192 protein-coding genes, 3 pseudogenes and 1 other annotated feature (1 of these 196 running past the window's edge) are annotated in these 230,686 nt (G+C 42.6%); of the genes and pseudogenes, 38 read left to right on the top strand and 157 right to left on the bottom strand.

Annotated elements, in window-relative coordinates:
- Both NSQ50_RS15365 and NSQ50_RS15360 read right to left on the bottom strand, forming a co-directional pair.
- Positions 1-1,444, bottom strand: the 5' portion of a protein-coding gene (locus tag NSQ50_RS15365; protein ID WP_076222447.1) for a GH92 family glycosyl hydrolase. It extends 722 nt beyond the left edge of the window; only the first 1,444 of its 2,166 coding nucleotides appear in the window; it begins with the start codon at positions 1,442-1,444; the stop codon falls past the left edge of the window.
- Between the two features lie 63 nt (positions 1,445-1,507).
- Complete coding sequence (locus NSQ50_RS15360; protein ID WP_076141235.1) at positions 1,508-3,682, bottom strand: beta-galactosidase; 2,175 nt, start codon at positions 3,680-3,682, stop codon at positions 1,508-1,510.
- A gap of 88 nt (positions 3,683-3,770) precedes the next feature.
- Here NSQ50_RS15360 and NSQ50_RS15355 point away from each other — a divergent pair, with 88 nt between their 5' ends.
- From NSQ50_RS15355 to NSQ50_RS15345, 3 genes are read left to right on the top strand one after another with little or no spacing between them, the layout of a single operon-like run.
- Positions 3,771-3,935 (top strand): hypothetical protein, encoded by a 165-nt coding sequence (locus tag NSQ50_RS15355; RefSeq protein ID WP_179089032.1) that lies wholly within the window; start codon positions 3,771-3,773, stop codon positions 3,933-3,935.
- Positions 3,936-3,952: 17 nt separating this feature from the next.
- Positions 3,953-5,236, top strand: a complete 1,284-nt coding sequence (locus NSQ50_RS15350; protein WP_036677246.1) for a response regulator — start codon at positions 3,953-3,955, stop codon at positions 5,234-5,236.
- A complete protein-coding gene (locus tag NSQ50_RS15345; RefSeq protein WP_081393989.1) occupies positions 5,217-6,995 on the top strand; it encodes a cache domain-containing sensor histidine kinase in 1,779 nt (592 codons plus the stop codon). Before NSQ50_RS15350 ends, NSQ50_RS15345 begins: the two co-directional genes overlap by 20 nt.
- A gap of 355 nt (positions 6,996-7,350) precedes the next feature.
- Here NSQ50_RS15345 and NSQ50_RS15340 read toward each other — a convergent pair whose 3' ends face one another.
- The 25 genes from NSQ50_RS15340 to NSQ50_RS15220 all read right to left on the bottom strand — a co-directional run bounded on the left by NSQ50_RS15340 (position 7,351) and on the right by NSQ50_RS15220 (position 40,249).
- Positions 7,351-8,391 carry a hypothetical protein gene (locus NSQ50_RS15340; RefSeq protein WP_036677251.1) on the bottom strand — a complete coding sequence of 347 codons (1,041 nt, stop codon included), beginning with the start codon at positions 8,389-8,391 and terminating at the stop codon, positions 7,351-7,353.
- 60 nt (positions 8,392-8,451) lie between these two features.
- Positions 8,452-9,849 (bottom strand): alpha-L-rhamnosidase-related protein, encoded by a 1,398-nt coding sequence (locus NSQ50_RS15335; protein WP_051490962.1) that lies wholly within the window; start codon positions 9,847-9,849, stop codon positions 8,452-8,454.
- Between the two features lie 96 nt (positions 9,850-9,945).
- A complete protein-coding gene (locus NSQ50_RS15330) occupies positions 9,946-10,914 on the bottom strand; it encodes an alpha-L-rhamnosidase N-terminal domain-containing protein (protein WP_076144077.1) in 969 nt (322 codons plus the stop codon).
- A gap of 101 nt (positions 10,915-11,015) precedes the next feature.
- A complete protein-coding gene (locus NSQ50_RS15325) occupies positions 11,016-12,446 on the bottom strand; it encodes an ABC transporter substrate-binding protein (protein WP_081383668.1) in 1,431 nt (476 codons plus the stop codon).
- A gap of 142 nt (positions 12,447-12,588) precedes the next feature.
- Complete coding sequence (locus tag NSQ50_RS15320) at positions 12,589-13,473, bottom strand: carbohydrate ABC transporter permease (RefSeq protein ID WP_051490964.1); 885 nt, start codon at positions 13,471-13,473, stop codon at positions 12,589-12,591.
- A 5-nt stretch (positions 13,474-13,478) separates the two neighbouring features.
- Positions 13,479-14,411: a carbohydrate ABC transporter permease gene (locus NSQ50_RS15315; RefSeq protein ID WP_197740348.1), complete on the bottom strand. Its 933-nt coding sequence runs from the start codon at positions 14,409-14,411 to the stop codon at positions 13,479-13,481.
- Positions 14,412-14,621: 210 nt separating this feature from the next.
- Positions 14,622-16,727: a hypothetical protein gene (locus tag NSQ50_RS15310; RefSeq protein ID WP_076222449.1), complete on the bottom strand. Its 2,106-nt coding sequence runs from the start codon at positions 16,725-16,727 to the stop codon at positions 14,622-14,624.
- Positions 16,720-19,368: a glycoside hydrolase family 2 protein gene (locus NSQ50_RS15305; protein ID WP_036677255.1), complete on the bottom strand. Its 2,649-nt coding sequence runs from the start codon at positions 19,366-19,368 to the stop codon at positions 16,720-16,722. Before NSQ50_RS15305 ends, NSQ50_RS15310 begins: the two co-directional genes overlap by 8 nt.
- An 843-nt stretch (positions 19,369-20,211) precedes the next feature.
- Positions 20,212-23,016 carry a glycoside hydrolase family 2 TIM barrel-domain containing protein gene (locus NSQ50_RS15300; protein ID WP_076144079.1) on the bottom strand — a complete coding sequence of 935 codons (2,805 nt, stop codon included), beginning with the start codon at positions 23,014-23,016 and terminating at the stop codon, positions 20,212-20,214.
- A 10-nt stretch (positions 23,017-23,026) separates the two neighbouring features.
- A complete protein-coding gene (locus NSQ50_RS15295; RefSeq protein ID WP_076222451.1) occupies positions 23,027-24,631 on the bottom strand; it encodes a response regulator in 1,605 nt (534 codons plus the stop codon).
- Positions 24,631-26,421: a cache domain-containing sensor histidine kinase gene (locus NSQ50_RS15290; protein WP_076222453.1), complete on the bottom strand. Its 1,791-nt coding sequence runs from the start codon at positions 26,419-26,421 to the stop codon at positions 24,631-24,633. The genes NSQ50_RS15295 and NSQ50_RS15290 overlap by 1 nt, the downstream gene beginning before the upstream one ends.
- 104 nt (positions 26,422-26,525) lie before the next feature.
- Positions 26,526-28,211, bottom strand: a complete 1,686-nt coding sequence (locus NSQ50_RS15285; protein WP_076222455.1) for a hypothetical protein — start codon at positions 28,209-28,211, stop codon at positions 26,526-26,528.
- 31 nt (positions 28,212-28,242) lie between these two features.
- The gene (locus NSQ50_RS15280) at positions 28,243-29,139 is read right to left on the bottom strand and encodes a carbohydrate ABC transporter permease (protein WP_036677267.1); all 897 of its coding nucleotides are present in this window, start codon (positions 29,137-29,139) and stop codon (positions 28,243-28,245) included.
- A gap of 6 nt (positions 29,140-29,145) precedes the next feature.
- Complete coding sequence (locus tag NSQ50_RS15275; protein ID WP_081386828.1) at positions 29,146-30,039, bottom strand: ABC transporter permease; 894 nt, start codon at positions 30,037-30,039, stop codon at positions 29,146-29,148.
- 211 nt (positions 30,040-30,250) lie between these two features.
- Complete coding sequence (locus NSQ50_RS15270) at positions 30,251-31,597, bottom strand: LLM class flavin-dependent oxidoreductase (RefSeq protein ID WP_036677270.1); 1,347 nt, start codon at positions 31,595-31,597, stop codon at positions 30,251-30,253.
- 75 nt (positions 31,598-31,672) lie between these two features.
- Positions 31,673-32,152, bottom strand: a complete 480-nt coding sequence (locus NSQ50_RS15265) for a DinB family protein (RefSeq protein WP_036677271.1) — start codon at positions 32,150-32,152, stop codon at positions 31,673-31,675.
- Entirely contained in the window at positions 32,152-33,324 is a 1,173-nt protein-coding gene (gene solA / locus NSQ50_RS15260) for an N-methyl-L-tryptophan oxidase (RefSeq protein ID WP_036677273.1), read from the bottom strand. Before solA ends, NSQ50_RS15265 begins: the two co-directional genes overlap by 1 nt.
- The gene (locus tag NSQ50_RS15255; RefSeq protein WP_036677275.1) at positions 33,321-34,502 is read right to left on the bottom strand and encodes an amidohydrolase; all 1,182 of its coding nucleotides are present in this window, start codon (positions 34,500-34,502) and stop codon (positions 33,321-33,323) included. The genes solA and NSQ50_RS15255 overlap by 4 nt, the downstream gene beginning before the upstream one ends.
- A gap of 53 nt (positions 34,503-34,555) precedes the next feature.
- Positions 34,556-35,572, bottom strand: coding sequence for an LLM class flavin-dependent oxidoreductase (locus tag NSQ50_RS15250; RefSeq protein WP_036677277.1), 1,017 nt, complete (start codon positions 35,570-35,572; stop codon positions 34,556-34,558).
- Between the two features lie 11 nt (positions 35,573-35,583).
- Positions 35,584-36,336 carry an amino acid ABC transporter ATP-binding protein gene (locus NSQ50_RS15245; protein WP_036677280.1) on the bottom strand — a complete coding sequence of 251 codons (753 nt, stop codon included), beginning with the start codon at positions 36,334-36,336 and terminating at the stop codon, positions 35,584-35,586.
- Entirely contained in the window at positions 36,333-37,043 is a 711-nt protein-coding gene (locus NSQ50_RS15240; RefSeq protein ID WP_036677282.1) for an amino acid ABC transporter permease, read from the bottom strand. Before NSQ50_RS15240 ends, NSQ50_RS15245 begins: the two co-directional genes overlap by 4 nt.
- A complete protein-coding gene (locus tag NSQ50_RS15235) occupies positions 37,040-37,825 on the bottom strand; it encodes an amino acid ABC transporter permease (protein WP_038571132.1) in 786 nt (261 codons plus the stop codon). The genes NSQ50_RS15240 and NSQ50_RS15235 overlap by 4 nt, the downstream gene beginning before the upstream one ends.
- Before the next feature lie 33 nt (positions 37,826-37,858).
- Complete coding sequence (locus NSQ50_RS15230; RefSeq protein ID WP_038571128.1) at positions 37,859-38,716, bottom strand: transporter substrate-binding domain-containing protein; 858 nt, start codon at positions 38,714-38,716, stop codon at positions 37,859-37,861.
- Positions 38,717-38,720: 4 nt separating this feature from the next.
- Positions 38,721-39,236, bottom strand: coding sequence for a GNAT family N-acetyltransferase (locus tag NSQ50_RS15225; RefSeq protein WP_036677287.1), 516 nt, complete (start codon positions 39,234-39,236; stop codon positions 38,721-38,723).
- 119 nt (positions 39,237-39,355) lie between these two features.
- Complete coding sequence (locus NSQ50_RS15220) at positions 39,356-40,249, bottom strand: LysR family transcriptional regulator (protein ID WP_076222459.1); 894 nt, start codon at positions 40,247-40,249, stop codon at positions 39,356-39,358.
- Positions 40,250-40,543: 294 nt separating this feature from the next.
- Between NSQ50_RS15220 and NSQ50_RS15215 the strand changes: the two genes are divergently transcribed.
- Positions 40,544-41,083, top strand: a complete 540-nt coding sequence (locus NSQ50_RS15215) for a GNAT family N-acetyltransferase (RefSeq protein ID WP_076222461.1) — start codon at positions 40,544-40,546, stop codon at positions 41,081-41,083.
- A 104-nt stretch (positions 41,084-41,187) separates the two neighbouring features.
- Here the strand turns inward: NSQ50_RS15215 and NSQ50_RS15210 are convergent, their stop codons facing one another.
- The 8 genes from NSQ50_RS15210 to NSQ50_RS15175 form a co-directional block, all read right to left on the bottom strand.
- Positions 41,188-43,125, bottom strand: coding sequence for a hypothetical protein (locus NSQ50_RS15210; RefSeq protein ID WP_076222463.1), 1,938 nt, complete (start codon positions 43,123-43,125; stop codon positions 41,188-41,190).
- A 213-nt stretch (positions 43,126-43,338) separates the two neighbouring features.
- A complete protein-coding gene (locus tag NSQ50_RS15205; protein ID WP_076222465.1) occupies positions 43,339-44,355 on the bottom strand; it encodes a sugar kinase in 1,017 nt (338 codons plus the stop codon).
- A complete protein-coding gene (dagF, locus tag NSQ50_RS15200) occupies positions 44,348-45,103 on the bottom strand; it encodes a 2-dehydro-3-deoxy-phosphogluconate aldolase (protein WP_036677295.1) in 756 nt (251 codons plus the stop codon). The genes NSQ50_RS15205 and dagF overlap by 8 nt, the downstream gene beginning before the upstream one ends.
- The gene (locus tag NSQ50_RS15195) at positions 45,096-46,148 is read right to left on the bottom strand and encodes a DgaE family pyridoxal phosphate-dependent ammonia lyase (protein WP_370511377.1); all 1,053 of its coding nucleotides are present in this window, start codon (positions 46,146-46,148) and stop codon (positions 45,096-45,098) included. Before NSQ50_RS15195 ends, dagF begins: the two co-directional genes overlap by 8 nt.
- A 25-nt stretch (positions 46,149-46,173) precedes the next feature.
- Positions 46,174-47,295 carry an amidohydrolase/deacetylase family metallohydrolase gene (locus tag NSQ50_RS15190; protein ID WP_076222467.1) on the bottom strand — a complete coding sequence of 374 codons (1,122 nt, stop codon included), beginning with the start codon at positions 47,293-47,295 and terminating at the stop codon, positions 46,174-46,176.
- Positions 47,296-47,439: 144 nt separating this feature from the next.
- Complete coding sequence (locus NSQ50_RS15185) at positions 47,440-48,333, bottom strand: sugar phosphate isomerase/epimerase family protein (protein ID WP_036677301.1); 894 nt, start codon at positions 48,331-48,333, stop codon at positions 47,440-47,442.
- Between the two features lie 25 nt (positions 48,334-48,358).
- A complete protein-coding gene (locus NSQ50_RS15180) occupies positions 48,359-49,216 on the bottom strand; it encodes a sugar phosphate isomerase/epimerase family protein (RefSeq protein WP_076144102.1) in 858 nt (285 codons plus the stop codon).
- Entirely contained in the window at positions 49,213-50,271 is a 1,059-nt protein-coding gene (locus NSQ50_RS15175; protein WP_038571112.1) for a Gfo/Idh/MocA family protein, read from the bottom strand. Before NSQ50_RS15175 ends, NSQ50_RS15180 begins: the two co-directional genes overlap by 4 nt.
- Positions 50,272-50,394: 123 nt before the next feature.
- On the opposite strand from NSQ50_RS15175, the gene NSQ50_RS15170 reads away from it, so the two are divergent.
- Complete coding sequence (locus NSQ50_RS15170; protein WP_036677307.1) at positions 50,395-51,264, top strand: helix-turn-helix domain-containing protein; 870 nt, start codon at positions 50,395-50,397, stop codon at positions 51,262-51,264.
- Positions 51,265-51,334: 70 nt separating this feature from the next.
- Here NSQ50_RS15170 and NSQ50_RS15165 read toward each other — a convergent pair whose 3' ends face one another.
- Positions 51,335-51,838, bottom strand: coding sequence for a DUF1572 family protein (locus NSQ50_RS15165; protein ID WP_036677310.1), 504 nt, complete (start codon positions 51,836-51,838; stop codon positions 51,335-51,337).
- Between the two features lie 276 nt (positions 51,839-52,114).
- Between NSQ50_RS15165 and NSQ50_RS15160 the strand changes: the two genes are divergently transcribed.
- Positions 52,115-52,684: a hypothetical protein gene (locus NSQ50_RS15160; RefSeq protein WP_076222470.1), complete on the top strand. Its 570-nt coding sequence runs from the start codon at positions 52,115-52,117 to the stop codon at positions 52,682-52,684.
- Positions 52,685-52,707: 23 nt separating this feature from the next.
- On the opposite strand, the gene NSQ50_RS15155 is transcribed toward NSQ50_RS15160, so the two are convergent.
- Complete coding sequence (locus NSQ50_RS15155) at positions 52,708-53,697, bottom strand: zinc-binding dehydrogenase (protein ID WP_076222666.1); 990 nt, start codon at positions 53,695-53,697, stop codon at positions 52,708-52,710.
- Between the two features lie 131 nt (positions 53,698-53,828).
- Between NSQ50_RS15155 and NSQ50_RS15150 the strand changes: the two genes are divergently transcribed.
- Positions 53,829-54,683, top strand: coding sequence for a LysR family transcriptional regulator (locus NSQ50_RS15150; protein WP_076222668.1), 855 nt, complete (start codon positions 53,829-53,831; stop codon positions 54,681-54,683).
- 103 nt (positions 54,684-54,786) lie between these two features.
- On the opposite strand, the gene NSQ50_RS15145 is transcribed toward NSQ50_RS15150, so the two are convergent.
- The 3 genes from NSQ50_RS15145 to NSQ50_RS15135 all read right to left on the bottom strand — a co-directional run bounded on the left by NSQ50_RS15145 (position 54,787) and on the right by NSQ50_RS15135 (position 57,548).
- Positions 54,787-55,614, bottom strand: coding sequence for a formylglycine-generating enzyme family protein (locus NSQ50_RS15145; RefSeq protein ID WP_076222472.1), 828 nt, complete (start codon positions 55,612-55,614; stop codon positions 54,787-54,789).
- A gap of 122 nt (positions 55,615-55,736) precedes the next feature.
- Positions 55,737-56,372: a glycoside hydrolase family 11 protein gene (locus NSQ50_RS15140; protein ID WP_036677315.1), complete on the bottom strand. Its 636-nt coding sequence runs from the start codon at positions 56,370-56,372 to the stop codon at positions 55,737-55,739.
- A gap of 252 nt (positions 56,373-56,624) precedes the next feature.
- Entirely contained in the window at positions 56,625-57,548 is a 924-nt protein-coding gene (locus NSQ50_RS15135) for an alpha/beta fold hydrolase (RefSeq protein WP_340949602.1), read from the bottom strand.
- A gap of 115 nt (positions 57,549-57,663) precedes the next feature.
- Here NSQ50_RS15135 and NSQ50_RS15130 point away from each other — a divergent pair, with 115 nt between their 5' ends.
- Complete coding sequence (locus NSQ50_RS15130; RefSeq protein ID WP_038571099.1) at positions 57,664-58,377, top strand: MerR family DNA-binding transcriptional regulator; 714 nt, start codon at positions 57,664-57,666, stop codon at positions 58,375-58,377.
- A 47-nt stretch (positions 58,378-58,424) separates the two neighbouring features.
- On the opposite strand, the gene NSQ50_RS15125 is transcribed toward NSQ50_RS15130, so the two are convergent.
- The 5 genes and pseudogenes from NSQ50_RS15125 to NSQ50_RS15105 all read right to left on the bottom strand — a co-directional run bounded on the left by NSQ50_RS15125 (position 58,425) and on the right by NSQ50_RS15105 (position 62,576).
- The gene (locus NSQ50_RS15125; RefSeq protein ID WP_076222478.1) at positions 58,425-59,234 is read right to left on the bottom strand and encodes a GNAT family N-acetyltransferase; all 810 of its coding nucleotides are present in this window, start codon (positions 59,232-59,234) and stop codon (positions 58,425-58,427) included.
- A 47-nt stretch (positions 59,235-59,281) separates the two neighbouring features.
- Positions 59,282-59,522 (bottom strand) — a binding site (T-box leader).
- Positions 59,523-59,625: 103 nt separating this feature from the next.
- Positions 59,626-60,075 (bottom strand): DUF1569 domain-containing protein, encoded by a 450-nt coding sequence (locus NSQ50_RS15120; RefSeq protein ID WP_076125859.1) that lies wholly within the window; start codon positions 60,073-60,075, stop codon positions 59,626-59,628.
- 251 nt (positions 60,076-60,326) lie between these two features.
- Positions 60,327-61,208, bottom strand: coding sequence for an aminoglycoside phosphotransferase family protein (locus NSQ50_RS15115; RefSeq protein WP_076222480.1), 882 nt, complete (start codon positions 61,206-61,208; stop codon positions 60,327-60,329).
- A gap of 106 nt (positions 61,209-61,314) precedes the next feature.
- Positions 61,315-61,878: a hypothetical protein gene (locus NSQ50_RS15110; RefSeq protein ID WP_076222482.1), complete on the bottom strand. Its 564-nt coding sequence runs from the start codon at positions 61,876-61,878 to the stop codon at positions 61,315-61,317.
- Positions 61,879-62,227: 349 nt separating this feature from the next.
- Positions 62,228-62,576, bottom strand: a pseudogene (locus tag NSQ50_RS15105) (VOC family protein).
- 782 nt (positions 62,577-63,358) lie between these two features.
- On the opposite strand from NSQ50_RS15105, the gene NSQ50_RS15100 reads away from it, so the two are divergent.
- The gene (locus tag NSQ50_RS15100; protein ID WP_306068372.1) at positions 63,359-66,421 is read left to right on the top strand and encodes an ATP-binding response regulator; all 3,063 of its coding nucleotides are present in this window, start codon (positions 63,359-63,361) and stop codon (positions 66,419-66,421) included.
- A 45-nt stretch (positions 66,422-66,466) separates the two neighbouring features.
- Here NSQ50_RS15100 and NSQ50_RS15095 read toward each other — a convergent pair whose 3' ends face one another.
- The 5 genes from NSQ50_RS15095 to NSQ50_RS15075 all read right to left on the bottom strand — a co-directional run bounded on the left by NSQ50_RS15095 (position 66,467) and on the right by NSQ50_RS15075 (position 70,249).
- On the bottom strand, positions 66,467-67,261 hold the full coding sequence (locus NSQ50_RS15095; protein WP_076222484.1) for an SDR family NAD(P)-dependent oxidoreductase: 795 nt from the start codon (positions 67,259-67,261) through the stop codon (positions 66,467-66,469).
- 166 nt (positions 67,262-67,427) lie between these two features.
- Positions 67,428-68,453 (bottom strand): AraC family transcriptional regulator, encoded by a 1,026-nt coding sequence (locus NSQ50_RS15090; protein WP_038571075.1) that lies wholly within the window; start codon positions 68,451-68,453, stop codon positions 67,428-67,430.
- 18 nt (positions 68,454-68,471) lie between these two features.
- Positions 68,472-69,419 carry an LLM class flavin-dependent oxidoreductase gene (locus NSQ50_RS15085; RefSeq protein WP_076099231.1) on the bottom strand — a complete coding sequence of 316 codons (948 nt, stop codon included), beginning with the start codon at positions 69,417-69,419 and terminating at the stop codon, positions 68,472-68,474.
- Complete coding sequence (locus NSQ50_RS15080; RefSeq protein WP_076141221.1) at positions 69,400-69,762, bottom strand: hypothetical protein; 363 nt, start codon at positions 69,760-69,762, stop codon at positions 69,400-69,402. The genes NSQ50_RS15085 and NSQ50_RS15080 overlap by 20 nt, the downstream gene beginning before the upstream one ends.
- Positions 69,763-69,799: 37 nt before the next feature.
- Positions 69,800-70,249: an OsmC family protein gene (locus NSQ50_RS15075; protein WP_076105707.1), complete on the bottom strand. Its 450-nt coding sequence runs from the start codon at positions 70,247-70,249 to the stop codon at positions 69,800-69,802.
- A gap of 151 nt (positions 70,250-70,400) precedes the next feature.
- Between NSQ50_RS15075 and NSQ50_RS15070 the strand changes: the two genes are divergently transcribed.
- Positions 70,401-70,889, top strand: a complete 489-nt coding sequence (locus tag NSQ50_RS15070) for a nucleoside deaminase (RefSeq protein ID WP_076105706.1) — start codon at positions 70,401-70,403, stop codon at positions 70,887-70,889.
- Between the two features lie 123 nt (positions 70,890-71,012).
- Here NSQ50_RS15070 and NSQ50_RS15065 read toward each other — a convergent pair whose 3' ends face one another.
- Positions 71,013-71,978, bottom strand: a complete 966-nt coding sequence (locus NSQ50_RS15065; protein WP_080742497.1) for a glycerophosphodiester phosphodiesterase — start codon at positions 71,976-71,978, stop codon at positions 71,013-71,015.
- A 260-nt stretch (positions 71,979-72,238) separates the two neighbouring features.
- Here NSQ50_RS15065 and NSQ50_RS15060 point away from each other — a divergent pair, with 260 nt between their 5' ends.
- On the top strand, positions 72,239-73,213 hold the full coding sequence (locus NSQ50_RS15060; protein ID WP_076141220.1) for a glycoside hydrolase family 43 protein: 975 nt from the start codon (positions 72,239-72,241) through the stop codon (positions 73,211-73,213).
- A 49-nt stretch (positions 73,214-73,262) separates the two neighbouring features.
- A complete protein-coding gene (locus NSQ50_RS15055; protein WP_076141219.1) occupies positions 73,263-74,405 on the top strand; it encodes a glycosyl hydrolase family 8 in 1,143 nt (380 codons plus the stop codon).
- A gap of 83 nt (positions 74,406-74,488) precedes the next feature.
- On the opposite strand, the gene araA is transcribed toward NSQ50_RS15055, so the two are convergent.
- Genes araA through NSQ50_RS15040 form a run of 3 tightly spaced genes read right to left on the bottom strand, consistent with a single transcriptional unit; the run spans position 74,489 to position 78,265 of the window.
- Positions 74,489-75,913 (bottom strand): L-arabinose isomerase, encoded by a 1,425-nt coding sequence (gene araA, locus NSQ50_RS15050; RefSeq protein WP_038571054.1) that lies wholly within the window; start codon positions 75,911-75,913, stop codon positions 74,489-74,491.
- A gap of 32 nt (positions 75,914-75,945) precedes the next feature.
- Positions 75,946-76,641, bottom strand: a complete 696-nt coding sequence (locus NSQ50_RS15045) for an L-ribulose-5-phosphate 4-epimerase (protein ID WP_036677359.1) — start codon at positions 76,639-76,641, stop codon at positions 75,946-75,948.
- A gap of 16 nt (positions 76,642-76,657) precedes the next feature.
- A complete protein-coding gene (locus NSQ50_RS15040) occupies positions 76,658-78,265 on the bottom strand; it encodes a xylulokinase (protein WP_076222486.1) in 1,608 nt (535 codons plus the stop codon).
- A gap of 308 nt (positions 78,266-78,573) precedes the next feature.
- Here NSQ50_RS15040 and NSQ50_RS15035 point away from each other — a divergent pair, with 308 nt between their 5' ends.
- A complete protein-coding gene (locus NSQ50_RS15035) occupies positions 78,574-79,656 on the top strand; it encodes a GntR family transcriptional regulator (protein ID WP_036677364.1) in 1,083 nt (360 codons plus the stop codon).
- 255 nt (positions 79,657-79,911) lie between these two features.
- Here NSQ50_RS15035 and NSQ50_RS15030 read toward each other — a convergent pair whose 3' ends face one another.
- The 6 genes from NSQ50_RS15030 to NSQ50_RS15005 form a co-directional block, all read right to left on the bottom strand.
- Positions 79,912-80,505, bottom strand: coding sequence for a chloramphenicol phosphotransferase CPT family protein (locus NSQ50_RS15030; protein ID WP_038571047.1), 594 nt, complete (start codon positions 80,503-80,505; stop codon positions 79,912-79,914).
- A gap of 68 nt (positions 80,506-80,573) precedes the next feature.
- Positions 80,574-81,482, bottom strand: coding sequence for an ABC transporter substrate-binding protein (locus NSQ50_RS15025; RefSeq protein ID WP_076222488.1), 909 nt, complete (start codon positions 81,480-81,482; stop codon positions 80,574-80,576).
- Positions 81,483-81,612: 130 nt separating this feature from the next.
- On the bottom strand, positions 81,613-82,587 hold the full coding sequence (locus tag NSQ50_RS15020; RefSeq protein WP_076222490.1) for a helix-turn-helix transcriptional regulator: 975 nt from the start codon (positions 82,585-82,587) through the stop codon (positions 81,613-81,615).
- Positions 82,588-82,763: 176 nt separating this feature from the next.
- The gene (locus NSQ50_RS15015; RefSeq protein WP_256716970.1) at positions 82,764-83,669 is read right to left on the bottom strand and encodes a hypothetical protein; all 906 of its coding nucleotides are present in this window, start codon (positions 83,667-83,669) and stop codon (positions 82,764-82,766) included.
- Complete coding sequence (locus NSQ50_RS15010; RefSeq protein ID WP_249267686.1) at positions 83,666-84,322, bottom strand: RNA polymerase sigma factor; 657 nt, start codon at positions 84,320-84,322, stop codon at positions 83,666-83,668. Before NSQ50_RS15010 ends, NSQ50_RS15015 begins: the two co-directional genes overlap by 4 nt.
- A 74-nt stretch (positions 84,323-84,396) precedes the next feature.
- Positions 84,397-85,071, bottom strand: a complete 675-nt coding sequence (locus NSQ50_RS15005; protein WP_254857049.1) for a hypothetical protein — start codon at positions 85,069-85,071, stop codon at positions 84,397-84,399.
- A 176-nt stretch (positions 85,072-85,247) separates the two neighbouring features.
- On the opposite strand from NSQ50_RS15005, the gene NSQ50_RS15000 reads away from it, so the two are divergent.
- Positions 85,248-86,027, top strand: a complete 780-nt coding sequence (locus NSQ50_RS15000; RefSeq protein WP_076222673.1) for a GNAT family N-acetyltransferase — start codon at positions 85,248-85,250, stop codon at positions 86,025-86,027.
- A 70-nt stretch (positions 86,028-86,097) separates the two neighbouring features.
- On the opposite strand, the gene dhaK is transcribed toward NSQ50_RS15000, so the two are convergent.
- Both dhaK and NSQ50_RS14990 read right to left on the bottom strand, forming a co-directional pair.
- On the bottom strand, positions 86,098-87,858 hold the full coding sequence (gene dhaK, locus NSQ50_RS14995) for a dihydroxyacetone kinase subunit DhaK (RefSeq protein ID WP_076222492.1): 1,761 nt from the start codon (positions 87,856-87,858) through the stop codon (positions 86,098-86,100).
- A 1-nt stretch (position 87,859) separates the two neighbouring features.
- Entirely contained in the window at positions 87,860-88,996 is a 1,137-nt protein-coding gene (locus NSQ50_RS14990) for a glycerol dehydrogenase (protein ID WP_076125622.1), read from the bottom strand.
- Positions 88,997-89,199: 203 nt separating this feature from the next.
- Here NSQ50_RS14990 and NSQ50_RS14985 point away from each other — a divergent pair, with 203 nt between their 5' ends.
- Positions 89,200-90,258, top strand: coding sequence for a PocR ligand-binding domain-containing protein (locus NSQ50_RS14985; RefSeq protein ID WP_076217596.1), 1,059 nt, complete (start codon positions 89,200-89,202; stop codon positions 90,256-90,258).
- A 24-nt stretch (positions 90,259-90,282) separates the two neighbouring features.
- Here NSQ50_RS14985 and NSQ50_RS14980 read toward each other — a convergent pair whose 3' ends face one another.
- From NSQ50_RS14980 to NSQ50_RS14965, 4 genes are all read right to left on the bottom strand, one after another.
- Entirely contained in the window at positions 90,283-91,209 is a 927-nt protein-coding gene (locus NSQ50_RS14980; RefSeq protein ID WP_076222494.1) for a VanZ family protein, read from the bottom strand.
- A gap of 158 nt (positions 91,210-91,367) precedes the next feature.
- Positions 91,368-92,672, bottom strand: coding sequence for an RICIN domain-containing protein (locus NSQ50_RS14975; protein WP_076222496.1), 1,305 nt, complete (start codon positions 92,670-92,672; stop codon positions 91,368-91,370).
- Positions 92,662-93,327 (bottom strand): hypothetical protein, encoded by a 666-nt coding sequence (locus NSQ50_RS14970; RefSeq protein ID WP_076222498.1) that lies wholly within the window; start codon positions 93,325-93,327, stop codon positions 92,662-92,664. The genes NSQ50_RS14975 and NSQ50_RS14970 overlap by 11 nt, the downstream gene beginning before the upstream one ends.
- 208 nt (positions 93,328-93,535) lie before the next feature.
- A complete protein-coding gene (locus tag NSQ50_RS14965; RefSeq protein WP_076190371.1) occupies positions 93,536-93,961 on the bottom strand; it encodes a MerR family transcriptional regulator in 426 nt (141 codons plus the stop codon).
- A 169-nt stretch (positions 93,962-94,130) separates the two neighbouring features.
- Between NSQ50_RS14965 and NSQ50_RS14960 the strand changes: the two genes are divergently transcribed.
- On the top strand, positions 94,131-94,451 hold the full coding sequence (locus NSQ50_RS14960) for a carboxymuconolactone decarboxylase family protein (protein ID WP_076125630.1): 321 nt from the start codon (positions 94,131-94,133) through the stop codon (positions 94,449-94,451).
- 20 nt (positions 94,452-94,471) lie between these two features.
- The gene (locus NSQ50_RS14955) at positions 94,472-94,867 is read left to right on the top strand and encodes a cupin domain-containing protein (protein ID WP_076217591.1); all 396 of its coding nucleotides are present in this window, start codon (positions 94,472-94,474) and stop codon (positions 94,865-94,867) included.
- 68 nt (positions 94,868-94,935) lie between these two features.
- On the opposite strand, the gene NSQ50_RS14950 is transcribed toward NSQ50_RS14955, so the two are convergent.
- The 25 genes from NSQ50_RS14950 to NSQ50_RS14830 form a co-directional block, all read right to left on the bottom strand.
- On the bottom strand, positions 94,936-98,100 hold the full coding sequence (locus NSQ50_RS14950; RefSeq protein ID WP_076222500.1) for an ATP-binding cassette domain-containing protein: 3,165 nt from the start codon (positions 98,098-98,100) through the stop codon (positions 94,936-94,938).
- Between the two features lie 103 nt (positions 98,101-98,203).
- On the bottom strand, positions 98,204-98,620 hold the full coding sequence (locus NSQ50_RS14945) for an SRPBCC family protein (RefSeq protein WP_076184590.1): 417 nt from the start codon (positions 98,618-98,620) through the stop codon (positions 98,204-98,206).
- Positions 98,621-98,622: 2 nt separating this feature from the next.
- Positions 98,623-98,943 carry an ArsR/SmtB family transcription factor gene (locus NSQ50_RS14940; RefSeq protein WP_038571021.1) on the bottom strand — a complete coding sequence of 107 codons (321 nt, stop codon included), beginning with the start codon at positions 98,941-98,943 and terminating at the stop codon, positions 98,623-98,625.
- A 216-nt stretch (positions 98,944-99,159) separates the two neighbouring features.
- Positions 99,160-100,632: a glycoside hydrolase family 1 protein gene (locus NSQ50_RS14935; protein WP_036677855.1), complete on the bottom strand. Its 1,473-nt coding sequence runs from the start codon at positions 100,630-100,632 to the stop codon at positions 99,160-99,162.
- 42 nt (positions 100,633-100,674) lie between these two features.
- Positions 100,675-101,973, bottom strand: coding sequence for a PTS cellobiose transporter subunit IIC (gene celB / locus NSQ50_RS14930; RefSeq protein WP_036677857.1), 1,299 nt, complete (start codon positions 101,971-101,973; stop codon positions 100,675-100,677).
- A gap of 59 nt (positions 101,974-102,032) precedes the next feature.
- Positions 102,033-102,356, bottom strand: coding sequence for a PTS lactose/cellobiose transporter subunit IIA (locus NSQ50_RS14925; protein ID WP_051490993.1), 324 nt, complete (start codon positions 102,354-102,356; stop codon positions 102,033-102,035).
- Between the two features lie 23 nt (positions 102,357-102,379).
- Positions 102,380-102,697 carry a PTS sugar transporter subunit IIB gene (locus tag NSQ50_RS14920; protein ID WP_036677859.1) on the bottom strand — a complete coding sequence of 106 codons (318 nt, stop codon included), beginning with the start codon at positions 102,695-102,697 and terminating at the stop codon, positions 102,380-102,382.
- Between the two features lie 143 nt (positions 102,698-102,840).
- Complete coding sequence (locus NSQ50_RS14915; RefSeq protein ID WP_036677860.1) at positions 102,841-104,763, bottom strand: BglG family transcription antiterminator; 1,923 nt, start codon at positions 104,761-104,763, stop codon at positions 102,841-102,843.
- A 221-nt stretch (positions 104,764-104,984) separates the two neighbouring features.
- Positions 104,985-105,875 (bottom strand): hypothetical protein, encoded by an 891-nt coding sequence (locus NSQ50_RS14910; RefSeq protein WP_036677862.1) that lies wholly within the window; start codon positions 105,873-105,875, stop codon positions 104,985-104,987.
- Positions 105,876-106,087: 212 nt separating this feature from the next.
- On the bottom strand, positions 106,088-107,008 hold the full coding sequence (locus NSQ50_RS14905) for a metal ABC transporter substrate-binding protein (protein WP_036677864.1): 921 nt from the start codon (positions 107,006-107,008) through the stop codon (positions 106,088-106,090).
- Positions 107,005-107,847, bottom strand: a complete 843-nt coding sequence (locus NSQ50_RS14900; protein ID WP_076099248.1) for a metal ABC transporter permease — start codon at positions 107,845-107,847, stop codon at positions 107,005-107,007. Before NSQ50_RS14900 ends, NSQ50_RS14905 begins: the two co-directional genes overlap by 4 nt.
- Complete coding sequence (locus NSQ50_RS14895; RefSeq protein WP_283160366.1) at positions 107,840-108,583, bottom strand: metal ABC transporter ATP-binding protein; 744 nt, start codon at positions 108,581-108,583, stop codon at positions 107,840-107,842. Before NSQ50_RS14895 ends, NSQ50_RS14900 begins: the two co-directional genes overlap by 8 nt.
- A 239-nt stretch (positions 108,584-108,822) precedes the next feature.
- Complete coding sequence (locus NSQ50_RS14890; protein WP_076222502.1) at positions 108,823-110,625, bottom strand: alpha-L-fucosidase; 1,803 nt, start codon at positions 110,623-110,625, stop codon at positions 108,823-108,825.
- Complete coding sequence (locus tag NSQ50_RS14885; RefSeq protein ID WP_076222504.1) at positions 110,619-111,785, bottom strand: glycoside hydrolase family 88 protein; 1,167 nt, start codon at positions 111,783-111,785, stop codon at positions 110,619-110,621. The genes NSQ50_RS14890 and NSQ50_RS14885 overlap by 7 nt, the downstream gene beginning before the upstream one ends.
- A 47-nt stretch (positions 111,786-111,832) precedes the next feature.
- Entirely contained in the window at positions 111,833-112,864 is a 1,032-nt protein-coding gene (locus tag NSQ50_RS14880) for a glycoside hydrolase family protein (protein ID WP_178420256.1), read from the bottom strand.
- 16 nt (positions 112,865-112,880) lie between these two features.
- Positions 112,881-114,080, bottom strand: a complete 1,200-nt coding sequence (locus tag NSQ50_RS14875; protein ID WP_076222507.1) for a hypothetical protein — start codon at positions 114,078-114,080, stop codon at positions 112,881-112,883.
- Positions 114,081-114,139: 59 nt separating this feature from the next.
- Entirely contained in the window at positions 114,140-115,702 is a 1,563-nt protein-coding gene (locus tag NSQ50_RS14870) for an extracellular solute-binding protein (protein WP_076099252.1), read from the bottom strand.
- A gap of 209 nt (positions 115,703-115,911) precedes the next feature.
- Positions 115,912-117,738 carry a cache domain-containing sensor histidine kinase gene (locus NSQ50_RS14865; protein ID WP_076222509.1) on the bottom strand — a complete coding sequence of 609 codons (1,827 nt, stop codon included), beginning with the start codon at positions 117,736-117,738 and terminating at the stop codon, positions 115,912-115,914.
- Entirely contained in the window at positions 117,738-118,763 is a 1,026-nt protein-coding gene (locus NSQ50_RS14860) for a response regulator transcription factor (RefSeq protein WP_076099254.1), read from the bottom strand. Before NSQ50_RS14860 ends, NSQ50_RS14865 begins: the two co-directional genes overlap by 1 nt.
- 171 nt (positions 118,764-118,934) lie before the next feature.
- On the bottom strand, positions 118,935-119,798 hold the full coding sequence (locus NSQ50_RS14855; protein WP_038570993.1) for a carbohydrate ABC transporter permease: 864 nt from the start codon (positions 119,796-119,798) through the stop codon (positions 118,935-118,937).
- Between the two features lie 18 nt (positions 119,799-119,816).
- A complete protein-coding gene (locus tag NSQ50_RS14850) occupies positions 119,817-120,710 on the bottom strand; it encodes an ABC transporter permease (protein ID WP_051491014.1) in 894 nt (297 codons plus the stop codon).
- A gap of 179 nt (positions 120,711-120,889) precedes the next feature.
- A complete protein-coding gene (locus tag NSQ50_RS14845; RefSeq protein ID WP_256716971.1) occupies positions 120,890-123,250 on the bottom strand; it encodes a glycoside hydrolase family 95 protein in 2,361 nt (786 codons plus the stop codon).
- Between the two features lie 170 nt (positions 123,251-123,420).
- Complete coding sequence (locus tag NSQ50_RS14840) at positions 123,421-125,235, bottom strand: hypothetical protein (protein WP_076222514.1); 1,815 nt, start codon at positions 125,233-125,235, stop codon at positions 123,421-123,423.
- 288 nt (positions 125,236-125,523) lie between these two features.
- Positions 125,524-126,507, bottom strand: a complete 984-nt coding sequence (locus tag NSQ50_RS14835) for an aldo/keto reductase (protein WP_038570987.1) — start codon at positions 126,505-126,507, stop codon at positions 125,524-125,526.
- 157 nt (positions 126,508-126,664) lie between these two features.
- Entirely contained in the window at positions 126,665-127,051 is a 387-nt protein-coding gene (locus NSQ50_RS14830) for an NAD(P)H-binding protein (protein WP_244886485.1), read from the bottom strand.
- Positions 127,052-127,207: 156 nt separating this feature from the next.
- On the opposite strand from NSQ50_RS14830, the gene NSQ50_RS14825 reads away from it, so the two are divergent.
- Positions 127,208-128,116 (top strand): AraC family transcriptional regulator, encoded by a 909-nt coding sequence (locus NSQ50_RS14825; RefSeq protein WP_076222517.1) that lies wholly within the window; start codon positions 127,208-127,210, stop codon positions 128,114-128,116.
- Positions 128,117-128,582: 466 nt separating this feature from the next.
- Here NSQ50_RS14825 and NSQ50_RS14820 read toward each other — a convergent pair whose 3' ends face one another.
- Positions 128,583-130,079, bottom strand: a complete 1,497-nt coding sequence (locus tag NSQ50_RS14820; RefSeq protein WP_076222519.1) for a glycoside hydrolase family 43 protein — start codon at positions 130,077-130,079, stop codon at positions 128,583-128,585.
- A gap of 143 nt (positions 130,080-130,222) precedes the next feature.
- Here NSQ50_RS14820 and NSQ50_RS14815 point away from each other — a divergent pair, with 143 nt between their 5' ends.
- Positions 130,223-131,086, top strand: coding sequence for a helix-turn-helix domain-containing protein (locus tag NSQ50_RS14815; RefSeq protein WP_076222522.1), 864 nt, complete (start codon positions 130,223-130,225; stop codon positions 131,084-131,086).
- 714 nt (positions 131,087-131,800) lie between these two features.
- On the top strand, positions 131,801-132,931 hold the full coding sequence (locus tag NSQ50_RS14810) for a glycosyltransferase family 61 protein (RefSeq protein ID WP_081386830.1): 1,131 nt from the start codon (positions 131,801-131,803) through the stop codon (positions 132,929-132,931).
- A gap of 76 nt (positions 132,932-133,007) precedes the next feature.
- Here the strand turns inward: NSQ50_RS14810 and NSQ50_RS14805 are convergent, their stop codons facing one another.
- A complete protein-coding gene (locus tag NSQ50_RS14805) occupies positions 133,008-133,574 on the bottom strand; it encodes a dihydrofolate reductase family protein (RefSeq protein WP_076222526.1) in 567 nt (188 codons plus the stop codon).
- Between the two features lie 47 nt (positions 133,575-133,621).
- Positions 133,622-134,368 (bottom strand): SDR family oxidoreductase, encoded by a 747-nt coding sequence (locus NSQ50_RS14800; RefSeq protein ID WP_076144157.1) that lies wholly within the window; start codon positions 134,366-134,368, stop codon positions 133,622-133,624.
- Between the two features lie 168 nt (positions 134,369-134,536).
- Here NSQ50_RS14800 and NSQ50_RS14795 point away from each other — a divergent pair, with 168 nt between their 5' ends.
- Positions 134,537-135,082, top strand: coding sequence for a TetR/AcrR family transcriptional regulator (locus NSQ50_RS14795; protein ID WP_076144159.1), 546 nt, complete (start codon positions 134,537-134,539; stop codon positions 135,080-135,082).
- 238 nt (positions 135,083-135,320) lie between these two features.
- On the opposite strand, the gene NSQ50_RS14790 is transcribed toward NSQ50_RS14795, so the two are convergent.
- The 11 genes from NSQ50_RS14790 to NSQ50_RS14740 form a co-directional block, all read right to left on the bottom strand.
- Complete coding sequence (locus NSQ50_RS14790; RefSeq protein ID WP_081386831.1) at positions 135,321-137,174, bottom strand: ABC transporter ATP-binding protein; 1,854 nt, start codon at positions 137,172-137,174, stop codon at positions 135,321-135,323.
- On the bottom strand, positions 137,161-138,900 hold the full coding sequence (locus NSQ50_RS14785) for an ABC transporter ATP-binding protein (protein WP_076222528.1): 1,740 nt from the start codon (positions 138,898-138,900) through the stop codon (positions 137,161-137,163). The genes NSQ50_RS14790 and NSQ50_RS14785 overlap by 14 nt, the downstream gene beginning before the upstream one ends.
- An 18-nt stretch (positions 138,901-138,918) precedes the next feature.
- Positions 138,919-139,404 (bottom strand): nitroreductase family protein, encoded by a 486-nt coding sequence (locus NSQ50_RS14780; protein WP_036677894.1) that lies wholly within the window; start codon positions 139,402-139,404, stop codon positions 138,919-138,921.
- Positions 139,391-139,756, bottom strand: a complete 366-nt coding sequence (locus tag NSQ50_RS14775) for a hypothetical protein (protein ID WP_051490998.1) — start codon at positions 139,754-139,756, stop codon at positions 139,391-139,393. Before NSQ50_RS14775 ends, NSQ50_RS14780 begins: the two co-directional genes overlap by 14 nt.
- 203 nt (positions 139,757-139,959) lie before the next feature.
- On the bottom strand, positions 139,960-141,564 hold the full coding sequence (locus tag NSQ50_RS14770; RefSeq protein ID WP_076222530.1) for a response regulator: 1,605 nt from the start codon (positions 141,562-141,564) through the stop codon (positions 139,960-139,962).
- On the bottom strand, positions 141,554-143,320 hold the full coding sequence (locus tag NSQ50_RS14765; RefSeq protein WP_076222532.1) for a cache domain-containing sensor histidine kinase: 1,767 nt from the start codon (positions 143,318-143,320) through the stop codon (positions 141,554-141,556). The genes NSQ50_RS14770 and NSQ50_RS14765 overlap by 11 nt, the downstream gene beginning before the upstream one ends.
- A 104-nt stretch (positions 143,321-143,424) precedes the next feature.
- Positions 143,425-144,264 (bottom strand): carbohydrate ABC transporter permease, encoded by an 840-nt coding sequence (locus tag NSQ50_RS14760; RefSeq protein WP_076222535.1) that lies wholly within the window; start codon positions 144,262-144,264, stop codon positions 143,425-143,427.
- Positions 144,264-145,163, bottom strand: a complete 900-nt coding sequence (locus tag NSQ50_RS14755) for a carbohydrate ABC transporter permease (protein WP_076099267.1) — start codon at positions 145,161-145,163, stop codon at positions 144,264-144,266. The genes NSQ50_RS14760 and NSQ50_RS14755 overlap by 1 nt, the downstream gene beginning before the upstream one ends.
- A 58-nt stretch (positions 145,164-145,221) precedes the next feature.
- Positions 145,222-146,577: an ABC transporter substrate-binding protein gene (locus NSQ50_RS14750; RefSeq protein WP_038570948.1), complete on the bottom strand. Its 1,356-nt coding sequence runs from the start codon at positions 146,575-146,577 to the stop codon at positions 145,222-145,224.
- A gap of 220 nt (positions 146,578-146,797) precedes the next feature.
- Positions 146,798-147,127, bottom strand: a complete 330-nt coding sequence (locus NSQ50_RS14745) for a hypothetical protein (RefSeq protein WP_256715514.1) — start codon at positions 147,125-147,127, stop codon at positions 146,798-146,800.
- Between the two features lie 41 nt (positions 147,128-147,168).
- Positions 147,169-147,804 (bottom strand): formylglycine-generating enzyme family protein, encoded by a 636-nt coding sequence (locus NSQ50_RS14740; RefSeq protein WP_176462527.1) that lies wholly within the window; start codon positions 147,802-147,804, stop codon positions 147,169-147,171.
- Positions 147,805-147,994: 190 nt separating this feature from the next.
- Between NSQ50_RS14740 and NSQ50_RS14735 the strand changes: the two genes are divergently transcribed.
- Together NSQ50_RS14735 and shc are read left to right on the top strand one after the other, a co-directional pair.
- Positions 147,995-148,441 carry an OsmC family protein gene (locus NSQ50_RS14735; RefSeq protein ID WP_036677906.1) on the top strand — a complete coding sequence of 149 codons (447 nt, stop codon included), beginning with the start codon at positions 147,995-147,997 and terminating at the stop codon, positions 148,439-148,441.
- 121 nt (positions 148,442-148,562) lie between these two features.
- Positions 148,563-150,455, top strand: coding sequence for a squalene--hopene cyclase (gene shc / locus NSQ50_RS14730; protein ID WP_076099269.1), 1,893 nt, complete (start codon positions 148,563-148,565; stop codon positions 150,453-150,455).
- 953 nt (positions 150,456-151,408) lie between these two features.
- Here shc and spoVB read toward each other — a convergent pair.
- A complete protein-coding gene (gene spoVB / locus NSQ50_RS14725) occupies positions 151,409-152,965 on the bottom strand; it encodes a stage V sporulation protein B (RefSeq protein WP_076099270.1) in 1,557 nt (518 codons plus the stop codon).
- 470 nt (positions 152,966-153,435) lie between these two features.
- Here spoVB and NSQ50_RS14720 point away from each other — a divergent pair, with 470 nt between their 5' ends.
- Positions 153,436-156,915 (top strand): glycoside hydrolase family 2, encoded by a 3,480-nt coding sequence (locus tag NSQ50_RS14720; RefSeq protein WP_076222538.1) that lies wholly within the window; start codon positions 153,436-153,438, stop codon positions 156,913-156,915.
- An 89-nt stretch (positions 156,916-157,004) separates the two neighbouring features.
- On the opposite strand, the gene NSQ50_RS14715 is transcribed toward NSQ50_RS14720, so the two are convergent.
- The 8 genes from NSQ50_RS14715 to NSQ50_RS14680 form a co-directional block, all read right to left on the bottom strand.
- Positions 157,005-159,794, bottom strand: coding sequence for a glycoside hydrolase family 3 C-terminal domain-containing protein (locus NSQ50_RS14715; RefSeq protein WP_326047100.1), 2,790 nt, complete (start codon positions 159,792-159,794; stop codon positions 157,005-157,007).
- Between the two features lie 180 nt (positions 159,795-159,974).
- A complete protein-coding gene (locus NSQ50_RS14710; RefSeq protein WP_076222543.1) occupies positions 159,975-161,456 on the bottom strand; it encodes an Lsa family ABC-F type ribosomal protection protein in 1,482 nt (493 codons plus the stop codon).
- 300 nt (positions 161,457-161,756) lie between these two features.
- On the bottom strand, positions 161,757-162,665 hold the full coding sequence (locus NSQ50_RS14705) for an NAD(P)/FAD-dependent oxidoreductase (RefSeq protein WP_036677918.1): 909 nt from the start codon (positions 162,663-162,665) through the stop codon (positions 161,757-161,759).
- Between the two features lie 279 nt (positions 162,666-162,944).
- Complete coding sequence (locus tag NSQ50_RS14700) at positions 162,945-163,457, bottom strand: DinB family protein (protein ID WP_076222545.1); 513 nt, start codon at positions 163,455-163,457, stop codon at positions 162,945-162,947.
- A 412-nt stretch (positions 163,458-163,869) separates the two neighbouring features.
- On the bottom strand, positions 163,870-164,415 hold the full coding sequence (locus NSQ50_RS14695) for a CueP family metal-binding protein (RefSeq protein ID WP_036677924.1): 546 nt from the start codon (positions 164,413-164,415) through the stop codon (positions 163,870-163,872).
- Between the two features lie 211 nt (positions 164,416-164,626).
- The gene (locus tag NSQ50_RS14690; protein ID WP_076099274.1) at positions 164,627-165,493 is read right to left on the bottom strand and encodes an SDR family oxidoreductase; all 867 of its coding nucleotides are present in this window, start codon (positions 165,491-165,493) and stop codon (positions 164,627-164,629) included.
- Between the two features lie 196 nt (positions 165,494-165,689).
- Positions 165,690-167,441 (bottom strand): sensor histidine kinase, encoded by a 1,752-nt coding sequence (locus NSQ50_RS14685; RefSeq protein ID WP_076222547.1) that lies wholly within the window; start codon positions 167,439-167,441, stop codon positions 165,690-165,692.
- Complete coding sequence (locus NSQ50_RS14680; RefSeq protein WP_076222549.1) at positions 167,438-168,193, bottom strand: response regulator transcription factor; 756 nt, start codon at positions 168,191-168,193, stop codon at positions 167,438-167,440. Before NSQ50_RS14680 ends, NSQ50_RS14685 begins: the two co-directional genes overlap by 4 nt.
- A gap of 191 nt (positions 168,194-168,384) precedes the next feature.
- Between NSQ50_RS14680 and NSQ50_RS14675 the strand changes: the two genes are divergently transcribed.
- A complete protein-coding gene (locus NSQ50_RS14675; RefSeq protein WP_076222551.1) occupies positions 168,385-169,416 on the top strand; it encodes a M23 family metallopeptidase in 1,032 nt (343 codons plus the stop codon).
- A 113-nt stretch (positions 169,417-169,529) separates the two neighbouring features.
- Complete coding sequence (locus NSQ50_RS14670; RefSeq protein ID WP_076222554.1) at positions 169,530-170,387, top strand: deoxyribonuclease IV; 858 nt, start codon at positions 169,530-169,532, stop codon at positions 170,385-170,387.
- A 642-nt stretch (positions 170,388-171,029) separates the two neighbouring features.
- Here the strand turns inward: NSQ50_RS14670 and NSQ50_RS14665 are convergent.
- From NSQ50_RS14665 to NSQ50_RS14595, 15 genes are all read right to left on the bottom strand, one after another.
- The gene (locus tag NSQ50_RS14665) at positions 171,030-171,185 is read right to left on the bottom strand and encodes a hypothetical protein (protein ID WP_340949593.1); all 156 of its coding nucleotides are present in this window, start codon (positions 171,183-171,185) and stop codon (positions 171,030-171,032) included.
- Between the two features lie 74 nt (positions 171,186-171,259).
- Positions 171,260-171,904 carry a pentapeptide repeat-containing protein gene (locus NSQ50_RS14660; protein WP_076222556.1) on the bottom strand — a complete coding sequence of 215 codons (645 nt, stop codon included), beginning with the start codon at positions 171,902-171,904 and terminating at the stop codon, positions 171,260-171,262.
- Between the two features lie 13 nt (positions 171,905-171,917).
- Positions 171,918-172,481: a hypothetical protein gene (locus tag NSQ50_RS14655; protein ID WP_076222558.1), complete on the bottom strand. Its 564-nt coding sequence runs from the start codon at positions 172,479-172,481 to the stop codon at positions 171,918-171,920.
- Positions 172,482-172,968: 487 nt separating this feature from the next.
- Positions 172,969-173,598, bottom strand: coding sequence for a hypothetical protein (locus NSQ50_RS14650; RefSeq protein WP_076222560.1), 630 nt, complete (start codon positions 173,596-173,598; stop codon positions 172,969-172,971).
- The gene (locus NSQ50_RS14645) at positions 173,599-175,563 is read right to left on the bottom strand and encodes a hypothetical protein (protein WP_179087723.1); all 1,965 of its coding nucleotides are present in this window, start codon (positions 175,561-175,563) and stop codon (positions 173,599-173,601) included.
- A gap of 310 nt (positions 175,564-175,873) precedes the next feature.
- On the bottom strand, positions 175,874-176,194 hold the full coding sequence (locus NSQ50_RS14640; protein WP_076134909.1) for a hypothetical protein: 321 nt from the start codon (positions 176,192-176,194) through the stop codon (positions 175,874-175,876).
- 84 nt (positions 176,195-176,278) lie between these two features.
- Positions 176,279-177,499, bottom strand: coding sequence for a GNAT family N-acetyltransferase (locus tag NSQ50_RS14635; protein WP_036677937.1), 1,221 nt, complete (start codon positions 177,497-177,499; stop codon positions 176,279-176,281).
- A 94-nt stretch (positions 177,500-177,593) separates the two neighbouring features.
- Positions 177,594-178,961, bottom strand: a complete 1,368-nt coding sequence (gene nhaC / locus NSQ50_RS14630; protein ID WP_076222563.1) for a Na+/H+ antiporter NhaC — start codon at positions 178,959-178,961, stop codon at positions 177,594-177,596.
- A gap of 214 nt (positions 178,962-179,175) precedes the next feature.
- The gene (locus NSQ50_RS14625) at positions 179,176-179,802 is read right to left on the bottom strand and encodes an HAD family hydrolase (protein ID WP_036677941.1); all 627 of its coding nucleotides are present in this window, start codon (positions 179,800-179,802) and stop codon (positions 179,176-179,178) included.
- 58 nt (positions 179,803-179,860) lie between these two features.
- Positions 179,861-181,342, bottom strand: coding sequence for a DUF4179 domain-containing protein (locus NSQ50_RS14620; RefSeq protein ID WP_036677943.1), 1,482 nt, complete (start codon positions 181,340-181,342; stop codon positions 179,861-179,863).
- A 17-nt stretch (positions 181,343-181,359) separates the two neighbouring features.
- A complete protein-coding gene (locus tag NSQ50_RS14615) occupies positions 181,360-181,857 on the bottom strand; it encodes an RNA polymerase sigma factor (RefSeq protein ID WP_036678355.1) in 498 nt (165 codons plus the stop codon).
- 166 nt (positions 181,858-182,023) lie between these two features.
- Entirely contained in the window at positions 182,024-184,408 is a 2,385-nt protein-coding gene (locus tag NSQ50_RS14610) for a polyprenyl synthetase family protein (protein WP_076222565.1), read from the bottom strand.
- 76 nt (positions 184,409-184,484) lie between these two features.
- Positions 184,485-185,324 carry a flavodoxin family protein gene (locus NSQ50_RS14605; RefSeq protein WP_340949588.1) on the bottom strand — a complete coding sequence of 280 codons (840 nt, stop codon included), beginning with the start codon at positions 185,322-185,324 and terminating at the stop codon, positions 184,485-184,487.
- Between the two features lie 97 nt (positions 185,325-185,421).
- Positions 185,422-185,988 (bottom strand): adenylyl-sulfate kinase, encoded by a 567-nt coding sequence (gene cysC, locus NSQ50_RS14600; protein WP_036677951.1) that lies wholly within the window; start codon positions 185,986-185,988, stop codon positions 185,422-185,424.
- 35 nt (positions 185,989-186,023) lie between these two features.
- Entirely contained in the window at positions 186,024-187,103 is a 1,080-nt protein-coding gene (locus NSQ50_RS14595) for a saccharopine dehydrogenase family protein (protein ID WP_076222567.1), read from the bottom strand.
- A gap of 128 nt (positions 187,104-187,231) precedes the next feature.
- On the opposite strand from NSQ50_RS14595, the gene NSQ50_RS14590 reads away from it, so the two are divergent.
- The gene (locus tag NSQ50_RS14590) at positions 187,232-188,317 is read left to right on the top strand and encodes a helix-turn-helix transcriptional regulator (protein ID WP_076222570.1); all 1,086 of its coding nucleotides are present in this window, start codon (positions 187,232-187,234) and stop codon (positions 188,315-188,317) included.
- 78 nt (positions 188,318-188,395) lie between these two features.
- Here NSQ50_RS14590 and NSQ50_RS14585 read toward each other — a convergent pair whose 3' ends face one another.
- Positions 188,396-189,919 carry an MDR family MFS transporter gene (locus tag NSQ50_RS14585; protein ID WP_076222572.1) on the bottom strand — a complete coding sequence of 508 codons (1,524 nt, stop codon included), beginning with the start codon at positions 189,917-189,919 and terminating at the stop codon, positions 188,396-188,398.
- A 276-nt stretch (positions 189,920-190,195) separates the two neighbouring features.
- Between NSQ50_RS14585 and NSQ50_RS14580 the strand changes: the two are divergent.
- Positions 190,196-190,618, top strand: a pseudogene (locus NSQ50_RS14580) (MarR family winged helix-turn-helix transcriptional regulator).
- A gap of 81 nt (positions 190,619-190,699) precedes the next feature.
- Here NSQ50_RS14580 and NSQ50_RS14575 read toward each other — a convergent pair.
- The 6 genes from NSQ50_RS14575 to NSQ50_RS14550 all read right to left on the bottom strand — a co-directional run bounded on the left by NSQ50_RS14575 (position 190,700) and on the right by NSQ50_RS14550 (position 197,023).
- On the bottom strand, positions 190,700-191,041 hold the full coding sequence (locus tag NSQ50_RS14575) for a DUF1801 domain-containing protein (protein ID WP_076144192.1): 342 nt from the start codon (positions 191,039-191,041) through the stop codon (positions 190,700-190,702).
- A gap of 287 nt (positions 191,042-191,328) precedes the next feature.
- Positions 191,329-194,889, bottom strand: a complete 3,561-nt coding sequence (locus tag NSQ50_RS14570; RefSeq protein ID WP_076222575.1) for a discoidin domain-containing protein — start codon at positions 194,887-194,889, stop codon at positions 191,329-191,331.
- A 290-nt stretch (positions 194,890-195,179) separates the two neighbouring features.
- A complete protein-coding gene (locus NSQ50_RS14565) occupies positions 195,180-195,539 on the bottom strand; it encodes a DMT family transporter (protein WP_076144195.1) in 360 nt (119 codons plus the stop codon).
- A gap of 17 nt (positions 195,540-195,556) precedes the next feature.
- Positions 195,557-195,883 carry a DMT family transporter gene (locus NSQ50_RS14560; RefSeq protein ID WP_036677974.1) on the bottom strand — a complete coding sequence of 109 codons (327 nt, stop codon included), beginning with the start codon at positions 195,881-195,883 and terminating at the stop codon, positions 195,557-195,559.
- Positions 195,884-195,896: 13 nt separating this feature from the next.
- Entirely contained in the window at positions 195,897-196,430 is a 534-nt protein-coding gene (locus NSQ50_RS14555) for a TetR/AcrR family transcriptional regulator (RefSeq protein WP_111504005.1), read from the bottom strand.
- Between the two features lie 116 nt (positions 196,431-196,546).
- Positions 196,547-197,023 carry a GNAT family N-acetyltransferase gene (locus NSQ50_RS14550; RefSeq protein ID WP_076144197.1) on the bottom strand — a complete coding sequence of 159 codons (477 nt, stop codon included), beginning with the start codon at positions 197,021-197,023 and terminating at the stop codon, positions 196,547-196,549.
- Between the two features lie 123 nt (positions 197,024-197,146).
- On the opposite strand from NSQ50_RS14550, the gene NSQ50_RS14545 reads away from it, so the two are divergent.
- From NSQ50_RS14545 to NSQ50_RS14535, 3 genes are all read left to right on the top strand, one after another.
- Positions 197,147-198,814 (top strand): ribonuclease J, encoded by a 1,668-nt coding sequence (locus NSQ50_RS14545; RefSeq protein ID WP_244886483.1) that lies wholly within the window; start codon positions 197,147-197,149, stop codon positions 198,812-198,814.
- A gap of 235 nt (positions 198,815-199,049) precedes the next feature.
- Positions 199,050-199,919 (top strand): helix-turn-helix transcriptional regulator, encoded by an 870-nt coding sequence (locus tag NSQ50_RS14540; protein WP_076099285.1) that lies wholly within the window; start codon positions 199,050-199,052, stop codon positions 199,917-199,919.
- Between the two features lie 44 nt (positions 199,920-199,963).
- Positions 199,964-200,287: a DUF5823 family protein gene (locus NSQ50_RS14535; protein ID WP_235219403.1), complete on the top strand. Its 324-nt coding sequence runs from the start codon at positions 199,964-199,966 to the stop codon at positions 200,285-200,287.
- 106 nt (positions 200,288-200,393) lie between these two features.
- On the opposite strand, the gene NSQ50_RS14530 is transcribed toward NSQ50_RS14535, so the two are convergent.
- Entirely contained in the window at positions 200,394-201,950 is a 1,557-nt protein-coding gene (locus NSQ50_RS14530) for an ABC-F family ATP-binding cassette domain-containing protein (protein WP_036677991.1), read from the bottom strand.
- Between the two features lie 232 nt (positions 201,951-202,182).
- Between NSQ50_RS14530 and NSQ50_RS14525 the strand changes: the two genes are divergently transcribed.
- Positions 202,183-202,767, top strand: coding sequence for an AAA family ATPase (locus NSQ50_RS14525; protein WP_076105648.1), 585 nt, complete (start codon positions 202,183-202,185; stop codon positions 202,765-202,767).
- A 342-nt stretch (positions 202,768-203,109) separates the two neighbouring features.
- On the opposite strand, the gene NSQ50_RS14520 is transcribed toward NSQ50_RS14525, so the two are convergent.
- The 7 genes from NSQ50_RS14520 to NSQ50_RS14490 form a co-directional block, all read right to left on the bottom strand.
- Positions 203,110-203,997, bottom strand: coding sequence for an RsiV family protein (locus NSQ50_RS14520; RefSeq protein WP_036677997.1), 888 nt, complete (start codon positions 203,995-203,997; stop codon positions 203,110-203,112).
- Between the two features lies 1 nt (position 203,998).
- Entirely contained in the window at positions 203,999-204,505 is a 507-nt protein-coding gene (locus NSQ50_RS14515) for an RNA polymerase sigma factor (protein WP_038570883.1), read from the bottom strand.
- Positions 204,506-204,595: 90 nt separating this feature from the next.
- A complete protein-coding gene (locus NSQ50_RS14510; protein WP_076222577.1) occupies positions 204,596-206,461 on the bottom strand; it encodes an acyltransferase family protein in 1,866 nt (621 codons plus the stop codon).
- Between the two features lie 171 nt (positions 206,462-206,632).
- Positions 206,633-207,703: a stalk domain-containing protein gene (locus NSQ50_RS14505; protein ID WP_076141655.1), complete on the bottom strand. Its 1,071-nt coding sequence runs from the start codon at positions 207,701-207,703 to the stop codon at positions 206,633-206,635.
- Between the two features lie 72 nt (positions 207,704-207,775).
- Complete coding sequence (locus NSQ50_RS14500) at positions 207,776-208,237, bottom strand: NUDIX hydrolase (protein WP_076099361.1); 462 nt, start codon at positions 208,235-208,237, stop codon at positions 207,776-207,778.
- A 36-nt stretch (positions 208,238-208,273) separates the two neighbouring features.
- Positions 208,274-210,073, bottom strand: coding sequence for a vWA domain-containing protein (locus tag NSQ50_RS14495; protein ID WP_076141656.1), 1,800 nt, complete (start codon positions 210,071-210,073; stop codon positions 208,274-208,276).
- A gap of 2 nt (positions 210,074-210,075) precedes the next feature.
- Entirely contained in the window at positions 210,076-211,137 is a 1,062-nt protein-coding gene (locus NSQ50_RS14490; RefSeq protein WP_076141657.1) for an AAA family ATPase, read from the bottom strand.
- A gap of 257 nt (positions 211,138-211,394) precedes the next feature.
- Here NSQ50_RS14490 and NSQ50_RS14485 point away from each other — a divergent pair, with 257 nt between their 5' ends.
- Both NSQ50_RS14485 and NSQ50_RS14480 read left to right on the top strand, forming a co-directional pair.
- Positions 211,395-211,823 (top strand): MarR family winged helix-turn-helix transcriptional regulator, encoded by a 429-nt coding sequence (locus tag NSQ50_RS14485; RefSeq protein ID WP_036678010.1) that lies wholly within the window; start codon positions 211,395-211,397, stop codon positions 211,821-211,823.
- A 29-nt stretch (positions 211,824-211,852) separates the two neighbouring features.
- The gene (locus tag NSQ50_RS14480) at positions 211,853-213,487 is read left to right on the top strand and encodes an MDR family MFS transporter (protein ID WP_076099291.1); all 1,635 of its coding nucleotides are present in this window, start codon (positions 211,853-211,855) and stop codon (positions 213,485-213,487) included.
- Positions 213,488-213,578: 91 nt separating this feature from the next.
- Here NSQ50_RS14480 and NSQ50_RS14475 read toward each other — a convergent pair whose 3' ends face one another.
- On the bottom strand, positions 213,579-214,130 hold the full coding sequence (locus NSQ50_RS14475) for a YdhK family protein (protein ID WP_076099292.1): 552 nt from the start codon (positions 214,128-214,130) through the stop codon (positions 213,579-213,581).
- A 175-nt stretch (positions 214,131-214,305) separates the two neighbouring features.
- On the opposite strand from NSQ50_RS14475, the pseudogene NSQ50_RS14470 reads away from it, so the two are divergent.
- Positions 214,306-214,945, top strand: a pseudogene (locus NSQ50_RS14470) (cell wall hydrolase).
- A gap of 47 nt (positions 214,946-214,992) precedes the next feature.
- Here NSQ50_RS14470 and NSQ50_RS14465 read toward each other — a convergent pair.
- Both NSQ50_RS14465 and NSQ50_RS14460 read right to left on the bottom strand, forming a co-directional pair.
- Positions 214,993-215,832, bottom strand: coding sequence for a GNAT family N-acetyltransferase (locus tag NSQ50_RS14465; protein ID WP_076215416.1), 840 nt, complete (start codon positions 215,830-215,832; stop codon positions 214,993-214,995).
- Positions 215,833-215,852: 20 nt separating this feature from the next.
- Positions 215,853-216,404, bottom strand: a complete 552-nt coding sequence (locus NSQ50_RS14460) for a GNAT family N-acetyltransferase (protein WP_076215421.1) — start codon at positions 216,402-216,404, stop codon at positions 215,853-215,855.
- A 404-nt stretch (positions 216,405-216,808) separates the two neighbouring features.
- Between NSQ50_RS14460 and NSQ50_RS14455 the strand changes: the two genes are divergently transcribed.
- The gene (locus tag NSQ50_RS14455; RefSeq protein ID WP_036678028.1) at positions 216,809-217,612 is read left to right on the top strand and encodes a DUF2935 domain-containing protein; all 804 of its coding nucleotides are present in this window, start codon (positions 216,809-216,811) and stop codon (positions 217,610-217,612) included.
- Between the two features lie 250 nt (positions 217,613-217,862).
- A complete protein-coding gene (locus NSQ50_RS14450) occupies positions 217,863-218,654 on the top strand; it encodes a hypothetical protein (protein WP_076215425.1) in 792 nt (263 codons plus the stop codon).
- Positions 218,655-218,724: 70 nt separating this feature from the next.
- Here the strand turns inward: NSQ50_RS14450 and NSQ50_RS14445 are convergent, their stop codons facing one another.
- From NSQ50_RS14445 to NSQ50_RS14410, 8 genes are all read right to left on the bottom strand, one after another.
- Positions 218,725-218,991, bottom strand: a complete 267-nt coding sequence (locus tag NSQ50_RS14445) for a CD3324 family protein (protein WP_038570858.1) — start codon at positions 218,989-218,991, stop codon at positions 218,725-218,727.
- 188 nt (positions 218,992-219,179) lie between these two features.
- Complete coding sequence (locus NSQ50_RS14440) at positions 219,180-220,574, bottom strand: protoporphyrinogen oxidase (protein WP_076215429.1); 1,395 nt, start codon at positions 220,572-220,574, stop codon at positions 219,180-219,182.
- Between the two features lie 144 nt (positions 220,575-220,718).
- Positions 220,719-223,322, bottom strand: a complete 2,604-nt coding sequence (locus NSQ50_RS14435; RefSeq protein WP_076222579.1) for an ABC transporter permease — start codon at positions 223,320-223,322, stop codon at positions 220,719-220,721.
- Positions 223,319-224,002, bottom strand: coding sequence for an ABC transporter ATP-binding protein (locus NSQ50_RS14430; protein ID WP_036678042.1), 684 nt, complete (start codon positions 224,000-224,002; stop codon positions 223,319-223,321). The genes NSQ50_RS14435 and NSQ50_RS14430 overlap by 4 nt, the downstream gene beginning before the upstream one ends.
- Positions 224,003-224,097: 95 nt before the next feature.
- Positions 224,098-225,099: a sensor histidine kinase gene (locus NSQ50_RS14425; protein WP_076222581.1), complete on the bottom strand. Its 1,002-nt coding sequence runs from the start codon at positions 225,097-225,099 to the stop codon at positions 224,098-224,100.
- 1 nt (position 225,100) lies between these two features.
- Positions 225,101-225,784, bottom strand: a complete 684-nt coding sequence (locus tag NSQ50_RS14420) for a response regulator transcription factor (RefSeq protein ID WP_076144212.1) — start codon at positions 225,782-225,784, stop codon at positions 225,101-225,103.
- A gap of 35 nt (positions 225,785-225,819) precedes the next feature.
- Complete coding sequence (locus NSQ50_RS14415; RefSeq protein ID WP_076144214.1) at positions 225,820-226,620, bottom strand: GNAT family N-acetyltransferase; 801 nt, start codon at positions 226,618-226,620, stop codon at positions 225,820-225,822.
- Between the two features lie 210 nt (positions 226,621-226,830).
- Entirely contained in the window at positions 226,831-227,598 is a 768-nt protein-coding gene (locus tag NSQ50_RS14410; RefSeq protein ID WP_076222583.1) for an SDR family NAD(P)-dependent oxidoreductase, read from the bottom strand.
- 257 nt (positions 227,599-227,855) lie between these two features.
- On the opposite strand from NSQ50_RS14410, the gene NSQ50_RS14405 reads away from it, so the two are divergent.
- Entirely contained in the window at positions 227,856-228,464 is a 609-nt protein-coding gene (locus NSQ50_RS14405) for a TetR/AcrR family transcriptional regulator (RefSeq protein ID WP_076222585.1), read from the top strand.
- 103 nt (positions 228,465-228,567) lie between these two features.
- Here NSQ50_RS14405 and NSQ50_RS14400 read toward each other — a convergent pair whose 3' ends face one another.
- Both NSQ50_RS14400 and ilvB read right to left on the bottom strand, forming a co-directional pair.
- Positions 228,568-228,885, bottom strand: coding sequence for an iron-sulfur cluster biosynthesis family protein (locus NSQ50_RS14400; RefSeq protein WP_076146069.1), 318 nt, complete (start codon positions 228,883-228,885; stop codon positions 228,568-228,570).
- A 32-nt stretch (positions 228,886-228,917) separates the two neighbouring features.
- The gene (gene ilvB, locus NSQ50_RS14395; RefSeq protein ID WP_036678058.1) at positions 228,918-230,597 is read right to left on the bottom strand and encodes a biosynthetic-type acetolactate synthase large subunit; all 1,680 of its coding nucleotides are present in this window, start codon (positions 230,595-230,597) and stop codon (positions 228,918-228,920) included.
- Positions 230,598-230,686 lie beyond the last annotated feature (89 nt).

The following is a 230,686-nucleotide window of genomic DNA, read 5'->3' as shown; positions in this document are numbered from 1 at the left end:
GCAGCTTATAATTCTGTGCCCGAGCCATAAAACGCTCATAATCATCCATTTTGCCAAGTGTTTTGGCCATCTGCGCAATACAGAAATCTCCGTATACATAATCCAACGTGTTGCTTACACTTTCATGGAAACGGTCATGCGGCAGATAACCATGCTGCAAGTACAATTCAAGGCCCCTTCTGCCCAGCTTCTCGTCCACTGATGGACGATCTGCATGCTTCAGAAGACCTTCATACAGTACCTCTGTATCAAATCCGCCGATGCCTTTAACCACGGCATCCACAGCTGCGGCATCAATCAGTGTGCCGGGCATGGCACTGCGCTCCCCTGGTGACAGCCACTTTGGCAGCCAGCCGCTCTCCTTGTATGCCAATGTCCACGCCTGCATTATCTCACCCAATAAAGATGGGAATAAGATACTGTATAAAGGAAAGCTGGTTCGGTATACATCCCACAGCCCGATATCCGAATACATTGGACCCTGGCAGATGCTGCCATTAAAAGGGCTGTAATGGATTTTCTCGTTCTGCTCGTTATATTCATGCCACGTTCTCGGGAACAGGCAGATTCGGTACATGCAGCTGTAAAAGGTGCGGAGGTTCTCTTCATCTGCGCTTTCAGCAACAATGCGCCCCAACCGTTCTTCCCAGCTTGCCTCTGCTCTATTCAAGATCTCTCCGAAGCTGTCTTCCCCAATCTCTCGGTTCAGATTAAGCAGCGCCTGCTCTCCGTTAATAAAGGAAGTCCCGCACTTCACTCCCACTATGCCAGATTCCGGTGCAGCTATTCCTACGTAAGCGCCCAGTCGTTCGCCAGTCCCTTCATGGGTCTCCAGTGGCTGATAATCTCCGTTAAAGATTCCCGACTCCTCCATGTGAAAATCCCTGTCGAACTGGAACACGAAATACATCGCGAAATTATCGGGAACCCCGGCGGTATGGCCTCTTGTGTAGCCGGTAATTCTACGTTTATCCGGCTGGAAGGTGATATGTGACTCACCTTTCAGGGGTGCTATAATAAGCCTGTTCTGCTGCCTCTCAGCGAAAGTTATTCTTATCGCTGCACAACGTTCGGTTGGAGTCAGCTCCAGCCGGGTGCGGTAACGTTGAAGAAACACATCGAAATAGTGAGGGGACACTTGCATCTCTTCCGTTTTGAAGGAAGAAGAACGTGAACCGGGACTGAGGAGCAGTGGACCTGTCTGCGGCAACAGGGTCAGATGCCCATAATCTCCGATCCACGGGCTGGGCTGATGGGTCAGCCGGATGCCCTCTAGGTGGCGATGGCGCGGGTGGAAGAACCAGGTTCCACCTGCTTCATAGGTTTGCGGGCACCAAGCCGCCATACCAAATGGCATCGCTGTAAGTGGCAGTGTATTGCCATGTGAATACCGGAAATCTGACTCCGTCCCCTGTAATGGATTTACATAATCTAACCAACCCAAATAGATACACTCCTTTGGCCAGTTTTCACCGACTCTATATTCTCCGTTCTTTATTGACACCGGTTAAGATAATCGGAATACTTGAACATCTCCAGCTTCCACAAGCACAGTCAGTTTTGTAGTTGTGGGTTTCAATAGATTCATTGGTTGAATTTCAGCGCTGCCGTCATCAAACCACGGTTCAACTGAAGTATAAATGATACCCAGCGTAACGTCAGCCTTAACCGCCATATCCCCTTCATTATGAACATAAAGAAATGCCCCTCGGTCCTGCTCACCTTCCCACTCGGAGAGATCCGCGCGGACACCGCCGCTTGCTTGTACATACGGCTGCAGCTTTAGTTCCTTCTGTAATAGATCCCGCACCAGCTGAAGCGTTCCGGGATGTCCATCCTGCCAGTAGGCAGCCGCAAGCAAGGTACCGAACCATACGGCACGCCCGTTGCCATAAGCGGCGGTAGTCAACACAGGCATGCGGTCCTCGGCAAATTCAGCCAGTACCTTCACATGGCTTTCCAGCTCGATATCCGATTTGTAATAGGATCCGTGCGCCGTATCGTCTGCTGCCGATTCCTCCGCCTTGCTGTGCTCCATAACATTCCGCAACGGAATCGCTGTCCGTGATTCGAACGCAACCTGATGATAGCTGTGATCCAGGTTCTCAGCGGAATGAATCCAAGTCTCACGGACCCCGAACACCTGGTCAAATCCATAACCGGGCACCGTATAGCTGTGGCAGCCATTCTCTGCCTGAAGTGCACCGAACGAGCATTCCGAAATCAAGATCCCGCCCTTTTCCACCCACTGGCGTAGGATGTCACACAGTTTGCGGTTCAAATATAGAGGATAAGGCATCCACAAGCAGTGGTATTGCTCCAGTGTCTTCTCGTTAACATCCGTCTCATGCAGAAATTCAACTTTATAATTGAGCTCATGCAGTAGTTTATGGGCGCCTTGTAAGGAATCGTTGTAGGTGTCCAGATGATCATGTGCCGCAAAGTTAGCAACCTGGTTCTGCGGACTGAACAGAATGGCAATCCCGTCTCCGCGCCGTTTTGCATGCATCAGCTCTTGCTTATTGTTTTGCACCAGCTTATTTAGATGAGCCATATCCTTGTACCATGGGGTTGGACTTCCGTCCAAATATACACTGCCCCATGCAGGGGCCTCCTGTCCCAATATCTCTGGTCTGTACTGCCAGAACAAATATCCCGTGATGCCACGAGCGAGCGGGGTCAGAATATGCCGTTTCATTTCCCGCAGGTCCGGCTGACGCGGCTTCATTGCAGTATTGCCTGGCAAAGCATGAATCTCCGAATTGATAATGGGTTTACCTTTGGCGGCAGAGATCAGTAGATCAGCAGACCAGGCCGAGGACCCAAGGCTATTGCCTGTCAAGTCACAGGGCTCAGCCAGCTTGAAGTCGTCCGAACCCGCTGTAATCATATTAAAGATAGGGGCGGGCACAGTGTGGGCCATAACAGGATGCAAAAGATCCAGTGACTTCACTATATCTACCCGGCTCCGCAGCTCATCCGTTAAAGTACCGGACATGAACAGGCGCCAGTCCACCAGATCATTAAATACGCCTTGTCCACGCGGTGCCTCTACTTCCTCCCAGCTCCCGTAAGTCCGCTGCCATGATTCATTGAGAGCTTCCAAAGTAACATATTTATTTTTCAGCCATTCTTGGAACACCCACAGCGATTGCTCGCAATAACACACCTGGTTGTCAAAAGACAACTTGCGCTTGATTCCTGTGGTTAGTTCAGGCTCATTCCATAAATCCCAGACCCAGAGCGCCGGATGATCCTTAAAAGTCTTCACCGTCTCCGCCAGAAACTTTGCCTTTTCTTCGGCGGCAGCTGGATGATGATAACAGGGCCCCGGCGCTCCGCCGATCTGGCGGCAGTTAATCGCCCTTGGTTCCAGAATGGAACCGTCCGCTGTAACCATTTTGGAATCAGGATATTTTTTATAGAACCAGGCCGGCGCCACGTCGAAAATTACATTCAAAATGACCTTCAAACCATTCCTCTGCGCAATATCCATTAGCTCCTGAATATCATCGAAATGATAGGTCCCTTCTTTGGACACACTCGCGCGCCATTGTACCCAATATTTCACACAATTGAAGCCCTGTCCGGCAATATTGCTTAGGTCTTGTTCCCATTGATCACGGAAGGGGGTCGGGGAACGGTAATATTGAAACCCAAATGGAATAAATGAATCTTGCATCTAGTGTACTCCTCCTACAACGTTCAATTTCGATCTCTCTATGTTTATAAAAGCGCTTACTGCTCTTTTACGCTTAAAGTCTATCACAGTGGATTTTGCAAAAGTTAGGATGGAATCCTATGAAACGGTTTGCGAAGCTGTTGAAATGTTTGATCCTTACGCTACGTGGCAGTCACTGCGCAGAGTCACCGGGGAATATACTGCGAAATCGTTTGCGATCCTGACAACCTCAGAAATTATACCTCCTCTTTAAGAGGTTTCATGTTTATAATGGCTGTAAGACATATTAGAAACTACTTCGAGGTGAAGCCAATGTTGAAAGCGCTTGTAGTGGATGACGAATATCTGGTCCGCATGGGCATCACCCAGACCATAGACTGGGCAGAATACAACGTCGAGATCATAGGAGAAGCCAGCAATGGCGAGGAAGGATTGGAGCTTGCCCTAGTGCACCGTCCAGATGTGATCATTACCGATATTCGTATGCCGTATATGAACGGTCTTGAGCTCATCGAAAAAATACGGGAACAGGACATGCTCGTAGGGATTGTCGTGCTCAGCGGTTATGACGAATTTCAATATGCGCAGGCTGCTTTGCGTTATGGCGCCTCCACCTATTTGCTAAAGCCCATTAATATAGAAGAACTTGCAAATACAGTTCGAAGCGTCGGGGATGAAATCCTTGGCAAAAAGCAACTCTCCAAGCGGTATTCACAGCTTAATGAGGAATTGGCCTCGATCTCCAAGCAGTTCTGGCAGGATTTGCTGCATGACCAACTGCATAACGAAGAGTTTATTTCAAATAAGATAAAATTACTGGAACTGCAATTGGAACCTGGAAAAGCTATCCTACCGCTGTCCATTACCTTTCCTCCTGATAACGGCCTTCAAGGAAATACTGTAGGCAAAGCGCTGGAGGATGCAGCGGCGACTATTCTGGAAGCGCATTCTTTTGAGCAACTGTGTCTATTCCGGGACAGCCATCTGGAGTGGGTTATGATCCTTCGGACCGGGGAACCAGAGCTGGCCGGAGATTCTGCACGAAAATTGGGCAAACAACTATCTGAATGGAGCCAACAGCACTTCGGCCAGGCCTTAAGCGTCGGCATAGGTAAACCTGCGGGAGAATGGAACGGGATCGTAGATTCATACCGGCAGGCTGTACTTGCTGCGCAGCGTGCCCTTTCTGGCATTGAACGTGTGCTGTATGCTGAAGAAGAGGCTGGGGCTCGGTGCCGGCGTGAAATCAGGGACGCACTCGCTTTTATCCGGGAGCACTATGCCGGAAACATTACCGTTGAGATGGTTGCTGCGGCGGTCTTCGTCAGTCCAACCCATTTGATGCATCTATTCCGTAAAGATCTGAACAAAACCTTTTACGAATGTCTGACGGAATACCGTATCGAGGAAGCCAAACGTATGCTGCGCAATCCGAAGTATCGGGTGTACGAGGTTGGCAATCAGGTCGGCTTCACCGACTCCAAATACTTTAGCCAGATCTTCAAAAAAATGACGGGCATCCCGCCGAGTGAATATGCAAAAACCTATGGGTAAGCGGAGACTAGCCAACCGGATGGATTCCTGGATGAGGCGGTTCAAGATCAAAAGCCGGATTGTTGTTGTTCTGTTAGCAGGACTGTCTCTGCATCTGGTGCTGATGCTCGTTATTTTCAATTTTTATTCCTATACCTACCTGCAAAAGGATCTGTACCGCCATGTCGTTCAGACTCAGCGCCAAATTGGGCTTAGCGTGGAGCTCATGGTCGATGACATTCAAATGTTGTTTCTGCGGTTTCTGGTGAACAGTGATATCTACCAAATCATCAATAATGATTCCCTGCCGTCAGCTGATAAGGAATCGCGAATCGGAGCTATCATCGACGGTATGCTGGCCCAGAACGACCTGGTGGGTAACGTGATTATCAGCACCAACGATAATATGCTTTATTCTTACCAGTCTAAGGAGCAGATGCTGGAGGTGCCTGAAGCCCTGTTCATCAAACGCATTCAGGAGAGCAGCATGCCTGTTGTCGGTGAGATCAAACGGGATGGAGAAGGCAATGCGTATATTCCATTCGGCCAGCAGTTCCGCAATTTCAATACAGGGCAAAATATCGGGGTCGTGATCATTTATGTCAGGGAGGCTGCTTTGGCGGACCTGTATTCCTCCAGCTTCACTGGCATCGGCTACTCCTTCCTGACTTCCGACAATCGGATTATTTCTCACCCCGACAAACGGCTCTTGGGCAATTTTTTGGAGGAAAACGCCCCTCTTCGCCCAGGTAAAAAAGAAGGCTATCGTACCTGGTCAGATAACGGAAATTCCTACATCATTGCTACTTATCCTTTGAATCCCCGGTTGGAGACACTTGGGGTCAGCTGGGAATTCACCAGCGTGATTTCCAATCACAAACTGCTCTCGGGAATCGCCAAAGGCAATCAAAATGCGCTTCTGTTCGCCAGCGTTACCTTTATTGTGCTGCTGATTTTTTCCTTCTATCTGGCAGCCAAAATCACCCGTCCACTGCTGAACTTGAAGAAGAAGCTGAGCCTGTTTGGCAAAAAAGATCTGGCCGCTGTTTATGAACAGCGCGGTCAGGTTGATGAGATTTTTCAGCTTGAGAACAGCTACTATCAGATGGTGGAGCGGATCAGCCAATTAATGCTGGAGAAAGATGAGGAGAAAGAAAAGCAACGGAAAGCTGAGCTGACCGCACTTCAATCACAGATCAATCCCCATTTTCTCTACAACACACTGGATGCAATTGCCTGGATTGCCCGACTGAAGAAGCAGCCCGATATAGAACGACTGATTTCTTCATTAGCTACCTTTTTTCGAATCAGCCTGCATAAAGGCGACAAGTTCGTGACCGTGGACGAAGAAATCCGCTTGGTGCAGAGTTTTGTGACAGTTGAGCAAATGAGGTTTCCGGATAAGTTCGAGATTGAATACGAGATTGAGGAATCGCTGCGCAAGGTTCGCATTCTGAAGCTGATTCTTCAGCCTATTGCAGAGAATGCGATCAAACACGGCATCAGCGAGAAACGCGGGATGGGCCGAATCTGGATTAAAGGCGAATTAGTGGCAGATGAGATTCGCTTCACAGTGACTGATGACGGGGTGGGATTTTCCAACGGTGCGACGCTTAGCCAAGCCAAGGAAGATGTGTTGTTTCAGAGCGGGTATGGACTAAGAAATGTGGACGAACGAATTAAACTGGAATATGGTCCTCAATATGGTTTAAGTATCTCCAGCACACCGGGGCAAGGCACCACAGTTACGATCAACTTGAAGAAGGAACTGCCCAATTAGCGAATTTAGTTTATAAATGCGGACACAACAAAGAAATCGATCCTTTTTGAGTGGGTAGGCGGGACTTCTACTTTGCTTAAAAAGACGATTGAGTAGTGGAAAATTAAAGATACTTTCGAGAATTATAGGTGCTTTAGTTGTATTTAATACAGCTAAAGCACCCTTTTTTGCAGCGAGCAGAAGTTTAAGTGTATTTGGTACATCTATACGTTCCAATTCTGTTGGCAGCAACTAACTTTCCGAATAATAAGTGTACTGAATACAACTATATCTTACTTCATCCGTTTATTGCCCACGCTAGATGTATGAAATACACTTCGGTTAGCGATTTTCATGATTCAGACTCCATCTTATCTTAGTCTTTCATTGTTGAATTAATCTTCAGGTACAACTGCTTCAGTGGATTAACTATACTGCCGCTAAGCACTGAGATCAGCAGCCAGAACACTATGAACACTACGATGTTCAGGGCGAGCATTAAATACTTAAACGTTCGCAGCTCTGCATTCATGCCATCTGCTGAGATATAGGTGACAATCCGCTCTGCCGATTCCGGTAGTGGATAGAGCAAAATCAGGCCGTCAGCCGTTTCCCGCTCCAGCAGATCTGCATCACCTCTGCCTGTACTATTTTGATCGATACCCTGTGTCACTGGCTCAGCCAAGGTAGCTTTTTCCGAAGTAACTAGTGCTGCTTTGATCTCCTGCAGTCGCTCCTTCGGGACATCGGCAGCACTCAATAGCTTCCCGTTTCCGGTCAGTAGGTAAACTTCATTTTCCCCGTAGATTGTATTCTCGCCAGATAGGTAGAAGCTGTAAAGCTTGTCAATCTCCACTTCGAGCGAGAGCAGACCGAGGACGTCTCCCATCGAACCCTTAATTTTTACTTCAAGCAACAGACGGTCGCGCAGATCCGAAGGTGCATTCATTAGATGCTCCCGGTTCAGCACCGTCCAGCGCAAAGCCTGCTCTCGGTTATTTAGAAATTGTTCCATCCCTGGTTTTTTTTTGATCTCTGCAAAGGGCAGCAACCCGGAAACATTGCTCGAGGAGTAAGTTCCCCCTGCTTCTCCCCAAATGTAAATGCCGAGAATGTCACTACTGGAAGAACGTATGCCCTCAAGTATCGGAGAGATTGCCCCGTCATATGTTGGTTTTTTCAGCGCATTCTGCACCACCTGGTTGTTGGATATAAGCTTCGAGGTCTCCTCCAGCCAGTTCATGAACAGAAGTGTGTTCTTATGCTGCTGGCCAGTGTACTGAACGGATAGCTGCCGCAGCATGTCAAGGCTTCTATGCTCCATAGTACGGTACAGAATGAAGCTCGAAGCGACAATATAGACAGTAATGAACAACACCAGGACTAGGCGGATATTGCGGCCGAACGATCTGAACATATGACTTCCCCATCCCCCTCCGGTGTATGAATCATGAAAACAAAATCAACTGAAATCAGACTAACAGCTAAGGTGACTAATGTCGATCTCCTTGTAAAAGGAACCCTCATCTGTCTCATGCACTTCATGATTAGGCAGAATTATTGTAATTGCCGATCCGGTTTGCCAGGAAGCTTTCATGTGGAAGATCTCCTGTCCTGTTACTGAACGGATCTCCCATTTGATGTTTATTGGGCCGATACTTGTATTTACGGTTCCGCTGGCCTGCCGCAGTTCTCCATAGTGGGGCTTTATAGTTATTCCCTCTATTCCTTGTTGGACACCCAATATCCCTCTGGTGAACTCAGTGATCGGCAGTGCGCTCCATGCGTGGCAGTCACTTCTGGTGCCGGTTGAATCTATTTCTGGAAGTGTAGTGAGATTAAGCTCCAACTGCTTCAACCACCGTGTCCATAGTCCGAACGAGCGGTCATACATTCCGCATTTCTCTAGCGCGCGGAATAGATAGTAGCTCATCGGCAACGAAAGCTTAGCCAGTGATGTGTCTGTTAACGTTGACTCCAGCAGTGCCGCCCCTTCTACAACATCCACTGTGCCCGCCAAAACCGCCCAGACCTGCGTGTGCTGGCTATGCTGCGTTCCCGCAGTTGCCTCCGGACTGTCGCGGAACAGCAGACTGTTCGTTAGCCGGCAGCAATCCATTACCGCAGCGTTGACCGCCGCTTTGCGTTGACGCAGTTCACCAGCAATCTGTGTCCAACCGCTGGCTGCAAGCAATTCAGCCGCTTGCTCCAGCGCGGCCGCATACATCAGGCTCAGTACGGTTGCGGGTGCATCATCCGTACAATCCGGTGCGCCGAGCGGCCATTCCTCCACCCAATCGAAGTAATTCCAATATTGGCGGGGCGTTCTGTCCACCAGACCCTCCGGAGTCAGATGTTGATCGAACCAGTCCAGCACAGATAACAGCGCTAACCGGTACTGATTCACCAAGGCCATATCCCCGAAGGATCTGTAGTGGTCATGAATCATTCCGATCCAATATAGGGAGAAGGAAGGAATGACCTGCGGCAGCACAGAGGGATAGCGACTTTGCAGCATCCCGTTTGGTAGCTGAGAGGCCTTATAATCTTCCATAGCTCTCCGCGCTAACCGGTCGTCCCCTGATAATAGGTACGTAAACTCCATCATCAGTTTGGTATCCATGGTATACTGCAGCTGTTCATAATACGGAGTATCCTCGTAGGTCTCATGCATGCAGCGCTGAAGTGTTCGTACACTGAGCTCCCATAGTTGGTTATATTGTTCATCGGAGCAGTGAAAGTTTCCTTCCGGCTGCAGTGGATATCCGGTCTCCCTATAGCTAAAGCTGGAAATCGTTAGAGGCTCGACACCAGCCTGCACTTCCAGCCGTACATAGCGGAAAGTACGGAACCAGAACGGTTCGTAGATTTCCATCCCCGCAGAGATGCCGTAACCTGCCGGGTGATAGCTATCGTAGCCCCCTCTTAATACATGTTCCTTCGTATTATCGCGGACAGCTTTGCGGCGAATCTAATCATCCCCCGTTTCTTCTTCATAACACTCAGCGCATAGTAGGGTAATCCGGCTACCTTTGCCTCCAAGAAGTCTAAGCTGCAAATACCCTGTGGTTAGCTCGCCAGCATCCAACTCCAACCAAAAATGTTGCCCTGCTTCTATTGTTATTCCAGCGGAAGGCAGTACTGCGTTGGGTGAAGCGCCGCCATCTCCATTTCGCAGCTCCAGACTATGCCCTTCCTCAAAAAAGGCTTGCCCTACCCCGCTACTGCTGCGCATTAGCTTCAGAAAAAATTGCTCCCGCTCATACAACAGCGGAATCGGACGCCGGGCCAGCTGCCAAGGGGTTAATTGGCCATATTCATCCCGCACCGGTTGCACAATTCCGGTAGCAAGCCAGGCACTGTCATCATATTCGGGCAGTGTCCAATCCAGCAGCGCTGCGTCACCCTCCACTTCTTCCAGTCCACCCATCCAGCGTATGATCGGAAACTGCTGGAGCTTATAGCTGCGATCCTTAATACTTTTCCATGAGCTATCCGTATTTAGCTCCTGTACTAGCTGCCCGCCTTGTGTAACTGCCGCTTCCACAAGCAGACCGCCCTTTTGCGAGCGCCAGACGGACAAAGGTCCGTCTTCACCCAGTTCAAAGGGCGTAGTCCCTGCATAATGAACGACCATAACAGCAAGCACATTTAAACCTGGTTGTAGAACATTGTCCAGACTGAATTCTTCATAATACTGTATATGACCATGTCCTTTACAAGGACCGGCCCATAAACGCTGCCCATTGACGAACAGCCTGTAGCGGCTGTCTGCGGTAATGGCCAAATCCAGGGTGCAGGTCTTTCCGATACCAGCTGGCAGTTCGAACACTCTGCGAAAGTACGCACGCTCGTGCTGCTGTTCCCTATCCGCTGATCCTTGCTCCTCCTGCGGCCAGATCCAGCGTGCTCCCCAGTCTCCCCATTCTTTTGCTGCCATGTTATGCATATCTCCTTTATCTCATTTAAGTAGTTAAGGCAATCTACGCAGAAACGGCATCGCCGCCCTTCAGAAGGACGACGTCGCCGTTGGTCTGCGTTTTATTTAACCTTATCGAGATAATCACGTTGGAATTCTTCGGCAGCCCTATCCAAGATCTGTTGCGGATCTGCGTTCTTGTCCGTCAGTACGGTTTGCAGTACGATATCCAGCTTTTGGTACAATTCCTGTGCGTTGACTGGTTCTTCCGCCCGCATGCCTTTGCTGCCATTGTCCATATAATCACGGAACAAATCCAGATTGACGTTGTTGTATTTGTCGAGAATCTTTTGTTCTTCTCCAATCCGTTTCTCATCAGTCCAAATCCGCAACCCGTAAGGCCCTACGATCAGCCCTTGATCGCTCAGTGTCTTCTTCTCAATATCCCAACCGGTCAGTGCCTCTTCAGAGGACTCTGGTGTAAATCCGTAGGTTTTTAGCCATTTGAATCCGGCATCAATCTGCTCAGGTGTTACATTAGGCGAGAACATATATAGGCCGCCACCGAGCAGGGTTACAGGTTTCCCGATCGGTCCTACTGGAAGCGCGGACATTGCCACATTGTCCTTGGACATCTTAGTCTGTTGCTGGATGACCGGTGACCAGTCATTCGTGCCGAAGCTCATAGCGACCTGATCGGTTCCGAACAAGCGGAACATATCGTTCGTAACATCGACCAGATTGTTGTCGGGCAGTACATCATATTTCCATTTTAAGTCCTTCACATATTGCAGGGCCGCTGCTGCTTCCGGCGAATTGAACACCGCCTGCCATTTCCCGTCCACTTGTTTTTCAAATTCTGCTCCGTATGCCCAGGCAATGTTCATGAACATCCAACCGCCTTGACCACTTTTTGTAGGCAAGAACATTCCGGCTTTACCGGTCTTTTGTTTAATAATCTGCGCAGTTTCTGCTAGCTCTTCATATGTTTTAGGAAATTTAGGAATCCCCTTGTCGTCCAGCAGTCCAGCCTCCTTGAAAAGATTCATATTGTAGAGCATACCGATGACGTATCCGTCCTTCGGAATCCCATAATACTTGTCGTCCTTGGTAACCATTTTCAGCAGATCTGGATTGATCGCCTTGTCGTAGCCATATTTTTTCATCGTATCCGTTATGTCAGCCGCGTAATTTGCCTTGATGATTTTGCTTGTTTCTGTAAAAAAGGTTTCGTATACCGTCGGAAGCTGGCCGCTGGCCGCTTTTGGCAGGAATGAGCTGACATCATAACCCCATTCATCTTTGTCCACAATAATTTCCGGATAATTGGCTTTCATCTTCGCCATGACCTGCTCATACTGGGCGATTTTGGCTTCCTCATTCGGCTTTGGCCAGTTACTGACCTTGATCGTCACCTGTTGATTGCCCGCTGTCTCCGTCTTTCCTCCGGCATTCTTCTCATTGGAGCCGCCTCCACAGCCAGCCAGTCCGGCAGAAAAAAGCAGCGTAAGTGCCAGTGTAGCTGTCAGGTTCTTGGTGTGTCCTTTTTTCAATGTAATTCCCCCTAGTCTTATTGTTAAAGCATTCTTCGCAACATGTAAAGCGCTTTCTTTTTGAATCTGAAATCATCTTAACATGCACCTTCTGCAGCACCCTACGGGGCAAAACTGTGAAATGGTTTGTGATCGGGTGATGTTACCCTTTAATACTGCCGCCGAAGGATTGCCCGTTCATAATGTACTTTTGGAAAAAAATAAACAGGATAATCGGCGGCAGAATCGCAAAAGTCAACGCAATAAACTGTATGTCCTGCGGCAATGTCGCCTTCAGATTGTAAATAGCCACAATGACCGACCAGGTCGATTTATCCTTCAGCACCATAAAGGGCCAGAAGAAGTCCTGCCAGACACTGTTCATCGTAAGGATTGTAATTGTAGCCATAACTGGTCCGCTGAGCGGGAGAATGACTCGAATAAAAATACCGATTGTGCTCGCTCCGTCAATTTTGGCGGCTTCCAGCAGCGCTTGTGGGATGGTATCGAAAAAGTTTTTGAAGATCAGAATTACCACCGGATTCACAGCAGCCATAAACCACATCGGCCAGTAAGTATTGGTCAGGTTCAAGTGCAACAGCGGAAAATCAATCAGATTCTTAAACAGCGGCACCATGCCCACTGTATTCGGCACCATCATGGTCCACACGATCAGTGCAAACAGCAGGGCACTGCCCCGCGGCTTTAGCTTGGAGAAGAAATATCCGGCCAGTCCGTTAAAAGTAAGGCAGAACAGTACAGAACCTGCGGCCAGATAAGCCGTATTCAGATAATAACTGAGGAAGTTAAACTCCTGCCAGGTCTCCCATAGCTTGCCAACATTGAACGAGCGGGGGATCAGGGTGGGCGGGATTGCATAAAACTCTTTGATGTCCTTCAGACTTGAGACCATAATCCAGACCGGAGGCAAAATACAGACAGCGGCCAGCACAATCATCAGAATGAACATGCACCAATACAGCAGGCGCACCCAAGGTGATCTGTATTCTATATTGCCGATAATGCCATATGCTTCTTTAGTTTTCATAGCTTCTACTCCCTGTTCAATTTCTTATCCAGCCGGAAATAAATAATGGTAAGCACCATCAGGACTAGAAAAGTAATAACCCCGAGCGCCATTGAATGGCCTGCTTCAAAACTCCGGAACGCATAATAATAGCTTTGCAGCATCAAGGTCATTGAGGCATTGTTCGGTCCACCCTCAGTCATTACTAGGGGTTCATTGAAGATCTGGAATACACCGCTGATCTGCAAAATCATCATCAGTCCGATCATGCTAGAGATTTGCGGAATGGTGATACTTTTGAATCTCCGCCATACATTCGCACCGTCAATCGAGGCTGCTTCGTACAGATCATGATTAATACTCTGTAGACTTGCCAGATAAAGCAGCACTGTTCCCCCGAAATTTCGCCAGGTAATCGTGAAGATAATCAGCATTATCGTCATTTGCGGATCCTGAAGCCATTGCTGCACCGGAAATCCCATGGCACTCAGCATAATATTCAGCACGCCACCCTTTCCGGGCTCAAACAAAAACATCCATAACATCGAAGCGGCAATGCCGGGAACCATACTCGGAAAAAAGACCGAAAAGCGAAAAAATGACTTCCCATGTCTCAATTCATTAATCACGACAGCGACAATAATGGGTACGGCAAAACCGATCAGTAGTGACCAGAACACATACACAAAAGAGTTGGTCAATGTCTGTTGAAACGCCGAGTTCTGTATAACATCCTTGTAATTCTGCAGTCCGGCGAAGCTTACGGCATTATAACCCTCAGTATTGAAAAAAGAGAGCACAATGCCCTTCACGAGCGGCTGCCAGGAAAAAAAGAAAAAGGCAAACAGTGTGGGTACAATTAATATCCAGGATGACCAATCTTTGAATAAACGCCGTACAGGATAACCTTTCTTTTTCTCTGTCATTAAAGGATTTAGTTCACTGGTTTTTCCAATCATGCTCCTGTCCTTCCTTCCTCCCGGAATCAAGCTTTAATCCGGTCAGGCGTTGTATAGTTGTTATACCTAAATGATAGCGCTTCCTACTGAGCGCCGAAATCCGGTAACCCTGCGAAAGCGTTTGTAAAGCTACTTATTTGTTGGCAAAAAAAAGCAGTGCACGCACCGGAATGGCCGCACACCGCTTATGTTCATGTTATGGTGAATCGTTTAGGCCTCACTTAACCCTGCGCTGATGCAGAGGACGGCCGCTTCCGCCCGAAACGCTTCGCTCGCCGGATTGGGCTGCTCCTCCAAAATACGAAGCACCGACTGAGGCTCTACGCCGGGCTGTGGCACACGGGAGGGAGAAACTACGCTCCACTTCTGCTCACCCTTGAGCCTGTATGACAGCTCATAAAGATAAAAGCCCGCATGTTGTCCGTCAGTGAGCTGGCTTACGCCATCCTGCCACGAGCAGAGTTCAAGCGGATGTTGTTTGTCCGGCAATACACCGGACGCCAGTGTGATGCGCTCATTTCGAACTACCTGCTGCTTCTGTTCCCAAGCCTGCTGATCTAGGATTCCCAGATCCAGGCGGTATTCCATTCCCGGCTCTCCATAAAGAGTCCAAGCCACAGGGCTACCCACCGCTACGAACTTAGGTGCTTCCAGAAAAACGGGTTGATGAGTTGGGACAAAACGTTCGGTCTGCTCCCACTCTCCCGCAGCCGGACTGCGTCTGCGATAATGCACCGTGCCCGTGAATTCGAGCTCCTGTTCCTGTAGCAGAGCTATTAGACATAGAGTAGCTTGCTCGTAAAGATCCGTGCAGTTGTTATGGCCGAAGCGGTATCCGATCTCATGGCGAAGCGGTATCCCGCGACTCCGAACCAAAGCCGCGAAGGAAAAGCTGAAGCGGCTAAGGGTAAAGGCATCATGCGTGCCATGGTTAATCAGCAGCTTTGTGCCACTCGCTTTAAGACCCTCCAGAAAAAATTCGGATTCCAGTCCGGTCGTTTCCTTTAGACTTGCAGAGTCAATAGTTCCCGTCAGAGTCTGTAGCAGAGTCTCGATTCCCGTGCTGCCGTTCTGTGGATGCTGCCAATCTTTCTTCCAGATTTCCCGGTAACCGGTGTCTACTTCCGCCACATGCCAGATCAGTGGGCAAGCTCCTTCGGCAAACTCACGGGTGAGCCCGTTCAGAATCAACGGCGGTGCATAACACAGTGTGTAGCGCACCCGATAGGGTAAGCAAAGCGGATTGCCTCCAGCCAGCAGCGCAGTTAAGCCGCCGCGCGAACCACCTACAGCCACTACCTGCTCTGCATCACCGCCATAACTTTCTTGACCTCTGGTAATTGCCGCCCCAATGCCAGCATAGATGGAGCCTTGCAAGGAACGGCTGCCGATATATCCTCCTCCGTTCCACAGAATGCCGACAACGCCTTTGCCGGTGCTGGCCAGAGTCTTGCCGATGATTTCCAGAAATGAGGGACCTACCGTGCTGAAGGTATTCTCATTGGCATCATAATAACCATTGAACAACAGTGGATATCCCTTAACATTTGCCGCACTCCAGAAGGGCGGCAGAATATAGGAAGCAAGGCTATGCTGGTCATTCTCTATAACTAGCAGACTGCCGCTGATGAGCTGAAATACAGGCGCATTGCTTAAAAGTGCAGCATTGTCTATGGATGCATTGCGGAAAACCACCGGAAATCCGAAGGTCTTAAGGATGCGGTCGCTCAGGGAAACTGCAACTAGATCATCTACAGCATAGAGACTGTAGCGGTCACCGATATAATGCTCGAATTGCGGAGTTTTAAGATTCTTATTCCCCTCGTTGCCTCCGAACAGCTGATGATCTTCCGTATTGTATACATAAGGGCTATCTGGGTCGCTATTGTAGAGCCGCGCATGCTCGGAAACAACCTTTTCCCCGGCTTCGTCCATCCGCAATGTCCCTATGCCATCTGTTCCGCCATAACGGAAGCCTCCTTTTCCCTCAGCAACGCTATTATCCCAGTGAGACACTACAGGAAGCATATTGGTCAGCAAAGGACTGACTAATACAAATACCCCCTCCTCTTTCTCGGAGATCTCTTCTGCTGCTTCAGCTTCAACAATGTCTTCATGGAGGGTTGACCAATTCGCTTTCTGATAAGCTACTTCGCCGCCTCGCAAGCAAGCAAGCAGCAGTGGAGCGTTGTGCAGCCTTAAGTAATCAGCCACTGCTCTGCTAACAGGTATAGCGACAGGTGTAGATCCCTCGGCTTGAATAAACCGACTTAGCGGAACATATGCCTCCGGTACAAAACACAATGTTTTACTCACGATTTTTTTCTCCTCCAACCTGTATCATTCTGCTCTGTGCTGTTAGGAACGACATGAATCTAATTTCTGGCAAGCCATCTGTGATCCTATAATTTTCCCCAGACAGGAATCCTCCTGAGAGTTTAGGAGTGCAAGTAACCGTTACTGTTTTGGTCTCACCCGGAAAGAGGGTATGGAACTGCTCATCCGCTTCCATCCAGTAGCGGTCTCCCCTTTCCTCTGCATGTACATGCAGCAAAACTTCACTACCGGTATTTCGGACTGTAAAACGGGCCTGCTGGCTCTTCTCCTGAGCACCCGTCGGCTGCCATAAACTCTCCTGACGCACCTCAAGATTGCCTCCTATAAGTGCAAGCGCGGGAGCATATGGATGCTTTTTATTGGTAGAGAATACATATAAATTCTGCTGTGGTGCTTCATCGCCGTCCTGGTAGGACAATCTGACGAAATATAAAGCATCGTCATGCTCTGGCACGTTGAAATTCAGCACCCCAGCGCCGACAGCCTGATCTTTGTTTCCCTCTGCCTCAAATGATTGCTGATAGATGCACCGTCCGACTGCATCGAAGACTTCCGCGTCGACTTCTACCCTGTGTCCATTTCCTCCATGCACGTATACATCTCCCTGAAATCCGGTGCTTGGTGTAAGCAGTAGACTGCGGTAGTCCAGCGAAACATGTAGCGGACGGAAGGCAGATTTCACCCAATGGTAGGCCATCTTCGTTTCACCGTAATAATCGACAAGGTTAGTGCAGGACACATTCGGCCACGGCTCGTTGAATTGCCAGACAATGCTGCCGCTGTTTCGGAACTTACGGCGGCGGTTAGCCTCCAGCACGAACCGGATTCCTTCCGCCTGTATCCACTGGCTGCAGGCAGAGAACTGCTCCAAATCTGTCATGCTGCCGAACATTTCTTCTTCACGGCTCAGCGTATCCCACCACTCCCCGTGATGTCTCCATATCGCGTTGTTCTCCATAGAAACCGGTCGCCGGTTGGTCTCACTCAGAAATTTCTCCAGACTTTTGAGAGAACTCAGACCGTCCACCCCAAATTCGCTGTGCAGCAGATTATCGTTGCTGCCATATAACTCGTAGTGATAAGGGTTTCCCATATACTTCCAGTAACCGTGCACATCATGCCCCTGACCTTTTGCATCCGTAATATATTCTACCGGGCCGGAAGCTGAGGTCGGTAGGAAGAGTCGCTGCGGATCATACTGTTCTACCAGTTCTTTCAACATCGCCAGATTGGAATCGCTGCTGTCGGAAGGCTTATTTGGCTCACTCATTAATTCATTGCCGCCGCTCCATACCGTTAGCGATACATGATTGCGTTTGTCACAGAGCGCTGTGCAGGCAGTCTTGTGAAGCAGCTCCAAAAACTCCGGCTGCTTCGAAGGGATATTGTCAATACCTGAACTGGACTGAATGAACTCCTGCCAGACCATAATGCCGTTTACATCACATAAGTCGTAAAAAGCCTTTTTCTCAATGATTCCACCGCCCCATACCCGAACGAGATTAATATGAGCTGCTTTCATCAGACGAATCATCAGTTGATATTGTTCAACCGTTACATTCCCGTAGAGATGGTCCAGAGGGGTCATATTTACCCCTTTCATATAGATCTTGCTTCCGTTAATCACCACTGTATATGGTAGGGCGTTGTCTGGACTGTCTACATTGTGGATATAATCGAGCTTGCGAATGCCCGTTTGAAAGCTCTGGGTATCCAATTCCGTTCCAGCTTCATCCAGTAGCTTTAGTTCAAGATTGTACAGTGGCTGCTTTCCATAACCGTTTGGGTACCATAGCTCAGGTTCGGGTATTTCCAGCTCCGCGTTCAGAAGCTCTCCAGCTCGAACTGGTCGCGATTGAACCAGCAGCAGATTCCCCTCCGGATCAGTACAGGTGATGCTCGCTGTCAGTGTCCCATCATCTTCAGAGCCAGCCATTCGCTTGATTCCTGCTTGAATGGTGATTCGACCAGACGAGATCTGATTTCTATCGTTCTCGCCAAACTCCGCATCTGTAGTGATCGACACATCATCCCAAGAGCACTGTTGATGTACCCTCAATACCACATCATCCCAGATTCCGACATTGACCAACCGGGTAGAGAAATCCCATTTATAATTAAAACGGCTCTTCTGCGTGAAGGTAGCCGAGGTTTTGCCGATTTGCCCCATTTCATCTGGCGCCTGCTTCAACAGCACTGAAATTTCAAGGCTTTCCCGCCCGGAGAGCAGGTCTGTAACATCAAATACAGCCGGCTCGAACATACCTTTATGTTCACCCAGCAGTAAATGATCAGCGTATACCGAGGCTTCATAGTCCAGTCCCTGAAAGACCAGTTCAACTCTGGCTGCTCTCAGCTCAGGCTGCTTCAAGGTCGTACGGTAAACCCACCAGCGGTTCTCCACCCATTCACAACTCAGGCTATTTAACTCTTGATAAGGGTTGGTAATCCAGCCCTGTCTGAAGAGATCATAGTGAACTCCACCCGGCACAGTGGCAGGCATCCAGTCCGTAACCCCCATCAATTCCTGTCCCAGCTCCATACTGGTGCCCTTTAGCGGAACCCAGGGCCAATACCCTTTGACTTCCCACTTCAAATCGTTCAATAGAATTTCATTCATGTCTTCTCCCGTTCCCCCAAACCCTGCTAAATTTGGCGCTGTTCCTGACGATGAGCGGCTCTGGCGCCATTCGTTAATGCGCTTACAACTTTAGGTGTGCAGCTTCATTACCAATGATAGCACCGGGTTAATGTTTTCAAAGGTCTCCAACCCTGTGAAATCGTTTGTAAAACTGCTCAGTTGCTGATAAACACAAACAACCCCTCTAGGCTGGAGTGAGGGTTATCAGCAATCATCTATAGAGGTGACTTTTTAAGGCTTGTTTTGTTTCGGAGCCTCTGACTCCCGTGCTTTACCAATACGTGTAATACGTCGAACGCGAAAAAAGGAGTTCCCTTCAGCCGCGAAAGGCTGCTTGGTGAACTCCTTTACTTTTTGTTCGATAGAAGTTTTAAGAACTATTGCAACAATGTAGCACCATCTATCGGACATAGATGACGCTAAAAGCAGTATTATTGTACTTTTGGTGGGCTAACGGTCCCCATAGTCACTATTTGCATAAAATACACCACATATGAACCTCTTTATAAGCAATAGCGTCACTGGAGTCCGAAATGTTGTTCAAAAGGCTGGAAATTAGCAAATAGTGTCATCTGAGTCCGAAACCCTCAGAGGCTCAGATAACGATGACACTGTTGAAGCTGGCGGCTACCAATAAACTAAAAGCAGCAAAAAACTAAGAGCAGCGAATCTCTCTTCATTAAGAGAATCGCTGCTCTTCAGTTTTTTACGATGCGACAGTCTGTTTTACTCAAGTGGAGAACGTAGTTTTCACTGTAGCCCCATTGGACTATTCATCCATATGAAATTTGACAGGTAACCTTAGCAATCGCCTGCCTCTGCCTATTGGATCAGCTCAAGAAGTTCTGCAACATTCGCCTTGTACTGTGGCTTGAAATCATCTGATTTCATATAACCCGCAAGACTGAATAAGAACTGTCTGCCTTCCGGCGTATCGCTAACCTTATCAGCATCCAATGCGCATATCAGCAGGTTGCCTGCTCCTACACTGCATTCCACTAGGAAACTCAGCTTATGATTGCGTTCAAAATTATCGATAGTCTGCACAACGGGATTCCAATCGCGGTCAGCTGCATCCATGATGAGCGATTTCGAATTCTCAACAATACTCCACCAGGGATAGGTAGAATATTCCTCGCTCGGGAACTCACGAAGCACCGGGTGCTTGTTATCAATCAACAGCCCCATAGTACCAATGGGTACTGGCCGGTTCATGCTCTCTGAGATCGAGCGGAACATTGGATAACACCAGAAATCTGTGCAGTAATAACCTTCAACAGCATTTTGGAGAGATTCCGGTTTCGGCATAAGCAGTACATTCTCACCTTGCTCCAGCAATGCAAGCGCATCATCAGACAGCTTGTCGAAGACATGGACACCTTCCAGCATGTTGCCACTCTTCACTGGATAAATCCACAGGTCGTAACTATTACGGATATCTGTTCCCTGTATGGAGAGGGACAATACGATAGTACTCATACGGTCAACTTCAGGTAGTTTTATTGCCAGATCGCAGATATCGATATAATTCGTTCCTGCAGGTACGTCCACCTCGGTTGAACCTGCGGCGAGTATACCATTATCCGCGGTAAGCTCCCAATGCAGTTCAAATGCACTCGGCATACCACTGCGGAAACAGCTCAGTTCAACATGGGCATCGAACGATTCACCAGAGACATAGTTATACTTAGGGAATCTTGCCAACAGAACGGCATCATTACAAAAAGTTCGCCAGTCCTCCGGACTTATCATTCCTTTGGAATCCATAAAGGCGTCGAGGACACCCACCAGCGCCGTTCCCTGGCCACTGAAATCCTGCAAATCAAGCAGTTGGAAGCCCGCAAGCCGCCGGGAGCGGAATGCCGCCTCAAGTTCCTCTTTGTAGCAAGCTACTGCCAGTTGCCCCGAGGATTCAAAATATTTGGCGGCCAAATGACCCAACCCTTTACTTTCCAGTCGTTCACGGAAAATTTTGAAATTCTCAGCTTTGAGCGGACCGTTGTATTTATCGATTTCCTCATAATTAGGATAGGTAGCATACTGTCCGATCTCATGCGAGATTACCGGAATGTGCGGTATCCATTCTGCGGAAGCGTCTCCAGCCTTCACCGTCTTGGCTTCCGTACCATACTGGATCTGGATCTCGCCGCCAGCGGCAGCTTCCATCCCCTCTCCGTTGAAGAAATCCTGAGGGACGATCTGATCGTCATAGTCTTTCATCGTGCCTGGCAGATCGATCTGGACATGACCTAATGGAGCATCACACATCGCATAGGAGCCTCTGAACAGCCGATCTCTGGAGAAGCGCACGCCGCTGAAGAAATCGTCATGTTCCAGAATTTCTGGCACCCATTGGTGGTTATTGGACCCCTGTGTATAGAGAATCCGGTTATCAAATGCTTTATAGTCCTTTAGGAAGGAATCAATCTTGGCTTTGCTGCCCCATAGCTCGTTGCCAAGCGACATCATCACGAAGGAGGGGTGATTGCCAAAAGCCTGAAGAATGGCATAGCCTTCGCTGATCAGATAGTCCTGCTCCGCCTGATTATGGCCCTCGTCGGTTTCTTCTGTGATTGTTCCCCAGAATGGAAGCTCTGGTTGCATGTAGATACCTAGCATATCCGCTGCGGTGAAAGCAGCTTCCGGCGGACAGCAGGTATGAAAGCGATAATGATTGATGCCATAAGACTTGGAGATGCCCAGGATTCTTACCCATTCCTCGACGTCAGTCGGGGCATAACCGGTAAGCGGGAAGATCAGGCCGTCATGTTTGCCGCGGAGGAAGGTTTTTTCTCCGTTGATTGTAAACTTATCGCCCTCTGCCCGGAATTCCTTCAATCCAAAAACGAGCTCCTGTCGGTCCATTATATATCCATCGCTGTCTTTCAAAACAAGGTTTATGTTATAAAGATTGGGAGCGCCTTCACTCCAGATCAGCGCGTCTTGACCAAGCTCATAGTTGACGGAAAAACGACCCGGTGAGACTGGGTACTCCCGCTGGTCCACAGCATGTGCATTGTCGCTGTTGAAGCTCTGCGCAGACACTGTAAGTATAGATTCGTTCCTGCTGTCCAAGGTTGCCGTGATTCGGACTGAGCGTGCTGAGAGATCCGGATCGAGCCGGATGCCGCTGAGCCGTGACTCACCATAGAACTGAAGCTCCATACGTCCGGTAATCCCATTCCAGTTGGTCTGGGTATCCTGCGACGTTAAATGTCCACCTTTGGTTGGGTAACCCGTATTGTCCACACGGATGGTGAGCGTATGATTTCCAGGTTGAAGCTGCGGCAACTCGTATATATGTGGGGTGTTCAGACTGTTACGGCTGCCTATTTCCTGATTGTCCAGCCATAGAGTCGTCAGCCTCGTGCGTTCCAAATATAGGAAGCAGACTTTGCCGGCTAGTTCTTCCGGAATGACGACCTCTTTTGAATACCAGACTTGCCCTTCAAACAAATACTCATCCGTTAATGCGCTTACTAAAACATCCTCGTTCTTCGAACCTTTGCGTGCGTAGGACGTTGTTCCCGGCAGTGTGATAACATCTGTAAAAGGCAATGCCAGTCCTTGATTTCCCTCATCCAATTGCAACTTCCATTCGCCTTCCAGGCTGATCTTTGTCTGCAAAATATCACTCCTAATAATGATAATCTCTGAACTCCTGAGGTGTAGTGCCGGTTGTTTTCTTAAAAAGGAAGGCAAAATAAGCCGCGGTTTGAAAGCCCACCTGCTCGGCAACCTCGTAAACCTTAATATTGGGGTCACGAAGTAGTTCCTTGGCTTTGTTCATACGCGCTTCCTGCACGAAATCGGAAATCGTCCGGCCCATTTCTTTCTTGAAGAGAACACTTAAATAGCTGTGATTCAAGTGAAACTGCTCAGCAAGCTGCTTTACAGTCATGTTCTCATGCAGATGCTCCTCCAATTGGCGGGCGACCCGCTGGATAAGGTTATGCTGCTGAGCGACCTGCTCTCTTTGATTAAGCTTAGCATATTGCGCCAAATATTCCAGTACGACCTTCCTGACTTCATCTACGCCTGTATAGTCGATCAACCGCTGCCACATGAGGATGTTCAACTCTGTATCCTTCTCATGTATACGCTTCAGTTTTCTGGCTAGTTCGCTAAGCAAACCCATTCCGAAAGCCTGCACATAGGAAAAGGATACAGGCTCTCGCGCAAGTAACACTTCGAAAGCATGATTGAAATAAGCGGAAGCTTTATCGCTCTCTCCTCTGTCCAGTAGCTTAACGATTTCCGGAATGTATTCTTCACGCAACCGGAAATCATGATATTCATTCATCAAGTTCCGGTCGAAATAGAGGATTTGTCCGTAGCCGGCCAGCCTGGCACCGGTCATCATATGCCTTACTTCCTTATACAGCAACGGTATTTCCGTCCAGAACAAGCACTCTCTGCTAATTCCGACCGAGACGGAGGCTTTATACTGCTCTCTTAGGATATCTTGGATAAACGCAAGCTGCTTCTCAAGTCTTGCCCGCACCAATGGCGTTGCGTTCAGCACAATGACGGCCAGTTCATCCGCTCCTGTCTTCCCTATATAGGTACCGGTGAAGCCAGATAGACCAGTCTTAACGCAGTTCAATAACCCTTCGCTAAGCAGGATCCGATCCTTGGCATCATGCGGATTATCTAGAAACCTGCGGTCATATCCGAACAGGAATAATGTTGCCTGCCATTCCCCATTAGGCAGATCTAGCAGACGCCGCCAGGATTCGAGCAGCTCATCACTGTGGATCCAGCCTTCGACCATATCTTTGACGAAACGTTCCTGCAGCACCTCATAGCTCTCTGTTACTTTCTCCCTAAGTACAGTGGTTTCCTGTTCAATCTGTTTTTTCTTCTCAACTACTTCTCTGAACGCAGCCAGTTTCATTTCGAGTTCTTCCGTCTTGATGGGCTTCAGAACGTAAGCTTTAGCTCCCAGATGTATAGCCTCCTGCACAAATTCAAACTCGTCATATCCACTGATCATCACAGTCTGTAAAGACTGGAGTAACGGATAATCCGCTCTGCATCTTGCGAGCAGTTCGATCCCTGTCATACCGGGCATCGAGACGTCAGCGATCAGCACATCCACAGGAGTTTCTCCTAGGATTGTTAGTGCTTCTTCACCAGATAATGCAGTTAACGGTTCCTCATACCCCAGAGCTTTCCAGCCAATATGACGAAGAAGCCCTTGAATCTGCATAGGCTCGTCGTCGACAATTAATGCCCGCATTAAGCTCCATCCCCCTTTTTTATCTCAGGACTTTCCTTGCAAACAGGGATATCAATGGTTACACAAGTCCATTCGTCTTCTACACTGTCAATCTCAAAGCCGCCCTCTGTGCCAAAATACAATGCAAGACGTTCACGGATATTGTTCATCCCGAATCCGTTTTGCGTCCCCGTGTAGCTGCCGGTACGGATCTGTTCCAGCTTCTCACTGCCAATCCCTTTTCCATTATCAAAAATCTGAAACTGCACCGTATTCTCCACTCGTTTGATCGTAATTTGTATAAAAGCATGAGTTCTAGTTGTGATGCCCCCGTGCAGATAACAGTTCTCGACCGTTGGCTGTAGAATCAGCTTAATGCTGTACAGGTCAAGAACGTCAGGCTCTACCAGCCACTCTACGGATACCTGACCGGGATAACGCAGCTGCTGAATTTCGATATACGCCTTAAGATGCTCAATTTCGTCACGGATCAGCGTCACATTAACCCGGTTATTGAGTGCCAGCCGATAGAATGTCGTCAGCGCATCTATGGTTCGGATTTGCAATTCGTCCTGCTGATCTAATGCCCGCCAACGGATCAGACTTAGCGAATTATAGATGAAATGAGGGTTAATCTGTGCCTGCAACGCCCTGAATGATTGCTCCCGCTCTTTGAGCATGGCCTCTGTATGTTCTTCGACCAGTTTTCTCAAACGGCCAGACATGGAATTGAACAATATCTCAAGTTCACCCAGCTCATCGTTGTCACGGTTTCTCACTGTAACTTCGAAATAGCCCTGTGAGATATCTGTCATTCGGATGCCCAGCTTGCGGATCCGCCAAATCACATTTTTAAGTACAATCATGATTAGAAAGATGGACAACAGCAGGAAAAATGCAATACCTGCTCCGATATAGTACATAATCCGCGTAGACTGCTCCTCCAGTCGGTCAAGATGCACAAGCGCGGCAACCGTCCAGCCAGACTTAATCTCCTGAGTGATCAGCATCATCCCGCTTTTTGTCGCCGATGTTTCCAACGAGTTATTCCAGTACTGACCTAAGGAGGATGAGGATAACCGGCTGCCAATTTCAGAGGGCTCCGAGGATGCAATAATTCGTTCGTTGTCGTCAACAATATACAATTCTCCGGCCCCTTCAAAAGGATGCTCGAACGATTCCATGAAGACACCGTTATAGTTCAGTAACAGGTACACAATCCCGTAAACATCTCCATATGCGTTCAGAATTTTATGGGATACCACTAGCTTAGTCCTGTCGTCAGCTGCATTAGTCCATACCATATTGTCTGTTGTGCGAAGCATTTTCGTATACCATTCCCGCTCTCGAATTCCCGAAAGGCTCCGTTCTTCCGGCTTCCACAGAAGCCCTCCATCTTGCACTAGTGTATCGTTGGTATGATAGATCCGGAAATTCTCAATACCTGGCAAGTATTTACTGGTGAGCAGGAAGGAACGGTCCACATAATTGACCGTACCCAATTGTTCATCGATATCCGCATAGTCCCTGGCTAATCTAGAGATCAGCTCACCATCCGTAGCCGTCCGGGTAGCCAGCAGATCATAGCTTTGCTTCCTGAATTCAATACTCTGCGCACTTTGCCGAACGGCTTCCCTGATCGTAAGCATATAATTGGCCCGCACTGTATGAAGCATCATGTACCCTGCACCTGCAGCCAGCAGTACGGTGGGGAGAAATACAATTAGTCCGTAGAATAATACAATCTTACTCCTCAGGTTCATAGAATGGGTCATACGGATGATCCATTTCTCTATTTGTTGTTTAATCATAGATTCCCCCCCATGAAGTGCAAAGGGAGCCCCCTCCAAGTGAGAGGTGCTCCATTAATTTTTTTATCGTTTAAGATCCGCGACTGAATGAGCATCACGGTTGTCTATTGCAAGGCTGTTACTTCCTCCTTGTACGTATCCAGCCACTCCTGCTTGACTTCACTCCAGTGCCCACGCTTCTCTAGTGCTGCTTGGAAATCGCTCCAATTCTTCTCGAATTGCCCCTCGTCTTTGGCCATTAAAAGCTTGGCTCGATATTCCTTGCGGATATTTTCGATCTCCGGTGAATATTTCTCCCATGCGCCGCCCTGTTTCATCTGGAACAGATCATAAGGCTCTGCCACGCGGATCGTTCCCATTTTGCCGATAGCTTCTGTGAACTTAATTGTCTTAGCAGCTCCGGCTTTTCCTGCATCCTCTGTGTTCCACCATGGGTACCATTCATTGCTGTAAGAGGCAGTCATGTAAAGCTCCGGGGTGACTTTAGCTTTTTGTGCGGTGTCTCCGGAATTGCGGCTCGTCTTGTAGGTTTCGTCTGTAAATTTCCATTTACCCAACGGTTGATCAATCCAATCCCAGTATAATCCCGCCGGTCCTTCATTAATGACCTGCTGCTGCTCGGGTTTCGGCTGCAAGGTATAATCGAAGAATTTCAGAATAGCTTCCAGATTTTTAGTTTTTTCACTAACATAGACATCATAGCCTGGATTCGGATTGGTAACCTGATTAATTCCGACTTTCTCTACACCATCCACTTTAGGAAAAGGGATCGCTTCGTAAAACCACCCTGGCTCTGTTGGGCCGTCCAATGTCTCCCAGGCTGAGGCAGGAATGTTCCAGAAGCTGCCGACATTGAAGGCAATACGACCTGATTTGTTCTTTTCTGTATACTGTTCTTTTTTGCTGGTGACGACCTCTGGATCGATCAACTTCTCCTGGTACATCTTGTTCATCCATTGATAAGCTGCTTTATAATTGGGATCGTCGTAAGCGAATACAAAATCATCGCCGCGTTTGTCAACGCCATTACCCGCTGTAGTCACCCCGAATGCTGTCAAAATCGCGTTTTCATCGCTCCAGCCCAGATTATCACTAGTATCCATCAGGAATGATAGAGGAATCAGCGATTTGCCGGAAGCGTCCTTCTCTTCTGCAGCTTTCCGAAGGAAGGTCTCAACTCCTTCTAACGTTGCTAAGTCCTCTTTGGTCATACCTGTTTTCTCCAGCACATCACTTCTGACAATCCAGGCTTGAGATGCCCAACCTGGCCACGGATCTTCCGGGTTTTGGTCAAACCAGGTAGGGATGGACCAGATATGGCCCTCATTATCCTTCATAAGTTCCAAATACTGCTTTGGAATAGACGCAAGTCCTGGATATTTGTCAGGCATGTCGAAATACTGCTCTAGCGGCATAAGCTGTTTCGACCGGTTCATCGCGCTTTTGACCGTTTCGTTTCGGCTGAAGATAGCTGCATCCTCAAAGCCGCCAGTGTTTATCTTCAAATTAAGTGCAGTCATCGCGTCGCCTTGAGTTGTTTCCAGCTTCACATTTACTCCAGGCTCCTGTTCACGCCAATATTTCTGGACCAAACTATCATTATTGATGGTTGCCGTCCATCCGAGCCAGAGATTAAAGGAAGTCGAGCCACGGGCGGGCTGGTTATTTGACGTTTCATTGTCACTTCCAGGCTTGTTCGCAGTATTCCCACCTGATCCGGAGCATCCGGCAATAGACATCAGTAAGGTTGCTGCAGCCAAGGCGACTAGACCCGTTTTTTTGATCATCATTGTTTAATTCCCCCTGTTCTATTATTGTAGATCAACCTTTTACTGACCCTACAAGAACTCCTTTTACAAAATATTTCTGCAGGAACGGATACACGCACAGGATGGGGATTGCACTCACCATAACGACTGCCATCTTAATCGACATCAGCGTAATATTCTGCATTTGTGAGCTTCTCGCCAAAGCTTCCTGGTTGGTATTCGAGCCAAGGACAGCGGATAAATCCTGAGCAGCGAGCAATTGCTGCAGGAAGGTCTGCACTGGAATCAGATTCTGCTTCGTGACGAAGAAAGCACCGGCGAACCAATCATTCCAGTGTCCCACTGCGGTAAACAGTCCCAGTGCTGCAAGCATAGGTTGAGAGAGTGGAATAATAATCTGAATCAGAGTACGAACAGGACCGGCTCCATCTAGTTCAGCGGATTCTACCAGCGCTTCAGGGATTCCCTGTATAAACTTCAGCATGACAAACATGTTCCAGACCGAGAACAGCCCGGGGAAAATATAAACCCAGAACGTGTTGATAAGCCCGAGATTATTAAGCTGAATATAGAAAGGAACCAGTCCTCCACTGAATAACATGGTTAAAAGAATATAGCCTAGTATCGTGCTTCTTAAGGGAAGACCGCGGTAGGACAAGCCAAAGGCCACCAGAAGTGTGACGATAAGTCCTGCGAATGTGCCAATGACTGTCCTAGCGATTGTAATTAGATAAGACTGCCGGATAATTTCATTTCCTAATACGATCTCATAATTTATTAATGTGAAATTCTTGGGCCATAGATACACGCCACCTTTGGCTGCACTTGCACCGTCATTCAGTGAGATTGCCAGCATGTACAGGAATGGATATAGTACAGACAAGCACAGACCGGCCAGTACTATGACGATGACGTATTGAGCTATTTTTTCACCTCTGCTGAGCTTCATATGCCATCACCATAATCCTTCACCATTTATTTTTCTGGATAACTGATTAGTCGAAACAACCAATATCAAGCTGATCACTGAGGATAACAGTCCTACTGCGGTCGCCATCCCAAAATATCCCTGCTGCAATCCGTTGCGGATGATATACGTATCCAGTACATCCGCTACCCCTTGATTAGCAGAATTCATCAGCGGATAAATCTGATCCATCCCTACAGTAATCAGGCTTGGGATACTTAGAATTAGCACAATCGATATCGTCGGTAGAATACCCGGGAAGGTGATATGCCGAATCTGGGCTAGCTTTCCTGCCCCCTCTACCTTGGCGGACTCATACAATTGCGGATCAATCGTTGTGATCGCAGCCAAATAGAGAATCGTGTTCCAGCCGGTCTCTTTCCACAAGCCGCTTAATATAACCATGGGCCGGAACCACTCCGTGGAACCTAGAAAAAATACGGGATCACCACCTGCTTTCTCGATGAACTGATTGACCAGCCCACCATCCAAAGTCAGAAAAGACTGCAGGATGTAAGCGACTACAATCCATGAGAAAAAATGTGGCAAATAGCTGACCGATTGCACGAATCGTTTAAATACAGGCCGGGTTACCTCGTTAATCACCAGCGCCAGCAGAATCGGTGCCGGGAATCCGAAGATGAACTTAAGCACGGATATATATAACGTGTTTTTGACAACAGTTAAAAACTGGGGATCTTGCAGGAAAGAAAAGTTGTCTAATCCCACCCATACGCTATTCCAGATCGAGGTGCCAATCTGAAAGTCGCGGAAGGCGACCTGAATCCCTGCCATCGGAATATAGCTGAACAGAAATAGCAACAGAGCTCCCGGAAGAATCATTAAATATTGCCATCGGTACTTGTAGAACTTAGCGTACAATTTACATCCCTCCTTGATATTTCTATCATAAGCTGCAGCGGGAACCCTGCCTATATAACAGTGATTGGTTATCTATTGCTCTGATTGGATATTTAAAGCGCTTACGTTGATAGACAAGCTCCGCGCGCACGCAAATAAACGCAGCCTTAAACGGCTGCGTTACATTTTTTATGACGAAAGCTAAATATTGAAATTCAAATTAATATTATTGTTAATGTATGGCTTTATGCCCTGCCGGTTGAGATGCCTTGGAATAGCGGTTCTCAGGCAATGGAATACCGAGATTTCCACGCAGGGTGCTACTTTCGTATTCAGTGCGGAACAGACCCCGCTCTTGCAGAATCGGCACTACCCGATCGACGAATTCCTCCAGTCCGTTAGGAACAGCAGCTGCGATCATAAATCCGTCTGCTCCTCCACCCTCAAACCAGGTTTGAATCTGATCCGCCACTTGCTCAGGTGTGCCAATAAAGCTGCTGCGCGGGGTAGCGGATTGTAAGGCGACCTGTCTTAGTGTTAAGCCTCTCTCCTTCGCGTCCTTTTTGATTTTATCCGTGCCGCTCTGAAAACTATTGCGCCCCAACTCGCCAAGCTCAGGGAACGGCGCATCCAGCGGATATTGCGAGAAATCATGATGCTCGAAGAATCTGCCCAAATAGTTCAGTGCATTCTCAATCGTCACGAGACCAGCAACTTCCTGATATTTGCGCTCTGCTTCCTCTGGTGTGTCGCCAATGATTGGAGCAATGCCAGGAAAGATCAGCACCTCATTCGGATCCCGGTCAAATGAAGCTACCCGTGTCTTAACATCGCTATAGAATGCCTGGGCATCTTCTAGCGTTTCGTGGCCAGTGAAGATAGCATCCGCTTCCTTTGAGGCGTAATTTTTACCAACTTCTGAGGAACCTGCCTGAAACACGACAGGCTGCCCCTGCTTCGAACGAGCAATATTGAGCGGTCCCTTCACGGAGAAGAACTCACCTTGATGGTCCAGGGTATGCATTTTTTGCGGATCAAAGAATACACCTGATTCCTTGTCTCGGACAAACGCATCATCTTCCCAGGAATCCCATAATCCGCGCGTCACCTGCAAATATTCGGTAGCAATGCGGTAGCGCTTGCCATGGTCAGGATGCTCTTTTTTGCTGTAATTAGAGGCAGAGCCTTCCAGCGGTGAAGTCACCACATTCCAGCCGGCCCGGCCTCCGCTGATTACATCCAGTGAGCCGAATTGACGCGCGACAGTAAACGGTTCACTGTAGGAGGTGGACAGGGTACCAACCAGACCGATGTTGGTGCTGACGGCGGCGAGTGCGCTAAGGATGGTCAGCGGCTCAAACCGGTTAAGGAAATGCGGAATGGACTTTTCATTAATGTACAAACCGTCTGCGATGAAGATCAGATCCAGCTTGCCTTCTTCTGCCTTCTGTACCCACGCTTTGTATAATTCAAAGTTTACACTTGCATCCGGCTTAGCATCAGAATGGCGCCACATCGACGTGCTGCCTCCTACTCCATGCAGCAGTGCGCCTAGCTTCAGTTGTTTTGGTTTGGTCATGTTCATTCCTCCTAAAAGTTTTGTGAGCATACGATTCCCAGGTTTTACTTTGTGCAAAACTCACTTTATAAGCATTTATTGCACGAACGATGCATTGGCAGCGCCCTGCTTGATTCGCTCGATCTGGCCAAGATGCCTTTCCACATGTGCGGTGAAGCTATGGACGATATCGGAAATTTTCACGATCTCCCCCTTGAAGTTAATCCCGCTTTTCTCCCAATCCTCTGCGCTGAGCCGTTCAAACAATAGACTGTTATAATAAAGCAGGCTGCGGAACAACTCCAGGCTATCGGAAGCATAACCACTGTTGGCGTACTGGCCGCTGACCCAAGCGTCCTGATTGAAGACTGGCAGCTGCGCAGTTGTAGCAGCGAGAATATCACGGATGCGGAACGAAACCACAATGCTGTGATCAGCTAGATGAGCCAGCACCTCAGTGACACTCCAACTTGTTGGTTCCGCCTTCCATTTCAGCTGTTCCTCTGTTAACCCTGCAGTTGCATGCACCAGCTGGTTGTAAGTACTTAAAAAATTACTGATTTGAACTTTGCTCATTAAATCCCCTCCAATATAAAGCCTGCTTGCGAATGATCAGGTGCAAAACGTGATAACGAAAAAGGTTGGATGTTGTGGTTGGTAGCTCCACTTGTCGCCATATCAGCAAGTATTTCACCTACAACACTAGAAAATTTAAAACCATGCCCTGAGAACCCTCCGGCTACCAGCACATTGGAGTGGAGCGGATGGCGGTCAATAATGAAATCTTCATCAGGCGTATGCTCATATTTGCATACAGAACCTTTAAGTAATCGGCCAGCTGCACCCGGCATATAAGACTCCAGTACTCTACGAAGGTCTTGCTCATCGCTGGCTTCACTGCCAAAGGGAGCAAGTAGTGTGCCTGGTTTCCATTCCAGCCCCGTATCGTGCCGGCCGATCTTCAGACCGGTTCCATCAATGCTGGGAAAGCCATAATAGCCACCTTCCTCAGCCCCTAGCGTGAAGCCAGGGAAGTTACCGGCTGCAAAAGCAGGTGAGCTCTCAAACCAGCCCACAACTTTGCGGATCGCCTTGATTGGCAAATGCACAAAAGGCGCCAACGCACCAAACCAGGCTCCGGCACTAAGGATAGCTGACGCTCCGTGATAATCGCCGTTTGTTGTATGAACTGTCACACTGCCTTCGCGGGCGGTGATGTTTACTACCGAAGTGTTCGTCAACAGCTCCGCACCCTGTCCAAGGGCAAGCTGGCGGTAGGCGGAGATACAGCGCTCGCTGTACAAATACCCGGCATCTGGTTCATACATTGCTGCGAATGTTTCTGGAATGTTCAATCCCGGCCAGCGCCGCCGGACCTCTCCGGCATCCAGATGCTGAACCTGCACCTTCCGTTTCTTCGCTTCCGCGAGACGACCGCTGAAGGAATACACTGCACTATCTGCTAGATTCAATACGCCCGAGCGGACAAGCAGTTCTATTCCGCTCAACTGCTCGGCTTCTTTCCATAAACGATCTGCCCGCAGAGCCAAATCAATGTAAGCGGGATCACCACTGTAAGCGTGCCGGATCAGCCGGGTTTCCCCGTGATGGCTTCCCTGTGTATGTGGAGGATCAAAGGCATCAATTAGCAGCGTCTTCACTCCGCGCCTCGCAAGATAGTAACCGGCGCTCATGCCCATCGAGCCTGCGCCGACGATAATTACATCGTAACTGTTATATTCAGCTATAATTCTGCACCTCCATCGGGACTGTACTGCACTAGGGAACGAACAGCTACATCCGCAAGGAAACGTGCTGCCACAGGGAGTGCACGTTCATCCAGATTGAAGGCCGGATGATGCCATTCCTGGCTTCCTTCAGTACCAACAAAAACGAACAGTCCGGGTACCACGCGCTGATAGAAGGCGAAATCCTCTCCAGCCAGAGAAAGCTCTGGCTGAATCTCTCGGTAACCAAGAGCTTCGACCGATTCAACTCCAAGCGCTGCTAGGGAGGGGTCGTTGATAACCGGAGGTGGCCCTTCTATCCAGCGAACGGTAGCTTCTGCTCCAAGAGCCGCTGCTACACCGACCGCCACTTCCTGAAACCGGTTCAGCACTTTGCTGCGCACCGTTTCATCAAAGGTGCGGATCGTCCCTTCAAGCACGGCTTTTTCGGGGATAATGTTCCATGAATTGCCGCTGTGAATCTGCGTCACACTGACCACCGCACTCTGCAGTGGACTGACATTGCGACTTACAATGGACTGGAATGCCGTCACAATATGCGAAGCCGCTACAATCGGGTCTATGCCAGCTTCCGGAACGGCAGCATGAGAACTGCCACCCTGCACTTCAATCACAAACCCGTCAGCTGCTGCCATTAAAGGACCACCCTTAATACCGATGGTTCCGACTGGCAGGTCTGGCTTGTTATGCAGCCCGATCACTGCCCGGACGTCTTCTAGTGCCCCGCTAGCAATGATTCGCTGTGCACCCTGCGCCTTCTCCTCCGCTGGTTGGAATAACAGGCGCACCGTTCCCTGTAATTGCTGCTCTCGCTGTTTCAATTGAAAGGCGGCACCAATCAAGGCAGCCGTATGGAAATCATGCCCGCAGGCATGCATTTTGCCGGGATATAATGAAGCAAAGGATACTCCGCTTTCCTCCTGGATTGGCAAGGCATCAATATCTGCGCGCAGTGCGATGACCAAACCAGGCTTTTTGCCGCCAATCTCTGCGATCACGCCGGTAGACAGACCGTATTCTACGATCCTGACTCCTGCCCGCTCCAGCAGGGAAATGATATATTCTGTTGTGCCATATTCTTCATTGGACAGTTCCGGGTGCCGGTGCAGATGACGGCGTATCCCGATTAATTCTTCTTCAAGCGCTTCCGCACTTAACTCTTTAGCTTTACTTGTCATATACAGTCACCCTCCTTTACACGATTTCCTGTGTGATACCGAGCCCGCCCGCTTTATGCCTCTGCCGCCACTTCAGCGATTGCTTCGCTCAATAGCTCAAAGGATCGGAGCCGTTTGTCAAAGGGCTGTACATTCGTCGTTATGATGAACTCCTCGACACCGGATGCCTCTGAAAGTTCCAACAACTGTTCACGGACAGATGATTTAGTTCCTTTGGTAATCTCCGGTTCCAGCTCTTCAATCGTGTAGGCTTCATTGCTCTGGCGGGCAAATTCTCCCGCCTGTTCCAAGGTCCCTACTGTCAGCTTCTTCCCGCTCGCCAGTTGAATCCGGATCAGCTTATGCGCACCTGCCAGTTCTTTCGCTCCCTCCTCAGTCTCAGCCACCACTAACGATAAAGCGATAATCGCTTGCGGTTGTCTGCCCTGTGAAGAAGCAAAACCGCTGCGGTAAGCACGAATGGCATCCAGCGCTACCGCCTTATCGCTGTTAATAAACAGGGAGAATACGTACGGTAACCCCAGTTCAGCGGCAATTTCCGCGCTGCTTACACTCGCACCAAGGACATACAACTCGGGAGGAATACCAGGAAGGGGACCTGCCTTCAACCCTGCCAGCGGATGGTTTTCTTCGAGGCGGTTATGTACATACTTTTCCAGCTCGATGATTTTGCCCGTCAGGTCTGGGGTTTCAGCTTTTCCCTGCTGCAGTGCCTGTGTGCTGCGCGGGAGTCCACCGGGAGCACGTCCCACACCGAGATCCACTCGTCCAGGAGCCAGTGTAGACAGCACATTGAAGTTCTCCGCTACCTTATACGGGCTGTAATGCTGGAGCATGATGCCACCGGAGCCAATGCGGATTCGCTCTGTTTTAGCCAGAAGATGTGAGATAAGTACTTCCGGGGAAGAGCCGGCTACCTGCTCGGAGTCATGATGCTCTGAAACCCAGAACCGGTGGAATCCAAGCTCTTCGGACAGTTGTGCCAGCTTGACTGTATGCTGGAATGCTTCCTCCGGCGTTTCTCCCGGATAGATCGGACTTTGATCAAGTACGCTGATTGTAATAGCCATTGTTTTTCCTCCTATATGGAATAGTTAAATTCAGGTGTGATCCGCTTCAGGAACTGCCTCGTTCTTTCTTCGCGCGGATGGTTAAACAGCTCTGCCGGAGTCCCTTCTTCAACAATGACGCCTCCGTCCATAAAAACCACATGATTCGCCACATCACGAGCAAAGCCCATTTCATGAGTCACCACAATCATTGTGATGCCTTCCTTGGCAATTTTACGGATGACGGCCAGCACCTCACCCACTAACTCTGGGTCCAACGCCGATGTGGGTTCGTCGAACAATATAACCTCCGGCTCGAGTGCCAAGGCACGGGCAATGCCAACCCGCTGCTGCTGGCCTCCGGACAGCTGACTTGGATAGGCGTCCAGCTTGCTGCCAAGACCAACCTTTTCAAGTAGAGCAATACTCCGCTTTTTCGCTTCTTCCTTCGGAAGCTTTTTGACAATCAACAGTCCCTCCATCACGTTCTCCAGCGCGGTTTTATGGCGGAATAAATTGTACTGCTGGAACACCATTGCCGTTTTTTGCCGGAGCAGATGAATCTCCTTTTTACGGGCGTGCTTGCAGTTCACTTTGAAATCGCCGATGGCGATCTCTCCGCTGCTTGGCTTCTCCAGATAATTCACACAGCGTAAAAGTGTCGTTTTGCCTGAGCCGCTGGGACCGAGAATGACGACAACCTCGCCCTTCGTCACCGTTAAATCTATATTGTTGAGCACCTGATTCCGACCGAATGACTTCGAAATTTGCGCAAGCTTGATCATGCTACTCCACCTCGATTGTACAGATTAATTCTTTTTTCAATCAGCGACGTCACGCGTTCGATCAGGAACGTAAGTCCCCAGAAAATCAGTGCTGCCGCCAGATAAGCCTCAAAAAACTTCCAGTTCGTTGAAGCAACAATTTGCGCCTTAGCATTGATATCCACCACCGAAACGGTAAAAGCAAGGGTAGATCCATGCAGCATACCAATTACCGAATTTGACAGATTGGGCAGACTCGCCGCCAGCGCCTGAGGAAAAACAATCCGCCGCAGTGCCTGGGGCGTGGTCATGCCGATAGAATGGGCCGCTTCCAGCTGACCGCGATCCACCGCAAGCAGACCTGAACGGACGACTTCGGACATATAGGCTCCCGCTGTAATCGAGAACGAAATATAGGCAAAACCGATCATGGGAATCGATACCGACCTGAAGCTCCAGCCGAACTGTACCGCCAGACCATCGATTAATACGGGAAGCCCAAAATAGATGAGCAAAAGATGTGTCAGCATCGGTGTCCCGCGGATGAACGTAACATAACCGACAGCCAGCGGATACAGCAGCGGAATTCTGTATATCCGGATCAACGCTACAGCCACACCAATCACAAATCCAATGAGTACTGAGACAACAGTAATAGATAAGGTCACAGGAATTGCACTTAAAATTTGCACCAGAGCAGTCCAGATAAAAGATGGGTCCAGCTTCATAATCCGCTACCTCCTTTACCCGGTCCAAGTTCAGCAATGATGCGGCGGTAGGACCAGCTTTTGTTGATTTTGAACGATTTTTTCTCCGGTGTATTCCGTTTCTCATGCCGCAGCAGCCGGCGTTCTGCTATAAGCAGCAGTTTCTCGATTGTAAAGCTGATGACCAGATAGATTAGCGCAAGCGCGATATACGTTTCAATAAAATGCTGAGTTAAGCTGCCTAGCGTCTGTGCTTTACCTGACATTTCCATCACCCCAAGAGTAAAGGCCAATGACGTATCTTTCAGTAGAGCAATCACCAGATTGGAGAATACCGGAACTGCGATTCCGAGCGCCTGCGGCAGCACGATTCGCGTAAAGGCTTGAACCCCCGTCATTCCTGTAGCATAAGCAGCCTCTACCTGCCCCTTATCCACCGCCATTACAGAAGCCCGGATCATTTCGGACATGTATGCCCCCGTATGCAGCCCGTAAGTAAGTATCACAAAAACAAGCACGGGAGTCCGGGTCATATCGACATGAACCAGCTTCATAATTTCGGGCAGACCATAATAAAACAAGAAGAGCTGGATAAGAATCGGAGTTCCCCGAAAAAAAGAAATATAGATTTCGGAGATGGTTTTTAACACAGGCACTTTATAAAGTCTTGGCAGAGCTACGAGAAAGCCGACAAGAATTCCTGTCAGTAGAGAACAGGCGACAATCAGAAGCGTGGTGCTTAAAGTCTCTAGTAACTTAGGCAAAAACGAAAATACAAAGCTGATATCAAACTGTGCGCCCATATATTCCCTCCCTTCCCGTGCTCACCGGCTCAATCATTTAACCGAATCCGCTGTAACATCCGCACCCAACCATTCCGTACTAAGCTTGCCTAGTGTGCCGTCTGTCTTCAGCTCTTTAATCGCACTGTCAATCGCATCTGACAGCTTTTGTGAATCGGCATCATCCTTACGGAAAACATAGAGAATGTCCGCGGAGGACAGCTCGTCGCCCGTTGCTTTTAGCTGATTCTGCGGATCAATGATCGGCAGGACAAAATCTGCAGCCAGCGTTGCGTCCACACGACCAGTACTAATCTGTGCGACGGTATCATTCGCTGCACCATTCTGATACACGATATCAATCGCATTGTCATTCTCTTTATTGTAGTTCTCGAGTATTTGTGCTTGTGCACTCGTTGCACCTACAAGCACCTTTTTCCCTTTGAGATCATCAAGCGATTGGATTGAATTATTATCCTTTGCCACTACAATGCGGTTTCTCCAGTGGGCATAGGCTTCTTTGTTAAAAGAGTATTTCAGCTCCCGTTCCGGATTTTTCTCCATGACATGGGCGACCAAATCGATTTTTTTGGTTTCCAGGCTCAGCAGCAGATTGCTGAAATCCATGGTTTGAAATTCGAATTCATATTCTGGAAGCTGCTTATCGATTTCTTTGAGCAGTTCCACATCAAATCCGGTGAGTTTGCCGTTCTCATCTATGAAGCAGACTTTCGGAAAAGCAGTACCCGTGCCCACAATGATCTTAGTTACCTTAGCCGAATCCTTTGCCGGTGCCGCAGCTTCTGCTGTATTTCCATTCTGATTGCTGCTAGCACTGTTACTGTTGTTTCCGCAGCCGGCAATCGCCAGTGTCAATATCGATGCAAATACTAGTGAAATGGACTTTTTCATTGTTTTATCCCCTTTGAATGAACTGTGGTTTGTCTGTAAGTGTTTTTTTCAGCAGATACATAATGCCGTCACCGTTCTGCTGATCCAGTTCTAAAAACCGTTCGTACCCCCGGCGTTCATACATTTGAACCAACCACGGATGTTTCTTCGCCGTTGCCAGCGTGACTGCAGCCGAACCTAACTGTCCAGCAATAATGTTCTCTTCCACCCAATCCAAAAGTTTTCCACCATAACCTCTGTTACTGTAATCTGGATGAGCAGCAAACCATTTAATAAAAGGCAGTGGGCTAATCTTCTTAATCTCTTCTTCCTTTGAAAGGGTTATGGTCGCAACTATCGTTCCGTCAACTTCAAGCACATAACACTCATTCGTAGCTATATTGTCTTCAATAAGCGCCAAGTCGGCTGTGGCCGCCGGCCAATGCAGCCCAAGTTCACGAATCAGCTGATAAGCACGATATGTAACATCCAGCAATTGCTCCGCATCCTTCAGTTCTGCCAGCCTGTATACCTCACTCATCACATGCCCTCCAGCCTTTCGAAAATTAATTTTATAATCCCTATCGAATTAGTCGTGATTATATGCAATTAACTTTATCACTGCATGTGTCCATGCGCTAATAGAGTTTTTTAATACATCTATACAATTAGTCGATCTCCGACTTTACCAATCCCCAGTTCAAGCAAGGTTTCGATGAATTCTGCGTTCTCTCCATTTAGCGAAATCAAGCTGGTTCGTAAGGAGATGCCTTCCGTCTCCGCAATATCCACCCGGATCAGCGACCCCGTCGCCACTTCCTCTTGCACACTGAGGGCGGGAAGGAAACAGATGCCTGCTTTTTTCAATACCAGCTTTTTGGCTGTCTCCAGGTTATCTACCTGATATTCAATCTTCGGTGGCTGTTCCATGCTCTCAAATACACGATGCAGCCGCATCCAATCTAAAGAGCCACATTCAAAAAAAACCAACGTCTCCTGGCGGATATCCTCCAGTGAAGCCCGCTGTGCTTTAGCAAAGCGGTGTCCCTCATGTACATACAGTGAGATGGGGTCCTCACAGAAAGGAAAGGTTTGAATTGCCGGATTTACGACCTTACGTATAAAAGCCAAATCAAGCTCTTTCGATTTCAACTTTTCAGTCAATACTTCCGTAGAAGCTGTTATCAGCTTGATCGTGATATGAGGATACCTGCGCTTTAAATGAAGCATCAGATGGGGCATTAAATAATTGGAAACCGAGACCGTACTGCCGATTCTCAGTTCATTTGGAATGTGTCCCTTAGCCTGAACCTGATATTTACCGTTCTGATAGATCTGGAGAATCTGCTGGGCATAGGGAAGAAACTGTTTACCTTTATCCGTAAGGTTAATCTGCTTGCCCAACCGATCAAACACTTTGCAATCCAGTTCCCTTTCTAGCGATTGAATCCGGGCCGTTACTGTCGGCTGTGAGATATATAGAACTTCGGCCGCTTTATTGAAGCTTCCATAATGGTTGATGTAGACAAAAGCCTCAATATTTTCAATGTTCATCCCTAATCCCCCTATGCTTTTATTAATTTTACTATTCCGATGTAAAAACAATGAATTAAAGCGATGCTACCCTATAGATTTTGTTTATATCTTAGTCATCACCCTATTTTTTGTCAACAATTAATTCCGTGTAAATCAATCGGATTTTGAACTGAAAGTCATGTTTATTTCATATAGAACTTTTCTATTCCTAAATCAGAATTATGAAACCCCTCTTATTCCACTAGGATTTATCATGTATAATAATTTCATTCGAATGAACACTACATTTGTCTGAAAGGGGATAGCGAAAACATGTCACAAAAGATCATTATCCGTGAAGCTGAGAATAAAGATCGAAATGCTATCGCCGATGTGCTGTTAGATGCATACCACAAATATTCGGAGATCATGCCTGAGCCGTTGTGGCTGGAGTATCGGAAATCGCTTCTTGATTCCGTTCATGGTGATGCCCCGCTCGTTCGGATCATCGCTGAAATCGACAGGAAAATCGTTGGTAGCGCACTCTTGTTCAGTTCCTCGGAAACGGCATACGGGAAACCGGAGCTCGGGATTCACTCCCCTATCCTACGTCTGCTAGCCGTATCTCCATCCGCTCGTGGTCTTGGCGTTGCAACTCTTTTGATTCACGAAGCTGCACAGAGATCACTACAGTTGGGTGCCACCACCTTGAACCTGCACACCTCGGAAATGATGTCTTCAGCCATCAAACTGTACCAGCGCTTAGGCTTTAATCGTGCGTATGAGACCGATCTTATGAACGGTGACACCTTGGTACAAAGCTTCCGACTAGACCTGCTGTCCTCCGTGCGTTCTACAGCGGGACAATTATAGAATTCGAGAATTCTTTAGTATTTGTCTTTTAAATATAAAAAGAAGCCTCGGAAAGCTTCCCCAATGATCTTGTGTGATCGTTACGGCGAACTCCCGAGGCTTATTTATTTTTCTTTTTTATAAGTAATTTCTTTAAAACTCACAGTGATTTCGCCCGTATTATCGGCATCGCCCATTCGAAGATCTGTAGTAACGGTAGCACTGGGAGGGATGGACGAAAAGCTTGCCCCCTTCTGCTTCTTTTTTACATCATAGAGATAATAAGAAACATCCTTAACATTAAGCCCTATATTATCCTTGTGCATAAGTTCTACAGTATATGATTTTATCACGGCTACATTAGCGTCCATCCACTCCACAACTTCAATAGCCGTATCTTCATGATTGCCTTCAGTCTTAATGGATCCGATGGAAAGACCATCCTGATTATAAAAATTAATTTTTTGTGCAGCTATTTTCAGATAATCGATATCGATGTCAAGAATTCGGTTTTCGTTGATTTCTGCTGTATCCATCCAGGCAATCGTGCCCGCCGGGTTCCACTTTATTTTCTCAGAAGGTACATATTGCTCTTGTGGTAACGGTACAGTACGTAGCGAAACTCCTTTATTATCGTAAAAAGTTAATTCGCCGCTCTCATCATCATGTACAAATCTCTTAAAAGTTGGTGAGAGGAACAGGGATGGCGCCCCGGTCGTCGAATGTGGGATTACGCGATATTTCAGAAGATGGACATCGTCCTTTCCTGTTTTCAGATCAAAGATCCATACATTGCCGAGATAACTCTGCATAAACAATTTTTGCTCATCAGCTTTCCATTGAAATTTATAAATGTAATCATAATCATCAGAAAGCGGCCAGAAGTTTTCCCGAAGTCGTTCAATCTTTCCTGTAACAACATTATATGAGGACAAATGATATTGCCCGGCTTTTTTCGTCACATCCGATTCCAGAAATAATAGATGATCCTCATCCAGCGGGATTAGCATATTATAGTTGCTCATAAAAGCGTTATTCCATCGATTATTGGAATCGTTGAGTTCGTCGCTCCATTTCACCTTCACCTCATCCGTAGCAGGATCATGGGCTAACAAAGCGTTGACAGCATTGTGGTCGCCATAGAAAAGATGAATGGTATGATAAGAGATCCCTTGCAGTTCAACTACTGCTCCACCATTTAATAGATAGTTATTTTCGGATAGGTCCATCGGTTTGGCCAACAGATCTCCAATAGAGTTCCGTTCTGTATTAAACTCCAAACCATTAAATTTTGCTTCCGAGAACAGAATTTTTTTTAACTCAGCAGTTGATTCCTTAGTAATTGTGTAGCCTGTATCCGTTTCGTTCACATTCATTAACATGCCTTGCTCGCTTGTCTCGTTAATCCATAAATGAAAGGCATATTTATTATTATCTGAAATTAGAACGATATCGTAGTTAGGCGTTGCGGTATTTAAATTCCCTGGTATTTGTTCAGCGGTACGGATGGCTCGGACGAAAGTATCTATGGTTTCATGATCTGTGTATTCATCCTTTATGTTAGCATTCACTGAACCATGTGCTAGAGAGTTTGCTAATGTGATTCGCTTGATGGTCTCATCGATCTTTAGATTATCGGATTCTACATGCTGATCATTTGATTCAAATAAGTTAAGCAAAGCAGCCTTATCCGTTTCGGATAACTTGTAATGCCCATTTTGTCCTGATTTGGTGAAAAGACCATTATTCTTGCCCATAATCCAGAATGAGAACTTTTCGTTTTCTTTATTCTTCAATTCAACAGTAGCCTCATATTCAGGTGCTGCAATATCAAGCTTCGCGTTGTCATACTCAGCAGTATGTATAGCTTTATTGAAACGTTCTATTAGCTTTTGGTCCTTTATGGTTATTAATCCGCCGATATCATCATGGATTGTAATGGAGTCCACAGAACTCAGATCGATTAGCGTTTGATTCGCTTTATCTTTATCCCCTGTATTGACACATCCAACAAAGATTATTGAAATAACTGCTAAAAGGGCTAGTAGATTTAACTTTTTCATATAGGCTCCCCCTTCTTATTCTCTCTTCTTTGACGCCGGTTAGAGGATAAAGTTGCAAAAAATGAGATTTTACACCTATTTAAAAAGACCTAAATAAGCCAAATCTAGCCTGTAGCCATTGGATCAGATTCTTGATCTGAGCAAAGTTACAGTGTCTGTAGCGATAAAAAAAGCCACCGCACAGGCATGTTCTCCTGTAAGGCAGCTTCTTCTTTATCTCAATATATCTCTTACAGCACCTGTCAGCACACCAATAACTTCTTGCTCGGTGGCCAGCGGAGAATCTCCTTCTACTGTGTGGGCTAGCATACCGGCCATGGCCGCAAAGGCTACAGTATGCTGAGGATCAAAACCTTCCAGCTCTCCGTGAATTATACCACTGGCATATGCATCTCCAGCCCCGACTCTATCAAGCACCGGAAAGCTTAAGGTCTCGGAATATGCGAAGCGACCGGATTTGAAGATATAACCGCGCAACGAATGGCGGTTATCTTCATGGATGGACCGATGCGTTCCTGCTATCGTACATAGACTGTAACGTGAAGCTACTGCGGGAATTAGCTCCTGGAGTTGTTCTTCCCTTGAAGTTCCCTCGGGCTTCATACCAAGGATAAGCATTGCGTCTTTTTCATTCATCAGCACGATGTCGGCCAAATGCAGCATGTCTTCGTAATGGAAACGCGCCAGCTCATAGCCTCTCTCTCCCCAAAGCGATGGGCGGTAATTGCAGTCAAAAACGACAAGGCCACCGTGTTGCTTAACCGTTTTCGCATAAGTTTTCATCGCTTTTCGCACATCATCGTTCATTGCCAGTGTTATCCCGCAGAAATGAACAGCATCCGCGAGGTCTGCCAGCTCTGCGAATGGATAAGTACCCGGAGGAGCAGTATTGAAGCTGCTCTCCGGGCGACCGGAATAAGTCACTCGGGAGGGGCGAGCCCCGAATCCGTTTTCAAGAAAGTACATCCCTATACTTGAGCCCCCGCGCTGGATATGCTCCGGCTGGATACCCAGTCGCCGAAGATAGGCTGTTGCTGCGTCACCAATAGGATTCGCAGGCAGCCTCGACACCAAGCTTCCTTGATGTCCGTATCGGGACAATGCAGACAGTACATTGACGCCGGTGCCGGAAAAGGAATACTTCAGCAGGTTACCCTGAGATAAAAGTTCAAAGCCTGGGACCTGTAGCCGCATCATTATTTCACCAAAAGCGGCGATATGTTTAGGCATATTGATCCGCCAGCTTTTTCATCGTCCGATAGAGCTGTTGTATATCCGCCACTCTCGTTGCTCCGCTCTGCGGATCGATAATCGATGTATAGACATGGGGAATCACCTGCGGCACTCCTGCTTCCAATATAATGGACAAGATCTCTTCAAAGTTGTCCAGATCGATACCGCCGGTCGGCTCCAGCGCAAAACCCTCTTCCGCACAGGCTTTGGCCACAGCGATTAGCTCCGCTTTACGGCTCAGCCCCTGCATCGGAAAATACTTTAAAGCATTTCCGCCCATATCCCGAACCAATGCAATCGCCGCATTTACGGGAATTACAGCTGGTACAGATTGTGCCGCACTGGCCGGGCCGGTGGAGATATTCACAAAACCAGGTTGTCCCGTTGGTGCGATCATGCTGTTAATCCAACTATCTTTCGCTCCAAGGTTGGCACGGGTCGCACCAACTGCCGGGAACACCTGATTAATATGGCTGCCAGCATAGGATTTGACAATCTCTGCAACAACAGCAGCTTGCCGATTATCACCCGCGCCTAGTCCTATCGATACCGCACCGTCAATTTCCCGCCCATATGCCTCCATCGCCTGCACGGCTTCCTCTACCGTTGCATAGTCTTTGGACAATACACCGACCAGTACATAACCTTCGGCGGCAGTAAACACTTCTTTGGCATTTTCTATATCCTTAGCCAATACGTTTAAGGCCACCCGACCTTTATAGAACCGCTTGTTAATTTCAGACATTGCTTGCCCCTCCTGTCAATTCCCTTATCCTCGCAGTAATCATTTCTATGTCATCACCCATTAGCGGACGCGGATCAATATCAAAATAACCTTGCCTTACCCCATAGTCTCTAGTGTAAATAGCCACTTCACCTTGTTGAAGCTGCTGGGACAACTCAAGTGCTGTTATTGCACACTGATTCGGGTCCACATGGATGCGTCCACGGTAAATTGCCCGGCCTGCTTCATCCTGCACGATAGTTACCCGAATTCCGGGAAGCCCGTCGAGCGGCATCAGCAATTGGAGCGTAGCTTTTTCCTTTTCGCTTGTATCCTGCTTGTGAGCATATTCATCCAACGCCTGCATCAGGCCGAAGGATGTTTCCTTACCAACCTTCATGCTGCGTCCAATGCCGTGAAGCTGCACTTTCAGCCATTCAATATAAAGACGTTTTCCCGCCACAAGTCCGGATGTTGGTCCTTCTATGGCTTTGGAGCCACTGTAAATGACCAGATCGGATATTTGCACATATTTCTGCAGATCCTCTTCCGCTGCAGCATCTACTATAAGCGGTACGTTATGAGTTTGGGCCACAGCCCAAGCTTCCTCTACAGAGATCATATTCTTCTGAACGGCATGATGAGATTTGACGTACAAGATAGCCGCAGTCTGATCCGAGATCGCAGCGGCCAAATGCTCCGCCCGTCCTTCATTGGCATAACCTGCTTCCACCACCTTACCGCCACCGAGATAAACCATGGTTTCCACTGGTGCACCGTATTGTACGTTATGACCTTTTAGCATTACAATTTCATTTCTAGAAATGCTATCCTGATGGAGCCGCAGACTTGTACGAATATTACCGCGGGTTACCAGCGCCGCCACGGATAAAGCAATTCCACTGGAAGCCGAGTTCACGATCACCGCTGCTTCAGAACCTGTATGACGTGCAACATAATCTCCCGCTTTATCCACCAAATCGGCGATTTCCACATAACTCTGTCCGCCTTGACGCATAGCTTCCATCACCGTATCGGTCGGTGCCGATACCCCGAGGATGCTCATCCGGCCGCTTGCATTAATAACTCTTTTAAGGCCGTATTTCGCATTCCATGTATTTGTCACCTATGATCACCCCTATTGCTTGAATGGTTTGCTGCGCTACCCGGCGTTCCCCCTCAGAATCTACCAGCTCAATCTTCTCATCCGTCACACGAAAAAGGGTCAGATTCGCCTTGTTATTGATCCGAATCTCCCCAAGTTCCGGGCGTCCCAGCCACTGGGCTGCTCTGCTCGTCACTCGTGCAATTGTTTCTTCAAGGGAATATCCCAGTGCGAGAAACTTGTTCAACAGATTCGCCATGGAGTAGACGGGACCATTCATACGGTTGCCTCTGTATATGTCCGTGCTGATCGTATCCGGATCAATACCGTTTTGTTTGGCCGCCTCGGCCACAGCGAACGAGAAGCTAGCTGTACCGTGTCCCACATCCAAGTGAACTCCTCGCTCAATAGCATCTCTCAATACCTGGAGCGGACGATTCTCCTTATCGAATAAATTGTTGCTTTTACCATTTAGATAATGGGTTATCACGTCGTTGCGTTGAAGTAGCGGTAGAACCTCACGGATATCCGGCGGAGCGGAGCCAATATGTACCATCAGCGGCAGCCCGGTCTTCTCCGAGAGCTCCAGCGCATGATGAAGCGGTTGAATGCCATTGTCACCCACTACGCTTTTGCTGATTCTGGCCTTCAAGCCTACGATAAATTCTGGATAAGCAACTACCGCCTGAAGCACCTTTTCATGATCAATCCACTCTAGTTGGGACAACTCGTCAATTCGCATTAGGCCAATCTTTGAAATGTTAAGAAAAGCTAGCAGTTGCGTTGCTGACTTTTTCCCCGCCTCCGCCAGCTCACCCATTCGCTCCGCTCCGCAGCTACCTGCGTCCACGAGCGTAGTCACGCCGCATCTGATTCCAATCTCATCAATCTCGTCTCCATACGGATTCATTTCTGCAAACGCATGTACATGCAAGTCGATCCAGCCGCTAGAGACATATGCCCCATTGGCTTCCACGACCTTGAAACCATGGTCTTCGGCGGTGCCACCGGGAACTATCTGGACTATGTTGCCATCAGCTATGACAATGTCCATTTCCGTTCCATTCAGGACTTTCGCCCGGCGGAGGAGCAAACGTTCTGCTGTCATCGTCACACCTTCTTTCCAAATTCAGAACATTACCGTCCTAGGTCTTTCCCGCACACTCTATAACACAAACAGTCCCAATGGATGTAAGATCTTTTTTCACAGGGACTGTTTGGATGAACTATTTAATCTTTATTACTACCGTGTTCAGACCCGAAAACCCTTCAAAAAATTCACAGCCTGGCGGATATCTTCCTCCGGATTAGTGCCAACCTCCCGTTCTATGGTCAGGAATCCTGTATAACCGATGTCGTTCAGCGCTTGCAGATAGTTGTTCCAATCAACAGAACCCGCTCCGAGCGGAACTTCACGGAATGCCGAGCCGGTCTCGGCCATTTCAGCGATCTTCTCATGGTCTAATGCTGGTGCTTCATAACCATATTGACCGTAAACATCGCGCGGATCGATATCGGCAAGCTTGAGACCATCTTTAGCATGGGTGTGTACAATGTAATCTTTTAGAGTATGAACACCTTGCACCGGATCATCACCAGTCACCATGACCATATTGGCCGGATCAAAATTAACGGAAACCCCTCTGGAACCCAGACCGTCGAGGAAAGTCTTCAGACGTGCAGCGGGTTCTGGCCCAGTCTCAATCGCAAAATAAGAATTCATCTCATGTGCATATCTGCTAAGTTCCTCACAGGCAATGTGCATGGTTTCATAAATTTTACTGGCTGGGTTAGAGGGAACAATACCGATATGTGTAGTTACGATATCTGTACCTAGCTCCTTAGCCAGTTCCATAATGCGCTTGGACTTTTCAATTTTGGCACGGTTCTGGGCAGGATCCTGAAAGCCATGTCCGCCTAAATCTCCAACGAGGGCAGAGATTTCTAAACCCAGCGAAGCAATGTAATCCTTCCATTCACGGCGTGCTGACTGAGAGAGAGTAGCGGGATCAAATTCGCCTTGCACCGCATAAATCTGAACTCCATCTGCCCCAGCTTCTTTTGCCTTACGCAATCCCTCTTTCACTCCAACCTGAAAGCTGTCTACGATAACACCGATTTTATTAGTGATAATTGGTTTAACCATGGCAATAATCCTCCAGTATAATGAATTAGATTTGGTTCCAAACCCGCTTGATGTATTCCAGCCCCAGTCTTGTTCCCTTACGGCACTCTTCCATTCCCTCAAATTCTACAGAGATATATCCGTCGTAACCGCTTTCTTTAACGATTCGAATTACACTCGGCATGTCGATGTCTCCTTGACCAACGATGGCACCTCTCAACCAGTTCCCACCGGAGGATTGGAACCAACCTTCGCCAGGCTGGCGGTCTTGCGGACGAATATAGAAATCTTTGAAATGCACCATCGAAGCAAGCTTGATGTTGTTAGGTACAGCTATTAGCGGGTTCTCATCTGCGCACAGGAAATTCCCAATGTCGAGTGTTGTACGGAAGTTGTCTCTTCCTACGGCATGAACCAGCGCCTGTACACGATCGCTGTGCTGAATAAAGTATCCATGATTCTCCACACTGGTCGTAATGCCCAAACCTGAAGCATAATTCGCAATTTCTCGGCAGGCTTCAGCCAAACGTGGAAGCTCTTCCAAAAAATGCGTGATGGATAGATCGTTTGAGGAGGCTACATCATGCCGCATCCGCTGGATGCCTAATGCCGCGCACACGTCTACTTCCCGCTTTACCCGCTCGACTTCCCGCTGCATTTCCGCTGTCTCCAGCCCGGCAAAGTTCGCCCCGATAGCATAATTGGATAACTCTAGTCCACGACCCGCTGCTGTTCGTACAATCTGATCAATTAGCTCAGGATTTTCAACCAAATTGATACCCAAGGGTACAATCTCCGCATGTTCTGCGCCCAGATCGGCGATCGTCTCAATGACTCCTTCAAGCGTGAGCTCACCCGTCGAAAAAGCTGAATGCAGACTGTAAGTGCTGATTCCTAACTTCATAGTTTCACCTCTTCACCTTTGGCTGCGGATTCATAGATCGCGCCGAGTACCTTCATGATTGTAACGCCGTCTTGCACAGGACTAATCGGTGTAGAGCCGGTACTGATGTTGCTCGCAAAATGATTAATTTCATTCTGGAATGCACTGTTGAACTCAAACCCCTTATTATCGGTCTGCGGATAGGTATTGACGATCGTATCCGCCTGTTCTTTAACAATGACTATCTCAGGATCAATTTCAAAACCACCCTTGTCACCGTACAGGCGTACCGAACGCTCGTCTTCTTTGGCATGCAGTGTAAAGCTGACATCGACCATCAGTGAAGCTCCATTCTCAAAGCGTATCAGTGCATTCGCTAAATCTTCCACCGTATTGTTCGCTGCGTCGTAATCCGCGGCTTTATAGAAAGAGAGATTCTTGATATTAGAACGATTGCCGAGCTTCCGGTAGGTATTGGCACTTACCGATACTGGATTCGGACGGCCCATCAAATACCAGCAAAGATCGATCACATGGACGCCAATATCGATCAGCGGTCCGCCGCCGGAGCGTTCAATATCACTGAACCAGCCGCCGGGATTGCCTAGTCTACGGAACGTCGTTGCCTTTGCATAGTAGATTTCGCCGAATTCTCCTTGTTCCACCAATGTCTGAAGGAGCTGGGCATTGGAGTCATAACGTCGTACAAAGCCTACTTGCAAAATCTTGCCGCTCTTTTCCACTGCTTGCTGTACCTGAAGCGCTTCTTCAACCGTACGGCAAAGCGGCTTTTCCACAAGCACATGCTTGCCTTCCTCAAGCGCCGCGATGCTGATCTCGGCATGGGAGTTGTTCCATGTGCAGATGCTGACTGCATCTATTTCGGAATTGGCCAGTAATTCACGGTAATCCGTATATACCTTCTCGACGTTATATTCTGTAGCTACTTCGCGTGCACGTTCTTCATTCAGATCACATACCGCATATATGGTTGTCTGCGGATTATTCCGATAAGCACTTAAGTGCATGCCGGAGATAGAGCCCGTACCTATTACGCCAATTTTGATCTTATCCATTAACACTCGCTCCTTTATTTTGCATAGGTTATGATTCGTATTATAATGATTTCAACCCTAAATACCATGCAGAGCCTTGCGGTTTCATTTGTACAATTGTGCTATAGGAGGTGCAGTCTATAAATGTTGGACTATGATAAACATCTACAGGAACCCATGGACATGCCGGATCCCGAGTTCCCGATTAAAGTACATACCCAGCGCTTCAACCAAGAAGGAGTTATGTTGTTCCCACATCATTGGCATGAGCATCTTGAGTTTATATTTATTGAAAGTGGTGAGGCTGTTTTTGAGTGCGGACGAACACCAATTAACGTCCGGGCTGGCGATTTAGTTGCTGTGAACAGCAACGAGCTGCATTATGGGGTAAGCGCTTCTTCTGATTTATTGTATTATGCGATTATTGCAGATACTTCCTTGCTGCATAGTGCGGTAAGCGACGCTGCTGAAACCAAGTTCATCGCCCCGATTCAGCGGAACCAGCTGCTGTTACGTAACCATATCCGGGGGGATCAGCACATTACAGACTGTGCGTTGGCGATTATCCGGGAACTGGAACGTCGCGAATTTGGTTACGAGCTGGCTGTCAAATCCGAGCTGTACCGCCTGCTAACACTGTTGTTGCGCAGACATATCGTCACCGTACTCTCACAAGCGGAGCAAGAAAGACGTATTCAGACCGTTGAACGCTTCGCACCTGTTTTGCGTTATATCGATACCCATTACCAGGAGCCGATTCAAGTTGACGAACTTGCGGCGCTAACGGGGCTAAGCCGCTTCCATTTCAGTCGTCTCTTTAAGGAACTCACTGGGCATACGATATCGGAATATGTAAATGCTGTCCGTTTAGACCGTGCAGATTATTTGCTCCGCCATACCCAGCTAACGATTTCTGAAATCGCTACCACTACTGGCTTCAGCGATATCTACTATTTCAGCCGAACCTTCAAAAAGCATAAAAAAGTAACACCTAGCAGTGTAAGGGGATTCTAGTTAGAGTGAACAAAGGACTGCCTCTCGGCAGTCCTTTGTTATTGTATGTATCGTTCCTCTAGTTAAACTATCATTGCCATACAAGCTGTCCCTTTCTTATTTTTGCTGCATAAATGATTTGGCCTGTATGATAATGGACTTCTCTCACCATCGCTATCATGAGATTAAGAGCAGTAGTCTCGTTATTTACTTGGCTATATGTAAGTGGTGGTAAATTAAGAAAGGGTTGTGACATCAATAACTCCGGGTTAGATTGGAGCCGTTCAAGATATTGGATAATAATATCAAAAGCATCCCTGGTCATAGTTATGGCTTGTTCTTTTGTCATTTCTAGACCTCTTTCAAACTCCCTCTCTCTATCTCTTGTATCAGGAATATCTAAAAGGATGGTTTCAATTCGTGAGTGTACTGCCCCGCTAATATGAGCAACCAAATTTGCAATACTGTTACTTTCCACGGTTGGGGACCAGGTAATATCCTCTTGGGTGCATTGCTCGATTGCTTGGAGCGTCCATTTCTTTTCCGATCTAAATTTGACTAACATACTTTCAATTAACTCAATGGCGATATCCATTGCTAACCTCCTATTAATAAAACCTATGTATAATTTTACCAAAAACATCTCCTCTGTCAAATGAAATCTAGTCCCAATGCTATTTTTATGCCACAATGTTTTGTTACATTCTTATCCTGGCTCCTGAGAAAAAATAACTCTTTCATTTAACACCAAGAAGATCAGGTTAGGGTATTTCCCTCTACTGACCTTCTTATATTTTATTAATGGTGTAAAAGAAACTATCTTCCATCTTATGGGTATAATTAACATAAAGCTCTATAGGAGGGAAAATCATTGAGAAAAATAAGGAAGCTGATTCTTTTAGGATTTTGCATCATGATTTTACCGGGAACCGTGATTTATGCTGCAGTTGGCTCATCTGAAGTATCATTATATTTGAATAATGTGCTTCAAAAACAGCCCGCAATATTGTCCGAAGGTTCGATTTCCTTGACGACTGAACAGTTGTCTAAAGATTTATTTGCACTATTCGCCTTGGATGAATCAGGTAAAACGGTTCGAATCTACAAGCCTAATATAAACATGGTTATGCTCGATAATAATGGAGAGATTTTTGGTAAAGTAAAAAGCCCGTCACGTTTTGCATTTTCTACTCTATTACAGGTGGATCATTTAAAAGCAGAAATTTCAGATATTAAGGTTGTGATCACCGATCCTGCGGACAAAACAGAAACCATTGATGCTCAACAAATTAAGAACAGCGAAGAAAACTTTTGGTTCAAAACCAACGAGTATACATATTCCTTTAATACAAAGGGCACCTACACTATTCAAGTGTTTTTTAAAGATGTGGCTTCGAAGAAGTGGTTTCCTGTCTCCGAAATCGATATTTTTGGCATTTGAATTCCAGTTATAAGGGACTCAGCTCATTCTATTCTTATCGCAATATTACCAAATTGTTCTCCCTGCTGCATTCGGTGAAATGCCTGAACTGTGTCTTGTAAAGGATACACTCGATCAATGATAGGTCGAATCGAATGATGTTCCATAAACTGAAGCATATCCGTAAACTCTTCACTACTTCCCATTGAGGTACCTATGATACTAATTTGCGGGAAAAATATGGCTCGCGTCGGGATTTCCATTCGGTCTCCTGAGCTTGCACCAAATGTGACAATACGTCCATTGGGTTTAATAATATCAAAGTAATGCGGGAACGTCGCAGGCCCAATGCTGTCGAGGATGAGATGAACGGTGTCTCCATTCATGCTTTCCTTCCAATTGCTATGACTGTCAAAAGCATGGTCAGCTCCATGAGCGAGTGCAGCTAGTCTTTTCGATTCACTGCGTGAAGTGACACTGATACGTGCACCCACCGCTGAAGCCATCATCATGGCATATGTCGCAACCCCACCACCAATGCCAGGTATAAGAACGTGTTCACCTTTCTTTAAGCGGCCTCTAGTAAACAGCGCCCGATAGGCTGTTAAGGCTGATAAGGGCAGCACGCCGGCTTCTTCCCATGACAGGTAAGCTGGCTTGCTGACGGCATTTTGCGCTGGAATGATGATTGACTCAGCGAATGTACCCTCTGAAGGTCCCCCTACAATGGCTGGAACGTTAGGAACATTGTCGGCATATTCCCATCCGATGCACGGATTAATGATGACATCTTCACCAACATTATGATCAAGTACACCTTCACCTATTGCTTCAATTCTCCCCGCGCCATCAGAGCCGATAATCAAAGGAGTATCCTGTTTTGTTCTGTCATCCATGATAAACAAGTCCCTGTGGTTCAGCCCTGCAGCCTTTAACCTAACCTTCACTTCTCCAATCCCCGGTCTTTTATCCATAATCTCTTTATAGTTCAAGCCCTTCAGGCCACCTTCTCCAGCATGTACAATGGCTTTCATCATCCAAGCCCCTTCCTCAAGTTGTTATTAATGAATCTATAATAAATTTTACATAGTGGGTGTAATCCAGTAAAATGATCAAAACTGAAGGTGACTATCATAAATCATCATACCAAGAAGGTGCAAAGGAAATGGAAAGTGGAGATTTGAGAATATTTCAAGCGGTTGCTCGCGAGGGTAGTATAACGAAGGCTGCTCAAGTCTTAAATTATGTCCAGTCAAATGTGACAAACCGGATTCAGTATCTAGAAGCTCAGCTGAAAATCCCCCTATTTCGCCGATCCAATCGAGGGATGACGTTAACGCCGGCAGGTGAGAACTTACTGGCATATACAGACAAAATATTATTACTAATGGACGAGGCTGTAATAACCACACAGTACTCTGAGCACCCTACTGGTCCGCTCCGTTTAGGTTCCATCGAAACAACAGCGGCTACTCATCTAACGCCTCTGCTAACCGAATATCACTTACGATATCCCGATGTTAATCTATCGCTTATAACGGGAGAAACGCATAAACTCTTACAAAAAGTGCTTGATTACCAACTAGATGGAGCCTTTGTTTATGGACCCATTGACCAGCCTGATATAGAACATGTAGTTGCTTTCGAAGAGGAGCTGGTGCTTATCTCACAACCAGGTAAGAGCGATATGCGCGAATTGCTTACAAAGCCAATGTTGTTTTTCGACGTCGGATGTACACATCGTGCCAAAGCTGAGAGTTTCCTAAATGAAAGCGGAATGAGCTCTTATAAGATTATGGAATACGGAACGTTAGATGTAATTCTAAGTGGGGTTTCCGCTGGACTCGGCGTGTCTATGCTACCCCAATCTTCGATCTCTAAGGCCGAAGAGGCGGGAGTAATTACTTCCCACCGTCTGCCTGAAGGATATCGAGATTTGCAGGTATGGTTTGTGTATCGCCGGAACGCGGTTTTTTCTAGTGCGTTGTCAAAATTAATCCAAATGATCGAAGAAATGTAGCAACATACATATTGGGGTTTGATTATATTCGAGCGCAAAGCTTGTTTATTAATCAACCCCTTTTCAGCTTTTTTCGATTAGACTTGGTATGTCTTGTTCCCATCTACTTACCACGAATCACTCGAAAACCTTGATCAGGACCCATACAATTCGCTTCGAACTTTCCCCGAAATGAAATCTCGTTGTTGTTAATGCCGCCGATCCACCCGCCACCCTTTACAACCCGGAAAGAACCGCTCTTACTATCTATATCTCCGTACCAGTTCCAACACCATTCCCTAACATTCCCTGACATATCGTAAAGACCTAGCTCATTAGGTTTTTTGCCACCAATAGATTTTGTTTTGTTGTGGTTGTTATCTATGATCGGCCAGTTCCAATCTCCTGATAAGTATTTGTCTCCAGCGTTTTGCCAATACCATGCTACTTCATCTGCTTTATTGCTTCCACTGTAGGTGTAACTTTTGCTAAACTGTCCTCCACTTGCAGCATATTCCCACTCTGCTTCAGTAGGCAATCGGTAACCATTAGCTCCAACATTGAGCGTTACTGTCCATTTTAAAGTATCGTTATCACTCTTATTATTCGGATCTTTTTTATTTTTATCTATATTGTAATAGGGTTTGAACCCCTCTTTTATACTTCTTTTATTACAGTAATCTATTACGTCATACCAGTTAACCATTTCTACTGGCAAGTTGTCGCCTTTGAATGCTGAAGGGTTACTTCCCATTATTTCAACCCACTCTTTTTGAGTAACTTCATATTGGCCGATATAGAAATTTGATATAGTTGTACTTTTGTAGTTGGAATTTGTGTTAATAAAATTTCCACCTTTAACCAATACATAAGTATCCTTCTGTTCAGGCTTTTCTTGCGAACAAGCGCTGATAGCAACTACTATTAAAAGAGAGATTAATAGTTTTCTCATGGATATATCTCCTTTCCAACCACTGGTATGTAGTTAAGTATCATTTGCTGAATGATCTAAGGCTGCCGGCTGTGGACCGACAACCTTAGCAATGATAGTGATTACTTATAGAAAACCTGTTATTACCAGACTGTTACGTTTGAGCTACCGCTACTTTGATATCCTTCTGTCGCTAATACCTGGTAAGACCAACTGCTGCCCAGATTCATTCCGTAACTTTTCCAAGCATTAACGTGGTTGGCAAAAGTGATCGCGACATTGCTTCCCGTTGCTCGCTTGGATTGTCTTACACTCCAAAACTGTGTGAAGGTTGCCGTACCATCAATAGAAGGGGCGTTCGTTCTCGTAGTCGTATATATATCATATGTGCCTCCATCACTAGTCACGGTACCTTTATAGGTTCCAGTAGGTCTATAAGTGCCCCAACTATCAACGACGTAATATTCTATGAGGGAGTTTCTCGTCCACCCATAAAGAGTTAAATACCCATTGCCGGATGGTGCCCAGACGCCTGCATTGTAGTTTATTGTTCTAGATGGGGATCCAGTATTCCAACCTTTACCAACAACAAAGTTACCAGTATTTGACCATGTAACACTGTAATTCCCACCAGATCCATTAGTAGCATTTACTGTCCCGCCACCATCGGTCCAATTTTGCCAATAGTCTGTCGCTGCACTTGAGGTTGCTGCAAACAAGCTGAAACTCATTGAAGCGGCCATAATTACAGTCACGATTTTCTTGTTAAATTTAAACATAATCTACCTCCTGAAATTTTTTTGTCACTACATACCTACATACTGCTTGTCTGTATTTCTAGTAGTCGAGCAATTTCTTGTTGGGGCAGATTCGCAACACCACTTCCTTCCATATATATTAATGTAAGCGATTACATATGGAATCTTATCATAGATCGTTTACTATTTAATCTCTTCAAATTAAAGATTTTACCCTAAAAAGTATTGTTCTTTTGGGATACCTAATTCACTGGATTTTTGTATCTGCCACAATTACAATCCAGTATTTTTTAGTAACACGTTCATATACCATGGCTTAATCAGTGGTACAACTACTGCTGGCTGCATAGCTTTTGTATGGTCCATCTGGGCTCCCGAAAGGATTTCAACATCCCAGCCTAAATCCGCCAACTGCTCCTTATTCTTTTTTAACAACCCGACGATGTCAACGGTAACGCTCCCGAAATTTTCACCGTATACGATCGTATCATTTCCACCTGCAAAAGCTAGTTTAGGGAGACTAGGCAAATGTTGAATTCTGCGATCATCAAAGGCTGTGAGGCTCTGGTATAGGGAGACAAATTGTGCTGTAACACGGGTATCTATGGTAACCTTTATATTGTCCCAATCCATTTCGTTTGGATTATCCGGTCCAGCAGGACTTTCCACAGATTCATTTTGGTTACTCAAAGCTTGTGTATGTGTTTTATGGGTCACAACCCTCATTTCTTGATAGGGGCCATTATAGGGTGGAAAACCTCCCATTACCAAACTCTCCAAGCGATCTGTTCTTATAGCCATTTGCAATCCAATCAACGCAAGCCAGGAATAACCGTAGTAACTAAAGCTTGTAACATTCATTTCATCCGCAATGTGGAGAAGATCCTTCACAATATGATCTGCTGTTAGATTTTCCACTGGATGTTGAAATAGATGACCTTCATAATCGAAATAAAGCACTTGAAAAGTGTCCGCTAATCCTTCAACAAAATGTTTACCTAATTCGGGATCTACTCCCCATAGCTTTAAGTTTTCTGCTTCTTGATTGTACACAGATTTTTTAGCGATGGGTAACAGGATGGTTGGACGATCTGGAAGCCCTGCCATACCTACTTCTATTTCTGATTGGTTTGCTAATTGTATTATCTTTTTCAATGAACTCACTCCTTTGTGTTCTATAAAAGTATCATATAACATTCATGCAATCTTTCGGTTTATCCCTTTACCTCCCTTGATATATCTGCCTAAATTCGATTTAATATTGTTGTAGCACTTGAAGGTTCAACTTTAATGTTTCGGGGCGATGATGATTATGGAAGAGATATATACACCTACACTGATAGCTAAGCAATTAAATGTGAGTACCACTACTTTAAGGAGATACGAAGATCAAGACTTAATTCCAGATGTATCAAGGACCGCCAGCAACCGCAGATGTTACACTTCCATCCATGTACAAGCTTTTATTACCATTCGCGCATTATTGCAGGGATATGAAATTCCGGTTGTGTACGATGTGATGAGGAAGATTAAAGGCCAGCAGATGGAGTCTGCTCTTTGGGCAATCAATCAAGAGCAACATAAGACCCAAGTGGAAAAAGAAAGGTTAGAGGAAGTTTTACGCATGTTTCGGGATGTTGATTTATCAAAATACAAAGATTTAACTGTAACAGATTCAATGACGATTGGTGAAGTTGCACAAATGGCAGGAGTTAATCCATCAGCTATTCGGCATTGGGAACAAGAAGGGCTAATCTCTTCGAATAGGAACAAAGATAATGGCTACAGAGTCTTCACTTTAACGGAATTAAGAAAAATTATTCTTATCAGCAGTTTAAGGAAAACTGTTTATTATATCGAGAATATGAAACAGCTTTTGAATGAAATAGAAACACATAACTACAAAAAAGTGGAGGTATCCTTTCAGCTTGCCTTACAAAAATTGAATTCTCAATTAACGAAGCAATTTTTCGCGATAGCTGAACTTACAAACTATGTTAAATTGTATAAAAGTAATGCCAAGTAACATATTGATCATAGAAAAAGGACTACCTTGCGGTAGCCCTTTCGTGCCTATTTGAACTTGATGTCAACAATCTTTCCGCTTTCCACAAAACCAATATTTCGATAAACCTTATTGGAGTCAGGATTCTTTAAATCAGCATAAAGCATGGGCACTAAATCCTCCGATAAAAGAACAGAACATAACTCTGCTACTAGTGCACTTGCATAACCTTTTTTCCGGCAAGACGGAGGTGTGTATACCGCATTTAATCTGGAATATCTTGCCGACCTATGTGCAATGTACGCCATCGATACAGGTTTATCGTCTACAAACCATAAATACAAGTTCCCTGTCTCAATCATCCTCTTGGCATCTAGAATTTTAGCTTCTGGGTTCACCCAAACCCCATAAGCCCCCTCTGAGAAACCCGCCAAAAATTCTGCTACAATGGCCACGTTTTTTCTCGTTGCTTGCTGCATTGTACCTTTTACGTTCAAAGGTTTCTTTGGATCTGTACAGAAATAAGATTCTATAGTCATCGTGGACTCATATTGAAGATGATTTGCCTGAGAATACAGCTGTGCAAAACGTTCTGTTGTTTTTGGTTCTCCAGATACTCCCGGTAATGTAGTCTCTTTAAGAAATTCTATAAGTTCTTCGTAGAGAACGGCCTTCTTATCCTCGACAATATCCTTAGAACTCCAAAGCCATGCGTTATGTCCCGTTGACTGGGCATAAATCATTGTTTCATCAGAATCTTTTAAGCAAGTAGAACTCTTCGACTCGCAAATAAGGTGAATCAGGTTGTATTGAACCTCATCAGCAATAAACATATCCTGGCTAAGTATTCGATCGGAGACATTGATTTTTTGAAACATTGTTACTCCTCCTTATTTATTTATAAGAACGCAAAAAACTCCGTCCCATTAGGGACGGAGTAGATTCCGCGTTACCACCCTGATTGGTGTATTTATGAATACACCCTCTCTGCTGCCATCGTCCAACAACGATGCTTCTTTGTAACGGCAGAATCCCGGGCCCGCCTACTATGATTTCGGGAGCCAGCTCTGAGGCGATTGTTCGATTCGGGTGTCCTCTGCCTCGCACCAACCGGCAGTTCTCTGATCGACATATCCGGATTTACTTGTCCTCTTCGTCGCATTTGATTGCAATGTAATTAGATACAATATAAAGTAATAGGGATTTTATGTCAATAAAAAATATGTAAGTTGGCGACGTTAAACAATTATTATTCACTGCGAAAAAATACTAAACACCAAATTGTCTTAAATGATGGTCTAGATGTTTATAAATCCCTTTACCCCATTGCTCCGGAGTGAATTTTCCGAAAAAAGGATGTGGATGGGATGAACAATTCTCCGGACCGTTACTTTGAAAAGTTATAATTTTTTGTTTCAGTATTTCTTTTTCTTTTCCAAAATCTCTATCATCTAAAATAAGTATGGTCGGAATTGTTGACATATTATGTGGTACTGGCTTGTCATTGTAAAAAATAGATTTCACAAACCCTCCTATTAATATTCCTAGCCAACTTCTAGGAGGAAAGGAGTTTCCATTTGCGATGTCTTGAAATGCTGAACAGTGAGCCAACATTTGAGAAACATTCATTTTTCCCCACTGTGGGTTTGAATTAGGACTTAAATTCTCGATACGGCTCAGTATTTCCGCTGTATGTAATTTGTTATATATATTTTCCATAAACACACTTCCATTACGTTTTTTGGGTTTTCGATTTTTTCATTATTAGTTCTGGTGATCCATATATCACGATAAGCTATTGTATTCATGATTGCATCATAATAATTTTACAGTATACTGCCGATCTAATATTCGCCATTTTATATCATTATATCCTTTATTTACCGTAATGTCCGTTAACGTAATAAAGCTATCCATCATGCAGGTAGCTCCTCGTCTTAAAATGTCTTTAAATATCGTGTCCCGTAATTTCAGCAACCTACGGATTTCTGCAATACAGAAATACTTTCCTTTAGGAACGCCCTGTTCTTTTCAATCCCTCTATTTTTACACCAGACAACAGCACTAAAAGCATCGTAAAAATTATAAAAGGGTAGTATTCTTTCCAAATCCATTAGAGGACGAATTGTTGAATATCCCTCTTTATACGAAATTCTACTTTGAGGATTCACTTCCCAAACATATCGGTTAATTTTTGTGAAATCAATTTCCGAGGATCCACCCCGTGCACTCTCAAAATCAATAATTCCAGCAACCACATTATTATTTGTTAGTATATTACCTTGTCGAAAGTCCATATGAACAACACAGGGGTCATCAGGAGGAGGCAAAACTGAAAAAGCACTCTCAAAGTGATTAATACATTTTTCGAAAAGTCCTCTCTCAAGGACTTCTTTGCAAGGTTCTATAAATTTTTCAAAGCTATTTCTTATATAAAGTCTCCAATTGTTCTGATTAAAAAATTGAAAACCGTCTAATCCTTCCACACCATATCCCGGCATTTTAACTTCATGCAGCCTTGCGTGAAGTACCCCGATTTGAAATGCTAATTCATCGTCAATAGCACCTGTACATGGTATACCTTTAATCTCCGATAAAAGTAATGCACCAGAAATTAAGTCATCCCCACTCCAGAAATCTAACACCTTTGGAACCGGTAATACCTCCCTCAACAGTTCAAGCATACGATATTCGCGATATAGCTTATCCCTGTTATAAGGGATCTTCGCATACACCGTTTCTCCATTAGTAAGATTCAGCTTGTATACTTGTGAACTAAAGGACTCAGGAACATTATCTATACTTAATACATTAAGGTTAAATCTTTTTATGATCGTATCTACTAAGTTCAACTCGCACCTCACATGTTATATGTTATGAATGAAATAGTAATTAGTTCAGCTATCTTTTTCTTAATTTTATTGAACTATCCTAACCGTTAGTGCAATAAGATTACACTTAGCTCTTTTTCTTTCTTGCTCTCAGGTAAATGACTGAAATCACTACTAGTACTATTGCAACTACGATATACAAATCAGTATCCTGCTCAAACATTAACCACATCTTGTATTCTATGTGTACTTGCTGTTTGGGTCGAAGTCCTTCACCGAATAGTTCTGTTGCTTGGTTAAGGTTATTCATTTCAATGGTTGAACTGCATGGACTACTGCTTGTTACGCCATCCACTTCGCTAATGTAGATTAAGTATTTATTACCTTCCTTAAAATCAAAACCCCAAGTGTAGTCTGTTCCCACAATAATTTGAGATTCAACTTCAGTATTCCAACTTCGTTCAACATCCACTAATATATATCTGATTTTCTCTTTTGGCCCCGCAAATCCTTCTTGTTTCAAATCAACCTTTATTTGTTTTACTTCACCATAAATAGCTCCACCGTAGACCTCTAGGGCTTCTTGGGGACTTCCTATCTCGACACAGGATAAAGCTTTAGCATCTTGTCCATTTGCAATAAAGAACGCGAATGTGAATAAACATATTAACGTGATTAAACGAAGATTCAATTTACCACCTGCTCTTATGATTTTATTTCATAACATCTTTATTGACTTTATTAATAGGTGAAATGTTGCACTAATTTTCCAGTTCCTTCAATGCAATAGGGAGTACACCTAGATGGTATGCTCCCTATTTGGGTGAGAATAGTATTCTGTTAGCCATGCATGCAACGCAAGCGCCGCACCTAAGATGATAGAAGCTAATGAATTCTTCCAAGGAGCTGAAAGCTTTGAAGAAGTATTACCCAAGGAGTTAATTCAACTTTAATCCCTAATTCATTTACAGTTAGATGTTGAACTGAGTTTTTATTAAATTAACGCACCTGTTAGCTCAATAGCAATGATGTGCAACTCCTTACTTCTCCCAAAGCTCGATCAGTCGACCTTCTGGGTCTTCAATCCAAATAAACTTTCCAAATTCACTAATCTCTATTTTCTTTGCAAGAGGTACACCAATCTGTTCAAAATGCTTAATCGTCTCGTTTAGATCATGCACTTGGAAATTTAACATCACTTGTTGTTCTGTTGGAAAATAACTATCATCCTCGGTAAAGAAAGAAAAGATAGTCTTATTTCCCACTTGAGGTTTTATCACAGTCCCATTCCAATTCTCTATGTCAAGCTTCAACACCTCACTGTACCACTTTTTTTGTAGCCTCAAGATTCTTAGTTCTCCAGAATATTCCTCCGAAACCTTTAATCATCGTATCTACACTCCTGTCTGCATTAAATTATCTAATAATATACCCTTTAGGATTAAGGAGAATCCACCGTTAACCTCCAGTCATTACATCGAATGGTAGTGCCAACGGGGTATTCAACATCATATTCACCAATAAACGAGAAGCCAAGCTTAAGACAAATGACAATAGAAGCATGAGTGAAGTCTATCGGACTCCAGAGTCGCTATTAGCCATAATTCGGCTCATTTGAGAACCTATCGGACTCTATAGTCGCTATTGGCTCGAAAATCCCTCATATCGCGCATATTTGGAACGAATAACGCCTCTGGGGTCCGAAACACTTCTTAAAAGACAAAATTCAGCCAAATAGCTGCAACTGAGTCCGATCGCTCATCGTGAAGAGAGAGTGTGGGAATGCAAAACTTACAACAAGCAGCAAGCAACAAAGTCGCACATCCGGTATCACAGACGCCAAACAAACAGCAAAATAGCACATTCGGTATCACAGACGCCAAACAAGCAGCATAGTCGCACATCAAGTAATACAAACGCCCTACAGCAAATTCGAGTACTCAAGTGTTCAAGGAGTTACATCATGCTTCTTCCATGTGGGGATCTTTCCTCCTAGCCCCACGCAGTGTCCATTGCTCATTACTTCTCCTTCTTATGTAAATAATCTTCATTTTAGATTCTACATTAGAATTATTTGCTATAATGTTCTCATGAAAAATAAAACTATTCTAAACAAATTAGCTATCATTCTACTTTTTATAAGCATTCTCTTTGGCCTACGCTGCATTTGGTTGAGTATATTTAAGGTTTCCAACACTGTACCTGTGATTAACAATGGTGTACTGGATTTACGCGGCCAGGATCTGGAGCAGTCTAACTTATTCAGGCTGGATGGTGAATGGAGCTTCTATCCTTCGCAATTCGTAACGTCCAAGGATATTTCAACTTTACCAGAACCTTCCCTCCCGCTTCAAGTTCCCGGAGACTGGAGCCGCGCGATAGGAACGGATGACCCTTCTTCGTACGGTTTTGGTACTTACCGTCTGCGAATTTTGGTAGAACCCCTTCAGCAGCCTGTAGCATTGTGGATCAAACAAATCTATACTGCATCCAGCGTAGAAATTAACGGTAGCCTATTGCTCAATAATGGGACAATATCTCTTGATGCCGATACTTATGTGCCCAAAACCACCTCATATAAAGTATCCTATTTCACAAAAAACACAACAGTAATTGATGTGCTTATTCGTGTAGCAAACTTTGATCTACCTTATAAGGGGGGGATTGCAGGGCCTGTTTATTTTGGTTCTCAGGAAAAAGTTGACCGTACATACTTTTATACCGTAGGTTTTCAATTGTTAACAGCAATTATCCTGTTATTGCATGGGCTCTATGCCTGCATTCTTTATTTATTTAATCCTAAAGAACGTGCTTTGTTTCTTGTAGGGTTAATGACATTATCCGTAGCTGTTATCATTTTAGCCCGTAATGACAACTTACTTCTTGCAATAGTGCCGATTAATTATACCTGGTCATTAAAGATCCGATTGCTTGCTTTTTTGTGGCAAAATCTTTTTATTCTGCTTGTTTTTAGAAAATTCACCTCAGTTGCCAAAATCAATAAGGGGTTACGTGCATATGTAGTGAGTCTTGGTCTTTATTCTGTTTTTATACTTACCGTCCCAGCTTATTGGGTCAGCACATCCATTCATTTGGGAATCATTCAAGTGTTCCAGTATATTCCCTTCATTTGGTTGCTCTATAGCTTAGGGCGCTTATTGTTCAAAAAGCAAGATGATAAAGATGTTGTTTTTCTGCTGTTATCAGGTGCGGCGATCGTTTCTAATTTGTTATGGAATTTGTGGGATAGTAACGGACACTATTCAATTGTCTATTATCCTTTGGATATTATCGCAGCCATCGTGGGCTTCTCAGCTTATTGGTTTAAAAAGTATTTTCAAAATGCTAAAGAGAACATGGAACTAAATGAGCAGCTGAAAAAAGCAGACAAACTTAAGGACCAGTTTCTCGCTAATACCTCACATGAGCTGCGTACACCGCTTCACGGAATCATGAATATCGCGCAAAATATTGTCACAAAAGAAAAGGACAGACTTTACGAAAGTAGCCGTCAAGATATGGAACTGCTGATTACAATCAGCCGCCGTATGTCTCATATGCTTGGTGATCTACTGGATGTGGTCCGTCTTCAGGAGCATCGTGTTATTTTACAACAGGAACCTATTTCGGTTCAATCGGTAGTTCCCGGTGTGATTAGTATGCTTCAATATATGATTGAAGGTAAGCCAGTACAGCTATCTATGGATATCCCGGAAGCTATGCCGCCAGTTCGTGCGGACGAGAAAAGACTGGTGCAGGTTTTATTAAATCTGGTGCACAACGCGCTCAAATACACCGAAGCAGGACTTGTAACTGTTAAGGCTGAGGAACAGGACGGACAGGTTCTTATCTATGTGACAGATACCGGAGTAGGCATGACTGAAGAGACTATGGCACGGATATTTCTACCCTATGAGCAAGGCCCTCACGGAATAAATGACGGGCGTGGAATTGGGCTGGGATTAAGCATATGCCGGCAGCTGGTAGAACTGCATGGAAGCAGCCTAAGCATTCAATCAGAGCTTGGTAAAGGTTCAACTTTTAGTTTCACACTCTCTCTTGCCGATTCTTACAGCGAACAGATAATAAAACAGACGGAACCTACAGTTTCGTATATGGCAGATGAGATTCATAGACAGATGGCTGAGTGGGGAATTTCCGAACATCAGCCAAGTAATCACTCTGAAAAAATTCCGCCGCTTTTTACAGAGATTAAGGTAAATATTCTGGTGGTAGATGATGATCCTGTCAATCTGAATGTACTAAAGGGTATTCTTGAAACCGAACCTTATATCATAACTACCGTGAACTCAGCCCATGAAGCATTGGAATTGTTGGATAAAAGGAACTGGGACTTACTTATTGGCGATGTTATGATGCCACAGATGTCGGGATACGAATTAACACAGAAGGTTCGTACTCGTTACTCCTTATATGAGCTTCCGATTCTACTGCTTACTGCCCGTAGTCAGCCTGAGGATATTTATACTGGATTTTTGTCCGGTGCCAATGATTATGTCACAAAACCTGTGGACGCAGTGGAGCTTAAATATCGTATTCGGGCTTTAACTGCAATGAAGCTATCCTTCAATGAACGGGTGCGGATAGAAGCAGCCTATCTACAAGCACAGATACAACCGCATTTTTTATTCAATACGTTGAACTCTATTGCCGCACTCAGTGATTTGGATACTAAAAAAATGCAGGAGCTCATTGGTGCGTTTACTTCTTTCTTAAGAATCAGTTTTGACTTTTTAAATATCGGAGAGCTCGTGAACCTCTCCCATGAACTGGAATTGGTAGAATCTTATCTTTATATTGAACAGACTCGATTTGCAGAAAGGATATCTGTTATCTGGAAGGTAGATCCGAATATTGACATCTTAATTCCTCCTCTATCCATCCAACCGTTGGTAGAAAATGCTGTTAAGCACGGTATACTTAAGCGCCAACAGGGTGGGACTGTTGAAATACGTATTATCCGTCTGCACAACGCTGTAAAGATTGAGGTGGAGGATAATGGGCAAGGTATGGATTCCGGGACCCTCTCTTTACTGCTGAAGCCAATGATGGAAGGCAAAGGTGGCATCGGGCTGGCCAACACCCATCGGAGGTTAAGTCAATTATATGGTCAAGGTCTCTCGATCCAGAGTAAGCCTGGAGAAGGCACCTTGGTATCCTTTGTTGTACCAGAGGACAGTGATAACTTTTCAAGCAAAAAAGCCGCTCCATAAGGAGTGGCTTTTTTGTATCGTTATCTATATCCTTTTAGAGTAAGCTTAAAAAATAGTCGGCACCATTCCCCCATCCATGCGAATTGGAGAACCTTTAAATGCAGAGGCATAAGGACTGCATACAAATGCTGCTAGTCTGCCTATTTCAAAAGGTTTAGTAAATCGTTGTATTTCAGATTGAGGAAGATTTGTAGTCATGAATTTTCTTTCTTTTTCTGAAAAAGTCATATCTTCATTGGAGTATATCCCATCAATAATTTGATGCACATTTTCAGAAAGTGTTGGTCCTGGCATGATTGTATTGACTGTAACTTCAGTTCCTATCGTTAACTTAGATAAGCTTTTTGACAATGATAATAACATTGATTTGGTCATTGCATATTGAGGCATTTGGCCTGAAGGCATAATGGCTTCTTCACTAGCAATAAAGAGAATTCGGCCATAATCTTTTTGTAACATTTTAGGTAAATAGAATTTTGTTAATCCATTCGCAGCAAGGACATTAGTACGGATGTATTTTTCAAATATTTCGTCGTCAACGTCCTCATATTTCATAATTTCATAGATACCCATATTATTAACTAAAACATCTATATTAGGGTATTTTTCGAATAAGGCTTCTCTTTGCGCAATATCCACAATATCCGCTGTAGCATTTTGTGGAGAGGTAGCCGGGAAATTCGACTTTATTTCATTTACAGTCTGTTCTACCTGATCATAATTCCGTCCATTAATTAGTACATTAACTCCTTCTTTAGCGAGTTCAATGGCGATTGCTTTACCAATACCTTTTGTTGATCCTGTAATTAAAGCTGTTTTATTATTTAATCCCATATCCATATTACATTTCTCCTTTTATCCCGGCGTGCTGAGTAGTTGTCATTTTAAGAACAGTCCTGTGTGCCGGCTAGGATTATATTATCGTACCGGGGTTGTTCAGTAACTAGCGGATTGCGCCAAAGTTCTTGTTTAACACGCCAATGATAAAACTCTGAAAATACTGTCTTTATGAAGAGGGTATCGTGTTTAAACCTAAATGTTCATTACGCCAATTTGAAGGAGTATCACCTTCCCAAAGACGAAAGGCACGGTAGAACGAGTTCTGGTCTTCATATCCAATCAAGAAAGCCACTTCTTTAATATCAAGCGAAGGATCTGCCAGATACTCTCGTGCTTGCTCATGTCTAGCTTGTGTCAGCAATTGCTTGAAGCTTGTGTTTTCTTCAGTAAGCCTGCGTTGCAAGGTACGGTCACTCATACTTAATACCTTCGCAACAGCTTGAATGTCAGGGCGTCCTCCGCTGAAGCTGCGTTTCATGATCCATTTGACCCTCTCGGTTATAGAGCGTGTGCCCTTCTGTTCAGCAAGCGTCCGGTCCAAAACGGGAGTCAGAATCTCCAGCAGCTCTTCGTTGTACGAGATAAAAGGATGATTCAAATCATTTCGACGCAACGTCAAACGATTATATTGAGCATCTATCTGAATTCGGCAGCCGAAATAAGCTTCAAGAATCTTTACATTTCCTATAGGCTGTGAAAACTCGACAAGCTGTGCTGTCAAAGGTAGACCTGTGCCTCGCCGTCCGAGTTCTAGAAGAAATGCCAAAGTGAGGCCGAGCAGCAGCGGTGGACCAGAATGCCCGGGATGCTGCCATTCCAATTCGATTGTACATAGCTCGCCTTCCTCGGTAATACGCAAGCTTTCAGGAGGGCACATTTGTTTGTATCGTACCATTCGGTTAAGAGCATCGCGATAGTCCTTAGCATGGTATGTTGCTAAAACCGTCGGCGGATATTGTGTGGTTTCAAAGACGGTTGCAAGCTTAATGATTCCTTCGGCAGTATCCCCAATGAGATCGTTATATGCCTGCCAGACTGCGAAATATTGAGCAGTGGTGACTTCTGACTCTCTGAGATGGCTAAGTGGAAGATTTGCTTTGCTGGCTACATCTTGTGCAGTTATCCCTAATTGACTTAATCCAGCCCAAAATCCTGGTGGGATTTTAATTTGATCAGAGGTATGAGACTTCATACATATGGACCTCCTTTATTAAGAACTCCAGCACGCTTGGGCAAGCAGTTCGAACGAATGCAATCGTTTCTCATAATCTGGAATCATGGTAACGATAATGAATTCATTAACTCCATACAAAAGAGATAACCGTTCCAACTTACCTTTAACACTTTCCGGAGTACCTACCAGCAGCTTGCGTTCCAAGGGCTCAGACTTCGCTTCGGCAGAACCTTCTTGTTGGAATAATGCCGTACCAGATGAGGCCAATCGCTCTGCCTCTTCCTCAGTCTCGGCGCAAATGACGCCAACAGCAACCATGGCCCGCGGTTCAGGAGAAAGTGAAGAAGGAGTAAATGTTTCACGGTAAGCTTGCAAAACCTCCTCCCCTGCTACATCGCTCATGAACTGGCCGAACACATAACCTGCTCCAAACTCGGCAGCATATGCCGCGCTTTTCTTGTTTGTACCCAGCAGCCATAGCTCTGGAGATACGGGTGGGACCGGCCGGGCGGTTATTGAACGTCCTTCATAGGAATAGTTGCCCTGTAATAATTCAGTGACGCCTTTAAGCAGTTCTGGCATTTTCCAAACATTTTCGAGAAAATTTCCACTCAGTGCTAAACTTACTTCAGCAGTACCGCCGGGAGCTCTGCCTAATCCAAGGTCGATGCGTCCCGGGTACAAACTGGCCAGCAAATGAAATGCTTCCACCACCTTTAGCGGCTTATAATGTGGCAGCAATAAAGCCCCTGAGCCAAGGCGAATGTGTGCTGTTTTCGCTCCAATATGCGATAAAAGCACCTCCGTAGAGGTACATGCTAATCCCGGCATATCATGATGTTCAGCAACCCAATAACGAGAATATCCCAGTCTTTCTGCTGTCTGAGCCAGCTTCACTGCTTGTCCCAATGCGGTAATAGCATCCACCGTATTAAAAACAGGTACGAGATCTAATACACTAAGCTTAATGGATGTTCTTGTCATGATTAAGTCCTACTCGAGGGTTTCGGTAAAATTCGATCATATCGATAAAAATAAGCTTGTAATCAACTGCAACCGCGGCCAGATCATACATTCGGCCATGGCCGTCTTCTTTGGAGGCAAAAACAACATCGTGCCGCAGCTTATCCATAATCATTTTGCCGATGAACTGATGCTCGTATTCCGCGTACTTCTTTTTGAAAGCTTCATTAAACTCCCACAGCTCTTGGTAAGACCGCTCTAGCATTGCGTTTACCAAAGTCAGCTCATTGCCCTCTTTTTGTACAGCTACGTAATAATTTCCGCGATCATCCTTGATCAAATCCTTATATAACTCAACATTCAAAGTTAACGTCTCCTCTCTGATTACCTAGGACTCAATTTTATAGGCTTGCAGTCAGCACCGTTGGCTCTGTCGTGATTTCTACATTTCCTGCAACGGCTCTGGAGATCATGCAGGAGCCTTCTGCTTTATGGGCAATACGGATGGTTTTATCGATATCGTCCTGTGACGCATCTTTGGTAAGGGTGATTAGGGGTGAATGTTTGATGGCTTCATATGTAAAAATGTTATTCGTTACATCGACCGTCGCCTCTGAGGTTAACGTCAGCTCTGAAGTCGTAAGCCCTGCCCGCTCCAGCATTGCTGCAAGTGTAATGAGATAACAGGTTGCTGCTGCTCCCAAAAGCATCTCATCCGGATTCGTTCCTACACCGGGTCCTCCCATTTCCTTCGGAATGGAGATTTGAGTCTTAAGCTGTCCAGCTTCAATAGTTCCGTCACTGTTACGGCCACCGTTCCATACGGCGTTCAATACAAATGGGTGCTTCATTTTTATATATCCTCCCTAGCTTGATATTGCATGATATATTTTTCATCGAATACTTTACATGCTAACATAGAAGAATGTGGTGAACAAACAGGCTCAGGCCTACTATTCATGAAACTTATCTATAAATTAAAATCCAGGAGGTTCTACTATCATGATAAACGACACGGATATCAAACATCTCAAGCGTTGTATTGAACTTGCCCGAATTGCACTAGAAGCTGGGGACGAACCCTTTGGTTCAGTCCTTGTATCAGCAAGTGGAGAAGTGCTGGCGGAAGACCGCAACCATGTAGGTAGCGGTGACCATACTCAGCATCCCGAATTCGCTTTAGCCCGCTGGGCAGCTCAGAATATGACACTGGAAGAACGTAAGCAGGCAACAGTGTATACCTCCGGAGAACATTGCCCTATGTGTGCAGCGGCACACGGTTGGGTTCGTTTAGGACGAATTGTATATGCCAGTTCCTCGAAGCAATTATCGGCGTGGTTAAATGATATGGGAATTGCAGCATCACCCGTCCGTAATTTAAGGATTCAAGAGGTTATTCACGATGCGTTCGTAGATGGCCCTGTACCGGATCTTGCAGAACAAGTACGGGAGCTTCATCTACAATTTCACGAGAAAAGACTTCTTCAGTAATACGAAGAATCAAAAATATTTTATTTTTCCGTAAAAAAAGAACCTTCGGATAAAGGTTCTTCGGCTGTCGAGAAAGTCTCGGCAGCTTTATTTATGTCCAGAAAAGGGTGATTTCACATCCCTTTACCTTTTATTATTCTTAATTACTTCGCTAAAGCGGTCAGGGAAATTTGTATGTACACCATCTACACCCCAAATTACGGCTTTATCCATATTCACTTGATAATTCACAGTATATGGAAACACCTTTAGCCCTGAATTTTTTGCCTGCGCGACATATGCCGCATTTATTTTTTGAAAGTTAGGACTTATGCCTACCGCATAAGTTTTTAATCTATTCACATAGGATTCTGATATTTTATAAACAGGAAAATCATACCATACAATTTGATAAAGAGGGACTGCTGGATTTATGGAATGGAATCTACGTAAACTCGCTTCACTAAATGAATGTATAGCAACATGAGCCGACAGATCATAATTTAAGATTTCTTCATTTAACAATGCCTCGATGTTCGAATTCGACGTGGGATCTTTAATCTCAATCATATAGTCCACTTCTTTTCCGAACCTTTCAAATACCTCTTTTAGTGTCGGAATACGTAAATCTACATATTTATCTCTAGCGAACATGGGATATTGTTCATTAAACCATGATCCCGCGTCTAATTTTGAGATCTGCTCTAAAGTAAAATCCTTTACATACCCTTTAGCATTCGTGGTGCGATTTACGGTCCCATCATGAATAACAACAGGAACATGATCTTTTGTTAACTGAATGTCTAACTCGATATAATCGGTCTTCATATCAATAGCTAGTTCGAATGCAGGTATTGTATTCTCAGGAGCATATCCTGAAGCACCACGGTGAGCGATTGTATATACTTTATCCGCAGGCATGATAATTTCCTTTACTTTAATGCGAATCCAGGGGGAATAAGCATACAAAGAGGTGAACAATAAGATTAACAAAAGCACATGTATACCTATAAAGTAGATTCTAGAATTTTGAATTTTTTGCATTAAGCTGACCTCATCTTTTAATAAATATAATGTAGAATACTTGGTGACTTTCGCTCTAACATTCATTCTTGTGTAAAATTATGATTTATATTCCCTTATGTTAATCCCACCTCAATGTATTTGTAAGGTCAAAGCTTGGAGATTTCTATTGTACCAGATTATCTAGAGAAAATATTGCGAGGCAGCATAAATGGGAAAGGGTCTGCAAGGTCAAGAAGCAACATCTAAACTTTGTGGGGTATAAACTATAGTTGCTATATATACAGAGTCCTAAAGTTCTTATACCATTAACTTTGTAAGCGATTAACTTTATAGGAGGAAATGACTTGACAAAGCCAGTGCAACCCAATGAACCTCTCGTAACTCATATTTATACTGCGGATCCTTCTGCTCATGTATTTGAAGGCAAGATTTATATTTATCCCTCTCATGACCTGGATCACGATATGATCTCTAATGACAACGGTGATCAATATAATATGGAGGATTACCATGTTCTGTCTATTGATGGAGATGGCTCCCCTTGTATCGACCACGGTGAAGTACTTCATGTGAAGGATGTTTCATGGGCTAAACAGCAAATGTGGGCTCCGGATGCAGCATACAAAAACAATACCTACTATTTGTTTTTCCCAGCCCGAGACCATGATGATATTTTCCGAATCGGGGTTGCCACCTCAACTTCACCTTCCGGACCCTTTACACCTGAACCGAACTACATTCCCGGCAGTTATAGCATTGATCCCGCTGTTTTCGTTGATGATAATGGCAAATCATATATATACTTTGGGGGTCTTTGGGGCGGTCAACTTGAAAAATGGCAAACCGGCTCATTTGTTGCGAATGCCGAGGGACCGGCTGAAACGGCACCAGCTCTTGGACCTATCGTAGCGGAGCTGAGCGAGGACATGCTGAGCTTTGAAGGTGCGCCTAGAGAAATATCCATCATCGATACGAACGGAAATGCGATTCTTGCTGGAGATGAAGAGAGAAGATATTTTGAAGGTCCATGGGTTCATAAATATAACGGTTATTATTATCTTTCTTATTCCACGGGAACTACCCATAATATTGTATACGCTATCAGTAAAGATCCGCTTGGGCCTTTTGTATATCAAGGAAAAATACTTACACCCGTCCTGGGCTGGACAACACACCATTCTATTGTTCAGTTTAAAGAGAAGTGGTATTTATTTTATCATGATAGTTCTTTATCTGGTGGTGCTGACAACAAGCGATCTGTAAAATATACGGAGCTGAAATACAACGATGATGGCACCATTCAAACCATCCATCCTTAGTTTTTATTGAAATGGAGTGCATGCTGGAGTGCACAGGAGGGGAAATATCATGCCAATGACACAACAAGGTGCTTTTTATACGGGGAAATATCGCAATTTATTTAAGGAGTTTGGCTTTTCTGAAGATGAAATCAACGCTAAACTCGAAGAAACTTGGAGTGATTTGTTTTACGGAGATCCGAACGTACGAATCTACTATCCGCTGGACGAGGATAAAAGCTATATTCTGGATACAGGTAATCTGGATGTTAGGTCTGAAGGAATGTCCTACGGGATGATGATGGCTGTTCAAATGAATAAAAAAGATGAGTTTGATCGTTTATGGAACTTCTCTAAGACGTTTATGCAGCACAAAGAAGGCCGTTATGCCGATTACTTTGCTTGGCACTGCAAGCCTGACGGTACAAGAATTTCACAAGGACCCGCACCGGACGGGGAAGAGTTTTTCGCCATGGCTTTGTTTTTTGCCTCAAAACGTTGGGGGAACGGTCCGGCACCTTATAATTATTCCGAGCAGGCTCGAATAATATTGCGTGCTTGTGTACATAAAACTGAAACAGGCGCTGGTGACTCAATGTGGGACGCGGAAACGAAACTGATTAAATTCGTACCGGAATCCACCTTCAGTGATCCATCTTACCATCTCCCCCATTTCTATGATTTGTTCGCTTTGTGGGCTGATGAAGGTGACCATATATTTTGGCGAGAAGCGGCGGAAGCCAGCCGCACATATCTACACACTACATGCCATCCTATAACTGGTCTCGCTCCCGAATATGCCAATTTTAACGGCACCCCGGCAGAACCCCAGCCTCATGGTGATTTCAGCCATTTTTTCAGTGATGCTTACCGGGTTGCGGCTAATATCGGTCTGGACTGGGTATGGTTCCAAAAGGACAGCTGGCAGGTCAATCAATGTAACCGAATTCAAGCTTTTTTTAGGAATATCGAAGTTTCCAATTACCGGCGGTACACCATTGAGGGACAGGCATTCGACGAACCGGCGCTGCATCCAGTAGGCCTTTTGGCGACCAATGCCATGGCTTCGCTTGCTTCGGATGGCCCGGAGGCAGAGCATTTTGTCCGTTTGTTTTGGGATACACCTTTGCGAACTGGACAACGTCGTTATTATGATAACTGTCTGTACTTCTTTAGTTTACTAGCCCTAAGTGGAAACTATCGCATTTATTGAAGTATATCGAACAAAACAATAGGACTCCATTCCTCGAAAAGGTCGAGGAATGGAGTCCTATTAATCGTAATAAAGCTTTGCTATTATTTAATTACTACATATTCCAAGTTAACAAGTTTTGCGTAAGCAATAATTTGGTCTGTTGTAAGAGTTAAAGAAACAACGGTGTGGTGACCGCCACCATTTTCGATCCAAGCTTTTACCCCGTCTTGGAAGTTTGGTTTAACATTCCAAAGCACACGAGCTACTGGAAGGTTTGGAGCTGGAACAGTTGGTTCAAAAGCAGTCACTTCGTTGATCAAAAGTTTGTAATGCGTACCGAAGTCAGCCATGGAAACCACTACACCGTCTCCTGCTTTACCGTCAAATACTAAACGGGCTGGATCGTCTTTGCCACCAATACCTAGTGGAGACACGATGATTTTTGGTTTGTTGCTTGCCAAAGTTGGATCTACTTCAAGCATATGGGATTGAAGAATAGATTCTTGTCCAACCGTCAATTCATAGGTGTAATCTTCCATAAAGCCAGTGGATTGGTTATGGCTCATCACTTTAAGTAAGCGGTCGAGAGCTGCAGTCTTCCAGTCTCCTTCTCCAGCAAAACCATATCCTTGTGCCATCAAACGTTGAACAGCAAGTCCTGGAAGTTGTTTCATTCCATGTAAATCTTCGAAGTTTGAGGTGAAGGCATTGTAGCCACCTTGATCAAGGAAACGTTTGATAGCAATTTCATAGCTTGCTTGAACTCTTACGCTAGCTTCCCATGCTTCTTTGCTGTTAGTGCCATAGTCGAATTCATACAGCTCTGCATATTCAGCAAACAAACCATCGATTTCTTCTTCTTTAACTTCATTAATGACTTGAACCAGGTCACCAATACCAAAGTAGTCAACCGTCCAGCCAAATTGAATTTGGGCTTCAACTTTATCTCCTTCAGTTACACCAACGTTACGCATGTTGTCACCAAAACGAGCAACTTTGATATTGAAGCTTTCGTTATAAGCAACGGCTACGTCCATCCATTCTGCAATTTGCTTTTGAACTTCAGGGCGTTCCCAATAGCCTACAACCACTTTGTTTTGTTTGTTCAAACGGGCGTTAATAAAACCATATTCACGGTCACCATGAGCTGCTTGGTTTAGATTCATGAAGTCCATATCTATTGTTGCCCATGGAATACTTTCATTATATTGCGTAGCTAGATGAAGCAAAGGTTTTTGCAGCATTTTTGTTCCGCGGATCCACATTTTTGCAGGTGAGAAAGTATGCATCCAAGTGATGACACCGGCAACTTCGTCACGGTAGTTAACTTCTTTCATAATGTTGGTGATTTTATCTGCGCTGACAGCCAAATCCTGCAATACTAGTGGGTAAGGCAAAACTCCGCTTTTATTCAAAGCATCTGTCATCGTCTGTGCGTGCGCTTTAACTTCAGCCAATGCTTCTTCCCCATAAAGATGTTGCGAACCTACGACAAACCAAAATTCTTTTGCTACTGCTGTTGACATATTCATCCTCTTTTCATCATTTTGTAGTTTGATTATTTTTGACCGTAATAAGCGTCTTTCCCATGTTTGCGCAAGTAATGTTTATCTAGAATACGTTGTGGCAATTCTTCCGCAAAATGGTTCAACTCTCTAGCAAATAAATTCATTTTTGATACTTCATCCAACACTACGCTGTTCATTACAGCGGATTTTGCATTTTTCCCCCAAGTAAAGGGTCCGTGGCCTTTAAGCAAAACACCGGGAACCGCCATAATATCTATCCCGCGTTGTTCAAAGGTTTCGATGATTACATTACCTGTTTCCGCTTCGTAACCCCGATCGATTTCCTCTTGCGTCAAGAAACGCGCACAAGGAATGGAGCCATAGAATGTATCAGCGTGCGTAGTTCCCATTACAGGAACGTCAAGTCCTGCTTGTGCCCAAATAGTTGCCCAAGTGGAATGTGTATGCACGATTCCGCCAATTTCGGAGTAATGTTTATAAAGTACTGCGTGAGTAGGTGTATCGGAGGAAGGTCTCATCTCCCCTTCAACCACATTGCCATCCAGATCAACAACTACCATATCGCTGGCTTTCATTGTTTCATAATCTACACCACTAGGTTTGATTACGAATAATCCACTTTCGCGATCAATTGCACTCACATTTCCCCATGTATACTTGATAAGTCCATGTTTCGGCAATTCCAGATTGGCTTGAAAAACCTCTTCTTTAAGTTGTTCTAACATCTTGGTCCCTCCATTTTCAGACTAAATTATCAACAGCGGATTGCTCAATCGCCAAACCTTTTTTATAACGTTCGATAAAGGTTTCAAAGCCTTTAATGTCGGTTGCATCGGGATGAATTTCTTCTCCCTTTACATCTTTGAACACTTTTTGATCGAGGAAGTCTTCCAAGCTTTTTTCCTGATTTTTGTTCATCATGTAGGAGGCAAGAATAGCCATTCCCCATGCGCCGCCTTCTCCAGCAGTTGACATTACGGAAACAGGAACATTCAGTGAAGCTGCCATCATTTTTTGGCCAACAACCGGAGTCTTAAATATACCGCCGTGTCCTAAAATACTATCTATGGCTACATTCTCTTCTTTCGTCAAAATGTCCATTCCAATTTTCAAAGCACCAAAGGCGCTGAACAAATGTGCACGCATAAAGTTAGCCAGATTAAATTTGCTCTCAGGCGAACGTACAAATAGCGGACGGCCTTCTTCTAACCCCGTAATGTTCTCACCCGAGAAATAACCGTAACTGAGCAATCCACCCGCATCTGCGTCTGCTTCCAAAGCCTTATTCAGCAATACGCTGTACAATTTATCAGCTTCTACGTTTTGCCCCATTGCTTCATAGAACTCACGGAATAATCCGAGCCAGGCGTTAAGGTCACTTGAACAGTTATTAGCATGAACCATACCTACCGGACTTCCGTCTGGTGTAGTCACCATATCAATTTCCGGATAAACCTTAGAAAGTTCTTGTTCCAATACGATCATGGCAAAAACAGAGGTTCCTACGGAGACATTCCCGGTACGTTTTCTTACACTATTGGTAGCAACCATACCGGTTCCCGCATCCCCTTCTGGAGGGCTAAGCGGAATCCCAGCTTGTAATTGCAATGATGGATCCAGAATTTCGGCTCCTGCTTCGGTTAATAGACCCGCTTGCTCACCGGCAACATACACCTTAGGAAGAAGATCGCTGGTCTTCAGCGAATAACCTTTGCCAGCAATAAGCTCATCAAACTGTTGTATCATGGATTCATTATAATTCCCTATGGATTCATCAATCGGGAACATACCTGAAGCATCCCCAACACCAAGTGCTTTGTTGCCGGTCAATAACCAATGAATGTATCCTGCCAACGTCGTAACAAACCGAATCTCCGGCACATGTTCTTCTTTGTTTAAGATCGCCTGATAAAGATGAGCAATACTCCAACGTTCCGGGATATTGAATTTAAATACATCCGTCAATTCTTTGGCTGCCTTACCAGTTGTTGCATTACGCCAAGTCCGGAACGGAACGAGCAATTGATCCTGTTCGTCAAAAGCCATATATCCATGCATCATTGCAGAAAACCCGATTGAACCAACGGTTTGGAGGGTGATTCCGTAATTTTGTTGAACTTCTTGCTTCATCTCACGATAAGCATCTTGTAGACCTTTGATAATATCTTCTAGGCTGTACGTCCAAAAGCCGTCTTTCAATTGATTTTCCCATTCATAACTTCCAGAAGCGATCGTTTGAAAACTATGATCAATAAGTACTGCTTTAATACGCGTGGATCCAAATTCAATCCCTAGCGAAGTTTCTCCCTTATTGATTGCTTCTTCGATGCTTAATCGATTCGATATCACGTTAGTCACCTCTCTGACAGCGCTTTTTTAATATAAAAGAATTCGCTTTCTTAATTAACAGCTTTAGTATAAATTTTTGTACGTACATTTGTCAATAAAATAGTTATATATACATACAAATATGGAGATGATAATAATTTAACTCCGTACTTAGTTTGTTTATGATGATCTAAAGGTACGAAATATTTACATTTTTTCATAAAAAAAGAGCCCCTTTATATTTAATTCGTAGTCATGCTATAATTTGTACATACAACTTAACGAAATGAACGAATCAAAAAGCGAACAAGTATGGAAAGAGGAATTACATGAAACCAAAGTATCAAGTGATTATAGAGGATATAAAAAGCAAGATCCTTTCAGGAGATTACAATGTAGGCGAACAAATTCCTACGGAGTCTGCCTTGCAGTCCTTGTACGAGGTTAGCAGACAGACTGTTAGAAAAGCCATTTTAGAGCTATCCAACGAAGGATTCCTCCGCAGCGAAAAAGGTTCTGGCACGTATGTCAGCAACCAATATCGCACAAAGACCGGCGGGAGTTCACATAAGAAGACGATCGGTGTAATTACGACGTATATCTCTGACTACATCTTCCCTTCTATTATCCGGGGGATTGAAAGCCGAATGAATGAGGATAACTATTCTCTATTATTGGCTAGTACCAATAACGATGTTGCGCAAGAAAAAAAAGCTCTCGAAATGATGTTGTCCTACGGTGTAGATGGTTTAATTATTGAACCTACGAAAAGTAATCTGTATAATCCCAATATTGCGTATTATCTGTCGTTTAAGGAGCAAGATATTCCACTCATTATGATTAATGCTTTTTATGAGGAAATAGAGCTCCCCTTCCTTTGTCTTGACGATGTGCAGTCCAGTTATCTGGCAACAAAAGAATTGATTTCCAAAGGCCACTCTCAAATTGGACTTATCGCAAAAATGGATGATTTACAAGGCAAATATCGAATGAAGGGTTATATCAAAGCCCTCGAAGAAGCTAAATTGCGGTTCTATCCAGAGCAAATATTTTCGTTCAACACCGAGACCAAACAAACCTTAGCTACGAACTTGAAGGATTTCCTAAATAAAAATAGAGATACCCTCTCTGCGATTGTCTGCTACAACGACGAGGTTGGTTTGGAAGTGGTCAATGCTTGCAGACAGCTGAACATTTCTATACCAGAGGAATTATCAATTATTGGCCAGGACAACTCCTATATTGCCCAAAATGCGAACATCAAACTGACCACTTTGACGCATCCCCAAGAAACTATGGGCCGTGATGCAGCGGATTGGGTCATTAAAAAATTACAAGGAAAAAAGGATCTTCCCAACAACACTTATTATCAACCTGTGTTGATTGAAGGAGAAACAGTAGTCGAGAGATAGAATAAATTCTGAGGGATTTGCGTTTATCTTCATATGTAAATGTAATAACCCACCAGTCGTGACTGGTGGGTTATTTGCAACTGTTATCTCCGTATTCTTTAAAGGTTCGATTCTTGGTTTGAAGTCAACAGTACAGTAGAAGCAAACTGTTTCACAAGCTTGCCGGGATTTATCCCGTATTTATCCCGAAATCCCTCGGCAGCCCGAGGGGTGATAGCCCCAAGGCTTGAATATGGTGTTATCTGGATACACCATCTAGGAAACACTAACATTTCTTTTACTTAATTTCTTAAATACCGAGTATTCCTTATTGGACTTAATAAAACTTAATATCTTTTCAGCACATTCTAATGAATTCATCTCTTCCGTATTTACTTCGAGGTCATATTCTTCAAAGCAATATACTTTGCTAAACTGTGAAGCTGCTAGTCCAATCATTCTATCTCCTCTTGTTTGCTCTCTTCTTATGAGTTCTTCTTTCGAGCATATTACACCTATAAATAACGTAGGGTGATCGAAAAATTGATCAAGAAACACATTAAACCTCTTATCGTTGTCGATTACGGTATCTACTATTACATTAAAACCAAATTCTGATAACAATTTAATTGTCGAATGGTACACTGAGAATATGGAATCATCCAATATTTGGGAAACGACTTGATGATCTATTTCTCTTGTAGGTTCATCTGGAAATTTATTATTAATAAAATCATTGTAATTATTAAAAAAATCATCAATTGATAAATGATAAAAAGGAATCTCTTTCTGTTTTATCAGTTCAGTCGATATGGAGGTCTTTCCGGAACTTGAAGTTCCATTTAGAAAAACTAATATCCCTTGCTTCAATTTAATCATCCCTTCAAATAATAATCATTGCAACTCAGAGATTATTCGAGAAAAGATTAAATTATCCTTTACTGTTTGATATGTTCCTTGATTTGTTCGGCTATTTGCTCCAACAATGCTTCTTTTCCTAAAGCAAAGAAAGCCTCATTATAATTTTGTCTGCTTGTCATACGATATATATTATTCGATTTTACAGCTTTCAGATTGCTCCAGACCTTGCTTTGGTCAAGAACATTCTGGTCATTATCGGATAATAAAATGATATGGTCTGGATTAAAGGTGGACAGTGCTTCTAGACTTGTCACTTTCCCTCCCCATGGATCTGGCTTCGGTGTACCTGGCGCGATGGGTAATCCTAGATCATTAAAAATCATATCCGCAATACCTGTGCGGGAATAGATGCGTATTTCTTTCTCTGTAGCTTCGATTACCGCAAACGTCTCTTCCTTGGTTATCTCAGTGATTTGATCATGTAGTAGTAGAGCACGTTGATCATAGACCTTCAACCACGCTTCCATTTCCGCTTTCTTATCAAGCACCTCCGCAACAAATGCAAATCGCTCTCTAAAAGCGTTAAAGCCATAAGGCACCCTCACTGTTGGAGCAATCATATTTAGTTGATCATAGATTTTTTCTTGGGTAGGTCCTGCCAGTATCAAATCAGGGCTTGCTGCAATGATCGCTTCTAAGTTGACTTCCGTCTGAAACCATCCAGCGGGAGTTACATCAGGCAGTTCTTTTTTGAGAATAGGAGTGATTTCTAATGAATTAGCCATATCTGTATTCCCAGTAATAACAGGTTTATATCCAAGCACCAGAAGTTCTTCCGTTGAGCCGGATACATCGGCAATTCTAACCGGATTCACCGGTAATTCAACATCTCCTTTAGCCTCCTGACCTGAATTCCCACACCCGTACAGCATCACCATCATGATTAAGGCGATTCCGACAAAAGAGATCCGTTTTAAACTGAACATTTTTTCCAACCCTCTCCAATCTATTGATAATCATTCTCACTTCTAGCAAGTCCGATCATACACTCTGCTGATAGGACAGAACTACCGGCAGAGGGATTGAATAACGGTTTGGCGGATATTTATTTAATTTTTATCGTTTTTTAATTACTTCTGAAGGATTAATTCCATATTGCTTCCGAAAAGCTTCGGCAAAATGACTAAAGTTGTTGTAACCTACCATCGTCGCTGTTTGGCTGACACTAATATCCCCGGTACTTATGATTTCCCATGCTTTTTCTAAACGTTTGTTCCGTAAATATGCAAATACAGTTGTTCCGTACTCTTCCTTAAATCCAACTTTTAATTTGTATTCGTTAATGCCTGCCAGCTTGGACAATTCGATTAGCGAAGGTGGGTTTGCCATGTGGTCAAGGATGATATCCCTGGCTTTCCGAATGTTTTCTCGGTCACTACGTGATAAATGCAAACTGCGTTTAGTAAGTTTCTGCTCAAAAAGAAATGCGTCAAAATATACAGATAGGAGTTCTAATGCCTTCCCCTCTACGTACAACCGGCGCATGGAGGTATGATATGGACAGTCTCTCAATTGCACCAATAATCGGGTGGTTTCTGGAAGAATAGGCATACGGAACATTCGAAAAGCACGTGAATCTAACAGCCCGGATAAGCTGCGAGCATGTGAAGAGCCTTGATCCTCCATCCATGAATCGAATAGTGTAACAGGTACACCTATGGACAATAAACGGATAGGTTCAGCACTGCGATAGTGAAATTCCGCTTGGAAATCCTGCATGAACTGCAATGAACAACTGTCGGGCATTAACTCATGGCTGGTATCTGTTACATGAACTTCCCCGCTTCCCTGCAGACAAAAGCTTAACTCAATCATCGCCGCTTCGGATTGAACCTGAACTAGGCGATCATCAGCAAAACGGTAATCACTATCAACAATTTCGATCCCGGAGGGTGTGATCACTCTATCGACGTATCCTTGGGTACTGGATTGTGCAAAATGTTTCCTCTCTGTAGTGCCCCTCATAGACGGAGCCTCAAACAAAGCATCGAAATACCCGTTATAGATGTTATGAATAGATGAACTTGTCATTCTGTTATACACTCAGCAGGTAAGCTGCACTCCGTAATCCCAATATTATGTTTTATCATGAGCAGATCACCTTTTCTCTTCTATTAAATGATAACGATTATCATTTAGATCATTATATGCGAGATATTGGATAACCTGCAATGTACAGTTTTTAAGGATCTCTTATCTCCGCCTCCTCAGTAAAGCGGTAGCACTTCTTGTGTCAGCCCTGAAAAGAGGTCGCTGGTTTGATCAAAAAAGGCATCAGGCAAATAATAATAAGCATCACCCATAGACACCACCTTTAATTCGGGAATGATATACATGGCGATATAAGTCCCGTCTTTGAGGTTGAACTGTAATTGATATGATTTTCCTTGGGATTGCGCCGCTGCAAGAGCTTCATATTCCTTAATGCTTAGCTCTGTTTTTTTTGCGCTGTACAAACCTTCGATAATGGACTCAACAATAGGATGATCAGTGATAGTCTTTTGCACGTCATTCCCCACATGATTCAGAATATAGATATCTTTTGCATGCTCCTTCAGATTAGCCAGATCTAGATACTCCTTCGCGCTCATTGCAGAATCGTCTACCTTCGCCACAATTTCAGCTAGATAATAATATTGCTCATCCTTAACTGCAATACGAAAATGGGATGGGTATGTTGGGATTTCATACAGCTTTCCACCCATAGCGAACGTAGCGGCATAATCTTTTTCCGCATTCTTATCCCCGTCATTCTTTCCGGGCTCTTGGTTGAGATCAAACTCTAATGCACCAAGCGATTTGTCAGGCTCCATACCTGTGAACTTAAACTGAGCGCCATCTGCTACGAATGCATAACGGTATCCATTGTAATTCAGAATTTTGCGAACCCCTGTGGGAGACGAGACTGGTGTCTGCTGTGATATTTGTGGTGAATTAGGCAACGGAGTCTGCGGAAATTTATAAACGGCCACACCTAACACCAATGCAGCACAAGCTGCGAGTGAGCCCCACTTTACATAAGCTTTTTTATTAGTGCCTCTCGCGGAGTTGGCTTTTTCTATCAGATTTTCGTCTATGTAACCGATTGTTTTGAAGAGTTCTTTATTATTCAAAGGAAATAACCCTCTTTCTGAAGATATATTTGGAGTTTTTTGCGTGTTCTGAAAAGAATTGATTTGGTTTTACTTTCACTGATTGAGAAGCGTGCGGCAATATCGGCCAAAGAATCAGAATACCAGTAACGCCTCAAAAAAACATTCCGCTGATCTTCCTTAATGTTGTGTAGAAATTTGCTTATAGATTCGGCTATTTGTGCTTCCTCGTATTGGGTTTCAACGTTGTCTGAAGAGGATAAACAATCGTTTAATTCATTAAGAATCGTATCGAATTTTTTATTCCGTTTTTTAGCCATGTAATAATCGTATTTGTTCAAAGCAATATTTCGTGTGATTCTCCCCAGAAAAGAGGACAGCTTTGCAGGAGACTTCGGCGGTATTGCTTCCCATGCACCAAGAAAGGTATCGTTAACACATTCTTCCGAATCTTCAGCATTAGACAAAATGTTATGAGCGATCCGAGTACAATAATTTCTATATTTTTTCGATGTTTCTTCTACTGCCCTTTCATTACGTGCAAAATACAATTGTATGATTTCACTATCTTCCACTCCATCACTTCCGTTCGATTTGATTAAGCATTCACTTATAAAGTAGGAAAAGAAGTGTTTAGGTTGCATAAAAATATAATTTTCTATAAGCTTCGGCATTCAACGCTGATAATATGACATAAAAATACAAATAACCCCTCATCCTAAGGGATAAGGGGAAGTTATGATATCATCTAATTTTTAATTAATTCTACTTCCTTCATTGGAACCTTTGTCTTACGGAGCATCATCCAGATCCCCCCCAGACAAAATAAAACACTACATCCCATGCCAAACAACGCGCTGGCGTTTAATGCCTGAGGTGAGCCTTTCATTGTAAGCACAGCCATTTGAGTGACAACAATGGAGACTAAGGCATCAGTAAAGCTAATCATTTTTAATGTTGATATAATGGGATTTTTGAGATGACGGTTAACAATATTTCCATGAATGGCAAAACCAAGTTTTGTAAAAGCGATCAGTGCTACCAGATATACAATGTAACCTTCATAAACCAAAGCATCTCCGACTAGATAAATCCGCAGGCAGACCAACAGATAAGAAACCCCTAGAAGACAAAGAAAAACACCGCCACGCTTATAAACGTAAAGCTCCAGTGAATACCTTTGCTGTGCTGAACTGACTTTTTTAGCTAATGTATATTTATGAAGCACCTGTCCTTTGGCTATACAAAGGATCAGATAATAAAGTGCATTTGTGATGAACCATCCGGACAATAGATATAACCCAAGAATTAACTTGCCTATACCAATAAAAGCATCGATGACTAAGGAAGCAGCGTTGAACATGGCGGTTCGATCTTGCGGATTTCCGAAGTACCGAACTAAGATTGCCTTAATATATATCATCCTTTCAAGAAAACCTTCATATCTCATTTTATGTTTCTAAGGGGACAATAGTATCATACTTGGCTCAACCCAGCAATAAAGCAAACAAAGTTCTGATTTATGATATATTAGAAAAGGTTGTGCAAATTCGGCAAGAGGAAATAGCAACAGCAATTGTTAATGGAGGCAGGTCGTATATGTATAGAAAATTAACAGCAGCAGAGTTAGATGTTATATTAAGCTCGATTAATAAGGAACAGCATTTTTTATATTATTCATACCTTACTTTTCGCAGACAAAACACAGTGCATTACGGTCAGTATTCTGACCAGGGCGAGTTGCTTGGAGTATTAGCCTTTTTAAGTGGCCTTCCGTTTAATGCTTTTTCTGTATATCCAGTTCAGCAATCCTTTTGTCTCAGCTCAATGTTGGCGTTCATGAAAGATGAATTACATCTACATAACCATGCGGTGGGTAGCTTTATTATTAACGAACAAGAGCTGCAGGTCTTTGCTTCTCAGCTTGAGTTCTACAACCCTCCCCAAAAATTGCTTCTTATGAAACATATTCATGAAGATGTTCTACCAACAGCGGACAAGCATGTTATGCACTTAGGACCTGCTCATTTCCAGCGAATTGAAGCAAAGATGAACGAGCTGCAAACCATGGCTTTTTCAAAAGAAGAATTACAGAATCCGTTCTATGGTGTGATGGCACAAGACGAGCTGATTGCTGTAGGAGGATACCATATATATAGTGAGGATTACGTTGAACTAGGAAATATCGGAACAGATGTGGCCTGGAGAAGAAATGGTTATGGTAAAAAAGTCTGTGCAGAGCTAACACGCCAAGGACATGCCATTTCAGCTAACGTATATTTGAATGTTTTTGAGGAGAATGTAGGAGCCATTTCTCTATATCAATCGCTGGGATATGAACTCATTTGCCAACAATACATCGTTGAATTTATGATTTAAATTAAAAACGTACTGCAGCTAATGCAGTACGTTTTTTCTAAATTTTAGGTGATACGCCAGTTAATCTTGTTTATTTCATTGCTTTTGCCAGCTCTGTGAAAATAACCCCCAGCGCATGAGCACCCGCATCTGGATAACCGATGCTGCGTTCCCCCACTGTGCCGGCTCTTCCCATACGGGCAACGATTTCTATAGTATTTTTAGAACCTTGGACAGCTGCTTCCGCTGCTTTATTTGCCGCCACTTTGATATCGTCGCCTTGTTCTGCACTTTGGGTCCAGGCATCTGCGAACGGTACAAGCGCATCAATCAATGTCTTGTCTCCGACGACAGCCCCTCTGCCAAAAGATCTTTCACCCGTATCTTGAATCCCTTTGACAACAGCCTGCATCATATCAGCAAACTCCTGAATGGTCAGCTCTTCCTTCTGCTGAACATTTTTGCTCGCTGCGCGGAAGCCTGATCCCCAGATCGGTCCGGATGCTCCGCCGCAATATTCCATAATGACCATGGAGCAGGCGTCAAGGAACTCACCGATATTAGTGAGATGATGAGCTAAAATATCCTCCCACTCGACTTTCAGCTGTTTAAAGCCCTTAGCTACACTCATCCCGAAATCGCCGTCTCCAGCGTGGGAGTCAAGCTCACAGAACGGAACTTCATTCTCAATAATAACCTGGCTCATTTGATCGAGCAGATAGACGATATTTTGCAAAGTAAACCGATTGTTCTTAATCACCGCTGCAGCAGCATCCGTATTATTCTTAAAGGATACATTGCTGTCTGCTTTCTCTTCTTGGATTACTTCAGTATATTTCACAGGCTCAAAAGGGCCTTTAATCAACAAGGCTGGTGTATCACAAGGCGCAGATAACCATTTCTTCAGTGTCTCATCCAGCTTCATTATCGTCACCGATGCACCTGCCATGTCAATGCTGGTCATGTAGTTACCAACAAACACTTTAAACACTTGCTTATTCTTAGCGGTTAATTCGCGGATGACAGAATTGTTCAGCAAATATAACTCTTGCAGCGGGGTGCCTCCAAAACCATTAATTAATACGGCTACTTCCTCCTGCTTCTGATCATTCATTTGGAAGTTGTCTAGCAAAGAGGTAACCATTCGCTGTGCTAATTCATCTGCGGGTACAATTTTCTCCCTGCGTATTCCAGGTTCTCCATGGATGCCAACCCCGTATTCCATCTCGTTCTCTTCAATATGAAATGTCGGAGTACCTTTGGCAGGCACGGTACAAGAGGTATAGGCGAAGCCTATGCTGCGCACATGATCAATTGCATGTTGCGCCGCTTCTTTCACTTCCGCTAAGGACAATCCAGCTTCTGCTGCTGCTCCGGCTACCTTATGAACAAGCACTGTTCCGGCTACGCCTCTTCTGCCTACTGTATAAAGGCTGTCTTCAACGGCAATATCGTCGTCTACTTTGACATAATCCACTTCGATACCGTCTTCAGTTGCTAGATGGGCCGCATTTTTAAAGTTCATGATGTCACCGCTATAATTCTTGATAATAAGCAGCGAACCTTTGGTGCTGGCTGTGCGGCGAATCGCTTGATAAACCTGAATTTGGGATGGAGAAGCAAACACATCACCGCATACAGCTGCATCCAGCATCCCGGTTCCTACAAACCCGGCATGAGCCGGCTCATGCCCGCTTCCGCCACCACTGATCAGGGTAACTTTATCTTGATTGATCTCTTTCTTAGAAATCACTTTGAATTTAGGATCGAAATCCAGCTCGGGATGCGCCAAGACAAGCCCGTTACACATTTCCCTAACCAGAGTCTCCGGCTTGTTTATGATTTTTTTCATCTTAAAGCTCCTTACTTGATTTATATTGACGGCCTAATTGATCGGCTGCCATAATTGCTGATGCAACCGCATCCTCCGTAATTGGGAACGGCATCGAATGGATAGATTCCTCAGCAATGCAAGCTTTTTTAGCAACCTCAAGCAGTTCCTCATAGGTTACATGCTCAACACCAATATCCGCTAAGCATACTGGGAGGCCAATCGAAAGACAGAAGTCCAACACTTCTTTTAATTCAGTCCGGTCTGCATTTTCAAGAACCAATTGAGCAATCGTGCTGAAGGCAACCTTTTCACCATGATAATAATGATGAGTTCCTTCCAAAGCAGTTAACCCATTATGAATCGCATGAATCGCTGCCAAACCACCACTTTCAAACCCAAGACCCGATAAAAGAATATTCGTCTCAATTATATTCTCCAAAGCTGGGGTTACGATATTCATGTCGCAAGCTTGCTTCGCCTTGAATCCATTCTCAAGCAATGTCTCATAGCAGAGCTTCGCAAGTCCCAACGCTGTTACTGTTCCTTTAGCTTCACCGCAAACCCCTTCACGAACTCCGCAAGGTAAACCTGCATTCACATTGGAGTAAGAATTTGCAGTAGCTCTTGCTTCAAAATAGGTTGAAAGTGCATCTCCCATACCTGCCACAAGAAATCTTGTAGGTGCATTGGCAATAACTGTTGTATCAATCATGACTACACTCGGGCTTTGCTTGAAATAAGCATAATCATCGAATTCACCTTCCGGTGTATAGAGCACCGCTGAGTGGCTTGTCGGAGCATCAGTTGCTGCTATCGTTGGAACGATAATCAGCGCTTCTCCTTCAGCTACACATTTTGCCGTATCAATCGCCTTACCTCCACCCAAGCCAATCGTACATGCACATTGATGTTCTTTGGCTAGCGCTTGTAATCTGGCGACTTCTTGTCTTGAGCATTCCCCGTGGAAGCCGCTTTCAACAAGAGTTATATTAAATTTCTGTTTAGTTGACTCCAGTTTGTCTTTCACACGTGTTACATCATCTGGATGGGCAATTAACAAAGCAGAATCACCAAAGGTTTTTACGAAGTAACCTAAGTTCAATAATTCATTCTCACCTTGTACATATTTCGTCGGACTGATAAATGCTCTTCTCATTTTTCGTTCCTCCTCAGTTGTTTATAGTTATCATTATAGATTGCTCTAATTTAAGAAACATGAAACAATAAAAGCTTATTAAAGCGTTTTCTTATCGTATTTTTTTGTCATAATCGTGAAAAATCGAACTTTCATGTCATTGTGTTGAATTATTCTGTATAATGTTCATTAAGATTCTATAACTTACATAGGAGAATTTTGTGATGTCAAAATCCCGGTTCAATCTAGAAGAAATTATTGATTTGAAGAAATGGGAAAAGCTCCAGGATTCCTTATCTCTTGTAACCAAAATGGCTATTCTTACTGTTGATTACAAGGGTGTTCCCGTGACCAAGCACAGCTATTGCCAGCCATTCTGTCAAGGTGTGCGCCAGGACTCCCATCTCTCTCAATATTGTCAAAAATGTGATGCCCGCGCTGGGATTGAAGCGGTTCGCCAGAACAAACCGTTTATTTATTTATGTCATTTCAATATTATAGATATCGCGATTCCGATCATTATAGATAATCAATATCTAGGTGCAATTATGGCCGGACAGCTCAAGCTTCGTGAACCTGACGTGCCACAACTGGAGCAAATTGTCTCTCGCCCGCCGAATGTGGAGACGAACATGAAATTTAAAGCACTCAAAGAGGATTACCAGGCACTGCCTGTTTTATCCTACGATGAAGTAACAAAGTGTGTTGAGCTGCTGCTGCAGTTAAGTACCTATATCGTGGAGGAAGCCATTCAAAAGCATACTACTGTGGATTTGTACAAAAAGGTTCTGACCACCAATATAGAAGAACCCGCTTCTGCTGAAGCAATGGACGAGTCAGACCGTACGTATCGAAAAATCCAATCCATACAGCAGGAGTTATCCGGGGCCTTGATCGAGACCAAATTAAAGAATGGTGTACAAAAGTTCGTCTCAGTAAATTCTGTGCTTCAGCCTGCTTTTAATTACATTTATGCACACAAAAATGAGAATTTCAGCCTCAAAGAGATGGCTAAGCTTTGTCATATCAGCCCCAGTTATTTCAGCCGTATTTTCACTAAAGAAACTGGAGAGAATTTCTCCATCTTCATTGCCAGACTCAAGATTGAATGGGCTAAGCAACTGCTGGAATCCACGGATTCCCCGATCAATCAAGTCAGTGATGATTTGGGCTTTTGCGACACGGGCTATTTCATTAAAACCTTCAAAAAATACGAGAACCTCACCCCGGCTGTATATCGGAATATGTATATGAGGCGATCAGCAAAAGAAACCCTCCGTTAATAAAATTAACGAAGGGTTAGTTCCTCATTCCCACCAATGCTTCATTTCACTGAATCCTACATCCCATAACTTCACATTCCCTTTAAGGATAAAGGTTATTTCTTTTACGGTAACTAATGCCGTATTGTTGAGTTCAGCTTGGGAACTATATTGTTCACTGGATTGAAGGATCATGTTACCATCAGCTATAATCATTAGTTCACTGCTAGAATTTTCATTTTGCGGGAATCCAAAGCTGAAATATAACCATACCTCTTTTTTATCACCCAAAGTATAGGTGTATTTTTTAATATCTTCACCTTCACTGCTGTACAAATTCATTTTTGGTATTATATTTTTACCTGCGATAGTGAAACTGGGAAGATTATGCGTGGTAGGCATGCTTCCCGTAAGCTTTTCCAACGTTTGTAATCCCTGCACGGGTCTTTCACTTTTCTTCAGAGTTAAATCAATGATCTCAGAGATTCCCATGATTCCAACCAATAGCACAACAACAGATAATGCCGAAGTAAAAAGTGATCTCCTGGTGATTTCCGGGGAAAATCCAATCTTATATGCACAAAATCCGATCATTGCCCCTAACGTATTGGAGATGACATCGGCTACATCAAAGGAACCCAAAAAAGTTAAAGCTTGAAGACTTTCCAGCACAAAAATTGTTAAGATAAACAAACAAATAAACTTCTTAAAATGTGTACGATACAGCAAAGGAAATAATACGCCAAAAGGAATAAAAGCAGCGATGTTCCCAAAGTCATAAAACCAAGAAAAGGATAGGTCAAAGAGATCAGGAAAAAGAAGCGGAACACTTTCTGGAATCAACATAAACGTATATTCATACTGGCTTGTTGCATGCTCTACTCTATTGAAAGCAAAAAACAAAAAATATAAGATCAACAGTGTATACAAAATAGTTCCTATAATAAGAATCTTTCGTAATTTCACTCCCATAATAACTTCACAATTCCCTCCATATGTCGATGGAAATAGTATATCTCTCCAAAGTGACATTCCCGTGACACTGAAGGTGACGATTTAGTCATTCAAAGCTTATATCGACAAAAAGTCATCACCCTTAATTTAAGGTCGATGACTTTTGGTTACATAAATTATCTATTCGAGACTAGTTTCCAGTGCTGGCCAGCAGAACCTGTATTATTTGTTTGAATAATATTTGCCCCCTCTGTCGTCGAACCCTGATCTACTGCCAGAGCTTTTCCACTATTACGATTAATAATATTGTAAAATTCACCTGAGGACTCCAAAGTCCACTGCTGGTCATTCGATCCGTTATCATTCCATTGTACACTTTGAGCACCGTTAGCTAATGAACCTCCTAAAATGCCCAGGTTTTTACGACTATTAGTATTGACCAGCTTCGTATAGCCATCAGCTGTGCTGACTACAAACCAATTTTGGTCATGGGATGAAATTCCGCTGCTCCACTGAACCGCCTTCCCTCCATCCGCCATCGAACCTTGATAGATACCCAACACTTTACCACTGTTCTCATTAACTAATCGATAACTGTCCACCATAATATGTCCTTCATCTGGAACCAACTCCCACAGCTGATCAGTGCTGCCTGCATCAGTCTGCTGTATAACTTGGGTACCCTCTTCAGTAGAACCCTGCGCTATACCTAACGTCTGACCACTGTTACGGTTAACAATCTTGTAGTAGTTACCAGAGGCTTGTAAAGTCCACTGCTGGTCATCGGAATGGTTTTCAGTCCATAAAACGGCTTTAGCTCCTTCTGTTGTTGATCCTTCTAATATTCCGGCGACCTTTCCACTCTTTGCATTCACAATGGATTTGTAACCGTTAGGAGCATAACCACTTTCCGCTGTGGAAATGAGCCAATATTGATCCAAAGAATTAGTCCCGCTGCTCCATTGGACGAGCGGATTGCCATTCGCAGTTCCACCTTCCAATACACCTAAAGCCTTCCCACTCTTCACATTAATTAATTTGTAGTAACCTACGGACATATCACCATATTTCACCGTGTTTTTCCCACTAAAAAATCCGGCTTGAGGGATAAATAAGCGGCCATTGCTAAGCGGCAGTAGTTGGCGGTTATACCCTGCATCTACGGGCGGATTATATGGAACCCAGCTTCCGGATGCATCCACTCTAGAAGAGTTGATCAGCACTTCTTTTTTTCCTGCAACGTTTAATACGAGTCTCCCATCTCCCAAAGCAGAAATATAGGGACTTCCTCCGTACCCTACAAGAGATCCTACTTCAGTTGGATTCCAGCTCTCAGGATCTGCTGAAATTTTCAAATAATTGGGCACGCCCGGGTATCCGACCATCTCATAGGTCATTGCGTAATTACCATTGCCCAGCTTAGCGATTGTAGGCATTCCTGGACGTAATTTACTGTCTGCAAATGCCACATCAACTACCACAGGTCCCCCAGTTCGTACCCTCCAACGTAGTCTGATGAACTAACTTCTGGGCATGGGCAGGATCACGTTCATCTGAATAATAAACAATGAGTTTGTTGTTGTGAACCAAAAAGAAAGGCTCCCAAATGGGATCGTAACCAATATCGTTTCGTCCACCTTCAGCAATGGTGCTTACATATGTCCATGTTCTACCTAAATCATTGCTTTTATATAATTCCAACTTGGTAGCTGCTTTGTTGCTTGGCACAGAATTTCCTGCAAGAAGCATAGTACCTGCAGGCATGTTACCTATAGATTGGGGGAGTTCAAACAATTCAGGGCAATTTAACATTCCCCAACCGTTTTGAGTATCCTCCACTTCTCCAGCCTGATTCCAAGTGACACCATTGTCAACGCTTTCATAAATAGGGAAAACAGGGGTGGTATTAGAGGTTTGTTCAAATGTAGCATACATTTTATTATTGTTGATGCCACTATATTTAAGCTGGATTGCCCTAGGTGATAAAGCCCCATAGGATGGTGAATCTGCTGGTGGTACATATAAGACATTAGGACCGAAAGCGTTTACAATATCGCCGTCAAAGCTAATCCCTGTGCCAACCACTGTCACTAAAACCAACAAAAAAGACAAAACCTTCCTCAGTTCTCTTCTCAAAAGTAATTTCTCCTTTACTCTGGTTTTTTTAAACGAATACAGCTTCAATATAATTAATAAACGGATAAATGAGAATGTAATATCTCGACCGGATCATGCAATATGATTACACAAATAGACTCTCATCTTCGATTTCAAGTTTTGAAATTAGAAGAGGCAGATGAACAACCTTTGATAATCAAAAGTTGTTCATCTGCCTCTTAACTTGTTAGGAATCTACTTTTTCTTCTTGATGTGATTTCTTTTCATTGTGATAAAGGACGAATTCGTATTTATTCCCCGTTAGTTGATCATTATAAAATACAATTTTACGGTTCAGTATATCCAAGTTTTGTTGCAATGCCTTAATTTCTTGTTCCACTTGTTGCTTACGCTGTTCAAGTAAATTTTTCCGTTCAGGAATTGTCTCGTCCCCCATAGCCCGCCACTCGGTATATTGCTTCAATTCTGCCATCGTCATTCCTGAATCTTTTAAATGAAGCAAAAATTGAACCCAACCTATATCCTGATCTGTATATTCACGTAAATTATTGTCACTTCGATGTGGAGTAAGTAAGCCTTCCAATTCATAATATCTGAGCGTGCTCTTGTTAACACCGACGATTTCTGCAAATTCTCCAATGGAATAAGGCATGATCCCCACCTCCATTTCTAATTTTGTTTCTATTCAAAGGATATACTTAAATTAATAAAAAACCAAATGGCGGAGTATGAATCCATTTTTATGGCTTGCCTTAAAGTGTACTTTAAGGTCTATACTTCATTTTGAAGCAGTTAATCATCGATGAAAGGGATGTTCTTATATGGCTGAAAAACAAACAGCAGGACGAGACTTGTTAGGAGAATTCGCTCCGAAATTTGCTGAACTGAACGATGATATCTTATTCGGTGAAGTGTGGTCAAGAGAGAAAGAATTATCTGCACGTGACCGCAGCATGATTACAGTTTCAGCATTAATATCAGGAGGAAACTTTGAACAATTAACTCCACATCTGCATAAAGCAAAGGCAAACGGAGTCACAAAAGATGAAGTAGCGGAAATCATCACGCACCTTTCGTTTTATATAGGGTGGCCTAAAGCTTGGTCGGCATTTAATATTGCCAAAGAAATTTATAAAAATTAAACGAAAGAGGTTTTTTTATTATGGCTAATGAGCAACTAAGCAACAGTACTATCTTTCCACTCGGACAAAAGGTTGAAGCTAATTTTATAGGTGATGCATACTTGCAGATGATTTATACTGATGCGACACCTTTGAATGCGCCTATTGGGAACGTAACCTTTGCCCCGGGAGCTCGCAATAACTGGCACTTCCATAAAATCGGACAAGTATTATTAGTTACCGGTGGTGAGGGTTGGTATCAAGAAGAAGGCAAACCAGCTCAATTCCTCCAAAGCGGGGATGTTGTGAATATTCCAGCGAACGTAAAACATTGGCATGGTGCTACAAAAGACAGTTGGTTTGTCCACTTAGCCATTTCACCCGGAGAAACAGAATGGTTAGAACCTGTTGATGGTGAGCTTTATAATCAATTATAAAAAAACGCATCGAGTCTATAGACTCGATGCGTTTCTTTTCTATATCGTCTTTTTGAGAAAACTAAACTTTATTGCTCAAGAAATTGGTAAACTGCCATCATCTCTTGTTTATTCAACTCACGAATACGATTGAAAATTGGAATCTCAGCAACAGCCTCAATATTTAAGCTTTCAGAAATAACGTCACTTACTTTACCCGTTAGCCAAGTTTGAACATCTATACCTTCTACGACTTCCTTACGCCCTTCATCATTGATTCCACTCGCATAACAACTAACACAGGGAATCGTTAATTTATATACGCCATCATGAAGTCCATCTTCCGAAATAACTTTTTTCCCTTTACAGAATGGACAGGGATGGCTTGCTTTAACCTTATTAATTAAGGTGACGATTTTTTTGTAACCAAACGCTTCATAGACATAAGTCAGCTTTTTATATTTTCCATTAGTGAAATACTTATCTATGATATTTTCTCTTGTTTCGTGTATATTGGCAAAATCACAGATCGTAATCCGGTTTTTCCTGCTGATGGATTCGATACTGCCGCTAATGCTGTCCCAGAATGGCAAGGTGTTTTGTAACACCATTTCGTATTGCGCAAAACTTCCTAACTCTAGTTCAAGCATTTTTAGAGCGACTTGTGTTTCCCTGGGTAATAGAGAGACCTCTTCTGTCAAAACCATATCGCCGCCCACGATGGCTTTCATTTTTTCTAGTACCTGTAATTCACCAACGGTGCTAATGACTTGATCAAGGGGCATCCCAATAATCTCACGAATATCAGTGTCGCCGTATTTAAGCTTTTTATGATGATTTAATACCGTTCCTTGACAAATTGGACAGGTAATCATTTTTTTGGATGCTTTAATATGCTCTTTAATAATCGATTTCGAGATAACCATATAGTTCCCGATAATGGTATTAAAGCCTTCCCAAGTTCTCGAGGCTTTAGCTGCTTTATCATAGAAGGACTTTTCCCAATACCCGTATAAAAAGGTGTGTTTTTCAGCTTCTGTCATCTCATTATAACTTTTGCTAATATCCTGTCCGAGCTCATTCTTTAACTCATCAAAGATGAATTTTATTTTTGGTAATTGATAGAATTTCAGAATCTCCATCGCATCTGGATGTAATGAGCCGTCCCAAAAGGGTACGTTCTTGTCCTGAAGAACAATATCAAAGTCAAATTCTTCAATCACACGGCGGCCCTTACAGCTTGGACAATGATTGTCTGATTGATAGAAATCAAAGCTTTTTGTATCCTTATTAGTGGGATGCGCTGCCACAATATGGTTGATCAAGCCACCCATTTCATAAAGGAAAGTAAACTGACTATACAAGTGTCGTTCCAGATCAATGGCGATGACAGGCGCAATCGTATCCGATTCATATTCACCATAAATCAGGCGGGCCATGGAGGATAAGCTTTTTAAGATGCCACCTTTATAGATGTTCTCTGCATTTTTAAAATAGGGGATCTGACCTTCTTTTAAATAGTCAATTCCATTTTGTAGCTGGAGTGTTGAAGAAATGTGCGCAGGTGCCACACTATCAGCAGTATTTTGTTGACGATAATAATCATCATGACTGAGAACATCAAGATGCTCCACAGGTGCAAGCTGTCTTTTGCCAAAATCAACGATAAAATCAGAGTTCTCTAACATATAGGAATTATGTTCAATCATGATTATGGAGACAGATTCATCCTGCAGAATGTCCCTAATGCTGTTAATGAATTGATTTAAAATATTTTGTGATAAACCTTTGGAAGGCTCGTCAAAAATAAAAAGTGTATGTGGATTTCTTGAGCCCGCAAACAGCTCAGAAACTAAATGGACACATTGAAATTCACCCGTGGATAAGGACTGTGTTTTTCGCTCCAACGTCAAATAACCAAGTCCAAGCTTGATCAATAAGCTAAGTCTTTTATGAGCAATGTCCTCATTTGGCAGTTCAACAATAATATCTTCAATCGAGCGCTCAAAAATATCATCAATATCCTCACTGTACTTTGTGAGTTTCCTTTTAATATCAAGAAAAGTGGCAACGGTCGAGCGACTGGTAATCGACTGATTTCGATCTTGCCCTACGATCACCAGCTTATCTTTGGAATAACGCTTTAGAAAATCTTTGACCATACATTCATTAACCAGTGTAGATTTACCACATCCGGACTCACCTGTAAAAGTTACCATTCTATTTTGAGGAATCTGAATTTCGGCCATTTGAATATTACGACAATAAAGATCATGAAATTGATAATATTCTGCAGGTGCTGCCTGATTTAGTTCTCTATTGATGGGCTCAGGACGTGGTGATTCTTCAACAATTTTCCCGCCATATTTGCCACTGCCAGGTCCAAAGAACAAGTGTTTATCCGCTGTGTCCAGCACCGTGTCAGAATGGTCAATGAGCCAAATTTGATTTTTATATCCCAACTGTTTAATCTCCGCTAAAATCTTCAATAGGGTTTGGTGATCGAGACCCACGGAGATTTCATCAATGATAATCACGGTATTTTCACTTGTTGCCATGAATTCTGCCAAGTAAAGTCGTGTTAATTCTCCGCCTGATAATGTACCCATAATACGATTTAATGTTAAATAACCAATATTCATATTGATTATATTTTTCAGAATTTGTTGTTTACCTTCACTTATTTTTAGAATATCTGCCTGTGATAAAATGGTCTCTATACTTAAGTCGTTTAGATCAGAAATACTCTTTGCTTGATCCAATAATTCAATTTTATATTGTTCAGCTGCTTGATTATAGCGTTTCCCCTGACACTTTTTACACTCGACATTTTTTGTAGTTCCACGACCCTTACAATCAGGACACCAACCCAATTCATTATTAAATGAAAAAACCTCTGGAGAGAGATTATATTGTTCAGCAAGAGTGACACGGATTTCAGTAAACACACCTGTATGTGTGCCAATGGTTGACCGAGGATTTGAAGATATGGATGATCTACCAAGAAAAAGAACAAGTGGTATTGCTTCCATTTTGATCGCACTGAAATTAGTCTCCATAATATTGGGGAATAAATACTGGTATTCAGCTTTTGGCAGTAAGGAAACGAGACGTTTTTTTGATTCTTCCCCAATCGTTTGACAAAAAGTTGTTTTACCAGATCCAGACAAACCAGCAATTCCTAACGACTCATCAACTGGCAGTACCGTTTCTAATCTGTTAATATTGTTCGCAATTAATTGATTTATTTTCATAGTAAGCTCATCTCATCTCCATTCTCTTCATCTAGTATTGCCATGATTTATTCAATTAAAAAGGGCACTTTCCTTATTCCAGAAAAGCGCCCTATTCTTGAAATTACAATTCTGCTAATGCCTTTTCGAGCTGACCACCCATATTTGTCCAAGCATATTTAGCACCTTCGATAGCTCCTTGGCGGGCTTTCGTCTCCTCACTAAATCCTGATTGATCTAGATGGAGGTTAACCTTCCCCTCTGAATCTTGACTCACAGTCCAAGTAACAGTAGTACTTTCTCCCGCACTATTCCAAGTATAAGATAACGTATGCGGCTCATCCACGACGAGTACTTCGCTATCTACAATTCCATCCCACCATTCATTTGGCTCAGCACGGAATTGAAATTTATGACCAACGACGGGTTTAAAATCATTACTCCAGATCCATTTCGCAAGCGTATCCGAATCCGTTAAAGCATTCCATACCTTCTCGATCGAACTTGTAAATTGAAAATCTAATGATACATCTGGTTTCATAGTTATTCCTCCAATATAAGTTTTAATTTATCAATTCTTTGTTTCCAGAATCCTTCATAAAAAGATACCCAATCTTGAATTTCTTTCAAAGGATTGGCATTCAACCGATACCTCGTCTCTCTGCCAACCTTCCGAGCAATTACGAGACCAGCATCTTTAAGTATATTTAAATGCTTCGAAACGGCTGTACGACCCATTTCAAAATGAATCGTTATCTCATACAGAGGTAATTCATCAACATCAGCCAGAATTTGAAGAAGTTTTCGTCTTGTTGGATCCGCAACAGCGTCATAAACATCTCTCACTTGACTATTGTCGCTCACAACCACCCCCACCTTTTCCGTAATATTTCCTGTAATGTCACCTAGTATCCATCATTATTAATTAATAGGACACCATTTGGTGTCTAATTGATTATAAGACACCAAATGGTCACATGTCAACAATTCAGTAAAAAAAGCATTACCAAAAGCGAGTCCAGCATAGGACTGCTTTTGATAATGCCTCCAGATAAATCATTTCGTTGTACGCTTTAATAATTAATCTAATTGTTCTCCATTAGTAGCGATAACATTTTTGTACCAATAAAATGATTTTTTCTTTATACGACGTTTTGTACCTCTGCCCATATCATCTTGGTCCACATAAATGTAACCATAACGTTTGGACATTTGATTTGTTCCTGCACTCACCATATCTATGCAACCCCAGCTTGTGTAGCCCATTACATCTACACCATCTGCAATGGCTTCTTTTATTTGCTTAATATGTTCTTTTAAATAATCAATTCGGTAATCATCCTCTATAACATCGCCTTCTTGTAATACGTCTAAGGCACCTAGGCCATTCTCTGCAACAAGTACCGGCTTTTGATAGAGGTCATACAATTGGTTTATTGCAGTTCGTAAACCCTTAGGATCAATCTGCCAACCCCAATCACTCGATGGTAAATAAGGATTTTTCACTCCGCCTGTAAGCAAATTCCCTTCTGCGCCTTCTATCTTTTCTGGATGTGCACTAACTGCACCAGACATATAGTAGCTAAAGGATACATAATCCACTGGATAGTCTTTCATGATTTGTTCATCCTCGGGCTCTGTTTTCAAAACTATATTTTTTTCTGCAAACATTCGAGCGGTATAAGCCGGATAGTAACCTCTCGCTTGAACATCAGTAAAGAATAAAGAGGTACGTTGTTTATCAACTGTGGCTTGAACGTCGTCAGGATCACAGCTATAAGGAACAAGAAGTTGATAACTAACCATACATCCAACCATTGCTTGAGGATTACTTTCTTTACACCCTTTGGTTGCAAGTGCACTTGCGACAAATTGATGATGCGCTCCTTGAAACATTGCTTGTTCAATATTCGGATGATTTTCTTCGATAACCCCTAGACTTACATATTGGTGGTGTACTACACAGTTAATTTCATTAAAAGTCATCCAATATTTCACTTTATGCTTGTATCTTTCAGCTACAGTGGTTGCATAGCGAACAAAGAAATCTATAACTTTCCGGTTCACCCAACCTCCATACTTAGTTGTTAGATGAAGTGGCATTTCATAATGGGATAAAGTAACAATAGGCTCAATTCCATATTTGTTCAATTCATCAAACACACGATCATAAAATGCAAGACCTTCTTCATTAGGGATTAATTCATCCCCATTTGGAAAAATACGAGTCCAAGCAATGGACATACGGAAGGCTTTAAAACCCATTTCGGCCAATAAAGCAATATCTTCTTTATAGTGGTGATAAAAATCCACCCCATGTCTTTTGGGATAATACTTTTCACTTGCGGGATCTTGTGCTTCTTCTATTTGTTTATGAGTCATGAGGTGCCACTGGTCAGACCAGTTTTTTTTAGGGGTGTTTTCGTCAAAAATATATACATCTGCTAGAGAAAGCCCTTTACCGCCAACATTACTTGCTCCTTCTAGTTGATTGGCAGCTGCTGCTCCTCCCCATAAAAAGTTTTCTGGAAATGTCGTTTTCAATTCAAACATGTGTAAACCCTCCTTGTTGTTAAATAAAACATATGCTACGGATTAAACCTTTTGGATAAGGGCATCTTGTTCTTCTTTATATTTTTGATTATCCATTATTCTAAAGAACGGATAGTAAATAATAAACGCTACTGCAAACAGTACAATTTGTAAGATCATTCCCGAGATACTACCTGTCATCAAATATCCGCCGATAATTAATGGCATTGTTCCCGGTGGCAGTACACCTATTGGCAACGCTACTAATCCAAAATCCATGGAGAGATAGGTTATCAAAACAGTAACAATCGGTGTTATAAGAAATGGGATTAACATCATTGGGTTTAATACGATAGGCATCCCAAAGATTAACGGCTCATTGATATTAAATAGTCCTGGTCCAATCGTCAGTCGACCCATTTGTTTCAGCTGTTTGCTCTTCGCAAAGAATAACATAGCAATCGTTAGTCCTAGAGTTGCACCAGATCCACCGATAAAGATAAGATATCTGAATTCTGCTGTAACAATATTATGGACGGGTGAACCCGCTGCGTAGGCTGCAGCATTTTCTGAGGTCAATTGCAACCAGATAGGCAACATGACAGAACCTACAATGGTGGAACCATGTAATCCGATTGCCCATAATAAGTTGATTAACAAGAACACAACAATTGTTCCCGCTAAGCTTGTTCCAACAGTGGTTAATGGTTGTTGAAGAAGCTTGGCAACAATGGTATGCACGTTATCAAAACCAGTAAAGTTCTCAACAAGTAGGCGAACTCCCCAGACACTCACGATAACAAAGAAACCAGGAATAATCGCTGTAAAGGATTTAGCAACTGTTGGCGGCACACCATCCGGCATTTTAATAACTATATTTTTTTGTACGATTCTGCGATATATTTCTGTTGCGAAGATTGCGGTTAACAACCCTACAAATAAACCTTGACTCGAAAAATAATTCACGTTCATTGCTTTTGTGACAACATCATCTACTGTGAAAGAAGTTGATGGAGTGACTACAAAATATGAACATAATGCCACAGCCCCTGAAGAAAGCGGATCCACTTTATAGCTCTCTGCTAGTCTATATCCCACGGCAAATGTTGCAACTAATGCGACAAGGTTAAATGTACCATTGTACGGATATAGTAAGGCTGTTTTGATATTTGGATGGGCGACCAAGAAATCTAAATAGGCTGGAATTGGCAGGTTTGCTAAGATTAAAAAAATGGAACCGATAATAATAAACGGGATAGTTAAAACCATTGCATCGCGAAGCGCTTGTAAATGCCGCTGACCAGAGATTTTACCTGCAACTGGCATTACCTTATCTTCTAAAAATTTCGTTATTTTATCCATAGTTTCTTGCACGCTCCCGAAGAAGTATTTTCTTATTGCGATGCCACTTCTTTTTGATCCTATTTTGAAAGCTTATAAAGTTCAATGATTTCCGTAACAAGTAAAGAAATGGTCTCTACACTCATAAGTTGGTCTTCAGCATGCATAAGGATCAGTGAGAATTGAAGCTGTTCGCCATTTGCTTCTCTTTTGATTAATGATTTATGCATTTTATGACCTTCTCTAAAAAATTGCTTTGATTCTTCTAATTTTTCTTGTGCCTCTTTAAATTCTCCCTCTTTGGCTGCGTAAAGCGCCTCCATTACTAAGCTTTTAGCTGCGCCTACATTACTGATAATGTTAAAAGCCACAGTATAGTATTCCTCTTTCACTTCATCTACCATTTCTCTCTACTCCTCTCTTATCTCTATTTACTTTCAATTAATTGCAAGGCTTGTTCAAGTACTTTTTCACCGTTCATCATTCCGTAATTCAACATATCAATAGCTTCTATAGGAATGTTTTTATCTGCTAATCTTGTTTCTAATTGCTTTTTCATATATTTCACCTGAGGTCCTAACAATAAGACATCAACCTTTTTCTCTTGCAAAGTAATATCAATTTCAGATGCTGATTTAGCAAAAACATCGACATCCAACCCTTTTTCTTCAACAACCTTCTGCATTTTTGTTACTAAAAGGCTTGTACTCATTCCTGCTGAACACACTAACATAATTGTATTCATATTGACTTCCCCCTAAAATTATCATTTATTGAACACCTTTAGTGTAAACTTAAATCGCTTTCTTTTTAAGTTAACCTTTTTCCAAATCAACAGGAAACGGTTACATTGCAAATAGTAAGGCAGTACCTAATTTCTCACTCACTCTAGTTTAGTAATTGTATAATTTCTTCCACAGAGTCCTTAGCAAGGATCTGCACAACAATCTCTTTATCCTCTATCAATGATCCTAGCTTTTTATACATTTTATCTAGGTCGACATTGTTTCCTTCTTTAATGTTTAATAAACAAATTAATTGCACCATTTGCTTATCATTCCAACGAATAGGACGTTTTAACGTACAGATTGTCCAAAAGGTTTCCGAGGTAACAGGAAGTGAAGGATGTGGAACAGCGACAAGATTTCCAAAACTAGTGGGTGCATAGGACTCTCTTTCAACTACTAAGGATTCATAATGCTCTGGTACAAGTCCTTGTTTTGTTAGCTCATTGCTTAAAAAATGAATCACACTCTCCTTTGTGGTAAATTCTTTTTTCACGAATACTCTAGATGCGTCAAGGTAAGAATGAGTTTCTGCGACCTGTTCTGAAGACAGTAAGACGTCCTTGATTCTTTTGAGGTCTTTAGCTTCTAGAAAGGTATTTACAACATAGACGGGAATACCTATATCTTCATTGATCGGAACTGTACTGATAATAAAATCAATCGAAGAGAGGTCCGTTTCTGCTAATTTGTAAAAACTAATTGTGTCTACAATCTGCAATAGATTCTCAAATGAATTGATCAATCGGTAATAAAGTAATTTGGCACTTCCAACACCAGACGCACATACAAGAATAACTCGTTTTATTTTTTTGTTTTTATTTTTCATTCTTTCTAAAGCAACCCCAATGTGCAAAGCAATGTAAGCAACTTCATGTTCTCCAACTTCTGAATCCAAATAGTAGTTAATACATTTACTCGCAATAAGTGCTCCTTCGAATGCGGCTGGAAAACTCGTCTTAATATCATTTAACAGAGGATTTCTAAAATTCATGTTGTATCTTAATCTATTCATCGCAGGCCTAATGTGAAGGGTCAGGGCTTGAATAAATTCATGGTCATGGCCAAAATCCCAATTCAACTCAGTTTGTAAACTTTTTAAAATACAGCTGACAATGGAGTCCACTTCATCGAACTTACTGTACTCCGTTAGATTTTCTTTCGGCAGCAATTTTGTTCCAACCAAATGGATGATAATATAATTAATCTCTGAATCGGAAAAGAGCAGATCTGTGAACTCTTCTATGTCTTTAACAATTTCATGGGCAACAATTTTTTCAAAAGGATACTCTTCCATAAGATTTACCGACGGTTGTTCGATTAAAAATCCCTCTTCGATACGTTTACAAGCTATTATTAAGTGAATAGCGAGGTTTTCCAAGGAAATATCTGAAATCTCAATTTTGTATTTATTTACTTTGCCGATGATTATTTCTTTGATTTTCGTGTATACCTCTTTGTCAAACAAAGTAAAGTTATCGAAAGTTGGATCGGAGTTTTCTTCTCTTTTGTATAAAAAATTAGACAAACATATTCGTTTCTTAAATTCATCGCCCTCTATAAACAGGCCATAATGAGGCCGATTAACTAAATTCAGGTTGTATTTTTCCAGTATCTTACGCACTTCTTTTAGATCGTTTTGGATTGTCGATTTAGATACAAACATCTCATCTTCAATAGTGGCCAACTTGATATACTTATTTTCTAATAAAAACCGACTCAACAAATAAAGAACCCTATTATCTTGTTCAGAAAAGTCTACTGTAGAAGGATTGATTTTATCATTAGTTAACTCATGTAATTTTTGAGAGAATGTATCTTTATCGATGATTCTTATAACGAAGCCTTTCCCACGAATTAACTCTATTTTTAGTCCTACTATGGCGGATATATTTTGTAACTCTTTCAAATCATTACGGATCGTTCGATCGCTAACATTCAGTTCTTTAGCAATCCATGCAGCTGTGACAGGTTGATTAGAATTAATTAAGTATAAAAGTATTTCTTTTTGCCGTTTTGAAAACAATTGTATCCCTCTTTCTTATCCAGAGTATGAATATGAGCTAATATTAACTGAAGCATACATTTACATACATTTGCTCATTTTTTTATATCGGTTACAATATCACTTCCTAAGAAAATTTGATAGTGTTCTTACAGTAACATAAGAAACAGGCGTCCTCATTTAAGAAGACACCTGTTTAAATTTCAGCTTCGTTTGACAAGTCATGGCAAGAAATTTGCGGGTTAACTCAACTTCTGCTGCAGTATAATTGCTAGCTCTTCTGCTGAATCCCACACAATAGGACGAATATCCTTAAGCTGTACAAAAAGTTTATCCGCCTCAATACTGTTTACGGTCCATAATACGGGTATGTTTAAACCAAGTGCATATCCCGCTGAAAAATACACCTCTGGGGATTGCCCCGTTAAATCTGCGATAATCAGTTTGCTTTCTGCGATTTGATCCAACTCGTATTTTTCGCCGTTTTGAGTTTTCGTATGTGTTAATAAGCGCGGCAGGAAACCACACTGTTCTATTTTGGGCAATAACTTCTCCAGCCATGTTGTAGACAAATTTTCTTCATCCGACACGAGCACGAGACAAGGTTTTAGTTTTTTACCTCCAGCGCTTTCCGCAGCTTCATTCCAGCCGGTTTCAGTAAGCTTAAAGGTCATGCCTTCCCTGATCAGAAGCTGATCACTTATCAACTTGTCTATGATGTATACCAGCTCTTGCAGATTGGGAGAATACGTCAAGTTATAGCTGCTAGAGAGGGGTTGAATGACAACCGCTTCCCCCGGGCCTTCAGAATGTCTATATAAATATTGCAGTAGACGGTTTCCTTTATCTTCAATGCTGACAGGTATTTTTGGTGAATTTACAATGGACTCTAAATCATCAGCAGATATAGTGATCTTTTCATCACAATCAGTCAGCTCACGTATGTAAGCAGATACTACATGAAGCATGTCGCGTTTCTTTTGATGCGGGAGCGAATTAATGGGTTCGTAGCTGTCTCTACGTAGACTATAAAACCCGCCTGGTGAACAAGAACAGCCTATATATCTATCGTTATCGCCTTCTGGTTCAATGGAAACAATCTCATCACAGAACAAACAGTGTTTCTTAATCATGACAACTCTTCACCTCTTATTAAGTGTTAGCCTCTACCTTACCAAGATTTTTTTGAAAAGTAGACAAGAAGATATTTCCTGTAGCAGGTTATCCCAAGGCGTACACGTAATATTTCGAGGCTCGAATGTAGATTTTATTCAATAAAAAACCGACATAGGAATCAGCTGTAAACTGAACCTTCTGTCGGTTAATATAGGCTTGGAGCAGGCATTTAGGATTGAGATAAACCTTCTATAACTTTATCAATATTCCATTTGATCATTTTAATGTATGTGTCGCCCTCTTCGCCTTTCTTAGCTAAAGAATCGGTGAAAATCTTAGAGTGTATCGGTACTCCTGTTTCATTTGCGATAGTTTCCATTGTTTTTGGATTTACGCTAGTTTCCAGAAATAATGCAGGCACTTGATTTTCATCAATGATCTTAATTATATTCTTCATTTGTTCAGGCGTTCCTTGACTATCCGTATTGATCTCCCAGATAAAAGCTGATTCAAATCCGTAAGCTTTAGAAAAATATTTGAATGCTCCTTCGCTGGTAACAAGGATACGTTTCTCTTGTGGAATTTTTTCGACTGCTTCTTTTGCATATTGATCCAATTCATTCAGTTTCTTAACATATTCCGATTGATTATTAAGATAAAATTCTTTGTTGTCGGGATCTTTTTCGATTACACGTTTTGTGATGATATCTACATATTTTATTGAATTCTGAATATCCAGCCAGGCATGAGGATCTACCTGTGTTTCTTTTCCTTTTTCTGTTAGGTACATCGGAGATACTTCATCTGAGACCGCAAAAGCAACATCCTTTTTATTAGTCACATCTAGAAGATCTTGAAACCACCCCTTACCTGTTTCTAGGTTCAAACCGTTATAAAACACTAAATCTGCGCTAGAAACCTTACTTGTATCCTTGGGTAATGGATCGTACATATGCGGATCTGTTCCGATGGGTACCATACTGTAAACTTCAGCTTTCTCCCCTACAATGTTTTCGGTCATATCAGCGATAATGGAGTACGTTGCAACAATCTGCAGCTTATCATGGTCTGCATCTCCTTCACTAATCTTTGAGCATGCGGTAAGAAGTACGATAAACATTGTCAAAGAGAGTATTTTTATGGTCTTCATCCTTGCTTCAACCCTTTCCTGAAAAAATTATTTTTGGGTGAGATTATAAATGAAATTCCGAACATGCTTACGCCGACCAGAACAATCGTCGCACTTGTAGGTAAATTGAATTTAAAGCTTACAATTACACCTATAATCCCGGATACAGCGCCGATTGTAGAAGCTAGGATAATCATGTGGAACAGCTTATTCGTCCAGAGATAGGATGTAGCAGCCGGAATAACCAGCATTGCAATCACAAGCACAATTCCTACTTGAGATAACGAAGATACGGTAACTACAGATAGGAGCATCATCAATAAATAATGATAGAACCCTGTTTTTAACCCATAGGCTTTGGAAACAACCGGATCAAATGAACTCATTAAAAGCTCTTTATACAGCAATGAAATGATGGCAATAACAACAAGCATAATAATAAAGGATTGCATTAACTCCGACTGTGGGACGGCCAGAATATTACCAAATAGAATGTGAGTTAGATCAAGCCCGCTTTTGGCGAAAGTAATTAGGACAATGCCTAGCGCAAAAAATGAGCTAAGAATAATGCCAATAGAAGTGTCACTTTTAATATTGCTGCGACTTGTTATAAATTGAATGAGAACTGCTGCTAATAGTCCAAACAGTGAAGCTCCAAGAAGGATGTTGATTCCTAAGATATAAGATAACGCCACCCCGGGTAACACCGCATGTGATAACGCATCTCCCATTAATGACATCTTTCTGAGCACAATAAAGCTTCCTAAAACCCCTGATACAATTCCAAGAATGATAGCAGATAATCCCGCGTTAAGTGCATATATTGGAATGTTTAATACCCCTGAGAAATAATCAATCATGATCTGTCGCCCCCATCCCTTTGATCACCAGATTACCTAAGGAGGCACCATAGGCGCTGAGGATATTCTCTGGCGTAAAGGTGTCTTTAACGTCACCAAAAGCAATTAATTTCTTATTGAGAATGATGACTTTGTCAAAATATTCTTCGACCTCATGCAAATCATGATGAACGATGAGTATGGTTTTCCCTTCTTCGCGAAGTTGTTTTAGCAGCTTTACAATGATTTTCTCACTGACTAAATCTATGCCTACAAAAGGTTCATCTAAAAAAAATACATTTGCTTGTTGTGCAAGTGCCCTGGCGATAAAAACTCTTTGGAGTTGTCCCCCGGACAGATTGCTGATTTGTTTATTTGCAAGATCACTTATATCCACCATCGCCATACATTCCTCGACTCTTTGCCGCTCTGTTTTTCCGGGACGCTGGAAGATTCGCAAATTAGGGTAAGTTCCAGTCAGCACTGTATCCCTTACCGTGATTGGAAAAGAAAGATCAATGTCATTCTTTTGCGGCACATATGCGATCTTCCGTTTGTACTCAGAAATATCTTTTCCCTCCACCATAACTGATCCTGTTCTCTTCTTTATCACCTCTAACAAAGACTTGATAAATGTAGATTTCCCGGCACCATTTGGTCCGATAATTCCGATTGCATACCCAAAGGGAATATCAATATTTACATTTTCTAGTGCAGAATTACCGAAATAATCTACGTTTAGGTTTCTGATTTCAATCATAAAAAAAACTCCTTATCTCTGTTAAGTTCATATGTAGCACTGTTCTGTTCACCCGGTTAATTTATTTCCTAATAGAAACAATGATTCCTTTGGTTCAATTTGTTTCCCTCGGTAAACATTTATTCTTATATACAATATATTTACCCAAGGGCAATATGTCAACAACAATCCTTAAATCAACAAAAAAAAGAACCCAAGTGATTTGAGTTCTTTTTCATTATTACAATATAAAAATATCATAGTTGCAGTAGTTTTAAACATCTAGGCTGCATCAAATAACCCCCTGTAATAAGCTCTGCCTGCAATTGAATCGTATATTCTCCTGCCGTGGGGAGATACAGTTCACCTACTTGAAAGCTTTGAAAATTATTAACCTCATCGGTAGAAATAACTTTAGCTTGCAAAATTTGATCCGCAGCCTTGATGAGGTAGACTCCGCCACCGCCATTCTCTCCTTCTTCGCTGCGATATGCGATACTAACTTGAAATCTTACCGGACCTAATGTCCGGACATGCCAAACTGTGGTATCCTCTCTATCCTTCCAGTCCAACAAATTATCATGGTCTTTTTTTCCTGTATCGTAACGGAGGGTTGGACCAAAGATCTCGCTTTCAAATACCCCCAATTCTAGTAAGGTATCTTCTCCAAAGTCCAATAATCGGACTGGATTACCTTCTACAGGTTCTGCACAGACAATTGCGATGACCAGCGGCATGTTGTTAGAATTTTCGGCAAAGTTCGGTAAGCTGGGGAGTTCGACTTCCAGATCCTGCTCAGATAGCTTTGTGAAAAACAGCTCCTCCCCTCCATCTAAAGCAAATACCTTTTGAACAGCGGTCTTCAGACCGGGAACGATTAGCTTATTTCTCTTCTTAAGATTGAAAACATGCAGATATAATGTGTTTCCTTTCAAAGTGCATCTACCCCAAGACGGTTTGGCTGTGGGCGATTCTCCAGCACCGTAAATGCTATCCCCATTGGTATTTAACCAATCTCCTACTTCAAGCAAAATGGATTCGGATACTGGATCCCATTCCCCTGTCGCTGTTGGGCCGATATTGATAACCAGATTCCCATTTTTGCTTACAACATCGATGATCTGGCGGATGATAGTTACAGGAGATTTCCAATGGTGATCGGATCTCTTATACCCCCATGAGTCATTTAACGTAATAATATTCTCCCAGTACTTACCAAGGTTACGAGTCGTAAGTTGATTATCAGATGTATTTGAATAATCTCCAAGTGGTGCTTTCCATACTCTGCTATTGACCAAACAATCTGGCTGAATTGCATGAACCGCCGCCAAAAACGCTTCTCCTTGCTCACGGGTCAGTTTGCCCCCGCAATCAAACCACATTAAACCAACTTTTCCGTAGTCCGTCAGCAGCTCACGGACTTGAGGGATTGATTTGCTGTGCAAATATCGTTCAAAGCGGGTGTGTTTATCGATATCATTTAACCAAGTTTGAACGTCATCATAAGCGCCGATATTCAGTGGATAATCCCAGGTATTCCCTTGAGAGTCTGGATCATGCCAATCCATCGCATGGGAGTAGTAAATTCCGAGTACCATTTCTTCCGCACTACATGCCTCCATTAGTTCCCGAAGGGGGTCACGGCCTAATGAGGTGTGCTTGACGATCGAATATTCGGATACATTCGAGTCATACATCGCGAAGCCGTCGTGATGTTTAGCTGTAAAGATGATATATTTTAGGCCAGCACGCTTGGCAGTCCGCACCCACTTCATTGCATCAAAAGCTGATGGACTGAACGCTGCGGCCATTTCCTCATATTCAGCAACTGGGATCTTCGCGCGTAGCATAATATGCTCACTGTAAGAAGCTTGTATTTCTTTTCCCTTCCATTCACCCGCAGGCAGGGCATAAGGTCCCCAGTGAATAAACAAGCCGAGCCTGGCTTCCTGCCACCATTCCATACGCCGAGCCTGTTCATTGTCTATCGGAGTTTCGACGGACTGTATACTATACGGATCATCGAGAAGGTTTTCTGTTGTTTTTCCGTTTCTTACCATAACTGAAGAACGGTTCCGCGGAGTTTAGATACAGCCTCGACAAAGAAATAATCGCCATAGATCAGTGGCGTATCAATGTGCACACCCCCTGGGAGATTGGATGTTCCAGAAAGAATCAATCCCTCCTCTTCCGGAATGTCCCAAGTCCCATAATTCTCATAAAGTGAGCGAACGATTTGTTCTGCGGCTCGCAGGTAAAAAGAGGCTTCCGTCTGTGGTACGATCTTTGCCAGCTCGATCAAGCCACATGCCGCACATGCACCAGCAGAGGTATCACGCGGCTTTTCGCCTGCATCAGGTGCCCTGAAATCCCAGTGAGGTACATGATCCTCCGGAAGATTAGCCAAGAAGAAGTGCGCAGCTCTTTTAGCTCCCGATAGAAACTTGTTCTCTCCGGTATAGTGATAATTCAAAGTAAGACCGTAAATCATCCATGCGCTGCCCCGTGCCCAAGCGGATTCTTCCGCATAACCTTGGCCGGACATAGCGCCTATTTTTTCTCCTGATTCCGGGTTGAACTGCAGAATATGATAACTTGATCCATCCGGACGTAAAAAATGCTCCACTACCGTTTCCGCATGCGCAGCGGCGATATGCCGGAAACGCGGATCCTCTGTAACTTCCGATGCCCAGTATAATAAGGGCAGATTCATTACAGTATCAATGATGGACCATCCCGCCCGGTTTATCTTCTCCGAGTCATGCCAGGCTCTGATAAATGACCCTTTCAGGTTAAAGCGGCTGGCCAGTTGAGCGGCAGCCATCAACCCGCGCTGCTTGGAGCGTTCATTACCAGTCACGCGGTAATTGGCCAAAGCTGAGAGTGTCCATATAAAACCGGCATCATGATGAACGGAAAGAGCATAAAGAGGTTCATCCAGTTTCTCTTCAATTTGCTCGGCGATTTCTTGCAGCGCCGGATAATTCCCCTCTGCGGCAATCTGCCACAAAATACCCGGCCAGAACCCTGCTGTCCACCACGATGGACGCATGTTGTCGTATACTCCACTCATGGAAGCATGCGGAAAACTAACGCCAATTCGCTTACTAGTCTTTTCCACTTTATTTATAATTTGTTGCCATGCGCTATCCGCCCATTCCAGAGTTGACTCCGAAATTACCAGTTCGCGATTTTGTTGAGTTGGTAGTACATCTCCCATTTTAGTACCTCCTGTTAACATTGATGATATTTATGAAATTCAACCTCTTAAAGCGTTGTCCTTAGTGGAATGACCATATTCCAAGTGTGCTTCGCATTTCGGAACCCTCCCGGTCCATCTGCTACCGCAGCGAATAAATGGGTAGGAACCCCTTCCTGAAATAATAGGAACGGCCGTTCAAAGCTGCCCATCCACTGCTCAGTGCCGTCCTCCCAGAGAACTCGTCGGGAATACGATTGCGTTGAATCAGCCAGTTGCCAGTCGGTTCCATTCTTAGAAGATGCAAATATCCCACCGTGCTTTTCTCCACATATCCGGCCATCCATATCCTTGGCGATCATTTGGTACCCGTCCGCCGTCCGCCAGATAAATGGATCTTCAATATGAGACCGCTCTGGTGGAAACAGCGGTGCGTTGTTAATTACTCTATATGGCCCTTCGTCCTTAGATGAACCGGCAATGCCAAGCGTCATCTGTCCATAGGAATTGCCTTCGTATTTGCGGGCTTTATATACCAATAGCAAGGAGCCATCTTCGCGGATACAAGGAGCCGGATTGGATGTGAGGAAGCTGTCGAACCTGCCCGGACGTGTAGGCAGAATAGGTGCATCCATCCTTGTCCATGGTCCGAATACACTGTCGGCTACAGCTAGGCCAACACGTTTGTTGGCACGAGCGGCAATCACCCGATAGTCGTCAAGTTCCACTGTTTCATTAGGCTGCGGCTCAGCGAATGGATGAGTTGAGCCCATATAATACAACAGAAACTTATCGCCATAACGAAGGATATGCGGATTATGGGTGCTTCGTCCGTCCCAGTATTCCGCTCCCCTTGCGGGTAGTACGGTTTCTTCGTACGTATAGGGTCCTTCCGCGTTATCGGCAGATGCGCGGACAATTTCTGAGCGAAGTAACCATCCCGGATGCATCGGCAGCCACTTCGGCCAACGGGATGCGAATAAATGAAAACGCCCATCCTCGCCACGCACAGCTGATCCGCACCACACCCACCAGTCCTCCATACGGAATCCTCCGTTCAAAGGAGCAGGCAACATTCGGTCCATTAATGAAAAAGTCATTTTCTCCCTCCATGGCTTATTGCTTAACATCCGTTAGTCTATAACGTTTAGCAGCACTGCCATGCAGCCATTCCGCAGCAATATCCAGCGCCTCATCCCGGCTGATCCAGCCTTCCGCTATTTGACTTTCCAAAAAGCGCGCAAGTATTTTTTTAACGATCAGCAGCTTGCCATATGTCCATTCGATACACCGCGCATCCGAGACAATGAGCGAACACTTGAGCGGGGCGAGTGCCTCCAACCGATACTGCATGCTCTGCAAATAGGTACTGGGTCTGAAGTTATACCACCACAACCCGCCTACATGAACGTTAGGGAAATTCCATGCAGCCTGCACAACATCCAGGTTATTTAATTCCGAAGCCACCACCAGCTCAAACGGAATGGAATACCGTTCGAATAAACCGTACAGTTTAACAATCCGTAGCGAATCGTTAACTGGCGCAGCTGATGTATTACACCATCTGCGTTCGACGCCGAGAAACAACTGCAAGAACATTCCTCTTGCTTGCAGTTCCGAACAAATATGATGAAAGAGCAGCATCATAATTTCATCCGGTCCAGTTACGTTGCTAAGATTGTAAACATCATGAGCTTTGGCTTCAAAAGCTGGCAACGTAGTCATGATTCCTGGACAGCCCATAGTCTGATAAGACTGCAGCTGCTCGCTAATAAATTTTTTCGCTTGAGCATAAGCAGCCTCCCGGCTGGGATCATAGGAATCTGCAATATTCTTTGCCAGCTCAGGCAGCCAAGAGTCAATTCGAGGAATCAGTAGAGCATTTTCCCTCATGTGTGCAAAGTTGGCATGTTCCGGACGGTTTACAATAAACCGCTGCACATGCAGACGGTCAGCTACGTTCTGCGCCCAGCCGGGATCGTGACTTTGCTGTTTAATCGTTATATCCGCTTTGAACACCGACTCTGAATCTGTGATGGAGATACCGTACAGATCTTTCATGATTGCTGTAAAAGCACGATTCATCATCGTATTACGGGAAGCGTGGTAGGCGCTAACAAAAGAGTCAGCCCGTTTCTCTTTCGAAAGTTGGTCCGCATTCGCCGGATATCCTGCTGACTGAAGCTCTTGGTTCAACCAGAAATAATCGGCTATTTCCCAGAAGTCAGCCGCGTTTAGCTTATCGCCGACGAGATGGGTATGTGTATCGATTACAGGCAGACGCATGATTTCATCACACAATGAAGTTTGACTCATCGTTCTCCCTCCTAACTGGCAGGAAGCCCTTCGAATGAAGAGGCTTCCTTAGAATCTATCTATTTCCGGCTTTGCTGATTAAGGATTCCCTCATTGTTTTTGTAGCGTTCTGTTGCTTCTTTTAAGATTTCTTCGCCGCCCTTTTGCTTATATTCCTCGATGACTTTTGGGAAATCGCTAATCGGTTCTTTGCCATAAATCATTTTGACCATATGGTCTATGATCAGTTTTGGTGCCTGATCGGGACGTTTGGAGGCAAGATCAGGAAATTTGCTGAATGACTCCAGATCAGGTACAAAACCGATGCCCCCTAAGCCTTCTTTACTCAGAGTTTCATCCAATGCTTTCAAAACATCTTTACCACCCGTAAGCAGTTCAGTTCGTTCGCGGTTGATCGTTCCGTCCCCTACCCAGCGCAGCTGTGTGCGGAATTTCTCTTCATCTTGGGCAGCCTTGTTCTCTGGCAGCTTATAATCAACTTTTCCGTCTTTTACCGTGTAATTCTCGCCTTCAATCCCAAAGCTATAGAAATTACTTGCTTCCGGGGTCTGCATCCATTCAAACATTTGAATAATCCGGGCAGCCTTTTCTTTACTGACCTTATTGTTGATATACAGTGAGGTATTGACCGAACTATACAAGCCATATCCTTTTTGTCCATTGTCACCGGTTGGCGACGAGATAATATCCACTTTCGCTTCCGGATTGGATGCGGCGATTTGGGTCCGGAAATCCAGTAGATTCTGCGCGTTAGCTGTCCAGATTCCTGCATTGCCTGCAGCAATATTTTCGCCATACTGCGCCGTCTGAATTGTTGCAAAATCCTTTTGAATGAGGCCTTCGTCATACATCGTTTTGTATACGTTCAGTGCTTTTTCCATATTCTCGGAATTATAAAATTTGGGTACGATCTCTCCATTATCCTCTGTAAACTGATAGCCAAGCGCGTCATATGCACCGAATGCGATATCTGCATATTTGAAGTTCTCACGCATCTGATAAGGCGCGCTCACACCGAGTTTCTTAAAAGCGCGTAGCACATTCAAGAAATCTTCAATCGTTACAGGTACCGGGAGACCGGTTTTCTCCAATAAATCTGTTCGGATAAAGGTGGCACGTCGAGACGGATTGCTGAGCCAAGTCGGAATGCCATATATTTTTCCGTCGTAGCTGACTTCATCCCATGCTTCCTGCGGGACAACCTTCATCAAGTTAGGCGCATTCTCCTTCAGCAGATCATCCAGCGGCATAAAAACACCAGCCTGAACCGATCCAGCCATCGATTTATCTGTTGCCCCTCCGACATTTTGAACCACATCCGGAATATCACCGCCTGCGAACATAACAGCCATTTTGGAATCAAAGTCCTTCAAAGGAATTAACTTAATGTCTAAATCGACATTCGCCCGTTTTTCCAACTCCTTGACCCACTTATCAGTGTTAATGTCTTTAGAACTTTCCGTGTAAGCGTTTCCGCTTGTGTTTAACGAAATACTAAATTTAAGCGGTTTTGATTCGCCTGCTGCATCGGCGTTACCGTCCGATGTTTCATTGCTTCCGCATCCTGCGACGAGACTTGATACAAGCGCCGTGGATAGGATCAGACTAACCCATTTTTTCATCTGGATAATCCCCCTTATTAGTATAAAAAGGTATTTGGTTTACCTGTACCCATCATAAAGCTGTATCATCAGCACTCCCATGGGGTGGATTATTATGGGATGTGTTTTTTTGTGATCGGTTGCCGTTATAAAAAAAGGCCATCCCAAAAAGTCCGCGGCTCGGACCTCAGGACAGCCTTTTGATCCTCGTTCTCTTCGGCGAGTAGCGCCTATGCGTTAAGCACTTGATGTTCCTTCCTTCCGGAAATCGGCATTCTCATGATCATGCGTGTTCCCCATTCTGGACTGCTTTCTACGTCAACACCGCATTCTTCCCCGAAGACAAGTTGTATCCGGCGGTGGACATTTTGCACACCGATGCCACCTGGGCTTCCTTTACCTTCCTCCACATCGGCGAGTCGATTTTCGCTCAGTTTGAGGCGAAGTTCTTCAAGCCGCTCCGGGGTCATCCCGCTGCCATTATCCGTAATGCTGACCCAGAAGATATCGCCATCCTCTCCAGCATCAATCGTAATTGTGTGATGATCTTCAACACCATAACGAAAAGCGTGCTGGAACACATTTTCGACAAGTGGCTGTAAGGTCAAACGGACCATTTTGCGCAGAAGCATTTCAGGCTTTATCCGCACATCGATTTCAAACGGCCTTCCGATCCGGTGATTGATAATGACCATATAATGGATGACATGCTTCAGCTCATTGGCCACGGTTATCTCTTCAAGATTGGTGCGCACCGAATAATGCAGCATGTAGGACAGGGCTCCGACAATTTCTGATATTTCATCTGAATCCTGAATTACTGCATAGCAGACCACCGTTTCGAGCGTATTATATAAAAAATGGGGGTTGATCTGTAACTGTAAGGATTGGAATTCGGCCTTCTGCCGCTCGGCTTCCACTTCCTTGTTCTTCAGTTCTGATTGATACACGGTGTCCACAAGCTCTGACAGGCGCGTTACCATCAGATTGTAACGAACGATAAGCCCAGTGACCTCATCCTGGCTTTTCGGAAGGGAGATTAATTCCCAATTTCCTTTTTCGGTCTGGCTCATTCCTTTCATCAGTATACGGATTGGTGTAGTAACAGACTTACCAAATCGGCTTGCCAGAAACAGCGCTATCATAAATGTCAAAATCGCGACAGCAATAATATAATTCCGGATGGTAATTAGCGGCTTTTGCAGCTGAGTGTCTGGAATGGATACAACCAGATGCCAACCGGAATATTCCGCATTACGGCTGATATAAGATTTTTCCACTCCCTCTGCCGAGCTGCGGAACATCGCATCTCCTGCTAGCTCAATTTGCTTGCCAAGACTATCGGGAATCAACGTCCCTACTTTGTTTTGATCGTTATGATATTGAATCCTGCCTTCGCCATCTACAATAAAAAAATAGCTTTCGGGACCAAGATCGATCCCTTTCCATAACGTGGAGAGCTCCTCCGCTTTGACTTCAATGCCTACAAATCCTTTCATCTCTGGTGACTGAAGGCCACGAATGCTGCGGATTAAGGTCAACATCGGCGTTTGATCCCCACGGATACTGTAATTGATTACATTCAACTGTCCACTGACATCTGTATGTTCTTTGAAATACCTGATCTGTCTAGCGGTGTCTTCCTGTGTAAAAGATGGCGCTGAACCGCCATTATAATAATAAAGCGCATTCCCGGAATACCCGATAATATATAAGGCTTCAATCTCGGGATTGCGAATCCATACTGGTTCGACAATTGCATCGCGAATATCGGTCGTGTAGCGGTAATTTTCATATTCCTCACGGTCTGATGATAGGTCAATATATCTTTTAACTCTCAAATCCGTTAGTAGCGCCACGGTCGACCGTTGATAGGATGAAATATAGAGATTGGTATGATGAACTGCATTATTTACGATCTGAATCATTTGGTTTTCAGTGCTTGCCTGCAATTGCTTGGCAGAAATGCTGTAGAAGGAAATCCCCAGCGCTGACAGGGAAAGTAAGATGACAATGGTAAAATAAAATAGCAGCTTCCGGCTGAGGGTTGCTCTCATTATTCAATGCCAAACGAAGCACGGTATTCCGAAGGTGACACACCCACGAGATTTTTAAACGTCTTCGTAAAATGGGGATAATCCTCGTAACCTACATGAATCGAGATATCACTGATTGTCATGGTAGGTACGGCAAGAAGTCTGCGCGCTTCCTCCATTCTTCTTCGGATCCGGTAGTGTACGAAGGTTTCCCCCGTCATTTTTTTGAATAATGCGCTGAAGTAGGTGCGGGCAAGTCCCACCCGTTTGGCTACTTCTTCTAACGACACATCCTCAGCCAAATGTTTATCAATGAAAGCTTTTGCTTCTTCAACCGGGTCCTTATAGTTGCCTTTGCGAGTAAGTTGCAGCTCCGCAAGTATACCGTTTATTATTGCGACAAATGCTAACATCGTTTCTTTTTTCGTATTGGCGGCTTTCACATCTCCACAGCACCGGGACTGAGGCTTCCAGCCTCGGCGTTCCAAGCGATCTACGATCATTTGTAGACAATCATTCAGGACTGCATCCATGCTAAAGACGTTCAACCCTTCAAATAAACCGGATGTTTCTCTGTCATCAAGCAGACGGTTTGTCTCATCACGTTGCAGCAGCCAGATATGTTGTTCCAGCTGTTCGGCCCAATCCACGTATTTATGAACAGGAATAATGTTGCCTGTCATTCCGGATATAAGTTCTCTCAGCATATCATGCACATCCTGCTGGAGAACCGGCTTTAACAAATATCGCTTAACGCCGTATGCCATTGCTCGTTGAGCATATTGAAAGTCATTGTACCCGGAAATGACTGCCACCTGGACATGACTGTAATCACGGTGAATTCGTTCACATAAATCAAGGCCATCCATCCGCTTCATGCGCAAATCTGTCAGTACTAAATGCGGTTCTAGCTTTTGGATAGTTTCTAAGGCTGCTTCGCCATCGTCGGCTGTATAAATCGCGGTGAATGAGACCGGATAACGCTGGACCATCTTCACCAATCCTTTTTGAATGACAGGCTCATCTTCTACAATCAATACTCGCACTTGTATCAAATCCCTTCCGGAATGGAATCAGAATCAGTTGTCTTGTGGTATGAAATTGATTTGAAGTTGCGATCATTGGCAACGCTTCCATTTTTGAGTTTGGATTATATCTTACCATATTTTGATAAGCAGATGGCTGTTTCTTTTAAAGGATGATGCAAGCTGGTTGATTTAAGACTTAATAGATCCGATTAACATCCCTTTGATAAAATACTTTTGCAGAAACGGATACACGATAATAATCGGTATGACGGAGACGACAATAACTGCCATTTGCACACCTGCCGGAGATACTTCATTTACGTTTTCTAATAAGCTGCCCGCTTGCCCAAGGTCGTTACTCAGTACGATTTCCCGAAGCCGCAGCTGAAGTGGATAAAGCGCTCGTGTATTGATAAAATACAACGCCGATGAATAAGAATTCCAATGGGATACCGCGTAGAACAAGCCCATAGTTGCCATAACAGGTTTGGACAAAGGAAGGATGACGCTCCACATCGTGCGCAGCTCTCCCGCTCCATCCATTCGCGCGCTGTCTATCAGTTCAGTAGGCAGGGCTGAGAAAAAAGAACGCATGATGAACAGGTTATATGCACTGATGGCCGATGGGATGATTAATACCCATAAAGAGTCGATCAAGTGCAAGTTTTTGATGACCATATAGTTCGGTATGAGCGGAGCGTGAAATATCATCGTAATTAGGATTAAAATCAGAACTCCTTTGCGCATCGAATATTCGGATCTGGATAAAGGATAGGCCAGTGATGCAGTTAAAATCAGATTAATAACTGTTCCGACAACTGTAATAAATATACTTACCATGAAAGCTCTCCAGATGGAGGTATCCCCAAGAATAACTTGATAATTCATAAGCGTCCAATCTACAGGGAATAGCTTAACCTCGCCTGCATTAATGGCATGAGTGCTGCTAAATGATTTGGCGAGCACATGCAGCAGAGGGAAGATCATCAAGCACCCGACCAGCATCAGAAATATATAGTTAAAAACGTCAAACAGGCGACCTTTATTTTTCATTTACTCTTCGACTCCTTTCTAGTAAAGTCCATCCCCTGATGCTTTTTTGCTAAGCGTATTCCCGATCATGACTAGCAACAGTCCGACGACCGATTTAAAGAGGCCTATAGCTGTTGTATAGCTGTATTGCTGATCAATAAGACCCACTCGGTATATATACGTATCGAGAATATCTCCATTGGTCTCATTAAGCGAATTGATAAATACAAACACTCGCTCGAAGCCAAAATCAAGGAAGTTACCGATATGAAGCAGGAACATAATCATGATGGTGGGCAAGATCGTCGGGATCGTAATGGATAAGGTTTGTTTCCACCGATTTGCTCCGTCAATCCGGGCCGCCTCATACAGCTCGGGATTCACAGCTGCGAGTGCGGCTAAATAAACAATAGTTCCCCATCCACTGTCTTTCCATATGCCTGTTCCAACCAGGATGGTACGAATATACGAGTCCTCGCCCAGAAAATAAACGGAGTCGAGCCCAAAAGCATTTAAGATCTGGTTCACGATACCTGTCGTTGGGGACAAAATGCCGATCATAATCCCCCCAATAATGACCCATGAGAGAAAATGGGGCAAATAAACGACGGTCTGCAAAATCCGTTTATAGAAAGCTTTTCTCACTTCATTAAGAAGGAGGGCGAATATTATGGGAACCGGAAACGCAAAGACCATATCATATAGGCCGATCAGGATAGTATTTTCAAGAATTCTCAAAAACTCTGGATAGGTGAACATCCGCCGGAACTGATCAAGGCCAACCCAAGGACTGCCTGTAAAACCTTTGAATATGTTGTAGTTTTGAAAGGCCATGATGGAACCCGCCAAGGGTAAGTATTTAAATACGATAAAAAAAATAATGCCCGGCAGTGAAATGAGATATAGCGCCTTATATTTGCGCAAATTGGTCATTCTTCTTTGGAATGGGGAAAGATCTGGCCTGCTCGCTGGCAATGCGGCTGGCACTTGTTGTGGCATAAATATCGCTCCTTTGGTTGCAGTTTGGATTTTGTTGTATGGCTAATGTTAATCCAATATCCAGGTCTTCAAAATGGAGATTTTTTGGCTTGCCTGTGTTTTATTACGATTGACTATTGTGCACAAATCTTGCGGGACTTCCCTGCAACTGAAGAAAAAGTATATTCAAATCCCTGACCATCGCTAATAAGAGATTGTTCTGGCAGATCAAGCGGAACAGCAGACCAAATTCGATATTCAGCGGTTAACGTAGAGTGAATCGTCGCTTCATCAAGCTTTCCTTGGCTCCAAAAAAGATCAACGGTAAAACCACCTCTTGCTCTCATTCCCCTTATGCTGCCTGAAGCCCACTCCTTAGGAAGGGCAGGTAATAGTCGAAGTTCTCCTCGGTGGGATTGCAGCAGCATTTCTGTTACGCCTGCTGCTCCACCAAAGTTTCCGTCTATTTGAAAGGGTGGATGGCAGTCTAAAAGATTCGAATACGTGGAGGAGGCTAAGAGATTAAGTAAATGCTCGTAGGCTTCCGCACCCATACCGAGACGGGCATAAAAGTTGACGATCCATGCCCTGCTCCAGCCGGTATGGCCTCCACCTCCGTCAAGACGGCGTTCAAGCGTTCGTCGGGCTGCTGCGGCAAGCTCAGGGGTGTGCCTCACGTCAATCTGTTCACCCGGATGTAATGCGAACAACTGAGAAATATGCCGGTGACCTGCGTCTTGCTCTTCGTAGTCAAACAGCCATTCCTTAATCTGTCCATGACTGCCCACACTCGGCTGTGGAATGTGTTCAAGCGTCTCATGTAGTTCAAAGAGAAACATTGTATCTGCTTCTCCAATTATTGATGCCGCTTCCGAACAGGCGGAAAGCATTGCATATGCGATTTGCAAATCCATAGATGGTCCCATACAGAGGCTGCCGCTGCTTCCGTCCGAAAGAAGGAAGCGGTTTTCAGGGGAGACCGAAGGCCCAGTAATCCGTACACCACCCTCCTCTACCATGTAATCAAGCAGAAAAATCGCTGCTTCCTTCATCACTGGATAGGCCCTTTCCTTGAGAAAAGACAGGTTCAGTCCAAACCGGTAGTGTTCCCACAAATGAAGGCATAACCAAGCAGCACCCATTGGCCAGACCGTACAGGTAATTAGGATGCCTTCAGGTCGGGTTTCCGCCCATAAGTTAGTGTTATGATGAGCAACAAAACCGCGACAGCCATACATTTCTTTTGCCGTTTCTTGACCGTTCAACTGCATCCGTTCGATCAGATCAAACAGCGGTTCATGGCATTCAGCCATATTTAGGACTTCGGCAGGCCAGTAATTCATCTGGAGGTTAATATTAATTGTATATTTTGATTCCCATGGCGGGGTAAAGCTATCATTCCATATGCCTTGCAGATTAGCAGGCAACGTACCTGGTCGAGAACTGGAAAGCAATAGGTAGCGCCCATACTGCACATATAGTGCAACTAGTCCTGGATCACCAAACTCATTGGAATTGCTTCTTTCATCTTTTGCTTGCTGTAACCGCAGTAATCGTTTATCGGTAGGAAGCTCGGCGTACGGGTCGCCATCCCTTGTTAAATCGATTGAAAATCGAGCAAACCGGGACTTGTATTCCTCCTTATGCCGCTTTATTAGAGTTGCAAAAGACTGAGCCGTGGCTTGATCCAATTGCTCCAGACAGGCTTTTTCAGGTTGATCCACACGAAAGGTACTCTGCGCTGCCAGCATAAGGGTGACGGAGTCTGCTCCCTCAATAGAGATGAAATCCCCTATGAGCCTCTGGCGGCCTCCTTGTTGAACTGCCCTTAGTGCTGTGCAAAAGCGAACACCATCCGCTCCGCATTCCCCATTCATTAGAACTGTGTTTGCAGGACCAGTACTACAGCCGGTATCGAACGGACGACGCATAAGATTCGCAGCCAACGTGATCTTGCCAAGTCTGTCAGCTGTCAATCGGACTACTAATACACCGTCCGGTTCACTTACAAAATATTGCCTGTAATAGCGAACCCCGCCACAACGGTACGACACCGTAACAACCGCTTGCTCCAAATCGAGCTCCCGCTCGTATTCTTCAATAACCTCACTAGAATCCAGAAACTTCAAAATCAAATCGCCAAGTGGCTGGTACGGCTGTTCATATTTTGGTGAAGCAGTCATAGCCATTCGAGCCAAATGTTCTGCCTCCGCCTGCCTGCCGTCTTTCAGCATTTGCCGAATCTCCGTCAAATACGGCTGAGCTGCAGGATTAGCTGCGCGTCCAGGGCCGCCGTACCAGATTGAATCTTCGTTAAGCTGGATTTTATCTTGGCCGATCATACCAGACACCATCGCCCCAAGGCGCCCGTTTCCTATGGGAAGAGCCTCATTCCAATTTGACGCCGGGCTTGTATACCATAATCGAAGACGTTCTGATTCCCGCATGGTTGCCGATAATGCCACCTCTTGTTTCGCTCGTCTTCTTTCACTCAACTCTTGTTCACCTGGCCTTTCCTATTTTCAGGTCATATCATTCGTCAGTAACTCCACTTCTTATGCTACTCTTGATTCTGATGTCTCTCCATGGCATAGATTGTTAGGGGTTGTGTTTTTTTATGATCCAAACTAAAAAGGATGCGGAAGATTCCGCACCCTACTGTAAATTATTTTTTTATATTACTGAGCGCATTTCGACCTAAACGTTCCATCAGCTGCTGCTTGTAGAGACTATTAATGACGACATGTTGACCGCAACTGCACCAATATCCATCTTCACGGGGCCGGGGATCATAATCGTTAGGAACCAGTCCGGGTACCTTGCTACCAACATGGCCAATGGCGTAGTTTTGAGCGGTTGGTGGCCGCTGTAAAGTGAGTTCTCCTTGCGTATTCCAGGTTACATAATTCGCGCCTGCCCAGCCATGTCCGCTGCCTAACCACGCCCTATCCCGAATAGAGATGGGAGCTTTGATATTATCGAACAGGCCTCCGACTGACCAGCGATGATGAGGCTCACTGGTGTTATAATTGTTAACAGCTTCCCCATCCAGAAATACATTTGGCCCCGGTACCCAGCTATCGACGGTGAACGCATGCCGCGCCGTTTCTGTATAAATACGTTGAGCGAGATTTAGCTGGCCCATCTGATGTATGACATAACGGCGACCCCCAGTAACCATACTGATCATATCGTACATTTGACAATCCTGAACCGTAATCCATTTGGAATAACGCTTCATTTGAACGAGAGAATAGGACAGATGGTAACCCGTCACATCTCGAACCCAGCCATTCTTCACACTGTTGAATACGACAAAACGCTCAGCATGCTTTTCGTCCGCATAATAAGGATCCGTTGTATCGTTATCCATCTTAATATCTATAATGCTCGGGTCAAAATCGGACTCTACCCTCATATTCTCTACCCCCACCTGCTGAATGCGGGCATGGTCTGTATATTTATAGATCTCTCCGCCGCCCCACTGAAGTTCGATAGCATTCGCTAGTGGGGCATCGACCGTAATCGCATTACCTACAATAGCAGTGATGACTCGGTCAAAATCCAGATTGAACGGTGACCATTGGGTTACGGTTCCACCCGGGCGCTTATATATGTTATCCATGCCAATTTCGTGAATCCAGTTTTTATCACCTATTCTGCGGACTATGATCTGATCGCCTACACGATAAGCATTCCCGTCTTCTACATGGAAAGTGCGCGAGCCTGAGGGTACATACAAATCTGAAATCATCCGTTTCGAGTTGCTGTCCAGCATAAGATCTGCATTTTCACCAATTTCAACTAGATTTCGTTGTTTCGCTCCGGTACCATAGAGAATGGTGCCCTCTTTGTCCTGACCTTCGCCGCGAAGGACGATCCCGCTTGCTTTAATGAATAACGTGCCTCCGATTTCATATCTGCCTTTTTTCAACAGGATCGCTCCGCGGAATCCGTTCTTATCGAGCGGGCGCTTGGCCAACTGGTCAATCGCAACCTGAATACGTTCCGTCGCGTCTCCGTCTAAGGGTAGAACGGTCGACTTAACGGGGATATTCGGGATTTCAACACCGCCACCCCTATAACCCGCATTGGAAAAATCTAAGATCCGATTACCTCGATAATCACCGATATACATCATCATTCCATCGTTACCAAGGAAAGCAATTGGGCTCTGTCCCGCGGGGATGCTCTTTGGATCCAGCACGGTAAAATAATATGAGTCATACTGAGGAGCTTTTCCGTCCTGCTTGAGGGTCATTCGCAGTTCATAAGTACCCAGTTGTTCTGCCGTGCCTAACGGTGTCCATTCCATTAACGAGTCTTTGACCATAGGAGTCTCAGGCAAACTATCAACCAGCTTCGTTCTATCAAAAATAAATTCACCGGCAACCCTTCCGTCAACACACGATGTGAAGGAAACCGTCGGATAACCCTCCCTAGGCTTGAGGATAGCTGGTTGACCAATTTCAGTAGTCATGTGCGTATGCTTTAACGTGGAATTAATAATAAAGAGTTCACCTCCTTTTCTATATTCACTCTCACATGTCGGATACATATTACCTTGGCTAAAGAAGAATTAACATGTCATTTTTATTGATTGGAATGTGTTTTCTTATTCACCTATTTAAGCAAACCCTTGCACCCGCATGATGCTGAGCAACGATTAAGCCAAACTAAAGATAAGATTCTAAAGGCACTAAATAAGAGATGAAAGTTAACTTAGATAAAAAAAGGCGCGATCCCAAAGGGCATCACGCTTTTTTATCTAGCTTAGATTTCCTATAACTGGGTGTGGCACATAAGGCTCTTCTAGTCTCGCTATATCACTTGGCTCCAGCGTCACTAATAACGCTGCAACGGCGTCCTCCAGATGATTAGGTTTGGTTGCACCAATGATAGGCGATGTTACTGGCTTTTTTTGCAGAACCCAAGCAAGCGCTACTTGTGCACGTGGAATCCCCCGCTTAGCCGCAATTTCGGCAACTACCTCAACAACCTTGCGGTCAGCTTCAGCCATTTTTGCATAAAATGCCTTTCCGACTTCGTCTATCTCTGAACGAGCTGTTTGTTCATTCCAATCACGGGTTAGTCGGCCTTTAGCAAGCGGACTCCATGGGATCACACCGATTCCTTCTTCCCGGCAAAGAGGCAACATTTCCCGTTCTTCTTCCCTGTAGAGTAGATTCAAGTAATTTTGCATAGAGACAAATTTAGTCCAACCATTTCGCTCAGCAACATGCTGCGCCTGCAAGAACTGCCATGCATACATAGAGGACGCTCCTATATATCTAACTTTCCCTGCCTTTACTACGTCATGGAGTGCCTCCATGGTCTCTTCGATAGGAGTGTCATTATCCCAACGATGAATCTGGTATAGGTCCACATAATCCGTGCCCAGCCGTCTTAGACTGTTGTCTATTTCGGTCATAATCGCTTTGCGTGAAAGTCCTGCCCCATTTGGTCCCTGATGCATCCGGAAAAACACCTTTGTCGCAATGACTACCTCATCCCGGCGAGAGAATTCTTTTAAGGCACGTCCGACAATTTCTTCGCTAGTTCCGTCAGAGTATACATTAGCCGTATCAAAGAAGTTGATCCCAAGCTCCAGTGCTCTTTTAATAAAAGGTCTGCTCTGCTCCTCATTCAGCGACCACGGAGCCATTCCACGTTCAGGTACTCCGTAACTCATACAGCCAAGACAAATTCTAGATACGTCCAAACCAGTACGTCCAAGTTTTATATATTCCATTAGCTTGTGCCTCCTTTAGATTTTGGGTTTGTTAACTCCTAAACTGCGGCAAATTTCCATATCTGGTGATTCGGCCAATTTAACAACTAACGCAGCCACACTTTTTCGCGACACTTCTCTCCCTTTAAAAGGTTCACCTTTCTGAGTTGTTTCGTAGTCAAATGATTTCTACTGATTTTCGATATGGATCCAATATACTGCTGTACTTCTCTCCGGGAACTTCATCGTAAATGCCCATTGAGCTTATAAAAATCAAACGTTTAAGACCAGTTGTATTCATTGCCTCTACGATAGATCTAGACATTCCTTCCAAATTACCAGCCAGATTGGCATAAACAACATCTTGCCCGATCATCGCTTCTTTTAATTGCTCACTATCCATAACGTCCCCTTCAACTACTCGAGCACGGCTGGATGTTATATAGCTTAATCTGTCCGAGTTGCGAAGATATAGAGTTAACTGAGCATCGGTTTCGTTCAAGAATAAATCAATCGCATGACGAGCAATTCCACCGTTAGCGCCTAAGATCAAAACATTGCTCAATTTCAAAACCCCTTTCTTAGTTCTAATTATGCGATGTATGAAGTTGACACCGTTATCTCAATTATCTTAAATGATTGCCTATTCCTCTCACTAGCACTAACACAAAAGATGCTTTTACTTTATAATTGAGTAAGAATAAAACATTAGGAGGAGCACATGTCTGAAGAATTACTAGAGCGGAAAGAAGAACTCGCCAGATTGATTGAACATCATTCGTGCCAGGATGGAGTATATGAGACCGCTATCCCCTCATTGTTTGTGATTCGTAACTCCAACGTGACCGAGCCAGTATACAGAGTATACAAACCTTCTTTATGTTTCATTGCGCAAGGAACAAAGGAGATCATACTGGCCAAGGACCGTTTTGAGTATGGTCCCGCAAATTATCTAATATCATCAATGAATTTACCGGTTATCGGTCAGATTATAAAAGCTTCTCCCAATGCACCCTATTTAAGCTTTAAGCTAGAATTTACGCAGAGTCAGATATTGAAGGTACTAAATGATTCCGAATTTAAACTCGCTCCGAAAGAAAATGCTAAGCGAGCTATGTATGTCGGGCAGATAGAGTTATCACTATTGGATGCGATCCTGAGATTGGTACGTTTGCTGGATGATGCCAAGGACATTCCGTTTTTGGCTCCGATTTATACTGATGAAATTCTATACCGGCTTCTGAAGGGACCCTATGGAGTTACACTCGCTCAAATTGCGATGGAAGGTAGCAGCACCTACCGCATTCGGGAGGCCATCGAACAGATTATCGAGAACTGTGATAAACCTTTGCGGATTGAAGAGCTTGCTGAAACAGCCAGTATGAGTATTTCTTCGTTCCACAGACACTTCAAAGAGGTAACTGCCATGAGTCCTATTCAGTTTCAAAAGCATCTGCGCTTACAGGAAGCTCGCCGCCTTTTATTATCTGAATCAGCGGATGCAGCGGATGTCGCGTTCCGTGTTGGCTATGAAAGTGCATCACAATTCAGCCGCGAATATTCTCGGATGTTTGGTTCACCCCCTAGAGCAGACATCAAGCGTTTGAAGGAAGATATGCTCATTGGATAAACGCGAACGCGTTCTTCATTCACAATATGGAACTATCCGCTAAACACCAACATGTATAGGTAACCTTTGCGCACACGCTGATTCTATCGGGTTTATCGCTAATGAGCTTATTACTATCGGACCCAGAGGACCTTAAACGCAGTAATATCTCACATTTGGGATGCTAAAGGACCGCATAGCTGCTATTGGTTCAAAAAACGCTCAATCTGAATCGCTTTCGAAGTAATAGCTGCAATGGGGTCCGAAACTAAGCTCAAAAAGGGATAAATACGCAAATAACGTCCTCTGAGTCCTTAAGCCCAAGAGGTTTATAAATACAAGCTGAGGCAAACAACCAACGACGACAAAAAAACAACGACAACCAAAAAACACAAAGCAGCGATTCATCCATACTTGGAGAATCGCTGCTTTGTGTTTTCCACAAGCTAACACTGCTTTTTCTGACGAACACGTAGCCGACCGCTTTTTATTTCTTTTGATAGCTAAACCAATCATAATAAGCAGTTGTTTGATTAGGAGAGTAGCTATACATACCGAAAAATACTCCAGTAAATCCTCCTGCGACTTCAGTAGAAATCAAGTGTGTCTCGGCTTCGCCAAGCTGATGCCATATTTGATCCACACCTCGATAGTAAAACATATATTTTTCAGGTGATGCCTGGATTCTCAAATCTACCCCTGTACCTTCTAAAGCCGAAGAATATGCCACATCACTAATGCTCCCTACCTGTCTGCGCAGTGTAATAACATTTTCACCTTCCATTTGCGTTAGTCCAATTGCGTAGTGATACTGCTGATCCATAAAAACTACAAGACCAGCTTCGTCACCATCAAGAGGGCTAAATTCCATTTTGGTGGTAATTTCACAATTCAAATGCCGCTGTCTACAACCAATAAAAGCAGGCGTTCCCTTCTCATTTAATCTCACATCTGATCCACGTAAAGCTAGCCACCCTCCCCGTTCCTGCAATGACCAATCCACCTTATTAGCATTACGAATGAAATTCCAGCTCATTCTTAGGTCAGATTGATTAAAATCGTCGGTTTCAGGCTCTTCTTCCCACGGCATTGGTGAAGGCAGGTCAGCTTCCATTTCTAATCCAACCACTCCGTTATCCCCAATCATTGGCCAACCCTCCTCCGTCCACTGAACCGGAGCCAAATATGTCTCTCTGCCAAGATGATAACGGTAAGGATAACCTACTGGTCGAATCCCCAGAAATACCGCCCACCAGCTACCATCCTGTGCTTCAACTAAATCGGCATGTCCTGTAGCTTGAATGGGGTAATCTGAACTTCGATGAGTCAAAATCGGATTGTGAGGAGACGATTCATAAGGCCCATATGGCGATTTACTTCTTGCAATAGTCTCCATATGTCCATATTCTGTCCCACCTTCTGCACACATCAAATAATAGTAATCGTTTATTTTGTAAAGATGTGGACCCTCCGGGAATTTTCCTCCGCTGCCAGTCCAGATCAAGCGTGTATCGCTAAGCTTATGGCCCGTTTCAATATCAATCTCACATTGGTAGATCCCCATCCCTTGCTCGGAGCCTGTGCTTGTTAAATAAACCTTTCCATCATCAAAAAACAAGGAGGGATCAATACCTTCCTGCTCCACATAAAGTGGATCCGACCATTCACCTGCCGGGTCATCCGCCCAAACGTAGAAATGACCTCCGCTATCCTTATTTGTCGTAACCATATAAAAACGACCGTTATAATAACGAAGAGTCGGCGCCCACACACCTCCGGAAACCACTGATTCATCAAATTGAAGCTGATTCTCACGAGTCAAACAATACCCAAGCTGCTTCCAATGCACCAAATCCTTGCTGTGCCAAATAGGTATTCCCGGAGAATAGGCAAATGAACTGTTTACCAGATAATAATCCTCGTCTACTCTGCAAATGCTTGGATCTGGATAAAACCCCGGGATAATCGGATTGTTATATTTCATGTAGTATTCTCCTTCTCTATCTTAATCACTGAAACCTATGTCAAGGATTATACTGCTTCAGCTGGATAGAAAGCCTTGATTATTCGGTCCTAAAATAGCATGATATAGACATTCATCTAGACAAGCTTTTGGAGGGTAACGAGTTGAGTGAATTTTATTTAAAATGGTTTACATCTGATCGTCAATTTCCATTTTTTATTCAATACGGCTATCACGACGAAGACACCGATCTACATAGACATGCGGACTTTTCAGAGCTCGTAATTGTATTGAGTGGCACAGCTACACATATTGTTAATACTGAGGAGTCTTTTATCAAAAAGGAAAATGTGTTTGTAATTAATGGTTCGACCCCGCATGCTTTTAAAGATCCTCAGGATTTCAAGATCTGCAATATTATGTTTCAGCCTGAAATGCTATCGACAGCTGGGCCGGATTTGCGGACATCCAACGGCTTTCAAGCATTATTTGTGTTGGAACCCCTGTATCGTCATAAACATTCCTACACAAGCAAACTCAGCTTGCCGATTCCTAACCTGGAGTATGTCTCTTTTCTCATAGCGGGCATGATTGAAGAATATCACAACAAGCTACAGGGTTATCAGACCATGCTGGGCTCCAAGTTTATGGAACTGGTTGTCTATTTGTCCAGACATTATGACCAACAGGAAAAAGGGATTCAAGGGAACCATCTGATGCATTTGGCGAATGCACTCTCATATATGGAAGATCGTTATCTTGAGCCCTTAACACTGGATCAGATCGCCAAACATTCGGACATTTCAGTCAGACACTTAAACCGGATCTTTCGCTCCTACTATCAGACAACCCCGATCGCTTATCTTCATCGTTTACGTCTGGAACGGGCTTGCGGACTATTAAAGCATTCTAACCTCAGTATCACCCAAATCTCACATGAATGCGGGTTTAGTGATAGCAATTATTTTACCCGCCAATTCACCAAAATCTATGGGATGTCACCTAAGGTCTATAGGAACAAGCTTTGAGGGTAAAAAAAGAACACCAGGCAGCGATTCTCCTATTGTTGGAAAATTACTGTCTGGTGTTTTTGGATTAACCAGCTTACCTGATCAGATTATGGGCAAGTGAATATAAACAAACTAATGGTCCGCATATCGCTTATAGCAAACCTTGGAATGTAACCGATCGGAATGCCCTCTCCGTATTCTCTTAGTTCTGTGTCTTAATCGAATCTGGGAGATAACTGCATTCTATACACTTATTCCGTACGCAAAAAGAACCTTCATACTTTAACTGCATTCTATACAACTAAAAACGATCAAATCCACCTATTGGGTAGAAAATCAAGGAAATAGATGTACGAAGTACACTTATATCCCCGAGCTGAGTGATTTGAAGGAATATAGTTGTACGAAATGCAGTTAAACGTTGGTACACATCGCATCCATCGACTATCTATTCAGCGTTAGCGTGCTCGTCGCTTATTAGTTAATAAGTTAATTCATACCAACAATGGAACATATGTCTTTTTCAGAAACGCAATTTCTTCATAGGTTAACGCACATATTTAGATTTTTGGATCTGATCTGTTTCTGTGCGATGAGTTGTTTCTGCTCAGTCTCACGTAAGTCTTCTTTGTTCATCCACCTCTTTCCGAGTAAGCCTGTGTCCAAAGAATCTTCATTTCATAAAATAGCTTAATAAGGTTTCTGCGCTTCTACTTGGGAATATGAGGTGACATGATGTTATTTTCTGCACAAGGGGTACCACCCCAAGGATATTACCAAAGCATCTGGGACTTTACTTCCCACAACGAAAACAGTACAAAGGAAGCTGGGAATGTCGTTCCTTTTGACTTCGGACGGGCGGCTGAGTTCAGAGCGCCCAAAAGCATTGAAACGAGTATTGCTCCAGCACTAACACCTTATTGTTTAGAGCCCTTTGGCGTATACGTAGCCACCATTTCCAGAGGGAAGGTATGGGGAGAATCTGGTGCCCTTCTAACACCAGAAGGGAAATTGATCTTTGATCTTTCCCAAGAATATGATGCCGAACAATACAGGATGCTTGAAGCAGATGAGCACCCAGTGTTTCACCGGTGGAACGATCCGCAGCTTCAACATTTTGCCGGGACCGCGGCGGTGTTAACATTTTGCGGAGCCCATAACTATTTTCATTGGATGTATGATGTGCTTCCTAGATTAGCGATGCTTCAATCGAGCGGAATCACTTACTCCACTATTATCATGAATCCAAATCCGTATGGACCCTTTGTGGAACAAACGTGGGCCATGCTTGGGATATCCGAGTCATTGGTGATCCGGACGAATTCAGAAGCATATGTTCAGGCTGACCAGCTACTTGTCCCTTCCTTAATGATGAATTCACATTATCCTCCTTGGACCACGGATACACTGCGGAGATTTTTGTTACCGCATAGAGAAACAACACTAGTCACTCCAGAACGAATTTATATCTCACGAAAAAAAGCAAGCTCAAGAAGGTTGGTTAATGAAGATGATGTCATCCGCTGCCTAGAGAAATTTAATATCGTACCGATTTGTCTAGAAGACTGGACGGTTGCCCAGCAAATCCAATTATTCGCCTCAGCGAAAGTAATCGTAGGTCCGCATGGTGCTGGACTCGCTAATCTGGCTTTTTGCCAGCCTGGAACACAGGTCATTGAAATTTTCCATGCCCAGCATGTTGTTCCAACCTATTGGATGATCAGCAACCATAATAATCTCGAATATTATATGGTGTACGGGCAAGGTGTAGCAGATCCTGCGATTCGTTTTCCAGGACTGGAAGACATCTATGTGAACGTAGATCGTCTGAAACAAACGATGCATCTGGCAGGCTTGGAATGAGAAGCTTGCTTACTACTTTCTCGAATTCAAAAAGCGCAAAGCATATTTTGCTTTGCGCTTTTTAAGAAACATAGATTTAATCACGCCGTGTTACATACTTCAACCATAGCCCATCATCCGCAAGTTTTTCTACACTTTTTAAGCTGAAATTTGCTGAGGGCTGTTGTTTCATAGATGAATCCATTTCAAATAAGGTCACAGAATTAGAGGCTCCATCTACGATGGGAACTATAACCAAGCTCAACTCATCAATTAAATCTTCATTCAGGAAAGAGCCGTTTAAAACGCCCCCACCCTCCAGCATCAATTCATCGATTGAGAATAATTGTTTCAGCTTTCTCACGACTACAGAAAAATTCAATCGTTCTTTTCCACCGAATATATATGAGATTCCTAGATTTTTCAGATAAGCTAGATAAGCATCAGATACCTGTTCTGTAAGCACTTCAATGATATGATGCTCTGTTCTATTGTGACTTCCTTCTGAAATGTAGTTTTTGGTCCAGCCCAGTTTTCCCGAGGGATCTACAGCTACTGCATATGTTGAGGCATCATTTTGAGCGATAAATTCTGTTCTAGGAATGCTTGAAGTGTTACTCTGCTCTAATTCTAATTTATTGCCTAACGTAAAATTTTCCTCCATGGTAATCCTGCCACATATCCAAGCTTTACATCCATACCGATCCCCTTTTAACCTACTTGAACTGTTGGGCGAATAATCATTTCATTGATAGCCAAATCTGAAGGTTGCTCAATGGCAAATGTGATGGCACGAGCGATGCTGTCTGCATCAATGGCTATTTTGTAAAATTCATTCAAGCCAGCTTTTGACTCTGCATCTGAGGTAGTATCTAACAATTCGCTGCTGACGGCTCCTGGAGAAACATTGGTAACACGAATATTGGTTCCACTCATCGCTTCTTCTTGACGAAGCCCTTCAGAAATTGCTCTAACCGCATGCTTGGTGCCACAATATACTGTACCCCCTGGGTAAATGTTATGGCCAGCAACCGATGATAAGTTAATAATATGACCAGATTTTTGCTCTCTCATTGATGGGAGAACAGCTGCAATCGCATATAAAACCCCTTTGATATTTACGTCAATCATTTGATCCCATTCATCCACCATTTTCTTAAAAAGAAAAGCTTGTGGCATGATTCCCGCATTATTAACTAATACATCAATTTTGCCAAACTCTTTAAGTGCATAAGCTGCCAGTTCTTCCATTTGTGCTTGGGAAGTCACATCTGTCACTTTGTAGATGGCTGTTCCACCACTTTGTTCAATTTCTCCTTGAAGCTTTTGAAGACGTTCCTCACGACGAGCGGCTAGAACAAGCTTAGCACCTTTAGAGGCTAGTTCTTTCGCGGCGGCTTCCCCAATCCCACTAGAAGCACCTGTAATAATTACGACTTTATCTTTGATATTTGACATGTAAAAAAACACCCTTTCGATATTGTATATTGATTTATTAATAGACTATAATCTATTATTATAAACAGTTACAGAATACATTCAATTGTACGATGAGTCTGTTTTGTTCAATACTAAACAGATCCTATAAATGTGTTTATTATTTTTAGAAAGTAAGGTGAACCCCGAATGTCTAAAGTGGATAGAAGAATACTCAAATCTCAAGATGCGCTTAAAAAGGCCGTCATTGAACTGATGACTAAGAAAAATTTTGACGACATTACCATACAGGATCTCTCCGACACAGCAAATGTAAGCCGGGGAACGATCTACCTTCATTATCTGGATAAATATGATTTGTTAGATAAACTTATCGAAGAACATATAGAGGTCCTAAGAGCACTTTGTGAATCGGCGTCTGAATTGGATTTTATCGAGGCAACGTTGATCTGGACGGAATACTTCGATAAAAATTTTTCTTTCTTCTCTATGATGTTAGCGAGTAAAGGTGCTCCTTATTTTCGAAATCGTTTCTTAAGCTTTCTTCTCGATGAGTTTCGGCATGAAGTAAATGTCACCGCAGGAATAAACCAAGGGTTAAATGAAGAGGTTATTATTAGTTTTGTTGCATCGGCTTATGCAGGGGTAGTGGAATGGTGGTTCAAGAATGAAAGACCTGTAGCACATCAAGTCTTGGCTGAACAACTCGGAACGTTATTAGAGAGGAATTTATAAAAAGAGCGGCGATTCTCCTATAATAGGTGAATCGTCGCTCTTTTTTATCGGGCATTAATTACGCAATAGATTACACATCTTTTTAAGGACTTCGGACCCTGGGATGCTATTCCTTCACCCCAATAGCTGCAGTGGGGTCCTTTAATCTTCTGAAAATCAGAAAATCTCGCCTTTAAGGTCAGATGAGTCCGATAAAAGCATCTACTTACAAATGTTATCGGTTCAAGTAAAGATTCTTTTAAATCGCTCGTTTGAACTGGGTATTGTACAGCTCGTAATAAACACCTTGCAGCGCAAGAAGCTCTTTATGACTGCCTTGCTCGGCAATTCCGCCACCCTGAATAACGAGTATACGATCAGCATCCTGGATGGTACTAAGCCTATGGGCGATCACAAAGCTTGTTCGTCCCTTCATTAGCTTTTCCATCGCCTGTTGAATATGCATTTCCGTACGCGTATCCACACTGCTGGTTGCCTCATCTAGGATCAAAATAGCTGGATCAGCTAGAATGGCGCGGGCAATCGTTAAAAGCTGACGCTGGCCGTGGCTCAAATTACTGCCTTCCGCATGGAGAATAGTCTCATATCCATGCGGCAGTCTATTGATAAAGGCATCTGCATTGGCCAATCTTGCCGCTTCCTCTACCTCTTGGTCAGTCGCATCAAGACGGCCAAAGCGAATATTTTCCCGAATCGTTCCCGAGAATACATGCGCGTCTTGCAATACCATTCCCAATTGACTACGAAGTGCATATTTATCCAGCTCTCCAATATCGCGGCCATCAATGAATATGGAGCCGCCGCTCAAATCATAGAATCTGATCAGCAAGTTGACAATGGTCGTTTTTCCAGCACCCGTTGGGCCGACAAGCGCAATTTTCTCTCCGGGTTTTGCTTCAAACGTAACCCCACTCAGAATTGGTGAATCCGGCTTGTAAGCAAATGAAACGTCTTTGAAAACAACGTTCCCTTTTAACCTTGGCAGATCGTCACTTTGTTCATCACCGTCACCGTATTCGGATGGCATATCCATAACTTCAAACACACGCTCCGCACCAGCAATTGCCGACTGAATTAGATTGTACTGGTTAGCAAGATCGGAGATCGGTCGTCCGAACTGTTTGGAATACGTAAGGAAGCTAACGATTACGCCAACCGTAGCCATGTTATGAAAAGCCATCCAGCCACCCACCCCGGCAATGATCGCAAATCCAAGGTTATTAATCATGTTCATGACCGGTCCCACTAATCCGGAAACAATTTGTGCTTTAATGCCGACTTTATTCAACTCTCCACTGATTTTGCGGAACCGTTTCACTTCTGTCTCTTCCCTGCTGTATTGTTTGACTACTTTTTGTCCGCTGATGGTTTCTTCGATAAATCCACCCAATTCACCTAAATGGCGTTGCTGATTTTTAAAATAAGTTCGACTTAAACCTATGATTTTACGGCTGGACAATAACACAAGAGGGATCGTTATCAGTGAAACTACGGTCAACGGAACGTTCATCATTAACATGATCACTAGTGAACCGCTTAATGTGATCAAACTGTTTAATAACTGGGTCACACTCTGATTAAGTGTACTGGATACGCTCTCTATATCGTTGGTTGCCCGGCTCATTAGTTCTCCGTTAGCTTGCGTGTCAAAAAACTTGATCGGTAGCTGTTGATATTTGCTGAACAAATCACGACGCAGCTCGAATACGGTATTTTGTGAAACGGAGGTCATAACATAGGCTTGCACCCAAGCAACCACACTGCTTAGCCCATAAATACCAATTAGGAGTAGACAAAAGCGAATTAGACCCTGATAATCGTGGGGAATTACGGCAGTGTCAATGGCTTTACCGATTAGATAAGGCCCAATCAACGAAAGGATTGCATTCAACACAGTAAATACATATACAATGATTAACCCGAACCGCTGGCGGTTCAAATAAGTCCAGATGCGTTTGAGTGTGCCCGCTTGATTCTTAGCGCGTACGATCGGCACAGCTCCGCCGCGTCCGGGACCAGATCCCTGTCCAGGTCCGAATCCTCCTGATCGATTAAAAGGAGTGGTGTTCATGCCGTTATTAAGCTTTGACATAAGGCACCTCCTCTCCCTTCATCTGTGATCTCCAAATATCTCTGTATATTTCACTGCTATTCATAAGACCATCATGTGTACCTTGTACAGCAATTCGGCCGTTTTCTAATACCAGAATACGATCAGCGTCAATTACAGAGGTGACACGCTGAGCTATCAAAATATTCGTGCTGCTACGCAGCCGTGTTTTTAACATCTGCCGGATTCGTGACTCTGTCGCTGCATCGAGCGCACTAGTGCTGTCATCCATAATGAGGATTGTTGGCTGAATTAAAAGTGCCCGTGCAATCGAAAGCCGCTGCTTTTGCCCACCGGACAGGTTAATGCCACGCTGGCCGAGCTCTGTATCGTAACCCTGTGGAAGTTCTAAAATGAAATTGTGAGCTTCAGCGGCTATTGCTGCTTCTTCCACTTCCTCATCTGTGGCATCCGGTCTGCCATATCGGATATTATTGCGGATAGTACCGCTGAACAGAGTAGCCTGCTGCATAACATATCCGATTCTGCTACGTAAATCTTCCAGAGCAATCATACGAGTGTCGGAGCCATCAATAGAGATGGATCCAGAGGACACTTCGTAAAACCGGGGAATGAGGCTGACCAATGATGATTTACCAGTACCGGTGGCACCAAGAATGGCGACTGTTTCTCCTGGCTCCGCAGTGAAATTAATACCGTCTAACACTAGATTTTCATCCGTAGGATCATAAGCAAAAGATACATTGTCAAATACGATCCGACCGTTGTGTATGGCATCTTTTTTAGCGTTGGCAACTTCTGTAATCTCACTAATGGTGGAAAATACTTCATTCTCCCGATCGGCAGAAACCTTGGCTCGTGAGAAGAAGGTCAACATATTGCTTAACATCAGCATTGACATCAACAATTGGGTTATATAGTTAATAAAAGCGATCAGCTGACCAACTGGCAGCCCACCGTTCCAGCTTTGCACTCCCCCAAACCATAGTACAGCAACAATACTGGCATTTAGTACAAGCATCATTAGCGGCATATTTAATGACATTAACCGTACCGCTTTTATCGCAATTTCTGTATAATCCTTGTTAGCTGTATTAAAGCGTTTCTGTTCATGATTAGCGCGGACGAATGCTTTGACTACACGGATGCCGGATAAATTTTCCTGCAACACTGTGTTCACACCGTCTAATTTGACCTGCATTTTTTGAAACAAAGGAAAAGAAAGTCGGATTAACCCATACAATATTAAACTCAAGAGTGGCACGGCAACGGCTAGGATGAGGGTCAGCATAGGACTAATCCGGATGGCCATCACCAAGCTTCCGACTAATAGCAATGGAGATCGAATACTCCTCAAAATCATTTGCACAAAGGTTTGCAGCTGCACCACATCATTTGTTAATCGCGTAATCAGTGAGCCCGTCTTCAATTGATCCAGGTTCTTGTTAGAAAATTTCTGAATATGTTCAAACAAGCTAATCCGCAAATCATTACCGAAGTTTTGAGAAGCAATGCTCGAAAAAATAGTGCAGCCCACCCCACCAATTAGACCGATAAACGCTACACCAAGCATAATCAGTCCGGTCGAGAAAATATGTGACAAATCTTTTGTCATAACACCCTTATCCACAATGCTCGCCATGAGCGTGGGCTGCAGTAAATCCATAGTCACTTCGACCAGCATCAGCAATGGTGCCAACACACACCACACCCAATATGGCCTCAAATAATGCTTAAGCTTCCACATTCCGCCACCTTCAATTGTTTAAGATAAATACGTGATTTTAGAACTAATCGGTGTTCTGGGTTTCGCATTCGGCATTTCCTCCGGATAACCCATTCCAAATATCCCAATAACATCGTAATTTTCTTGAACATTAAGAATCTCACGATTATGAGGCAAAGCCCCCAGCGAAGCCCAATACGTACCTACACCTGCTTCATGTGCAGCTAATAGGAAATTTTGTACGAAACAAGCAGCAGCCATAACATTCTCATCGCGTTCAAACGCAGTTGCGGCAGGCTTAGACAGAACTGCAAAAACAACAGGTGCGTTGCCAAAATCCGTCTTATGTTTTAATTTCGCTCTAGTATTGGGTCCGATGAAAAGAAGCTCCCAAGGTTCGGTCATACGATGATTAGGAGCGTAACTTGCAGCCTCCAGCCATGAATGTAACTCCTCTTCACCTATTGGAGTCTGTTTGAATTGTTTTATACTTCTACGGGTTTTAATGAGCTCAGTTATTTTCATCTTTTTCTTTACTCTCCTCTTTTTTAACATTTGATGTTGTATCTTCTGGAGCGATCTCATGAATCTGAAAGATTTGTTTAAACTCTTCAATGATCGCTTCCGTTGCTTTTAATTCACCGCTAACCACTTGTTTAATCGATTCAAGCTCAGGCTGATTTAACTGCCGCTGTAATGTAGCCCGGTTAACCATAAGCTTATCTAAAAAAGCGATGGCTCTGCCACGGCGAAAAGTTTGAGCACTTTTAGGATGTTGATCCATTTGTTCTGTCATCCCATGTTTCATAAAGCCACGATCTCTGTGTTCTCCGTGCTCCCTATGACCGCCACGTTTGCCGATATGTCCTTCACGCATTTTATTTCCTCCTTTTGCAGTAGTGTATACATTTGTATACGCGTTCTTCATGTATACAAATGTATACGATAGAAACCATTTCTGTCAAGATCATTTTTCCATTTTGTAACATCATAATTGCTCATTTTATATCTGAAAAAACAATAAAAACCCGCATAAAGTGCGGGCTTAAAGAGAAAAATTATCAAATTCAACGGAGTGATTTATAGGGAAAAACTATTTTTCTTATACTCCTGAACGGATACTCCCATTACTTTTTTAAAACAGTTACTGAAGTAAAATGGATCTTTAATGCCTACCTTTTCAGCAATTTGATAAGCTTTCCAATCCGTTTCATTCAGAAGCTTCACCGCTTTTTCCATTCTGCACTTGAGAAGATAATCCGTAAAGCTAATCCCTATGTCCTGCTTAAAGATCCGGCTAAAGTAACTGGAATTCATGTGGAATTTATTCGATACATAGGATAAAGACATCTCCGGAATGTGCATCTCCTGTTGAATAAATTCTTTAACTTCATGGATAATATTATTGGTTTTTTTGCTACGTGCCCGGGTTACTTGAGAGGTTACCTTCTCTGTGAGTTCAAGTAATGTCTGTTGCATGTCTGGCAGGCTATCGAGCTCAAAAATCCTTTTATATGGCGAAATATCGAAAGAAAGATTATTATCTATTATAACTCCCATTTCAGCGAGTGAATTGATTAATGTGGAGACAAATTGGGCGGAAACCAACCTAGCTCGTTCCACAGAAAAAGCCTTGGACTTCTCCAAATCCTGAAACATTTTCTCGATGGATTGCATAGCCTTGTCTAAGACACCAGCTTTTACAAAAAACAAAATTTCCTCAATTTCATTCGTCTTAACTTCCCAGGATCGGCCCCCGAAATGAATTTCATCATTAAAAAAATAGATGGCGTTACTGCCCTTTAACTTACCATATCTAACTGCCTCCAGCGCCTCTTTATAGGATTCTTTGATCCTATTGAAATCCGTACAGGTACTACCTACGCCAATGCAAGCTTTGCATTCAAGCTTTTCATGGAGCGATTGGGCCAGCCACTCTCCAATCTTCGTAAGATTCTGATTATCTTTTCTATTAAGAAGGACAATGCGTTGACTGTTATCAAAAAAAACTTCGATTCCCTCATACTCTTCAAGCGCGTAATCAATAAACCTCTTACAACGCAAAGACTGCAGGATTCGTTGTTCCTCCCCTTCTTCTAAGGAGATTTGAAGTTCAATGAGCATGATTGAAAACAGGCTGTTCGCTGAGTCAGGAAAAAAGTAATGGAACCGGCTGTCCAGCTGATCGGGGTCCCAGAGGCCTGATAGCAAATCATTTAGAAATTTTTCTTTTAGTTGAACGGCGTTTTCTTTTAACTGTCGATTCAGTTCCTGATATTCGTTCCACCGCTCTGTCTCTTCCCGGATTTTCCCATGAAGATCTACCGCAACTCTTCGTACTTCCTCGGATTGAAGCGGCTTCAAGATAAAATTTTGTACTCCAATGTCCAGGCTTCTCTTTGCATATTCGAATTCGGGATGTGCAGTGATGATCACAATTTTGACTAGCGGATACCTTTCTTTTATCAACCGGCTTAATTCCAGTCCATCCATAAAAGGCATACTGATATCTGTAAATACTACATCCGGTTTCATCGTTTCGATCAGATCTAACGCTTCGCTTCCATTCGAGGCCTCACCTACGAATCTGTAACCAACCGCTTGCCAATCTATAATGATGGGAACAATTTTTCTCGCATTAATTTCATCATCCACAATAATGGCTCTGAGCAGTTCAAGCTCCATGACTATTCCCCTCCTCAAGCGGTAGTTCCAATTCAATCCGAGTTCCTTCTCCCGGTGCACTGACCAAACTACAATTCATATCCGCCCCATAGTACAGCTTCAGACGCATCAAAGTACCGCGCAACCCAAAACTGGACTCATTTTGCCCATAGGGCTCAGCTTGCATTTCCCGGCGTTTGTCTTCATTCATGCCCACACCATCGTCTTCCACGATTAACTTCAGTCGATTCCCCTGAATTCGGGCAAGGATGCGAATCTTACCACACTCCCCTAAAGGGCGAATACCATGATAAAGCGCATTTTCTACAAGCGGCTGAAGCGTCAATTTGGGTATCCGAACATACTCAGCTTCTTCCGGCACCTCAATTTCACTGGTGAAAATTTCTGGATAGCGAATATTTTGTATACTCAAATAACTTTTAGTGATCTCTACTTCTTCTCTTAACGTTACTACATCACTGCCCTTACTAAGACTCTGACGATAGAAGGCTGCAAGCTCAGAAATAATCTGGTACGCCTCATTATTATTTCCTGACAAAGTTAAATAGCCAGCTGATTCTAACGTGTTATATAAAAAATGTGGTTTAATTTGCTGCTGCAAAATATCCAATTCGAGTTTCCGAATCAATTTCTGTTCTTCTTTCTCCCGCTTCAGCGCTTGCTCAATGGTCACAATCATATTGTTATACCTATCTTTCAACTGGTTCAGCTCATCAGTTCTCGCCTCGTACCGAACCAAACTAAACTCTCCAATCTCCACTTTTTTCATGGATCGCAGCATATGTAAAATAGGTGTTGTAATGAATCTAGAAATCCAGACGGAACCTAAAAATATAGAAATGAAATTAAACAGCATAATCATTAACAGCATTAGATTAAATTGACGATAGGGGCTTTCCCATTCCCCCAGAGGCTGAGCGCTAGTAAACTTCCAACCACGATCCATTGAAACCAGAGAAGAGATCAGATAATTATGATCTTTGATCTTTACGATTTTGCTACTGCCGAGCGGCACATCAAGCATAGAAGAGTTTGTATAAGTCGATAATTCAGGTTTTGTAAAATCAAGGAGTGTCTCATATCCAGTTTCGATCATTAAATCAGGTTTATTATCGTTGATCGAACGTTCATAGCTTTTTTTCAGCTCCTGAACCGTAATGTTCACGACTAGTACTCCTATTTTCTTGGAAGTGTTCATGTCGTTTACGATACGAATCAGAGAAATATATTGTGGATCCTGCTGGGGTTCCTTCGTCTCAAAATTGAAGATACCTCCGGCATTTTTCCTCCAAATTGCTTTTCCGTCCAAGGCGACCGCCTCGGAATACCATTCCGCTGACTCGATCCCATCCGTTCTGATCGGTTTTGCAGACTGCAAATCAATCGCAAACTTACGTCCTGCATTATCGAATAGATAGACAGAAGAGATAGAGGGCTCTGCGAGCATAAAATCTGACAGAGCCACCTCTAGCTTGTAAGTTAAAATTCCGATGTCGTTACCCGCCAGATCACTGCCCAGAACTTCCTGAACTGTATTGTTCGACACGATCATCTTGGAATAATTATTCGTGCTGTCAAGAAGTGATTCGATTCCGGAATTCATGGCGTTTAAGGTTTGAAGCGATACCTCACCTACCTTTTCCTCGGTGAATTTCTCATTGATTCGTTGGTACATAATACCGCTTGCAATCATGGAAACCACTAATAAGGCCAAGTAGTAAAAAACGATTTGTGATCGGATACGTGCAAACCTCATCGGTAACCTCCTGGCCGATAATTAAGCGAATACGGACCTTTATTTATAGCTACTTCAATACGATACTAGTATAGCATTTTTCGAAGGATTCCTATCCCATTGCTTTAGCCCTTAACTGCCCCGGCAATAATGCTTTTTTGGACTTGGTTACTTAGGAACAAGTAGATAATGATCATGGGTAGTGTAGCCACAACCATTCCAGCGAACATAGGTCCGAATTCTGTGGCATAGGCACTTTTAAACGAATTGATGGCGACGGTAATTGTTGCTAAGTCAGGATCATTAATGAACGTATTAGCAAACATCAGTTCGTTCCAAGCGGATAAAAAAGTAAAGATGGAAGTGGTTACGATAGCCGGCTTTACAAGCGGAAGCATAATACGGAAAAAAACCTGATAAATATTGCAGCCGTCTACAACGCTGGCTTCTTCCAACTCCCCTGGCAGCGCTCTAAAAAAACCAATCATGATAAAGATTGTAGTAGGAAGTGCACTAACGGTATAAGGAATGATTAAAGCCCACGGTGTATTCAGCAAACTTGTCATTTGTAACATCTGAAAGACAGGTAGCAGCGTAGCATGTACGGGGATCATCAATCCCAGCATAAAGAAAGTAAGCACCACATTATTAAGCTTCCACTTCATTCTTGCGACAGCAAAAGAAACCATTGCCGATAACAGAGCAGAAATAATGACAGTTACCGTTGTATACATAAGGCTGTTCAAAAAGTTACGTGCGATATTCGCCTTAAAAAGTGCGTAGTCGTAATTCGCCCACCGCCACTCATTAGGCAAGCCCATCACATTTGAGCCTGTAATTTCTATGTTTGTTTTAAAGGATGAAAATACAAGCCACACGAGCGGATACAATTGAATAACGGCGAAGATTAGAAACGCAAGCTGCAAAACAACCTTTGGCCAGCGGCGGTTATGTGTTGTTGTCATTAGCTCTCCTCCTTATCATCGTAGGTTCTGATCAGTTTTTGTAGAACTAAGTAGAAAAAGAGACATTCCACAACCATAAACACGGCCATCGCACTGCCGTACCCATACATATTGCGATTAAAAATCGATGAATACATCAACGTACTTGGAACATTAGTTTCCGGTGTTGGGTAGCCATTGCTCATAATGAAGACTAAATCGAAAAACTTCAATGATCCCAATACAGCAAATATGACGCATACCTTCAGGATTGGTGAAATAAGTGGAATGGTGATAGAGAAGGCGGTTCTTATACTTGATGCTCCGTCAATTTTTGCAGCCTCGTACAAATCTTCAGGAATCCCTTTGATGGCAGCGTACATTAGAAGCATATGGTAGCCGATATATTGCCAAACGATTGGAATCATAACACTAATTAGTGCTGTTCCGCTTTCCGTTAACCAATCATGTGTCCAGGAGGACAAGCCTAGTTGATTGAGTATCGTATTCAGCAAGCCATATTCAGGCTGATAGATTTTCAGAAACATAACCCCGATGACAGAGGAGGATACCAAGACTGGAATGAAATACAAAGTACGATACAGCTTTTCACCCCACACCCCTCTGGCAAGAACCAGAGCGAGCACCAGAGCTATCGGAAGTTGCATGAAAACAGAAAGAACTGCCAGATACAATGTATTAAGTATCGAATGATTAAAATCCATGCCGTACGTATCTGTAAAAAATAAATCCTTATAAGAAGCTAAACCGATAAATTTAGCCGGTTGAATCCCATCCCAGTCCAGCAGACTGTAATACATGGACTGAAGGATCGGGAAAAAACCAACAAGAATGTATAAAATCAAAGCAGGAACAACAAATACGGCGATAGCCTTTTTGTTTCCGAATACTTGATGCATGCTTCACTCCACCTTTAAATCGATCAGGCGGCGAACAATTCTCGCCGCCTGACGCAGATTATTGTCCTTGATTGACCTTGCTCTGTAATTCTTTCGTGTAGTCTTCAGGTGTTGTTTTTCCGGCAACGAATTTCATCAGCGAGCCGAACATAGATTCAGTGTCATTACCATTCAGCATTTGATCCCACCAGTAGGAGAAACCTGTTGCTGAAGAAGACAACTCACCAATTTGCAGAGCCAGTGGATTCATTTGAGAAGTGTCACCTACATCAACTTTCCATGCTGAGGAGCCTGAACCAGCCAGAAATACTTCTTTAGACATGGTCTCAATAAAGAACTTGTATACTTCCCATATTCTTTCCTTGTTTTTCAGATCGGCATTGAGCACGAATGTTTCACCCGAACCTCCGAACCACTCGTCAGCATTTCCTTTCCCCCCTGGAATGGTTGGAAATTTAATCGGTACCACTTTACCTTTGACCAGAGAGTTATCATCTTCAATCTGTCCGTTGACCCAAGCACCCATGAACATCATAGCTGCTTTGCCTGATAGGAACATATTTGTCGCGTCATCATAAGAAGTTCCAACAAAATGTTTGCCGAAGGAGTCCGCATCAATCAATTGTTTGTATTTCGCGGCAGCTTCTGTGAATTCAGGTGTGTCGAATGATCCTGTTTTCGTTAAAGCGGCATTTACAGCATCCACGCCTGCCATCCGGATGGCTAGAATCGCGTTCCATTGCATGGCTGGCCATCTGTCTTTAGCCCCAAGTGCAATCGGCTGAATACCTTTTGCTTTTAGTGCTTCAATCGCAGCAACAAGCTCATCCCATGTTTCCGGAATTTTTGCTCCTGCTTGCTCAAATAGTTCTTTATTAACGTACATTTGAGCAGTAGCTATATTGATCGGCAGACCGTAAAGCTTGCTATCGAAGACGAAATTGTCTGTCGTACCTGGTACGATTTGGTCCAGCGTTCCATCTTTTGCGAGATCATCAATGGACAGAATCCGGTTCCCCGCTATAAATGGCTCAGAGAATCCGCCACCCCAGGTGTAAAAAATGTCGGGCAGTTCATTGGCTGCTGAAGCCGCTTTCACTTTTGTTTTATAAGATTCGCCCCCAACACCTACATGCTCGATTTCTACATTAGGGAATTTAGCCTTGGTTGCCTCAAGTGCTTTATAAAAACCAACAAACCCACCATCTTTAGAATTTGGATCCGCGAATTGAGACCACATGGTAATCTTGAGCTTCTCTTCCGCCGCAGTTGTTTTTCCCGTATTGCCTGCGTTTGCATTAGCCTCGGAATTCACGTTATTCCCGTTGTTCCCACCACAAGCAGTGATAAGCATGGACATAGCCATCAACACTGTTAGAGTTAGGTTCATCCTTTTTTTGTTGACTTTTTTCATTCTTTTTCGCCCCCCATTTTTATATTGCTTACAGGACTAATTATATAAATCAATTTATCAAGTGAACATGAAAGCGTTTTACTTTATGATGTATTCTCTTTACATTAGACATTTTTCTTTATTAACTACACATAAAGAAGACCTCTGATTTCTTCAGAAGTCTTCTTTTTTCATTCATATCAAAACCTAGGGCATGAACACCTCTATATAGCTGAGTGGCTTAGGTTCTATCTTCTCTATTATCAGAAGTTATCTCATGAATCTGAAACATATGAATGAACTCATCGATGATCGCTTCCGTAGCTTTTAATTCACCACTAATGAGCTGTTTTGCAGATTCAAACTCTGACTCTTTTAGCTGCTGCTGCAACGCCGAACGATTAATCATTAGCTTGTCCAAAAATGCGATAGCCCTAGCTCGACGAAAGGTCTGAGCACTTTTGTGAGGATGCTCCGAACCCTCCTTGACTCCATTTATATTCATTTCTCCATGCTCTCCGTGTTCTCGATACTCGTTATAACCGTGCATTTCTATGTGTCCTTCGCGCATGTTATTTCCTCCTCTAACTCCGATTACAAATGTATGGCCCATTAATAAGACCGGGCAAGACGGAAGCCAAGATCATCTACGCTAAATGTTGGATGACTACGACGGCGGCATGTGGCTCCACATCCTCTGTCCTCTTCTGCCCAGCTGCCTCCCCGAAAAATTCGATAGGAGCCATACACTTGTTCATCATATAAATCCCAGCACCATTCCCATACATTTCCTAACATATCATAAAGTCCCCAAGCATTGGGTTCCTTTTGTCCTATTTCGTGGAGTTCGCCACCTGAATTTTCATTATACCAAGCAATTTTATCCAGTTCTCCATATTGATAACCGGAAGTTCCTGCTTTACATGCATATTGCCACTCTGCTTCTGTTGAAAGTCGATATCCGTTTGATTCCTTATCCCAAGTAATGAGTTTACCATCTTCACCTATAGTATAAGCTTCTATAAATCCAGCTTTCTGGGAAAGCAGATTGCAAAAAGAGATGGCTTCAAACCATGAAATATTCACAACCGGTTTTAGATCTCCGTGAGATGAGTTGTTAATTATAGCATTGTATAGATCCACAGTTACAGGATAAGGTGCAAGAAGAAACGGTTTGATTTCTGCTTTCCATCTACGCTTTATCCGATCATCTCTTAATTCTATTTCTCCCCCTGGAATTGCAACCATAGGATAGTCCAAATAGCTCTCAATTTCGATCGACACTCTAGCTGCCTCCTAACTATTATTTTAATCATGTATTGACGGGTATACAGAATAGAACTATAATCTATACAATTCCTAGAAACATACTATGAATTATAAAAAATAAGAAACATTAAATCATCCTTAGTTTGTCCACAAGAAGGAGTGTAAACACATGCCAAATGTTCAAACTTTCAAAGCAACTGCTCATTTGCAAGACGGCGTTAGGGTCGTTACTAATGTAAGACAATTCGAGCTGGTCATCGACGAACCGACAAGTCTAGGGGGTACGGATACAGGAATGAATCCTGTTGAAGCTTTGCTCGCTTCTTTGGGTGCCTGCCAATCCATTGTAGCTCGGGTCTACGCCTCTAAATTTGAGGTGGAGCTTGAAGATTTCAGAGTAGATGTGGAAGGTGACTTGGATCTCGACGGATTCTTCAACCGCTCTGAAGTACGTCCTGGCTATTCCGATATTCGGTATACATTCTACATAAAGACTCCATCCCCTGCTGAGAAGGTCGAACAGTTCGTACAATTTCTGGAGAGCAAATGCCCTGTAGGTGACACCATTGCTGCTCCGGTTAATCTCAAGCTACATCGTATTGTGATTGAAAATTAACCGTTTTATAATGCTGAGAGAGCTGCAAAGTTGCGTAAAAGCGACTAAGCAGCTCTTTTTCATGACCTGTTCTCCGACTTCATATAATGTTAAAAATGATGCCTTCGGAGGAACCCAAAAAATGACGGATATACTAAGAAAAGTAGATAAAGAAATCGAACGTTTGACAACGTTCTTGCAACAACAGCAGAAGGATGACGGCTCATGGCATTTTTGTTTTGAGAACGGGATTGTGATCGATGCTTATATGATCATTCTCTTTAGGGTGTTGAACCGACAGAATGAAACCCTCATTCGGCAGCTACATGAACGCATTCTTGACGCACAACAGCGAGAGGGTTTCTGGCAGTTATATAAGGACGAAGAAGCTGGGAACTTATCCACATCGGTCGAAGCTTATTATGCCCTGCTCTACTCTGGGTACAGTAAGATAACAGACGAGCCAATACAGCGTGCTAAGCGTTATATACTGTCTAAAGGTGGATTAGGCAAAGTCACAAGTATCTTAACTAGAGTCATTCTCGCCGCAACGGGTCAAAGCAAGTGGCCTTTAGCAATTTCTTCGATTCCACTGGAGGTGCTTTTGTTTCCGTCTTACTTCCCTATTAACTATTTCGAATTCTCTGGCTACTCTAGGGTACACCTCACTCCTATGCTCATTATGGCCGATCGGCGATTTTCGATCACTACAGCCCATGCTCCTGATCTGTCAGATCTTATGGAGACACGGTTGGATGCAAATGAATCGCCTACCCGTGGATATCAGGAGCTGCAGGATGTTATTCAAATGGGTTTGAGCAGATTACTCGGGAGTCCACACTACATACATGAAGCTGCCAAAAACAAAGCAGAGCAATATATGCTCCAGCGAATCGAATCCGACGGTACCTTTTACAGCTATGCCAGCAGTACAATTCTTATGGTTTTTGCCCTGCTTGCTCTCGATTATGATCGGCAGCATCCAATAATTACACAGGCCATTCAAGGTCTCACCGCGCTGCAATGCCAATCAAATCATAAAACTACAATTCAAAACTCTCCATCTACAATATGGGATACAGCGTTAATCTCCTATGCTTTACAAGAGGCTCAAATTCCGGTTGATCACAAAGGAATAAAACACGCTGCATCTTATCTTCTGGATAAACAGCATCATCAAACTGCTGATTGGAGCATCCATAATCCGGATACAGTTCCCGGTGGGTGGGGATTCTCTGAGTCCAATACAATCAATCCGGACGTAGATGATACAACGGCAGCCTTGCGAGCCATCCGAAGCTTATCAACAATTCACCCTTCATATCTGGAATCATGGAATCGCGGTCTGAATTGGGTCCTATCGATGCAAAATAACGACGGCGGCTGGCCGGCATTCGAAAAAAACACCAATAAAGAAATGCTCACATGGCTCGCTATCGATGGTGCTAAATCTGCAGCCATTGATCCTTCGGAAGCAGATCTTACCGGACGAACTTTGGAGTTTCTCGGAAACTTCGCTGGTTTAAATACACAACACGAGTTCATTAAACGGGGTACGAAATGGCTGATTCAACATCAGGAGAAGGATGGTTCGTGGTATGGAAGATGGGGTGTTTGTTATATTTATGGCACTTGGGCATCATTAACAGGCCTGCAGGCTGTTGGGCTCCCTATAAATCATGATACGTTGCAAAAAGGAGTGAAGTGGCTCCTAAGCATTCAGAACTCGGACGGCGGCTGGGGGGAGTCTTGTCACAGTGATCGGCTTCTACAATATGTTCCTTTAGGAGAAAGCACACCTTCTCAAACCGCCTGGGCACTTGATGCACTCATCGCGGTTCAGCCGGAGCCAACAGCAGCGGTGGAAAAAGGGATTCAAAGACTAATCACGTCTATTCATGAAGAAGATTGGAAAACTTCTTATCCAACTGGCGGTGGACTCCCCGGTAATTTCTATTCCAATTATCATAGTTACCGCTATATCTGGCCACTACTCACATTGAGTCATTACAGAAAAAAATACGGTCAAGGATAATACTCGGTAATATCTTGCGTTGTCCTGCTCCACTTCTTAACTGTCTCGAAAAAGTTTGGATCGCCAGAGCAGCAATCGTCCGTTACTGGAGAATCTCGTTGCTCTGATGTTATGAATCGAGAGTTGAATGCTTTTGTCCGTTGCACCTACCTAAATCACCCAGTCTTGATCAAGCATAGAGCTTTTCGGACTCAGAAGACGCTATTTGCTTGTTTGTAGGCTTTTGAGTTAGATTAAGGACTCCAGTGCAACTATTCCTTAAAAAGAGAGTCATTTTGGGTGTTTTTCATAGTAATAACTGCGATGGGGTCCGTTAAAATTCCAATTGTAAGCTAAATCTGCTCTTAAGGTCAGCTGAGTCCGATAGCAAATACGTGTGCGCAAAATGTTACCTATCAAGCCAACTTGCCATTTGGATCAGCCCTATAGGAATTACTTAAATTACTTAAATTACTTATGAGCTAGCTCCATTTTTGCATTTGAGTCAATCGAGCATAGTTAGCATAAAGCTAATTAGAATCAGGCAGCGATCTCCGATAATCAAGGATCGCTGCCTGATATTTTGGGTCACTGGCGGTTTGCCTGAGCAATTAAGACTGTAACGTCTGATATCCCCACTCCGTATATTTGTAGCGCAAGATTTTCACGCAATTTAATGAAATAACTGCATTTTATACACTTAATCCATATTGCTAGGGAATAACTTCGACTTTAACTGCATTCTATACAATTAAAATCAAGAGAAATCACCTAATAGGCTTAAATTCATGAGAATAGATGTATGAAATACAGCTATTTTTAATGCGCAACTGCTTTGAACGATTATAGCTGTACAAAATACAGTTAAACACATTGCTGCTTCCCATTTCCTTCATCCGCCTCCATACTGGCACACAGAGGGTTGCATCATTGCTCGATTTACTTTTTGGAGCACGGTACCGAAAGATCACCATTCAAGAAACAGGCGTAATCGTTGGTGGTTTCGGTGCTCTTTCCCAAGCACGGGTTACCTGCAATGTTGCTGCATAGGTGATTAACGAAACGAGCAACGCTCCGAACAGTTCAATGATCTGCCCCAGGTCCAATCGTTCCAGAATTCCGTGAGCCGCCAGCCCGCTAAGCGCCATGACAATTCCTCCTGCTCCCACCTTAAATACAATACGAAAGTCAAAATAAAATCCGATCGTTCCTGCCACAGATAAAAAATTCAACAGTGTCAGCAGCAAGAGTCCCAGTCCGAATCCCATGGCCACCCCTTCGATTCCAATATTAGAACCAAGAACAAAGATCGCAATCACTTCGAAAATATTCGTAAGAATATGGTTCCACATAACGGTTGATGCTTTCCCCAAACCAAGCAAAATTGCTTGCAGTGGCGCTCCAAAATAATAAAGAAAAAATAAGGGTGCAATTAACCTTAGCAGCTCGCCCGCTTCTGGCGAATGGTAGATCATAGTCGTTAAGGGTACAGCCCATAGGTACAGGATGATTGTACATGGAAAACCTACTATAAGCGCGGATCGCATAGCCATATCCATCCGACTATGCATAAGCTTGCTATTGTTGCTCACACTTGCTTCGCTGATCGCCGGAATTAATGCAGTCGACAACGATTGTGTGAAGAAGCTGGGGAGAAACAACATGGGAAGAGCATAACCCGCCAGAAGTCCGAATTGCTTGGTTGCCATCTCAACACCTACACCAAACAGTACTAGACTTTTCGTAATCAGCAGTGGTAAAAAGGCATGATAGAGAGAATGAATAAAACCGCTGCCTGTCATCGGTAAGCCGATGCGCAGCAAATCTCTTAACGTACTGTCTCCTTTAAGTGAAATTCTTGACGTATGTGGTGGAGAGGTTTTGATCTTACCTCGATTTGCCCATTTGAAGACAGCGAACAAATAGAGCAAACCAAAACCTTCTCCAACAACGGAGGCAGCCATCGCGCCAGCAGCCGCATAGGCAATACCGTAGGGCAGCAAAACGTTGACAACACCGATAATGACAATGATTTGCGCCAGATTCTCAATAATATCGGAAAAGGCAAGTGGGTTCATGTTCTGTTTTCCACGAAAATAACCTTTCAGTACAGCAGACATCGCAATAATTGGAATGATCGGCGTAATAGCAACCATAGCATAATACGCCCGCTGATCGGCCAAAAAAATCGATGCGATCCATTTGGAGCCAAATAGAGCCACTAAAGTTAATATAATACTCAACGTACCCGTAATGCTTAAGGATACAGTGAGAATACGCTTTACTCGCGCTTCATCCTGCTTAACCTCAGCTTCCGATACAAGCTTTGAAATCGCAACAGGAAGCCCCAGCTCTGTCAGCGTAATAAATAAGGGAAGCAGTGGATGAGCAATCATAAGCAGCCCTACTCCCTCTGCTCCCAAAAAACGTGCCAGCAAGACTCCGTTCAAAAAACCAAGCCCTTTTGTGAAAAATGACGACACGGTTAATATGAACGTGCCACGAATAAAACTTTGTTTACGCATCCCCATTTATACGCATCTCCACCTATGGTTTGTCCTGTCCTTCTTTCTAACTTATTCGAACAAACACAAGTACATGCAGACAAGTATTTGTAAAGTATTTAATCAGCAATAAGCCGCCACATCTTAGTTGGTATACCAGGCAATTTCCCTCACTTTCATTATCTTCTGTAGCAAAAACATTTTTCATAGACCAGAGATACTCCTCTGTATCGCTCATTAGTACTGTTTTTGTATAAATTTCATCCTCCGCAATAAAAGATATATTAAGAAATAAATAGATAATTTACCAATGGCATGTTATCATTTTGAATGCGATTTCAATAGCTTTGTTATAACGGTTTTTTTACTCTTCTTCGTGAATGTCTTTTTGCAAAATCTTTGATATGATAAAAAAGAATAGAAAAGGCTTTACGGAAATCATTCACATCGATAATAACCACTTCTAAATTTTTCAAAGATAAAGGAGAACTTCATTCATGAGTCAGAAAACAAGATTAAATAATGACTGGTTATTCAGCAAACAGCCGCTTAAGTCTACTTTAGAATCGGTGATAGCAGCTGATTCGGAGTGGATCGACGTAACCTTACCCCATGACTGGCTAATTTTTGATACACATAATCTATATGAAAGCGGAGAAGGCTGGTACCGTAAAAGCATAGTTATAGATGAGCACGTGCCAAATAGCCGTGTGTCGCTTCGTTTTGAAGGCGTATACATGGACTCCACTCTCTATGTGAACGGCCATATCGCAGGTGTCTGGAAAAATGGATACTCTACTTTTGAATTAGATATCACGCCATACATTATTGAAGGTATCAACGAAATCTATGTTCAAGTGGTTCATGAGTCTCCTAACTCACGCTGGTATTCCGGTGCGGGCATCTATCGGAGTGTATGGCTGAAGACGTATCCAGGGACACATATTGTGCCTGATGGTATTTATATCTCTACTCGCAAAAAAGAGGATGCCTGGAATGTTGAGGTAGATACCGAAGTATTGTGCAATGATCTATTGCAAAGCGCAAAGCACTACATAATTCGTCACAGTATACTAGATGCTTCAGGAACTTGTATCTCTCATGTAGAAAATGAAATTCCAGTACAAGTCGGGTCTGCTGTATCCAGCTCTGCCCTCTTATCCATCAATAATCCAATGCTCTGGGATATTAACCAGCCTTACTGTTATAACCTAAAAACGGAGCTGTTAGAGAACGAACAAGTGATCGAGGAAGAAGTCCAAACCTTCGGATTCCGTACGATGGAGTTTGACAGCCAACAAGGTTTCTTTTTGAATGGCCGAAAGGTGAAGATTCATGGCGTATGCCAACATCATGATTTGGGATGTTTGGGGGCTGCGGTGAATAAGGTTGCTCTAAAAAGACAGATTATCCTCCTGCAGGAGATGGGCGTAAACGCTATTCGTACGGCCCACAATATGCCAGCCGTTGAATTGATGGAACTAGCCGATGAGATGGGCGTGCTCATAGTTTCCGAAGCATTCGATATGTGGGAACGCAGTAAAACTCCTTTTGACTACGCCAGATTTTATCCGGATTGGTGGAAACAAGATATTGCCAGCTGGGTACGCCGGGATAGAAATCGCCCCTCCATGCTCATGTGGAGTATCGGAAATGAAATATACGACACCCATGCCGATGAACGCGGCCAAGAGTTAACCATAGAATTACGTGATCTGGTGCAGGTTCATGACCCTAAAGGAAATGCAGTGGTTACTATCGGTTCCAACTATATGCCTTGGGAGAATGCACAGAAATGCGCAGATCTAGTGAAGTTCGCAGGGTATAACTATGCCGAAAAATACTATGATCAGCATCATGAGGAACATCCAGACTGGATTATTTATGGCAGTGAAACATCGTCTACTGTACAGAGCAGAGGCATCTATCACTTCCCTTTTGCTCAGTCTGTATTGTCTGACGATGATGAACAATGCTCAGCTTTAGGAAATAGCTCCACTAGCTGGGGTGCCAAGAACACAGAAGCTTGCATCATTGCAGATCGTGATGCGACCTACTCACCGGGACAATTTATTTGGACTGGATTTGACTATATCGGGGAGCCGACCCCGTACTTCACTAAAAACTCGTATTTCGGTCAACTGGATACCGCGGGATTCAAAAAGGATTCCTATTATATTTATCAAGCAGAATGGACGGATTACAAGGTCGCCCCGATGATTCATATTTTTCCATACTGGGATTTCTCTGAAGGGCAGCTTATTGATGTGCGAGTATGCTCCAACGCACCACAAATCGAATTGTTCTTTAATGATCAATCCATGGGCACTTTTAACATTGACCATAAACATGGTAATAAGCTGCTTGGGGAATGGCAGCTCCCATTTAGCGAAGGTACTCTACGAGCAGTCGCTTATGATGAACACGGAGTACAGATCGCTGAAGATACGGTAACTTCTTTCGGAGATTCAACTACTGTGGTCATGAAGCCTGATAAAACTCAGATCACTGCTGACGGATCGGACTTGGTATTTGTTGAGATCTCGACCCTCGATCAAGAAGGACGTCCCGTGGAGAACGCCAATAATCGTATCCAAATCTCTGTAGAAGGACCGGGGCGTCTTGTTGGTTTGGATAATGGTGACAGCACTGACTACGATTCATATAAAGGAACAAGTCGCCGGATGTTCAGTGGAAAATTGCTTGCAGTCATTGCCTCTTCATTGGAGCCAGGTAAAATCGTTGTACGTGCATCTTCCCAAGGCTTACAGTCCGCTGAGCTTACACTGACTGCCGAAGCACGAGAGCTAGATCATTCTAAGGACGAAGAGCTTGTACTTTATCAGCATTCGTCACAATCACTATCGGATGTGAGCGAGTTATCCCAAGACTATTTATCAGATGAAATTCCCGTTCGCAAGCTGGAAATCATATGCCCACAAGGAAATCAACTAACGAAGGACACCCGAGCACTTCCGGTTCGTGTGCAAATTCATCCAGAGAACGCAACCTATCAGGAAATTGAATGGCGAGTTACGAATGCTGCCGGCATTGACGCCAATATAGCCGTTCTTGAGGCAAATGGGCATGAAGCAGTAATATCGGCTTTGGGAGACGGAGACGTATATGTACGGTGTGCAACGAAAAACGGTGCAGATCAAGTGCGCCTGTACTCGCTTATGGAATTCCATATTCGAGATATGGGAGCTGCCTTTTTGAATCCTTATGAGTTTGTTTCCGCTGGTTATCATAGCAATACGAGCCGGAACTTAACAAATGGGAATGAACGCGGAGTGGCTACTGCAAGAGAAGGAGAAAGCTGGATCTGTTTCGACAACATCGATTTCGGTGATTATGGAGCTACTGAACTTACCCTTCCTATCTTCACGCTAGATAACGATAAATATACGATTGATATATGGAAAGGTACTCCGGATGCTCCAAACGCAGCTCTGCTGACACAGGTAACCTATCAAAAACCTTCTATATGGAATGTATATCAAGAGGAAACCTACTCATTACCTGAGCGAATAAAAGGTGTCACCACCCTTTGTTTTGTTCTTCATAAAAAGATTCATCTCAAGGGCTTTCAGTTTAACAAACCTTTAAAAGCGTACGAACAACTTAACGTTCTGGAATACAATCAGATTTATGGAGATTCCTTTACACTGGCAGATGGACAAATCAAAAATATTGGTAACAACGTCTCTCTCATCTTTAAAGATATGGACTTCGGTGATACTGGAAGCACTAAACTAACCTTATGCGGGCATTCGCCTATCGATAAAAATACTCTGCATATTCTATTTAGCGGACCAGAGGGTGAAAAGAGACAGCTTGTGGAGTTTACACAGTCAAGTGATTATTGCGAAAGAGAATTTGTGTTGGAGCGCGTAACCGGTCCACAAACCGTCACCTTTATATTTCTACCGGGGAGCCAGTTTGACTTTAAGTGGTTCCAGTTCCAAGCAGAATAAGGTAGTTTCAACTTTAAACTAATCGCTTACCAAAAGAAAACCCTGAGCATTAGCACAGGGTTTTTCCTTTAACTTATATTTAGAGCTACTTAGTCAACTTTATTAAATTCGATCCAGTCGATCTGTAAACCTGGTTTAATGAATTCCAGTTTCATTTCATAAAGACCTGCTTCGAGTTCTACTTTCACAAGCTTTTGTCTAATCCATTGACCTTCTGTCCCGTTGGTTTGAATGGTTGTCATCAATTGATCATTCAAATTAACATTGCATGCACTCTGAGCCAGCTCAGGCTCTGTTGACATGATATGCACGAGGATCCGATATTGACCAGCTTGGCCAACTTCAAAGAAAGTCGATCCTTCAACGGCTGGCTTAACCTGTGGATTTTGAGATAAAGATTGTACTTGTTCTGCAGTAAGTGAAGGATTGGCCTTAAAGGACTCAACCGTTTCAATAATTTGCTGTTTTCTCGAGAATACTGGAGCATGCATGATGAACTCACAAATATTCATTGCAGAACGTTGCAGCTCTCCTCTAGTCAAAGATCCATTTTCCAAGGATTCAATGGTGTTGTCATTCCATCCATTAATTTCGGCGCCATAGTTAGCTACAACCATGTACAGATCATTTTGTGCACGGACCATCCAATTTGTAAATTTCCGGTCTGCAGCTCCACCATTAACGACATCATTCATGATGGCCCACCAGTCTGTCATGACAATACCTTTGAAGCCCCATTCTCCGCGGAGAATTGTAGTGTTCAAATCGTAATTTGAAGCGGCCCAATGTCCATTAACAGGGTTATAAGAGGTCATAATTGAATTTGCCCCACCCTGCTTCACAGCAATTTCGAAACCTTTCAAATAAATCTCGCGAAGCGCACGTTCCGACACAACAGCGTCAACCTTACTGCGATGTTTCTCCTGATTATTGCAGGCAAAATGCTTCAGTGTGGCATTAGAGCCACCTTTCATAATCCCACGTGTACATGCAGCGGCAAACACCCCAGAGATCAAAGGATCTTCAGAAAAATATTCAAAGTTGCGGCCATTAAGCGGGCTGCGACGAATATTCAGACCTGGTCCAAGCAAGGTGTCTATGTTGTTTCTTACCAACTCTTGTCCTTCTAACACATACAGCTCTTCGACTAATTCGGCATTCCAAGTAGCTGCAAGAAGCGTTCCGATCGCAACCTGAGTCGCTTTTGCTCCACTATCCATACGAATTCCTGAAGGACCATCTGCCGTACATGCAACAGGGATTCCTAAGTTATATAGACTATCACTTACTCCTCCAAATGCAGAAGCTGTACCCGGTGTAACTAAAGGACTGCTCATGCCTTCACCCCGGACAATGGCAGCCAAGTCATCGTCACTAAGCTGGGCAATAAAAGCTTCCATACTAACTTTTTGTTCAAATACATCTCTTAATTTATGCCCTTGATTGCCTGTCTGGGAGATCGTTGTTGGTAGATTGCTCTCGATCCGTTCTGCTAACGAAATCTTGCGTGTTGGAACCTCTACATACAGAAGTTCATACGAACCGTCTGCATTTTGAACGCCAGGTTGCATTCTTGTAAAGCTTTGCGTTGGTGCAAGAGCTTCTTGTAACTGTTCCACAACTTGAAGAGTTTCCACGACATAGCCGCTATTCCCTTCAACCTTGACTTCCTCCACTTTTTTAACACTCGTTCCCGCAAACACGCGGTACGTGCCTTCTTCTAGCACATAAGCAGAAGCATGCCCTGTCACACCAGCGTCATCATAGGAAGCCATAGAATGAACAGGAAAACTCACAGTAAGACGTTGAGCTTCGCCTGGCTGAAGGACTTTTGTTTTTGCGAATGCTGCCAAAGCTTTAGCAGGCTGTCCCAATTTTCCTTGTGGAGCTTCATAATAGACCTGAACGACCTCTTTTCCAGCAAAGGTAGTTCCTATATTGGTTACGGTTACGCCGACTTCAACATTTAGTTCGCCAGCTTTGTTAATAAGTTTTGCTTCTTCTGGCTCGAGCTTAAACTTGGTATACGATATTCCATAACCAAACTCATATTGAACCTTTTCTGGGCAAAATGTCTCGAAATAACGATAACCAACATAGATATCTTCCTGATAAAGGTTTGTAAATTCATTACCGTAGTTGTGTGTTGACGGGTAATCGTTGATGGAATATGCGATCGTGTCTGTTAATTTACCGCTTGGAGTTACTTCTCCAGCCAGCACGTCCGCAATTGCATTACCACCTTCCATTCCCCCCTGCCAAGAGTAGATGACAGACGAAATCGGATTTTTATAGCTTTCATCGTTCAGCCAGCTCATATCAATAATATTAGAGACGTTCAGTACAACAATCGTTTGCTCAAAATATGTAGTTACCTGCTTCAGCATCGCTTTTTCATCAGCTGTTAGTTGGTAGCTTCCTGAACCATCGACATTATCCTGATCTTCTCCTGCTGTACGTCCGATTACAATGATTGCTTTGTTCGATTTACTTCTAGCCTCAGCTACCAATTCGTCGGATAAAAGCATTTCCTTCTGGTTCCATGGCTCTGCAGCCCAAACGCCGCCACCATTATCAAATGGATTTTGCTCAATCCACTTCTCATATACTGCTGCCAAATCTTCGTTGATCGTAAGGTTCTTTTTACTGCGAAGACCGCCCAGCAGGTTGGTCGTATAAGTAACATGAACACTACCGCCCGAACCAGTACCACTGCGATAATAATTCACTTGAGTTCTGCCAAAAACAGCAATATTATCACTTTCAGCAAGCGGAAGCACCTGTTGATCATTCTTCAACAGTACTGCACCTTCTGCTGCTACCGTCCGGCTAAATTCTGCAAAACCTTCTAATGGAATTCCCACACTCTGTGTACTCAACTTGTTTCCTCCTGTTGTTCAATTCTATAGGTTGTTTCTTTAGGCATCAATTACATATCATAAAGTTTAACTATACCATTATAGTACATTGGATAACTGTAATATATATAATAATTATCTTTATTAATATAATAATATTGGTCTGTTAGAGTTGGAAATTTTCAATCGATGTTAAAAATATCAGCTAAGTTCAATGATCTTCGTGGCAACATTATGGCAAAATTCGCGATCATGCTCCACAAAAACGAGTGTTGGTGTATATTCAAGCAATAGCTCCTCAATTTGCATACGTGAAATAACATCAATAAAATTAAGCGGTTCATCCCAAATATACAAATGAGCTTTTTCACTAAGACTTTTGGCGATCAGGACTTTTTTCTTTTGGCCGCCACTGTAAGTGGATATATCCTTATCAAATTGAATTCTGGAGAAATCAAGCTTTCGCAGAATAGATTTAAAAAGACTTTCATCTATCCCATTCTCTCTAGCATAATCTGTTAAATCGCCCCGTAGATCTGAAGTGTCTTGTGATACGTAGGAAATGATAAGCTGGCTATCCTTAGTGAAGGTGCCGGTATAATCTATATCCTCACCGCAGATCAATTTGATGATACTTGATTTTCCGGAACCATTTTTACCCGAGAGTGCAATTCTCTCCCCCTGCTCAATGGTAAAGCTTACTTCTGAACATACCCTTTTCTCTCCGTAAAAAACCGAAACATTATCCAGCTCCGCAAGATGACGTTTATGATAAGCAAGCTGCGTAATCTCTAAGTTCTCAGAATTTTCGATGTTTTTAAGAAGCTTAGACTTTTCGTTGATAGCAGATTGCTGTCTTTGTTCGATGGCTTTAGAGCGTTTCATCATTTTAGCTGCCTTGTGCCCAACATAACCTTTATCTAACTTAGATCCAGAATTTCTAGTTCCATTTTTAGTTTTTTCCACCTCATGTGACCAGTTACCTGTTCGTTTAGATGATGCTGACAAGCGTTTGATATCTCTTCTAAGTTTTTCGTCTTCCGCTATCTCAAAGTTATCCTGTCTGACTTTATTCTCCCACCAGCTAGAAAAATTGCCCTTTTGAATCTCTATATTGGTTTTGTTGATTGATAAAATGTGGTCCACACAATTATCAAGAAAGGATCTGTCGTGAGAAACCAGAATATATCCACTTTTCGTATTGAGGTAATCACTGACAAGCTTTCTTGCTGTCATATCTAGATGATTTGTAGGTTCATCAATCAACAGGAAGCTATTTTCCTTTATGAATAATGTGGCTAACAGCACTTTCGTCTGCTCTCCGTTAGACAATGAATCAAAGGGACGATATAACACATCCTCAGAAACCTTTAGCAAAGAAAGCTCACGCATTAACTTCCAATGAATATAATCCGGAAAAATCTCGCTGATCACATCTATGGTGTTAAGCTCCTTGTTATTCACCTGAAAAGGGAAATATTCAAAGCTGACATGAGCAGAAATATTACCGCTGTATTCATGCTTTCCAAGCAATAAGCTAAGAAATGTAGTCTTTCCTCGACCATTTCTCCCTGTGAAACCTAATTTCCAATCGGTATCGATTTGAAAGTTTACGTTCTCAAATATGTTATCGTAGCTGCCTTCATAGGCAAAGGTTAGATTTGTGACATTTATTAATGACATAAAATAATCCTCCTGTATTTTAAAAAATAAAAGCCACAAGAAAGTTACTTTCTTGTGACTCAAATAAATACAGCAAATCCAGCCCCAAATGGAGTTAGATATGGATATATTTTCGAGTGAAAAGAAGTAGTAACTTTCTTGCATACAAAGAATAAAACAAACGAAATAAACCATTGTTGTTGTTTTATTCATCATAGGACGCAAGAATAATTACTACACTATACTTTTCAACTCCGATCATTAATTTGTAATTATGTTATCATGCATACTTATTATTTTCAACTTCCTACCCATAATTCGTTAAAAAAGTTCAAATTCTTCTTCTGTAAGATCCATATTTACACTCATAGCTGTCCGACTCCCGTCAGCCGCGGCAAACACTAACTGAGAAGGCATAAAATAAGAAACATCTCCAGCCGAATATAATCCTGGAATCGAGGTTCTCCCCGCACCATCTGTGCTAAACCCACCAGAATCATTCCGCTCTACAGCCAAATGATCTACGATTGATGCCGTTTGGATCAAATTCGGAGCAATAAACCCTCCCGTTCTTATGATCTCAGTACCATCCGCAAAACGAACCGCCTGAAGTTGCCCGTCATGACCCATAAAAGAGGAAACTAATGATTCTTTGACTACAACCCCCTTGGCCTCAAGACTTTTTTTCTGTTCATCTGAAAGGAATGTCTTGCCGTTCGTGCAGATAACCAAATCTTTACTCCAATTGAGCAGCATCTTTGCCATATGAAAAATATGTGGATTTTCGCAAACAACGACAAGGGGTTGATCTCGTAATTCCCAGCCGTCACAATACGGGCAATTAAACAGACTTTTTCCGTATAATGGACGTAGGCCCTCTATCTCAGGAAGGACCTCCTTTAACCCAGTCGCCAAAATCAATCTGCGAGCTTCAATGTGACGACCAAACGAATCAAGTACTGCAAATCCAGAATCATTTTTGTTAATCGAAATAATCTCAGTCTGGATATGCTCAACTGACGGATAACGTAGTACCTCCTCATACGCAATACGACGAAACTCGGCTGGTGTAACCCCGTCTCTTGTAATAAAACCATGTGACGCATGGGTAACAGCATTTCTTGGCTGATTATTATCAATTAAAGCTACTTTTCGTCTTGCCCTACCAAGAACAAGGGCTGCGTTCAAGCCTGCGGGTCCACCACCAACAATAATGCAATCGTAAATCACATGAATCATCTCCTATATGCAGATATTAAAGACTCTTTTTGTCTATTATTAAATCAAAAAAATATCTGTTATATCATAGACTTAATGAATCTATAATATCTCCAAATTAACTAAAGTGTCAACCCAAACTTTCCGATCCTCCGTGAGTTTTATTTAGTGTAATACTAGAAAAAAGTAAATAAGCCCATTACCGTATGTTTGGAGGTAACTTAATACTCCAATATATCAGGTAAGAGCTTTATGTTGAACTTACTTGGCAGTGCAGGGCTTCCTCACTTATCAACCTTCACCGTTTGCTAATTCTAATTCGTCAGCCGAGGGTCCGTATAGACCAGGTACCGGCACGTCAAGCAGCCGCAGATAGACTCCAAGCTGTGCCCGATGGTGAACCATATGATTCAATCCGATGGTACGAAGCGCAGCAGCCCGGGTCTGACAACGGATGATCTGCTCCCCGTTCCGCAAGGTCCACTCGGCGCCGAGCATCTCCACATTGCTTGCAGTAATTAATTCCTCAATCTCACGAGCTTTCAGGTCGAACTCTTGTAGAACCGCATCGGGACTCTCCAGTGCTTCTCGTCGGTATGCCACGGATGCCAAATCAAACTCCGAGTAAAGAAGAATTGCGGATTGCCAGCTCAGAAGGTTAACGAGATGTGTGGCCAGCCCACCCAGGCTCATTGACTTAGAGTGTGGTTTCCATGTCATATGCTCCTGAGGCAGCTTCTCCAGTATCCGACGCGTACCAGCCAACTCCTGCAAAACATCCCCAATGATCAGCTCTTTAACCATTCATCTCTCTCCTCTCTTCTGTAAAGCAATTTCTTTTGATCATTCGTGTGATACTTTTGTTCCTTTTCCCAAACAGTTTCTAACTCTCCGCTGGATCGGACCGTGGGGCTCTTATTTCGAAGATTTATGGCATTTCACCAGGTTATCGGACCCAGATGCAGCTATTTCCCTAAAAACACTCCGATTCTGTGCCATTTTAAGCCAATAAGAGCTATGCAGTCCGATAAGCTTGAAAAATGCTGCGAAAATCTAAAATAGCTGCAATAGAGTCCGATACGATGGACATTTGGCGAAAGTCCGACACAGAATACATCAGAAGGAAGATCAGATTGGACTATGAATAACGAATTCGACATCGCTTAAGAAACATCCTCCTGAGCATTCGCTTTCCAAGTCTTCTCTCTACAACTTTTTAGATACTTTCTGCCAATTGCATAGTGGTAACACATGTATTATCACTCTTAAAAGTGGAAAGTTCAGATTTTGCTGCTTTTCCGTCCTGCTCAATGGTTACGTTATATTTTTTGTCCCGGGGTAACCAAAGATCAATAAATCCGTTAGATAGCGATTTCATTTCTTTATCCACAATCACATTGCCTTCGCTGTCTTCGATATATACTTTAAACTCATCATCCGTTAATTCCCCTTGGCAGCCGGTCAAGCTATGTGTAGCGCAAGGATGCGTATTCTCCACATATGGAGCTATAGAAACAAAAAACTCATCTTTAGGCAAGTCGTAAGTTTTCTCTTTATTGTTACTATCGGTTACAATAAGTTGCTCAGAAGTGATAGAAGCGGACAGGTTTTCCATACTGCTTGAACTATATTCTTGCACTAATTGCTTAATGTCGGTTGTATCTTGTGCTGAGGGCGTATCCTTGTCGATACCTCCCAATAACAAATACGCACCTAATGCAACAACCGCCGCTCCAGATACCAGCAAGATATTTCTTTTCATTTGTAATCATCTCCTTCGCTTATTCGCCAGATTATGTACTCTCTCAGAGTATCTTCCATTTCTTTTAGTATAACTAGTTAAACTAAACTAACACAATTATGAACAAGGCAAAATAGTGAAAAGTTATGTATTTGATTCATCCTCTATCAACACAAAAAAGGCCTCCTCACTGGTTTTTCAACCTCGAGGAAGCCTTTTATCTTTTATATTATTATGCTTGTAAATTACCGACCATAACACGAATGACATCCGCAAGAGGAGTAGCTGAACGTTTCAGCAGTTTCTCTAAATCGCTACTTTCAATATTAAGCCAACCTTCACGAATACCACGTTGTATAGCTACAACTATTGGAAGCGCAGCTTCTGGGACACCCACCTCCGACATGGTCTTGGCATAAGCCTCGTCGTCAACCTGGATTACTTTGATTTCTTTACCCATTACGCTGCCTATGATCTCAGTCAATTCCTCTTGTGTTAAAGGTTTGCCAGACAATTCATACACTGTGTTCTCATGTCCGTCACCTGTCAGTACATTAGCTGCAGCTTCTGCATAATCTCCGCGTGTAGCCCAGCCAACTTTACCGTTCCCTGCTGAAGTCACCCATGGGGCACCTGCTAGAGCGCCTTGAATGGAGCCGATCTCATTCTCCAAATACCAGTTATTACGGAGGAAGCTGTAAGGAATGCCTGTTGCGCGAATAGCTTCTTCGGTGATGCGGTGAACTTCAGCAAGAAATAGTTCACTCTTGTCTGCTTGTCCTACACTTGTGTAGGCAATGAAGCCAACGCCTGCTTTTTCCGCAGCAACAACAGCTGCTTTATGTTGACGAATCCGGGTTTCATTATCACCATCTGCGGATACAATTAATAGTCGATCCACACCGGCAAATGCTGATTCCAGCGTCTCAGGTTGATCAAAATCACCATGACGGACTTCTACTCCACGCGCCTGAAGATCACTTGCTTTTTCTGGGTTCCGCACACTAACTACAAGATCACCTGCGGGTACAGTTTTAAGTAAAGCTTCTATCACCAATGATCCGAATTGACCTGTTGCTCCTGTTATTGCTATTTTCATTTTTACTTCCTCCTCAAATTAGGATGATAAATTTATTTTTAATCACTACCTGTAACTATTGTAGTTACAATCAGTTTAGATGTCAACTTATTTATGATCCCAACTCTGGCTGGATAATAAACAGAAGAATTAAAAAACTATATTCACAACAAAAAAACCACCGTCATTTCCGTTAGGAAAAACGCTGGTTCTATGATCAGCTCCATATCAACTTAATAATGGTCCCTTGTCCAGGGCTACTCTCAACAGCAATCCTGCCCTCCATACATTCGATTAATCCCTTGGAGATCGCCATGCCAAGGCCGGATCCGTTGGAGCTAGATACGGTGTCCGTTCCTCGATAATAACGTTCAAATAGACGGTTAAGTGTGACTTCATCCATTCCATCGCCATCATCGGAAAATTGAATAGTAAATCCACTGTCCTCATCATTCATAGTAAGCGAAACCGTTAAAATCGTATCTGAGGGGTTATGAAGTAAAGCATTCGCAGTCAAATTGTTGACCACCCGCTCTAGCCATGGAGTATACAATCGAGCTCTCACTTCGTTTGGTGCCGGCACAAATATAATTCGTTGCTTCCCGTATTCGGGATTTGCAGCAGCTTGATCAAGGGCTTGATGTAGCCAAAAGTTCAATTCCACCTCCATCAGCTCTGGTGGCTTGATCCCTGTTTTTAGCCGATAGGTCATGGCAAGATCACTAATAAGCATGTCCATATGGGCTGATTTATCCAGCATCGTCCTTGTAAACTTGCGAACTTCCTCTTTCGACCAATCATACGAAGGCTCCGCCAGTAAATGGGCATAACCAGTTATAGAAGATAAAGGAGTTTTTAAATCATGTGTAACACCTGCGATCCATTCTTCCCTCAAATTCTCTGTTTGTTGCCGCAACGCTTGATCTCTCTGCAAATTAGCAGATAATTTCTCTATGGATACCATAACATCAGAAAAAACCCGGTATCTCCGTCTCCATTTACCTACGTGTGTTCGACTACGACGATTTCCTTTACGGTCCATAGGCTCTGTATATATGGCATTTCCAATGGAATCGAGCCATACAAGCATATGCAGCATTGGCGCTCCAAACCTATGAGCTTGCCATAAAGAAAGCAATATAAATGCAAGCAATAAAGCCGCGAGCATTGCTAATGAGCCTTTAATAACAATTTTAACCTCTTCAGGTACCCATACCTTTTGGCCTATATCTGCTCCCTTTACGTTTGGTTGTCCAACGATCCATGTTTGGCCGGTTTGTTTATCAAAAGAAGATCGGACATGATAGCCGTAACGTTCACTGTAGAGAGTGCGTAGTGCTAGCTCTGGCACTGAGTACTTGGTGGGAATCATCTTTGGCCTATTATAGGAGAGCAGCTCCGTACCCGATGAATCAATGAGTTGAACAAAAGCCTGTGATGATTTAATTTCTCTTTCAATCGAATCAGGCAGAACCAGATCTCCATCTACTGCATCAAATGTACCTTCGCTCATTTTTTTTAACAGAGGATCTAGTATATTTGGCGCGCCATAAAGAAGCGTGAATTGTCTCCCATTTTTCTCTTGAATCCATACAGCCAGAGTATACGGAAAAGGCTGAGTCCCTGTCCAATAGGCGACTACTTCACCCAGTCCATATTGAATTGGGACATCTTTTGGAGTGTTGTAGGCACTTTCAACTTTTCCATTTTCATCGATGTTTTGCAGCCAGCCCTTATTCTTCTTCACTTGCTCCAGCAAGCTCGGGGAAAATTGAATGCCCTTCTCATCAATTTTGGAGGATTCAACCAGTTGCTCTAAGCCAACATTAGCAAAATCACGCGTAATACTGATATCGAGAAAACGCAACAGCATCCAAGTAAACGTTACTGCTGCAATAGCGAGAACAACCATTCCCGTAATTGCTAGCTGTAGAACGAACCTTAACGTTAACCGGCGTTTGATATTCATGGCATGGACAACGCCTGGTGGTCTACCTTCACCAGCTTATAACCAAGGCCCCTAACGTTAACAATAAATTTTGGATCGGACGGGTCTGCTTCGATACGTTCTCTAATTCGATGAATATGAACCATGACCGTATTATCATCACTCAGTGCTTCATCGCCCCATACTTTCTCATATAAATCACTTTTGCTGAAAATCTGATTGGGATGTTTGCATAGGAAGACCAGCAGTTGAAATACAAGTGCCGGACAAGCAACAGACTGATCCTCTACCAGGAGTTCTCCCGCTGTCTCATCTAGCTTAAACCTTCCGTAATCATATACATTTGCAGATTTATGGGGGACTATTTCTACACTCTTGCCAGTAGCCTGTTGGTTAGCAGAAGCAAAATATCTCCGCAGCTGTGCTCTTATACGAGCCACCACTTCAAGCGGGTTAAAGGGCTTAGTGATATAATCATCTCCACCTATAGCAAAGCCCGTTAATTTATCGAAATCAGACGTCCGAGCAGTCAGAAAAAGAATAGGAGCATCCGTCGTCTGCCGGATAAAAGGGCAGATTTCGATGCCACTTCGTCCGGGCAGCATTACATCCAGCACAATTAAATCATATTTTTTGGATTCACAGGCACTTACTGCTTCTTCACCTGTTTGCACTGTATCTATATTGACGTAGCCTTCCTTACGCAGCACTGTCTCCATAATGTCTAAAAGTGATACCTCATCATCAACCAATAAAATTGAAGCCTCATTCATATAAATTTTCCCTTTCACAATAGACGTTTTTATCATCATAGCATGATTTTTTTGGCTAGCAATCTTACTAATCTTAACGGAAGCTTAATTCGTATTCATTAAATAGCTAGTAAATTATGTAAGTGTTAATATAGAATTTCAGAAGAGCTAAGGCTAGACTGCTACAATCGTAATACTGGGAGGCGAAATATATGAACAAAAAACCTGAAAAAATCATTCATAAAGTTATTTTGAATACAAGAACTGCCTTGGCTGTAGGGTCACTGTCTTTATTAATGGCTGCCTGTGGAGGAGAGAATGCTGATGTGCCCACTAATGAAAAGGCGGAGCAGACAACAAACCCGGCCACAGCTGCCATTCTGAGTGGATTTGCTCCAGATGAACTATCAAAGATTCTACTGGACGGGAAGTACAAGGAGTTGTATGCCCGCTTTAACCAGCCTTTAAAAGATGAAATAAGTGAAACAGAATTAGCAGAGACAGGAAAAGAATTCACTAAGGGTATCCATACATTGGAAAAGGCATCGACCATGCAGCTTAATGGATTTGATCGACGCACATGGGTTAGTGATGCTGGCAATAAGGGGCTTGTCGGGATGTTTGATCCGGATGGGATGATTACATTAATTCAAGTTCAAGAGCTTACCCCTTCTCCTGAAACCGACAATGTACTAAGTAAACATGAATACGCACTGCCGTTTGAGGGAGATTGGTATGTGTTTTGGGGTGGTGAGAATGTGCTTGTGAATTATCATTATGAGTTAGAAATCCAGCGTTACGCTTACGATTTTATCCAAACCAAAGATAACTATTCCTATAAAGGAGACCCACTAAGAAATGAAAGCTATTATGCCTTTGGCAAAAACATTCTCGCTCCAGCGGACGGCACCGTTGTATCGGTTGTGAATGACATTAAAGACAATGAGCCAGTTGGGGTCATGAATCCGAATCAAGCTACCGGGAATATAGTTGTCATTGATCATGGCGGGGAATATAGTCATTTGGCGCATCTCAAACAAGGGTCAGTTACTGTAAAACTGGGGGATAAAGTCGAAAAAGGGGAGGTTATTGGCTTAACAGGTAATTCTGGTAATACGAGCGAGGCCCATCTACACTTCCAAATCTCAGATGGAGCTGATCTATTCACTTCCCGGGCAATCAGAGTTAAATGGGAGCAAGATTTAAAACCAATTCAAGGCGAGACTATTTTCGCCGCTAATTAGCGCTAAATTCCGGGTCGCTAAGGTTGTCTCTCATAAATAATAGATCAGATAAGACAACCTTGATCTTCCCTAAAAAACTTCCTGTATTCTGAGGAAAGGAAGTGTCAACCCCGATGTCTTTACTCCTAGGCTCTCATGTGTCTATGACCGGAACAAAAATGCTCCTTCGAGCTAGTGAAGAGGCAGCTTCTTATGGAGCGGCCACCTTCCTTTTTTATACCGGAGCCCCACAAAATACACGCCGCAAACCCATTGAAGCTTTGAATATTGAAGCAGGACATGCTCATATGAGAGATAACGGTATTTCTAATATTATTGTACACGCTCCATTTATTGTTAACTTAGGAAATACACTTTCGGCACAGGTCTTTGAGCATAGTATAGAGTTTCTTCAATCAGAAATCATAAGAACAGAAGCTTTGGGTTCAACCCAAATCGTCCTACATCCTGGCTCTCAAGCCGGCATCTCTCGGATCGTGGAAGGCTTAAACGAAGTGCTAACAGATAAACGAAATGTTCAGGTTTCGTTAGAAACTATGGCTGGAAAAGGTAGTGAATGTGGAGTCTCTTTTGAAGAACTTGCAGCTATTATTGATGGAGTGACCCATAATGAGCGTCTGTCGATTTGTTTGGATACTTGCCATATCCATGATGCCGGTTATAACGTTAAAGAAAATTTTGATGGCATATTGAATAAATTTGATCGATTGATCGGAATAGAGCGCCTAAAAGTCATTCACGTCAATGATTCAAAGAATATTATGGGCTCACGTAAAGACAGGCACGAAAATATAGGACACGGATATATCGGTCTTCAGGCGCTTCGATATGTGGTCCACCATCCTCAACTATCAACCATTCCCAAACTCCTAGAGACTCCCTCCATCGGTGAAAAGAAATATGTAAACGCACCCTATAAGCATGAGATTTCCTTGTTAAGGGGAGAAACAGATGAGCTGGTAAGAAAATAAGTTAATATGGTGGTTTTGAGCATAATCAATCTGTTAGACTACAGCTATTGGACTAGTTATTTATAAATAACTCCTTTGAAATACCTTTGATTTTTTTACAAGACATAGAAATTCATTCTCAATCATGGTTCAAGGTTTCTTTAATTATAACCCAACATTTTCCTTATATATTAGCTGTTCGCCCCACATAATTGTCTTCCTACATCTTATTTATTGCTATAATGTTCAATTAAGTTGCAAATGTTTCAAGAAAAATCAAGTAAATGAACATAACAAAAAACAGGTCAATCATGGGGATATCTAACCATAATCGACCTGTTTTTTGTACCGCTTTAGAGATAATTAGGTTGTACTTTCCAAGTATTTGTGCATGTACAAACGAAATAATTATATCTTATATCCGAATATTACATATAGTTAAGTGTATGATTAGTTCACTCGGCACGGCACTAGCCACAAACTATTAAGAGTCTTCACATTCCTTTTCACATATAAGCCAAATAATTACTCAGTGTTTATTTCTAAATGTGGACAATAGATATGACCATTAGGGTCGATAATATATTTAACAGTTGCTTCATTGTCTGAAATAACAATTGTGTATTCATTTTCCGCAAAAAAATCATTTGGTTCTATACTTACTCAGACTAACCAAACTGAACCATTAATACTGTCGAATTGACTATAAAATTTTATGTCACGCTCCAAATTATCTAAAATCTCACCTGACAACTCATATTTATTTTTATATTCTCGGGCAATGCTCAAAGCTATTCCCAAAGTTAAATTGGTATCCATTCTATATTATTTAATAAACTTCCCTATAACTTTAATCAGAGCTTCTAATCCTTGATAAAAGTTTCCAAGTCAACCTAATCTAATTCTTTATTCGGTTTTCCAGTATTGCTAAAATCTAAAAGAGACTTCATCTCATGGCTTGATATGCCAACTAGCAATTCTCCATGTATTGTAATGCTTGAATTCACAAAATGTATTTCATCAAAACCAGTGATATTTAGGAATTTCGTATTTTCAAAGTGACAATTAAGGAATTTCACATTTTTAAAAGTAGAATTATTAAATGTTGATGATGAAAATCTAGTGTTTTTAAATTCAACTTCAGAAAAAGTTGAATCATCCATATATGTTAGTTCAAGTTGTGCATTTGAAATTTCCACATCAAAAAACTTCGATTCATAAAAGGTTGTTCTAAAAGAATCTAAGTTTTTGAAGACTGTTGAACTAAACCTCGTATCGTCCGCCTTACCTTTCCTGAATATATTATCTGAAAATTCACACCTATTAAAGTTACTACCGCAGAGAGATGCTTCACTTAAATACACGTTTGAAAAGTCACACTCGTTGAATACTACTTCTAAAAAACTACTATTGTTTAAATCATATCCTGTAAACACTATCCCATCAAAAGAAGTATCTTGATAATTAAGTTCGCATACTTCTTTTGAAAGCCCCATTGAAAACTCAGTGTATTTCTTTAGTTTTGTAAATAAATCCATTTAATAACACCTCCTAAGGCCATGTAACAACTTTATCTATAAAACCTTGAATTGATATTTCATGCAAAAGTTCTGCTTTGTTTTCGATACTTAAATTAGTGACATCTAGTATCACATTTTCACCTTCGCTTAGAGATTTATTAATTGATCTCATAGCGCTCGAAAGTTTGTAACCTCCCTTTTTAGGCGGATAATTTGAATTAAAGGACTTGACATCCCAAGCTTGCCCTTTTGCATCTATAAATTCTGCTTTTCCAGATGGATCTCTAGCTATAGGTCCATCTAGTTTTTTCATTTCCTCAAGTTCTAACCCAACCCTTGCCTCATGTTTTCCTTTTTCAATATCAATCTGCCTTGTGGAACCTGCATGAGCTGGATCATGTGCCAAAGCGTCAATCTCAGATTGTGTTCTTTTGCCAATAAAATTCTCAGCTTCGTCAAATTGGTCAACAAGTCTATGATCTGTCTGACCTTTACCCGTCCCCTCAATCTTACCACCTTTCACATCCCCAAACCCATTCATCTCATTTATATAATGCTCCTGCACAAATGTTTTGGGCAGTGGATTCGAATCCATGGGGATCTTTCCTACATTAAAAGCAACACCTTCTGGTGCGTTTTTGAATTTCGGGAGTTCAGCCAAGTGCTCGGAATACTAATTACTTAACTTACTTGTAGCCAACAGATTTCTTTCCTGCACCGTTATGTTACGGACAAAGTGCTACTCTTTGCTTTTTATTTCTCAATATTACTATCGTTATATGGCATTTTACAGCTGCTAGTAATGTCGAAGAAACCGCAAATAACAAAGGTAACAAAAAACAGGTCAATCATGTTGGTATCTAACCATAATCGACCTGTTCTATGTAACGCTTTAGCGTTATTAAGGTTATAAATTTGCAAATATTATTAAGCGAACAAACAAAATAACGAAATTTTTATATGGGTATTACATGGGTTATTTGTGTTATTGGTTGAATGATGGGTTCATTCGGCACTGAGTAGCCCCCTCAATAAAATAATTGCAAGACAAAAAGAACACCACCATTCGTGTCATTTAATTCTTAACTAAAATATTCATTTACTACCGCAGTTAATTGATCGTTTCCTAACTCAATGTTAGTCAAATAATAAATGAAATAATCTTCTACTTCACTTTGTTTGAATAGACTCAGATATTGAAATGCAAGTAGTGCAGTATTGTCTATTCCATAATTATCTTCCAATTTTGTTTTTACATATTGAATTACTTGATTAATAAATCTATTGTCTTTTATCTTAAATAGAACATTAAGAATGAATGTAATCTCGTCCTCGTTCTCTAGTTCAAAAATCTCACGCATCTCATTCTCATCTAATTCTTCTTGAAATAGCTGTTCCTTAATCAAATTAAATATTTTTAAAGCCTCTAATTCATCATTATAATAATCTTCCCAAAAACTTAGATAAGCAAATTGCTTCGGTAATAAAGCTGAACTATTATTGGGTTTGTTCCACAATATCCAATCAGAATTCACTTTCTCGGAAACAATGTCAAATAAAGAGATTGAATAAGGCACAACTTGCTTTATATCATTTTCCAATCTATATAATCCCTCGCCGTTTCTGCTTGTTTCCACAGAATAAACCATATATTTTTTATTTATTGATAGATTCTCTTTTTTCTCTAAATCCTCTTTAAGACGTACTCTCATTTATCTTACTCCTTTAATATTAAAATCGACATCCAGTTCAATTATCCAAAATAGGTCGGTTTCATTTGCTCTGAGATTCTTAGGTTTGGATACCTTCAATTTTATATCAAACGGACTAATTCCTCCTGTTTTCTGATTTTGATAAAAATGAACTTCTCCCTTTCCATACGGAGTTTCATATTGTTGCTTTGATGTCATTTTAGCCCAATCATCTATTTTACTACCATCACTAGTTAATATCCTTTGAGCCTTTTCATCCCATAAATCCTCGCCTTTAATTATGACATCGGAGTTAGATAAAATATCTTCTTTAAGAAGTGATTGCTTAAACTGTTGATGTTTATAAATGTCACTAGCTTTACCCGTCCCCTCAATCTTACCACCTTTCACATCCCCAAACCCATTCATCTCATTTATATAATGCTCCTGCACAAATGTTTTGGGCAGTGGATTTGAATCCAGGGGAATCTTTCCTATACTGAAAGGCACACCTTCTGGCGTGCTTAAAAACGGCTTGAATTTCGGGAGTTCAGCCAAGTGACCGGAATTCTGAATGACTTTATTGAGGTCCTTCACGCCTTCCATCGCTTTAGTGGCAAAATCTTGTACCCCATCGGCCACTTTTCCTACCTTTGTACCCTTTGTCACAGATAGCCCCGGTACCAATACAGAAGCAGCTGCACCCAGCATGGAAGCTTTTTCCTCCGGCGTTCCCTCATTAAAGTTATGATACATCTTCTTTGCTGCTTCTGCCAATACTTCTGGATGTTCCATGATATAAGATGCTGTATCTGCCATTTCCTGTGTCGTCTTCTCCGGGTCTATGACAAAATGGAATGTAAACGTTACTGTATCCACAACACCCATAATGGTTTCCTCGATAAGAGATCCTACAAATGCCCGCGTAACCGCATCCGCTTGAACCACTTTTTTCCGCCATTCGGTCATTCCGTAGGTTGATTCCAACCACGAATAATATACCGCTAACGAATTGGTTTCGTTAGGTTTTAATACATGCGCATTAAAATAGTTGAGGGTTATCTCATTCCTATTGTTATATGCGGTAATTGGTGTCCCATCTGGAAGCTCCATCGGCGGAATATTCAGTCGTTCCCCTACGAGTTGGTGCTTGGCCCAGGCTCCCTGTTCTCCCGTTTCCATCGCCATACGAAGCATCAGCAGATACGATTCATTCTGAACTAATGGTACGCTGCTGGTAGTAATCGACGGATCATAATCACACGCCTTAACCACTGGCTTCTTGAAATAACCACTTAGATCCTTACCTGCTTGGTAATGGACTTCGTCTATGCCTAGATATTTCAGCTTTTGGCGTGCGTCTTCCGCCAGCTTATGCATTGCTTCCATTTGAGTCTTGTTTCCAAACGCTTGATATACTTTATATGCGGTCTGCGCTTTTGCAATTTGATCCCGTGCCTGGTAGATATCCTTCAGCTTGCTTTGGGCTGTAATGGAGTCGATCGTTCCCAGTCCGGAATTCTTAACTGTTATTTGGAGTTTCTGCACCAAAGGATCGCTATTCAACTCATCCCGCCCCATTAAAGCGGCAACCGAGGTGATCAGATTCTTGACCATCTTTTGGGCATACGTTGGGATCGGAAACTGCCCACTTGCATTGCCTCCCCCAAGTTTTCCGAACATCCCTCCAAGAGTACTAAACTGCTGAAAAAGTTGATCAGCCTGCCTCTTGTTCTCATCCTGTGCACCTTGAACCCCTTTTACTGCAAGACGAATAATATCTTCAAGCTTTTCAGCTTCTACCGTCAGTTCATTGATAAGTGTCTGAGCTCGTATCAAATCTGAACCCAGCGGAATCCCACCCCAGTTATTGGTCTGACCTCTCAGCTGCAAGTACAGCCGGTTGGTATCTTGGCTTACCAGTCTGATTTTTGTCTGCAGGCGTTCAACTTCATCTTCTTTAAATACCATTTTGTCCAATGCCATTTATGACCTCCAGTTCTTACACTTAGACCATCCAATGCACTACTTTTTTCGACCCCTCAGGTCTTTATGTACTACTTCATATTTAAAAACTTAAGTATTTGGAGCGCACACCTAACCTATATATCGGCGTAACTTCCCATTATTTTACTTTAAATCCTTTCTTTTAATTTTTAATTCTAATCACTGCTGTAAGAATAAGTAGACAGCAAAAAAACAGGTTGATTATAGTGGTAGCTCCCCTATAATCAACCTGTTAACTGAACGCTATAGCGTTATTTACGTTATTCTTTTCTAGCGTCTAAATGATCGATTATCCTTTAGTAGGATCACTGGTCACTATAGATGCATTTACCTGGAGTTTTTTTAACGAGTTTTTCTTTGCTGTTAATTCTTTGGAAAGATCAGCTTGCAGGCGATTCATGTTTTTAATTTCATCGTTAAGCTTTTTGATTCGCGTCATTTTACTGCTCAAATCTGTGTGAGACTTGCTAAATTTCATATCCTGTTCTAATTGATTAATTTTGAATTTGGATTTTTCCTTTTTGTTCTTCACGTTTTTGAGCTTGCTCTCTACCTCTATGATTTCTTGTTCTAACCTTTGGATCATTGGTTTGGTGAAATTAATCGCCATTCTTACACCCCATATCATTTAGTGTTGCCGAGAATCAATTCTACTATAAAAGAACAAAAAAGCACACTCATTAGAGTATGCTTTTTAAAAATAATCAGAGAAATAAGGATGTTCTGGCCTGATTAACCCTTCCAAGAACTGAACTGTTGCTTCATCTGCCTGGATCCGACCGATCCTAGCCAAATAGGTAGGTCGCTTATAGCCCATTAACATCGTGGTTAAAGTAGGAATGTCAATCAACAAGGAAGGGTTAGTCCCTCCTGCGTGCAAAACACCTGTTCCATCTTTATCCACATTAAGTGTAAATGTACCCCGGTTCCATTCCAGCATCGGATCACTCAAGGTGAAGATAAGGCAACCCTCTTTATCCTGTTTTTTAAACGGATACTGTTCGATAAATAATTGCACATCCACTATCCGGGCCATAAAATAAGGAGCAATGGTTTCCTTGATGTCACCATCATCTAAAACGAAGGAAAGCGGCTCCCCTTTATAAATATCCCCTTTGACAAGAGTAATCATCGAAAAATGTGCACTTATAAAGTTCCATAATCCCACCCGAGCTTCTTCGTTGATATAAACCATTTCTTTGATATAAAAGATCTCCTCAGCAACCCAATACAACAGATACCCTGTGGGCAAATCATCATTGTTATAATAGATGCCTACCGTCATTTCATCCAGATCCCAGCGTAAATATTCTTCCCAAGCCAACTTATTTCGAAGCATAGCTCCATGATGCTGCATGGAGAACTGATCATATATCTCCTTGATATCCGGATGTTCAATAGTTACCCGCTCCACGTTCCCAGGAACTTTTTTAGTTTTCGGCAGCTGGGTATCCGGAACTTCAAATGAGATTTTATCGGTAATGATCTCCCAGCCTTTCCGCCTATAATATGGAATGGAATACGGAAATAGATAAGAAATTGATTGCTTGCGGCCCCGCATTTTAGTTAATGCATGCAGCATCAGCTTATTCATTAAACCTAAATTAGCATATTCGGGATAGGTTCCAACACCCGTCAGGCCACCCATCTCATAAATTCGCCCAAAAATATTTACTTGAAATGGGTATACTGCTAACTGTGAAATCAATTTATCACCATCAAACCAACCGACTACATCAGCATACTTTAGAACTGGCAGCTTCGCTTGGGTGATTTCACGATTTTCCCAACCAAAGATTTGTAAATCACGATTCGTCACTTGAAATACATAACGTAATAAATTATTAAATTGCTCTGCATGTTTAGTCTCGACATTTGCTAACCTGATTCTATCCTGCAACTTATTGCGACTCACTATCAATACCCCCGCTGAATTACCCAGATATAAATCAGAAATCACTCTTATTATTCTTTATATCCGTTCAATAAATACATTCTTTCAGAGAAGGTTAGCCTAACGAGTTCTTTTGCAGCTTCGGGATCAAAGCATACGCAAACGTGATGAATGGGCTTAACCACAGAAGGGTGGCATAAGGTATATATTCAATTACCGGTACACCTAGTGTAGCAGCGAAAAAAGCACCGCTAACTCCCCAAGGAATTAAAGGATTAACAAGGGTTCCACAATCCTCTAACGTACGGGATAGTGTCTTTGCTGGAATGCCGCGGCGATTATATTCATCTTTGAACATTTGACCGGGCAACAAAATAGAAAGATACTGTTCACCAGTCATCCCATTAACCGCAATGGATGATGCGCCGCTCATAAGCACGATACTGCCTTTACGTTTGAGGGGTTGAATGATTTTGCGAAAAAAAGCCTCTATGACACCACAATGTTGTATTAGTCCGCCTAATGATAAAGCAATCAAGATAAGTGAAACGGAACTCATCATTGATTGCATTCCACCTCGGTTAACGATAGAAGCAACGGTTTCATTGGCAATAGTACTTTCGTATCCATTCTGCATCACACTGAACCAGACACCGATTTCTGCCTGCTGCTGAATAATAGCGGTCACCAGAAGACCAGTGACAATGCCAACCATCAGTGTAGGAAGGATTGGGATTCGTTTGATTGAGCAAATAATAACGGCAAGTGGTGAGATCAACGTTAACCAGTGAATACTAAATCCATCCTGTAGAGCAAACTTAATCCCCTGAATCGACGATAAATCAATCGCATCGGCTTTTGGTGCGAACAAGAAAAAGACAGTAGTTATAATAAGCGCTGGAATCGTTGTGTACATCATATTACGAATATGTGTGAACAAGGATATACCTACCACTGCAGGTGCGAAATTTGTAGTATCAGATAAAGGAGACATTTTATCACCAAAACAAGCTCCACAAATAATCGCTCCAGCAGCAAGTGTTGGAGAAATCCCTGTCGTCAAAGCAATACCCATCAAAGCTACACCAATCGTGCTAACGGTGGTGAATGAGCTTCCAGTAAACATAGAGACGACAATTGTGACATATAACGCGCTTACTGCAAAGTAGTTCGGATTAATATAATCCATACCATAAAATAAAAGTGTAGGCACCGTACCACTCATCATCCATACAGCGATCAATATTCCGATTAGCATGAGGATAAGAATGGGCATTATAGCTGTTTGTATGCCTTTGATGATAGCAGCCTCAATATCTTTCCATGACACGCCAAATAAACCCAATAAGACTGCTGTGCCAACTGTGGTTGCGAGAAGCGGGATATGAGGTTCTGCTTTTAATAGGAAAATAGATACAAAAAGAAATGCAAGAATAAAGGCGATGATAATCATACTTTTTGAAAAACTAAGCTGACGGTCCATAACGATAGTGCTCCTTAACATTGTGATTGGGATAAAATCCGAAGAATGCGGCGCTTCCTTACTTTTAAGCTTTTAGGCTTTTGGGCAATGAAGCACAGAGGTAATATTAACGATAAGAAAGAGAAGAGTCAATGTTAAGAACATACAATGAAGGTATTTCCATTAAAAAACAGAGGGCAAAATGCCGCTCTGCTTTATATTCATCCTATTCACTTTACAATTGCAGCTTTAAAATATCCTGCGGAGTTTCAAATTTATATTTCGCGGGAATATGCTCATGCTGCTTGCATCCCCATAAAGCTAATCCAAAATCGACACCAGCATCTCGTGCACATTCATAATCATAAATCGTGTCCCCTATGTAAATAGATGATTCAGGGTTTGCTTTTGATACTCTAATAAATTCTAGCAAGGGGTCTGGATGTGGCTTATGCTTTGCTGTATCTTCTGCGATAACGGTATATGATAAATATTTAGTTAAGCCAAATGGAACGAAATCGTCATTTAGCTCATCTCTTGTCTTGGAAGTCACAATTCCTTGAACGATCTCTTTTGACTGTAATGAACTCATTACATCTACAATTCCGTCAAAGATGTTAATAGTATCATAGAAATCTTTCATGTAAACATTCCATCTCTCATTGCCCTCATGAATATCTTCGATCCCAAGTTGCGGTAATGAAGCTGAACCTGGAATACCTAACACAAAATTAAGCTCTGACAATTCATACTCTTTGTTGTGATCCACCTTTAACATCTTTTGCAGAGAACTCAAAACAGCAATTTCTGTATCAATTAAGGTTCCATCCACATCAAAGATTACAGTGTTATATTTACGCATAACTACCTCCTATAGGATTACAACAAATACAAGATTATTAATCGTTAAGCTTAATCTATTACTTAGAAAATAACTCTACGGCTTGCGTATCCATAATCGGATTGATATATTTCTCTAGCGTAATCGTTAGTGGTTGAGGATAATCTTTCGCTCCCTTTCCAAAAGTATAACGCATTTCATCCACGGCTGTACCATCCTTTGAAGTCATGTAGCCACCGAAGTTTCCTGCCGAAGTTGTTTTGATTGCTCTTTTATGCACATTTCCTTCCGCATCAGTAAAAGTCTCAGCAAGTCTAGTGTAGTATTTTAAATATTCGGCATCAGTAATTGTATGCCGTAACAAGATCTCTCCTTCATCTGCATAATTCTCTTGCGTTGGAGCAACAAGCTCAAGGCCGCTTCCCGGTGCTTCAATGATTTGCTGCTTATTGAGATCGACAACAATTTTCATTTTATTTTTTTCGACTGCCGAGATACCAAAGGTTTTTAATGAAACGGTGTCTGGCTGATGCTTTAGGCCGCTCTGGCTGTTCCTGAACACCAGCGTAAACTTGGTGTTGTCCGAATAGACTTCAGAATTGTCAGAGTTGACGATGTCGGGGTAAAATAATTTTTCGGTAGCACCCCCATTTGTACTAATCAGAACTGGATTAATCAATTGGAAAATTTGTTTATCATTGTTCAGATCATACTCCAAATCTGCATAGGTACTAAGCGGTGTATATTGCACTAGATTCACTTTAATCTTTTGCCCGTCAACTGTCAGCGTTTTATCCGTTTTTAGAATTCTTTCCTGTGCTTTGAGCATATCAGGATTAAGTTCGAAAGCAACATCCAGATTAGTCCGGTATTTATTACTACTGGATTGTAGCGCCTTATCTGAAGTTTCAGTGAGAATGACATTATAGTTTACTTCCTTTGGATATTTAATCGTTGGTGAAAGACTAGTGGTGTATATAAAATCCTTAGACTGGCCTGGTTGAATTCGGTTATCGCTGGCAAGCATACTTAGTGCAGCACCTTTATGTAGATTCGACTCCTGTATGCCTTCATATTGAAGCGCAAAATCCGCATGTATAACTTCTTTGTCTGTATTGTTCTGAACACTGTATAGAATATACACCTTCCTTCCATCTGTTACTGCACCAGTTACATCCACTCGGTACCCCTTGTTTTCCGCGCTCTGACCCACCGGCATCACGAGATTCTGTTCCAGAGCACTTGCAAGTGCTGGTTCTAACCTTGAAAATGAGCGATAAGCTGCAAAATCATCTGTATTTTTAGGGCTGGCGGTTTGAACTGAAGGTTGGGCCACTTCCTTGGCCGGTAATCCGATTGAAGAGTATGTAAATAATAGGGCTACGGCTGCAGCTGCAATCACTCCCAAACCTGCGGTATAAACACGGCGTTTCTCACGTTTTTTTCCTTCCATAATTCCCTTTCGCATCGCGTTATAAATTTTCATTTCCTGTAAAGTCTCAGTATTCTGATTCATTTCATCAACATTTTTCTGCAAAATACGATCTTCTTTATCTGTCACTCTGTTCACCTCCCATATCACTTCAGCACATTACGAAGCTGTTTAAGTCCCTCACGTAACCAGGTTTTGATTGTACCTTCTGGTTTTTTTAGCACTTTTGCGATTTCGATTGTAGTCATGTCATTGTAATATTTAAGAAGTACCACATGCCGATATTTGGGCTTTAACCTGTTCATAGCGCGTTCCAGATCAATCCGGTCGTTGCTTTTCATTTCCTGAGTTGCAACCTCTGCTAGCTTCTCCGTAGGAATCACTCGTTTTTTTCGTCGTAGTTCATCCATACAGCAATTGATCGTAATTCGAATCAACCAAGGTGTAAATGACTGTTCATCTTTAAGCTTCTTACGTTTCATCCAGGCCCGACATGAAGCCTCTTGTACAACTTCTAACGCGTCCGCTTCTGTTCGTAGATAACTATAAGCGACGGTGTACATTTTCCGATGCTCCACATACAGGCGTTTAAAGAAAACTTCCTCATCCATACGGGCAAAATCAACCATTCTGACCTCGTCCATCGTCCTATCCACCACTCACTACACCCCCTCTTTTTTTGTCAGTGTCGGTATTAGGATAAAGTCATCGTTCTGATGTTCTTATAAGTAAGACGGAGCTGAACGTAAAAACGATTGATTTTTTTCATAAAAAAGTGCTGGCAAAGATGCCAACACTCCATTTTCATATTTATCGATCACGATTAACCATATAATTCAATAGATGTTTTAAAAAATTGATATTGCGGGGGATCTCTTTTAACGCCTCCATGGCAAGACAATAGTGCTCCCACATCTCTTTTCTAGCACCTTCTGAACCCAGAATGGATACAAACGTTGCATTGTTATTCTCAACATCCTGCCCTGTCGGCTTACCTAGTAATTGTAAATCCCCTTCCAAGTCGAGTAAATCATCTTTAATCTGAAAAGCAATCCCCGCATGATAAGCGAATTTCTTCAAATCTTCAATTTCTGTCTCCTTAACCTGTGCAAGAATCGCTGGCATAACTAGTGAAGCTTCGAACGCAATGCCCGTCTTATAGAAACAAATCATATTTAATTGCTCTAGCGTCAATGCTTTTCCTTTAGAATTCAAATCCATCGCTTGCCCCATGCAGGTATCTTCCGCCTTTTGAGCTGAATATTGCATTAAAGCAATTACGGATTTAGCATCGAATGTATGAAGGGATGCCTGTTCCTCAATCGACTTCTGAATTAGAAAGAGTCCTGTCAATTCCGCCGTAGCGCTATTATACACCTCATGTAGAGTTGAACGGCCTCTTCGAGTGGGGGCATTATCCTGAGAGGGCAGATCATCGAAAATTAAGGATGCAGTATGCATATATTCCAAAGACCTCAAAAGCGGCACAATTGCTGCGCTGTCTAATCCGTATTCGTTCACACCCATAACCCAAGTCAGGATAGGTCGTATTCGCTTGCCATCACCCTCTAAACTATAATTGGCTGCATCAATTAACATTTCTTTCATAGCTGGTGTCCCAACAGGTTTATTAATCGGCAATTGATTGTTGATTTCACCACGAACCTTTTGAATCGTATTGTGAAAATCCACCTTTTCCTGCTTGTTGTTTTTTAAATTCGTAAGCAGTTGATCTCTTAGTAGTTTGTCAAAAAAATCCACATCATCAGCTTTCAACACCATTTGCTGCACGAGATGATTAAATTCGGGTTGACCCGAAGCAAAGATCTCCATAATCTCTTTATACTTTTCAGTACCCACACGTTCTTTACAACGCTTCAAACCGTTAATTGCTCGATCTAGAATCACTTCACGGGTTTTGGCATCGGAGTGATATACGGAATGGATTAGATGAGAGATGACGGTCCAGTATAATTCAAAAGGGTTTATCAAATCTGAACGTTGATCACGGTATTTCAGAAAATAGGTATACGGCGTTACCGCTCCCTCTTTCATATCGTCAAACATATCCGCAAAATCATCAGCCAGTTGATTGTAAAGACCATAATAAAAAGTACGTTGATCAAATCCATCATCTGTAGGAGCACTAATAACGGATCGGACAATTAAACGGGAAGAAGAGGATTTTAAGATAATGGGGATATAAAGCTCTTCATTGGTGTATTTAGCGTTGGAAAGTTCCTTAACACGGTCCAGCTCCTGAGATTGAAAAAACACAAAGGATTGCTCGAAAAATATGTTCTGCATTTCTGGACGTTGATAGCTTTTAATATATTCGAAAGCTTCACTAAGCTCCGAATGTACGTATCGAATGAATTCCATGTTCTCTCCGGACCATTCTCCAAGCTCAGGCACAGATCTAGTAAGGATAGCGTCGCGTATCATGAGGGAATATTGCTCTTTTTCTTGAAGCGTTAAGACACTGGAATCGAGAAGATCATCAATAAAAGGGTAAGTCAGCCCATAAGAATAACCAAGTCTAATGGCTTCACTAAGCTTCTTAGAACGTTCCAAAGGTGGGGTACTCTCCCCCATTTCCTCCATTACATGCAGAATGACCCCGATAATGATCTTAATTAACTTACGCTGCGCTTGTTCGGCATTCATTTCCTGCGGAATATGGGTTGATACGTTCTTTAGCTTGTCGATCATCCAGATGGTGGCGGTCTCGACGCCTTCCTTTTGCGCCCAGCGATATACTCCTGCCAAGCTCATAAATTCCGATTGTTCTCTTATCATTGTTGAACCGTCTGGGATCAATTGAGATCTAATGTCAGCAACCATTCGCTTAATCCTGTTTTGTGTGTCAGGAGAATCCAAGGCTTTGCCCAGATCTCTCATATATAAATAGGAAACGCTCCGATCTAAATAATCATCCAATTTACCGGAAAGATTCAGCCACCCTATATACTTATGATAATCCTGAGAATCAGGTTTCCTCTTCCCTCTAGAGAAAAAGGACAACCATGAGCGGCGATGAATATGATGTTTTTTCCATAATTGAATATCTTCAGTCAGAGTAGATACATACGTTTTTTCTTTGAACTGCATATGCAGTGAAACAAAATACTGAGCCGCCCTCTGCTCGGCTAGCGAATAGGCTGAATCGGCATGATCGGTTAAATTTACATTCATAGGTGGATTACCTCAACTTCTCTTTTGGTTAATTGTCGGTCATGTTCATATCTTATACGGGGAAGTGTCTTTATGGTTACGAATTCTTCGCCATACGTTTCCCAATAAAGTCAAAGATCAGACCCGCTGTCCTTTTTATAGGACCCAATGAAACAGGATAATAATAACCAGACTCAAACCAGCCTTGTTCTTTGTAATACCGGTAATCCCTGGAATGATCATCAAGCATTGTTTTTATACTTGTACGTGACATTCGAAACAGCATTAACCTGAAAAATGAAGGAACCGGAGTCTTAGGTGACATGAGGTCCTTATAGAATCTTTCGGAGGCTTTCTTAATTTCTCTCGTCATTTTTTTCTGCGCAACTTCTGTTCTTGGTTCCAAAGTAGTCAAGACACAGCCTTTTGTGACTTGAAATCCGAAATTCTCGCCCATATTACTAAGATATTTTTCAATTTTGTTGCCTCCAAAGATCCCCTGATTGACAATAGCCGTGAAGGTTTTTCCGAAGAAACGAGGTCTATGAAATACAAAGGCAAGCCGATCCAAGAGGTTCTTCATCGGTGCCGATACATGAAATGCATAATTAGGGGTAGCGAAAATAACCCCGTCAGAATGAATCATTTTCTCCATCAATACATCACGATCATCCTTTAGTGGACAATACTCCTCACCTTTATTGAAACATATCTTACAGCCCCGGCAATATTCAAGCCGATAATCTTTTAAAAAGACATACTCAAATTCAATATCACCATATGCTTTTAAATTATTGCCAAATTCACAAACCGCTTCAAAGGTCGCATGCTTTTGCTGATTCCCAATAAATGCAGTAACTTTTTTCATTTGGAGTCCTCCATATATCGCATATTTTGAATAATCCCGATAAATATGAATGAATTTTTTTTTGTTCATTCATATTGTAGCACCTTGATTCCCTTTATGCGATAAAATTCCATTTGAGAATGCAAAAAAAGAAGCCCTACTTAATTAGGCTTCTGTTAACTTCCCACTATATCTTTTTAGCGTAATTATGTGTAACAAAATCAACTAGCAGATTCACACTGCTCTCCATATCGTAAATCTCTGTGTCAACTGTCAATTCGGCATGTTTAGGGGGTTCATAAATAGCATCAATACCTGTAAACTCACGAATTTCACCTTTTCTAGCTTTCTTATACAACCCTTTAGGATCACGTTGTTCGCAGGTTTCTAATGAACATTGCACATAAATCTCTGCAAACTCGCCAGACTGAAAACGATATCTAATCGCTTCTCTAGCAGCTGAAGAAGGTGAAATCATCGGGACAAGCACTATAAAGCCAAGGTCCAAAAACATAGACGCTACTTCGGCCGCGCGCCGCATATTTTCTTTACGATCCTCTTCTGAAAAACCTAAATCGATATTTAAACCTTTTCTTAGCTGGTCGCCGTCGATCACAGCACATCTTATGCCTTGCTTAAACAATTCTTTTTCAGCTTGTTGTGCTAGTGTACTTTTTCCTGAACCTGATAATCCTGTGAACCAAAACACGCCCGCTTTATGACCGTTCAACAGCTCCCAATCTTTTCTATTCATTCTATGACGCCCCTTTCTATATGATTAATATTATACTAGTTTACCGCAGTCTTGAGAGAAATTGCTGATCCTAATTCCTTCTGTATATACGCTATATCAGTCAGCTGCTCAATATGGTAAACTCCACCTGGGGGTGGTGAATCATATAGATGTTTTGCTACTGCCGCTGTTACTTTTGCCGTAATGATAGATTGATTCTTTCCTTGTAATAAAAAATCCGCATGAAGTAATTTACCTTCTAAATTTCTTCCACTTGCCTCAACCTTAATAGCGAACCCATCATCCCCCAAATGCAGCCGCCCCATAGCACGAACAATTAAATTCTTCAGCCAGCCTATTTGCAGTAAGCGAACGGCTCCTGTTTTTTTCGTTATTGCCAGTATTTTAGTAACCATAGCTGAATCAAGACAAAATCGTGTGGAGATAGACGATGCTTTCAGTGTTCTGCTCAGTGTCTGTTGATCTGAGAATGGAAAACGGTAAGCATATCGATTACCCATCTTATCACCAAAATGATATAACCTTCTGTCTGTAAAGCTCTCCACCTCAACCTGGCGATTACCCTGCTTCACTTCGAACTTAGCTGCTAAACTGTCGACTGTCCATTCTAGCGCCGCTTTGCCATGAGAATCACCTAGTCCGAGCATAATTGCAATTTCTATCTCCTCGATCTGATCCATCTGCCGCTCTGCTTCAAGGGCCAGGAGATTAGTGATGCCGGGAGCAAGTCCTACACTTAAGACAGCACTTGACCCATTATCTTCAGCCTCTCTCTTGTATTTCTCAATTTCATTCAAAAACAAACCGTTCGCAGATACATCCACATAATGAATACCGCTTCGAAACACAGCTCTTACAAAATCTGCATCCGTTTGATCTAAGCACATAATGATTAATTTAACTCGTTCTAACTTATCAGTAGGTAAAGGATTATTAATATCCACCTGCATCGGCTTAATTTTCCCATCAGTTGCTTGACTGAATTGCTTTGCTTTTACAAGGCTTCGCCCTGCAGCATATACCTTTCCAGGATATTTTTTCTCTAAGATTTCACAAATGGTACGCCCTACATGGCCATATCCACCGACGACTACAATATCTTCTTTTCTCTGCATTTTATCACCGCATCCTATATAATAGAAATAATTAAGAACCATTCTCAATTATACGGATATGGTTTACTTTCACTATCCCATAAATGTGGGATACCTGTTTTTATACTCCATGACTAGAGGGCTTACCTATGAAAACCATAAGACAACTTAATCATATTAAACAACAAATCATAAGGTTCGGTGCTGTTTCTGATTCTTCACATAGCTACCGTACTTCATTACTGTCGATTTTACGCGATGCTGTCCCCTTTGATGCTGCCTGCTGTACCCATGTTGATCCACATACACTACTCTCGACAGGTGCAGTTACAGAAGATAACGTGGAATCCATTCATCATCACTTGTTCCAGATCGAATACGGTGAAGACGATATTAATCCCTATGTGCAAATGGTTCATAGTAAAGTGCACGTAGCTACTTTATATGAAGCAACCGAAGGGCAGCCAGATTTGAGTGCTCGCTATCAAAAGGTACTGTCTCCGGCAGGATTTGAGGATGAATTACGCGCTGTACTTGTTCATGGAGATGCGTGTTGGGGGTATCTGACACTTTACAGAAAGTCGGGTCAGCCTGTATTTTCGCGGGAGGATTGTGAGTGGATAGCCTTAATTCTTCCTGAGATTGCCGCAAGAATGCGGGCTTTCAGTCTTGAGTTGCCTGAGAGAAATCAGACTTGGCTGGAAGAAGATTACGGTTCCGGAATTGCTGTCCTTTCTGATCAACTAGTGCTCCTCTCCTCCAATCCTACAGCAGACCGCTGGTTAGAGAAACTTCGTTCATTAGAAAAAATTGATCACCATATCCTGCCACGTCCAATTCGGGCGGTGAGCACACAAGCAATCAATAGTCCCTCTGAATCTTCGGGGATGGCTAAGTCCTGTATCCGGATGTCAGAAGGACCTTATCTAGTGATCCGGGCTAGCCGGCTTCATGCATACGACGGTCAGACGCAAATCGCTATTTCATTCGAGCCTGCACGTCCAGCAGATATGCTTCCTATCATTGCAGAAGCGTATGATCTGACGAAACGGGAACAGCATTTACTTGAAGGAGTAATTCGTGGATTATCTACTAAAGAATTGGCTGCTGAGTTACATATTTCTGCTTACACGGTTCAGGATCATTTAAAATCCATTTTCGCTAAAGCAGGTGTCAGCAGCCGTAGAGAGCTTATCTGGCATTTACATTCTCGATATAGCATTTCAGAGAAATAGGATCGCCGAGCTTCTTATCAAAAAAGCCCAAGCCTTTATTAACAAAGGACTTAGGCTTTTATTTTATCTTTTATTTCCTTAATGCGATGCCGTAAATTCTTCCAGCTCAGAAGCAGGATCAAACTTCTCCCTGCTCATCACAAATGCTGCCATTAGAGCTATAACTGATGGAATAATCGCCCAAGCAAAGGTATGAACAAGAGAAGAAGATAATCCTTCGGTGATTTTATCAAGAACCTCAGAGGGAATTTTGGCCCGTGTGTCGGGAGTCAAAATTGTACTTGGATCACTTAGATTAACACCTTCTGGTGCCGCGCCTCCTTTACTGAACATGGAAGTTAATTTATTCGAAAAAATGTGACTTTGAATAATACCAAATACCGTAATACCAAGTGTCATTCCCAGCTCCCGTGTGAAGCTAAGTGTCGAACTTGCAGAACCCCGTTGTCTTGCTGTAAATCCATGAATCGCTGCATTGCTTAGAACAGAAAATGATGAACCTATGCCAAGACCCACCAGAAACATAAAAATAGTGACCATAAACCGGGAGGAGTCTGGTGTTAGTGTGGTAAGCAGAGCAATACCTGCAACAAGGAGTACTAACGTAGAAATCATGATCGTGCGATAATTAAATTTAGAGAGCATGAATCCTCCGCCAGCAGCAGTAATAACAGAACCAATCATCATCGGAAGTAGAACAAGCCCCGAATTTGTGGCAGACCCGCCAAGAACCCCTTGAATATAAATTGGAATGTACACCGAGGCTGTAATAAATGCCGCTCCGCTAAATATCGCCATAACATTACTCGTAGAATAGAGACGATTCTTGAACATGCCAAAGGTAATGATAGGCTCTTCTGCACGACGTTCGATAACAATAAAACCAATTAAAAACACAACAAAAGCCATAAACAATCCCAGAATCATTGTCGAGTCCCAAGCATATTTCTTACCCCCGAGCTCAATCGCAAACATGAGACAAAGGATTGAAGCTACAAGTGTAAAAGCCCCAAGATAATCAATTTTCTCTTTGGAATGCTCAACAGATTCTTTGTAGAAGAAAGCGATCATAAAGAATGCAATAACACCAATGGGTAAATTGATATAAAAGACCCAAGACCAATGAATATAATCCGCTATATAAGCGCCAATAAGGGGACCAAAAATACTGGAAATACCATAGGCAGCACCGAATAACCCCCCGATTTTCCCCCGTTTTTCTGGGGCCACTACATCGAACATAATCGTGAATGCAATAGGAACGAGTGCCCCTCCACCAATACCCTGAATTGCCCGATAAATACTAAGCTGGACAATAGAATTTGCCGTACCACATAAAGCTGAACCAATCATAAAGACAATAATACCGAAAATAAAAAATCGCTTACGTCCATACATATCCGATAATTTACCGAAAATCGGCATACCCGCCATCTCAGCTATCATATAAGCGGACGTAACCCACATCAATTTGTCAAAACCGCCAAGGTCACCTACAATGGTTCCCATTGCGGTTGCAAGTATAGTATTATCCATTGATGCCATAAGGGTGGCCAACAATAGAGCTACTATAATAACCCCAACTTTATTTTTCTTTTCCATGCTCCTTTTTCTCCTCCACTTTTCCCAAATGTTTAGTTCTACTCTAATTGTTAAAGGATTGTGCACAGGCTTCATTCCAAACCACGTGATGTTATATCCTTTGCAAATTAGTGAATAATTCGATAAAATCAAGACAATTAATTAGATGTTCATCAAGCATCTTGTTTATTAATTATATTGACAATCAAGATATAAACATTTTAAAAGGAGGGTCCTCTTTTGTCAAGAGATCGACACAATCAAGTTACAATTCAGCAGGAAGACTTAACTTTACGCATGCGGGGCCTAGGCAGCCGAACGGTTTTGTATCAGCAAAAAGTAGCAACTTCTTTAGGGTTATACAATAACGATTTTCTATCTATAGATATCCTTCAGGAAAAAGGTCCTATCACCGCCGGCGAGCTATCCAAATTAACTGGACTTACTACAGGCAGCATTACCACATTAGTTGATCGACTTGAAAAAAACGGCTTTGTTCGCAGAGAACATGACCCAAATGACCGTCGTAAGGTGATCATTGTCCCTTGATATGAGAATAACGAGGTTGGAAATGCCTACCTTCCTTTGCACACTAAGATGGTTAAACTGGCGTCTTCCTTTACTGAGCAGGAGCTTGAGTTGATAACAACATTTTTAGGCAAAGCAAGTACCATCCTGGAAGAGCAGATTCATTATCTCAGCACTACAACTAGTAACTAAAACTGTATAATCATCAAAAAAGGACGATATCCCATGAAGTCAAATGACTTTGAGATATCGTCCATTTAATATAAGTATGGATCAAAGAGATGCTGAAGCTTGAGCAACTAAAGAGACCAACTGTGCAGAATTAAATGTGTCTCCTTTTCGAAGCTTTAAGGTTTTCCTTTCAGGTGGTCCCTCAAATGCTCCCTCTGGAAGCGTTAGCTCGGTTGTATTAAAGATTACAAAGCTGACTGCGTCTTTTGATATCGAGATGGCCGCAGCGTATTTTCCATTTTTCAAAAAATGAGGTTTCTTATACTGAATACGTTCCTGCACATCCGGTATAGCCAGATGAACAACCTCACGTAGTGAGGTGGACAACTCCACCTGCCATGATTCTTTAAGCGCTTCAATAAAATCGATTACTTCCTGATTCATTTTTCATCTCTCCCTTTAAGTAATTAAATGGTTTGCCTGAATAAGCGCAGTAAGTTGTTTAACAAAATCAGGTGGTCCTTTGAGATCCGACGCATCTGCTATGACGAACATGATGATGAAATCAACACATCTGCAAAAGATTTTCAAAATTTAATAGTTTAAATTCCCTTACATTAATTTCTTGTTCATGTAGTCATTATCCTTCTTGCAAATTAGAGATATTAGCTCGTTACAAGCTAAAAAGGGAAAAGCTCCTAAGAGCTTCTCCCTCAACCTCGTACATAAAATTAATGAATCGTTAGATTAAAACCGCTCTGAATATAATTCAGATTCGGATAAGCAATGTTAGAAGTTGTCAGGTTATTAAAGGTTGCCGCACCATTGCCTGTATAGGTGTAAATAGCTGCACCTTTATGTGGACCTGAGAACCGTGAAGTTGTTATTCCATCAAGTCCTGTACCGTTAATATTGATGTTGTTGAACACGATGTTCTCGAATCCACCACCATATCCAAATTGAATCGCATCACGCTGGGTATTAATGATGTCTATGTTGTTAAATGTAACGTTCTTGATAGCATCATTTGATGCTTCAAGATCAATTGCGCCACGTTCACCCCCATAAAGATCTTTACTCGTGCCACTGTTAATAATGGTTGTGTCTGAGAAAACTACACCCGTATTATTCTGGAAATGATAACCTGGAAAAACGGTATTCATACGTATGCCGGAACCACCAACTGTATCAATGATATAGTTATGATCAGCCTTATGACCACTTCCTCCAAAGAAAGCAATCGCTGCCGCACGCCAGTTATTCTCAATGGTGTTATACGAGAAGGTATTATTCACACCAGCAGGTGCACCATTTGTGTTACTGGTCCATACTGCAAGACCATCGTCACCATTATTTCGCACACTGCTATTGCGTACAATTGAATTGCTAGTACCTTGCGAGAAGTTGATGCCGTCTGCAAGATTGTTCCGAATCCGACTGTTTTCAACTACCAGCCCGGTAGCATAAATCGCAGGTGTATGAGCGTAGTCGCCTACCCACATTCCGCATTCAAAATGCTCTACCCAGACATCATGGATAATAGAGTTGGTTCCAAAGTTATCCATAAAACCTTTGTAAATTGCATTTTGCCCATAACGTGAGCGCAAATTAGAATTCATATATACATTACTGAAATCTAGCTTACCTGTAATACGGAGTGAAATACCACCGCCCGCAGCATTAGGATTGGTAAACTGAATATTGGTGTGCCAGAGACCAGCACCAGTAATAGTGAGGTTATTGATCATATTACTAGCAGAACCAATCTCCCACATACTGCTAAGATTAAAGGTTCCTGCTGGAATATAAATAGACTTCCCGCTTGCCACGGCTGCATTTACAGTAGCTTTAAAAGCTGCCAGATCATCTTGTCCGTCGTTTGCCACAGCACCGTAATCTGTTACAGATACGGAGTTAGCTGGGCGGGCAATTGCTGTTGGAACAGATTCAATTTCAATGAAATCCACACCATATTCCAAGCTATCTCCATTGTTCTTCTGGATTCGAATCTTGTCCCCAGGTTGGAGGGGTGTATCCATCTTCCAGTGAACTTCATCAAAACGGAATAGTGGACGTCCTGCACTAGGTGTATCGCCAGGCATATCACCTGAGAAATACTGCCAGCTGTAGTATGAGGTTAAAGAAACTGTTTTTACTTTCGCTCCATTCACATACACATCCAGTGAACCATTCAATCCCATCCCATCTGCAGAGTCAGGCATTGTAAATCTCATCGTTACACCTGCGCCGCCTTGACCCTGTCTGACCGTCCACTCTAAGTTCGAACCATTCGAAGGAAGAGCTATATAACGCTGGCCAGAAGCTTCAGAAGCGAGTAATGCCTGATCAAAGGTTGGCGCCGATTTCAAGGTCGCGCCACCCCCGAGAGTAGCATCCTCGGTATCATATCGACTATACGGCATGCTTGCACCACGCGCAGCATAGACAACGAGATTAGAAACACTTACATTATTCGCTTGCTTGGCAGCTATCTCATTAGCATCCACTTCAACAGTAGTGGTGACTGTGTAGTTACCATTAATCGCTGTCCAAGTCCCTGGAATCGCAACATTAACTGATGCCCCCGCTGCTAAGGCACCGTTATAAGATCCATTATAGGTTTGAACAGTGGAACCCGCAGAGTTTTTTAGAACAACGCTTATACCATGTGAACCACTTGCAGAGGCAATGGTTCCTTGATTCTTAAGATTTACATTGAACGCTACATTGTTATTAGCAACAGGATTACTTGGTGTCCATGTAACAGTTCCCACTAAGTCAGAGCTGGACACTGGAGCGATAATAAGTGACGCTGGGTTCGTGTAGCTGTTATTCGCTTCATTTTGTTCGATAACTAGGTTGTCTTCATCAACTTTGGCACTAACTGAATACGTTGCGGCAGGCTTAACTCCTGCGGTAAGTGTCATCGATGCTGTTGTCGATGCTCCAGTTGCTAGTACACCTACCGGAGCTGAGCCTACAAGCTCATTATTTAAATAGAAATTAACAGTAGTAGCTGGAGAGCTGGCATTGCCGATATTCTTTACGATTGCGTTCAGCGTAATCGCATTAGACTCGACCGGATTCGTTGGTGACCAGGACATGCCAGCAATCACCAAATCCGGATTCGGAGCTGGAGTACCGTATACTTCAAATTCGGCGATCTGTCCAGCTGGAGCACCCGAGTTGGCAGTAATATTAAGCTGTAGACGTTTGACAGTTGCGGTAACAGGAATGGTTACTGTATTTCCTGAAGCTGGATTAAACGAATACGATTGTGCTGACACCAGATTCCCAAATGTCGTTGTGTTTTGATTGTGACCGAGCACTTGAATCGTTTGGGTACGTGCTCCCCATGCAGCGGTTGGATTTAACTTTAGAACGATTGAGGAAACATTGTAGTTTGACCCCAGGTCAAGTATCAATGAACTAGGATTACTGCCACCTTCCCAGTATGTGTTGGTGTTGTTGTCATTAGCATTTGCTGCCACAAATGATTGCGTATTAGAGGATGCGGTAATCGATTTGCCAACCGCGATATTACTGCCCGCAACAGGCGTAGCCGTTGGCGTTGCTGTCGGTATGGCTGTTGGCGTTGGTGTGACAGTTGGTGTGGCTGTTGGCGTTGGTGTGACAGTTGGTGTGGCTGTTGGCGTTGGTATGACTGTCGGTGTGGCTGTTGGCGTTGGTGTGGCTGTTGGCGTTGGTGTGGCTGTCGGGGTGGCTGTTGGACTTGGTGTGGCTGTCGGTGTGACTGTTGGCGTCGGTATTGGTGTGCTGGCTCCATAAATTTCGAATTCAGATACTTGCGCTGCCGGCCAACCCGTATTGCCTGTTACATTCAGGCGTACATAACGAGTGCTGATTGCTGAAAAATCAAGCTTAACGGTGTTCCCTCCTGCTGAAGGATTGAACACATAATCAGCTGAACCAACAATGTCAGTGAATGTAGATCCATTTGTACTACCTAGAACGGCGAGTGTTTGCGTACGCGTCTCCCAGCCCGTTGGCAGCTTCAATACGATTTGGTCAATACTTGTCTCAGTACCGAGATCAACTTGGATCCATTGTGGAAATGCATTATTGCTGCTTTCCCAATACGTCTCTTGATTGCTGTCTTTCACATTGTTTGGACTATACGTTTGTGATTGACCGCTAGCCGTTACAGTTTTGCCCAGCGTCAGATTCGCGCCACCAGAGGCACTAACAAATGTGAACGGACCCGCTGCCAGGTATAAACTTGAAATCAATAGGGTTACTACAAGCGACCATACGACATACTTGTTGCGCATTATAATCCTCCTCTTAATGTAGATACTCACTAACGTGTCGCCCTATCGGAGGGCTCGAATGATAGCGTTTACAATCCGATTCATCTCAGAGCACATTAAATAACAACCGATCCTCCTTTCAATGTGAGACACTCTCATTATAGAGAAAGTGAGGATCAAGCTATAAGATGTAATTCTACGGAAAAGATATGTGATACCAATATCGCGAAACTACCCTAAATATGGAATCTATTAACATCATGCCAATCAAATAAAGGCCTGATTTCTCAGGCCCTAGTTTATTATGAAGATTAACTTGTGGTTTTAAGTTCTTTTTCATTAGCTGAATCTGGAGCGTTTAATAAAACCACACCTCCAACTATTAATACTATGCCTGCAAGTGTAAGCACACTAAATGGATCCCCCCATATTAAGATACCAACGATTGCGGTTAGAACTGTACCTACACCTGCCCAAATCGCATAAGCTAGGCTTAAAGGTAAAACTCTGAGACTTATGGACAAACTATAAAATGCGATTATAAAACCAATAATAACACCTATAGTAGGCAATATTTGTGTGAACCCTTCTGACATTTTCAGCATAGTTGTACCTATTACTTCGCTTATAATAGCTACCCCTAGTACCCAAAAACCCTTATTCTTGTTCATAACATTTCCTCCAAGCTCTAATGAGATCCACCAGAAAGTTTCATAATGACTACTCCACCAATGATAAGAATCAGGCCGAGTAATTTCTTCAGATTGAAGTTTTCTTTATAAATGATGACTCCAATTAACGCAGTTAAAGCCGTACCTACCCCCGACCAAATAGCATAAGCCGTCCCTAGTGGAATCGTTGAAAGCGCTAAAGAAAGACAATAAAAGGCTGAACCCATGCCGAGTACAACTCCTATTGAAGGTAAAATCTTTTTAAACCCGTTAGAAACCTTAAGCATGGAGCTACCAAATACCTCGCAGATAATCGCTGTTGCCAGTAACACATATGAATTCAACAATAGCCCCTCCTTACTCCGTCATGTTTATTAATTCTTGAATTACTTTATCTCGTAAATCCTTATCTAAAGCTCCTAATCCGAACATTTCTGAATACCATAAACCGTCCGCTGCCAGCCTGACAATTGTGGAACGTACAGGATCTATTCCATCGTTCTCTATATTGTTTTGCCATACTGAGTATTGGTCTTGAAATTTCTTAAGGATATCCGGATTCGTAAAAAGAGCAGCCGAAAGCGCTGTGCTAATCTCTTGCTCTTCCTTAAGATCGTCGTCAATCGCCTGAACAAACGCTCGTCCCCACTTCCCCGTTTCTCTAGATGCATTACCTACTCTTTCTTGAACATTACTGAAAAAATCGCTTGTTAACTCTTCCACCATACTTTTTATTAATGCTTCCTTATTCGGAAAATGGTGCAGCAGTCCACCTTTACTGACCCCGGCTTCTTTGGCAACGGCTTCAAGCGTAAGCTTCTCCACCCCATTATTTTTAACAACAATAGAAGCTGCTAATAAAATACTACTTCGTTTTGAATTACTGTTCACAATAATCACCTCTGTTATTTACTAATCCGTCTGGACGGTTTTATTGTCAAATAAAAAATCATTACCTTCGATCAAAAAAAGCCTGGTAATCCAGGCCTCCAACATTTTTAAAGCAATTACATTAAATTTTTAATATACCACGCATCACAAGCAAAATGCTCCGACCCCGCAAGCGGTTCATCCAAAAGCTCAAATCCATTTTTCATATAGAAACGGTTAGCTGCGTGCATGTTTTGAAGTGTCTCCAAATAACATTGGTTGTAATGAAGCTTAGCAAAGTCCAGCGCTGTATTTAAAAGTTCTTTGGCTATCCCGTTACCTCTAATCGACTGAGATAAATACATTTTTTGCAACTCACATATTTTGTCATCATTCCCGAAAGGAGCAATTCCACAACCTCCTAATACTTCCCCTCCCTCTTCAACAACCCAATAAGCCCGATTCTCACTATGATTATAATAATCTGATAAATGATGCAGGCTGTCATCCTCCCAGGCGAGACCCGCGCGATTCCCGCCAAACTCAATTAGGCAGTCCCTGATGACCTTTTCAATGGAGCTATTATCTTTCATTTGTAATAGTCGGATATTCATGAGTAACGTTCTCCTATCTTTCGATTAGCTTTCTTCAGTTATTATATTGTATCAGCCTTCAGAATGGATAATTATAATGGGAATCAAACATAATATAGAGAAATTTATTTAGGAGGGGCTTCAATGAAAATGGCAGCTAAGCAGCTCTCGATTGCAGCATTAGGCGGGGTTCATGAAATCGGTAAAAATATGTATATCCTGCAATACGCAGATGACATTGTCGTTATTGATTGCGGCTCTAAATTTCCAGATGAAAGTCTTTTAGGAATTGACCTAATTATTCCTGATGTTTCGTATTTATTAAATAATATTGATAAGGTACAAGCATTGGTGGTTACTCATGGACATGAGGATCATATCGGTGGGATTCCTTACCTGCTTAAACAGTTGAATATCCCGATATATGCTTCCCGATTAACCCTAGGATTAATCGAAAATAAACTTAGGGAACATGGGATTTTACGACAAACGAAACTCAATTGTATTGATTCAGAATCTACTTTAACCCTGGGTGCCATTACTACAACATTTTTTAATACAAATCATAGCATTCCAGATTGCCTTGGCGTAGTATTCGATACACCTGAAGGTACCGTAGTTCATACGGGAGACTTCAAATTTGACATGACGCCCGTCAACAAGCAGTATCCAGATATACATAAAATGGCCGATATCGGTAAAAAGGGTGTAAAGATCCTGCTTTCAGAAAGCACCAATGCTGAGCGCCCTGGCTTCACCCCTTCTGAGAAGCTTGTTGGCGCTCACATAGAAGAAGCCTTTTTAAAAGCAGAACGTAGAATTTTTATTTCTACCTTCGCCTCAAATGTACATCGTCTACAGCAGATCATTGATGCTTCTCATTTAACTGAACGTAAATTGACCTTACTCGGCAGAAGTATGGTTAATGTAGTCGGAGTAGCCCAAGAGCTCGGTTACTTAAACATTCCGGACAATATGCTGATCGAACCTGCAGAAGCTGCTAAGCTTCCTCCGGCTCAGGTAACTGTTTTATGTACAGGCAGTCAAGGAGAGCCCATGGCCGCCCTCTCCCGCTTAGCGAACTCAAGCCATCGATTGATGGAGATCCAGGCTGGGGACACGGTTCTGCTCGCAGCCAATCCCATCCCAGGAAATGAAAGAAATGTTTCAAGGATTGTCGATAATTTATATATGCTGGGTGCTAAAGTCATCTATGGTTCACGCAGTGAGCTTCACGTCTCAGGGCATGGTAGCCAAGAGGAACTTAAGCTAATGCTGACTCTAATGAAACCTGAATACTTTATTCCGATCCATGGTGAATACCGCATGCTGCATCATCACAGCTTGTTAGCGGAGGCGGTAGGCGTCAAACCAGAAAATATCTTTATTCTAAAAAATGGGGACATCGTCGAGTCATCGTCTGGTGTTGTCCGCCAATCCGGTCGAGTGACTGCTGGGCAAATTCTAGTGGATGGCCTTGGGATCGGTGATATTGGAAATGTTGTGCTTCGCGATCGTCGCCAGCTGTCAGCAGACGGCATACTGATTACGGTGATTACACTGAGCCAAACCGATGGACGTCTATTAAATGAGCCGGACACCATTTCCAGGGGATTCGTTTATGTCCGTAACTCCGATAATTTAATGGACGAGATCAACCAGCATGTAACATCGACCCTTAAAAAGATGAACGAAACGGATCTCGGCCAATGGAATATCATCAAGCAGACCATCAAAGAATCATTAAGTAAGTTCCTATACGAGAAAACGAAACGGCGTCCAATGATCCTTCCAATCATCATTGAGGTTTAATGTAGGAATGCATCCAAATAGAATTGGCGGATTCTCACTCCATTATGAGTAAGAATTCGCCTTTTTGTGTTTTATAGTTTTAATACTCTTCTTTTATATATTCTGCTGATAGTATTAGATTCAGGTGCAAATTTCTACATACTGAAGTACAACTAAGCAAGAATTATCAAAATCCCTTTAAATAAATGAGGTATATTAAGACCAGAACAAGGAGGTGATCAGGCTGTATTACAAGATGATTCACAATAGTATTGAATTTATTGAGAACCATTTGGAAGAAGAAGAATTGAATCTGGACAGAATTGCGAAAGAGGCTGGATTCTCCAAATATCATTTCCATCGGCTCTTTCAGAAATATGTCGGCAAAAGTGTAGCTGAATACATTCGTTCCCGTAGGTTGAGTTCTGCTGCCCAACTGCTGCTCTATTCCGAAGAACGCATTCTAGATATTGCACTTCTTTATGGTTTTGATAGTCAAGAGGCTTTTACAAGAGCTTTTAAAGGACTTTATGCTCTCCCCCCAGCCCAATACAGGTCACAGATAAAACTATTGATTCAGGAAAGAGAGGAATTTACCATGTCCGAAATTAAAGGTTGGTTCATCACCGGAACATCCCCCAGCAAATATAAGGCATCATTAGATATGCAGATTTACCATAAGGGAAGGAACTCTGTATCACTGGAATGCGCAGAAACTGAACCACTCGAAGGGAACGAATTCGGTACTCTAATGCAGCAGTTTGACGCAAAAAATTATCTTGGGAAACGGATGCGGTTTGCCGGATTTATCCGGACCGAAGAAGTAAGCGACTGGTGCGGCTTATGGATGCGTATTGATGACAAGCTCCAGAATATGCTGGGTTTTGACAACATGCAGTACAGAAGTATTAAAGGAACTGCTTCCTGGAATTTTTACGCTTGTGTGCTGGATATCCCGGCAGAGGCGGATTGTATCAACATAGGTATTCTCCTATCCGGATCCGGAAAGATTTGGCTGGATGACTGCACCTTTGAAGAAGTAGGCCTGGACGTTCCCGTCACTGATTCCCGTGCACGGACAGAAGAATTTCCGACGGAACCGCAGAATCTGAAGTTTGAAGCCTAAAGTTTGCTTACCGGCGGAAAGTTTTGAGGAGTGATCTATTGTTTGTGTTAATTATGGAAATCATGAAGACAGCCATTCAATTTTTGACGGATTTGTTATCTGGGAATCTGCCAAAATACTTTTACCTCTGGTGTGGTCTATTTATGCTATTTGTAATCATCTACGCCTATCTTGAGGTACGGATGAAGTATAAATCAGTCGATTTTATAAAAGGCATCTGCATTGAAAGTGTCTCCCATCTTGCAGGCTGGATCATCGGTATCCTAGTAACCTTGTGTAGTTACATTATCCATCCTCAGTGGTGTTTTTGCGTTACTGTTCAAGATTTCTCAGAGAGATGGAATCATTGCCTCAGACGCCAATTTTAATCGTCACAGTTAATGCAGATGGTGCCTCGGGATAAAAAAACAGGATACCCTTCGGAGAATCGAAGTAAGGTATCCTGTTTAAGATTCGTTAATTGAACTCGTATACTTAGAATACTTTCGTCGTCCAATCTTCGCAATTCCAGATATCGGTTACGATGTCCTGATAAAAATCGGGTTCGTGAGAAATCATAAGAATGCTTCCTTTGTATGCTTTTAGAGCGCGTTTCAGTTCATCTTTGGCATCGATATCCAAGTGGTTCGTCGGCTCATCCAATACAAGAATATTAGTTTCGCTATTAATGAGTTTACATAGACGCACTTTAGCTTTTTCCCCACCACTTAGAACAGCAATCTTACTCTCAATATGCTTCGTAGTTAATCCGCATTTAGCAAGGGCAGCACGTACTTCGAATTGTGACAGAGACGGGAACGTGTCCCAGATTTCCTCAATACAAGTCTTGTAATTGCCTTCCTTCATCTCTTGCTCAAAATAGCCAATCTCCTGATGGTATCCACGTTCTACCGAACCGGACAATGCAGAGATTTCACCTAAAATGCTGCGCAGCAAAGTTGTTTTACCAATTCCGTTTGCCCCAACCAACGCGATCTTCTGTCCACGCTCCATCAGCAAATTAAGCGGTCTGGACAATGGAGAATCGTAGCCGATAACCAATTCTTTTGCTTCGAAAATCATCTTGCCCGCAGTTTTACCTTCTTTAAAGTTAAACTGTGGTTTCGGTTTCTCCTTGGCAATCTCGATGATCTCCATCTTGTCGAGCTTCTTCTGTCTGGACATCGCCATATTACGGGTTGCCACGCTGGCTTTATTACGAGCTACGAAATCCTTCAGCTCTGCTATTTCTTGCTTTTGACGATTATAAGCAGATTCAAGCTGTTGTTTTCTCATTTCGTAGACTTGTTGGAATTGCTCATAATCACCCACATAACGGGTCAGCTTTTGATTTTCCATATGGTAGATCAGGTTGATAACGCTATTCAAGAATGGCATATCGTGAGAGATCAGAATAAAGGCATTATCATACTCTTGAAGATAACGTCTCAGCCACTCAATATGCTGCTCATCCAGATAGTTGGTAGGCTCATCGAGGAGCAAAATATCTGGTTTTTCAAGCAATAGCTTCGCAAGCAAGATTTTGGTACGTTGACCACCACTAAGATCGGCTACATCACGATCCAATCCAATGTCAGTGATCCCTAGTCCACGCGCAGTTTCTTGTACTTTCGCATCAATCATGTAAAAATCTTGATTTGTAAGTGTATCTTGGATGGTACCTACTTCTTCAAGCAGCTTTTCCAGCTCTTCAGGTGAAACGTCACCCATTCTGCCGTACATATCATTCATCTCTTGCTCAAGATCAAACAGGTATTGAAAGGCACTTCTGAGTACGTCTTGAATCGTCATTCCTTTGGTTAACACAGCATGCTGATCGAGGTAGCCAACACGCACCCGCTTGGACCATTCGACTTTACCCTCATCAGGTTGCAGTTTGCCTGTAACAATATTCATAAAAGTGGATTTTCCTTCGCCGTTAGCGCCGAATAATCCGATATGCTCGCCTTTTAGGAGACGGAATGAAACATCCTTAAAAATCGCACGATCCCCAAAGCCATGACTTAATCCTTCAACATTTAATATGCTCATTTATGGACACCTTTTTCTTATTTTTCTCGCTATATTATAAGCAGGATTAACTAAAAACTCAATGGAGAAGCAAAAAATTATCATTTTTCAGGCTAATTTGCGAACAATTTTAGTTTTTGTGGACCGTCACTTGCCGAGATTAGGTTTGCGCTGGCGATCGCTCGTCATCTTTTATATGATAGTATGCATAGATACACTTTGGAGTTGACTTGAGAACTAAGGAGAATTAGAAATGAATAAACTTGTATTTTTTCTTGGTCCAGCTGGAGCAGGCAAAACAACGTTAGCTAAAGCGATTGCTTCGCGGCGCAAAATACCATTTTTCGATATGGATATTCTGCTACGGCCTGCTGCCGACGCCATAATGACTTTACACGGACTGGATCCGGCAGATAGAGACTCAGCAGAGTACAAAAGGTTATGCCGCGATTTAGGTTATCGAATCACTATGGATGCTGCGCTGGATAATATAGGCTTGGACGTCGATGCTTTTGTGGTTGGTCCCTTCACCAAAGAGGCGGCCAATCCTGACTGGATCAGCAATGAGTTAGTTCGGATCGGACGTTCCCTCCTTGATGTTGAAGTCAAGGTTGTCTTGGTAGGTTTAGCCAACGAGGAATTGTACCGGGAACGAATTCAAGACAGACAATCACCACTAGATGAATGGAAGTTCCAGCATTGGAATGAATTCCGCACTTCTCTTGGCAACCGTACGGTAGCATGGCCGCTCCCGGCTGAAAATATTGCGTTGATCGATAATTCTAACCCGGATATTAATGCTACCGTTGCGGCAGTAGAGCGATTTATTTACGTCTAAACTTTCGGACCCAGATGACGTTATTTCCGCTTTTATCAGCTTTTGCGCAGAGTTTCGGACCCCAGTGCAGCTATTCGTTAGAAAAGAGTGCTTGGGGAGTGTTTTTCGTGCCAATAGCGACGATGCGGTCCGTTAGGATTGCAAAAGTGCGATAATGCTGCGTTTAGGGTCAGCTGAGTCCGATAGCTGCTGCGTCCCCCGTAAAATAATGACATCAAACGATGTTTAAGGCTTTGACAAAGAGTTTTGGCTAAACTTTTGGACTCAGATGACGCTAGTTCCACATTTATCAACTTTTGCGCAGAGTTTCGGACCGCAGATGACGTTATTCCCAGAATTCTTTTATTGAATATACTTCTGACTGACCAAATCATCAGCAAGCACCGCGGTTGGTATCACAAATTCAACGGAGCCCATATAACCCGGTGCGACATCGTATTTATTAAACACAATCACAAGCTTACCTTCGGTATTGATATAAAAGCTTTGATCCTTCGTAATGGATGTAAACTGATCCGTTGGCACATCATCGCCATACTCAGGGATCCAGTAAACTTTCTCAGAGTCTGCTTTCATTTGAGCAATCATCTGTTCTTTAATATTTTCGCTGATGCGCTCAATGTATTGATCATCTTTAAATAACATTGGTAATGTAATAAGGATCTGATTTTCTTTGTCTATCGTATCAAAAGTAACTTCCATTGAAGATGAACCAGCGGTTTCCTCAACATATCTGCCAATGGAGAAAATATGCTCATTATCCGTTTTCACTTCATAACCAACATCCAGCCCCAAATGGCCCCCACCTTGTTCCTTCAACGCTTCGATCTCCGCTTGGAACTTTTCGTATAGTGCTTTATTCTCACTTAAATATTTGCTGTTCAATCCAAGCTCCAGTTCTTTGTTCTCCATATCCGTTACGGCTGGAACTTTGATATTAGCATCGTAGTTCTCTTCTTCTACAACGTATTCTTTAATAGTTAGCACTTTTATTATCCGATCAACGCCTGGGATGGAAGATAATGCACTAGCTACGGTTGTACTGGTGTTTATGGCTACTAGAAAAATAACTGCGGCCGCTCCAACACTAGCCACCCACTTAGTTGTTGTGTGTTTTTTTCTATTGGCTTTAAGTGACTGCTTTATAGAGCGGTTTACAATCAAATCAAGTTCATCCGGAATGGGAATATCGGTATACTCTTTATGTAATTCTTGTATTCTTTCGTCCATCTTACTTTATCTCCTTTAAGGCTTCATCATTCAGCTTCACTCGCAATAACTGAAGGGCCTGATACAGCCTTGTCTTTATTGTATTGGTGTTCTCATTAAGAACTTCAGCCACTTCATTAATCTTCATATCCTCAAAATATCTAAGCACGATCACACTTCGGTATTTCGCCGGCAGCTCTTCCAGTGTTCTTTTCAAATCCATATCTGTATAGTTATCCTCAACAGCCGGACTATAGGTTTCTATTATCTCTGGCTCCATCGTCTGAACCTTCTTGTTTCTGCGCAAAAAGTCTAAAGAGGTATTCACGACAATCCTGTAAAACCAGCTTTTCACGGCATCGTGATCCTTTAGCAAATCCATTCGTGTCATCGCTTTATAAATAGAATCCTGCACAATGTCGAGGGCATCCTCTTTGTTTTTCACATAACTGTAAGCAAGCCGGTATACATTTTCTTTGTTTTCTTTGATACATCGCGTCAATATTTTCTCGGTTTTCCTATTCAACATGGTCGATTATCCTTCTCTGTTTGTGATCTGGTGTTGTAACAGGAGTAAGACGTTTGGTGAGTATAAAAAAGTTTGGAGATTCCAAATAAATTATTTATTTTCTTTTTCCAAAGCTTTAATTAGAATTGATGCATAATACTTGGCACCCTCACGTTTCAGATGAACACCATCTTTGTAGAAGTAGTCGTCTTTTCCTTCACTAGCTGAGTACCAGTCTACTATGGTCGTATTCCTGAATTCACTGGAAACTTTTGAAAGGGTGGAATTCACAGTCTGCTCCCACTTTCTCGGCACACGTGTATTGACCAAAATAATCTGCTCCGCATCGCTTAACGAGTTTAATAGTTTACGTAATTGCTTGGAGTTAAAAGCTCCATTCGTCCCCAGCTCTATGATCATCCGCTTCCCTAACCGTCCTTGTGCTCTAAGCTGATCAACCACCTCCTGTGCCTGCATCATCTGTCTGCCGACCTTTCCATCGATAACAATACCAGGGAAACTTTCTACCAAAAATGGTGCCGCATCCAAAATGACAGAATCGCCAATGGCCGTAATATTCTTTCCGGTTTGATTTTTTTCGGTTACCGCTATGTTTCCTTCTCGTTCAGCTTGTTTCTCTTCAGTGTCAGGTTTTTGCTTCTCAACATCCGTCGTATCTTTTTCTACGGGTGGTGCCAATGAGTTGTGATCTATTGGATCTAGCGCTGTTCCTTCTTGCTGTACATTCTCCTTATCTGCAACTTCGATTGGACGCGTGTCAGATTCAGCATTGGATAAATATCCATTGCAGGCAATCGGAATAAGAATCAAAAAGATCATGGTCATAAGAAAGACTGGGCGGTAGCTGCGGCGTTGTTTCGCACTCCAATGGTTCCAAATGTTTCTTAATGATTTCCGCCGGAGCGGCTCCTCCACATATTTGTATGATAAGGCTGCCAGTAGAAAACTTCCTGCTAACTGAAGGATAATACGAAGCACGCCGCTCTCATCTGGATTCCCATTAGGGCTGGTAAGAATAATTACGGGATAATGCCAAAGGTATAAGCTATATGAACGTACACCTATCCATCGCAAAGGTTTGCAGCCTATTTTCCGGCCAAGAGAACTGGCAGGATGAGCAAGCACGGCAATCACTACTGCAGTAATGATAGAAATGATCAAAAATCCACCACGATATAGTGATTCATCAAATTCGTTAATCCGGTAAACTAGCACCATTAATACCAGCAGTCCCAGAGCACCAATGATATCAAACATATAACGAGATCTTTCTGTGACTGTATTTTTAAGTTTCTGACTAGGCCATGCAACGGCAAGCGCCGCTCCAACTAGAAGTGCAAATATGCGAGTATCTGTTCCATAATAGACCCTGCTTGGATCTGTGCCCGGTACATAGAACATAGCCATGGCTAAAGCTGAGACAGCAGCACAAGCCAGAATCCAGGCAGTAAGTTTACCTCGACGAGGTATGATCTTTAGTCCTAATACGAGCAGCAGCGGCCATAGAATATAAAACTGTTCTTCAATAGAAAGTGACCATAAATGTCCGATCGGTGAAGGAGGTCCAAAGCTTTCGAAGTACGAAACATCATGAAATATTAACCACCAGTTATTAACGTAAAATAGTGATGACATGAAATCTCCTGTCAGCCCATTTAATCTCGTGGGATCTATGATTAAGAGCCATAAGGTGACAACGATCAGCATGACTATCGTCGCCGGCAGCAACCTCCGTGCTCTACGTATCCAAAAGTCCAGAAGGTCCAATCTTCGATGACGCTCCCATTGGTTAATGATTTGGTCTGTGATGAGATAACCCGAGATCACAAAAAAGATTCCCACTCCCAGCAGTCCACCCCCAGCCCATTTCAAATTCAAATGATAGGCTATGACAGCGAGTACAGAAAAAGCTCTTAGTCCATCAATTCCAGGCATATAACGCTTGTTGTCATTCATTCTGTTTCAGTCCTTACCCTTAATTTGTTGTTCATAGGCAGGACGCAGGAGTAGCACAAAAAGTTCTTTTAACTGGTTATTCTGTTATCAAAAGTAAAAAAACACCCGCGCAAGAATTACCCTGCGGGATGTTTTTAAAAAATCTAACTACTTTCACAAACTTCTAAAAGGTTATTTCTGAACTTCAACCTGTAGAATTTCTGATACGAATTGAACAGGTACATAGGTTTTGTTATCTTGCAGAACAGGGGCAGCACCTAAAGCTTTAGGAGTCGTTTTTGCGAAGAAGTAAGAATCTTTGTTAAGCGTAACACTTGTCCACTGTGCACCTTTCATCAATTCAGCGGTTTTGGTAGACTGATTCCATTTCAATTCATAGTTTAGTTGACTGGCCACATCACGAAGCGATACCATGCGCACGCCTTTCTTATTCGTGAAAGTAGCTACTTTTTTCAAATCTAGCTTAGTTGTATCCGTTGAACTATGATTTAAGCTGAACCGAAACTCTGGTGAACCTACATAACCTGGTGCAATGCTGTATTTAGGGAATACGATTACTAAGTTACCTTTATCGATATAGAACGACTGCTCAGTTGAAGTTCCTGTGTACTCTTCTAAGAAATACTTATCTGAATCCTTTTTAATTTCTGCCAGAATGTCTGCATCGAGCTTCTCTTTGTAGTTAGCGCCCAGTAGATCCGTTAGTGTAACAGGTTCTGCCTCAGCTATATTTTTCACATTATAAGTATCGATCCGCGGCATGCTTGTTCCACCTTCAGAGCCTTCAGTAGTAACAGTCAAGGAGATAACACCTGCTGGAGAACCTGTTCCATCTGATTTCAGATCATAAGTAATGTAAAGAGTATAAGGATGAAATTCCATTTGATCAGCCTGTGCTTTTTTGCCCATTTCTGCGGCGTCTTTCTCCCACTGTGCCAGATCCTTTTCAGCATGAGAGAGGATAATATCGTTCAGTTCATCTTGATAATGAGTATCCAGCATTCCTGTTAGCTGTGGTACTTTTAAATCTGCAATCAGGTATTTACTTGTTGTGTTAAGTACTTTTTCTTGCACTTTAATGCCAGCAAGAGCTGGTGCCTTGGACGGTAAAGCCGCAGAAACATTAGCTGTTACTTGTGTGGGAACCATAGCATGAACCGGTAAAGAAGCTGCACTCACTCCCATAATGGCTACACATCCAACTGCACTCATTTTAAATAGATTTTTTGTTCTTTTGTTCATATCTCGTCATCCTCCATCTCTATTTATAAGTGCCTTCCGATGACACTCATTAGCTAGGACGCAGGAGGACCTCTAAAAAGTTTGCTGGTTTTCTAATTTAAATATAATTTCTTCAACTTCTGTACCCCGTAACTCTACGTAAAAAGGCTGTACCTCATCATTTAGACAATACTCTAGCCGCAGTCTGAGGTTTTTCCATGTGACCATTTCCAATGCTTGTTCTATCGAGAAAAAACCAACTTCTAAGCTCTCGGAACTAGTAGCAGGTTCGCCGCCGATGGCTTTCCCTAGAAATAGGTTAGTACAAATAGATCGATTAACATTTTGAAAAACTCCGCAGAACTTATTAATCTCTATATCAATGCCCGATTCTTCTTTGGCTTCCCTGATTGCTGCTTCTATAAGGGACTCCTCCTCTTCAACCTGTCCGCCTGGCATCTCCCAGCCTCTACGTGGACCTTTTATTAATAAGATTTCTTCTTGATCATTGAATACAACTGTAGCTGCTGAAAGAATATGTTTGGGGGGATTCATATCCATTGTTACCTCGCTCTAAATTTATTCTAAGCCCTAATTAATTCTGAATACAGGTCCTTTGGGTGAGAAAGGCAAGTCATTACCCTTGGGCAAAATATAAGCATGGTCTCTTTTAAGGATCAGCTTGTCACAATAACCATCTGTAATAATTAGAAGCGGTCCTTTTTTCGGGAAATCCTCAGCTTGTTGAATCAAATCAATAGCTGGTTGTAAGATCGTTCCCCCTCTTCCCTTCACTTGTACCCGATCCGCGATAGCCTCGGGGGGCATGTAACCTGCATCATAAGGACAAGCATCACAAAAGATAATCCGTGCAAAAGGAACATCACGAGCCTGCGCATAACTTGAAATGGCCCCTAATGCTTTGGCCAGAAGTTTTTTATCCATTGAGCCTGAGGTATCTAAAATAACGCCAAAAGTACGGCCATCATCTGCAGCACCGCTATGAACCCACTGTGGTCGAGGGATATCAGGCGTAGAAGATTGACGTCTGCTAATTCGTGAATAAGATCTGGTCTTCTCAAGCGGTGAAAAATAATAATCAAACCACCGAGCAAGCTCTACATCCCATTTAATAGGTGGCTGGCCCAGCGCTCTAATCTCTTCAACTAGGCCTGATGGCAAAAGACCGCGACTTTGCTCTTCATGATACATAAGTCCCTGTTGCATAGCATTTTTACAGAAATCATCTAACGTCTGTCCTTCTCTCGCATCCCAAAAACTTGATGAACCGTTATCTAAAATGTCACCGAGTCCATTCCCTCTCAAGGTTGCCAGTTTCTTATAAGTGCGGATATCTCCGACCATACGATCATAAATCGTTTCAGCAGATAAACCTTTAAGCTCAGGATCTAATAAGAGTCCAATTCGCGGATACTCCCCTACACTCATTTCCACTAGCCATAAATTTATAACGTAGTCACAAGCCACATTCCAAAGATAATGATCCCGGCCAAGACATCGCTCGTGATGCTGAAGCCCCGCATGCAGAAGCTCATGCGCCATCACGAAAATACACTCCTCATCGTTTAGTCCAGCTGCAGGGTTCATGAATATTTTGCGATCAATAACGTCAATGGCAGCTATGGAAATATCTAATCGCCGACATATCGCTGGATCTTCTATAATCTCAAAGCCGGCGGCAAGCGCTCCTAATAAAGGATATCTGTCCATAAACCATCGTTTTGCCCGTTGTGGAGCTGTTAATGAAAGTGCAGGGTCACTAATAGTATTAGCATGTCCTCCAGCAACACTTACTGCATTCGTCACAGCATTAGATAACCCATAAGCAAAATAGGCTTCCCAATCCGGCGCTTTTCCCCAGTATCTTTTGGTGGTTTCTCGAACATTCATGTCCGGCTTTGAAACACCCGCAGTCCCAAAATATCTGGAGTTGTCCGGAATTCCTTTTATCATAAATTGCTCGTAAAGCTGTTGTTCATCTTTAATTGTAAGATCAATTCGCGACTCCATATCTGCGGGTATTTCCCCAAACTTCAAGTCATTTAAAAACTTTGCTATGTACACATCACATGCAACGTTCCACGCCACTTGATTCTCTTTAATCTTTAAATGTCCAAGACCTAAATGAAGAAAACAATGTGCCAAAACGTACATCCATTCAGCAACCTCGCCACGCCGTTTAGGATGAGTGTAAATATAACCGTTATTAGTGACAATTGCCCAGCCGTCTTCAGGATAGGGACTATTTTCATTATGGATAATCGAAGCTCGAACAGATAACGGCGCAAAAATAGGATGATCCGCGATTAACGAACATGCTTCATTAAAATTTTTCAAAGCGGGATTATCTGGAGTTGTTTTTTTAGCCATATTTACCCCCGCTCTTTTATTGCAAGACGTGGTAAATCACGTACAATTTCAACCATTAACCAATCTGGAATATTATCACTTTGCTCCTGCTTAGCAACTACTAGCTGTGCAATTTCGAAGCTAATGACGGACAAGTCTTTAATCAGCTTTTTAACAGTGTGTGCAAATTGGCGATGTCCATCTCGTACGTTATCTTTAATCGGAGGGAGTTCTTTGATAATCTGGGCACGCAAGGATTGCGCCAGGAAATACAGGAGATCCCGATCTTCTGGAGCCGTTGGAAATGTGGATTTACCATCTATAATTTGATTAAGTTCATATTTTCCAGTTAGATTTTTATAAAAAGCCCTGAATTGTGTGGCGTGAGAAGGTGTCAGTGAACCATTCGCTAAAATCCCCACGGTATCCACATTTATATCATCGCCAAACTCATGTAGTGCATCACTAAGCATATGCCAAGAGCGTGGCGTGGAGAAAGGCTCTTCAGTCTTTGGAGGTGCACTCCACAAATGATCGGGACGCAATTCCAGATATTCAATAACCATGGGATGAATGCTATGCTCATATGCCCAAGAGATCCAATTCTGAAACGATACATTTAACTGTATATGGAACATCCGATTGATAAGCGCGGAGGACATAGGTTTAACAATTGCACTATCTTGTGCACGGTTACCAGCTCCTATTACTATAGAGCCCTCAGGTAGGTGATAATCGCCGATGCGGCGTTCGTGGATGAGACTATAAAAAGCTTTTTGCACCTCTTGAGAACAGGCATTAAGCTCGTCCAGGAACAAACAATATGGTTCATCCCGAGCAATCATTTTTGGAGGACAGAATTGGCTCTTACCGTTAACGATTTGCGGGACTCCAATGATGTCTTCAGGTGCTAATTGAGAACCTAATAGTGACACACAAGGAAGGCCCACCTGATCAGCAAAAGCTTCTACTAGCGAAGATTTCCCAATACCAGGCGCCCCCCAGATAAAAACAGGGCGAATCACAGAAACGTTTAGAAGTACTTGCATAAGTTGAATAGGTGTTACAGGAGTTGCTAGATTCAAATAAATGCTCCTTTTTAATGAAATAATAATAAAGATAACTGTACACAGTATAACAAATAATTCATTAGCTCAGGAACGAACTTCAACAACAACACTCTATTTCATTCGAAAAAAACAAACCTTTTCTTGACGAGATATAAAAAAGGATGATATATTGTTTCACGCTTTAATAATTAAGTAGTTAATCATTTAGTTGTTATCTAAAATTTAATGGAATTACTTATTCCGCCCTATTTCATAACTTTAGGAGGCGTGATTTGGCTAATAATGAAGATTTTCTTCAGATTTCTACTATGTTCAAATCCTTTTTAAAAGGAATCTCCCAAGATTGGAACAAACAAGACTACCCCTTAAATATTACACAGTTCAAAACCCTCAGGACTTTATCTAAGAACGGTCCACAAAACGTATCACAGATTGCTGCAGCTCTGGGTATTACCTCAGCAGCAATTACAGGCGTAACAGACCAATTAATCGCTGAAGATTACGTAAATAAGGAACGCGCCAAAGATGATCGAAGGGTTGTACACATCACCATTACGCAGAAAGGAGAAGCAACGATTAAAGAGGTGCAGGAACGCCATCAAGAACTTATGGAATCTTACTTTAAGATACTGCCCGATGAAGATATTGAGCATTTAAGAAGAATTTTCGCAGTAATAATTTCTGATTTAGACAAGAGATAAAATTTTAAAAGTGGCGGGGAAACAATCGAATGGAACATTTATCCAGCAAACGAAAACTTAGTATTATGATAGCTATTATGGCTGCAATGCTGTTCGCAGCGATTAATCAGACAATTACAAGTACTGCTATGCCGCGTATAATCGCAATTCTTGATGGCATGGATTACTATACTTGGACTATTAACATTTATTTATTAACATCAACAATAGCAACCGTTCTTGTCGGTAAGTTATCTGATATGTTCGGACGTAAACCCTTTCTATTAGCAGGTATTCTCTTATTTATGGTTGGGGCTTTTCTGACAGGTACATCTTCCGATGTTTATCAATTTATCATTTACCGTGGGATTCAAGGGGTAGGTGCAGGTATTATTCAATCCACCGCATTTACTGCCGTAGGTGACTTATTTCCTCCGCGTGAACGTGGTAAATGGATGGGGTTGATGATGGCAGTATTCGGCTTCTCCAGTGTGCTTGGACCAACGCTTGGTGGCTTTTTGATTGACAATATGGATTGGCATTGGCTGTTCTGGATCTTCCTACCGCTTGGTGTAGTAGCCTTCGTGATGATTCTTACCTTATTTCCTAAAGGCAAACGCGGGGAGTCAACCAGCATCGACTATTTAGGTTCCTTGCTAATGACAACTACCATCGTGCCTCTACTGCTTGCCTTCACCTGGGCAGGTACAGAATATGATTGGGGTTCTTCGCAAATTCTCGGCCTGTTGGCGGGAACGGTCGTTTCGGCACTTCTCTTTATTTTGGTCGAATCCAAAGCTAAAAATCCAATTCTTCCGCTTCATCTATTTAAGAATAGCGTAGTTACCATATCTAATATTATTGGTTTTATTATGAACTTCGGTATGATGGGAGCTATGATCTATCTTTCCTTCTTCGTACAAGGTGTTCTGGGGATCTCCGCGACATATGCAGGGTATGTTACTATGCCAATGTCGATCGTTATGGTTGTAGCCAGTGCCCTTACCGGACAAAAGATGGCGAAAAAAGGGAAGTATAAACGTTACGCATTAATTGGAATACCCATTATGATTGCTGGTATGACAATTATGGTATTTATGAATAATGTACCGATGGCTGTCCTAAGTATGATTGTGTTTGGTCTTGGGTTAGGATTGGGAATGCCAGTATTCTCACTAGCTACTCAAAATGCGGTTTCACACACAGAACTGGGTGTAGTAACGGCCTCCTCACAATTATTCCGTAATTTAGGCGGTACGATCGGTATCGCAGTCATGGGTACCGTTATGTCAAATAGTCTTACCAAAAACTTGAAGGAAGCTCTGCAATCGTCATCAGCACCGGATTTCACACAGATAGATCCAAAACTTGCTGAGCAAATGCTCTCCTTCGCTAATCCACAGGCATTAATGAACAAACCATTGCTTGAACAGACTCAAGCTAGTCTGCCAACCGATGTACAGCCTATCTTCTTACAAATGATTGAGGGTATCCGTGACGCTTTAGGACAGACATTGTCATCCGTGTTCTTAACCGGGACCATTGTGCTTGTTGTAGCTTTCGTGCTTGTCTTCTTCCTGAAGGAGCTTCCACTTCGTACTTCTAACCAAATGCCAGTTCCTGAAGAAGCTGAACAGGACCCGTCAAACATGAAATCTTCAAAACTTGCAGTGGATAAAGCCTAACCGCAAATTACTTTGAAGCTGACTATAAAACAACAAAAACTGCAACGTACTCATGCGTAACTGAGTAAGTTGCAGTTTTTGTGTTGATCTATTATTTTACAGGTGAAAGCTCATCTTCTGTTACCCACTTATGATTTTTCACTTCATCTCCACCTGTAGTAGGTTTGTAATTAATCATGTAGACAATGGTTTTTTCTGCGGAGTTAATCTGAGCCGTTGCACCCTTCATATCCTTCATATGATCAGATTCCATAATAACCTCTGAGCCTGGTTGATAGGATATATCATCTGCTTCTTTTATTTCTTCATGAATAATCCACTTATGATTTGTGACCGGCTGACCTCCTGTAGTAGGTCTATAGGAAACATTATATGCTGTCGTCTCATAAGCTCCCACAATTGTCGCAATGGCTCCCTTCATCCCTTCCATATGGTCAGTTTGGATCACAGCTTCACTTCCTACTTTGTAAGTAGGGTTCTCCGCTACCCGCAGATCTTTTGGAACTTCACCTGAACTTGAATGTGAGTTATGTTCCATTTGTGTATCGTTAGAAGACATTTGATTGCCATAGCTATTGTCATTACTACAAGCACTTAAGCTGAAAGCAGCTGCGACGACTAGTAGAAATAATTGCTTTTTCATATAAAAGACCTCCGAAATTTTATCTGCCTATAAGTATTATTTTACCCATTTCAGAAAATCACAAACGGAACTAAGGATTCACAGTTTGTAAAACAGTAATTTATTTTCCATTAAATGAGTGTTGTCTCAATGATTAAACTATATTTATAATGTTTTCTGAAAGGAGGCTACTATAATGAAGACTAAAATATTCACTTTGTTGCTTCTTTGGGGTCTGGTGAGCATGGCTACTATGATTGGTTCTGCTAATGCAGCTCCGGTATTAACCATAGGAAGTTCTTCAGGAGATGTATGGGATCTACAATATAGATTAAAAACCCTTGATTTCTACACTGAGCCCTTAGATGGGGTATACGGATCACAAACGAAAGCAGCAGTTGCTAGATTTCAAAAGGCCTATGGAATAAGCGCTGATGGAATTTCGGGGACAAAAACTTGGAATATTTTAAAAAAACACACGCTTAATATTAATGAAATGGATATTTTGGCTAAAGTTATCTACAGTGAGTCTCGCGGTGAGCCTTATGTAGGACAAGTTGCAGTGGGTGCAGTAGTCATGAATCGTATACAATCGTCAATTTCCTGACAATATTAAAGAAGTTGTATTCCAAAAAGGAGCTTTCACAGCCGTATCTGACGGCCAGTATTGGCTTACACCAAATCAGACAGCTTATTTAGCTGCTCTTGATGCTGTTCGAGGTTGGGACCCCACAAACCATTCAATCTATTATTTCAATCCGGATACAGCAACAAGTGCATGGATCTGGTCACGTCCGCAAAACTTAAAAATTGGTAAGCACATATTTGCAAGTTAAACGCATCAAATAGCTTAGAGCAACAAAAGCCGATCTAACTATGATAGTTAGATCGGCTCTTCAATTCCAAGCACTAAAGCCATATTAATCTGCCCTACTTCGTCCTTATGGTTATACCCCATTTTATTATAGATTCTGATCGCATTTCGATTTTCTTTATCTGCTGCTAGAAAACTCCGCTTAGCGCCGTTGTTATTCCCCCAGCGTATACCTTCAACAGCTAACTTATGTCCGATACCTTGGTTATGATATTTCGGATCTACAGCTAATTCTCTAAGCCATAACACAGGTCCCTTTTCATTTTCAAATCCGTAGATGTTCAATAAACATACTCCAACAATGCTTTTATTCAATTCTGCTACAAGAATACAAGAATGATCCGATTCATTCCATGTTTGTATGAAATCCAACTCTTCACCATAGAAACCTCTTGAAAGATTTATACATGCTTTGGTGATCATACTAACCTGTAAATAGTCTTTAGGCTCAATGTTTCTTATGAATGGTGATTCTGCTTGATCGGTGATCTTCTTTGAGATATCCTCATTCCAGAAATCAATAAATTGACTAACTACCTTGAACCCCAAAGACTCCATAACTGGCATGAGATCTGGATGTATAAATTCGATATACATTCTATGAGTTCCACCCACAGGTAATTGAATAAACTTACTGGTCAGATCTATTAGTGCAGTCCTAAATAATTCTGTAGACTCGGCAGCCCAATGAATATTATGACCCTCATCAACCGATTTACATAATATAAACACACCGGGTTCATCAATAAGAATATCCTCAGGCGCCTGTAGTTCCAGCTCTTCAACATCCAAATATTGCAAAGAACTGTACTTATAAGCTTTCGCTTTTAGGAATGAATTCTTAAACATAACTTCGAAATAATCCCCTTTTATCGATTCGATAATTTTGATTGGTTACTAAATGTAAAAATCATCTTTAATTCATCATCATATGACTTCCCGCATTCCTCTAAATAACTATCACCAGTGTATTCTTTTAAAGTTTTCCTCCAAAAATGCTGTGCTCTCCCATTTGTGCCCGTGGGATTTGTTTGCAACTCCCAGTTACCCAAATGAAGCTTAAAGACTTCCTTAGCTGCATATTCAGCAATTCCCTTACCACGGAAGGGCCGTAGAATAAAAAATTCATTCAAATAGAATTCACAAGCAGACGGTGTGTAAGGCGGTGTAGCAACTAATGCAAATCCTACTGGAATATCATTTTCTTTTATTAAATAAGGATACAAAACGCCAGCTTTCTCCCACCAAATGTCGAAGACTTTATTCTGTTCCTTCAGTGTCTGTGTCTCGTCCTCCTCGAATACCCCGTATCGATTAGGAATCGTCCCCCATATTTCTGATAGATCGTGTAAGTATAGTGGGTAGAGGTTGTTAATAATAAACTTCGAGGCACTATCAGTTAAGGTGATTGTGATATTCATATCGTTACCTTCCTACCTTCTATCGAATTTTTGAATATATTAATGGAGATCACTCAAATAACATTCTGTATAATTATCTTTTGTATACTCTGTAAGTACTTTCCGTTAAAATATTATGGCAGAATAACTTTTTATCTTCAACGGTTCAGGAACAAACTTAATCTCCATCATCCCCCACAATTTCTTCTCAATAATTACTTCTTTTCTCAGTATAATTACGACCTCGCTCTAGTTATATGCCATATTCGATTAGAATTAATTTTTATATAATGTCACCATTTATATTTGATAATTAAGTTAAGCGTACCTGTACTTCTATATACTCGACTCGCCTTAACTTTTGCGGATATAGTACAAACCTCTAGCATATTATAATTGTATAAAAATGGGAGGTGTGCTCAGATATACCGGATCCTTTTGTTTCGAGATCTCTAGATGAAATACGATTCTGGTCACGAATCATGAAAGAACACTCTTTTTTTCTTAAATTAGGGTTTCGTTGTGAAGACACGCAACTAATTAATGAAGCAAACCATTTCTATGCCACATTCGAAGCCATAGAGAATAGATCACTCGGATTTACTGTGGATTCTGATCCAGCAGTAATACGGAAGTTTAATGAGGAAGTTCATAGTGCAGCTTCACATATCTGGGCGTTCAAAAGAAAAATACTAGGTCTAATTCTACAATGTAAGCTTCCAGGCGGAACGAACTTCCCCTTATTAGTGGATCATGTCAGTAGGGAAGCCAACTATTTTCGAAATCGACTGGAAGAACTGAATCAGGGTAGGTTAGATCCTTTACCAGACGCAATTATTAATGAAAATGTATTCTTCCTACGTATAATGGCAGACCATGCTAAATTCATTGGTCATTTATTGGACCCTTCTGAACGTCAACTTGTTGAACAAGCAAGAAATTTCAGCCATGACTTTGATGTTTTGCTGTATCAAGCTATTGATCTTAGCTCCATGCGTCCTCAATCCCAAACCAAACCCCTGCTCAGTCAGCAACTTGACGAGAATAAAGTCTCAGTTAAATCTCTCCGTGACTTTAAGAAAACGGCACGAGATCTTATTGAGGAATGTCGAATAAAGAGCATCATCCATCCATTACTTGCGGATCATGTATTCCGAGAAGCAGAACGATTCCTGTATATAATTGATGCATTTGAAGCCTCTTTGAATATGAATAAACAAATCGTATAGCATTACATATTTAATGGATAGGGCGACAACTTGTATCAAAAAATACAGGTTGTCGCCCTATCTATCTTTATATTTGACTTCATTAATTCAGTAATCCATTCCCAATCGATGTATAGAGATTTAAAGCACAAAAAGTAGTTGGTATTTGAGAAAAAACACTTTATAGTAAAACTCAGGGAGGAATAGTAAGTTTATGGAATACGGGATTGCTACCAGTAAATACAAAATCAATAGATAAGGATGATTGAAAATGAAAAGGTTTGGTCGATATTTGATACTATACACTATGGTTATTGCTCTATTAATGCCATCCACTGTGTTTGCTGCTGATAAGAAATTGCTCAACGAAGCGAGTATTACTTTGTCTAGTGATGTTATTCCCGTGGGTGGAACCACAAAAATAAAAGTTCGCTTACTAGCTGAAATGACCAGTCTTACATATGCAAAATTGACACCTGAAGTTTCTGATGAATCTATACTTACCATTGAATTGGATGGTTACTCAGATTATATTATTACAGGAGTTCAAGAAGGTTCTGCAGAAGTAGTCTTCAACATTCCTGGTTGGTCTGAAGAAAGATTCCCTATTACCGTTCTATCTGAGGCAGATTATGAAGAAAAGATGAAAACGCCACAAGAAGTAATAGATTTCACAACCTATTCTAATCAAATAGCAGCGATTTTTAAATTTGACGAAATTGCCTCTGAGACATATGTAAAGAACAGAATAGATACAGGTAACAATAGAAAACAACGCTATACAGCGTTTAATAATGTGATCATTCCCAATTACACTAAGTTGGTAATAGAGGCGAAAAAGATCAAAGCACCCAATACAGAATTGCAGGCGTTACATGAAATCTATTTAAAAGCGATTAAGTTGCAATTAGAAGCAATGACAATGATGAAAGAAGCACTATACAAAACAAAGGTTTCTAGTACAGCTATTAATGCCGCAAATAAAAAGATGGATGAAGGCGTGAAGTATGAAGGACAGTTTGTAGATGGGATCAATAAATATCGGAAAAAATATGGTATTTAAGATTAAATTATAATCAAATTCCAAAAACCACGTCAGAGTTTCCTCTAACGTGGTTTTTTTGGATGATAAGCTATTTTTTTGAATAAACAATTTTCTTGATACTATCTCTAGAAAGGCAATATTCATCTGAAAGCTGGTCAACCGTTGCACCAACAGCAAATCTTAGACAGATTTCGATATTTCTAGATCTTAAGTATTTTCTGCTCCCTGATTTTTCGCCCCATTTTACATGTGATTCTTCAGGCTTAGGGATATAAACCATACCACCGTTGATATATTTCTGAATTTCCTCTAATAATTCTTTTGGGAAAATCGTATCTGCATTTACATATTTCATAATCGCTCTGCTCCTTAAACTTTTTAATGAGTTTGAAGGTAGCAAAGTCTATTCTGTAAACAACCCATGCACACTGCACTAGCGGTAAACTCAATTTTTCGCTCTATACAAACAACCGCCGTTGTTTATAAGTCTAGACTTTGCATAGAGCTGATCGCTAATCTTCTCACGATTGTACACCCTCCTTTTTATTGTATAGTTACTTGTTCCAAAATACGCTCAGCTGTCTTTTCTCCATTCGCAATACAATCCGGAATACCAACTCCATAATAAGAGCATCCGGCAAGGATAACATTAGGATACCTATCTGTCATCTTCTTCTCTAAGGATACTACAATTTGATGATGAAGTTTATGGTAATTTGGCATTACATCATGCCATTTGGTCACATCATAGGTAGCTGGCTGTCCTGTTATCCCGAGACTGGTCTGTATATCTTTCAAAGCCACCTTCAATAGTTCCTCTTCAGATAGCTTGATCAACGAATCATAATGAGGGTTTGAGCTCTTATAAAAGAGTCTGACAAGCAAACGCTGTTGTCCTGACGTATGCTCCCACTTGCGACTTGTCCACGTACACGCATTACATAGAACATCATCGCTGTTGGCAGTGATGAACCCTGTGCCATTCGCAGGCAACTGACTATCAGGGATATTAAATCCTAAATATACACTAATCATTGAACTATTATATAACTGATTGAAATCTTCATTTAGTTCTTCGTCTTGAAGTAGCGCTTGTGCAGTAGAATGCATCGTTCCAAGTACGACAACATCGGAGTCTATGATTCGTCCATCTGCCAAAGTTACCCGGTACTGCTCTCCACGTTTCTCAATTCTCTCGGCACGAATCCCTTTGATGATCTCCGAATTAGAAAGATGTTCTTCCATAGAATCGATCAAGGCAGATACACCTCCCTTGAATGACATGAACTTCTTATCGCCATTTCCTTGAAATTTGGCTTTATTAGCGGATAAACCCTGAATAATACTGCCGTATTCATTCTTATAATCAATCAAATAAGGCAGTGTCGAGGCAATTGTAAGTTCACTCAACTTCCCGGAATATACACCTGAAAGAACAGGTGAAATTTGCTTCTCGACAAGTTCCTTTCCTAAAAAAGCTTCTAGAAAATCACCCATGGAATCGTTTTTCGTAAACTTATTATTGGGTGTGTAGAAATCTTTGAGTGCTTCAACCTTTCCTTCAGCTGAGATCAGTTCTGTTGTAGCAAGCGACTCCATACTGAGTGGAATGCCAAAGACTGCATCTTTAGGAATTTGCTTCAGCTTACCTTCCGTATAAATAAAGGATATTCCTGTCGCGTTATATACGACCTCATGTTGTATACCCAATTCTTCAATCAGAGGTGCAACATTCGTTTTGCGGGTGACCATAGAATCTGCCCCAGACTCCATAATGAAGTCTTCTTGTTTTAGTGTTCTGATTTTGCCGCCCAGTCTATCGCTGGCTTCAACCAAAATAATTTTTACATCTAGCTTGTTATGCTCAATAGATTTCTGTAAATAGTAAGCGGTAGACAATCCAGTAATTCCCCCGCCTATCACGACAACTGTTCTCAATTCGTTGACACCTACCTCGTGGTTATAATCTGTATCAATTCAATTGTGTACATTATATCATAGGAATTTATAAGAATTTACATACCAACGTGTCAGATATGACACAAAAAAGCCGCGTTAAACGCGGCAATGATGGGCTAATAATTATATATTTTCCTGTTTTAATGCATCAATAATGTTCTCTTTTTTCACTTTTGAGCTTGAATATAACATGGCTGCGCTAACGATGATAAATACAGCCGCTATGACACACAAGATACTCATCCACGGAAGTGTGAATCCATAAGAGAAGCTGCTCATCATTGATCTATAGATCAAGTACATAATAACGATACTAATCGGAAGCCCGTATAGTAGTGACTTTATTCCATAAAAAACACTTTCGTAATTAATCATTTTATTAAAACCATTTGGTGTCATCCCCACAGACTTCAGCATTGCGAACTCTCTTTTACGAAGGGATATGCTGGTTGATATCGTATTAAAAATATTCGCAATTGATATTAAAGTAATCAAAGCAATAAAACCATAGGTGAAAATAGACATTAACATGATCATCTGCTCACTATTTTGTCTATTTTGATACACATTTTGAACATAGATATTCCGCTCTTTCATTTCCTCTATGGCTTGCTGTGTCGCTAATGAGTCTGTGCTGTTCAAGTTAAGCCGACTTTGAATATCTTTACTCATCGTATCATTTGTTAGTTTATCGAAGACTTGTTCAGAGACGATGATGTTTATTCCACCAACCATTGCTGAATGTACACCCATGGGACGTTTATCAGTTAGAGCGGCAATTTTTACGGGTAATAAATCCGTCTCTTTTTTTGTATCCCAATCCGTATAAAAAAGATCAAGCTTTTGGCCGACTTCAGAGTGAAAAGCTTTGGTCTCGACAATTTTTTTGGCTTTCTCATCCTCAAAAGTAACCGTATCATTCACAATAGCAGTCATCTGATCAAGCTTCGTTAGTTGTTCATAATTTGTACCGATCGTTTTTGCATAGGTTTTCAAACTCTGTTCATTTAGTGCATAAATCTGAATGTAGTAAGGATATTTCCCGTTCTTTAGAACACTCTTATCCGCCTGCACAATCTCTTGCAATTCTTTCGCCATATTTTTTTCATCAATCCATGAACTCACACTAAGTTCCCTAGTCACATTATATTCCGTTATATTAGGTAATTTGGATATCGATTTCGTCAACCGATCCACTTTTTGAGCGTCCTCAGTCCCCATATATACTTGGATATCATAGTTCAACCCATCCTGTGAGAGTTCTACCGACCTTGTCATATTAGAAGTGAACGCTGATACAGATAAAAACAAAACGATACTAATGACAAGTGAGAACACGGTTGCTTGGTACCTGCGTTTATTTCTCTTTAAATTCTTCAAACCAATTTCTGCTTCAATACCAAACAATCTGCGCACGAACTTGGATGTTTTCACAGCTTTACCAGAGAGCCTAACATCGGTTGTTTGTCTGATCGCATCAATAGCCGAGATCTTTGAAGCCTTTCTGGCTGGAAGATAGGTGGATATAAAAATTGTCAGTATTGAAACTAAACAAGCGGTTAGTAGAGACAGAGGTGTAACAACCAACGTTAATTTTTCTGTTATGCCTAATACATCTTGAATCATCGAATTGATAAACATAAAAGTGATCCCGATGCCTGCTATTCCGCAAATGATCCCAATGGGGATACTAATTAAACCGATAATCATTCCTTCAAAAAACACTGAATTCTGCTTCTGCCACTTTGTAGCCCCTACGCTGGAGAGCATCCCTAAATGACGTGCACGCTCCGAGACAGAGATCGCAAAAGCATTATAGATTAATGAAACGGAACCAATGATAATCACAACCATAATGATCACTGACAATGAAAGAAGTGTGTTACGTAAGCCATCGTTATTCGTCACACCATAGTAGCGGAGCAGACTATTATTATAAGAGATCGACTCGATATTGTTTTCTTTTGCCAATTCCTCTGCATGCTTGTATATGGAGCTATCCACCTTTTTTAATACAACCGTCGCTGTCGTTTTTTCGGCTGCTCCAATCATGCTTTCATCCACATAACTTAAGGCAGTATAGCCAGGAGACCATGTTGGTTCCCAAGTAGGACGTTTTATCACTCCCACAATCGTATAGTTCATTGGTTTTTTATGAATAATCTTTTCAAGCAGTGTATCCTCTTCAGTCCGTAATCGTTCATTCTGAGATAGGGGTTGGCCACTATTTTCACCATCGCTAGTGACACGTTCACCAACATCAAGCGTTAAAGTTTCCCCCATCTTGTAAGTGACTTTTGCATTCTTTGCAATCTCCTCAGAAATGACTACTTCGTGGTTTGTCTTCGGGAGTCTACCTTCCAGCAGTTCAATCGGAAATTGTTTAAAACCAGCTGCATTATATTCCTTGATATACCAATAAGGTTTATTCTCATTCTTCCCACCCTCTAAAGGGGCGTAACCACGATCGTTGGAGATCACTAGTGCTTTTGTCGCATCATCTGTTTCTATCGCTTTGAGCTGAGCTTTAGTAACATTTCTATATTGGACATGCCATTCTCCATTTGTCGAGATACTTTGCTTCTTCATTAATTCCATAAAAGAAAAACCTAAGGTCGCGACAGCCGTTACCATAGCTACAGAAATAATGACTCCAATGATAGTAACCAATGTTCTTCGCTTATTCTGTTTCAAATGTCTTATAGTTAATTTGTTTACGATATTCACGGACGAATCACCTCATCTTTAGCGATCCTTCCATCTTCAATAGTAATGACCCGATCTGCTTGCAAGGCAATACGTTCATCGTGAGTAATAACAATAAGTGTTTGATTATACGTTTTATTAAACATTTTTAGTAATTCAATAATTTCACTACTATTCTTGCTATCTAGATTACCAGTTGGCTCATCTGCCAGCATAATTGCAGGATTACTAATTAACGCTCTGCCTATGGATACCCGCTGCTGCTGTCCGCCTGATAGCTGATTCGGCAGATGTTTTAAACGATTGTCCAGATTCAACGCCTTCACGGTATCCGCAAACTGTTTCTTATCCACCTTATGCTGATCGAGCAGTAACGGTAGTGTGATATTCTCTTCGACCGTCAACACCGGTATGAGATTATAGAACTGATAAATCAGACCAATTTGTCTGCGTCTAAAGATCGCCAGCTGTGTTTCATTCAAATCGTAAATATCCGTGTTATCTACAAATACTTTGCCGCTTGTCGGTCTATCCACTCCACCTAATAAATGCAGAATGGTTGATTTTCCTGAGCCGGATGGTCCGATAATCGCTACGAATTCACCTTTTTTAATTGAAAACGATACGTCATCCAGAGCCTTTACTGCAGTCTCGCCTTTACCATATGTTTTAGACAGATGTTCAATCTTTAAAATATCCATTGTTAGACCTCCATTTGTTGATGAGATCAGTATATCTGTCTACAATGACTCTCCAGTGACTCTTAAGTGACATTCTAGTCACTAAGCCATAAGTGTTAAATCACTTGCTTGTAAAATTTGATCTGAAATTGTGTACCCTTTCCTACTTCACTCATCACATCAATCGTTCCGTTTTGTTCAGTGATAATACTTTGCGCCAAGGCAAGTCCAATTCCAACGCTGTCTTCGTTTGCATTTGTCCCCTTGTAGAATCGTTTGAAAATATAGGGGATCTCTGCCTTAGGAATTCCTTTGCCATTATCAGTAATGACAATTTCCGTGAACAGCGTGTTTTCTGCAAAAGAAATCGTGATCACTCCCCCAGCAGGTGTATGCTCTACACAGTTTTTCAGAATGTTAATGATGGCCTCTGTGGTCCAATTGAGATCACCTATGAATGAGCTAGCGTCTTCTCCTTCGATTAAGATCCGTTGCTCCTTAATATCCATAGGAATCAGTATGGGCTCCATAGATTTCTGAACAAGCCTCTTTACTTTTATTGAATCTTTTTTAAATTGAATGGTTCCGGCATCGATCTTTGAGAACTTTAATAATGAAGAAACCAGCCAGCCAATCCGATCGAGCCGAAGGCTGATTTTCCGCGTAAATTCTATTCTTTTCTCAACGTTCAGTTCAGGGTCGCTTAATAAATCTGCCATCACGGTCATGGAGGTAAGTGGTGTTTTGAGCTGATGGGAGATGTCGGAGATCGCATTGGTAAGCTTTATTTTATCCTCTTGCAACAGCAAACGCTGCTCCGATAACATCAACGTCACCTTATAAATATCATTTTTCAGGATACTAAGCTCGCCTTCCTGATTATCACGAACATCGAGCGAATAATTACCGCTGCTAATTTGACGTAGATACCCTGAAAGCTTCTCAATTTCGCGGTATCTCCAGCGGGTAAATAATAAACAACAACCTATAAGCAGAACTGAAGTTACCGCCGTGATCCCCATCGCCCCTGATGAAATAAATGCCGTTACTATAATCGCCAGAAGGCTGATCGTAGACATCGTTAGTAATAACCATCTAAATTCTTTGTTACGTAACATCCTAATCACCAACCTTATACCCTAAACCGCGTACTGTTTTGATTAAGGTGGGCTCTTGCGGGTTATCCTCTAACTTTTCCCGTAAGCGTTTAATATACACAGACAATGTATTATCATTTACAAATTCTCCGGCGACATCCCAAATCCGCTCTAACAATTGATTTCTGGAAAGGACTTGTCCCACATGATTAGCAAATATCAGAAGCAGACGATATTCTAATGCTGTTAGCAGAACTTCATTGCCGTTCTTATAAACTTTTCCTTCTAGCGTATTAATCCGTACATTCTCTAGTTCAAAATTAGACGGGGTCTGAGCCTGCTTGTTATATCTCCTTAACACCGATTTAATGCGTGATAACAGCTCACGAATCCGAAATGGCTTAGTTATGTAATCGTCTGCTCCCATATCAAGTCCCATCACTACATTGACCTCATCATCAATCGCAGTTAAAAAGATGACCGGAATATCGCTCCGCTCCTTCACGATCTTACACAGATCATATCCGCTGCCATCCGGTAGAGAGAGATCAAAAATGCAAAGTGTTACTTCAGATATCTGCTCCGCCAACACCCTCCTAGCAGAGGTTGCATCATAACATAAAATAGTTTCAAAATGATCCTGCTGCAAGGAATATTCAAGTCCTGACGCAATGGTTCTATCGTCCTCTACGAGCAATATTCTCATCAATGTTCATCCTAACCTAATAATTTGCGAAACTGTCATATTGAAAAAGCACTACACTTATATTGATGAATTTGCTGAAATCCTAAACGGAGCGCTAGCTTTCGGGAAGCTTCATTATCTAATGAACAGTCCCAATAAGGTGTAAAACCATTTGCAAGTATATCTCCCGCTACTAAAGCCGCTAAATGGGTCCCCACTCCTCTATTCTGATACTTGGAGAGGGTTTCAATTCCGATAGCATGAGTATCCACAGTAACGAAACTAGAATAACATACACCAATGATCTCAGCTCCCTCAATAGCAGCATATCCATAGCCTGTTGCCTTAAAATCTTTTTTCGATGACCAGAATAAATCAATATTCTCATGTACAAATTCCATGTGCTTTAAATCTAAGTTCTCCCAATCCTGTATTTTAAGATTTATAGTTCTAATCCCATTATTAAGGGACTCAGCGGGCTTGTGGAATAACTTGAACACCATTTGTTCAAAAGGATATAGCTTCCTAGAAGGAAACATCAATGCCAGATCCCATTCATCGTGTTGACCTGAGACTTCAAAATACTCCAGCCCAAGCTTTTTCATCCTCGGTGCAATATGACTGGATACATAACTATCTAAGCTTTTGATAAATATCTCATTGGTGTGATCGCCTATAATATAAAATCCTTGCATCCCCTTACTCCATACCAACGCGCTTTTCGGTGTTACAAGTTGATCTACAAAAATCCAGCCCGGATTATTTCCCTCGATGATGGAGAGAATTTCAGGATGAATAAGAGCACCTGTAAGTAACGGTTTCACTTCAATAAAGTCCTGTTGAGATAATTCAAGCATATGAACACTCCTCGACAACAATTTATCTAAATAACTGAGCAATACTTAAAAGAATAATTCCCCTTTGTATATTCTATAAGATAATTCAACAGATTGCTTATTATTAAATCCGATCGGGGTATCCTAAATAAAAAAGAATTGAACCCAATGCTTAACGCACAGGCCCAATCCTTTATTTGGAGTATCCATAATGACCGAAATCAGCTTGCATTATTGACCTATCATACCACCGTCGACTGTATATAGAGAACCCGTTACGAATGAAGCCTCATCCGACAGAAGGAAGTTCATCACAGCGGCAACTTCTTGCGGTTCACCGTAGCGACCCATTGGTGTTGCAGCTTCGTTAGCTGCCTTGTATTCTTCTGCACTTCTGAAATTATTCTCAATTTTACGCATCATTTGTGTATTGATCGTTCCTGGCAGTACCGCATTAACACGAATGCCAAGTGGTGCAAGCTCATTTGCAGCTACGCGAGTCAGACCAATTACAGCATGCTTAGACATAATGTAAGGGGCCATGCCTGGTGCGCCCATGAGTCCTGCCAGAGAAGAAGTGTTCAGAATAGCACCTGAGTTTTGTTTTTTCATCACAGGAATTACATAGTGTAGTCCAAGAAATACACCACGTACATTGACGTTGTATACAAGATCAAGTGCTTTGACGTTAAGCTCTTCGATTTGACCTGCTGGACCTTCAATTCCGGCATTGTTTGCAAAATAATCAATGGCACCAAATTTTTCTACCGCTTTATTAACATAATTCTGAACGTCTTCTTCATTAGAGACATCCGCAGCTACAGCTAAAGAGTTAGATTCATTTAAGCCTAAATCTTGGATAATATTTTTTATCGCTTCTTCATTCAGATCGACAAGTACAAGATTCAGTTTACGATCAGACAATCGACGGGCAAGCTCCTTACCGATTCCTCCTGCAGCTCCAGTAATTACAGCAGTTTTTACATATGATTCACTCATTGTATATTCGCATCCTTTGTTATGAATTGGCTATATATTATAGTCTTAGGAGATGAGATAACCTATCTCTATTACTAGAGTACACCCCATTAGTTAATCTGTTCAATAATCAGAATTTTAATCAATGTCGCCTAACCAACAGAACTGATCTCTGTGTTTACTTATGTCTAAATCTTGAACATTGGCTGATCTTTTGTTACTTTTAAAGTAGGAATTATAAATGAACGATAAAAAGATCATAGCTGGGGGTAGTTTTTTTGATACAGGAAGAGCATGAAGACAGAAGAACCAGAAGAACACGCCAAGCTCTGAAATCTGCATTCGTTGAACTAATATTGGAAAATAGTTATGATTCAGTTACGATATTGGACGTGACTAATCGAGCGGATTACAATCGAGGGACTTTTTATAAGCATTTTGAGAGTAAAGAGGCTTTGCTTAAGGAAATACATGATGAATTTCTACAGGGCATAGGTGAAGCGCTAATAGACCCTTATGAGGGAATGGATCGGATTGAGGCAACAGAGGTTTTCCCTTCCATTTTGCAGTTGTTCGAATATATTGAGGGGCATAAAGCTGAGTTTTTGGCCTTATCCGCAGTGGAACGAGGGAAAATGACTGTTGAACTGTTCGACCGTTTACGGGAATCCATGCGTGAGGATATGCGGATTGAGATAGAAGCTGATGCTGCTCCCGTGGTTTATGAAATTATGTTGAGTTACCAAATGTCTGCTACAGTAGGTGTCATTATGCACTGGGCTGAAGTCAATTTCAAATATTCGGCGAGCTATATGGCAGAACAGTTAATTACACTGGTTAACAGCAAAATAGACCATATAGCGTTTATGAAAAAATCAAATGGATAAGAAACGAAACGCAAGCAGCTAATACGGAAACAAAAATTCAAGAAACCAGAGCATTGAGAGATGATCTCAAATGCTCTGGTTTTTTAGTGTAGCAGTGCTCTACTCAGCGAATATCTTTTACTCGAATATTATTTCCTAACAGACTGGCATCACTACTTAATTTAAATGTAGGGTAATTTGCATCTGCTTCAAGTCGCATCTGTTCATCAAATAAAGATTCCTGTTGACGATCAACAAAAAATGTAAAAGGCTCTTTCTGAACTTCAATATCTGTAGCATAGGGTTCACTAATGATCTGAATTACGATCACGCCATTACAACCACACCCCTCTGTATCGAAGAACAATTTAAAATCACCTAGCCGTTCCCCAAGGTTTTCTTTTAACTTATCTACTGTTAGTGCGTTTAGTTCTATGTGCATAAGATACTCTACTCCTTATTTTGTAATTTAGACTACCCTTCAATCGATTCATCGTTGCTTGCCCCAGGCGGGACAATTGGATAGACATTTGTTTCTTCGATGACATCAAATTCCATAATAGCAGGACCTTCGGTATTCATAGCATGTTGGATTATGGCTTTAGCCTCTTCTTTAGTGCTGGCTTGATAACCTTGTGCACCAAAGGATTTAGCGAGTGCGGCAAAGTCAGGTGAACTAATCTGTACGGCTGAGTATCTTTTGTTCAAGAATAGTTCCTGCCACTGACGCACCATTCCTAAATAACCATTTTTCAAAATAACTACTTTTACATTGAGCTGCAAATCTACAGCTGTCATGATTTCCTGCATATTCATTTGAAAGCTTCCATCCCCACTTATACATACAACCTGCCGTTCCGGAAAAGCAACTGCTGCTCCAATAGCTGCAGGAAACCCGTAACCCATAGTACCCAATCCTCCAGAGGTTAGAAAGGTACGCGGCTTTTTAAAATTATAGTGATGTGCTGTCCAGATTTGATGTTGTCCTACATCCGTGGAAATAATAGCATCGGAGACAGTTGCATGATCAACGTACCGAATAACGTCTTGAGGTGTCAATCTCGATTCATGATGATCTCTAAATGGTTGAATTGGACATCTGCTCCATTTATTGATCTGGTCATGCCATTCAGGAATCTTTCTATCTGATAAGCGATTAAGCATTTCCTGTAATACGTTTGTTATAGAATCACAAAGAGCTAGATCCATCTCTATATTTTTATCAAATTCAGCTTCATCTATGTCCACTTGGATTTTATACGAATGAGGAGAGAACGCTCTGCGTTTTCCTGTTACACGATCACTAAATCTGACGCCGAGACAAACTAGAACATCAGCTGCTTGTATAGCGCGGTTCGCGGCCACCGTTCCATGCATACCTACCATTCCTAAGTGCAATGGATGATCAGATGGAAACGCCCCTATACCCATCAGAGTAGAAGCAACTGGAAGATCGAGGCGTTCTGCCAAATTAAGCAATAAGGAAGGGGTTTCACCTGCTACACATCCCCCGCCGATCAATAGTAAGGGTCTGGCAGCATTCCGAAGTTTCTCCGCCATCGTATCCAAGTCATTCCCATTAGACTGATTAGCAACTGAATATCCACGAATAGAAACAAATGATTGTTGTTCGGGAATTTCGTATATTATTGGAGTTGTGTCCATCATAACATTTTTAGGCAGATCAATAAGAACTGGGCCAGGACGTCCTGTAGTTGCCAAATAAAAAGCTTCATCAATGATGCGTGGGAGATCACTCTTATTCATTACTATGTAATTATGCTTCGTGATGGACATGGTCATGCCATAAATATCAACCTCCTGAAAGCTGTCTAATCCAATCATATCCGTGGGGACCTGACCAGTTAGTACAATCAGTGGAATGGAGTCCATAAAAGCTGTCGCTATCCCAGTTATAGCATTGGTGGCTCCAGGACCACTAGTTACGAGTGTAACGCCTACACTTCCTGTCGCTCTCGCGAAACCATCTGCGGCATGTACTGCAGCCTGTTCATGCCGTACTAAAATATGCTCTAATCCTTCACAATCGAACAATGCATCATATACAGGCAGTACAGCCCCACCGGGGTAACCAAAAATCGTTGAAATACCTTTCCTCAATAACAAGTCTACTAACAATTCTGCTCCCGACATTAGATAATTTCTCCTTTCCTTCTATGCTCCAGATTTACTGCTTTGGCAAAGTATAAATCGATTTTCTTCTCCTCTCGTGTGACTGCCAT

This window comes from Paenibacillus sp. FSL R10-2788, from assembly GCF_038003885.1.
Lineage (GTDB): Bacteria > Bacillota > Bacilli > Paenibacillales > Paenibacillaceae > Paenibacillus_AQ > Paenibacillus_AQ odorifer.
Note: the sequence above shows the minus strand (reverse complement) of the source record. Positions and strands in the feature narration are given on the sequence as shown.

What these genes read in the sequence shown, in the direction of transcription:
- NSQ50_RS15360 (WP_076141235.1), bottom strand. Translation starts at nt 3,682, where the DNA reads ATGCAAGATTCATTTATTCCATTTGGGTTTCAATATTACCGTTCCCCG.
- NSQ50_RS15350 (WP_036677246.1), top strand. Translation starts at nt 3,953, where the DNA reads ATGGCTGTAAGACATATTAGAAACTACTTCGAGGTGAAGCCAATGTTG.
- NSQ50_RS15345 (WP_081393989.1), top strand. Translation starts at nt 5,217, where the DNA reads ATGCAAAAACCTATGGGTAAGCGGAGACTAGCCAACCGGATGGATTCC.
- NSQ50_RS15340 (WP_036677251.1), bottom strand. Translation starts at nt 8,391, where the DNA reads ATGTTCAGATCGTTCGGCCGCAATATCCGCCTAGTCCTGGTGTTGTTC.
- NSQ50_RS15335 (WP_051490962.1), bottom strand. Translation starts at nt 9,849, where the DNA reads ATGGAAATCTACGAACCGTTCTGGTTCCGTACTTTCCGCTATGTACGG.
- NSQ50_RS15330 (WP_076144077.1), bottom strand. Translation starts at nt 10,914, where the DNA reads ATGGCAGCAAAAGAATGGGGAGACTGGGGAGCACGCTGGATCTGGCCG.
- NSQ50_RS15320 (WP_051490964.1), bottom strand. Translation starts at nt 13,473, where the DNA reads ATGAAAACTAAAGAAGCATATGGCATTATCGGCAATATAGAATACAGA.
- NSQ50_RS15315 (WP_197740348.1), bottom strand. Translation starts at nt 14,411, where the DNA reads ATGATTGGAAAAACCAGTGAACTAAATCCTTTAATGACAGAGAAAAAG.
- NSQ50_RS15305 (WP_036677255.1), bottom strand. Translation starts at nt 19,368, where the DNA reads ATGAATGAAATTCTATTGAACGATTTGAAGTGGGAAGTCAAAGGGTAT.
- NSQ50_RS15295 (WP_076222451.1), bottom strand. Translation starts at nt 24,631, where the DNA reads ATGCGGGCATTAATTGTCGACGACGAGCCTATGCAGATTCAAGGGCTT.
- NSQ50_RS15290 (WP_076222453.1), bottom strand. Translation starts at nt 26,421, where the DNA reads ATGATTAAACAACAAATAGAGAAATGGATCATCCGTATGACCCATTCT.
- NSQ50_RS15285 (WP_076222455.1), bottom strand. Translation starts at nt 28,211, where the DNA reads ATGATGATCAAAAAAACGGGTCTAGTCGCCTTGGCTGCAGCAACCTTA.
- NSQ50_RS15280 (WP_036677267.1), bottom strand. Translation starts at nt 29,139, where the DNA reads ATGAAGCTCAGCAGAGGTGAAAAAATAGCTCAATACGTCATCGTCATA.
- NSQ50_RS15270 (WP_036677270.1), bottom strand. Translation starts at nt 31,597, where the DNA reads ATGACCAAACCAAAACAACTGAAGCTAGGCGCACTGCTGCATGGAGTA.
- NSQ50_RS15265 (WP_036677271.1), bottom strand. Translation starts at nt 32,152, where the DNA reads ATGAGCAAAGTTCAAATCAGTAATTTTTTAAGTACTTACAACCAGCTG.
- NSQ50_RS15255 (WP_036677275.1), bottom strand. Translation starts at nt 34,502, where the DNA reads ATGACAAGTAAAGCTAAAGAGTTAAGTGCGGAAGCGCTTGAAGAAGAA.
- NSQ50_RS15250 (WP_036677277.1), bottom strand. Translation starts at nt 35,572, where the DNA reads ATGGCTATTACAATCAGCGTACTTGATCAAAGTCCGATCTATCCGGGA.
- NSQ50_RS15245 (WP_036677280.1), bottom strand. Translation starts at nt 36,336, where the DNA reads ATGATCAAGCTTGCGCAAATTTCGAAGTCATTCGGTCGGAATCAGGTG.
- NSQ50_RS15240 (WP_036677282.1), bottom strand. Translation starts at nt 37,043, where the DNA reads ATGAAGCTGGACCCATCTTTTATCTGGACTGCTCTGGTGCAAATTTTA.
- NSQ50_RS15235 (WP_038571132.1), bottom strand. Translation starts at nt 37,825, where the DNA reads ATGGGCGCACAGTTTGATATCAGCTTTGTATTTTCGTTTTTGCCTAAG.
- NSQ50_RS15230 (WP_038571128.1), bottom strand. Translation starts at nt 38,716, where the DNA reads ATGAAAAAGTCCATTTCACTAGTATTTGCATCGATATTGACACTGGCG.
- NSQ50_RS15225 (WP_036677287.1), bottom strand. Translation starts at nt 39,236, where the DNA reads ATGAGTGAGGTATACAGGCTGGCAGAACTGAAGGATGCGGAGCAATTG.
- NSQ50_RS15220 (WP_076222459.1), bottom strand. Translation starts at nt 40,249, where the DNA reads ATGAACATTGAAAATATTGAGGCTTTTGTCTACATCAACCATTATGGA.
- NSQ50_RS15215 (WP_076222461.1), top strand. Translation starts at nt 40,544, where the DNA reads ATGTCACAAAAGATCATTATCCGTGAAGCTGAGAATAAAGATCGAAAT.
- NSQ50_RS15210 (WP_076222463.1), bottom strand. Translation starts at nt 43,125, where the DNA reads ATGAAAAAGTTAAATCTACTAGCCCTTTTAGCAGTTATTTCAATAATC.
- NSQ50_RS15205 (WP_076222465.1), bottom strand. Translation starts at nt 44,355, where the DNA reads ATGCCTAAACATATCGCCGCTTTTGGTGAAATAATGATGCGGCTACAG.
- dagF (WP_036677295.1), bottom strand. Translation starts at nt 45,103, where the DNA reads ATGTCTGAAATTAACAAGCGGTTCTATAAAGGTCGGGTGGCCTTAAAC.
- NSQ50_RS15195 (WP_370511377.1), bottom strand. Translation starts at nt 46,148, where the DNA reads ATGAGCATCCTCGGGGTATCGGCACCGACCGATACGGTGATGGAAGCT.
- NSQ50_RS15190 (WP_076222467.1), bottom strand. Translation starts at nt 47,295, where the DNA reads ATGACAGCAGAACGTTTGCTCCTCCGCCGGGCGAAAGTCCTGAATGGA.
- NSQ50_RS15185 (WP_036677301.1), bottom strand. Translation starts at nt 48,333, where the DNA reads ATGGTTAAACCAATTATCACTAATAAAATCGGTGTTATCGTAGACAGC.
- NSQ50_RS15180 (WP_076144102.1), bottom strand. Translation starts at nt 49,216, where the DNA reads ATGAAGTTAGGAATCAGCACTTACAGTCTGCATTCAGCTTTTTCGACG.
- NSQ50_RS15175 (WP_038571112.1), bottom strand. Translation starts at nt 50,271, where the DNA reads ATGGATAAGATCAAAATTGGCGTAATAGGTACGGGCTCTATCTCCGGC.
- NSQ50_RS15170 (WP_036677307.1), top strand. Translation starts at nt 50,395, where the DNA reads ATGTTGGACTATGATAAACATCTACAGGAACCCATGGACATGCCGGAT.
- NSQ50_RS15165 (WP_036677310.1), bottom strand. Translation starts at nt 51,838, where the DNA reads ATGGATATCGCCATTGAGTTAATTGAAAGTATGTTAGTCAAATTTAGA.
- NSQ50_RS15155 (WP_076222666.1), bottom strand. Translation starts at nt 53,697, where the DNA reads ATGAAAGCCATTGTACATGCTGGAGAAGGTGGCCTGAAGGGCTTGAAC.
- NSQ50_RS15150 (WP_076222668.1), top strand. Translation starts at nt 53,829, where the DNA reads ATGGAAAGTGGAGATTTGAGAATATTTCAAGCGGTTGCTCGCGAGGGT.
- NSQ50_RS15145 (WP_076222472.1), bottom strand. Translation starts at nt 55,614, where the DNA reads ATGAGAAAACTATTAATCTCTCTTTTAATAGTAGTTGCTATCAGCGCT.
- NSQ50_RS15140 (WP_036677315.1), bottom strand. Translation starts at nt 56,372, where the DNA reads ATGTTTAAATTTAACAAGAAAATCGTGACTGTAATTATGGCCGCTTCA.
- NSQ50_RS15135 (WP_340949602.1), bottom strand. Translation starts at nt 57,548, where the DNA reads ATGTTATATGATACTTTTATAGAACACAAAGGAGTGAGTTCATTGAAA.
- NSQ50_RS15130 (WP_038571099.1), top strand. Translation starts at nt 57,664, where the DNA reads ATGGAAGAGATATATACACCTACACTGATAGCTAAGCAATTAAATGTG.
- NSQ50_RS15125 (WP_076222478.1), bottom strand. Translation starts at nt 59,234, where the DNA reads ATGTTTCAAAAAATCAATGTCTCCGATCGAATACTTAGCCAGGATATG.
- NSQ50_RS15120 (WP_076125859.1), bottom strand. Translation starts at nt 60,075, where the DNA reads ATGGAAAATATATATAACAAATTACATACAGCGGAAATACTGAGCCGT.
- NSQ50_RS15095 (WP_076222484.1), bottom strand. Translation starts at nt 67,261, where the DNA reads ATGGATATGGGATTAAATAATAAAACAGCTTTAATTACAGGATCAACA.
- NSQ50_RS15090 (WP_038571075.1), bottom strand. Translation starts at nt 68,453, where the DNA reads ATGAAGTCTCATACCTCTGATCAAATTAAAATCCCACCAGGATTTTGG.
- NSQ50_RS15085 (WP_076099231.1), bottom strand. Translation starts at nt 69,419, where the DNA reads ATGACAAGAACATCCATTAAGCTTAGTGTATTAGATCTCGTACCTGTT.
- NSQ50_RS15075 (WP_076105707.1), bottom strand. Translation starts at nt 70,249, where the DNA reads ATGAAGCACCCATTTGTATTGAACGCCGTATGGAACGGTGGCCGTAAC.
- NSQ50_RS15070 (WP_076105706.1), top strand. Translation starts at nt 70,401, where the DNA reads ATGATAAACGACACGGATATCAAACATCTCAAGCGTTGTATTGAACTT.
- NSQ50_RS15065 (WP_080742497.1), bottom strand. Translation starts at nt 71,978, where the DNA reads ATGAATGTTAGAGCGAAAGTCACCAAGTATTCTACATTATATTTATTA.
- NSQ50_RS15055 (WP_076141219.1), top strand. Translation starts at nt 73,263, where the DNA reads ATGCCAATGACACAACAAGGTGCTTTTTATACGGGGAAATATCGCAAT.
- araA (WP_038571054.1), bottom strand. Translation starts at nt 75,913, where the DNA reads ATGTCAACAGCAGTAGCAAAAGAATTTTGGTTTGTCGTAGGTTCGCAA.
- NSQ50_RS15045 (WP_036677359.1), bottom strand. Translation starts at nt 76,641, where the DNA reads ATGTTAGAACAACTTAAAGAAGAGGTTTTTCAAGCCAATCTGGAATTG.
- NSQ50_RS15035 (WP_036677364.1), top strand. Translation starts at nt 78,574, where the DNA reads ATGAAACCAAAGTATCAAGTGATTATAGAGGATATAAAAAGCAAGATC.
- NSQ50_RS15025 (WP_076222488.1), bottom strand. Translation starts at nt 81,482, where the DNA reads ATGTTCAGTTTAAAACGGATCTCTTTTGTCGGAATCGCCTTAATCATG.
- NSQ50_RS15020 (WP_076222490.1), bottom strand. Translation starts at nt 82,587, where the DNA reads ATGACAAGTTCATCTATTCATAACATCTATAACGGGTATTTCGATGCT.
- NSQ50_RS15010 (WP_249267686.1), bottom strand. Translation starts at nt 84,322, where the DNA reads ATGCCGAAGCTTATAGAAAATTATATTTTTATGCAACCTAAACACTTC.
- NSQ50_RS15005 (WP_254857049.1), bottom strand. Translation starts at nt 85,071, where the DNA reads ATGATATATATTAAGGCAATCTTAGTTCGGTACTTCGGAAATCCGCAA.
- NSQ50_RS15000 (WP_076222673.1), top strand. Translation starts at nt 85,248, where the DNA reads ATGTATAGAAAATTAACAGCAGCAGAGTTAGATGTTATATTAAGCTCG.
- dhaK (WP_076222492.1), bottom strand. Translation starts at nt 87,858, where the DNA reads ATGAAAAAAATCATAAACAAGCCGGAGACTCTGGTTAGGGAAATGTGT.
- NSQ50_RS14990 (WP_076125622.1), bottom strand. Translation starts at nt 88,996, where the DNA reads ATGAGAAGAGCATTTATCAGTCCGACGAAATATGTACAAGGTGAGAAT.
- NSQ50_RS14985 (WP_076217596.1), top strand. Translation starts at nt 89,200, where the DNA reads ATGTCAAAATCCCGGTTCAATCTAGAAGAAATTATTGATTTGAAGAAA.
- NSQ50_RS14980 (WP_076222494.1), bottom strand. Translation starts at nt 91,209, where the DNA reads ATGGGAGTGAAATTACGAAAGATTCTTATTATAGGAACTATTTTGTAT.
- NSQ50_RS14965 (WP_076190371.1), bottom strand. Translation starts at nt 93,961, where the DNA reads ATGCCTTATTCCATTGGAGAATTTGCAGAAATCGTCGGTGTTAACAAG.
- NSQ50_RS14960 (WP_076125630.1), top strand. Translation starts at nt 94,131, where the DNA reads ATGGCTGAAAAACAAACAGCAGGACGAGACTTGTTAGGAGAATTCGCT.
- NSQ50_RS14955 (WP_076217591.1), top strand. Translation starts at nt 94,472, where the DNA reads ATGGCTAATGAGCAACTAAGCAACAGTACTATCTTTCCACTCGGACAA.
- NSQ50_RS14950 (WP_076222500.1), bottom strand. Translation starts at nt 98,100, where the DNA reads ATGAAAATAAATCAATTAATTGCGAACAATATTAACAGATTAGAAACG.
- NSQ50_RS14945 (WP_076184590.1), bottom strand. Translation starts at nt 98,620, where the DNA reads ATGAAACCAGATGTATCATTAGATTTTCAATTTACAAGTTCGATCGAG.
- NSQ50_RS14935 (WP_036677855.1), bottom strand. Translation starts at nt 100,632, where the DNA reads ATGTTTGAATTGAAAACGACATTTCCAGAAAACTTTTTATGGGGAGGA.
- celB (WP_036677857.1), bottom strand. Translation starts at nt 101,973, where the DNA reads ATGGATAAAATAACGAAATTTTTAGAAGATAAGGTAATGCCAGTTGCA.
- NSQ50_RS14925 (WP_051490993.1), bottom strand. Translation starts at nt 102,356, where the DNA reads ATGGTAGATGAAGTGAAAGAGGAATACTATACTGTGGCTTTTAACATT.
- NSQ50_RS14920 (WP_036677859.1), bottom strand. Translation starts at nt 102,697, where the DNA reads ATGAATACAATTATGTTAGTGTGTTCAGCAGGAATGAGTACAAGCCTT.
- NSQ50_RS14910 (WP_036677862.1), bottom strand. Translation starts at nt 105,875, where the DNA reads ATGATTAAGAAACACTGTTTGTTCTGTGATGAGATTGTTTCCATTGAA.
- NSQ50_RS14905 (WP_036677864.1), bottom strand. Translation starts at nt 107,008, where the DNA reads ATGAAGACCATAAAAATACTCTCTTTGACAATGTTTATCGTACTTCTT.
- NSQ50_RS14900 (WP_076099248.1), bottom strand. Translation starts at nt 107,847, where the DNA reads ATGATTGATTATTTCTCAGGGGTATTAAACATTCCAATATATGCACTT.
- NSQ50_RS14890 (WP_076222502.1), bottom strand. Translation starts at nt 110,625, where the DNA reads ATGGTAAGAAACGGAAAAACAACAGAAAACCTTCTCGATGATCCGTAT.
- NSQ50_RS14885 (WP_076222504.1), bottom strand. Translation starts at nt 111,785, where the DNA reads ATGGGAGATGTACTACCAACTCAACAAAATCGCGAACTGGTAATTTCG.
- NSQ50_RS14880 (WP_178420256.1), bottom strand. Translation starts at nt 112,864, where the DNA reads ATGACTTTTTCATTAATGGACCGAATGTTGCCTGCTCCTTTGAACGGA.
- NSQ50_RS14875 (WP_076222507.1), bottom strand. Translation starts at nt 114,080, where the DNA reads ATGAGTCAAACTTCATTGTGTGATGAAATCATGCGTCTGCCTGTAATC.
- NSQ50_RS14870 (WP_076099252.1), bottom strand. Translation starts at nt 115,702, where the DNA reads ATGAAAAAATGGGTTAGTCTGATCCTATCCACGGCGCTTGTATCAAGT.
- NSQ50_RS14865 (WP_076222509.1), bottom strand. Translation starts at nt 117,738, where the DNA reads ATGAGAGCAACCCTCAGCCGGAAGCTGCTATTTTATTTTACCATTGTC.
- NSQ50_RS14855 (WP_038570993.1), bottom strand. Translation starts at nt 119,798, where the DNA reads ATGAAAAATAAAGGTCGCCTGTTTGACGTTTTTAACTATATATTTCTG.
- NSQ50_RS14850 (WP_051491014.1), bottom strand. Translation starts at nt 120,710, where the DNA reads ATGACCAATTTGCGCAAATATAAGGCGCTATATCTCATTTCACTGCCG.
- NSQ50_RS14840 (WP_076222514.1), bottom strand. Translation starts at nt 125,235, where the DNA reads ATGACTACTGAAATTGGTCAACCAGCTATCCTCAAGCCTAGGGAGGGT.
- NSQ50_RS14835 (WP_038570987.1), bottom strand. Translation starts at nt 126,507, where the DNA reads ATGGAATATATAAAACTTGGACGTACTGGTTTGGACGTATCTAGAATT.
- NSQ50_RS14825 (WP_076222517.1), top strand. Translation starts at nt 127,208, where the DNA reads ATGTCTGAAGAATTACTAGAGCGGAAAGAAGAACTCGCCAGATTGATT.
- NSQ50_RS14820 (WP_076222519.1), bottom strand. Translation starts at nt 130,079, where the DNA reads ATGAAATATAACAATCCGATTATCCCGGGGTTTTATCCAGATCCAAGC.
- NSQ50_RS14810 (WP_081386830.1), top strand. Translation starts at nt 131,801, where the DNA reads ATGATGTTATTTTCTGCACAAGGGGTACCACCCCAAGGATATTACCAA.
- NSQ50_RS14805 (WP_076222526.1), bottom strand. Translation starts at nt 133,574, where the DNA reads ATGGAGGAAAATTTTACGTTAGGCAATAAATTAGAATTAGAGCAGAGT.
- NSQ50_RS14800 (WP_076144157.1), bottom strand. Translation starts at nt 134,368, where the DNA reads ATGTCAAATATCAAAGATAAAGTCGTAATTATTACAGGTGCTTCTAGT.
- NSQ50_RS14795 (WP_076144159.1), top strand. Translation starts at nt 134,537, where the DNA reads ATGTCTAAAGTGGATAGAAGAATACTCAAATCTCAAGATGCGCTTAAA.
- NSQ50_RS14790 (WP_081386831.1), bottom strand. Translation starts at nt 137,174, where the DNA reads ATGTCAAAGCTTAATAACGGCATGAACACCACTCCTTTTAATCGATCA.
- NSQ50_RS14785 (WP_076222528.1), bottom strand. Translation starts at nt 138,900, where the DNA reads ATGTGGAAGCTTAAGCATTATTTGAGGCCATATTGGGTGTGGTGTGTG.
- NSQ50_RS14780 (WP_036677894.1), bottom strand. Translation starts at nt 139,404, where the DNA reads ATGAAAATAACTGAGCTCATTAAAACCCGTAGAAGTATAAAACAATTC.
- NSQ50_RS14775 (WP_051490998.1), bottom strand. Translation starts at nt 139,756, where the DNA reads ATGCGTGAAGGACATATCGGCAAACGTGGCGGTCATAGGGAGCACGGA.
- NSQ50_RS14770 (WP_076222530.1), bottom strand. Translation starts at nt 141,564, where the DNA reads ATGGAGCTTGAACTGCTCAGAGCCATTATTGTGGATGATGAAATTAAT.
- NSQ50_RS14765 (WP_076222532.1), bottom strand. Translation starts at nt 143,320, where the DNA reads ATGAGGTTTGCACGTATCCGATCACAAATCGTTTTTTACTACTTGGCC.
- NSQ50_RS14760 (WP_076222535.1), bottom strand. Translation starts at nt 144,264, where the DNA reads ATGACAACAACACATAACCGCCGCTGGCCAAAGGTTGTTTTGCAGCTT.
- NSQ50_RS14755 (WP_076099267.1), bottom strand. Translation starts at nt 145,163, where the DNA reads ATGCATCAAGTATTCGGAAACAAAAAGGCTATCGCCGTATTTGTTGTT.
- NSQ50_RS14750 (WP_038570948.1), bottom strand. Translation starts at nt 146,577, where the DNA reads ATGAAAAAAGTCAACAAAAAAAGGATGAACCTAACTCTAACAGTGTTG.
- NSQ50_RS14745 (WP_256715514.1), bottom strand. Translation starts at nt 147,127, where the DNA reads ATGCGCGAAGGACACATAGAAATGCACGGTTATAACGAGTATCGAGAA.
- NSQ50_RS14740 (WP_176462527.1), bottom strand. Translation starts at nt 147,804, where the DNA reads ATGGTTGCAATTCCAGGGGGAGAAATAGAATTAAGAGATGATCGGATA.
- NSQ50_RS14735 (WP_036677906.1), top strand. Translation starts at nt 147,995, where the DNA reads ATGCCAAATGTTCAAACTTTCAAAGCAACTGCTCATTTGCAAGACGGC.
- shc (WP_076099269.1), top strand. Translation starts at nt 148,563, where the DNA reads ATGACGGATATACTAAGAAAAGTAGATAAAGAAATCGAACGTTTGACA.
- spoVB (WP_076099270.1), bottom strand. Translation starts at nt 152,965, where the DNA reads ATGGGGATGCGTAAACAAAGTTTTATTCGTGGCACGTTCATATTAACC.
- NSQ50_RS14720 (WP_076222538.1), top strand. Translation starts at nt 153,436, where the DNA reads ATGAGTCAGAAAACAAGATTAAATAATGACTGGTTATTCAGCAAACAG.
- NSQ50_RS14710 (WP_076222543.1), bottom strand. Translation starts at nt 161,456, where the DNA reads ATGTCATTAATAAATGTCACAAATCTAACCTTTGCCTATGAAGGCAGC.
- NSQ50_RS14700 (WP_076222545.1), bottom strand. Translation starts at nt 163,457, where the DNA reads ATGGTTAAAGAGCTGATCATTGGGGATGTTTTGCAGGAGTTGGCTGGT.
- NSQ50_RS14695 (WP_036677924.1), bottom strand. Translation starts at nt 164,415, where the DNA reads ATGAAAAGAAATATCTTGCTGGTATCTGGAGCGGCGGTTGTTGCATTA.
- NSQ50_RS14690 (WP_076099274.1), bottom strand. Translation starts at nt 165,493, where the DNA reads ATGAAAATAGCAATAACAGGAGCAACAGGTCAATTCGGATCATTGGTG.
- NSQ50_RS14685 (WP_076222547.1), bottom strand. Translation starts at nt 167,441, where the DNA reads ATGAATATCAAACGCCGGTTAACGTTAAGGTTCGTTCTACAGCTAGCA.
- NSQ50_RS14680 (WP_076222549.1), bottom strand. Translation starts at nt 168,193, where the DNA reads ATGAATGAGGCTTCAATTTTATTGGTTGATGATGAGGTATCACTTTTA.
- NSQ50_RS14675 (WP_076222551.1), top strand. Translation starts at nt 168,385, where the DNA reads ATGAACAAAAAACCTGAAAAAATCATTCATAAAGTTATTTTGAATACA.
- NSQ50_RS14670 (WP_076222554.1), top strand. Translation starts at nt 169,530, where the DNA reads ATGTCTTTACTCCTAGGCTCTCATGTGTCTATGACCGGAACAAAAATG.
- NSQ50_RS14665 (WP_340949593.1), bottom strand. Translation starts at nt 171,185, where the DNA reads ATGGATACCAATTTAACTTTGGGAATAGCTTTGAGCATTGCCCGAGAA.
- NSQ50_RS14660 (WP_076222556.1), bottom strand. Translation starts at nt 171,904, where the DNA reads ATGGATTTATTTACAAAACTAAAGAAATACACTGAGTTTTCAATGGGG.
- NSQ50_RS14655 (WP_076222558.1), bottom strand. Translation starts at nt 172,481, where the DNA reads ATGGATTCGAATCCACTGCCCAAAACATTTGTGCAGGAGCATTATATA.
- NSQ50_RS14650 (WP_076222560.1), bottom strand. Translation starts at nt 173,598, where the DNA reads ATGAGAGTACGTCTTAAAGAGGATTTAGAGAAAAAAGAGAATCTATCA.
- NSQ50_RS14645 (WP_179087723.1), bottom strand. Translation starts at nt 175,563, where the DNA reads ATGGCATTGGACAAAATGGTATTTAAAGAAGATGAAGTTGAACGCCTG.
- NSQ50_RS14640 (WP_076134909.1), bottom strand. Translation starts at nt 176,194, where the DNA reads ATGGCGATTAATTTCACCAAACCAATGATCCAAAGGTTAGAACAAGAA.
- nhaC (WP_076222563.1), bottom strand. Translation starts at nt 178,961, where the DNA reads ATGGACCGTCAGCTTAGTTTTTCAAAAAGTATGATTATCATCGCCTTT.
- NSQ50_RS14625 (WP_036677941.1), bottom strand. Translation starts at nt 179,802, where the DNA reads ATGCGTAAATATAACACTGTAATCTTTGATGTGGATGGAACCTTAATT.
- NSQ50_RS14615 (WP_036678355.1), bottom strand. Translation starts at nt 181,857, where the DNA reads ATGGACGAGGTCAGAATGGTTGATTTTGCCCGTATGGATGAGGAAGTT.
- NSQ50_RS14610 (WP_076222565.1), bottom strand. Translation starts at nt 184,408, where the DNA reads ATGAATGTAAATTTAACCGATCATGCCGATTCAGCCTATTCGCTAGCC.
- NSQ50_RS14605 (WP_340949588.1), bottom strand. Translation starts at nt 185,324, where the DNA reads ATGAACAAAAAAAAATTCATTCATATTTATCGGGATTATTCAAAATAT.
- cysC (WP_036677951.1), bottom strand. Translation starts at nt 185,988, where the DNA reads ATGAATAGAAAAGATTGGGAGCTGTTGAACGGTCATAAAGCGGGCGTG.
- NSQ50_RS14595 (WP_076222567.1), bottom strand. Translation starts at nt 187,103, where the DNA reads ATGCAGAGAAAAGAAGATATTGTAGTCGTCGGTGGATATGGCCATGTA.
- NSQ50_RS14590 (WP_076222570.1), top strand. Translation starts at nt 187,232, where the DNA reads ATGAAAACCATAAGACAACTTAATCATATTAAACAACAAATCATAAGG.
- NSQ50_RS14585 (WP_076222572.1), bottom strand. Translation starts at nt 189,919, where the DNA reads ATGGAAAAGAAAAATAAAGTTGGGGTTATTATAGTAGCTCTATTGTTG.
- NSQ50_RS14575 (WP_076144192.1), bottom strand. Translation starts at nt 191,041, where the DNA reads ATGAATCAGGAAGTAATCGATTTTATTGAAGCGCTTAAAGAATCATGG.
- NSQ50_RS14570 (WP_076222575.1), bottom strand. Translation starts at nt 194,889, where the DNA reads ATGCGCAACAAGTATGTCGTATGGTCGCTTGTAGTAACCCTATTGATT.
- NSQ50_RS14565 (WP_076144195.1), bottom strand. Translation starts at nt 195,539, where the DNA reads ATGAACAAGAATAAGGGTTTTTGGGTACTAGGGGTAGCTATTATAAGC.
- NSQ50_RS14550 (WP_076144197.1), bottom strand. Translation starts at nt 197,023, where the DNA reads ATGAATATCCGACTATTACAAATGAAAGATAATAGCTCCATTGAAAAG.
- NSQ50_RS14545 (WP_244886483.1), top strand. Translation starts at nt 197,147, where the DNA reads ATGAAAATGGCAGCTAAGCAGCTCTCGATTGCAGCATTAGGCGGGGTT.
- NSQ50_RS14540 (WP_076099285.1), top strand. Translation starts at nt 199,050, where the DNA reads ATGATTCACAATAGTATTGAATTTATTGAGAACCATTTGGAAGAAGAA.
- NSQ50_RS14530 (WP_036677991.1), bottom strand. Translation starts at nt 201,950, where the DNA reads ATGAGCATATTAAATGTTGAAGGATTAAGTCATGGCTTTGGGGATCGT.
- NSQ50_RS14525 (WP_076105648.1), top strand. Translation starts at nt 202,183, where the DNA reads ATGAATAAACTTGTATTTTTTCTTGGTCCAGCTGGAGCAGGCAAAACA.
- NSQ50_RS14520 (WP_036677997.1), bottom strand. Translation starts at nt 203,997, where the DNA reads ATGGACGAAAGAATACAAGAATTACATAAAGAGTATACCGATATTCCC.
- NSQ50_RS14515 (WP_038570883.1), bottom strand. Translation starts at nt 204,505, where the DNA reads ATGTTGAATAGGAAAACCGAGAAAATATTGACGCGATGTATCAAAGAA.
- NSQ50_RS14510 (WP_076222577.1), bottom strand. Translation starts at nt 206,461, where the DNA reads ATGAATGACAACAAGCGTTATATGCCTGGAATTGATGGACTAAGAGCT.
- NSQ50_RS14505 (WP_076141655.1), bottom strand. Translation starts at nt 207,703, where the DNA reads ATGAACAAAAGAACAAAAAATCTATTTAAAATGAGTGCAGTTGGATGT.
- NSQ50_RS14500 (WP_076099361.1), bottom strand. Translation starts at nt 208,237, where the DNA reads ATGAATCCCCCCAAACATATTCTTTCAGCAGCTACAGTTGTATTCAAT.
- NSQ50_RS14495 (WP_076141656.1), bottom strand. Translation starts at nt 210,073, where the DNA reads ATGGCTAAAAAAACAACTCCAGATAATCCCGCTTTGAAAAATTTTAAT.
- NSQ50_RS14480 (WP_076099291.1), top strand. Translation starts at nt 211,853, where the DNA reads ATGGAACATTTATCCAGCAAACGAAAACTTAGTATTATGATAGCTATT.
- NSQ50_RS14475 (WP_076099292.1), bottom strand. Translation starts at nt 214,130, where the DNA reads ATGAAAAAGCAATTATTTCTACTAGTCGTCGCAGCTGCTTTCAGCTTA.
- NSQ50_RS14465 (WP_076215416.1), bottom strand. Translation starts at nt 215,832, where the DNA reads ATGTTTAAGAATTCATTCCTAAAAGCGAAAGCTTATAAGTACAGTTCT.
- NSQ50_RS14460 (WP_076215421.1), bottom strand. Translation starts at nt 216,404, where the DNA reads ATGAATATCACAATCACCTTAACTGATAGTGCCTCGAAGTTTATTATT.
- NSQ50_RS14450 (WP_076215425.1), top strand. Translation starts at nt 217,863, where the DNA reads ATGAAAAGGTTTGGTCGATATTTGATACTATACACTATGGTTATTGCT.
- NSQ50_RS14445 (WP_038570858.1), bottom strand. Translation starts at nt 218,991, where the DNA reads ATGAAATATGTAAATGCAGATACGATTTTCCCAAAAGAATTATTAGAG.
- NSQ50_RS14430 (WP_036678042.1), bottom strand. Translation starts at nt 224,002, where the DNA reads ATGGATATTTTAAAGATTGAACATCTGTCTAAAACATATGGTAAAGGC.
- NSQ50_RS14425 (WP_076222581.1), bottom strand. Translation starts at nt 225,099, where the DNA reads ATGTTACGTAACAAAGAATTTAGATGGTTATTACTAACGATGTCTACG.
- NSQ50_RS14420 (WP_076144212.1), bottom strand. Translation starts at nt 225,784, where the DNA reads ATGAGAATATTGCTCGTAGAGGACGATAGAACCATTGCGTCAGGACTT.
- NSQ50_RS14415 (WP_076144214.1), bottom strand. Translation starts at nt 226,620, where the DNA reads ATGCTTGAATTATCTCAACAGGACTTTATTGAAGTGAAACCGTTACTT.
- NSQ50_RS14410 (WP_076222583.1), bottom strand. Translation starts at nt 227,598, where the DNA reads ATGAGTGAATCATATGTAAAAACTGCTGTAATTACTGGAGCTGCAGGA.
- NSQ50_RS14400 (WP_076146069.1), bottom strand. Translation starts at nt 228,885, where the DNA reads ATGCACATAGAACTAAACGCACTAACAGTAGATAAGTTAAAAGAAAAC.
- ilvB (WP_036678058.1), bottom strand. Translation starts at nt 230,597, where the DNA reads ATGTCGGGAGCAGAATTGTTAGTAGACTTGTTATTGAGGAAAGGTATT.